The 221,813-nt window shown below is 45.4% G+C and carries 232 protein-coding genes, 2 tRNA genes, 1 other RNA gene, 1 pseudogene and 1 riboswitch (1 of these 237 running past the window's edge); of the genes and pseudogenes, 147 read left to right on the top strand and 89 right to left on the bottom strand.

Annotated features, from left to right (window positions below; all coding sequences use genetic code 11):
• The first annotated feature begins 222 nt into the window (after window positions 1–222).
• The 7 genes and pseudogenes from rpmH to mnmC form a co-directional block, all read left to right on the top strand.
• Window positions 223–357, top strand: coding sequence for a 50S ribosomal protein L34 (gene rpmH, locus FD961_RS09480; RefSeq protein ID WP_011903922.1), 135 nt, complete (start codon window positions 223–225; stop codon window positions 355–357).
• A gap of 71 nt (window positions 358–428) precedes the next feature.
• A complete protein-coding gene (gene rnpA, locus FD961_RS09475; protein ID WP_251371275.1) occupies window positions 429–683 on the top strand; it encodes a ribonuclease P protein component in 255 nt (84 codons plus the stop codon).
• Window positions 580–918, top strand: coding sequence for a membrane protein insertion efficiency factor YidD (yidD, locus tag FD961_RS09530; RefSeq protein ID WP_256438052.1), 339 nt, complete (start codon window positions 580–582; stop codon window positions 916–918). Before rnpA ends, yidD begins: the two co-directional genes overlap by 104 nt.
• Window positions 919–933: 15 nt before the next feature.
• Window positions 934–2,604, top strand: a complete 1,671-nt coding sequence (yidC, locus tag FD961_RS09465) for a membrane protein insertase YidC (protein ID WP_215393618.1) — start codon at window positions 934–936, stop codon at window positions 2,602–2,604.
• Window positions 2,605–2,643: 39 nt separating this feature from the next.
• Window positions 2,644–4,002, top strand: coding sequence for a tRNA uridine-5-carboxymethylaminomethyl(34) synthesis GTPase MnmE (mnmE, locus tag FD961_RS09460; protein ID WP_215394429.1), 1,359 nt, complete (start codon window positions 2,644–2,646; stop codon window positions 4,000–4,002).
• A gap of 101 nt (window positions 4,003–4,103) precedes the next feature.
• Window positions 4,104–5,969 (top strand): phosphoenolpyruvate carboxykinase (GTP), encoded by a 1,866-nt coding sequence (locus FD961_RS09455; protein ID WP_215393617.1) that lies wholly within the window; start codon window positions 4,104–4,106, stop codon window positions 5,967–5,969.
• Between the two features lie 47 nt (window positions 5,970–6,016).
• A pseudogene (gene mnmC / locus FD961_RS09520) lies at window positions 6,017–7,108 on the top strand (FAD-dependent 5-carboxymethylaminomethyl-2-thiouridine(34) oxidoreductase MnmC); the annotation flags it as partial.
• Here mnmC and FD961_RS09450 read toward each other — a convergent pair.
• Both FD961_RS09450 and dprA read right to left on the bottom strand, forming a co-directional pair.
• Entirely contained in the window at window positions 7,078–9,741 is a 2,664-nt protein-coding gene (locus FD961_RS09450; protein WP_251371274.1) for a DNA topoisomerase III, read from the bottom strand. The pseudogene mnmC and the gene FD961_RS09450 sit on opposite strands and share 31 nt — an antisense overlap.
• 218 nt (window positions 9,742–9,959) lie before the next feature.
• A complete protein-coding gene (dprA, locus tag FD961_RS09445; RefSeq protein WP_251371365.1) occupies window positions 9,960–10,625 on the bottom strand; it encodes a DNA-processing protein DprA in 666 nt (221 codons plus the stop codon).
• Window positions 10,626–10,707: 82 nt separating this feature from the next.
• Between dprA and def the strand changes: the two genes are divergently transcribed.
• From def to FD961_RS09375, 14 genes are all read left to right on the top strand, one after another.
• Window positions 10,708–11,223, top strand: a complete 516-nt coding sequence (gene def, locus FD961_RS09440) for a peptide deformylase (protein WP_215393616.1) — start codon at window positions 10,708–10,710, stop codon at window positions 11,221–11,223.
• A gap of 9 nt (window positions 11,224–11,232) precedes the next feature.
• Complete coding sequence (gene fmt / locus FD961_RS09435) at window positions 11,233–12,237, top strand: methionyl-tRNA formyltransferase (protein ID WP_215393615.1); 1,005 nt, start codon at window positions 11,233–11,235, stop codon at window positions 12,235–12,237.
• Window positions 12,238–12,253: 16 nt separating this feature from the next.
• Entirely contained in the window at window positions 12,254–13,570 is a 1,317-nt protein-coding gene (rsmB, locus tag FD961_RS09430; protein WP_251371272.1) for a 16S rRNA (cytosine(967)-C(5))-methyltransferase RsmB, read from the top strand.
• Window positions 13,567–14,148, top strand: a complete 582-nt coding sequence (locus tag FD961_RS09425) for a DUF4390 domain-containing protein (RefSeq protein ID WP_251371271.1) — start codon at window positions 13,567–13,569, stop codon at window positions 14,146–14,148. Before rsmB ends, FD961_RS09425 begins: the two co-directional genes overlap by 4 nt.
• Window positions 14,145–16,457, top strand: a complete 2,313-nt coding sequence (locus FD961_RS09420) for an ATP-binding protein (RefSeq protein WP_215393614.1) — start codon at window positions 14,145–14,147, stop codon at window positions 16,455–16,457. Before FD961_RS09425 ends, FD961_RS09420 begins: the two co-directional genes overlap by 4 nt.
• Window positions 16,458–16,459: 2 nt before the next feature.
• Window positions 16,460–17,143: a response regulator gene (locus tag FD961_RS09415; protein ID WP_215393613.1), complete on the top strand. Its 684-nt coding sequence runs from the start codon at window positions 16,460–16,462 to the stop codon at window positions 17,141–17,143.
• Window positions 17,144–17,239: 96 nt separating this feature from the next.
• Window positions 17,240–19,444: an OsmC domain/YcaO domain-containing protein gene (locus FD961_RS09410; protein WP_215393612.1), complete on the top strand. Its 2,205-nt coding sequence runs from the start codon at window positions 17,240–17,242 to the stop codon at window positions 19,442–19,444.
• A gap of 165 nt (window positions 19,445–19,609) precedes the next feature.
• The gene (locus tag FD961_RS09405) at window positions 19,610–20,920 is read left to right on the top strand and encodes a lipopolysaccharide assembly protein LapB (protein ID WP_215393611.1); all 1,311 of its coding nucleotides are present in this window, start codon (window positions 19,610–19,612) and stop codon (window positions 20,918–20,920) included.
• Complete coding sequence (locus FD961_RS09400) at window positions 20,917–21,885, top strand: amidohydrolase family protein (protein ID WP_215393610.1); 969 nt, start codon at window positions 20,917–20,919, stop codon at window positions 21,883–21,885. The genes FD961_RS09405 and FD961_RS09400 overlap by 4 nt, the downstream gene beginning before the upstream one ends.
• Entirely contained in the window at window positions 21,882–22,820 is a 939-nt protein-coding gene (locus tag FD961_RS09395; protein WP_215393609.1) for a dienelactone hydrolase family protein, read from the top strand. The genes FD961_RS09400 and FD961_RS09395 overlap by 4 nt, the downstream gene beginning before the upstream one ends.
• Window positions 22,821–22,922: 102 nt before the next feature.
• Window positions 22,923–22,998 (top strand) — tRNA-Phe (locus tag FD961_RS09390).
• Window positions 22,999–23,137: 139 nt separating this feature from the next.
• Entirely contained in the window at window positions 23,138–23,992 is an 855-nt protein-coding gene (locus FD961_RS09385) for a substrate-binding domain-containing protein (protein WP_215393608.1), read from the top strand.
• A gap of 8 nt (window positions 23,993–24,000) precedes the next feature.
• Window positions 24,001–24,216 carry a molybdopterin-binding protein gene (locus FD961_RS09380; protein ID WP_215393607.1) on the top strand — a complete coding sequence of 72 codons (216 nt, stop codon included), beginning with the start codon at window positions 24,001–24,003 and terminating at the stop codon, window positions 24,214–24,216.
• 146 nt (window positions 24,217–24,362) lie between these two features.
• Window positions 24,363–24,947, top strand: a complete 585-nt coding sequence (locus FD961_RS09375; RefSeq protein ID WP_215393606.1) for a uracil-DNA glycosylase family protein — start codon at window positions 24,363–24,365, stop codon at window positions 24,945–24,947.
• Window positions 24,948–25,111: 164 nt separating this feature from the next.
• Here the strand turns inward: FD961_RS09375 and FD961_RS09370 are convergent, their stop codons facing one another.
• Entirely contained in the window at window positions 25,112–25,501 is a 390-nt protein-coding gene (locus FD961_RS09370) for a hypothetical protein (RefSeq protein WP_215393605.1), read from the bottom strand.
• A gap of 182 nt (window positions 25,502–25,683) precedes the next feature.
• Here FD961_RS09370 and FD961_RS09365 point away from each other — a divergent pair, with 182 nt between their 5' ends.
• A complete protein-coding gene (locus tag FD961_RS09365) occupies window positions 25,684–26,331 on the top strand; it encodes an MIP/aquaporin family protein (RefSeq protein ID WP_215393604.1) in 648 nt (215 codons plus the stop codon).
• 117 nt (window positions 26,332–26,448) lie between these two features.
• Here FD961_RS09365 and FD961_RS09360 read toward each other — a convergent pair whose 3' ends face one another.
• Window positions 26,449–26,958: a hypothetical protein gene (locus tag FD961_RS09360; protein ID WP_215393603.1), complete on the bottom strand. Its 510-nt coding sequence runs from the start codon at window positions 26,956–26,958 to the stop codon at window positions 26,449–26,451.
• 135 nt (window positions 26,959–27,093) lie between these two features.
• Here FD961_RS09360 and FD961_RS09355 point away from each other — a divergent pair, with 135 nt between their 5' ends.
• From FD961_RS09355 to FD961_RS09340, 4 genes are all read left to right on the top strand, one after another.
• Entirely contained in the window at window positions 27,094–27,444 is a 351-nt protein-coding gene (locus FD961_RS09355; protein WP_071466344.1) for a hypothetical protein, read from the top strand.
• 649 nt (window positions 27,445–28,093) lie between these two features.
• On the top strand, window positions 28,094–28,483 hold the full coding sequence (locus FD961_RS09350; RefSeq protein ID WP_215393602.1) for a tautomerase family protein: 390 nt from the start codon (window positions 28,094–28,096) through the stop codon (window positions 28,481–28,483).
• A gap of 102 nt (window positions 28,484–28,585) precedes the next feature.
• Complete coding sequence (locus FD961_RS09345) at window positions 28,586–28,945, top strand: DMT family protein (RefSeq protein ID WP_215393601.1); 360 nt, start codon at window positions 28,586–28,588, stop codon at window positions 28,943–28,945.
• Between the two features lie 536 nt (window positions 28,946–29,481).
• Window positions 29,482–30,072 carry a hypothetical protein gene (locus FD961_RS09340; protein ID WP_215393600.1) on the top strand — a complete coding sequence of 197 codons (591 nt, stop codon included), beginning with the start codon at window positions 29,482–29,484 and terminating at the stop codon, window positions 30,070–30,072.
• An 88-nt stretch (window positions 30,073–30,160) separates the two neighbouring features.
• Here FD961_RS09340 and FD961_RS09335 read toward each other — a convergent pair whose 3' ends face one another.
• Window positions 30,161–31,183, bottom strand: coding sequence for an amidohydrolase (locus FD961_RS09335; protein WP_215393599.1), 1,023 nt, complete (start codon window positions 31,181–31,183; stop codon window positions 30,161–30,163).
• 143 nt (window positions 31,184–31,326) lie between these two features.
• On the opposite strand from FD961_RS09335, the gene FD961_RS09330 reads away from it, so the two are divergent.
• The 5 genes from FD961_RS09330 to FD961_RS09310 all read left to right on the top strand — a co-directional run bounded on the left by FD961_RS09330 (window position 31,327) and on the right by FD961_RS09310 (window position 34,446).
• Entirely contained in the window at window positions 31,327–31,587 is a 261-nt protein-coding gene (locus FD961_RS09330; RefSeq protein WP_215394432.1) for a hypothetical protein, read from the top strand.
• A 102-nt stretch (window positions 31,588–31,689) separates the two neighbouring features.
• Window positions 31,690–32,256: an SRPBCC family protein gene (locus tag FD961_RS09325; RefSeq protein ID WP_215393598.1), complete on the top strand. Its 567-nt coding sequence runs from the start codon at window positions 31,690–31,692 to the stop codon at window positions 32,254–32,256.
• An 87-nt stretch (window positions 32,257–32,343) separates the two neighbouring features.
• Window positions 32,344–33,300, top strand: coding sequence for a sodium-dependent bicarbonate transport family permease (locus tag FD961_RS09320; RefSeq protein WP_215393597.1), 957 nt, complete (start codon window positions 32,344–32,346; stop codon window positions 33,298–33,300).
• A 120-nt stretch (window positions 33,301–33,420) separates the two neighbouring features.
• Window positions 33,421–33,750 carry a multidrug efflux SMR transporter gene (locus tag FD961_RS09315; protein ID WP_215393596.1) on the top strand — a complete coding sequence of 110 codons (330 nt, stop codon included), beginning with the start codon at window positions 33,421–33,423 and terminating at the stop codon, window positions 33,748–33,750.
• 12 nt (window positions 33,751–33,762) lie between these two features.
• Window positions 33,763–34,446 (top strand): DUF2461 domain-containing protein, encoded by a 684-nt coding sequence (locus tag FD961_RS09310; RefSeq protein ID WP_215393595.1) that lies wholly within the window; start codon window positions 33,763–33,765, stop codon window positions 34,444–34,446.
• 56 nt (window positions 34,447–34,502) lie between these two features.
• Here FD961_RS09310 and FD961_RS09305 read toward each other — a convergent pair whose 3' ends face one another.
• Window positions 34,503–35,255 (bottom strand): hypothetical protein, encoded by a 753-nt coding sequence (locus tag FD961_RS09305; protein ID WP_215393594.1) that lies wholly within the window; start codon window positions 35,253–35,255, stop codon window positions 34,503–34,505.
• Window positions 35,256–35,308: 53 nt separating this feature from the next.
• Between FD961_RS09305 and FD961_RS09300 the strand changes: the two genes are divergently transcribed.
• Both FD961_RS09300 and FD961_RS09295 read left to right on the top strand, forming a co-directional pair.
• Window positions 35,309–36,484 (top strand): MFS transporter, encoded by a 1,176-nt coding sequence (locus FD961_RS09300; protein WP_215393593.1) that lies wholly within the window; start codon window positions 35,309–35,311, stop codon window positions 36,482–36,484.
• A gap of 127 nt (window positions 36,485–36,611) precedes the next feature.
• Window positions 36,612–37,889: an MFS transporter gene (locus tag FD961_RS09295; RefSeq protein WP_215393592.1), complete on the top strand. Its 1,278-nt coding sequence runs from the start codon at window positions 36,612–36,614 to the stop codon at window positions 37,887–37,889.
• A 98-nt stretch (window positions 37,890–37,987) separates the two neighbouring features.
• Here the strand turns inward: FD961_RS09295 and FD961_RS09290 are convergent, their stop codons facing one another.
• Window positions 37,988–38,164: a hypothetical protein gene (locus FD961_RS09290; protein WP_215393591.1), complete on the bottom strand. Its 177-nt coding sequence runs from the start codon at window positions 38,162–38,164 to the stop codon at window positions 37,988–37,990.
• Between the two features lie 217 nt (window positions 38,165–38,381).
• On the opposite strand from FD961_RS09290, the gene FD961_RS09285 reads away from it, so the two are divergent.
• Window positions 38,382–38,543 carry a hypothetical protein gene (locus tag FD961_RS09285; RefSeq protein WP_215393590.1) on the top strand — a complete coding sequence of 54 codons (162 nt, stop codon included), beginning with the start codon at window positions 38,382–38,384 and terminating at the stop codon, window positions 38,541–38,543.
• Between the two features lie 146 nt (window positions 38,544–38,689).
• On the opposite strand, the gene FD961_RS09280 is transcribed toward FD961_RS09285, so the two are convergent.
• A complete protein-coding gene (locus FD961_RS09280; RefSeq protein ID WP_215393589.1) occupies window positions 38,690–39,145 on the bottom strand; it encodes a cytochrome c in 456 nt (151 codons plus the stop codon).
• 124 nt (window positions 39,146–39,269) lie between these two features.
• Between FD961_RS09280 and FD961_RS09275 the strand changes: the two genes are divergently transcribed.
• The 3 genes from FD961_RS09275 to FD961_RS09265 are packed head-to-tail and all read left to right on the top strand — an operon-like array spanning window position 39,270 to window position 40,931.
• Entirely contained in the window at window positions 39,270–39,422 is a 153-nt protein-coding gene (locus FD961_RS09275) for a hypothetical protein (RefSeq protein ID WP_215393588.1), read from the top strand.
• 14 nt (window positions 39,423–39,436) lie between these two features.
• Window positions 39,437–40,120 (top strand): haloacid dehalogenase type II, encoded by a 684-nt coding sequence (locus tag FD961_RS09270; protein WP_215393587.1) that lies wholly within the window; start codon window positions 39,437–39,439, stop codon window positions 40,118–40,120.
• Between the two features lie 22 nt (window positions 40,121–40,142).
• Window positions 40,143–40,931, top strand: a complete 789-nt coding sequence (locus FD961_RS09265) for a substrate-binding domain-containing protein (RefSeq protein WP_215394424.1) — start codon at window positions 40,143–40,145, stop codon at window positions 40,929–40,931.
• Window positions 40,932–40,941: 10 nt separating this feature from the next.
• Here the strand turns inward: FD961_RS09265 and FD961_RS09260 are convergent, their stop codons facing one another.
• Genes FD961_RS09260 through FD961_RS09250 form a run of 3 tightly spaced genes read right to left on the bottom strand, consistent with a single transcriptional unit; the run spans window position 40,942 to window position 42,813 of the window.
• Entirely contained in the window at window positions 40,942–41,700 is a 759-nt protein-coding gene (locus tag FD961_RS09260; RefSeq protein ID WP_215393586.1) for a MipA/OmpV family protein, read from the bottom strand.
• A gap of 40 nt (window positions 41,701–41,740) precedes the next feature.
• The gene (locus tag FD961_RS09255; protein WP_215393585.1) at window positions 41,741–42,385 is read right to left on the bottom strand and encodes a histidine phosphatase family protein; all 645 of its coding nucleotides are present in this window, start codon (window positions 42,383–42,385) and stop codon (window positions 41,741–41,743) included.
• A gap of 32 nt (window positions 42,386–42,417) precedes the next feature.
• A complete protein-coding gene (locus tag FD961_RS09250; RefSeq protein WP_215393584.1) occupies window positions 42,418–42,813 on the bottom strand; it encodes a GNAT family N-acetyltransferase in 396 nt (131 codons plus the stop codon).
• A gap of 376 nt (window positions 42,814–43,189) precedes the next feature.
• Here FD961_RS09250 and FD961_RS09245 point away from each other — a divergent pair, with 376 nt between their 5' ends.
• Window positions 43,190–43,423 (top strand): DUF2798 domain-containing protein, encoded by a 234-nt coding sequence (locus FD961_RS09245; RefSeq protein WP_215393583.1) that lies wholly within the window; start codon window positions 43,190–43,192, stop codon window positions 43,421–43,423.
• On the top strand, window positions 43,420–43,650 hold the full coding sequence (locus FD961_RS09240) for a hypothetical protein (RefSeq protein ID WP_215393582.1): 231 nt from the start codon (window positions 43,420–43,422) through the stop codon (window positions 43,648–43,650). Before FD961_RS09245 ends, FD961_RS09240 begins: the two co-directional genes overlap by 4 nt.
• Before the next feature lie 9 nt (window positions 43,651–43,659).
• Here the strand turns inward: FD961_RS09240 and FD961_RS09235 are convergent, their stop codons facing one another.
• The gene (locus FD961_RS09235; RefSeq protein WP_215394423.1) at window positions 43,660–45,288 is read right to left on the bottom strand and encodes a peptide chain release factor 3; all 1,629 of its coding nucleotides are present in this window, start codon (window positions 45,286–45,288) and stop codon (window positions 43,660–43,662) included.
• Between the two features lie 56 nt (window positions 45,289–45,344).
• Entirely contained in the window at window positions 45,345–46,082 is a 738-nt protein-coding gene (locus tag FD961_RS09230; protein ID WP_215393581.1) for a pseudouridine synthase, read from the bottom strand.
• 99 nt (window positions 46,083–46,181) lie between these two features.
• On the opposite strand from FD961_RS09230, the gene FD961_RS09225 reads away from it, so the two are divergent.
• Both FD961_RS09225 and FD961_RS09220 read left to right on the top strand, forming a co-directional pair.
• On the top strand, window positions 46,182–47,510 hold the full coding sequence (locus FD961_RS09225; protein ID WP_215393580.1) for a dicarboxylate/amino acid:cation symporter: 1,329 nt from the start codon (window positions 46,182–46,184) through the stop codon (window positions 47,508–47,510).
• 20 nt (window positions 47,511–47,530) lie between these two features.
• Window positions 47,531–48,154 (top strand): carboxymuconolactone decarboxylase family protein, encoded by a 624-nt coding sequence (locus FD961_RS09220; protein ID WP_215393579.1) that lies wholly within the window; start codon window positions 47,531–47,533, stop codon window positions 48,152–48,154.
• 4 nt (window positions 48,155–48,158) lie between these two features.
• Here the strand turns inward: FD961_RS09220 and FD961_RS09215 are convergent, their stop codons facing one another.
• From FD961_RS09215 to can, 4 genes are read right to left on the bottom strand one after another with little or no spacing between them, the layout of a single operon-like run.
• Entirely contained in the window at window positions 48,159–49,577 is a 1,419-nt protein-coding gene (locus FD961_RS09215; RefSeq protein ID WP_215393578.1) for a bifunctional serine/threonine-protein kinase/universal stress protein, read from the bottom strand.
• 7 nt (window positions 49,578–49,584) lie between these two features.
• Window positions 49,585–50,337: a metallophosphoesterase gene (locus FD961_RS09210; RefSeq protein WP_215393577.1), complete on the bottom strand. Its 753-nt coding sequence runs from the start codon at window positions 50,335–50,337 to the stop codon at window positions 49,585–49,587.
• 25 nt (window positions 50,338–50,362) lie between these two features.
• Window positions 50,363–51,262, bottom strand: coding sequence for a lipid A biosynthesis acyltransferase (locus FD961_RS09205; protein WP_215393576.1), 900 nt, complete (start codon window positions 51,260–51,262; stop codon window positions 50,363–50,365).
• 7 nt (window positions 51,263–51,269) lie between these two features.
• A complete protein-coding gene (gene can / locus FD961_RS09200) occupies window positions 51,270–51,935 on the bottom strand; it encodes a carbonate dehydratase (protein WP_071466317.1) in 666 nt (221 codons plus the stop codon).
• Between the two features lie 22 nt (window positions 51,936–51,957).
• On the opposite strand from can, the gene FD961_RS09195 reads away from it, so the two are divergent.
• Window positions 51,958–52,254, top strand: a complete 297-nt coding sequence (locus tag FD961_RS09195) for a DUF167 domain-containing protein (RefSeq protein WP_215393575.1) — start codon at window positions 51,958–51,960, stop codon at window positions 52,252–52,254.
• 1 nt (window position 52,255) lies between these two features.
• Here the strand turns inward: FD961_RS09195 and FD961_RS09190 are convergent, their stop codons facing one another.
• Complete coding sequence (locus tag FD961_RS09190; RefSeq protein ID WP_215393574.1) at window positions 52,256–53,158, bottom strand: aspartyl/asparaginyl beta-hydroxylase domain-containing protein; 903 nt, start codon at window positions 53,156–53,158, stop codon at window positions 52,256–52,258.
• A gap of 152 nt (window positions 53,159–53,310) precedes the next feature.
• Here FD961_RS09190 and FD961_RS09185 point away from each other — a divergent pair, with 152 nt between their 5' ends.
• Window positions 53,311–53,679, top strand: coding sequence for a hypothetical protein (locus FD961_RS09185; protein ID WP_215393573.1), 369 nt, complete (start codon window positions 53,311–53,313; stop codon window positions 53,677–53,679).
• 74 nt (window positions 53,680–53,753) lie between these two features.
• The gene (locus tag FD961_RS09180) at window positions 53,754–54,074 is read left to right on the top strand and encodes an HU family DNA-binding protein (RefSeq protein WP_011903860.1); all 321 of its coding nucleotides are present in this window, start codon (window positions 53,754–53,756) and stop codon (window positions 54,072–54,074) included.
• An 84-nt stretch (window positions 54,075–54,158) separates the two neighbouring features.
• On the opposite strand, the gene rodA is transcribed toward FD961_RS09180, so the two are convergent.
• From rodA to FD961_RS09155, 5 genes are read right to left on the bottom strand one after another with little or no spacing between them, the layout of a single operon-like run.
• Window positions 54,159–55,310 (bottom strand): rod shape-determining protein RodA, encoded by a 1,152-nt coding sequence (gene rodA, locus FD961_RS09175; protein WP_215393572.1) that lies wholly within the window; start codon window positions 55,308–55,310, stop codon window positions 54,159–54,161.
• Window positions 55,292–57,199 (bottom strand): penicillin-binding protein 2, encoded by a 1,908-nt coding sequence (gene mrdA / locus FD961_RS09170; protein ID WP_215393571.1) that lies wholly within the window; start codon window positions 57,197–57,199, stop codon window positions 55,292–55,294. Before mrdA ends, rodA begins: the two co-directional genes overlap by 19 nt.
• A gap of 8 nt (window positions 57,200–57,207) precedes the next feature.
• Entirely contained in the window at window positions 57,208–57,732 is a 525-nt protein-coding gene (gene mreD, locus FD961_RS09165) for a rod shape-determining protein MreD (RefSeq protein ID WP_215393570.1), read from the bottom strand.
• On the bottom strand, window positions 57,729–58,664 hold the full coding sequence (gene mreC / locus FD961_RS09160; RefSeq protein ID WP_215393569.1) for a rod shape-determining protein MreC: 936 nt from the start codon (window positions 58,662–58,664) through the stop codon (window positions 57,729–57,731). The genes mreD and mreC overlap by 4 nt, the downstream gene beginning before the upstream one ends.
• A 24-nt stretch (window positions 58,665–58,688) precedes the next feature.
• On the bottom strand, window positions 58,689–59,732 hold the full coding sequence (locus FD961_RS09155; protein ID WP_068319852.1) for a rod shape-determining protein: 1,044 nt from the start codon (window positions 59,730–59,732) through the stop codon (window positions 58,689–58,691).
• Window positions 59,733–59,792: 60 nt separating this feature from the next.
• On the opposite strand from FD961_RS09155, the gene gatC reads away from it, so the two are divergent.
• The 12 genes from gatC to FD961_RS09095 all read left to right on the top strand — a co-directional run bounded on the left by gatC (window position 59,793) and on the right by FD961_RS09095 (window position 71,136).
• Window positions 59,793–60,086, top strand: coding sequence for an Asp-tRNA(Asn)/Glu-tRNA(Gln) amidotransferase subunit GatC (gene gatC, locus FD961_RS09150; protein ID WP_071466309.1), 294 nt, complete (start codon window positions 59,793–59,795; stop codon window positions 60,084–60,086).
• Complete coding sequence (gene gatA / locus FD961_RS09145) at window positions 60,083–61,600, top strand: Asp-tRNA(Asn)/Glu-tRNA(Gln) amidotransferase subunit GatA (protein WP_215393568.1); 1,518 nt, start codon at window positions 60,083–60,085, stop codon at window positions 61,598–61,600. The genes gatC and gatA overlap by 4 nt, the downstream gene beginning before the upstream one ends.
• Window positions 61,600–63,069: an Asp-tRNA(Asn)/Glu-tRNA(Gln) amidotransferase subunit GatB gene (gatB, locus tag FD961_RS09140; protein ID WP_215394422.1), complete on the top strand. Its 1,470-nt coding sequence runs from the start codon at window positions 61,600–61,602 to the stop codon at window positions 63,067–63,069. The genes gatA and gatB overlap by 1 nt, the downstream gene beginning before the upstream one ends.
• A 25-nt stretch (window positions 63,070–63,094) precedes the next feature.
• Window positions 63,095–63,769 (top strand): DUF484 family protein, encoded by a 675-nt coding sequence (locus FD961_RS09135; RefSeq protein ID WP_215393567.1) that lies wholly within the window; start codon window positions 63,095–63,097, stop codon window positions 63,767–63,769.
• Entirely contained in the window at window positions 63,750–64,751 is a 1,002-nt protein-coding gene (locus tag FD961_RS09130) for a tyrosine recombinase XerC (RefSeq protein WP_215393566.1), read from the top strand. Before FD961_RS09135 ends, FD961_RS09130 begins: the two co-directional genes overlap by 20 nt.
• Window positions 64,752–64,820: 69 nt before the next feature.
• Window positions 64,821–65,888: a GTP-binding protein gene (locus tag FD961_RS09125; RefSeq protein ID WP_215393565.1), complete on the top strand. Its 1,068-nt coding sequence runs from the start codon at window positions 64,821–64,823 to the stop codon at window positions 65,886–65,888.
• A gap of 233 nt (window positions 65,889–66,121) precedes the next feature.
• Window positions 66,122–66,499: an RNA polymerase-binding protein DksA gene (dksA, locus tag FD961_RS09120; RefSeq protein WP_071466393.1), complete on the top strand. Its 378-nt coding sequence runs from the start codon at window positions 66,122–66,124 to the stop codon at window positions 66,497–66,499.
• 12 nt (window positions 66,500–66,511) lie between these two features.
• Window positions 66,512–67,414: an acetylglutamate kinase gene (gene argB / locus FD961_RS09115; RefSeq protein ID WP_215393564.1), complete on the top strand. Its 903-nt coding sequence runs from the start codon at window positions 66,512–66,514 to the stop codon at window positions 67,412–67,414.
• 10 nt (window positions 67,415–67,424) lie between these two features.
• Window positions 67,425–68,075 (top strand): nucleoid occlusion factor SlmA, encoded by a 651-nt coding sequence (slmA, locus tag FD961_RS09110; protein WP_215393563.1) that lies wholly within the window; start codon window positions 67,425–67,427, stop codon window positions 68,073–68,075.
• A complete protein-coding gene (locus tag FD961_RS09105; protein WP_215393562.1) occupies window positions 68,072–69,211 on the top strand; it encodes a homoserine O-acetyltransferase in 1,140 nt (379 codons plus the stop codon). The genes slmA and FD961_RS09105 overlap by 4 nt, the downstream gene beginning before the upstream one ends.
• Window positions 69,208–69,801, top strand: a complete 594-nt coding sequence (gene metW, locus FD961_RS09100; protein ID WP_215393561.1) for a methionine biosynthesis protein MetW — start codon at window positions 69,208–69,210, stop codon at window positions 69,799–69,801. The genes FD961_RS09105 and metW overlap by 4 nt, the downstream gene beginning before the upstream one ends.
• Before the next feature lie 21 nt (window positions 69,802–69,822).
• Window positions 69,823–71,136: an MFS transporter gene (locus FD961_RS09095; RefSeq protein WP_215393560.1), complete on the top strand. Its 1,314-nt coding sequence runs from the start codon at window positions 69,823–69,825 to the stop codon at window positions 71,134–71,136.
• Between the two features lie 19 nt (window positions 71,137–71,155).
• Here the strand turns inward: FD961_RS09095 and FD961_RS09090 are convergent, their stop codons facing one another.
• Window positions 71,156–71,938: an exodeoxyribonuclease III gene (locus tag FD961_RS09090; RefSeq protein WP_215393559.1), complete on the bottom strand. Its 783-nt coding sequence runs from the start codon at window positions 71,936–71,938 to the stop codon at window positions 71,156–71,158.
• 8 nt (window positions 71,939–71,946) lie between these two features.
• On the opposite strand from FD961_RS09090, the gene pyrE reads away from it, so the two are divergent.
• Window positions 71,947–72,615: an orotate phosphoribosyltransferase gene (pyrE, locus tag FD961_RS09085; protein ID WP_215393558.1), complete on the top strand. Its 669-nt coding sequence runs from the start codon at window positions 71,947–71,949 to the stop codon at window positions 72,613–72,615.
• 20 nt (window positions 72,616–72,635) lie between these two features.
• On the opposite strand, the gene dapF is transcribed toward pyrE, so the two are convergent.
• The 3 genes from dapF to FD961_RS09070 are packed head-to-tail and all read right to left on the bottom strand — an operon-like array spanning window position 72,636 to window position 75,329.
• The gene (gene dapF / locus FD961_RS09080) at window positions 72,636–73,490 is read right to left on the bottom strand and encodes a diaminopimelate epimerase (protein WP_215394421.1); all 855 of its coding nucleotides are present in this window, start codon (window positions 73,488–73,490) and stop codon (window positions 72,636–72,638) included.
• A 57-nt stretch (window positions 73,491–73,547) separates the two neighbouring features.
• Entirely contained in the window at window positions 73,548–74,447 is a 900-nt protein-coding gene (locus FD961_RS09075; protein ID WP_215393557.1) for a lipid A biosynthesis acyltransferase, read from the bottom strand.
• A gap of 21 nt (window positions 74,448–74,468) precedes the next feature.
• Window positions 74,469–75,329 carry a lysophospholipid acyltransferase family protein gene (locus FD961_RS09070; protein WP_251371270.1) on the bottom strand — a complete coding sequence of 287 codons (861 nt, stop codon included), beginning with the start codon at window positions 75,327–75,329 and terminating at the stop codon, window positions 74,469–74,471.
• 202 nt (window positions 75,330–75,531) lie between these two features.
• Here FD961_RS09070 and metK point away from each other — a divergent pair, with 202 nt between their 5' ends.
• From metK to metF, 3 genes are all read left to right on the top strand, one after another.
• Window positions 75,532–76,698 carry a methionine adenosyltransferase gene (gene metK / locus FD961_RS09065; RefSeq protein WP_215393556.1) on the top strand — a complete coding sequence of 389 codons (1,167 nt, stop codon included), beginning with the start codon at window positions 75,532–75,534 and terminating at the stop codon, window positions 76,696–76,698.
• A 67-nt stretch (window positions 76,699–76,765) separates the two neighbouring features.
• Window positions 76,766–76,871: riboswitch (S-adenosyl-L-homocysteine riboswitch) on the top strand.
• A gap of 61 nt (window positions 76,872–76,932) precedes the next feature.
• Window positions 76,933–78,378, top strand: coding sequence for an adenosylhomocysteinase (gene ahcY, locus FD961_RS09060; protein WP_215393555.1), 1,446 nt, complete (start codon window positions 76,933–76,935; stop codon window positions 78,376–78,378).
• 37 nt (window positions 78,379–78,415) lie between these two features.
• Window positions 78,416–79,246, top strand: a complete 831-nt coding sequence (gene metF / locus FD961_RS09055) for a methylenetetrahydrofolate reductase [NAD(P)H] (protein ID WP_215393554.1) — start codon at window positions 78,416–78,418, stop codon at window positions 79,244–79,246.
• A 1-nt stretch (window position 79,247) separates the two neighbouring features.
• Here the strand turns inward: metF and FD961_RS09050 are convergent, their stop codons facing one another.
• Complete coding sequence (locus tag FD961_RS09050) at window positions 79,248–79,865, bottom strand: 5-formyltetrahydrofolate cyclo-ligase (RefSeq protein WP_251371269.1); 618 nt, start codon at window positions 79,863–79,865, stop codon at window positions 79,248–79,250.
• 105 nt (window positions 79,866–79,970) lie between these two features.
• On the opposite strand from FD961_RS09050, the gene FD961_RS09045 reads away from it, so the two are divergent.
• Genes FD961_RS09045 through FD961_RS09035 form a run of 3 tightly spaced genes read left to right on the top strand, consistent with a single transcriptional unit; the run spans window position 79,971 to window position 83,969 of the window.
• Window positions 79,971–81,911, top strand: a complete 1,941-nt coding sequence (locus FD961_RS09045; protein ID WP_251371268.1) for a lytic transglycosylase domain-containing protein — start codon at window positions 79,971–79,973, stop codon at window positions 81,909–81,911.
• 22 nt (window positions 81,912–81,933) lie between these two features.
• Window positions 81,934–82,842: a complex I NDUFA9 subunit family protein gene (locus tag FD961_RS09040; protein WP_215393552.1), complete on the top strand. Its 909-nt coding sequence runs from the start codon at window positions 81,934–81,936 to the stop codon at window positions 82,840–82,842.
• Window positions 82,842–83,969, top strand: coding sequence for a polynucleotide adenylyltransferase (locus tag FD961_RS09035; protein ID WP_215393551.1), 1,128 nt, complete (start codon window positions 82,842–82,844; stop codon window positions 83,967–83,969). The genes FD961_RS09040 and FD961_RS09035 overlap by 1 nt, the downstream gene beginning before the upstream one ends.
• Window positions 83,970–83,972: 3 nt before the next feature.
• Here FD961_RS09035 and FD961_RS09030 read toward each other — a convergent pair whose 3' ends face one another.
• Entirely contained in the window at window positions 83,973–85,160 is a 1,188-nt protein-coding gene (locus tag FD961_RS09030; RefSeq protein ID WP_215393550.1) for a class I SAM-dependent methyltransferase, read from the bottom strand.
• A 25-nt stretch (window positions 85,161–85,185) separates the two neighbouring features.
• Here FD961_RS09030 and FD961_RS09025 point away from each other — a divergent pair, with 25 nt between their 5' ends.
• The 5 genes from FD961_RS09025 to FD961_RS09005 all read left to right on the top strand — a co-directional run bounded on the left by FD961_RS09025 (window position 85,186) and on the right by FD961_RS09005 (window position 89,312).
• Window positions 85,186–85,995 carry an SDR family oxidoreductase gene (locus tag FD961_RS09025; protein ID WP_215393549.1) on the top strand — a complete coding sequence of 270 codons (810 nt, stop codon included), beginning with the start codon at window positions 85,186–85,188 and terminating at the stop codon, window positions 85,993–85,995.
• Window positions 85,996–86,017: 22 nt separating this feature from the next.
• The gene (locus FD961_RS09020; RefSeq protein ID WP_215393548.1) at window positions 86,018–86,413 is read left to right on the top strand and encodes a dihydroneopterin aldolase; all 396 of its coding nucleotides are present in this window, start codon (window positions 86,018–86,020) and stop codon (window positions 86,411–86,413) included.
• 33 nt (window positions 86,414–86,446) lie between these two features.
• Window positions 86,447–87,358 (top strand): tRNA 2-thiocytidine(32) synthetase TtcA, encoded by a 912-nt coding sequence (ttcA, locus tag FD961_RS09015; RefSeq protein ID WP_215393547.1) that lies wholly within the window; start codon window positions 86,447–86,449, stop codon window positions 87,356–87,358.
• Window positions 87,359–87,503: 145 nt separating this feature from the next.
• Window positions 87,504–88,718 (top strand): site-specific integrase, encoded by a 1,215-nt coding sequence (locus FD961_RS09010; protein ID WP_215393546.1) that lies wholly within the window; start codon window positions 87,504–87,506, stop codon window positions 88,716–88,718.
• Window positions 88,719–88,727: 9 nt separating this feature from the next.
• A complete protein-coding gene (locus tag FD961_RS09005; protein WP_215393545.1) occupies window positions 88,728–89,312 on the top strand; it encodes a hypothetical protein in 585 nt (194 codons plus the stop codon).
• 153 nt (window positions 89,313–89,465) lie between these two features.
• On the opposite strand, the gene FD961_RS09000 is transcribed toward FD961_RS09005, so the two are convergent.
• Window positions 89,466–90,050 carry a site-specific integrase gene (locus FD961_RS09000; protein ID WP_215393544.1) on the bottom strand — a complete coding sequence of 195 codons (585 nt, stop codon included), beginning with the start codon at window positions 90,048–90,050 and terminating at the stop codon, window positions 89,466–89,468.
• A gap of 1,064 nt (window positions 90,051–91,114) precedes the next feature.
• Between FD961_RS09000 and FD961_RS08995 the strand changes: the two genes are divergently transcribed.
• Window positions 91,115–91,555, top strand: a complete 441-nt coding sequence (locus tag FD961_RS08995) for a DUF6641 family protein (RefSeq protein ID WP_215393543.1) — start codon at window positions 91,115–91,117, stop codon at window positions 91,553–91,555.
• Between the two features lie 5 nt (window positions 91,556–91,560).
• Here the strand turns inward: FD961_RS08995 and FD961_RS08990 are convergent, their stop codons facing one another.
• Window positions 91,561–91,947: a hypothetical protein gene (locus FD961_RS08990; protein ID WP_215393542.1), complete on the bottom strand. Its 387-nt coding sequence runs from the start codon at window positions 91,945–91,947 to the stop codon at window positions 91,561–91,563.
• Between the two features lie 68 nt (window positions 91,948–92,015).
• On the opposite strand from FD961_RS08990, the gene FD961_RS08985 reads away from it, so the two are divergent.
• From FD961_RS08985 to FD961_RS08955, 7 genes are all read left to right on the top strand, one after another.
• Window positions 92,016–92,162 carry a hypothetical protein gene (locus FD961_RS08985; protein WP_215393541.1) on the top strand — a complete coding sequence of 49 codons (147 nt, stop codon included), beginning with the start codon at window positions 92,016–92,018 and terminating at the stop codon, window positions 92,160–92,162.
• A gap of 2 nt (window positions 92,163–92,164) precedes the next feature.
• Window positions 92,165–92,338: a hypothetical protein gene (locus tag FD961_RS08980; RefSeq protein ID WP_215393540.1), complete on the top strand. Its 174-nt coding sequence runs from the start codon at window positions 92,165–92,167 to the stop codon at window positions 92,336–92,338.
• A 97-nt stretch (window positions 92,339–92,435) separates the two neighbouring features.
• Window positions 92,436–93,941: a bifunctional UDP-N-acetylglucosamine diphosphorylase/glucosamine-1-phosphate N-acetyltransferase GlmU gene (glmU, locus tag FD961_RS08975; RefSeq protein WP_215393539.1), complete on the top strand. Its 1,506-nt coding sequence runs from the start codon at window positions 92,436–92,438 to the stop codon at window positions 93,939–93,941.
• Window positions 93,941–95,773 carry a glutamine--fructose-6-phosphate transaminase (isomerizing) gene (glmS, locus tag FD961_RS08970; protein ID WP_215393538.1) on the top strand — a complete coding sequence of 611 codons (1,833 nt, stop codon included), beginning with the start codon at window positions 93,941–93,943 and terminating at the stop codon, window positions 95,771–95,773. Before glmU ends, glmS begins: the two co-directional genes overlap by 1 nt.
• 127 nt (window positions 95,774–95,900) lie before the next feature.
• Window positions 95,901–97,442 carry an efflux transporter outer membrane subunit gene (locus tag FD961_RS08965; RefSeq protein WP_215393537.1) on the top strand — a complete coding sequence of 514 codons (1,542 nt, stop codon included), beginning with the start codon at window positions 95,901–95,903 and terminating at the stop codon, window positions 97,440–97,442.
• 169 nt (window positions 97,443–97,611) lie between these two features.
• Window positions 97,612–98,751 carry an efflux RND transporter periplasmic adaptor subunit gene (locus FD961_RS08960; RefSeq protein ID WP_215394418.1) on the top strand — a complete coding sequence of 380 codons (1,140 nt, stop codon included), beginning with the start codon at window positions 97,612–97,614 and terminating at the stop codon, window positions 98,749–98,751.
• Window positions 98,752–98,758: 7 nt separating this feature from the next.
• A complete protein-coding gene (locus FD961_RS08955; protein WP_215393536.1) occupies window positions 98,759–101,794 on the top strand; it encodes an efflux RND transporter permease subunit in 3,036 nt (1,011 codons plus the stop codon).
• Window positions 101,795–101,820: 26 nt separating this feature from the next.
• Here the strand turns inward: FD961_RS08955 and FD961_RS08950 are convergent, their stop codons facing one another.
• From FD961_RS08950 to FD961_RS08940, 3 genes are read right to left on the bottom strand one after another with little or no spacing between them, the layout of a single operon-like run.
• Entirely contained in the window at window positions 101,821–102,486 is a 666-nt protein-coding gene (locus FD961_RS08950) for a glutathione S-transferase family protein (RefSeq protein ID WP_215393535.1), read from the bottom strand.
• Between the two features lie 28 nt (window positions 102,487–102,514).
• Window positions 102,515–103,015 carry a flavin reductase family protein gene (locus FD961_RS08945; protein ID WP_215393534.1) on the bottom strand — a complete coding sequence of 167 codons (501 nt, stop codon included), beginning with the start codon at window positions 103,013–103,015 and terminating at the stop codon, window positions 102,515–102,517.
• A 9-nt stretch (window positions 103,016–103,024) separates the two neighbouring features.
• On the bottom strand, window positions 103,025–103,321 hold the full coding sequence (locus tag FD961_RS08940) for a hypothetical protein (RefSeq protein WP_215393533.1): 297 nt from the start codon (window positions 103,319–103,321) through the stop codon (window positions 103,025–103,027).
• Between the two features lie 93 nt (window positions 103,322–103,414).
• Between FD961_RS08940 and FD961_RS08935 the strand changes: the two genes are divergently transcribed.
• Complete coding sequence (locus FD961_RS08935; RefSeq protein ID WP_215393532.1) at window positions 103,415–104,398, top strand: MDR family oxidoreductase; 984 nt, start codon at window positions 103,415–103,417, stop codon at window positions 104,396–104,398.
• Window positions 104,399–104,423: 25 nt separating this feature from the next.
• Here the strand turns inward: FD961_RS08935 and FD961_RS08930 are convergent, their stop codons facing one another.
• Window positions 104,424–104,600, bottom strand: a complete 177-nt coding sequence (locus FD961_RS08930; protein ID WP_083393541.1) for a DUF1289 domain-containing protein — start codon at window positions 104,598–104,600, stop codon at window positions 104,424–104,426.
• A 38-nt stretch (window positions 104,601–104,638) separates the two neighbouring features.
• On the opposite strand from FD961_RS08930, the gene FD961_RS08925 reads away from it, so the two are divergent.
• Window positions 104,639–105,724, top strand: a complete 1,086-nt coding sequence (locus FD961_RS08925) for an MBL fold metallo-hydrolase (protein ID WP_251371267.1) — start codon at window positions 104,639–104,641, stop codon at window positions 105,722–105,724.
• Here FD961_RS08925 and FD961_RS08920 read toward each other — a convergent pair.
• Window positions 105,636–106,091: a PhaM family polyhydroxyalkanoate granule multifunctional regulatory protein gene (locus FD961_RS08920; RefSeq protein WP_215393531.1), complete on the bottom strand. Its 456-nt coding sequence runs from the start codon at window positions 106,089–106,091 to the stop codon at window positions 105,636–105,638. The genes FD961_RS08925 and FD961_RS08920 overlap by 89 nt on opposite strands.
• A gap of 74 nt (window positions 106,092–106,165) precedes the next feature.
• On the opposite strand from FD961_RS08920, the gene FD961_RS08915 reads away from it, so the two are divergent.
• Together FD961_RS08915 and metH are read left to right on the top strand one after the other, a co-directional pair.
• A complete protein-coding gene (locus FD961_RS08915) occupies window positions 106,166–107,230 on the top strand; it encodes a homocysteine S-methyltransferase family protein (protein ID WP_215393530.1) in 1,065 nt (354 codons plus the stop codon).
• Window positions 107,227–109,974, top strand: coding sequence for a methionine synthase (gene metH, locus FD961_RS08910; RefSeq protein ID WP_215393529.1), 2,748 nt, complete (start codon window positions 107,227–107,229; stop codon window positions 109,972–109,974). Before FD961_RS08915 ends, metH begins: the two co-directional genes overlap by 4 nt.
• On the opposite strand, the gene FD961_RS08905 is transcribed toward metH, so the two are convergent.
• On the bottom strand, window positions 109,971–110,288 hold the full coding sequence (locus FD961_RS08905) for a DUF1840 domain-containing protein (RefSeq protein ID WP_215393528.1): 318 nt from the start codon (window positions 110,286–110,288) through the stop codon (window positions 109,971–109,973). The two genes, metH and FD961_RS08905, sit on opposite strands and share 4 nt — an antisense overlap.
• Before the next feature lie 35 nt (window positions 110,289–110,323).
• On the opposite strand from FD961_RS08905, the gene argS reads away from it, so the two are divergent.
• The 3 genes from argS to FD961_RS08890 are packed head-to-tail and all read left to right on the top strand — an operon-like array spanning window position 110,324 to window position 113,347.
• Entirely contained in the window at window positions 110,324–112,051 is a 1,728-nt protein-coding gene (gene argS / locus FD961_RS08900; protein WP_215393527.1) for an arginine--tRNA ligase, read from the top strand.
• 35 nt (window positions 112,052–112,086) lie between these two features.
• A complete protein-coding gene (locus tag FD961_RS08895) occupies window positions 112,087–112,689 on the top strand; it encodes an SPOR domain-containing protein (RefSeq protein WP_215393526.1) in 603 nt (200 codons plus the stop codon).
• A gap of 10 nt (window positions 112,690–112,699) precedes the next feature.
• Entirely contained in the window at window positions 112,700–113,347 is a 648-nt protein-coding gene (locus FD961_RS08890; RefSeq protein ID WP_215393525.1) for a thiol:disulfide interchange protein DsbA/DsbL, read from the top strand.
• A gap of 33 nt (window positions 113,348–113,380) precedes the next feature.
• Here the strand turns inward: FD961_RS08890 and FD961_RS08885 are convergent, their stop codons facing one another.
• From FD961_RS08885 to FD961_RS08865, 5 genes are read right to left on the bottom strand one after another with little or no spacing between them, the layout of a single operon-like run.
• A complete protein-coding gene (locus tag FD961_RS08885; RefSeq protein WP_215393524.1) occupies window positions 113,381–114,157 on the bottom strand; it encodes an SDR family oxidoreductase in 777 nt (258 codons plus the stop codon).
• Window positions 114,154–115,449 carry a cyclopropane-fatty-acyl-phospholipid synthase family protein gene (locus FD961_RS08880; RefSeq protein WP_215393523.1) on the bottom strand — a complete coding sequence of 432 codons (1,296 nt, stop codon included), beginning with the start codon at window positions 115,447–115,449 and terminating at the stop codon, window positions 114,154–114,156. The genes FD961_RS08885 and FD961_RS08880 overlap by 4 nt, the downstream gene beginning before the upstream one ends.
• Window positions 115,446–116,231 carry a DUF1365 domain-containing protein gene (locus tag FD961_RS08875; RefSeq protein ID WP_215393522.1) on the bottom strand — a complete coding sequence of 262 codons (786 nt, stop codon included), beginning with the start codon at window positions 116,229–116,231 and terminating at the stop codon, window positions 115,446–115,448. The genes FD961_RS08880 and FD961_RS08875 overlap by 4 nt, the downstream gene beginning before the upstream one ends.
• A complete protein-coding gene (locus FD961_RS08870) occupies window positions 116,232–117,620 on the bottom strand; it encodes an NAD(P)/FAD-dependent oxidoreductase (RefSeq protein WP_215393521.1) in 1,389 nt (462 codons plus the stop codon).
• Window positions 117,617–118,198, bottom strand: a complete 582-nt coding sequence (locus FD961_RS08865) for a glutathione peroxidase (protein ID WP_215393520.1) — start codon at window positions 118,196–118,198, stop codon at window positions 117,617–117,619. Before FD961_RS08865 ends, FD961_RS08870 begins: the two co-directional genes overlap by 4 nt.
• 93 nt (window positions 118,199–118,291) lie before the next feature.
• On the opposite strand from FD961_RS08865, the gene rfaE2 reads away from it, so the two are divergent.
• A complete protein-coding gene (gene rfaE2 / locus FD961_RS08860) occupies window positions 118,292–118,780 on the top strand; it encodes a D-glycero-beta-D-manno-heptose 1-phosphate adenylyltransferase (RefSeq protein WP_215393519.1) in 489 nt (162 codons plus the stop codon).
• 6 nt (window positions 118,781–118,786) lie between these two features.
• Here rfaE2 and FD961_RS08855 read toward each other — a convergent pair whose 3' ends face one another.
• On the bottom strand, window positions 118,787–119,599 hold the full coding sequence (locus tag FD961_RS08855) for a type III pantothenate kinase (protein ID WP_215393518.1): 813 nt from the start codon (window positions 119,597–119,599) through the stop codon (window positions 118,787–118,789).
• Window positions 119,596–120,393: a biotin--[acetyl-CoA-carboxylase] ligase gene (locus FD961_RS08850; RefSeq protein ID WP_215393517.1), complete on the bottom strand. Its 798-nt coding sequence runs from the start codon at window positions 120,391–120,393 to the stop codon at window positions 119,596–119,598. Before FD961_RS08850 ends, FD961_RS08855 begins: the two co-directional genes overlap by 4 nt.
• Before the next feature lie 37 nt (window positions 120,394–120,430).
• Between FD961_RS08850 and FD961_RS08845 the strand changes: the two genes are divergently transcribed.
• The 7 genes from FD961_RS08845 to FD961_RS08815 are packed head-to-tail and all read left to right on the top strand — an operon-like array spanning window position 120,431 to window position 125,125.
• The gene (locus FD961_RS08845; protein ID WP_215393516.1) at window positions 120,431–121,525 is read left to right on the top strand and encodes a VanZ family protein; all 1,095 of its coding nucleotides are present in this window, start codon (window positions 120,431–120,433) and stop codon (window positions 121,523–121,525) included.
• Between the two features lie 16 nt (window positions 121,526–121,541).
• Complete coding sequence (locus FD961_RS08840) at window positions 121,542–121,850, top strand: ferredoxin (RefSeq protein ID WP_071466263.1); 309 nt, start codon at window positions 121,542–121,544, stop codon at window positions 121,848–121,850.
• Between the two features lie 39 nt (window positions 121,851–121,889).
• Window positions 121,890–122,612 carry an alpha/beta hydrolase gene (locus FD961_RS08835; RefSeq protein WP_215393515.1) on the top strand — a complete coding sequence of 241 codons (723 nt, stop codon included), beginning with the start codon at window positions 121,890–121,892 and terminating at the stop codon, window positions 122,610–122,612.
• An 11-nt stretch (window positions 122,613–122,623) separates the two neighbouring features.
• A complete protein-coding gene (locus FD961_RS08830) occupies window positions 122,624–122,890 on the top strand; it encodes a YbeD family protein (RefSeq protein ID WP_071466261.1) in 267 nt (88 codons plus the stop codon).
• A 9-nt stretch (window positions 122,891–122,899) separates the two neighbouring features.
• Window positions 122,900–123,541, top strand: coding sequence for a lipoyl(octanoyl) transferase LipB (gene lipB, locus FD961_RS08825; RefSeq protein ID WP_215393514.1), 642 nt, complete (start codon window positions 122,900–122,902; stop codon window positions 123,539–123,541).
• Window positions 123,538–124,548, top strand: coding sequence for a lipoyl synthase (lipA, locus tag FD961_RS08820; RefSeq protein WP_215393513.1), 1,011 nt, complete (start codon window positions 123,538–123,540; stop codon window positions 124,546–124,548). The genes lipB and lipA overlap by 4 nt, the downstream gene beginning before the upstream one ends.
• Window positions 124,529–125,125, top strand: coding sequence for a hypothetical protein (locus FD961_RS08815; RefSeq protein ID WP_251371266.1), 597 nt, complete (start codon window positions 124,529–124,531; stop codon window positions 125,123–125,125). Before lipA ends, FD961_RS08815 begins: the two co-directional genes overlap by 20 nt.
• Before the next feature lie 28 nt (window positions 125,126–125,153).
• Here the strand turns inward: FD961_RS08815 and FD961_RS08810 are convergent, their stop codons facing one another.
• Window positions 125,154–125,408, bottom strand: a complete 255-nt coding sequence (locus FD961_RS08810) for an accessory factor UbiK family protein (RefSeq protein WP_071466245.1) — start codon at window positions 125,406–125,408, stop codon at window positions 125,154–125,156.
• Between the two features lie 272 nt (window positions 125,409–125,680).
• Between FD961_RS08810 and FD961_RS08805 the strand changes: the two genes are divergently transcribed.
• The 8 genes from FD961_RS08805 to ptsP all read left to right on the top strand — a co-directional run bounded on the left by FD961_RS08805 (window position 125,681) and on the right by ptsP (window position 133,239).
• The gene (locus FD961_RS08805) at window positions 125,681–126,538 is read left to right on the top strand and encodes a TorF family putative porin (protein ID WP_215393512.1); all 858 of its coding nucleotides are present in this window, start codon (window positions 125,681–125,683) and stop codon (window positions 126,536–126,538) included.
• Window positions 126,539–126,562: 24 nt separating this feature from the next.
• Entirely contained in the window at window positions 126,563–126,901 is a 339-nt protein-coding gene (locus tag FD961_RS08800) for a P-II family nitrogen regulator (RefSeq protein ID WP_011903792.1), read from the top strand.
• 13 nt (window positions 126,902–126,914) lie between these two features.
• Window positions 126,915–128,399 (top strand): ammonium transporter, encoded by a 1,485-nt coding sequence (locus FD961_RS08795; protein ID WP_215393511.1) that lies wholly within the window; start codon window positions 126,915–126,917, stop codon window positions 128,397–128,399.
• A gap of 105 nt (window positions 128,400–128,504) precedes the next feature.
• Window positions 128,505–129,803 (top strand): glutamate--cysteine ligase, encoded by a 1,299-nt coding sequence (gene gshA / locus FD961_RS08790; RefSeq protein WP_071466242.1) that lies wholly within the window; start codon window positions 128,505–128,507, stop codon window positions 129,801–129,803.
• Between the two features lie 30 nt (window positions 129,804–129,833).
• Window positions 129,834–130,775, top strand: a complete 942-nt coding sequence (gene gshB / locus FD961_RS08785; RefSeq protein WP_215393510.1) for a glutathione synthase — start codon at window positions 129,834–129,836, stop codon at window positions 130,773–130,775.
• A gap of 1 nt (window position 130,776) precedes the next feature.
• Window positions 130,777–131,199, top strand: a complete 423-nt coding sequence (locus FD961_RS08780) for a PTS sugar transporter subunit IIA (RefSeq protein ID WP_215393509.1) — start codon at window positions 130,777–130,779, stop codon at window positions 131,197–131,199.
• 16 nt (window positions 131,200–131,215) lie between these two features.
• Window positions 131,216–131,485: an HPr family phosphocarrier protein gene (locus FD961_RS08775; protein ID WP_215393508.1), complete on the top strand. Its 270-nt coding sequence runs from the start codon at window positions 131,216–131,218 to the stop codon at window positions 131,483–131,485.
• Between the two features lie 2 nt (window positions 131,486–131,487).
• Entirely contained in the window at window positions 131,488–133,239 is a 1,752-nt protein-coding gene (gene ptsP, locus FD961_RS08770; RefSeq protein WP_215393507.1) for a phosphoenolpyruvate--protein phosphotransferase, read from the top strand.
• Between the two features lie 4 nt (window positions 133,240–133,243).
• Here ptsP and FD961_RS08765 read toward each other — a convergent pair whose 3' ends face one another.
• The 3 genes from FD961_RS08765 to gpmA are packed head-to-tail and all read right to left on the bottom strand — an operon-like array spanning window position 133,244 to window position 136,150.
• Window positions 133,244–133,996 carry a HesA/MoeB/ThiF family protein gene (locus FD961_RS08765; protein WP_215393506.1) on the bottom strand — a complete coding sequence of 251 codons (753 nt, stop codon included), beginning with the start codon at window positions 133,994–133,996 and terminating at the stop codon, window positions 133,244–133,246.
• Window positions 133,997–134,017: 21 nt separating this feature from the next.
• Window positions 134,018–135,451, bottom strand: a complete 1,434-nt coding sequence (locus FD961_RS08760; RefSeq protein WP_215393505.1) for a S41 family peptidase — start codon at window positions 135,449–135,451, stop codon at window positions 134,018–134,020.
• A 9-nt stretch (window positions 135,452–135,460) separates the two neighbouring features.
• Complete coding sequence (gpmA, locus tag FD961_RS08755; RefSeq protein WP_215393504.1) at window positions 135,461–136,150, bottom strand: 2,3-diphosphoglycerate-dependent phosphoglycerate mutase; 690 nt, start codon at window positions 136,148–136,150, stop codon at window positions 135,461–135,463.
• 22 nt (window positions 136,151–136,172) lie between these two features.
• On the opposite strand from gpmA, the gene FD961_RS08750 reads away from it, so the two are divergent.
• The 4 genes from FD961_RS08750 to FD961_RS08735 are packed head-to-tail and all read left to right on the top strand — an operon-like array spanning window position 136,173 to window position 138,452.
• Window positions 136,173–136,586 carry a rhodanese-like domain-containing protein gene (locus FD961_RS08750; RefSeq protein WP_215393503.1) on the top strand — a complete coding sequence of 138 codons (414 nt, stop codon included), beginning with the start codon at window positions 136,173–136,175 and terminating at the stop codon, window positions 136,584–136,586.
• A gap of 10 nt (window positions 136,587–136,596) precedes the next feature.
• Window positions 136,597–136,851 (top strand): glutaredoxin 3, encoded by a 255-nt coding sequence (gene grxC / locus FD961_RS08745; protein WP_071466233.1) that lies wholly within the window; start codon window positions 136,597–136,599, stop codon window positions 136,849–136,851.
• A 29-nt stretch (window positions 136,852–136,880) separates the two neighbouring features.
• The gene (gene secB, locus FD961_RS08740; protein WP_215393502.1) at window positions 136,881–137,405 is read left to right on the top strand and encodes a protein-export chaperone SecB; all 525 of its coding nucleotides are present in this window, start codon (window positions 136,881–136,883) and stop codon (window positions 137,403–137,405) included.
• A gap of 24 nt (window positions 137,406–137,429) precedes the next feature.
• Window positions 137,430–138,452 carry an NAD(P)H-dependent glycerol-3-phosphate dehydrogenase gene (locus tag FD961_RS08735; RefSeq protein WP_215393501.1) on the top strand — a complete coding sequence of 341 codons (1,023 nt, stop codon included), beginning with the start codon at window positions 137,430–137,432 and terminating at the stop codon, window positions 138,450–138,452.
• Between the two features lie 17 nt (window positions 138,453–138,469).
• Here FD961_RS08735 and trmL read toward each other — a convergent pair whose 3' ends face one another.
• Both trmL and FD961_RS08725 read right to left on the bottom strand, forming a co-directional pair.
• Window positions 138,470–138,940 carry a tRNA (uridine(34)/cytosine(34)/5-carboxymethylaminomethyluridine(34)-2'-O)-methyltransferase TrmL gene (gene trmL / locus FD961_RS08730; protein ID WP_215393500.1) on the bottom strand — a complete coding sequence of 157 codons (471 nt, stop codon included), beginning with the start codon at window positions 138,938–138,940 and terminating at the stop codon, window positions 138,470–138,472.
• Between the two features lie 14 nt (window positions 138,941–138,954).
• A complete protein-coding gene (locus tag FD961_RS08725) occupies window positions 138,955–139,698 on the bottom strand; it encodes a ComF family protein (RefSeq protein ID WP_215393499.1) in 744 nt (247 codons plus the stop codon).
• A 23-nt stretch (window positions 139,699–139,721) separates the two neighbouring features.
• Here FD961_RS08725 and FD961_RS08720 point away from each other — a divergent pair, with 23 nt between their 5' ends.
• The 7 genes from FD961_RS08720 to FD961_RS08690 all read left to right on the top strand — a co-directional run bounded on the left by FD961_RS08720 (window position 139,722) and on the right by FD961_RS08690 (window position 145,322).
• Complete coding sequence (locus FD961_RS08720; RefSeq protein ID WP_251371264.1) at window positions 139,722–140,522, top strand: methyltransferase domain-containing protein; 801 nt, start codon at window positions 139,722–139,724, stop codon at window positions 140,520–140,522.
• 180 nt (window positions 140,523–140,702) lie between these two features.
• Window positions 140,703–141,860: a cytochrome c oxidase subunit II gene (gene coxB / locus FD961_RS08715; RefSeq protein ID WP_215393498.1), complete on the top strand. Its 1,158-nt coding sequence runs from the start codon at window positions 140,703–140,705 to the stop codon at window positions 141,858–141,860.
• A 40-nt stretch (window positions 141,861–141,900) separates the two neighbouring features.
• Window positions 141,901–143,520: a cytochrome c oxidase subunit I gene (gene ctaD, locus FD961_RS08710; RefSeq protein ID WP_215393497.1), complete on the top strand. Its 1,620-nt coding sequence runs from the start codon at window positions 141,901–141,903 to the stop codon at window positions 143,518–143,520.
• Window positions 143,504–143,635, top strand: coding sequence for a cytochrome oxidase small assembly protein (locus tag FD961_RS08705; RefSeq protein ID WP_236638644.1), 132 nt, complete (start codon window positions 143,504–143,506; stop codon window positions 143,633–143,635). The genes ctaD and FD961_RS08705 overlap by 17 nt, the downstream gene beginning before the upstream one ends.
• Window positions 143,636–143,650: 15 nt before the next feature.
• A complete protein-coding gene (locus tag FD961_RS08700) occupies window positions 143,651–144,241 on the top strand; it encodes a cytochrome c oxidase assembly protein (RefSeq protein WP_215393495.1) in 591 nt (196 codons plus the stop codon).
• A gap of 23 nt (window positions 144,242–144,264) precedes the next feature.
• Window positions 144,265–144,438 carry a DUF2970 domain-containing protein gene (locus FD961_RS08695; protein WP_369821183.1) on the top strand — a complete coding sequence of 58 codons (174 nt, stop codon included), beginning with the start codon at window positions 144,265–144,267 and terminating at the stop codon, window positions 144,436–144,438.
• A 29-nt stretch (window positions 144,439–144,467) separates the two neighbouring features.
• Window positions 144,468–145,322 carry a cytochrome c oxidase subunit 3 gene (locus FD961_RS08690; protein ID WP_215393494.1) on the top strand — a complete coding sequence of 285 codons (855 nt, stop codon included), beginning with the start codon at window positions 144,468–144,470 and terminating at the stop codon, window positions 145,320–145,322.
• 67 nt (window positions 145,323–145,389) lie between these two features.
• On the opposite strand, the gene FD961_RS08685 is transcribed toward FD961_RS08690, so the two are convergent.
• A complete protein-coding gene (locus FD961_RS08685) occupies window positions 145,390–145,602 on the bottom strand; it encodes a twin transmembrane helix small protein (RefSeq protein WP_215393493.1) in 213 nt (70 codons plus the stop codon).
• A gap of 14 nt (window positions 145,603–145,616) precedes the next feature.
• Between FD961_RS08685 and FD961_RS08680 the strand changes: the two genes are divergently transcribed.
• Genes FD961_RS08680 through FD961_RS08660 form a run of 5 tightly spaced genes read left to right on the top strand, consistent with a single transcriptional unit; the run spans window position 145,617 to window position 149,651 of the window.
• Window positions 145,617–146,417, top strand: a complete 801-nt coding sequence (locus FD961_RS08680; RefSeq protein ID WP_251371263.1) for an SURF1 family protein — start codon at window positions 145,617–145,619, stop codon at window positions 146,415–146,417.
• Window positions 146,410–147,066 carry a hypothetical protein gene (locus FD961_RS08675; RefSeq protein WP_215393492.1) on the top strand — a complete coding sequence of 219 codons (657 nt, stop codon included), beginning with the start codon at window positions 146,410–146,412 and terminating at the stop codon, window positions 147,064–147,066. The genes FD961_RS08680 and FD961_RS08675 overlap by 8 nt, the downstream gene beginning before the upstream one ends.
• Window positions 147,066–148,169 carry a heme A synthase gene (locus tag FD961_RS08670; protein ID WP_215393491.1) on the top strand — a complete coding sequence of 368 codons (1,104 nt, stop codon included), beginning with the start codon at window positions 147,066–147,068 and terminating at the stop codon, window positions 148,167–148,169. The genes FD961_RS08675 and FD961_RS08670 overlap by 1 nt, the downstream gene beginning before the upstream one ends.
• Window positions 148,166–149,059, top strand: coding sequence for a heme o synthase (gene cyoE / locus FD961_RS08665; RefSeq protein ID WP_371817152.1), 894 nt, complete (start codon window positions 148,166–148,168; stop codon window positions 149,057–149,059). The genes FD961_RS08670 and cyoE overlap by 4 nt, the downstream gene beginning before the upstream one ends.
• 1 nt (window position 149,060) lies before the next feature.
• The gene (locus tag FD961_RS08660; RefSeq protein WP_371817151.1) at window positions 149,061–149,651 is read left to right on the top strand and encodes an SCO family protein; all 591 of its coding nucleotides are present in this window, start codon (window positions 149,061–149,063) and stop codon (window positions 149,649–149,651) included.
• 22 nt (window positions 149,652–149,673) lie between these two features.
• On the opposite strand, the gene rpoH is transcribed toward FD961_RS08660, so the two are convergent.
• Together rpoH and ftsY are read right to left on the bottom strand one after the other, a co-directional pair.
• Window positions 149,674–150,603 (bottom strand): RNA polymerase sigma factor RpoH, encoded by a 930-nt coding sequence (rpoH, locus tag FD961_RS08655; protein WP_215393489.1) that lies wholly within the window; start codon window positions 150,601–150,603, stop codon window positions 149,674–149,676.
• Between the two features lie 92 nt (window positions 150,604–150,695).
• On the bottom strand, window positions 150,696–151,586 hold the full coding sequence (gene ftsY / locus FD961_RS08650) for a signal recognition particle-docking protein FtsY (protein ID WP_215393488.1): 891 nt from the start codon (window positions 151,584–151,586) through the stop codon (window positions 150,696–150,698).
• 63 nt (window positions 151,587–151,649) lie between these two features.
• Here ftsY and FD961_RS08645 point away from each other — a divergent pair, with 63 nt between their 5' ends.
• The 5 genes from FD961_RS08645 to FD961_RS08625 are packed head-to-tail and all read left to right on the top strand — an operon-like array spanning window position 151,650 to window position 155,776.
• Window positions 151,650–153,017: a pitrilysin family protein gene (locus FD961_RS08645; RefSeq protein ID WP_215393487.1), complete on the top strand. Its 1,368-nt coding sequence runs from the start codon at window positions 151,650–151,652 to the stop codon at window positions 153,015–153,017.
• Complete coding sequence (locus FD961_RS08640) at window positions 153,014–154,351, top strand: pitrilysin family protein (protein ID WP_215393486.1); 1,338 nt, start codon at window positions 153,014–153,016, stop codon at window positions 154,349–154,351. Before FD961_RS08645 ends, FD961_RS08640 begins: the two co-directional genes overlap by 4 nt.
• A complete protein-coding gene (gene rsmD / locus FD961_RS08635) occupies window positions 154,344–154,958 on the top strand; it encodes a 16S rRNA (guanine(966)-N(2))-methyltransferase RsmD (RefSeq protein ID WP_371817172.1) in 615 nt (204 codons plus the stop codon). Before FD961_RS08640 ends, rsmD begins: the two co-directional genes overlap by 8 nt.
• A gap of 36 nt (window positions 154,959–154,994) precedes the next feature.
• Window positions 154,995–155,492 carry a pantetheine-phosphate adenylyltransferase gene (coaD, locus tag FD961_RS08630; protein ID WP_215393485.1) on the top strand — a complete coding sequence of 166 codons (498 nt, stop codon included), beginning with the start codon at window positions 154,995–154,997 and terminating at the stop codon, window positions 155,490–155,492.
• 17 nt (window positions 155,493–155,509) lie between these two features.
• A complete protein-coding gene (locus tag FD961_RS08625) occupies window positions 155,510–155,776 on the top strand; it encodes a YfhL family 4Fe-4S dicluster ferredoxin (protein WP_215393484.1) in 267 nt (88 codons plus the stop codon).
• Here FD961_RS08625 and pth read toward each other — a convergent pair.
• From pth to FD961_RS08595, 6 genes are all read right to left on the bottom strand, one after another.
• The gene (gene pth / locus FD961_RS08620; protein ID WP_215393483.1) at window positions 155,773–156,363 is read right to left on the bottom strand and encodes an aminoacyl-tRNA hydrolase; all 591 of its coding nucleotides are present in this window, start codon (window positions 156,361–156,363) and stop codon (window positions 155,773–155,775) included. The two genes, FD961_RS08625 and pth, sit on opposite strands and share 4 nt — an antisense overlap.
• Before the next feature lie 105 nt (window positions 156,364–156,468).
• The gene (locus FD961_RS08615; RefSeq protein ID WP_215393482.1) at window positions 156,469–157,113 is read right to left on the bottom strand and encodes a 50S ribosomal protein L25/general stress protein Ctc; all 645 of its coding nucleotides are present in this window, start codon (window positions 157,111–157,113) and stop codon (window positions 156,469–156,471) included.
• Window positions 157,114–157,247: 134 nt separating this feature from the next.
• On the bottom strand, window positions 157,248–158,213 hold the full coding sequence (locus tag FD961_RS08610) for a ribose-phosphate pyrophosphokinase (protein ID WP_215393481.1): 966 nt from the start codon (window positions 158,211–158,213) through the stop codon (window positions 157,248–157,250).
• A gap of 54 nt (window positions 158,214–158,267) precedes the next feature.
• Window positions 158,268–158,344: transfer RNA gene (locus FD961_RS08605), tRNA-Gln, on the bottom strand.
• A gap of 5 nt (window positions 158,345–158,349) precedes the next feature.
• Window positions 158,350–159,234 (bottom strand): 4-(cytidine 5'-diphospho)-2-C-methyl-D-erythritol kinase, encoded by an 885-nt coding sequence (ispE, locus tag FD961_RS08600; RefSeq protein ID WP_215393480.1) that lies wholly within the window; start codon window positions 159,232–159,234, stop codon window positions 158,350–158,352.
• Window positions 159,227–160,714 (bottom strand): outer membrane lipoprotein LolB, encoded by a 1,488-nt coding sequence (locus FD961_RS08595; protein ID WP_215393479.1) that lies wholly within the window; start codon window positions 160,712–160,714, stop codon window positions 159,227–159,229. The genes ispE and FD961_RS08595 overlap by 8 nt, the downstream gene beginning before the upstream one ends.
• 35 nt (window positions 160,715–160,749) lie before the next feature.
• Here FD961_RS08595 and mutM point away from each other — a divergent pair, with 35 nt between their 5' ends.
• Together mutM and mutY are read left to right on the top strand one after the other, a co-directional pair.
• The gene (gene mutM, locus FD961_RS08590; protein ID WP_215393478.1) at window positions 160,750–161,586 is read left to right on the top strand and encodes a bifunctional DNA-formamidopyrimidine glycosylase/DNA-(apurinic or apyrimidinic site) lyase; all 837 of its coding nucleotides are present in this window, start codon (window positions 160,750–160,752) and stop codon (window positions 161,584–161,586) included.
• A complete protein-coding gene (mutY, locus tag FD961_RS08585; protein WP_215393477.1) occupies window positions 161,571–162,713 on the top strand; it encodes an A/G-specific adenine glycosylase in 1,143 nt (380 codons plus the stop codon). Before mutM ends, mutY begins: the two co-directional genes overlap by 16 nt.
• Here the strand turns inward: mutY and rapZ are convergent.
• The 9 genes from rapZ to FD961_RS08540 form a co-directional block, all read right to left on the bottom strand.
• Window positions 162,658–163,548, bottom strand: coding sequence for an RNase adapter RapZ (rapZ, locus tag FD961_RS08580; RefSeq protein WP_215393476.1), 891 nt, complete (start codon window positions 163,546–163,548; stop codon window positions 162,658–162,660). The two genes, mutY and rapZ, sit on opposite strands and share 56 nt — an antisense overlap.
• Before the next feature lie 3 nt (window positions 163,549–163,551).
• Complete coding sequence (gene hprK / locus FD961_RS08575; RefSeq protein WP_071466203.1) at window positions 163,552–164,538, bottom strand: HPr(Ser) kinase/phosphatase; 987 nt, start codon at window positions 164,536–164,538, stop codon at window positions 163,552–163,554.
• On the bottom strand, window positions 164,535–164,996 hold the full coding sequence (locus FD961_RS08570) for a PTS sugar transporter subunit IIA (protein WP_071466202.1): 462 nt from the start codon (window positions 164,994–164,996) through the stop codon (window positions 164,535–164,537). Before FD961_RS08570 ends, hprK begins: the two co-directional genes overlap by 4 nt.
• A 33-nt stretch (window positions 164,997–165,029) precedes the next feature.
• On the bottom strand, window positions 165,030–165,353 hold the full coding sequence (gene hpf / locus FD961_RS08565) for a ribosome hibernation-promoting factor, HPF/YfiA family (protein WP_071466201.1): 324 nt from the start codon (window positions 165,351–165,353) through the stop codon (window positions 165,030–165,032).
• A 184-nt stretch (window positions 165,354–165,537) separates the two neighbouring features.
• Window positions 165,538–166,305, bottom strand: a complete 768-nt coding sequence (gene lptB, locus FD961_RS08560) for an LPS export ABC transporter ATP-binding protein (RefSeq protein ID WP_215393475.1) — start codon at window positions 166,303–166,305, stop codon at window positions 165,538–165,540.
• Window positions 166,302–166,853, bottom strand: coding sequence for an LptA/OstA family protein (locus FD961_RS08555; protein ID WP_251371260.1), 552 nt, complete (start codon window positions 166,851–166,853; stop codon window positions 166,302–166,304). Before FD961_RS08555 ends, lptB begins: the two co-directional genes overlap by 4 nt.
• Window positions 166,854–166,863: 10 nt before the next feature.
• Window positions 166,864–167,505, bottom strand: a complete 642-nt coding sequence (gene lptC, locus FD961_RS08550) for an LPS export ABC transporter periplasmic protein LptC (RefSeq protein WP_215393474.1) — start codon at window positions 167,503–167,505, stop codon at window positions 166,864–166,866.
• A 3-nt stretch (window positions 167,506–167,508) separates the two neighbouring features.
• Window positions 167,509–168,081 carry an HAD family hydrolase gene (locus FD961_RS08545; protein ID WP_215393473.1) on the bottom strand — a complete coding sequence of 191 codons (573 nt, stop codon included), beginning with the start codon at window positions 168,079–168,081 and terminating at the stop codon, window positions 167,509–167,511.
• Window positions 168,082–168,105: 24 nt separating this feature from the next.
• The gene (locus FD961_RS08540; protein WP_215393472.1) at window positions 168,106–169,098 is read right to left on the bottom strand and encodes an SIS domain-containing protein; all 993 of its coding nucleotides are present in this window, start codon (window positions 169,096–169,098) and stop codon (window positions 168,106–168,108) included.
• 11 nt (window positions 169,099–169,109) lie between these two features.
• Here FD961_RS08540 and FD961_RS08535 point away from each other — a divergent pair, with 11 nt between their 5' ends.
• Window positions 169,110–171,092, top strand: coding sequence for a monovalent cation:proton antiporter family protein (locus FD961_RS08535; protein WP_215393471.1), 1,983 nt, complete (start codon window positions 169,110–169,112; stop codon window positions 171,090–171,092).
• An 18-nt stretch (window positions 171,093–171,110) separates the two neighbouring features.
• Here FD961_RS08535 and uvrA read toward each other — a convergent pair whose 3' ends face one another.
• Window positions 171,111–173,999 (bottom strand): excinuclease ABC subunit UvrA, encoded by a 2,889-nt coding sequence (uvrA, locus tag FD961_RS08530; RefSeq protein ID WP_215393470.1) that lies wholly within the window; start codon window positions 173,997–173,999, stop codon window positions 171,111–171,113.
• 37 nt (window positions 174,000–174,036) lie between these two features.
• Between uvrA and FD961_RS08525 the strand changes: the two genes are divergently transcribed.
• Complete coding sequence (locus tag FD961_RS08525; RefSeq protein WP_215393469.1) at window positions 174,037–175,221, top strand: MFS transporter; 1,185 nt, start codon at window positions 174,037–174,039, stop codon at window positions 175,219–175,221.
• An 80-nt stretch (window positions 175,222–175,301) separates the two neighbouring features.
• The gene (ssb, locus tag FD961_RS08520; RefSeq protein ID WP_071466192.1) at window positions 175,302–175,757 is read left to right on the top strand and encodes a single-stranded DNA-binding protein; all 456 of its coding nucleotides are present in this window, start codon (window positions 175,302–175,304) and stop codon (window positions 175,755–175,757) included.
• Between the two features lie 84 nt (window positions 175,758–175,841).
• On the opposite strand, the gene queF is transcribed toward ssb, so the two are convergent.
• Genes queF through ilvA form a run of 3 tightly spaced genes read right to left on the bottom strand, consistent with a single transcriptional unit; the run spans window position 175,842 to window position 179,135 of the window.
• The gene (queF, locus tag FD961_RS08515; protein ID WP_215393468.1) at window positions 175,842–176,669 is read right to left on the bottom strand and encodes an NADPH-dependent 7-cyano-7-deazaguanine reductase QueF; all 828 of its coding nucleotides are present in this window, start codon (window positions 176,667–176,669) and stop codon (window positions 175,842–175,844) included.
• A 15-nt stretch (window positions 176,670–176,684) separates the two neighbouring features.
• Complete coding sequence (locus tag FD961_RS08510) at window positions 176,685–177,599, bottom strand: 5'-nucleotidase (protein ID WP_071466190.1); 915 nt, start codon at window positions 177,597–177,599, stop codon at window positions 176,685–176,687.
• Between the two features lie 15 nt (window positions 177,600–177,614).
• Window positions 177,615–179,135: a threonine ammonia-lyase, biosynthetic gene (gene ilvA / locus FD961_RS08505; protein WP_071466189.1), complete on the bottom strand. Its 1,521-nt coding sequence runs from the start codon at window positions 179,133–179,135 to the stop codon at window positions 177,615–177,617.
• A gap of 134 nt (window positions 179,136–179,269) precedes the next feature.
• Here ilvA and FD961_RS08500 point away from each other — a divergent pair, with 134 nt between their 5' ends.
• From FD961_RS08500 to rnpB, 13 genes are all read left to right on the top strand, one after another.
• Window positions 179,270–183,109, top strand: coding sequence for an FAD/FMN-binding oxidoreductase (locus FD961_RS08500; RefSeq protein ID WP_215393467.1), 3,840 nt, complete (start codon window positions 179,270–179,272; stop codon window positions 183,107–183,109).
• The gene (locus FD961_RS08495; RefSeq protein WP_215393466.1) at window positions 183,109–183,495 is read left to right on the top strand and encodes a gamma-butyrobetaine hydroxylase-like domain-containing protein; all 387 of its coding nucleotides are present in this window, start codon (window positions 183,109–183,111) and stop codon (window positions 183,493–183,495) included. The genes FD961_RS08500 and FD961_RS08495 overlap by 1 nt, the downstream gene beginning before the upstream one ends.
• Window positions 183,495–184,238, top strand: coding sequence for a bifunctional demethylmenaquinone methyltransferase/2-methoxy-6-polyprenyl-1,4-benzoquinol methylase UbiE (ubiE, locus tag FD961_RS08490; protein WP_215393465.1), 744 nt, complete (start codon window positions 183,495–183,497; stop codon window positions 184,236–184,238). The genes FD961_RS08495 and ubiE overlap by 1 nt, the downstream gene beginning before the upstream one ends.
• A 68-nt stretch (window positions 184,239–184,306) precedes the next feature.
• Window positions 184,307–185,224 carry a Tim44 domain-containing protein gene (locus tag FD961_RS08485; RefSeq protein ID WP_215393464.1) on the top strand — a complete coding sequence of 306 codons (918 nt, stop codon included), beginning with the start codon at window positions 184,307–184,309 and terminating at the stop codon, window positions 185,222–185,224.
• A gap of 53 nt (window positions 185,225–185,277) precedes the next feature.
• Window positions 185,278–185,898, top strand: a complete 621-nt coding sequence (locus tag FD961_RS08480; RefSeq protein WP_215393463.1) for an SCP2 domain-containing protein — start codon at window positions 185,278–185,280, stop codon at window positions 185,896–185,898.
• Between the two features lie 2 nt (window positions 185,899–185,900).
• Complete coding sequence (ubiB, locus tag FD961_RS08475; protein ID WP_071466184.1) at window positions 185,901–187,487, top strand: ubiquinone biosynthesis regulatory protein kinase UbiB; 1,587 nt, start codon at window positions 185,901–185,903, stop codon at window positions 187,485–187,487.
• 52 nt (window positions 187,488–187,539) lie between these two features.
• Entirely contained in the window at window positions 187,540–188,193 is a 654-nt protein-coding gene (locus FD961_RS08470; protein ID WP_215393462.1) for a DUF502 domain-containing protein, read from the top strand.
• 16 nt (window positions 188,194–188,209) lie between these two features.
• Entirely contained in the window at window positions 188,210–190,012 is a 1,803-nt protein-coding gene (aspS, locus tag FD961_RS08465) for an aspartate--tRNA ligase (RefSeq protein ID WP_215393461.1), read from the top strand.
• Window positions 190,013–190,038: 26 nt separating this feature from the next.
• Window positions 190,039–190,482 (top strand): dihydroneopterin triphosphate diphosphatase, encoded by a 444-nt coding sequence (nudB, locus tag FD961_RS08460; RefSeq protein ID WP_215393460.1) that lies wholly within the window; start codon window positions 190,039–190,041, stop codon window positions 190,480–190,482.
• Between the two features lie 24 nt (window positions 190,483–190,506).
• Window positions 190,507–192,330, top strand: a complete 1,824-nt coding sequence (locus tag FD961_RS08455; RefSeq protein WP_215393459.1) for an ABC transporter ATP-binding protein/permease — start codon at window positions 190,507–190,509, stop codon at window positions 192,328–192,330.
• Between the two features lie 9 nt (window positions 192,331–192,339).
• Entirely contained in the window at window positions 192,340–193,683 is a 1,344-nt protein-coding gene (locus FD961_RS08450; RefSeq protein ID WP_215393458.1) for a glycerate kinase, read from the top strand.
• A 1-nt stretch (window position 193,684) separates the two neighbouring features.
• Window positions 193,685–194,743: a dihydroorotase gene (gene pyrC / locus FD961_RS08445; RefSeq protein WP_215393457.1), complete on the top strand. Its 1,059-nt coding sequence runs from the start codon at window positions 193,685–193,687 to the stop codon at window positions 194,741–194,743.
• Between the two features lie 56 nt (window positions 194,744–194,799).
• Window positions 194,800–195,106, top strand: an RNA gene (gene rnpB, locus FD961_RS08440) — RNase P RNA component class A.
• Here rnpB and FD961_RS08435 read toward each other — a convergent pair.
• The gene (locus FD961_RS08435) at window positions 195,107–195,529 is read right to left on the bottom strand and encodes an OsmC family protein (RefSeq protein WP_071466177.1); all 423 of its coding nucleotides are present in this window, start codon (window positions 195,527–195,529) and stop codon (window positions 195,107–195,109) included.
• A gap of 409 nt (window positions 195,530–195,938) precedes the next feature.
• On the opposite strand from FD961_RS08435, the gene rplM reads away from it, so the two are divergent.
• The 4 genes from rplM to erpA all read left to right on the top strand — a co-directional run bounded on the left by rplM (window position 195,939) and on the right by erpA (window position 198,392).
• On the top strand, window positions 195,939–196,367 hold the full coding sequence (gene rplM / locus FD961_RS08430) for a 50S ribosomal protein L13 (protein ID WP_071466176.1): 429 nt from the start codon (window positions 195,939–195,941) through the stop codon (window positions 196,365–196,367).
• Between the two features lie 9 nt (window positions 196,368–196,376).
• Window positions 196,377–196,778 (top strand): 30S ribosomal protein S9, encoded by a 402-nt coding sequence (rpsI, locus tag FD961_RS08425; RefSeq protein ID WP_071466175.1) that lies wholly within the window; start codon window positions 196,377–196,379, stop codon window positions 196,776–196,778.
• Window positions 196,779–196,890: 112 nt separating this feature from the next.
• A complete protein-coding gene (gene argC, locus FD961_RS08420; RefSeq protein WP_071466174.1) occupies window positions 196,891–197,949 on the top strand; it encodes an N-acetyl-gamma-glutamyl-phosphate reductase in 1,059 nt (352 codons plus the stop codon).
• A 68-nt stretch (window positions 197,950–198,017) separates the two neighbouring features.
• Window positions 198,018–198,392, top strand: a complete 375-nt coding sequence (erpA, locus tag FD961_RS08415) for an iron-sulfur cluster insertion protein ErpA (RefSeq protein WP_071466173.1) — start codon at window positions 198,018–198,020, stop codon at window positions 198,390–198,392.
• 20 nt (window positions 198,393–198,412) lie between these two features.
• Here erpA and FD961_RS08410 read toward each other — a convergent pair whose 3' ends face one another.
• Window positions 198,413–199,540 (bottom strand): anhydro-N-acetylmuramic acid kinase, encoded by a 1,128-nt coding sequence (locus FD961_RS08410; RefSeq protein ID WP_215393456.1) that lies wholly within the window; start codon window positions 199,538–199,540, stop codon window positions 198,413–198,415.
• Between the two features lie 88 nt (window positions 199,541–199,628).
• Here FD961_RS08410 and tyrS point away from each other — a divergent pair, with 88 nt between their 5' ends.
• Window positions 199,629–200,861: a tyrosine--tRNA ligase gene (gene tyrS / locus FD961_RS08405; protein ID WP_215393455.1), complete on the top strand. Its 1,233-nt coding sequence runs from the start codon at window positions 199,629–199,631 to the stop codon at window positions 200,859–200,861.
• A gap of 13 nt (window positions 200,862–200,874) precedes the next feature.
• Here the strand turns inward: tyrS and ruvB are convergent, their stop codons facing one another.
• The 10 genes from ruvB to FD961_RS08355 all read right to left on the bottom strand — a co-directional run bounded on the left by ruvB (window position 200,875) and on the right by FD961_RS08355 (window position 210,449).
• The gene (gene ruvB, locus FD961_RS08400) at window positions 200,875–201,939 is read right to left on the bottom strand and encodes a Holliday junction branch migration DNA helicase RuvB (protein ID WP_215393454.1); all 1,065 of its coding nucleotides are present in this window, start codon (window positions 201,937–201,939) and stop codon (window positions 200,875–200,877) included.
• A 27-nt stretch (window positions 201,940–201,966) separates the two neighbouring features.
• The gene (gene ruvA / locus FD961_RS08395) at window positions 201,967–202,548 is read right to left on the bottom strand and encodes a Holliday junction branch migration protein RuvA (RefSeq protein WP_215393453.1); all 582 of its coding nucleotides are present in this window, start codon (window positions 202,546–202,548) and stop codon (window positions 201,967–201,969) included.
• Between the two features lie 29 nt (window positions 202,549–202,577).
• On the bottom strand, window positions 202,578–203,096 hold the full coding sequence (gene ruvC, locus FD961_RS08390) for a crossover junction endodeoxyribonuclease RuvC (RefSeq protein WP_215393452.1): 519 nt from the start codon (window positions 203,094–203,096) through the stop codon (window positions 202,578–202,580).
• A 30-nt stretch (window positions 203,097–203,126) separates the two neighbouring features.
• On the bottom strand, window positions 203,127–204,707 hold the full coding sequence (purH, locus tag FD961_RS08385; RefSeq protein ID WP_215393451.1) for a bifunctional phosphoribosylaminoimidazolecarboxamide formyltransferase/IMP cyclohydrolase: 1,581 nt from the start codon (window positions 204,705–204,707) through the stop codon (window positions 203,127–203,129).
• A gap of 37 nt (window positions 204,708–204,744) precedes the next feature.
• Window positions 204,745–204,984: a helix-turn-helix domain-containing protein gene (locus FD961_RS08380; protein ID WP_071466166.1), complete on the bottom strand. Its 240-nt coding sequence runs from the start codon at window positions 204,982–204,984 to the stop codon at window positions 204,745–204,747.
• A gap of 46 nt (window positions 204,985–205,030) precedes the next feature.
• A complete protein-coding gene (gene dusB / locus FD961_RS08375; RefSeq protein ID WP_215394410.1) occupies window positions 205,031–206,047 on the bottom strand; it encodes a tRNA dihydrouridine synthase DusB in 1,017 nt (338 codons plus the stop codon).
• 153 nt (window positions 206,048–206,200) lie between these two features.
• Window positions 206,201–207,358 carry an FAD-dependent monooxygenase gene (locus FD961_RS08370; protein ID WP_215393450.1) on the bottom strand — a complete coding sequence of 386 codons (1,158 nt, stop codon included), beginning with the start codon at window positions 207,356–207,358 and terminating at the stop codon, window positions 206,201–206,203.
• Between the two features lie 3 nt (window positions 207,359–207,361).
• A complete protein-coding gene (locus FD961_RS08365) occupies window positions 207,362–208,726 on the bottom strand; it encodes an aminopeptidase P N-terminal domain-containing protein (RefSeq protein ID WP_215394409.1) in 1,365 nt (454 codons plus the stop codon).
• Complete coding sequence (gene murU, locus FD961_RS08360; protein ID WP_215393449.1) at window positions 208,719–209,435, bottom strand: N-acetylmuramate alpha-1-phosphate uridylyltransferase MurU; 717 nt, start codon at window positions 209,433–209,435, stop codon at window positions 208,719–208,721. The genes FD961_RS08365 and murU overlap by 8 nt, the downstream gene beginning before the upstream one ends.
• Window positions 209,436–209,447: 12 nt before the next feature.
• Window positions 209,448–210,449, bottom strand: a complete 1,002-nt coding sequence (locus FD961_RS08355) for an aminoglycoside phosphotransferase family protein (RefSeq protein ID WP_215393448.1) — start codon at window positions 210,447–210,449, stop codon at window positions 209,448–209,450.
• A gap of 33 nt (window positions 210,450–210,482) precedes the next feature.
• Between FD961_RS08355 and FD961_RS08350 the strand changes: the two genes are divergently transcribed.
• The 4 genes from FD961_RS08350 to rsmA are packed head-to-tail and all read left to right on the top strand — an operon-like array spanning window position 210,483 to window position 216,215.
• The gene (locus FD961_RS08350; RefSeq protein ID WP_215393447.1) at window positions 210,483–213,002 is read left to right on the top strand and encodes an LPS-assembly protein LptD; all 2,520 of its coding nucleotides are present in this window, start codon (window positions 210,483–210,485) and stop codon (window positions 213,000–213,002) included.
• Window positions 212,999–214,453, top strand: a complete 1,455-nt coding sequence (locus FD961_RS08345; protein ID WP_371817150.1) for a peptidylprolyl isomerase — start codon at window positions 212,999–213,001, stop codon at window positions 214,451–214,453. The genes FD961_RS08350 and FD961_RS08345 overlap by 4 nt, the downstream gene beginning before the upstream one ends.
• Window positions 214,419–215,435: a 4-hydroxythreonine-4-phosphate dehydrogenase PdxA gene (pdxA, locus tag FD961_RS08340; RefSeq protein WP_371817149.1), complete on the top strand. Its 1,017-nt coding sequence runs from the start codon at window positions 214,419–214,421 to the stop codon at window positions 215,433–215,435. The genes FD961_RS08345 and pdxA overlap by 35 nt, the downstream gene beginning before the upstream one ends.
• Before the next feature lie 3 nt (window positions 215,436–215,438).
• The gene (gene rsmA, locus FD961_RS08335; RefSeq protein WP_215393446.1) at window positions 215,439–216,215 is read left to right on the top strand and encodes a 16S rRNA (adenine(1518)-N(6)/adenine(1519)-N(6))-dimethyltransferase RsmA; all 777 of its coding nucleotides are present in this window, start codon (window positions 215,439–215,441) and stop codon (window positions 216,213–216,215) included.
• A 6-nt stretch (window positions 216,216–216,221) separates the two neighbouring features.
• On the opposite strand, the gene FD961_RS08330 is transcribed toward rsmA, so the two are convergent.
• The 5 genes in view from FD961_RS08330 to lnt are tightly spaced (at most 59 nt apart) and all read right to left on the bottom strand, a layout consistent with a single transcriptional unit that may run on beyond the window.
• Window positions 216,222–216,956: a 1-acyl-sn-glycerol-3-phosphate acyltransferase gene (locus FD961_RS08330; protein ID WP_215393445.1), complete on the bottom strand. Its 735-nt coding sequence runs from the start codon at window positions 216,954–216,956 to the stop codon at window positions 216,222–216,224.
• Between the two features lie 7 nt (window positions 216,957–216,963).
• Window positions 216,964–217,536 carry a D-glycero-beta-D-manno-heptose 1,7-bisphosphate 7-phosphatase gene (gene gmhB, locus FD961_RS08325; protein WP_215393444.1) on the bottom strand — a complete coding sequence of 191 codons (573 nt, stop codon included), beginning with the start codon at window positions 217,534–217,536 and terminating at the stop codon, window positions 216,964–216,966.
• Window positions 217,533–219,671 carry a glycine--tRNA ligase subunit beta gene (gene glyS / locus FD961_RS08320; protein WP_215393443.1) on the bottom strand — a complete coding sequence of 713 codons (2,139 nt, stop codon included), beginning with the start codon at window positions 219,669–219,671 and terminating at the stop codon, window positions 217,533–217,535. Before glyS ends, gmhB begins: the two co-directional genes overlap by 4 nt.
• A complete protein-coding gene (gene glyQ, locus FD961_RS08315; protein WP_215393442.1) occupies window positions 219,668–220,552 on the bottom strand; it encodes a glycine--tRNA ligase subunit alpha in 885 nt (294 codons plus the stop codon). The genes glyS and glyQ overlap by 4 nt, the downstream gene beginning before the upstream one ends.
• A 59-nt stretch (window positions 220,553–220,611) precedes the next feature.
• Window positions 220,612–221,813, bottom strand: partial view of an apolipoprotein N-acyltransferase gene (gene lnt / locus FD961_RS08310; protein WP_215393441.1) — the 3' portion only. 325 nt of this gene lie beyond the right edge of the window; the window shows 1,202 of its 1,527 coding nt (coding positions 326–1,527); its start codon lies off the right edge, out of view; it ends in the stop codon at window positions 220,612–220,614.

Raw genomic sequence — 221,813 nt, 5'->3', positions numbered from 1 at the left:
ATTTTTGGAGGATCCATTGTAGCTATCCTGGAAAGTTATCCACAAGGTAAAAAATCGTGGAAAACCTGTGGATAACTTGTGAATAAAGAAAAAAAGTCCTTATAAATTAGTGTTTTAGTAAAAATTTACTCAAAAATAGAGAAAAACACCTAGATATTCGTAGGGATGGATTGACCTTTTGCTCCGCAACAAGGAAAATACTTGGTTTTGCAGGGATCTATCATGAAAAGAACGTATCAACCATCAGTAACACGTCGCAAGCGCACACACGGCTTCCGTATTCGTATGAAAACCAAAAGTGGACGCGCTGTATTAAATGCACGTCGCGCCAAAGGCCGCAAACGCTTGGCTGTTTAATTTAGCTGTTGAATAGCGCAAGGATTTCTGAGTTACTAAAAACGCGCCCCAACACAAACTTGTCTTGGGGTATGTATCTCGTCGGTGCCCCACAGGGTGCAAAGCCGGACTTGGGTATCGCTGTTGCTAAGAAACTGGTTAAGCGTGCAGTAGATCGAAATCGCCTAAAGCGAATGATCCGAGAGTTGGTTTGGTCTGCGCAATCAACAACATTAAACAAAGATGTTGTTGTCAAGCTTAAGAAGCCTATCGGTCGTCAAACTCGCGGCAGACTTAGGAAGAAAGAAAAAGAACTCTTGCGCTCTCAAGTGGTGGAGCTTTTATAAGGTGCGCACTTTAAATCGCGCAGCGGTGAAGTTGGTCCGTGTGTATCAACTTTTACTCAGTCCTTATGTGGGCATGCAATGTAAATATGTGCCCACCTGTTCGCAATATGCTTGTGACTGCTTTAATCACTATGGATTTTTCAAGAGTCTTGGTCTGACAGCTTGGCGGATTGCACGCTGTAACCCCTTGTCACACGGCGGTTATGATCCTGCGGTAAAACAAACATCTCATTAATTTAAGTGAATACAAATGGACTTTAAAAAAACAATTCTTTGGGCTGTGTTTTCACTGTCAGGCCTAATGCTTTACAACAATTGGCAAGTTCATGAGGGCAAGCCTTCAATGTTTGGGGGCGCCTCCAATGTAGCCGCTACAGCAACAGATAAAGCTGGCACACCAAAATTAGATATGCCGGCTGCCATCTCTGGCGTGTCGGCCACGCCTCAGGCACCCAATGCCAAAACAATAGCCACAGAGAGCGCAGAAAAATTTACTCTCGAAAATGACCTCCTCTCTCTAGAGGTGAGTGCTGCAGGAGCAAATGTGGTTGATGCGAAGTTGTTGAAAGAGCTCACTGCCGATCAAAAACCCGTAGAGATTTTTAGACACACATCTACACATACTTATGTAGCACGCTCTGGTTTGGTTGCGGTTGGCAGTGCTGAGCTACCAAATCACACCAGCACATTCAAGTTAGAACGTTCTGGCAAAGACGGATCTGGCCGACCATTTTTAGTGCTCTCTAGTGAGCGCAATGGCGTGAAGTTAGAAAAAACATTTCTTTTAAATCCAGGCAGCTACGACGTTTACGTTGGACACCGAGTTACACAGGTTGCGGCTAATGGCGCGCCCTTAATTCTCTATACAGAAATTGTGCGAGATGGCTCTGAGGAGCCAAAAATCGGACCATTTGGTGGCGCATTTTCTGCCAGCACCTTTACTGGACCAGCGATTTATACCGATGGCGACAAGTTTAAAAAAGTCCCCTTTTCTGATATTGAGAAAAACAAATTTACTCCGCCAGCACAAATTGCCGCTGGTCAGCCTGGCTGGGTTGCTATGGTTCAGCACTACTTTGCGAGCGCATGGATTCCAGACACCAAGTTAGCCCGAGATATTTACTCAGGAAAATTGGATAACGGCCTATTTCGTGTTGGTATGCAAACCCAGTTGGGTGTAATAGCAACCGGGAGCACGGTTACCGCCAATGCGCAGCTTTTTGTCGGCCCACAAGAAGAGCGAATGCTGGAAACGATTGCACCAGGACTTGAACTTTTAAAGGACTACGGCTACCTGACGATCTTGGCTAAGCCAATTTTTTGGTTGTTAGAGCATATTCACAATATTGTTGGTAACTGGGGTTGGTCAATCATCCTGTTAACTATTTTGATCAAATTAGTATTCTTCCCGCTTTCAGCCGCAAGCTATAAATCCATGGCACGCATGAAAGAAGTGCAGCCACGTTTGATGGCCATGAAGGAGCAATTTAAGGGTGATCCACAAAAGCTTAACCAAGCAATGATGGAGATGTACCGCAAGGAAAAAATTAATCCCTTGGGCGGCTGTTTACCAGTTGTGATTCAGATCCCCGTGTTTATTTCTTTGTACTGGGTGCTCTTGTCATCAGTAGAGATGCGTGGCGCACCTTGGATTCTATGGGTTCATGATTTATCAATCCCAGACCCTTATTACATTTTGCCGATCATCATGGCGGTGTCGATGTTTGTGCAAACCAAACTTAATCCAACGCCACCTGATCCGGTGCAGGCTAAGGTAATGATGTACATGCCGATTGTGTTTTCGATCATGTTCTTCTTCTTCCCGGCCGGCTTGGTTTTGTATTGGGTAACTAACAACCTTCTATCGATTGCACAGCAGTGGCAAATCAATCGTTTGTTTGGAAAAAAGCCTGCTAAATAAGTAATGGCCTAAAGATTTAATGGAAAACGCACAGCAATGATGACGAGAAAGTTACCCATCATTGCTGTAGCAACCGCTCCCGGCAAGGCTGGGGTTGGTGTTGTTCGCATCAGCGGACAAAATTTATCTTCAATGACCCAGGCTCTTTTTCAAAAAGAGCTTCTTCCGCGGCAAGCAACTTTGCTAAGTTTGCGGGATGCTGGCGGGCAATTAATTGATCAGCTTGTTGCAATTTATTTTGCTGCTCCAGCATCTTTTACTGGGGAAGATGTTTTAGAGCTGCAGTGTCATGGCGGCCCGCAGTTACTTGAGTTAGTTATCAAGCGCTGTCTTGAGCTAGGCAAAGATGATGGTTTGGTAATTGCCGAGCCAGGTGAATTTACTTTACGCGCTTATCTAAACAACAAGGTAGATCTGGCCCAAGCTGAAGCTATTGCAGATTTGATTGATGCTCAAAGTGAGGCTGCTGTTCGAGGCGCGGCAAGATCTTTACAGGGCGTGTTTTCAGACGATATCAACGCCCTGGTTGAAGAAATTACGCAACTGAGAATTTTGGTGGAATCAACACTGGACTTTCCAGAAGAAGAAATTGAATTTCTAGAAAATGCGCAAGCACGCGAACGCCTGGGGGCTGTTAAAACTAAACTGCAAGCCTTAAGAGATGGTGCCAAGCAGGGGAAGATTTTGCGCGATGGCATTCAACTTGTTTTAGTTGGCGCCCCCAATGTTGGAAAGAGCTCTTTATTAAATAGGTTGGCCGGCGAAGAGGTTGCGATTGTTACCCCAATAGCGGGAACCACCCGAGATCGAGTGAAGGAAAGCATTCAGATTGAGGGTGTGCCAATGCACATCATTGATACTGCTGGCCTGAGGCAAACCGCTGACGAGGTCGAGGCAAAAGGAATTGAGCGTACTTGGGACGCAATTCGCTTGGCAGACTTGGTGGTTTTCTTGACGGCCGCCGATGCCCAGAGCGAGACAAGCGAGTTAAAGGTGCAAATTATGGAGGCTCTACCCTCTAAGTGCCCCATATTGGAGGTGCTTAACAAATCAGATCTTTTGTCCAAGGAACTCCTTGTCAATCCTGAGGCAATTCTCATTTCAGCCAAAAAAGGCGATGGAATCGATCTTTTAAAGCACAAAATCCTTGAAACGGTTGGGTGGAATGGGCCCCAGGAGGGCGCAATCGTAGCCCGCAGGCGGCATCTTGACTGTATTGAGCGTGCTGCTGAACATATTGAAAAATCTGAACAATTCGCTGCAAATGGCAACAATTCGCTTGAATTGTTCGCAGAAGAGCTCTTTTTAGCCCAAAATCACCTTGGGCAGATTACCGGAAAGCTGCTTCCAGATGATCTTTTGGGAAAAATCTTTAGCCAATTCTGTATTGGGAAGTAAGCCTTTAATAAGAGCTGAACCCCGATCTAGGTCAATACGTCAAATATGACCAAAATGTTAAAATCACTGGATTAAAAAATTCAATTTTCATAGGGAAACATATGACTTCAACCACCAGCGGCCAAATCAATGTGAATGCGCCAGCGTACGTAAAAAACCAGGGCCTGATTAAGTGGGTTGCAGAAGTTGCTGCACTTACGAAGCCAGATGCCATTCGTTGGTGTGATGGCTCTCAAGCTGAGTACGATGAGTTGTGTGAGTTGTTGGTTAGCGCTGGTGTATTTAAGCGCCTGAATCCAGCCAAGCGCAAAAATTCATTTTTAGCCCTTTCTGATCCAGAAGATGTGGCGCGCGTTGAAGATCGCACATTTATTTGTTCAGCAAAAAAAGAAGATGCTGGTCCAACCAATAATTGGATAGAGCCAAGCGAAATGCGCGCAACTTTGAATCCTTTGTTCGATGGTTGCATGCGCGGTAGAACCATGTATGTAGTGCCATTCTCAATGGGCCCAATTGGCTCACCAATCGCACACATTGGTGTTGAGTTATCGGACAGCCCTTATGTTGCTATCAATATGCGCTTGATGACCCGTATGGGCAAAGCGGTGATTGATCAGCTAGGCACTGATGGCGAATTCGTTCCTTGTATTCATACTGTAGGTAAGCCATTGGCTGCCGGTGAAAAAGACGTGGCATGGCCTAACAATAAGACCAAGTATATTGTTCATTACCCAGAGACTCGTGAGATTTGGTCATTTGGATCTGGCTATGGCGGTAATGCGTTGTTGGGCAAAAAATGTTTTGCATTACGTATCGCATCGAATATGGGTCGCGATCAAGGTTGGCTCGCAGAGCACATGTTGATTCTTGGTGTGACATCGCCAGAAGGCAAGAAGTATCACATTGCCGCAGCATTCCCATCTGCTTGTGGAAAAACGAACTTCTCCATGATGATTCCTCCAAAAGGATTTGATGGTTGGAAAGTAACCACCATTGGTGATGACATTGCCTGGATCAAGCCGCGCAAAGACCCTGTGACTGGTAAGACACGCCTATTCGCAATTAATCCAGAGTCTGGCTACTTCGGCGTTGCTCCTGGTACAAACCGTCAAACTAATCAAAACTGTATTGATTCATTAAATCAAGATGTGATCTTTACCAACGTTGGTTTGACTGATGATGGTGATGTTTGGTGGGAAGGTTTAACAGAAACACCACCTGCACATTTAATCGATTGGCAAGGTAAAGACTGGACTCCAGCCGATGGTGCTGCAGGTCGTAAAGCCGCGCATCCTAACTCACGCTTCACGGTTGCCGCAACGAATAACCCTGCAGTTGATCCAAAATGGGATGATCCAGAGGGCGTTCCAATTGACGCATTCTTATTCGGTGGACGTCGCTCGAACACTGTTCCTTTGGTAAGCGAAGCTCGTGATTGGGTTGAGGGCGTATACATGGCTGCTACCCTGGGCTCAGAAACTACTGCTGCGATTACTGGTCAAATCGGCGTTGTTCGTCGTGATCCGTTTGCAATGATTGCGTTTGCCGGCTACAACATGAGCGACTACTTCCAGCATTGGCTCAATATTGGTAAGAAGCTTGAGGCTGAAGGCGCCGTGTTGCCGAAAATCTATTGTGTGAACTGGTTCCGCAAAGATGAGAATGGCAAGTTTGTTTGGCCAGGCTTCGGTGAGAACATGCGCGTTCTCTCATGGATTTTGAATCGTGCCGAAGGAACAGCAAGTGGCAAAGAAACTCCATTTGGCATTTGCCCAGAGCACACTGACATGCACTGGGGCGGGCTTGATTACTCTGCTGAAAAGTTTGCCAAAGCCATCCATGTAGCTGTTGATGACTGGAAAAACGAGTTGAAGCTGCATACAGAATTGTTTGATCACCTTGGCGATCGTTTGCCTAAAGAGTTGAAAGAGACTCGAGCCAAGATCGAACAACGCTTGAATGCATAAGCTGTAAATTCATTAGCAGTAATTTAAGCTCTACCAAGACTTTATTAATGACCAAACCCCAACACCATGAAATCGTGGTGATTGGGGCGGGCATTTGCGGCGCAACCATTACAAATGAGTTGCTCGAGCGCAGCAAGTCAGTCTGCGTTATCGATGCCGCAAGCTCTCCCGCGACTGCTTGCTCAAGTCACGCTTATGCCATCGCACATCCACATATTGGCAAAGGCTCTCCTCGCTTATTGCGTTTAACGCGCTTAGCGTTTTTATTGGCCGAGGCCAGATGGAACAAGGCCTGGCGGGCGCATGGTATTTTTCAGCCCACCAAAAAAGACAGAGAATTTAACCGGGAAGAAATCGCCGCATATCTACACTCTTTAGGCTTAAAAGAAGATATTGCTATTCCGCTTGATGCAAAAGAGGCAGAGAAAATCTGCGGCATTTCCCAAAGTGGCGTTTGGATTTCACGCGGGGCTTGCTTAAACTTACAAGAGGCAAGCAAGCGGTTGCTAAAAGAGCACGAAAAGTTAACTTGTCTTTGGAACGCGCGCGTTGCAAAACTAGAAGAGCGTAATGAGAAGTGGTATTTAATAGATGAAGCAGGACGAGAAATCGTTTCTGCTGACAAGGTGGTGATTGCCGCTGCAATGGATAGCAAGAATTTAATCAATAGCCTTGGCATTCGACTGCCGCTTAGGCCAGTGCGTGGACAGCTGAGCATTTTTTCTATCAAGTCAGATGATGCTTGGGCAAGCAAATTGCCTAGGGTCGGAATTTCTGGGGATGGTTATTGCCTGCCAGCGGAACAGCTTTCTGATGGAAGTTATCAGTGGATTGTTGGATCAAGTTTTGATGAGGGCGAGGGGGATCTTGCGCCCAGAGCCAGTAGTGATGACTTTAATCGCCAGCAAGCCAAAGGTTTGCTGGCTTACGAAAACGGCGATATTGCTAGCCTCATAAAAAGTAGTGAATTTGTTGGCGTGCGCTGTGTTGCTGGAGACCGCTTGCCCATCATTGGCGCGCTTACTCAGCGGCCAGGCATATTTTTGGCTACTGCTTTGGGCTCCAGGGGAATTTTATGGTCAGCCCTAGCAGCCAAGCTAGTGACAGCTCAGCTACTTGAGGATGACTTTGCTTTACTTGCCCGCTTAGGTTTTGCAGCAGACTTGGTGGCAGCACTTGCGCCTGCGCGTTTCTTGGCCGGAGCTTTAGCTGCGCCAGCAGCTTTGGCCTCAAATTCAAAACCAATTTTGCCATCTGTACCAAGTGCCAAGTAGGCCTTAAAGCCGCGCCCAGTACGGTTCGACTTAAAGTTAGTCATCAAGTCGGTCTTGCCTTCTTTTAGCAATTTCTGAATTTGCTCAGCAGAAACTTCTTGCTGTAGAACAACCTTACCTGTTTTGAAATCACAAGATTTACTTGGCCCGGTATTGTTTTCACAAACATAGCGCATGCCATCTTCGTAGACTGCACCAGAGCATTTTGGACAAACGCCTAGTGCCTGGCGACCTGTGAAATCAATCGCTTCAGTTTCATCATCTTGCGTATTTCCAAAATCAAACTCGAGTTTGAATCCCGCATTTGGATAATCAGAATCATCTTCTGGAATTTCAGAAAGCTTAATAATTGCGGCAAATGGGCGACCCATTTTGCTGCGGAAGCCTTGTAGGGGGCCAATGGTTTTTTCACGCAACAATTCTTCTACTTCGGGATACTCAAACGCGCGCCCACCGGGCGTTTTGCTAATCGTAAAACCACACTTTTCACAGGCAAAGCGTCTATAGTTTTCCTTGACCGGACCCTTACAGTGCGGGCATGGCGTGGTCATTGTGGCGTAATCACCTGGGATCGTATCGCTGTCATATTCTTTTGCACGCTTCACGATACGCTGAGTCATTTGCGCGATTTCTTGCATGAAGGTGTCGCGATTCATCTTGCCTTGTTCGATGAGCGATAACTTATTTTCCCAACTGCCCGTTAAATCGGGACGAGTTAATTCTTCAACATCCAAGCCTCGTAGCAAAGTCATTAACTGAAATGCCTTTGCCGTTGGGATAAGCTCACGCGCTTCACGCACCATGTACTTTTCAGCTAGTAGACCTTCAATGATGGCTGCTCGGGTTGCTGGCGTACCAAGACCCTTCTCTGCCATTGCCTCGCGCATTTCATCGTCATCAACCCACTTGCCCGCACTTTCCATTGCGGATAGCAAGGTTGCCTCGGTGTAGCGCGCTGGCGGCTTAGTTTTCAATGGGATGGCGTTAACTGATTCGGTTTGGACGGTTTCACCTTCTTGCACCGGCACCAACTCATCATCCGCTTGATTGGACTTGCCATAAACAGTGAGCCAGCCCGGGTTTACTAAGACACGCCCTTCGGTCTTGAAATGATGGCCTGAGGCCTCTGTAATGCGAGTGGTGACCCGAAACTCAGCGGCTGGATAAAAGACTGCCAAGAAACGACGCACTACCAAGTCATATAGCTTTGCCTCTGGCTCACTTAAACTTTTTGGTGTTTCTAAGGTTGGGATGATCGCAAAGTGATCGGAAATCTTGGAGTTATCAAAAATGCGTTTGTTGGGTTTGATCCAACCATAACCTGCCTTTGCTTTGGGATCCTTTGGATCGCCCTGCAAAATTTGTTTAGCAAATGCACGATATTCTTGCGAATGATCCGCAATGTTCTCCATGGTTTGCTTAACGGTATCCAAGTAGTCTTCTGGCAATGCTTTTGCATCAGTACGAGGATAGGTCAACACTTTATGACGCTCATACAGCGCTTGGGCAAGGCCCAGCGTATTTTTAGCAGAGAACCCAAAGCGAGCATTCGCTTCGCGCTGCAAGCTTGTTAAGTCAAATAGTTGTGGCGCAAGTTGAGTTGCAGGCTTCGCTTCTTCAGTAACAGTAGCCTTCTTACCGCGGCAAGCTGCCACGATACTTTGTGCAGCTGCCTCACTCCATAGACGGTTCTCACGAGCGTCGGGCCCAGTAACATCTTTTTTGAATTTGGGATCAAACCAGCGACCTTCGTAAATGCCGGCTGCAGCAATAAACTCCGCTTTAACTTCCCAAAAGTCTTTCGAAATAAATTTACGAATCAGTTCTTCGCGTTCAACAACAATCGAAAGCGTTGGCGTTTGAACGCGGCCAACAGTGGTTAAGAAGAAGCCACCACTCTTGCTATTAAATGCAGTCATGGCACGCGTGCCATTAATACCGACCAGCCAATCAGCCTCTGAGCGACAGCGCGCAGCATCTGCAAGTGGTTGCATTTCGTCATCAGTGCGCAGGCTTGCAAAGCCATCACGGATTGCTGCAGGCGTCATTGATTGCAACCAAAGTCTTTTGACGGTTTGCGATGCTTTTGCATGTTGCGCAATCAATCTAAAAATGAGTTCGCCTTCACGTCCCGCATCGCAAGCATTAATGAGTGAGGTGACATCTTTACGTTTGATGAGTTTTTGCAACACTTTCAAACGCGATTCGGTCTTGGCGATCGGGCGCAAATCAAAATAGGGTGGCACAACAGGCAGGTTGGCAAAAGACCATTTGCCACGCTTGACGTCATACTCCTCTGGGGCTGCAATTTCTAAGAGGTGTCCAACAGCAGAAGAAATGACAAAGTCATCATTCTCAAAATAGTCTTCATGCTTAGTAAAGCCACCCAGAGCTTTAGCGATATCGTTAGCTACCGAGGGCTTTTCAGCAATGATCAGAGCCTTAGGGTGATCGACAGATGAGATCTTGGTGCTGCTTTTGGTAGATGCTTTAGCCACGCGTTTGCCTAAATTTGAGCCTGAATTAATGTTTTTAATAGGGAAAAAGGATGATCAATTTAAACCAAATCAGGATTTGGCCGATTGCTATCCCCTTTTTTATTATTAACCGATAAATCTGGAAAAGTCCAAAAAAGCCCTTTTTAGAGGATTTTTGACCCCCCGAGTGAAGACAATTTTTAGATAAAACCCACTTTAAATGCTCTTAAATGAGGTTTTTAGGGAAAAATGAGCTCATCCAGCACGTCTTTGGGGGTTTGAACTAATTTTGCGCCCTGCTGGATGAGTTGATTGCACCCTACAAAAAGAGGGTCATGGATGGGTCCTGGCAATGCAAATACTTCCCTTCCTAGGTCTGCCGCAATACGAGCGGTAATAAGGGAGCCGGATCTCTCGGTTGCCTCAACCACCACCACACCTAGTGCTAAAGCGGCAATAATGCGATTTCGTTTTGGAAAGTGGAAAGCTTTGGGGCCAACGCCAGGCGCAAACTCTGAGATAAGCAACCCTTGCTGCCCAATTGCTTTTGCAAGGCCAAGATGCTCCCTTGGATACACCATATCTAGGCCGGTGCCGCAAACAGCTGCCGTGAAGTGAGGCTGGCAAAGATTAAGGACTGCTCGGTGAGCCGCTCCATCGATGCCCCTAGCAAGCCCTGAAATGATAAGTAGTCCCGCCTTCGAGAGCTTATGGGCAAATAGAGCGGCATTTTTGAGCCCTGTAGCGCTAGCATTGCGGGAGCCCACGATTGCCACCATTGGCAGCCGTAACAATTTTGTATTTCCACTTATATATAGGGCGTTGGGGGCATCGTAGAGGTCGTGGAGTCTGAGAGGGTAGTTCTTGTCACCCCTGGCGATTTTGCTGATGATGTTTGGTGGCATAGGCATAGATATCAAACATTCTGATGGGCGGGGAATTTTGCGCAATCAGGACAGACAGATTGCTCTGTTGGATAATTCCTATATGGCTTTGTTAACCGTCCTTTGTTATCCCGATCCGCGCTTGCATCAAGTTGCCAAACCAGTGGCACAGGTAGACGCTCGTATTAAACAGATAGTGGCCGACATGGCAGAGACGATGTATGAGGCGCCAGGGGTTGGGTTAGCTGCAACCCAGGTGAACATTCATGAACGCATTGTCGTGATTGATGTATCTGATGAGCAAAATGAGCTGATGGTTTTTATTAACCCAGAAATTATTTGGGCAAGCCCCGAGAAAAAATCTTGGCGTGAAGGCTGTCTTTCTGTTCCTGAGTTTTATGACGAAGTTGAGAGGCCTGCAGAAATTCGCGTTAAGGCTCTTGATCTAAATGGTAAAGAGTTTGAGCTTGACGCCGATGGATTGTTAGCAGTTTGCTTGCAACATGAGTTGGACCATTTGCAGGGAAAAGTATTTGTTGAGTATCTATCATTTCTTAAGCAAACTCGCATCTCCCAAAAAATGAAGAAGCGTGCCAAAGAATTAGTAGGTCAGCGCTAAGCGCCCTGAATGAAAATAGTTTTTGCTGGTACCCCCGAATTTGCAGCACAGGCCATGCGCGCAATTGATGCAGCCGGCCATGAAATCGTGCTGGTGCTTACCCAGCCTGATCGCCGCGCCGGTAGAGGCATGCATTTACAAGCCAGTCCCGTTAAAGAATTTGCCCTCAAGAAAAGCATACCCGTACTTCAGCCAGAGACACTAAAGCGAAACAGTGTCGATGCTCAAAAAAAGTTACAAGCTCAAGATGCATATCAGCAATTATCAGAAATTGATTTTGACGCGATGGTAGTAGTTGCTTACGGCTTGATATTGCCCCAAGAAATTTTAGATATTAGTGAACGCCCAGGAAGACATGGAAGCTTTAATATTCACGCCTCTCTTTTGCCGCGTTGGCGTGGTGCTGCGCCTATTCAACGGGCCATAGAGGCCGGCGATCATAAGACGGGCGCATGCATCATGCAGATGGACGCTGGTCTTGATACGGGCGATACAGTATTGACAGAAGAGCTCGAAATTTCTGCTGATGAAACCAGCGCTACGCTGCATGATCGCTTGGCCAACTTGGGCGCCAAGTTAATTGTTAATGTGCTTGATCAATTACAAAACGGTCATGATTTAACGCATATGTCCCAGTCAAATCTTGGTATTTCGTATGCGGAAAAAATATTAAAAGCTGAGGCTGAGATCGATTGGCATCTAGATGCACAGCAAATCGATGCTCGGATACGGGCATTCAACCCCTTTCCTGGCGCCACCAGCAGCTTAGGCGACCTTTCTATCAAGCTGTGGAGTTCACGTGTTGCCAAGACAGCCCCCGATAGTCAGTCAGCAATGCCTGGCCAGGTGTTGGGCTTGGGTGATCAAGGCGTGTATGTGAAGTGTGGATCTGGAGCCATTGAAGTGTTAGAGATGCAAAAGCCCGGCGGAAAAAAAATGAGTGCAAAGATGTATTTGCAAACATTGAGCGCCGACGATAAATTGTTGTGCTTTCAAACAAAGGCATCGCTTTGACCCCGAGTAAATTCCATTGGTAGATCAAAAAACGCCGCATAGCTTACCCCTTTCTGAAGCAATCACTATTGCTGCTCAGGCCATTAGTGAGGTGATGAGTGGTCGATCCCTAACTGAAGTGTTAGATCAATTAGATGCGCACGAGAGACCAATCGTCCAAAGCTTAAGTTTCGATGCATTGCGTAAATGGATTCGCTCTCATGAGCTGATAAAGCAATTTGTTCCTAAAGCTCCACCACCAGAAGTTGATCATTTGTTGACTGTTGCTATTGCTCTGTTTGTCCGCGATGGTTCTGAGGGGAAGGGTTATGCAGCCCATACGATTGTTGATCAAGCAGTTAGGGCTTGCGAAGAGTATGACAAGACGATGTATGCCAAGGGCCTAGTAAATGCGGTGCTGCGCAAGGTGAGTCTCGCCTTGCAACCCCCCGAGGGCCAGCCTCACTACCCACCTGATCCTATTCCCATGTTCGTCCCGGCTTGGTGGCGAGCAAACTTAAAGCGAAATTATCCAAAAGCATGGCAGTCGATCTTATTTGCTCAAGCAAAGCGTGCACCATTAATTTTGCGCGTGAATCAACGGCAATATTCACGGGAACAATATCAAGCTCTATTAAGCGATGCGAGTATTTCATCTTTGCCCATTGAGTCGGTTGCAGGGATCTCATTGCCAAGCGCATTGTTATTGCCTAATCCGGTTCCAGTTTCTGATTTACCGGGTTTTTATAGTGGCGCTGTATCTGTACAAGATGCTGGCGCTCAATTAGCAGCTACTTTATTGAATCCTCAGCCTGGCGATTTAATCTTAGATGCCTGTGCAGCCCCTGGCGGAAAGACTGCCCATTTGCTCGAGTTAGCGGACTGTCAGATGAGGGCGTTAGAGCTGGATGGCGAGCGCCTTGGAAAAATTGGGGGCAACTTAGATCGTCTACGCCTGCATTCTGAAAAAGTAAAAGTGCTTCGTGGCGATGCCTCAAAAGCTGCTTGGTGGGATGGCGTGTTGTTTGACAAAATTTTGCTAGATGCGCCTTGCTCTGCATCGGGAATTGTTGCTCGTCACCCAGATATCCCATTTTTACGCCGTGAGGCAGACATTAGGTCTTTGCAGCAAAAGCAGCGTGAGATATTGACCCAAGCTTGGAAGATGCTCAAGCCAGAAGGCCTGCTTCTATACGTTACGTGCTCGGTATTTCCGGAAGAGGGGGAGGATCAAGCGGTTTGGTTTGCTCAGCAGCATAGCAATGCGGTACGATTAAGCGCTCCAGGACAGCTTTTGCCTACAGAAGCCAATGACGGTTTTTACTATGCCTTGTTTAAGAAAAATGGGCCATGAGCCAGAGAATTAAGCAATTCATCTTTTTGGGCTTGATGGTGTTGAGTGTATTTTCAACTACTGTCCGCGCCGAAGGTATCAAGATCAAATCCTTTGAATTAGAAAAGGTTGATAGCGATTGGTTATTAAATGCTACTTTTCAAATTGAACTTTCTCCAGGCCTAGAAGATGCCGTTCAAAAAGGTGTGGTCTTATATTTTCAAACTGAATTTGATCTCACGCGCTCACGTTGGTATTGGTTTGATGAAAAATCTAATCTAGTTCAAAGACAAACACGTTTGTCGTATCAGCCCCTTACTCAACAATATCGAATTGCATCTGACGGCTTTACTTTTTCGGCAAAAACAATTTCTGAGGCGCTGCAAGCGGTGGGCAGTGTCGGTGGTTGGCGCGTTATTGACAACAATCAACTGGATGCTAGTAAAGCCTATACCGCAGGTCTGCGCATGACCTTAGATTTAAGCAAGCTCCCCAAACCATTCCAGGTCAATGCATTGAATAATCGAGACTGGAATGTTTCGAGTGACTGGCTGCATTTCCCTTTCTCCCCTAATGGCCCGGCGCTGATTAAGCGATGAGAGAAGCCTTAGCACCGCTCAAGCCAAGCTTTTTTGAATCAAAAGCTTGGCGCAAGAAATTGCTCCCAATCGCCATAGGCTTAATCGGCGCATTTGCATTGATGCTATTAGTTTTATTGTCGATTGCATCATCTAACACTGAGTTTTTTGATCGTTACTTCATTTGGCTTTACGCAGCCAACGTAGTTATTGGAGTTTGCTTAACCCTAGTCATCTTGACCTTAGTGATTGTGATTGCCGTCCGCTGGTATCGAGGTCATTTTGGTACCCGCCTGATTGCAAAGCTGGCAATGATTTTTGCCTTAGTCGGAATTGTGCCGGGCTTAATTTTGTACGGAGTATCTCTTCAATTCGTATCGAGAAGTATCGAGACTTGGTTTGACGTTAAGGTTGAGTCAGCCCTGGATTCCGGATTAGAGTTAGGACGAGTCACCTTACGCGTTGCCCAAGAAGAAATTCTGGGCGAGGGTAATTTCATCGCCGAGCAAATTGTGCAAGTACCAGCAGGCTCTAGTTCTGAGCAGGTCGGCGCTATGGTCATGAAAATTCGGAACCAATTTGGCATTCAAGAGGTTACCCTCTTTAACATGCAGCGTAGTTTTATTTTCAGTAGCGAAGCGCGACCTAAGAAATTCTTACCGGCTCCTAGTGCTGAAGTGATTGCAGAGGCCTTTAAGAAGAAAGGCATTACTTTTTTAGATCAAATTGAGCTCGAGAACGGCCAGCGAGGCTATCGAGTAAGGGCGATTGTACCAATCGTGCGAAAGAAGCCCATCTTAAGCAAAGCAGATCCGAATAAAGATGGGGAAGATAAATACTTCCTGCAGTTAGTGCGCTTTATTCCGGAGCCATTAGCAAAAAATATTTTTGCAGTTGAGACTGCATATAGCGAATATCAAGAGAAAGCCTTGGGGCGTAGTGGGCTTCGCAAAATGTTTGTGGGCACGCTTACCCTCACCCTATTTTTTGCATTATTTGTTGCGGTGATATTGGCTTTGCTATTAGGGCGTCAGCTCGCCCGCCCACTCTTGATGCTGCTGAAGGGCACTCAGGCCGTTGCACAGGGTGACCTATCGCCAAAGCCAGAGCTAGATACTGGCGACGAGCTGGGGATGCTCACACGGCAATTTAATGTGATGACTAGACAGCTTGCCGATACCCGTACCTCGTTGCAGGAATCTAAGGCATTCCTAGAAAAAGTATTGGGCAACCTGACTGCAGGCGTATGCATCTTTGATAAAAATTACAACGTAGTTTCTAGCAATGCTGGCGCTGACCGCATATTTGCGCATGACCTAACCTTATTGGATGGCAAGCCCTTGAGTAGTAACCCAGCACTGATTGAGTTTGAAAGCGCCATCAAAGAGGGCTTTGCAACCATGAAATTAACTGTGGCGAATGAAGGGGCAGGCGACACTGCTCAAGCTGCTCCGCAAGCTGCACCAGTTTGGCAAAAACAAATCCAACTTCACGCTACCAACGAATTTGAAAATGAGCCCGGTATCACCGTGTTCGTGCGTGGCACACAATTAACACCCGAGCTACGGATGGTGGTATTTGATGATATTACGGACGTGGTGAGCGCACAAAGATCGATCGCTTGGAGTGAGGTTGCACGACGCTTAGCCCATGAGATTAAGAATCCACTAACTCCAATTCAGCTATCTGCGGAGCGTTTGCAGCATAAGCTTTCAGGCAAGCTTAGCCCAGAGCAAGAAGAGATAATGAATCGCAGTACTGAAACCATCATTGGCCAAGTACAAGCCATGAAAGAGATGGTGAATGATTTTAGGGACTTCGCCAAAACCCCGACGCCACAACTCAAGCCGGTCTCAATTAATACACTTACATCAGAAATTTTGGGTTTGTACGAAGGCAGTCCATTGCGTACCCAGTTGGATGAGCGTTGCCCAAACATTATGGGAGACTCAACCCAACTAAGACAGGTAATTCATAACTTGCTACAAAATGCCCAAGATGCGACCCTTGAAGGCAAGCATCAGGCTGATCCTGTAGAGGTAAAAACAGAATTAGTGCCCTATGGCGAGCAAGATGGCGTAACGCAAAATGCAGTGCGCTTAACAATAAGTGATAGTGGGGTTGGATTTACAGCTAAGATATTGGCAAGAGCCTTTGAACCTTACGTAACCACTAAGAGTAAAGGAACGGGATTGGGTTTGGCGGTGGTCAAAAAAATTATTGATGATCATGGAGCCAAAATTGAAATCCGAAACCGTATGCAGGGCGAGGAAGTGGTTGGTGCAAAAGTATCAATTTTGTTTATGAATTTAGCAAAAGAGGCAGCCTAAGTATGGCTAGTATTTTGGTCGTTGATGACGAGATGGGAATTCGTGAACTTCTCAATGAGATTCTCACGGATGAAGGCCATACTGTTTACGCAGCAGAGAGTGCGGCGCAGGCTCGTACCATTCGCGAGCAAATGCGTCCGGATTTAGTGTTGTTAGATATCTGGATGCCTGAAACCGACGGAATTACTTTATTAAAGGAATGGTCAAAGACTGGGCAATTAACAATGCCAGTAGTGATGATGTCCGGTCATGCCACGATTGATACTGCCGTTGAGGCAACACGGATTGGTGCGCTCAACTTCTTAGAAAAGCCGATCGCCTTACAAAAATTACTCAAGACCGTGAGTAAGGCGCTGGAGAGCTCTCCAAAATATATCGAACCAGAAGAACAGAGAGCCGTTCAGTCTGGCGCCACCGCAAGCCCGGCTCCTAAAGCTCTGAGCGCTGAACCAGCGCAAGCCCCAGCAGAAGGTGAATACATTAGCGGAATTGCAAAGACCTATTTTGATTTGCCTCTAAGAGAAGCTAGAGATCTTTTTGAAAAAGCCTATTTCGAGCATCAAATGCAAATCATGGGCGGCAGCATGACGAAGATATCTGAGTACACCGGCCTAGAGAGAACACACTTGTACCGCAAACTCAAAGCCTTAGGAATCGATACTTCACGTAATAAAGGTGAGCAGTAAGGCTTCAAAATAGCCGCACGCCCATTGGCGCACTTTAGTCAGCGCAGCTAGCAATAGCGCCCAAATCATTGTTTCACTACTTTCGGAATTATTCGCATGGAAATTAAGGTCAACTTTCTCGATAAGTTTCGTCTCGAGGCAAAGTTTGATGACTTCACTGTAATCGCTGACCAGCCTATTCGGTACAAGGGTGATGGGTCAGCCCCGGGCCCTTTTGATTACTTCTTGGCCTCTTCAGCTTTGTGCGCAGCCTACTTTGTGAAGTTGTACTGTGACACGCGCAATATTCCAACTGAAAATATTCGCCTTTCACAAAATAATATTGTTGATCCAGAGAACCGCTATCAGCAAATATTTAAGATTCAAGTGGAGCTGCCGGAAGATATCTCTGCCAATGATCGTCAAGGGATTTTGCGCTCGATTGAGCGTTGTACAGTTAAAAAGGTTGTACAAGCTGGGCCAGATTTTGTTATTGAAGAAGTCAAAAACTTAGATGAAGATGCACAGACCTTATTAACCCTAAAGCCTGCTACTGATGCCTCTACCTATATTGTGGGCAAGGATTTGCCTCTAGAGCAAACGATTGCCAATATGTCTGGCGTACTTGCGAATCTGGGTATCAAGATTGAAATCGCTTCATGGCGCAACATCATTCCTAACGTCTGGTCGTTGCATATTCGTGATGCACATTCGCCTATGTGTTTTACCAATGGCAAAGGATCCACAAAGGAAAGCGCTCTCGCATCAGCTTTGGGCGAGTACATTGAGCGACTCAGTAATAACCATTTTTATGCTGGCGCATATTGGGGTGAAGATATTGCTAATGCTGCATTTGTGCACTATCCCAATGAGCGCTGGTTTAAGTCTGGCCCCAATGATGAGCTGCCAACAGATATTTTGGATGCGCATTGCCTAAATATTTTTAATCCCGATGGTGAATTACGCAGTTCACATTTGATTGATACGAATTCTGGCAATGTAGAGCGTGGTATTTGTTCGCTACCCTATGTGCGTCACTCAGATGGAGAGACCGTTTATTTTCCGTCAAACCTAATTGAAAATCTTTATGTCAGTAACGGCATGAGTGCAGGCAATACTTTGGCTGAAGCGCAAGTGCAATGTTTATCCGAAATATTTGAGCGTGCAGTAAAACGTGAAATTCTAGAAGGCGAAATTGCTCTACCTGATGTACCGCAAAAAGTGTTGGATAAGTATCCGGGTATCCTCGCTGGTATTCGGGGGCTGGAGGAGCAAGGCTTTCCGGTATTGGTAAAGGATGCATCATTGGGCGGAGTCTATCCCGTGATGTGCGTCACCCTCATGAACCCCCGCACGGGTGGTGTATTTGCATCCTTCGGCGCCCACCCTAGCCTAGAGGTTGCGCTAGAGCGTAGTCTGACAGAATTGCTTCAGGGGCGTAGCTTAGAGGGCCTTAATGACTTACCCCCGCCCACCTTTGCAAGTGAAGCAGTCACTGAGCCCAATAACTTTGTTGAGCACTTTATCGACTCGAGCGGTATTGTGTCGTGGCGTTTCTTCAGCGCAAAGTCAGATTATGAATTTGTAGAGTGGGACTTCTCTAGCGCAGGAGAGAACTCCAACGCCGAAGAAGCGGCAACTTTGTTTGGCATTCTTGAGGGCTTAGGTAAAGAGTCATATGTTGCTGTATATGATGAGCTGGGCGCAACGGCTTGTAGGATTCTAGTGCCAGGATATTCTGAGGTATATCCAGTAGAAGATTTGGTGTGGGACAACACGAATAAGGCTTTGTTATTCCGCGCCGATATTTTGAATCTGCATCGCTTGGATAATAAAAAACTAACTGCACTGCTTGAGCGCCTAGAAAATAACGAGCTAGACGAGTATGGTGATATCGCCACATTGATTGGTGTTGAGTTTGATGAGAACACGGTTTGGGGTCAGCTCACCGTTTTAGAGCTGAAGTTGCTCATACATCTTGCCTTAAAACAATTGGATGAAGCACACGAATTAGTTGGCGCCTTTCTTCAATACAACGACAACACCGTTGATCGAAAACTGTTTTATCAGGCGCTCAACGCAGTACTTGAAATTAAGTTAGATGACGAACTAGAGCTCGATGACTACGCAATCAACTTCCGTCGAATGTTTGGCAATGAGAGAATGGATGCCGTAATCGGCTCGGTTGACGGTAGCGTACGCTTTTATGGATTGGCTCCAACCAGCACGCAGCTAGAGGGCCTTGATCGGCACCACCGCATGATTGATAGCTACAGAAAATTACACGCAGCTCGATCTAGGGCTACAACCAAGGCTAGTTAGGAGCTAAAGTTTGACTTTCAGCACCTTCAAATGCTTCCAAAGAGGTATCGGGAACGTAATCCCGGCTAAATAATTTTCCATCCATTTGGAGCAATAAAGTTGAGCATCTAGTTAATGGGTATGGGTTATGATTTTCTACATCAGAAAATACTATAGAGGCTGCAGATGGAGAAATTGAATGCTCAAGCTGGAAAGTGCTTGGCCCAGGCCTTAGCCAAGATTAAAAATTTAAATTTCTCATTTGAAAGAACAAACAACGCTTTTGAATTAATAAAATCAGCATCAGTTTCTCTCCTTTCAATTTTTGCTGTTACTGTAATCTTGTTGACGCTGTATAAGTCATTCAAATCAACAGATATTAAAGTTGAGCCATTACAAGTCCCAACTTCATTTCTTGAAAAAGGATTTACTTCAGAAATTACAACAGTTCACCTCTTAGATGAGGTCTCAAAAATACATAAAATATCGACCTCATCGCTTCCGGGCAAGAGGAGCATTTCTAACAAATTACCCGGTGATGAAATTTCAAAGCTTCAGTCACTTCCTGTTGTGGGCGCTATTGACTTTAAAAGCATTCAAAATTTAATCCAAGATACTTTTGGAATTAGCAGGACAAGCATTTCGGGTGAGATAACGGTGGTTACAAAAGACTCGGCCCCGATCTATCAGGTCAGAATACGAAGCTTCCCTGACAATATTTTGCTTGTTGATATTGAAAAGCAGGGTGAAATTTCAGAAGTAATAAAAGCATCTGCAATTAAGTTGGTTGAAGGTATGGATCCACTCGCAGCCGCATCTTATTATCGATGGAATAAAGATACTGAAAATTTCTTAAGAATGATTGACGAGGCCCTGAGAAACGATGACTCAGATGATGATCTTTATGCTTTGCTGCAGCGAGCCTCTAGCTACACGCAACGCAAGAAATTTGATTTAGCTCAAGATGATTTAAATCAAATTTTCAAGAAAGATCCTAACTTTCCATGGGCAATTAATGTGCAAAGTTATTTATTCAACGAAGAAAAAGATTATGCCAAGGGGTTAGAGTGGTCAACCAAAGCCGTTCAGCTTCTACCAAATTTTTGGCAGCCACATAGCAATCTTGCCGATTCATTGGCTGGGCTAGGCAGATTTCAGGATGCTGAGCGAGAGCTACTTACAACAATTGAATTAAATCCAACGTGGGCGTCTCAGTATGTAGACGTTATTTTATTTCTTCAGGGCCACAACAAGAGCGTTGATACCGAGAAAATTTTTCATAAAGGAATACGAAAATTTCCTACTTATGCGCCGCTTCTTATTCTCTACTCAGACCATCTTGATAAGCTAGGTCGCAAAGAACAAGCCTTGCACTATCTTAATGTCGCCTATAAGAGCAATCCAAACGATCCATTAGTTTGGGACGCATATATCAACTTTTCTGGTCTAAAAGACCCTAAAATTGAATCAGAGATTAACAGTAAACGAAAAAAATGAAATTTAAATTTTTTATCGGCACACTTGTTGGTTTATTGCCGATATTCGTTTTAGCTGCAACTGATGTCAACTCACAAGATCCCTTAAAACTTGCTAAGATCGTACCCATCGCCGATGTTCATCGGCATGTAAATAAGTTTGTATCCCCTGCGGCCCTAGCGGAGCAGATGAATGCAAATAACATTGGTTGGTCAGGAGCAGTAGGCCCTTACGAGTGGCAAACCGATCGGGATCCCTATCTTGAGTTATTGGGAGATGCCTATATACCTACTGCTGGGCAATCCGAGTTAACCCAAATATTTTTCAAAATTGGCCCGAGTGCAATTGAGGATGAAAATAATCGCTTCTATCAAGAATTATTTTCAAATGCTGATGAACTTTTTGCCAATAAAAAAATAAAAGGTTTTGGTGAGTTAATTCTTAATAACAAGACCTCCAATCCAGTGGCTTCTTTTAGGCGAAAAGTTACAATCGATTCGCCACCAATTGAGAGGATGATGTCTATTGCAAACAAAAATGGTGGTTTTGTTCAGATTCACTCTGAAGATGATGAAGATTCAATTGCTCAAATAAAACATCTTGCTAATCTCCATCCAAAGACCCCAATTATTTTGTCGCATTGCTTAATGACGCCAAATACTAAATTGGTCTCTGATCTACTTAAGGCTAATGCGAATATTTATTGCGACCTTTCGGCCAGAACACCACTTCATTTCTTAAATCCAGATTCCGAAATTGCTAAATCAAGAATTGTTTATAGCGAGTCTTTTGCTGACCCAAATTGGATTGCCTTAATTGAGGCTTATCCTACCCGCTTTATGGTGGGTAGCGATACCTTTAAATACGATATTGACTTTGAAAAAGTGATTAGTGCTATACGTAACGGACTCTTGTCACGACTAAAGACCGGCACCATTGAACTGGTTGCATATAAAAATGCTCAAAAAGTCATGAATTTGAAATGATCCGCTCGACATTGTTGGTGTTTTTATTGCTAGGATGTGCCGCTACGCAATTTACTGTAGACGATGTGGATTATTTTCAGCCGCCGATTGTTTCGGATAGGGCGCCTGACAGGCCAATCACTAACTACAGCGTTTATAACAATACGATTAAAGTAAATTTGGCGCCCATGCGCGCTATCGTTCCTACTTTTAATAACAAAGGCAATTTGATTGCTAGCTGGAACCCACATCCTAAAGGGGTTCAGGGGCGCCCAACTTTTGTATTGGTGCACGGTGGACATGGATTAATTCCCGGGGATTTTGCAACTGCTTTGTGGGCACGAGATGAGATGGGTGCGAACACGTTAATACTCGATAGCTATTGGAGTCGAGGCCAACAAGAAAACTGGGAAACTTATACACGCTTAGGCGCTAATGCCCGAATGCTCGATACCATTGCTGCAGCCCGTTGGCTCTATGCGGAAGGAGTTGATAAAGATAAAGTGTTCTTAATGGGAGGCAGTCAAGGAGGTTGGACGATATTACGAACCTTTACCGATGAACCATTCATGCAACAAAATGCTAAAGGACTTTATCGAGCGGGTTTTAGCCTTTACCCCGTTTGCAATAGCAGGGGTTGGAAAACAGACCCAACTCTTGGTCCGTATTGGGGACCGGTTTTGGTGTTTACGGGCGGCAAAGATGCCGCTACTGATCCTAGTAAGTGCCCCACAAGAGTTTTTACGGATGCCACCACATGGACGAATTATCCCGATGCAACACATGGATGGGATACTTCAAATAGAGGGGCGCATACCCCGTCAGTGGATGGTGAGTGCAGTAAAGCTTTGAATATTTATAATCATTTTGCGGTTTGTAGATCTGATGCCGCGACTAATGATATGCACAGAAAAATTAAGGAGTTTGTTCAAAACGTTGGTAGTAAAAAGCCATAAATCATTCTCACCACCATTAGATTCCTTGTAAATTCGGGAGATTAAGCACCGTTAACCTGTTTTCTAGGCAAAAACACAGTTTCATTTATAATCTTTAGTCTTGGCCTGGTAGCTCAGTCGGTAGAGCAGAGGATTGAAAATCCTTGTGTCGGTGGTTCGATTCCGCCCCGGGCCACCAAGAAACACCAAAACCACCTTCGGGTGGTTTTTTCATTTGTGCGGCAATGTCGTTTTAAACGACAAAATTTGCTTGTGTAAGCATTTTCATAAAGTAGGGCTGTATATTGTGCTTCAACCCATAATTGGATAAAAATCAAATGAAACTTTCTTCCTATATCGGAATCTTTATTTTTTTAATCTCCCCATTTGCCATGTCACAAAACTTACCAAATATAGAAGCTTCATATGGATCGGGAGCTAATGTGTATAAGTTGGCTACTGGTAGCCCAGGTGAGCTAGGTTTACTTCAGGCTTTAGGAGAAGCGTTTGGCAAAAAAGAAAATGCCAAGATGGAGTGGATTAAAGCGGGTAGCGGAGCATCATTAAATTTACTTAAGACTAAGCAAGTAGACATGATCATGGTTCATGCGCCTGAGGCGGTTAACAAAGCCATAGCAGAGGGATGGGCAACCGATAGAACTCTTATTGGCTCAAATGAGTTTTATATTGTTGGACCCAAGTCTGATCCTGCCAAGATAAAAACAGCCACCAGTGGTGCTGATGCCTATGCCAAGATTGCTGGGGTACAAGCAAACTTCATTTCTCGTGGCGATAAAAGCGGCACTCATGTGAAAGAAATGGATATCTGGAAAAAAGCTGATATCACCCCATCAGGGAATTGGTACATCATTACTAATGACTTTATGACGGCTTCATTAAAAAGAGCTAACGTAGAGAATGCTTACTTCATGACGGACAGTAGTACTTGGGTAGCAGAAAAGAACTTTGCTCCTAAGTTAGAGATTTTGTATCGCGGAGATAAGTTTCTCGTCAATACCTATGACGCATTGGCGGCTCCAGCAGGTACTACACCGGGTAGAGAGACTGCGGTCAAATTCATTCAGTTTGTCGGCTCTGATGCTGGACAAAAGATCATTCGCGACTACGGCAAAAATAAGTACCCTGAGGCTCTCTATAATGATGCTGTGTATGCCAAGCAGTATGTCTATTAAGGAAAATCATGAAACTCAATGTTAGCCTAAGTGCTCGTAATCAATTACCCGGAACTCTTAAAGAAATCAAAATGGGTCAAACCACATCCCATCTAAAGATTGATATTGGGGGACATATCTTGACTGCTTCAATTACCAATGAAGCCGTTGATGAGTTGGCTCTTAAAGTGGGCGATCAAGTTTGGGGAATTATTAAAGCTTCTGATGTGATGGTGGCCAAATAACGCTTCCTTGCTAATTATTGTCGTTTAAAAGGACAGTCTAGAGGCAGATTCAGACATCCTCAGTCCTGGTTCGATTCCGCCCCGGGCCACCAAGAAATACTAAAACCACCTTCGGGTGGTTTTTTCATTTGGCGTATTCTTAGCTGATGAGTCAAGTCCTCTCCAAGCTCGTTAAAGAAATTCGCTGTTGTACCTTGTGTGCAGAGCATTTACCTTTGGGTCCAAGACCCATTATTCAGGTTAGCAGTACAGCAAAAATTCTCATCGTTGGTCAGGCGCCTGGTAGCCGCGTTCATGAAACCGGAATTCCATTTAACGATCCTAGTGGCGATCGTCTTAGGGAGTGGATGGGCATTGATAAAGAAATCTTTTATGACGACAAGAAGGTTGCTCTTGTCCCAATGGGCTTTTGTTTTCCTGGAACAGGTAAATCAGGCGATCTGCCGCCCAGATCAGAATGTGCGGACACATGGCGAGTCAAACTATTAGAGCAATTACCCAACATCAAGCTAACCATTATTGTTGGTCAATATGCTCAAGCATGGCACTTAGACAATGGCGGTAAAGAGAATTTGACTGAAACCGTGATGGCATGGAAAGAATACTGGCCTAAAGCAATTCCATTGCCACATCCAAGTCCTCGAAATAACATTTGGCTAAAGAAGAATCCTTGGTTTGAGGAAGAGGTTTTACCTTCTCTCAGAAGGAAGGTGAAAGCTGTATTGAAGTAGGGTTGGGCATCCTCGGCGCTGGTCAATCCCGCTTGCGGCCACCAAGAGTCTCAATAGCCCACTTGATGGGCTATTTTCTTGTATGACTTGGCGGAGTTAGACGCCATTTCTTCTGGGTTTTCTATCATTCCCCGTGGCTAGAGATATTGTCTAAAAAAGAGTGTTTAGTTTAGGATGGGTTTTTGGCACCTACCAATAAATTCTGTTCTGGCTATATTGCGTTCATTAGCATTTATCTTTTCGCCAACAGCCCAAATAGCATCAATTTCTGCGAATGACTGTGTACTTGTATCGTAAATGATGCGCTTACGCTCTCTAGCCCCATTTTCTTCTTTAACGAAGTTACAACTGATGATGTTGGCTCGTTGAGCACACTCATAATCATCAATCTTGTAATTCTGGAACTTATAAGTTCGCGTAACCTGAGGCGTAACAACCTCTTGTTTTGCTTCGGTCTTAATAGCCGCACCATAACAACTTAATGTTAAGTTGTCAGGATTTTGTGAGCAAGCAACCAACAAGCTTAAAAGCGTTAGCACAAACAATTTTTTCATAGCACCCCTTATAGTTTTAATAACTATAAGTGATTTTTCTCCCCACGTGACTTTTATTGCTTTAAGTAGCAAAAGTCGAGGGTCGTATATCTTAGGCTCCAGTTGATTCCGCCCCGGGCCACCAAGAAACACCAAAACCACCTTCGGGTGGTATTTTCATATTCGGGCTTTATGATGTGATTATGAAATCTTATCTTTCGGAATTTATTGGCACAGCCCTTTTGCTGGCAATCGTTGCAGGCTCAGGAATTATGGGCGAGACGTTGGGCGCAGGTAATGCCGCAGTAGCTTTACTTGGAAACAGTATTGCTACAGGCGCTGGCTTATATGTCTTGATTACTTTGCTAGGACCCATTTCCGGAGCTCACTTTAATCCTGTTGTGAGTTTGATGTTCTGGAAACTAGGCCATCTAGACCTAAAAAAGATGTTGGGTTACTGGGTTTGTCAGTTCACAGGGGCTATTGCTGGAATATGGCTGACGCACTTGATGTTCAGTCTGCCCATCATTCAAGAGTCAACTAAGGTCAGAGCGGGATTAGGTATATGGGCGAGTGAATTCATATCAACACTCGTATTACTCTCAGTAATTCGAATTGGAGACAAAGAGGCTAAAGATCGAGTACCAATGCTTGTTGCCTTAACAGTCACAGCGGGCTATTGGTTTACTTCGTCCACTTTCTTCGCTAATCCTGCTGTTGCTTTAGCAAGAAGTTTTACAAATACATTTGTAGGGATTGCTCCCAGTGATGTATTGGGTTTTGTAATTGCTGAATTATTGGCGGCCTTGGTGATTGTTGGAATATTTTCTTTTTCAAAACAAAAGTCTTGAACTAGGGCCAGACGTCTTCGGCCATGGTTGATTCTTCCCCGGGCTGCCAAGAAAGATTAAAACCACCTTCGGGTGTTTTTTCAATAGAGTAAATTTTGAATATCTTTTAAAAAGACACTACTCGATCAAATTATCTCTACCCAGCCTACCTTTAACAAGGTCAATGCCATATTTGATAACGGCCACAAATAGGATTGATCCAGCAATGTCTCCGCAGAACATGGCAACGAAGTGATTCCAGCTTCCAGAGTCTAGTCCCCTGGCCGCAAACCAAAGTTGATGTAACCCTGAGCTTAGGAATGAATAAGCAACGATGATCACTAATAGTTGCTTTAATGAAATGTTGCTTAAGTCAGGCTGAACTTTTAAATTGTGAATCACAAAATGTCTGCCTAGGAGCGGAGCTACTCCACAGATAACAGCTATGCCTAAAGTTGATGTGAAATCGAGTTCATAAAAGCCAATATAGTTAATCAATAAAGAGGCAATAGCTAAACCAATAGCGCCCGAGTAATCCAATATCAGCGTCAGAAAGATTCGAAGCCCTGCGGGTAGAAAGATCCAATTAACACCCCTGGCCTCTTCTAGTGGGGCTGTGATGGATTGATTGAAGTAAAAGAATGCCATATATAAAGCGGCGCTAATAGCGACCTCGAAGAGAAATTGGCTGAAAGCCCTTAAATATGGCATTGAATAATTATGGAATTTAAAAGCATATAGAATACTGGTGTTTACCCTGCGAAGGAGGAGTAAAATTTTGATATGAAAGCTATTAAACCTTCAGCCTACGCCCGATTCTTAAATGCCTTAGATTCTCTGGACCGCATGAGTGCCAGTAAGAGGCTAGATTTTATTGAAGAGCAACTGCTCAATCACATTTATCTTGCTTCGGTGAATGGCGAAAAGTTGTTGGTTGGCGATGTCATCCTTTTGGAGAAATTCGGATCTCAAGCAACTCTCCATGGCCGCCTCAAGAGCTTGGTCGGTAAAGGCTTTATCCAGCTTATTAGCGATAAGACTGATGGCCGAAGAAAATCGGTTCACATTACTGCCAAAGCTGAAAAGCATTATCAACAACTATCTGACTACTTAAGCAAGGCGATCAGAACTTAGGTTTACAAAAATCATCCTTATCGTTCTAAAAAACATATAAATTCTAAATAATTATTTTAAATTTAAGTAACGATAGTTCTAGAGCATTTTCAATTAAGCCGATAGCATTCTTGGATGCTTTTTTGGCCAACCAATCGTTCCAGTAAACCCATAATTTCTCAGGGCTCCAAGTGCCTATTTGCGACTTTTATTATTGTGGTTTTAGTTAATCCCGCCTTTTCCCAGACCCCCCAGGGAATTGCTCGTGAATCAAAAGCGAATGAGGTTGCTTGCTATAGGTCATCCATAAAAGAGCCGGCCAGTTTTTATGGCAATCCAATGGATACATTTACACTATATGACGATACGAGGTGGAAAGTGTCTAGTAGTGGTGCATACGAATACACCCCGACCAGATATCGAAATGTTCTTATTTGCCCCAGTGAAGGATTATTAGTAATAGACAAGAGGGCAATATCAGTTTCAAAGTTGAGCCAATAAGGGTCAATAATTAAAGCTAGATTCAGGTAATCTCTGTCCTGGTCGATTTCGCCGCGGGCCACCAATAAACATTAAAACTACCTTCGGGTAGTTTTTTGTTGCGCACTCACTCAGACTGGGCACAATTCATGGGATCTGTTTAAGATGGATGGATCTAAGGAGAATAGAGATGCCATTGGTCCGAATTGATTTAAGTAAAAAACTCTCTGAGAGCTTTACGCAGCAAGTGGGAGATATTGTCTATAACGTGATGCGTGAGCAAATTAACGTTCCTGAAGATGATAAATTTCAGATCATCACTAGACACGACGCATCAGAATTCAATATTCCAAAAAGCTATTTGGGCATTGAATATTCAGAGGAAATCATTTTTATTCAGGCAACCATTAGCTTCGGTAGATCTACAGATCTTAAAAAGAATCTGTATAAAGCTATTTGCGAGGCCCTTGTAAAAAACCTCAAAGTCAGACCTCAAGATATTTTTATAAACTTGATTGAAGTGAGTAAAGAAAATTGGTCATTTGGTAATGGCGAAATGCAGTATGCCGATAAGGATTAAATTTTCTCGGGCTCTGCTTAGTTATGCCCTGAACCACCAAGAACAAATGAAGCCACCTTCAGGTAGTTTTCATTTGCTTAGGCAAGTTGGTAGCATTGAAGAATGATCAACTTGCCTAAACTTTTTGGCCCGCTTTCTTTTATTGGCCTTTTGATGCTTTCCAATGTCTTTATGACATTTGCTTGGTATGCCCATCTAAAGAATTTATCTTCAAAGCCTTGGTGGATTGCGGTATTCGCAAGCTGGGCAATTGCTTTGCTCGAATATGCTTTTCAAGTGCCGGCAAATCGAATTGGTTTTGAATATTTTTCACTTGGACAGCTTAAGATTACCCAAGAGGTTATTACTCTAGCCGTTTTTGTACCATTTGCTGTTTTCTATATGGGCGAACCATTTAAGACGGACTATATTTGGGCTGGCTTATGCCTGTTGGGCGCGGTCTACTTTATGTTTAGAGGTTAAGCATCGAAATAGTCCACTTTTGGGCCTACGGAATTTGATTCTGTCAGTTTTGTGATTTGGATACACTAATGTTGTCTTCTTTAACTCGGTAGGCAGTACTCCATCAAAGTGTATAAGCCATTTATTTTTTGTCTCACGACCCTTCTGTGTTCTTGCATTAATCAACTGCCTGCTGAGCAAGACAATGCAGGTATTCAGGGCGATAAGTTTTGGACTCTAGATTTCTTCTACTTTTATAAAGGCAAGCAAACGCATGCCGATACCCTAAAGTTCGTTAACAGAAGGGATTGTTTTGAGGCTCTTTATCAAATGCAAGTTGATTCTAAAAAACAAAGTGGTCATAGCGGAGCTGGAATATGCACCAAGCGTTTTGTGGAAGGATAAAAGAGAACACAAGATGATTTATTGGGCTATAGGTAGAGCGTTAAGCATGAGAATCAAACATTTTTTTGGCTCTGATCGATTCCGCTCGGGCCACTAAGAAACAGCAAAACTAATCTCGAGTGGTTTTTATTTAGGCTTTTTATTATTTTATTATGAAAAAAATAATCATTTCAATGGTTCTGAGTTCGCTCTCAATGAGCTCATTAGGGTTTGAGATATTTGCCCTTGGCACAAGTAATACAAATTGTAAAAATTCTGGACAAGCCTATACAACAAGACTGAATGAGTTATTGGCTCAAGATAAGATTAATGCCAATGTCATTAACGCTGGCGTAGATGGAGATAGGCCTGCTTTTATGATGACAAGGTTAGAGCAGGGGTTAGTAGTCTATCCCAATACTAAGATGGTTATTTTCGAGCCAGGGCCAAATGAAAAGAATCCAAGATTTAGCCTTGGGCCCTCAGAGGAAATCTTGGCATACCTTAAAAAATTGAATATACCCACAATCTATGTATCCACGTCCGTGATTCAAAGCGATGAAGAGGCCCAAGAATTAGCAACGAAATATGGAGCTTACTACTACGGTCACTGGAATAAAAATATTCCAACTGATAGTGACCACAGATTATTTGATATGCCAGGCGGAGGCGGGGGCCATATGACAGTTGTGGGTTGTCAAAAATGGGCCCAATATATGCTTCCAACAATTAAACAAGTAATGAAAGAGAAAAACATCAAATAGAGTCAGACACCTCAGCGCTTGTTTGATCGCCGGATCATTAAGATCCTACTTCGTTTAGTTTTTTCATTGGTAGCCTTGAGCCTCTAGGTTAAGTAATATTCTCATTAAACAGTAATTTCCAGGCGGCTTTATACGCAATAATTTCGGCAACTCGTTCGGGAAGGCTATTTAACATTTCTCTTAGTCGTTGAGTGTAGGCCTCAAACATTCCCATTCTGTCACCAGCTAAATCTAAGGCGGCCAAGAACCGGTAGGGTCTTGAGATGATCAGCTTATTCCAAGCGACTTGATTAGCCCAATAGCGAGCATGTGGCTCTCCACTTATCGGATAGATGGATTTGGGCCCACCAAAAGCGGTATCCATATACAGATTTCTATGTTTATCAAGAAGGGCGCCAACATATTCCGGTGAATAGATCGTAGATCGAGCCGAATATCTAATCTGTGCGAAGTGACACCAAATCACCTTAGCACTTGGATATTGAATTAGCATTTTTTCAAGGGATCCCAATAGCCCATCTTCTATTTCGTAGTGAAGCTGAAATGGAATACCTGTTTCTTCAGAAAAAGCAAACAGCCTATGTCCAAGAGGGCTATCAATTGGTATATCCACATCACGATTTGTACTTCCCCCAATTTGCCGTGGGGATGGGTAATGTCTAAATTCATATTCACCCATCAATGGAATTTTCTGCTGAATGACGTTGCGCTCATTCTCATCAAGAAATTTTTCGGGGTTGGATGTCCATGCTGGATAAACCCCGCCATTACCGGCGGGAATAAAGTGCGCAGGGAACTTCATTACAAGCTGATTACTTTCATTACTCCATATTGGTCCGCCTCTAGGTGAATCCAGGGAGAGACAAGATTGTGCGATCCCCATTCGGTCCATGGTGCGCACAAAATCTTCTGCATCAAAATTCACGGGGTTGTAAGAGCTCTCAATATCTATGATTGGTAGGGCTCCTGACTTTTTAATGGATTGGATGCGATTTAAGTAAGCTTGCTTAGACTGGGTAAAATTGAATTGGTACTCACCTGCTAAAGCTACCTTGGTATTAATGCTCAATAGGCTAAATAATCCAAGCTTTATAAAAGGTCTGCGATCCATAATTGTTCTCGGTTAGTAGATTGAGGCGATGAGTACTTTTACCAATGTTTCAAGGATAAAACATCTCGGTACTGGCCGATTAGGCGCCATGGCCCCAAAACGGCTTGTAGCTAGTTTGTATTGCCTAGGTACTGGGCCCATGAATGAAATTCGTTCAAAACAACATTAAAACTTCACTCTTATTTGCTAGTATCAGGCTATGGATAAAGCCGCAGAAGATCACGAATCAAAAACACCTCCTAAGAAGGGCACATTGGTTAGCGTCGTTATTAATTCTGTCTAACCATTTCCCAAGTGTCTGCGAGTGTTTTTCTGGTTCTTGGGGCTTGATTGCTGATGGCATTCATTCTGCAGCGAATTTGGTTGCTGATTTTGTAGTGCTATTTGCCATCATCCAGAAGTAATATCAAGGCAGTATTGCAATAGGAATAGACGCCATTTTCTGACATCCTTATCAAAAAATAATGTCTTAAATGAGAATATCCATAAGACCCTGAAACCCGTAAATGAAACTGTTACTCGCGCTTGCTTTAACGTTCTTTATCTCTCACGGCTTTGCCCAAGAGAATTCTATTCCCATTGATGTTCAGGTGAACGTGACTCCTATTGATGGTCGATTTCATATTCAGGCAAGCTATTCTTTGCCGACGAGTATTTGCAGTGCCTATGCATTTATTACGGACTATGAGGGTTCAAAAAATATTCCAGGAATAGTTGAGGCAAAAGTTATTTCAAGAGCAGGCAACAAGGTGCGCGTGTATAGAGTGATTGAAGAGCAAATTCTCTTTTTCTCTATTGAGATGAAATCAACGGTGGAATATACAGAGCTACCAAATAAATCTCTCACTTTTGAGCAAATTAGTGGCGATACTAAATCGTATAAGGGCACCTGGAAATTGACGGAAGAAAAAGACAAAATAGTCTTTAAGTACGATTCTCTACTGGAGCCCAACTCAATTGTGCCCACGGCAATCGTTGAATACTTTATAAAAAATAACATTCGAGGACGATTTGAGTCTATGGCACAAAGAGCCAGCCAATATAAGCCCCCTGAAACGTTAGCTTGTAAATAACCATTAGATACACAGACCTTAACCCATATAGTCTTCAGAGTCTCTGGTGCTAATGCAAGAATTACCAAAGTTATCTAATATGTTGATATGAACAATTTCTTAGATCCAGCAATTCTCTTTTTTGTCTTTGGCGCTTTTGCTGGTGCCGTGAAATCTAATTTAGAAATTCCTCAGCCGATTGCAAGATTTTTATCTTTATATCTTTTAATGGCATTGGGCTTGAAGGGAGGCTTTGCGCTTCATAAATCAGGCTTTACTCTAGAGATTGGCTTATCCCTCGGACTGGCAGTATTTCTGGCAATCATTATTCCGTTAATGGGTTATGTAGTTCTTAGAAGTAAGCTCAATAGCTATGATGCCGCTGCGATTGCTGCTACCTATGGCTCAGTTAGCGCGGTGACTTTTATTACTGCGACCCAAGCGCTTGATCAATATGGCATTGCATTTGGTGGACATATGGCAGCTGCAATGGCGCTCATGGAGTCGCCTGCAATCATCCTTGCTATTTTGCTAGCAAATAAAGCAAGGGCGTCAGCAACAAATACAAAGCAAGCCACAGGCATGTCAAAGATTCTCCACGAATCATTTACTGATGGCGCACAGCTTTTGTTGTTAGGTTCGATGATCGTAGGTTTGGTGAGTGGCGACAGTGGGCAAAAAATTATGGCGCCATTTTCAATTGATTTATTTAAAGGAATGCTTGCTTTCTTCTTACTCGATATGGGCTTGATGGCTGCCAAAAACTTTGAGGGATTAAGGGGTAAGCCGCCAATCACCTTGTTGTATGCCATCGGCGCGCCCTTAGTTCACGCATCTATCGCATTGGCATTGTGTAAATTACTCGGCTTGCCGCTGGGAGATACTGTTTTATTGATGGTGCTAGCAGCCAGCGCTTCTTATATTGCTGTGCCGGCGGTATTAAGACATGCACTTCCCGAAGTAAATCCTGCCTTATATATGGGAATGTCATTGGGAATTACGTTTCCCTTCAATATCATTTTAGGAATTCCGCTCTATGCGTATGTTGCTGGGCTCACCTATTAGATGGGTGGCGCTTCCTGAGATATTGCTTCATTACTCCAAGTAACAATAAGAATCGCCAGAATCGCCTTCGGGTGTTTTTTCATTTATAAAGTAAGGTAAAACATTCATCGGGAGCATTCCATGGTTTGGTTATATCTCGCAATAGCGATTGCCGCAGAAGTAATGGCTACTACTGCTTTGAAGTTCAGTGAAGGCTTTACAAGACTCATGCCATCTCTATTGGTTGTCTTGGGTTATGCAGGCGCATTCTATTTTTTATCAAAAGTGCTCAATCAACTGCCCATTTCAGTTGCTTATGCGATCTGGTCTGGTGCTGGTGTTGCACTTGTAGGTATTGTTGGTTGGATTTGGCTTGGCCAAAAATTAGATATGGGAGCCTTAGCAGGCATCGGGCTCATTATTAGTGGAGTTTTAGTAATCAATCTATTCTCTAATACGGTTTCACATTAAGGCTGGTATCTGATGAACGCGTTTACAAGCTTTAATCCAAAAGCTTTCCAATTTCTAGAAGAGCTCACTAATAACCAAAACAGAGTTTGGTTTGCAGAACATCGATCTGAATACGAACAGTTTGTGCGCGAGCCTATGAAGTGTTTTACAGAGACCCTGTCTGATAGTCTTGCCAAAAAAGACGTGCCACTATGGGGCGACCCTAAAAGATCTCTCTTTAGAATTAATCGAGATGCGCGATTCTCAAAAGCTAAGCACCCATACAACATGCATGCCAGCGGCTTGTTTACTAGAACGGGGGATAAACATTCATCAGGTGTTTTGTATTTCCGCCTGGATCCGCTCGGAAGCAGATGTGCTGCGGGCTATATGCAGCCTGAGCCCCCTGTTCTAAAAAAACTGAGGCAGGGAATTTTAGATAACCCTAAAGCTTGGCTATCACTTGAGAAGTCTCTAAAAAGAAAGGGCTATGAGCTTGATTATTCATACTCCTTGGCCCGTATTCCCAGGGGTTTTGATGATGTTCCGAAAGAGGTAGAGGACGCCATGAAGCTTAAAGGGTGGATTATCAGGAAGCAGTTGCCCCGATCGATGATTTGCTCAAAAGACTTAATTAAGGAAGTCACTAACTTTGCCAAGGACATGCTCCCTCTATTAAGTTTTGGGTGGCATGCGTTGGAAAAATTCTCTGATTAGCTGTCAGCCCAAGATCACTTTTAATTCGCCTCTATTGGACGCCGCAAACAAAATAGCTAATTAAAACTCAGTGAGGCTATAAGCTTGATCACCCAATTATCGCTATTAGACGTAATACCTTTGCCAACACCAATATTGAATGATGATTTTTCATATTTGGCGTCCATCACTATGTAGGCTGTATGAGGTTGTTGATTAATGTTGTACAAACTTTTATTGGGTAAGTTATCACCGTAGTATTCCATCCCAACATCAACGGTGTTCGTTATCCCATAAGCTACTTTGGCTGATGGTGAAAATGTGGCTGAAGTGTTTTGATTTAACGTCACATCAACACTGGGGTTAATGGTAAAGCGCCAGGCTTGTAGTTGTAGAGCAAGGATAGGCGTTAGTTCATAAAAAGTGGTTTCATTCCCACCGACGTCTTTAATGTAGTTGATTTCATTCTTAACGCCGTAATGCCAAAGACCTTCTTCATCATGAGTGGGTATATACATGTGGCTAATTTTTCCACCATTAACGTAACTCACTCCGTTGTAATTACTAAGGTAGACGTTAGCGCCAAGCTCACTTTTTTCGGTAATGCCATAGCCGTATTCAAGTCTTGTTTGAAATACATTGGTCTTAAGGCCTTGAGATGCAGGCGCTTGAAATAAGTTGGTTTCTACTTCAAAAGCTGAATGCTGGTAATCGGCAATCAGTTCATCATGAACTTTAATCTCAAAGGGTGCTGCAAACGCCCAGCTACTAAGGCAGAGCAAATAAGGCGCTAGCTTGAGTAGCTTCAATGATCGGCGTAAAAAAGGCATGTCGGCACTATAAACGACCTCAAAGTTGAGGATGGTGATAAATTGAGCTTGTTATGTTTAAAACTATTCTTGCCCTTCCCCGTACCGTTTGGCTTATTGGCTTTATTAGCTTAGTAAACGATTCGGCTAGTGAGATGCTTTATCCATTAATGCCGCTTTATTTGGCGTCCGTATTGATGGCTGGACCCAAGGCGCTTGGCATTATTGAAGGTATTGCAGAGGCCACATCCAGTATTTTTAAATTGGTATCGGGCGTCATTGTTGATCGCACTAAAAAAGCTAAGCCTTGGATTGTGCTGGGCTATACCCTTGCTGGTATAGGTAGGCCACTCATTGCAATTGCTAATTCATGGCTATGGGTCATGGCTATTCGTTTTACGGATCGCATGGGGAAAGGACTCAGAAGCTCTCCGCGCGATGCGCTCCTAGCCGAGAGCGTTCATGAAAATCAACGGGGCCTCACATTCGGATTACATCGTTCAATGGACAACGCGGGTGCGGTTATCGGACCCTTATTGGCTGCACTGTTTTTGTCCATGGGGGTTCCACTCAAAGATATTTTTCTATGGGCTATCGTGCCGGCAGTCATTACTATCGCTCTTGCTTTAAGTATTAAAGAGCCACAAAGAGAGCCCGCCGCCAAAGCGGCCCCTTTTAGCTGGTCATTAGTGGGAATGCCCGATCAATTTAAGCGATATCTAGTAGTGGCAGGTATCTTTGCTCTGGGCAATTCATCAGACATGTTCTTATTGCTGAGAGCAAGAGAGGCGGGTGTTCCTCAGGAGCAGATTCCTTTGTTATGGGCAGCCATCTCATTAATCACCACTTTGTTTGGCACCCCCTTATCCGCACTCTCAGATACCTTCGGTCGTAAGCGATTTATTTTGATTGCTTGGATTGCGTTTGCTTTTTTCTACATTGCGATGGGTTTACCAGGCATATCCATCTATCAAATATTTGGACTCTTCGTAATTTATGGATTATTTAAAGCCGCAACCGAAGGGGTGGAGAAAGCCTTGGTGGCAGATATGGCCCCTAAGGGCTTGGCTGGAACAGCCTTTGGCTGGTTTAATTTAGTCACGGGACTGATGCTATTTCCAGCCTCATTCATCTTTGGCTGGGTATATGAATCTGTTGCACCGTTGTATGCATTCTTATTCTCAGGGGCTTGCGCCTTAGTTGCGTTTGTATTGATGGCCACATGGGTATCTAAGACCAAAGAGCCCTGAGCTATTGAGGAAGACTGAATGTGGCTTGACCATCTTTTGATGATTCGATGCTTGGTAGTTTCCCGAAGTAATCTGATTGACGGTATATTTTCTTTTGGCATCTCATCTACAGAAAGCAAAGGCTGCAATGACCGCTATAGCTAAACCTCAATCTAAGTTCTCAACAGTGATCCGCGTTACTAGCGGAAACTTTATTGAGATGTATGATTTTTTTCTGTTTGGCTTTTATGCCACCTACATATCAAAGGCATTCTTTCCAACCGACAGTGAGTACGCATCATTAATGCTGACCTTTGCAACCTTTGGAGCAGGATTTTTAATGCGTCCATTGGGTGCAATATTACTAGGCGGCTATATTGATCGGATTGGTCGTCGTAAAGGCCTCGTCCTGACATTAGGCATTATGGCAACAGGAACAGCAATGGTTGCCTTCATTCCAAGTTATGCAACGATTGGCTTGCTTGCCCCCTTATTGGTATTGGTAGGGCGTCTACTTCAAGGATTTTCAGCGGGTGTTGAGCTGGGTGGCGTATCTGTTTATCTTTCTGAAATGGCAACGCCTGGACATAAAGGCTTTTATGTCAGCTGGCAATCTGCTAGCCAACAAGTTGCGATTATCTTTTCAGCTGCGCTGGGATATATCCTCAATGAATCCATGAGCAAAGAAGTGATTGCCGATTGGGGTTGGCGTATTCCATTCTTCATTGGCTGCATGATTATTCCAATCGTATTTCAGATTCGTCGTTCATTACAGGAAACCGAAGAGTTTCTCGCCAAGAAGCATCACCCGACTTTCAAAGAAATTATGAAATCGTTAACGATCAACTGGCAATTGGTGGTTGCTGGAATGATGTTGATTGTGATGACAACTGTATCTTTTTACTTGATTACGGTTTATACGCCAACATTTGGTAAGAGTGTCATGAAGCTGTCCATCGTTGACAGCTTGATCATTACATTATTTGTTGGTTTATCTAACTTCATTTGGTTGCCAGTGATGGGCGCTCTATCGGACAGAATTGGTCGCTGGCCCATTATGGCCTTGTTCTCTGCATTGGCGTTGTTTACTGCTTATCCGGCTTTAAATTGGTTAGTAGCAAATCCAAGTTTTGAACACATGCTTGCGGTGGAGTTGTGGCTGTCATTTCTGTATGGCAGTTATAACGGAGCTACTATCGTTGCGCTTACTGAAATCATTCCTATTCATATTCGAACGACTGGCTTTTCATTGGCCTATAGTTTGGCTACAGCGCTGTTTGGTGGCTTTACACCTCTCGTATCGACTTGGCTTATTGAGACAACGGGAGATAAAGCTTCCCCGGGTTATTGGATGGCAATGGCAGGCGGTATGGGCTTAATTGCTACTGTTTTAATCTACAAGGGAGTAGTGAAGGTAAAGGACTAACATCCTTGACGCAGATTATTTCACTTAGCTATCAATCGGAAATAGAAACCACCTTCGGGTGGTTTTTTCTTTTTTAGCCGACAAACTTAAATTGCCACCTATGCCAGAGCTACAAATTTAACTGGGGCAATATTTTTTGGATTCATTTGAGCTGCATGTTGCGGCCCCTCTATCGTTTGAGGGAAATCAACGATGCGTGCAAGCTCATGGATCCGAGGATGATTCATCATTGATAAGTAATTTTTATCATGCTCTAGAGAAGATTCTTGATTCATTGCTGGCAACCTTTCATGTTGAGTTGGCAATAACTCATCGTAGAAAGTGTTTACTAGTTTCGATATACAACCTTAGCTCTAGAGCCTTTATTTATATGCTAATACTTTAGTTCTACAGCAAGTAAATTTCACAGTTTTGTAATGCTTATTAGATTACTATCCTGCTGGCTATAAGAAATTAGCTTTATTTTTTGATATTTAATTACGGGAAAACTCAGTGAACAAACTTACTACAAATCTATTCGTAGCTTTATCAGCATTTTTAATTGGCTTGGCGAGCGCCTCAGCGCTAAACAAAAATATTTCTGACAAGCAGGTTCGCTCTGCTCACACAAATCAAGTAGATGCTATGGGCAATGTAGCCGCTAATCAAGACTAATACTTTAGTTCTAGTAATCCCTGTTTCTTGATTGCAGCCAAGAATTTAGCAAATTAACAGTGTTATAAATACAGTTCAGTAGCTATTCAAAATTTTCATGACAGTCATTTTGAATATTGATGACCACCTTTCGGGGTGGTCTTTTTTTATTTACTAGCTTGCTTGTCAAAATCAGCATATCTATCGTGACAGGCCTTGCAAGCGTTATAGATATTTCCGCCAGCATCAAACAGGGCATCCTTATCCTTGTCCTGGGTGGCCTTCAGTGCTAATTCAGAAGCTTTACTCAGTTGATTTGCGAAGTCCATCCATTGCTTGTTGTCTTTAGCTCTGCCTTCGATCATTAAGAGGTTTCCGGCCTCCACCAAAGTGGCTGCACTATTTCTGACGGCCTCCCATTGAGCATCTGTTCGGGGATATATTTCAGTGGTTCCCTGCACATTTGAAATCGATTTGACGGAGTCCCATATGACGTCCGCATTGGAATCAATTACCCACTCCATCACTTGTTTGAGTGAAAGTGAGGAATTTGCTTGCGGTGCTTTGGGGCCGCATCCCAATAGGAGTGCAGTAAAAAATAAGCCGACGAATTTGAGCTTCATGAGGTTTGCTATCGTTGTGATTAAGCTTAATTTACATCATCTAAATCTGAGAGAGAGGGATATTTTTGATGGTTTTTGATTGTTTACAGGATTAGAATGGAATTTAATTAAAAGTAGATGCCACATGAAAACATTATTATTTATTTGCCTATCCGCCTTTGTTGCAGCGACTTTAGGTGGATGTCTCGCTAGCACTATTTCTCCAGTTGGCATTAATTGTGACTTTAGCCAAGGCAAGCCTTTGTGGGAAATGCCGCTAGCCTGTCAAGGTCGATAACAGGCGAAAATTGAATGTACAAATTAATTGCTTTTGACGCCTATGGGACATTATTTGATGTGTATTCCATGGGAGAGTTGGCTGAAGAAATTTTTCCTAGTCATGGCCATGCATTGGCTTTAATGTGGCGTGATCGTCAAATTGAATATACGCGCCTTGTCACCATGAGCGATCCAAGTCCTGGAGGCAGTAAGTATTACCTGCCATTTTGGGATCTTACTATTCGCTCCTTGCGTTACGTATGCAAGCGAATGGGACTCGAGCTAAGCTCTGAAAATGAAAAGCGATTGATGGATCAATACGCTAAGCTCACCAGCTTTCAAGATAGCCTTGAGGTGCTTAAGCAAATTCAATCTCAAGGGATTGCCACTGCTATTTTGTCAAACGGCAGTAGAGAAATGCTTTCTACTGTAGTTGAGAGCAATGGACTCAAGTCATACCTTGATCAGGTAGTCACCATTGAGGATGTGCGCCTGTTTAAAACGGCGCCACAGGCATATGAGTTATTGCTAAAAGCATTTCCGGTCAAAAAGACAGAGGTTTTATTTGTCTCTAGTAATGCGTGGGATGCGCTAGCCGCAAGGTGGTATGGGTTCGATGTGTTTTGGGTGAACCGTCTTGGACATCCATACGAAGAGATTGGCGAATTACCAACGTATGAAGGCGATTCGCTAAGCAAGGTGTTGCAAGTAATTTGATTTTTTAGGAGCAAAAATGAAAATGCCTCAATTCTTAAGAAGTGTTGTGCTTGCTGCTCTCGCAGCATTAGTTTTTGTAAGCCCCGTATCTGCAGCAGAAATCCAAGTGATTACATCGGGTGCATTTGCTGAAGCGCTCAAATCGCTTGTCCCTGAATATGAAAAACAATCCACTAACAAAGTAATTATTTCTTATGGATCCTCTATGGGTGGCGCTCCTGATTCAATTCCATCCAGGCTTGCTAAGGGGGAAAAGTTTGACATCTTAATTCTTGCAGGACCTGCTTTGGATGGTTTTATTAAGAACGGAGCAGTACAGCCTGGAAGCAAGGTAGATTTAGTGGCTTCGGTGATCGGTGCGGCAGTCAAGTCTGGTGCTCCAAAGCCCGATATCAGCACGGTACCGGCGCTGAAGCAAGCTTTATTAAATGCAAGTTCTATTGCCTACTCAGCTAGTGCAAGCGGTACTTATCTATCTACAGAAGTATTTCCAAAACTAGGTATTGCAGAGCAGATGAGCAAGACTGCTAAAAAGATTTACAGCGAGCGCGTTGGTACTGTCGTTGCAAGAGGTGATGCTGAGTTAGGTTTTCAGCAGGTCAGCGAACTCATACCAATTCCTGGTATTGATTTCATCGGCGAAATTCCTGCGGAGGTGCAACAAACTGTTTTGTTTTCAGCAGGCATCACCAGCAATGTGAGCAGTCTTGATGCCTCGAGAGATTTGATCGCTTATTTGGCTTCGCCTAAGGCTGCTCCAACCATTCAGAAGGCTGGTCTAAAGCCACTGTTGCCATCCCTACCTTGGTAGTTAAGTGGAGCTACTTAAAGCGGTAAACCACAGATCCTAGAACGCTGTCTTGGAAAGAGCGAACCATGATGGGGCTGTTGCTGATATTGCCACCTAAGTATTTGCGTCGACCAAAAACATTAAAGTACCAGTTATCTACAATTGGCACTTCCACCATGAGGCCCGCAGTGTAGTTGTTTGTTGCTCCCACAGTGTATTGCGGATAGCCTAAATTTTTGGATGCGGCTGCGCTGACTCCATAATAATAGTTAGCGTAGGTGCCGCTATAACGCTCAACAGCGATTTCTGGATAGAGCTTGATTTGCTTAACCGTTTCTATCTCAGCAAAATAAGAAAGCTGATAGAGCTGTCCATTAGAGCGAGCTACGTCTTGATAGGCATGAATAAAAAAACCACCGATGGGTGTTTCCTGAAAGGTTCCGATGCCAAGCGGAATCGGATCTTGTTTGGAATAAGTGGCGCCATTAATCGTAGATTTACGGTTGTAGTTATCTAGGTTCACTTGGCCTGCTAGCTCCAAATAGCCATAACCAATCTTGGCAGTCTTGATGCCAAAAGTATCAATACGCGCAAAAAACCGTTCGTAGTCAAAAAATGCATAGGGCATCACAAAGCTTTGAGTGCCAGTTGCACCGATAGACATATTTGAGGTGTAGACAGCGGCGCCAATGTCACCAACTACATGGTCTGGGAGTCCATCTGGCACGTCATCCATTGCAAAGGATGGCGTTGCTAAAGCAAGCAGCAGCAGTAATAGGATTGACCTCATGGCAACATCATAGACTATTTGGGCGGCCCGATAATTGCCCCTATAAGTCGAGGTTATCGAGTGTTAGACCCTCTAAATGACTGGTATCTCCCCAACGATCGACTGTCCAAGAGTTGCTGTCGTGACTGATCCAATTCAGAGACGCATTCGGAACGGCGACAGCCTTGGGGGCTTGTAATGCTTGTTTGCTAGCCAATCGATACATCATATCTAGTGCGCCACCATGACTTACCAGCAAGATAGTTTTACCAAGATGCCGTTGGCGTATCTTTTCTAGCCCACCATGAATGCGTTGAGCAAACTGCTTAATACTTTCTCCGCCACCTAAGTTGTGATCTAGATCTCTGCTTAAGTGTGTAGCCCATAGATCTGGTTCAAGCTGCGGCGCCTCTAGAGTACTGAGCCCTTGTAGCGCTCCCAGATGCCGCTCTCTTAGATCTGGATCGATTGCTGCAGAAACTCCAAAGACTTTTTCTATTGCCTGGGCTGTTTTATAGGCACGCGTTAGATCGCTTGTGTATAAAACATCAAACTGAAGTTGAATTGTCTTGAGTGCAGCTGCCATTTGCGCTGCTTGTGCAAGTCCGCGTTGATTGAGATCGATGTCTGTGTGGCCCTGAAGACGATGCTGAGCATTCCAATCGGTCTCACCGTGGCGTACTAAGCAAAATCGAGTCTTTGTCATGCTGCAATGATAAAGCTGCAATACGCTTTTAATTATTTCTTGAGCGTCCAAGCCCGCGGGTTATGTTCAAACCCTATGTGCTCATAGTACTCATTTGCTTTGGGGGCAGCTAGAAGCACAATCATACATTCTGGCCCAAGGCGAGATTGGGTGTTAGCAATGAGTTGTTTGCCAATCCCAGAGTGTTGATATTGTTGATCAACAGCCAAATCCGCCAGGTAGGCAACATAAGCAAAATCTGTCAGTGTTCGCGCAATCCCAACCAATGTATTTTCATCCCAGGCAGTAATAGTCAGATTAGCGTTTTTGAGCATCGCCTCAAATGTTTCTTTATTGTGAATGGGGCGGCGCTCTCCAAGAGTTGATCGAATATAAAGATCAATTGCTTGTTCAGCAGTGATATTGGCATCGTCGCGAAATTGAATCATTCAGGCTTACTCTTGAGTTAGATAAATGACTATAGCAAAAAGCCCCGATAAATCGGGGCTTGATGTTTATGCTGCAACAAGTTGGAGCTTACTAAGCGCTCGTAAAATTTTGCCCTTTTCTTTTGGTTTGGTGCTTTTTTCCATCAGGCTGGTGAGCTGAGCTGAGTTTAGGGGCCCTAGGCGTGTTTTGCCTGTTTTTGTGAGCATGGAATCGTTTTTTCTGTTCTTTTGGTTTTGGCCTACAGCCATGAATATTCCTAGAGTAAAGGAGTGATGAATCTAGGAGTGAGGCTCAAGAGATTCCCCTAATTAGGGCGCGAGATAGTGATCACTATTCAGAATAACAGCTTAAAACAGTAGGCGCTATGATTGCAGAATGATTAATCTTCCAGGCATTATTTTTTCCTTGGTGATGGGCTTGTTAATGTCATCAAGCATTACTTTAGCAACCACCTTTGTTCGCGTTGGTGCTGCGGATAATTTCTTTTCAGTGTGGTTTGAGGTTTGGTCCGTAGCTTATCCAGTAGCTATCATTTGCATCTTGATCTACAGGCCCTTTGCAAGCAGAGTAACCACAGAAATACTAAAAAAATTAAAGGTTAAAAAATGAGATTTTTAATCATGACAGGCGTCTTTGCCTTGGTGGGATGTGCGGCCGTGTATACCGATGCTTCAGATGCAAATCATGTGACTTTTTTAAACAGTAGCGGAGAGTCGCTTGATCAGCTTACCCAAAAAGCAAATGCGTATTGTGCGCAATATGGCAAGACAGCCTCTTTTAAAAATAATGACTCGTCATTAGTCGCCGTCTTTAATTGCAATACAGCTCGTCAATAAGAGCTTTGCTTAGCCAGCCAAGTCTGATTGGTAGATGAGGCCAGCATGCTCTCTCAGAGCATGGAACTGAATGGATTCCCAGCGCTGTTGAGCAACATCAAGCTCTGACTTATGGGATGCAAGAAACACCGAAGCACCAACAACGTCTTCAGCCATGCGATGAATGTTTTCTTGTATAAACTTTTTTAAGGCAACAGGATCTTCAGAGCTAACCCAACGTGCCAGGCTATACCGTGCTGGAAGCAAGCGCACTTCAGCGCCATATTCAGTTTGTAGACGATGGCTTACTACCTCAAACTGCAGCTGACCGAAGGCGCCTAGTAGCATAGTGCCGCCAGTCATAGGTCTAAATACTTGAATTGCGCCTTCTTCACCAAGTTGCATGAGGCCGGTTCTCAATTGCTTAGATCGCAATGGATCAGCAGACTCAACCATACGGAAAATTTCAGGAGCGAAAAATGGTAGGCCAGTAAATTGCAGCTGCTCACCTTCGGTAAGCGTGTCGCCTAGGCGGAGCAAGCCATGATTTGGTAGGCCGATGATGTCGCCTGGAAATGCTTCATCCAAAATATCGCGGCGTTGCGATAAGAAGGAGAGTGCATTATTAGTACGCACCTCTTTGCTGTTGCGACAGATCTTTAGTTTCATACCACGCACAAAGTGGCCAGAGCAAATCCGCAGAAAAGCAACCCTGTCGCGATGCGCGGGATCCATATTTGCTTGGATTTTAAAAACGACTGCTGAGAATTTATTTTCGGCAGGACTCACTTCGCGTTGAAGTGCTTTGCGTGAGCCAGGCGATGGCGCTAATTCCACAAGCGTATTCAGAATCTCGCGTACACCAAAGTTGTTAATGGCAGAACCAAAAAATACGGGCGATTGACGTCCAGCTAAAAAGGCTTCGCGATCAAAGGCCGGCATAGCCTCCTTAATGAGCTCTACCTCAGCTAGGGCGTTTTCTAGATCAGTGCCTAAGCGCGCTTTAAGCGCTGGATCATTAATATCTACAACCGCATGGGAGTCTTCAGTGACTCGATCTTCACCGGCCTTGAACATGCGCATGCGGGAGTTCGCAATATCAATGACTCCAGCAAATGATTTACCCATGCCCACTGGCCAAGTAAACGGAACCACTTCAATGCCTAACGCAGTTTCGATTTCATCCATTAACTCCATGGGCGGCTTCACTTCGCGGTCCATCTTGTTAATAAAGGTGACGATAGGTGTATTGCGTGCACGACATACTTCTAATAAGCGCAAAGTTTGTGACTCAACGCCATTCGCAGCATCGATGACCATTAAGGCGGAATCAACCGCAGTTAAGACGCGATAGGTGTCTTCAGAAAAGTCTTGGTGGCCAGGTGTGTCTAGAAGATTAATGATGCAGTCGCGATATTCCATCTGCATTACAGAACTCGCTACAGAGATGCCCCTCTGTTTTTCAATCTCCATCCAATCAGAGGTTGCGTGTCTGCTAGCCTTTCGAGCTTTAACACTTCCCGCAATTTGAATTGCCCCTGCGTAAAGCAAGAGCTTTTCAGTCAGCGTAGTTTTACCCGCATCTGGGTGAGAGATGATGGCAAAGCTGCGACGTCTGAGTACTTCTGCGGCTGGAGTGCTTGGGGTAGTGGTATCGATGGTAATTCTGCGCTAGTTATTCTGGATTCGGAGCAATTATAAGCGGGTGCATTGATTCAAAATTGCTCCTCAGGCCTTACAAATCGCCACTGACCTGGTGGCAGAGGTCCGAGGGAGATGCGACCCATTCTGACGCGTTTTAAGCCAAGCACTTTAAGGCCAACCATTTCACACATGCGGCGGATTTGCCGTTTGCGACCTTCCCGCAATACAAAGCGCAGCTGATCCTCATTTTGCCAACTTACTTGCGCCGGCTTTAGTTCAACGCCATCGAGTTCAAGACCATGTCTTAGGCGATCTAAATCTTCAAAAGAGAGCGCACCCTCAACGCGAACTAAATATTCTTTTTCAATCGGGCTGTTTTCGCCAATCAATAATTTAGCAATACGGCCATCTTGGGTTAAGACCAGCAGGCCAGTAGAGTCAATATCTAAGCGACCTGCAGGAGCAAGACCTTTAGTGTTGAAGCGTGGGTTTCTGCCTTTATCCAGTGGATGCCCGAAATAGTTTTCTGGAGTAATCAAAGAAGCAGCCGGTTGATATTCTTGTTCGTCATCAAAGTGAGAGATATACCCAACAGGTTTATTTAAGATGACAGTGATGCGAGACGCCTGCTGAGCTTTTGCACCAGACTGAAGTTCAATTTTTTGGTGGCGAAAGGCGCGAACCCCTAGTTCATTAACTACCTCGCCATCTACAGTCACCAATCCCTGCTCAATATAGGAGTCAGCCTCCCGCCTTGAACATAGGCCCAGCTCGGATAGCAATTTAGAGACGCGTACTTTTTCTTCCATCCCTGCATTATCGAGTATCGACCACCACTCTGGGACGGGTTAATATCTAGCTAATCCATTCCGCCAGTATTTGCTCATTATTAAATAAAGGAAGAAGCAATGACAGTCACTATAAAAAAACCGCCAATTTATAAAGTCCTTTATTTTCAGGTACTTACAGCTGTAGTGATTGGAGTTTTGTTGGGCCACTTCTACCCAAGTATTGGTACGGATATGAAGCCATTTGGGGATGCTTTCATTAAAGGCATCAAGATGCTCATCGCCCCGATTATTTTCTGTACGGTGGTTCTTGGCATTGCTGGCATGGAAGATATGAAAAAGGTCGGCAAAACTGGCGGCCTCGCCCTTTTGTATTTTGAGATTGTTAGCTCTATTGCGTTAATTGTTGGTCTGGTTGTTGTTAACGTATTGCAACCTGGCGCGGGAATGAATATCGATCCTGCTAGTTTAGATACCAAAGGAATTGCTGCTTATACGGGCCCAGGCAAGATGGGTACCACTACAGAATTTTTAATGAACATCATTCCTAGCAGCGCTGTAGACGCATTTGCTAAGGGTGAAATTTTGCAAGTTCTCTTCATTGCAATTCTCTTCGGATTTGCCCTGCATAAGTTTGGCGGTCGCGGAACAATGGTGTTTGATCTCATTGAAAAAACATCCCACGTTCTATTTGACATGATTGGCATCATCATGAAATTTGCGCCAATCGGCGCATTTGGTGCAATGTCTTTCACGATTGGTAAATATGGCATCAGCTCCCTGTTCTCTCTAGGAAAGTTGATGGGCACGTTTTATTTAACTTGCCTACTGTTTGTTTTTATTGTTTTAGGACTCATCGCGAAATTTAATGGCTTTAATATTTTCAAATTCGTGCGCTACATTAAAGAAGAGCTTTTAATTGTTTTAGGCACTTCTTCATCTGAGTCTGTTTTACCGCGCATGATGGAGAAAATGGAGCTCTTAGGAGCCAAGAAAACTTGCGTAGGTTTAGTGATTCCTACGGGCTATTCCTTCAATCTCGACGGCACTTCTATTTATCTCACGATGGCTGCGGTATTTATTGCGCAGGCTACAAATACACCGATGACTCTCATGCAGGAAGTGACCTTATTGCTAGTGTTGCTCCTTACTTCCAAGGGCGCTGCAGGCGTTACGGGTAGCGGATTTATTGTTTTGGCTGCCACCCTCTCTGCGGTAGGTGATGTGCCTGTTGCTGGTTTAGCAATTATTTTAGGAATCGACCGCTTTATGTCTGAAGCGCGCGCTTTAACTAACTTAGTTGGTAATGGAGTTGCAACAATAGTCGTTGCAAAGTGGACAGGTGAGTTGGATCAAAAACAACTGACTACCGTGCTGAATCGAGACAGTTGGATTGACGCTCAGGAGCCAGAATTGATTCTGGATCAGCAGCAGGACAAGATGAAGTAATTCTTTTTTCTGGAGGCGACTTGAATCTCAAATTCATTTGGCCAATACTGTTTTCGGTATTGGCATTGAGCGGCGCAGTATTTGCACAAACTCGCCTTCCAGAGATTCCAGTCGATCAATATACGGCAGAACAAAAAAAGGCCGCACAAGAATTTGAAGCGGCTCGCAAAAAGGCTCCTTGGGGGCCTTTTGCAATGCTGATATACAGTCCAGAGCTGATGAATAATGCGCGCGCGATGGGCGACTATCTGCGCTATAACTCTGCGTTTGATAGTGCTCTGAGTGAATTTGCAATATTGATTACAGCGCGTGAGTGGAGTCAAGATTATGAGTGGTCTGTTCACTATCCAATTGCTTTAAAGGCGGGCCTTAAGCCGGAGATTGCTCAGGCCTTAAAAGAGGGTAGACGTCCCGAGGGCATGAGCGAAGAGCAAACCATTGTGTATGACTTCACAATCGAGTTACAAAGATACAAGCAGGTATCAGATGTGACCTTTGCTAAAACGGAAAAACGCTTTGGGAAAAAAGGTGCCATTGATCTGGCCGGAATTGCTGGGTACTACACTTTTTTAGCTATGGAAATGAATATGGCGAGACGTCCAGCGCCCATTGGGGGCGAGCGTTTGCCACGTTTTCCAGAGTAGTCTTTTAAGTCCTGACAATATGAACGCTGCAGGGAGCTTCCTCAACAATTTTTGTCATTGAGGTTCTCCAAGGCGTTACTTTGTTGGGCAGCTTATGCGATGCACCAATCAGAATTAGTGATGCATCATTGTCTTTTGCAAACTCCACAATGCGTGCTGCAGGATCCATTGCCTCTAGTACGTGATAAGAGATTCTTTCTGGAGGCAGCTTAAGGGGTTTAGCCCACTCCATCAATTGCACTAAATGTCCGCGCACAATCCCACTGGCGGTTTCACTTTCAAGCTTGCCTTCATAGGTTGGAGTGCTTGCAATCGTGCTGATACATACCAAACGACTTTCAGGATACGCTTGCAATAAATTCGTTGCAGTCTTTTGCATGCGGTCTCGCAGGGCCTCATCTGATTGGCGCGTATCAATAGCCGCAATCATGAGAGGCGCATCTTGATTGCCCATGCTGGGGCGCGGGCTAGGTGATGGTTCATATCCTGCCGCTCTAAACCAGCGCTTGAATGTTTCCCAAAAGCTGGGGGGCTCTACGCGCTCGCCGCGCCCTGTAATTTTCACGCTATCGGGATCGCGCAGCACTTGACGCAATTGGGTTGCGCTTTGGTAGCGATCCGCCGCCCTTGGCTCTAAACATCTCAAAATGACTTCTTGTAACCAACGCGGAATTTCTGTACGAATTGCACGCGGGGGAAATGGTTCTGCCCACATGCGCTTTCTGAGACCACTCATCGTTTGGGGGTTACCAAATGGCAGCTCATGCGTGAGCAGCTCGTACATGATCGCACCGATTGAATAAATATCGCTGCGTGAATCAGTACGAATACCGGCTACTTGTTCAGGCGAAATATACGGTGCAGATCCAACGCCCTTGCGCATCTCTTCTGCAAGCAAATCAGGATAGCGGTCATGGTGCGACAGACCAAAATCAATGATGATTAATTTTCCTTTGTCATCAATCAGAATATTTTCTGGTTTGATATCCAAATGAATGGCATCTTGCGCATGGAGCGATTGCACTGCTTGCGCAAGGTCTGCACCAATACGCACTACTTCGTCTACCGTAAACTCTTTGTCCTCTTTAATAAGGTCTTCAAGAGGCCTGCCTTCGACGCGCTCCATGGCAATATAGGGCCGTGTCGCCATGTTTCCGGAGCCCAAATACTTTGGCACATAAGGGCTTTTTAACGATCGCAGAATGGTAAGTTCTGTCTCAAAACCAATTAAGCTTTCTACAGGTTGATCCCTGCCGACTCTAGGTATCTTGAGTAGGATTGGTATATCAATACCTTCTTTAGTGGCTGAAAAGAGGCTAGCCATGCCGCCACGGTGTACTTCTTTGCCGAGCACAAAGCCATCTACTACTTTGCCTTCTTGGAAGATGTCGTCAACTGCTTGTATATCAGTTTTGATCGGCATTGTTAAATTACTTGCCGGTAATTAATCGATTGGCCAAATCCTCTGGCAAGCCAGCCTGACGAACCTTATCGGCTGCTGCAAAATGGTCATAGGGTGCGCGGTGAAAAGTAATAAGCTCAGACTCAGGTTCAAAGACAGCAAAACATGCCTCTGGATTTCCATCTCTAGGTTGACCTAAGGAGCCAACAACGCCAACCCACTGACGATGTTGTAGGACGGGAATCTCATCTCCTGGATGAGGGGCAAAACGAATCAGTTTGCCCACAGCGCTTTGATAAAAGAGTGCCTGCTCATGCGCGTGACCCACAAAGGTATAGCTTTTGCCTGAGCTTTGCGCACAACGCCATGCACTCATGCTATCGGTCACATAGTTCCACTCTGCAGGATTGTGAGCAGAAGCATGAACAAAGCAGAATTTCTCTTCATTTACTATCAATGGCAGATTTTTTAAGAACTGAACATGACCTTCATTTAACTGGCTTTTAGTCCATTGAATCGCGGCATTAGCGCTAGCATTCATTTGGTTTTGACAATCCTTGAATACGGCTTCATCGTGATTGCCGAGAATGGCTATTGCTTTCTTGGACTCTACTAGGTCGCTAATGCGATCAATGATTGCTGCCGGATCAGCGTTATAGCCAACTAGATCCCCCAAGAAAACCATGCGAGTTACGCCAAGCTCTTGAGCTTTGGCCATGCAGGCTTCAAAAGCCTCTAAATTACTGTGAAGATCGGCAAATAGCCCAATACGTTCCGTCATTCTCTAATGATAGGACAAAAGTCCTTTACGCAGAAGGGCTATAGGGGCTGGCCTCGTGATTGGGGCGATTTTTGAAACGCTTATGAACCCAATAATATTCGGCGGGTCGAAGTCGGATCTCTTTTTCAAAATATTGATTTAGTCGAGCGGTATCTGCCTTTGGATCTGCGCTTGGGAAATCCTCTAAAGGGGCGCTGATCTCACAGAGATACCCTGATTCATCATCCTTGAGTGTGGTGATCATCATGCATACATCCGCCCCGGTAATTTTTGCTAAGCGAGAGATGGTAGTAATCGTGTTTGTTTGAATCTCAAAGAAGGGTACAAATTCAGAGTCCTTAAGACCCAAGTCAATATCCGGTGCAATGATGATGAAGTCCCCGTTGCGAATTTCGCGAATGATAGCTTTGGTATTGCCTTGACGGTCGATCGAATTACCGCCGAAGCGATTGCGCCAATCAACTATTTTTTTATTGAAAAATGGACTCTTCATTCTTTGAAAAAATCCAGAGGTACGTGGCCAGTCCATGCGTTTGGCTAGCGCGCTCAGAATGATGCTGCCTTCAATTCCTGTGAAATGCATGTTGACCAAAATGCGTGGCTGGCGACTTGAGAGATCTACTGCAGACTTCACTTCAATCATTTTGCTTAATTGTTTTTCACTTCCCAACCAAATGATGCTTTTTTCTACAAGGCTACGACCCAACAAGCGCCAATGTTTTTTGCTGAGCACATCAATTTCCGTTGTGCTCAAATTGGGAAAGCACAAACGGAGATTAGTTTTAACAACGCGATTTCTATCCCCAGGTATTCTGGCTGCGATATAGCCTAGTCCATAGCCGATAGACACTAAGAGCTGATAGGGCAAGAGGGATAGGAGCTTTAGAAATGCAACCCCCGCGTAATTTGCTAAGGACTTGAACAAACGCGCCTTACTCTGATTCGTAGCGTTTAATCGATTTGGCGTAGCGCTCTAGCATCTCTTCGGTGGAGCTACTTGACATTCCCAAGTCATTTACAAGGCCAGTATCTAGGCGATAAGCCCAGCCATGCACTGTGAGATCTTGTCCGCGCGCCCATGCATCCTGAACAATGGTTGTTTCGCAAACATTCACAACTTGTTCTATGACATTGAGTTCGCATAAGCGATCTTGACGTTTGGCGGTAGGCAATACTTCGCCGAGATAGCGCTCGTGTTTTTGATGAACGTCTTTTACATGGCGCAACCAATTGTCAGCAAGACCAACGCGCCTATCGCTGAGCGCAGCATGAACACCGGCGCATCCATAGTGACCAACTACCAAAATATGTTTAACCTTTAAAAGGTCAATCGCAAATTGAATGACCGATAGGCAATTGAGGTCGGTATGAACTACAACGTTCGCCACATTACGATGAACAAAAAGTTCACCAGGTAAAAGATCCACAATTTCATTTGCTGGAACACGGCTATCCGCGCAACCAATCCAAAGGTATCCCGGAGCCTGTTGGTTTACTAGGCGCTTGAAGAAATCTGGATCTTTGGCAACCATGCCCTCGGCCCATTGGCGATTACTGGCAAACAGGTGATCAAGAGCTTGAGAATTTTTGTATGGCATGCTTTGAGTTTAAAGTACTTTAATGACGCCGATTTGGTTAAAACAAACCCCTACTGGAATTGCCCTTCATTTGCACTGCCAACCGGGCGCAAAACAGACTAAAGTGGTTGGCTTGCATGATGGCTGCCTGAAAATTTCTTTGCAGGCTCCGGCCCTTGAAAACAAAGCCAATGAGCTCTTATTGGCCTGGTTGTCCAAGCAACTGAAGGTACCTCAAAAGCAAATTCAATTTCTTTCGGGTCAAAACAGTCGTAAGAAACGAGTAGAAATTTGGGGCTCTATTACCGCAGAGCAAATTGCTGATGCATTAAAGCCTTAATCTACCAAAAGATGGCCCACAAAATTCCTAAAATTAGCACCCATTTGCCTACGTAATAAACAGAGCGATGTTTCGCCTTCAGTTTTTTCGCTTGAGCACGCAGGTGATAAAAGTAAGTAAATAGGACATTTACAAAACCAACTTTTTCACCTACGACGTTTTGAGAGGCTGCAGCACTCATGACATAGCGCCCAAACCAGCGATTGAGTAGCTGCATTGCTTTTGTATATAAAGGACGCTCAACATCGCAAAACAAGACGATACGTTGATGGTCAGTTTCATTGGCTGCGAAATGAATATAGGTCTCATCAAAAATCACGGGTTCCCCATCTTTCCAGAAATAACGCTCACCATCAACCTCAATAAAGCATTTGGGGTCATTGGGTGTAACCAATCCAATGTGGTAGCGCAGAGATCCAGCATAGGGGTCTCGATGCCTTACCAGTGTTGCCCCAGGAGGTAAAGAAGCAAACATGGCCGCTTTAACTGAGGGAATAGACTTAAGTAGGGCTACTGTTTTGGGGCAGCTTGCTTGTGCTGATGGCAGATCTTTGCCATACCAATAGAGGTGAAAACGCTTCCAGCCAGTCCTAAAGAAGGAATTAAAGCCAATATCGTTGTACCCAGTTGCCGCCGCAATGGCACCATCTGCGTTTAAAGAAAGCGCTTCCTCGCGAATGATTTCCCAGTTATCTTGCAATGGCTTCATTTCAGGAAACTGGCTTACTGGAATATAGGCGCTCGCTTTTACCTTGGAGAATAAGTAGAGGAGTGCATTGATTGGCGAAAGCAAGACTTGATAGTCAGTTAGCGATCGAACCACGCCAAAACGCACCTTTCCTCTGAAATAGACATAAATTGCTGAGGCAATAAATATAAAAAAGATGATGTGACGCGCTTGCATTCGATCTGCCAATCTAAAGTGATAACTAACATTCTAATTTGTAAGCAAACCTTTTAATGACTATTTCTTAAGATAAGTTCCTCATATACTTAAAGCGAAGCAGTATGGCTGCCCGCATAGGGTTAATGTGGATATAGATCGAGAGGGATCGTATGAATAGCTTTATAAAGTGGCTCTTAAGCCTTGTTTTAATTGGCTTAGTGGGTATTTCAGCCTATACCTGGCTGATGCTGACTTGGAGCTATGGAAGCGGGGAGAGGGCAGGATATGTGCAGAAATTCTCCAAGCGCGGATACATTTGCAAGACCTGGGAAGGTGAATTAGCGATGGTTTCGATGCCAGGCACGATGTCGGAAAAATTCTTCTTTACGGTGCATGAAGATGCTGTGGCGCAAAAAATCAATGAGAATTTAGGAAAAAAAGTAGCCCTAAAATATTCTCAGCATATTGGACTACCAACATCCTGTTTTGGCGATACAGAATATTTTGTCTCTGGCATCGAAGTTTTGAATGATCAATAGGTGGGGGAAGTAAAAAATTACTTGTCCGCAGCTTTATTTTTGTAATTTTTTGTGGTTAAAATCATGTAAGCGCAATGTGCGCCGACATCAATATCTATAAGGAGCTTCACTTGAACAAAGCCGAACTAATCGCAGCGATTGCTGACGACGCGGAGATCTCTAAAGCAAAAGCTGAATTCGCATTGAATTCTGCTATCGACACAATTATCAAAGCTGTTACTAAAGGTGATTCAGTACAACTGATCGGCTTCGGTACTTTTGCATCTGGTAAGCGTGCTGCACGTATGGGCCGCAACCCAAAGACTGGCGAGCCACTCAAAATTGCTGCTGCAAAAACTGTTAAGTTTTCTGCTGGTAAAGCATTTAAAGATTCAGTTAACAAGCGTAAGAAGTAATTCTTTCTTTGTTGATAAAAAGCCCGGCATGCCGGGCTTTTTTATTTCCTAAGGAATATGAAGAAGCACATCCGTAAGGTTGAATTAACTTTGTACAAGGCGACGATGACGATGAATGCTCATCAAGATGCCAGCCCCAAATCCCAGCGTTACTAAAGCGGTTCCGCCATAGCTAATAAATGGCAGTGGAACACCAACAACAGGCAGCAAGCCGCTCACCATGCCAATGTTCACGAATGCATAGGTAAAGAAGATGAGTGTAACTGCAGCACCAAGTAGTCGTGTAAATAAATTAGGTGCGCTTGCAGAAATCGCTAGGCCTCGCTTGATCAGTGCAAAAAATAATGCAAGTAATATCAAGTTGCCAAGCAAACCAAATTCCTCAGAGAAAACTGCAAAGACAAAGTCAGTGTGTTTTTCTGGAATGAATTCTAAGTGCGCTTGTGTCCCCTGAAACCAGCCTTTACCAAAGAACCCACCAGAGCCAATAGCAATCATTGATTGAATCGTGTGGAATCCCTTACCTAGAGGGTCGCTGCTCGGATCAAGCAAGGTGCAGATGCGATGCTTCTGATAGTCATGTACAAATGGCCACACCACATCATGTGCGCAAATCGTGCCACCAAAAATAATAATGAGCAAAATACCAATGACGCCAACACCTACAAATGGCAATATCCATTTCCATGGCAGCCCCGCCAAGATGATGACGTAAAGTCCAGCAGCAAAAACCAATAGTGCGGTTCCAAGATCAGGCTGACGCGCAATCAGAAAAACAGGAATGGCCAAAATAATGATTGCTACGGCATAGTCCCAAGTCTTTTGAAGACCCTCGCGCTTTTGAAAATACCAAGCCAACATCAAAGGCATCGCAATCTTCATGATCTCGGATGGTTGAATTACTACGCCAATATTTAACCAGCGTCGCGCACCTTTTTTAATTAATCCAAATGCTGCAACAGCAACTAAGAGTGTGACGCCGAGTGCATAGATCCAAACTGCGCCCATTTCTAGCCACTTTGGAGGAATGCGAGAAACAATCCACATCACCACAAATGACAGCGCAAGATTACGCAACTCATCTGTAATTTGCACGGGAGTATTTTGACTTGCAGATAAAAATGTAAAAAAGCCTACAGCCGCCAGACCAAGCAAAATAAGGCCTAGCTGTCGATCCAAGCCAGCAAAGAAGCCAAAGAAAACGGCCTTAATTTTGTTTAAGGGGCTCTTTTCCATTCGGGAACCTCCTTTGGCCATTTGCCTTCGATGTAGTAGTCCAATGCTCTGCGTGCGATGGGGGCTGCATATTGCGCACCAAAGCCTGCGTTCTCTACAACCATCGCAATGACGATAGTCGGCTTATCTGCAGGAGCAAATGCAATATATAAGGCATGGTCGCGCAGGAACTCAGCAGTAGATCCATGCTTGTAATCTTTCGAGTTCAAGCTAAACACTTGCGCCGTTCCTGTTTTACCTCCAGCTACGTAGCCTGTACCTTGAAATGCTGCTGCTGATGTGCCGGAGCGATTTACTTCAATCATCGCTTTTTTAATCACTTCAATATTCTCTGGATTCAATTCAATCCGATAACTTTCTTTTGGGGTCGTTAGCACTCTATTGCGAGTAAATGGATCCTCAATTGCTTTGACTAAGTGGGGCTTCATCACTACGCCATTGTTGGCGAGGTTCGCCATTGCATGGGCTAGTTGCAAAATAGTGAAAGAGTTATAGCCCTGACCAATCCCAAGAGAAATAGTTTCACCTTCATACCATTTTTGTTGCTCTGGTTTTTTGAAGGTATTTTGTTTCCATTCGGTTGAAGGTAAGACGCCTTTCGACTCTCCTTGTAAATCAATTCCTGTGATCTGACCAAATCCAAAAGGCTTCATAAAGTCAGCAATCATGTTGACACCCATGTCGCGTGCAAGCATGTAGTAATAAGTATCACAAGATTCGACAATGGATTTCTGCATGTCAACGGTACCGTGACCTCCCTTTTTATCGTCGCGGAAAGTATGGTTACCAAAATCAAAATAGCCAGGATCGAAAATCGTTTGTGAGGCAGTGCGCTTTTTGTTTTCCAGTGCAGCAAGCGCCATAAACGGTTTGTATGTAGAGCCGGGTGGATAGATACCTTTTAGCGGGCGGTTGTATAGCGGCTTTTGTGGTGAGTCGTTTAGCTCTTTCCAAGTTACTGAGTCAATACCCTCGACAAAATCATTCGGATTGAAATTGGGTTTTGAAACAAAAGCTAATACATCGCCTGTTTCAGGTTCAATCGCCACAAATGCACCGCGGAAATTTCCATAGAGCTGCTCCACTAAATACTGCAACTTAATATCAACTGAGAGCACTACATTTTTACCTGGCACAGAAGGTGAGCTTGAGAGTGTTCTTACTGGTTTGCCACCTGCAGTAATCTCGACCTGATCGTATCCAGGTACACCACGCAAAACATTTTCATAGCTTTGCTCCAAACCAATTTTTCCAACATATTGAATGCCAGGCAAAAAGGATGTCTGCAATGCATCAGGATCATCTGCCTTTGAGTTCTCAATTTCGCTTTGCATGCGTTCTTTATCGCGCTGGGAAACCCGACCGATATAGCCAATTAAATGGGACGCCAATTCGTTATAGGGGTACTCTCGAAAGCTTCTTGCGCGGATTTCTACCCCCGGAAAGCGGTAGCGATTGGCCATAAAACGGGCAGTTTCGGTCTCATTGAGCATTGAACGCAGGGGAAAGGTACCCATATTGCGAGAATCCTCGAGGGAGCGCTTGAAGTTACGCCGATCTCTAGGTGAGATATCGATGATTTCAGAAAGATCATTAATAAGTTGGTCTACATTGCCTTTTACTTCTTCTGCATTCACATCTAGGGTGAGGGCAGAGTAATTTCTACCAATCACAATGCCGTTGCGATCGATGATCAGTCCCCGGTTTGCTGGAGCGGGTACCAGGGCAATGCGATTGCTTTCGGCTAGTAGAGCATATTTGCCATGGCTCACTAGCTGTAACCAGACTAGGCGCGTTACTAAAAGTAAGAAGCAAAAAGTAACGAATAGGGTCGCAATATGAATGCGCTCTTGGAACGAATCGAGGTCAGGTTTTTTAAAAGAAACCATACAGCTTCTTAAAGCGGACGATTGTGATCAACGTCAATTGGACGACGTTGAGGCGCCAGCAATATTCGTGTTGCGATTGGCCAAAGCAAAGCCTCAATCACGGCTTGAATAGCGCCAGTGAGGGCCCACCAGTAAAGCTCTCCGCTAAGTACCCAATGAACCAGCACAGGAAACAAAGAGACCAATAAAAAGATCGGGAGTAGATGGAGCGCTTGCGAGAGAACGGTCAGCGCCACAATGCGTCGATGCCAAGAGATGGCAAGGTAAGCAACCAGCGAATAACTAAAGGCATGTAAGCCCAGCAAATCTGAGTTGTGTACGTCCATCATCAGGCCCAAGATAAATGCTGATATCACGCTGACATAGCGATGCTGATGAATGTTCCAAAACACAATACAAATGATTAGCCAGTCTGGCACCCAGCCATAGTTACCAATGGGCAATAGGTTTAGTAAAAGCGCACAAAACAAGCTGAAGTAAATAAAGACCGGATTGACCGGGCGCAGAATGTAGCCGCTTTGGAAATCAATCATTGCATTCCTCGCGCGCGTGTTTGGCGACGACCGGGATTATTACCCAGGGATACTCCTGATGTAGACTTGTTGTTGATAGTTGGTGCTTTAGCGTCAAATTTAGGGTCATACAAAAACGCTAGCGCTTGGCGATAGCGATTCACTGCCGCTACTGGCACACAAAACACATTAGAAGAATTTTTATCGGCATTGCGCTCGATCTTGCTAATGACCGCTACTGCAAATCCAGGGGGATAAACCCCATCAATCCCAGAGGTCAGCAAAATATCACCAACTTCTAGATCGCTGGCAACGGGTAAATAGCGTAATTCCAAGGCATTGCCACGCCCAGCACCAAATACAGCCGCTCTCAGGCCATTGCGAGCCACCTGGACGGGCACTGCAAAGTCTCGGTCCTCTAACAGCGAGACCTCGGCAGAGCGTTCATAAAGGCGAACCACCTGCCCAAGAATCCCGGCGTCATTGGCAATGGGATTGCCTAGCTTGAGGCCATCATCGCTGCCACGATTAATCACAATGCGTTGTGAAATAGGATTGGGCGGATTAAACAAAATCTCAACTGGTAATGTTTTAAATGGAACTTGTTTTTGCAGTGCCATTAACTCACGTAAGTTTTGATTCTCAACCATCAAAAATTCGGATTGGTTTGCAAGTAATGAAAGCTCAGCTTGGCGAACCTTCATGGCTTGATTTTCTTGATCTAAGGTTCCACGAGTTGTGAAATATTCTGATGTAGCCTCGAATGCATTACGCGGAGCCATCATGACGTATTCAAGTGGACGCAAAATCCAATTCACATTATTACGAATGGGATCGAGAGCTTTAAAGCGAAAATCGATCAGCATCAGAGCGATGCTGATCGACAGACAGACAATCAGTTTAAGTAAGGCCGGAATGCCCTGTCTGAAAAGTGGTGGAGCGCTATGTCGCAATTCCCTGTTCGACGTGTATGTCGCTTACTCGTGCGAGAACACTCCGCCTAACTTATCCATACGCTCAAGTGCGATACCGCAACCACGAGCCACGCAAGTGAGCGGATCTTCTGCAACATGAATAGGCAAACCAGTCTCTTCTAACAAGAGGCGATCGAGGTCGCGCAATAAGGCGCCACCGCCGGTGAGCATCATTCCACGCTCGGCAATGTCGGACGCTAGCTCTGGTGGAATCTGCTCCAAAGCGGCTTTCACTGCAGTGACAATTTGATTCAATGGATCTGTTAGCGCTTCGAGAATTTCATTGCTAGTAACGGTGAAGCTACGAGGAATGCCCTCTGAAAGATTGCGGCCTTTCACTTCCATCTCGCGCACTTCTGCGCCAGGGAATGCGGAGCCAATTGTCTTCTTAATCAACTCAGCAGTTTGCTCGCCAATCAACATGCCGTAGTTACGACGAATGTAATTGGTGATGGCTTCATCAAACTTATCGCCACCAACACGCACAGAGCCTTTGTAAACCATGCCGCCCAATGACATCACGCCAACCTCGGTTGTGCCGCCACCAATGTCAACCACCATTGACCCAGCAGCTTCAGAAACTGGCAAGCCGGAGCCAATTGCAGCGGCCATTGGCTCTTCGATCAAAAATACTTGTGATGCGCCAGCACCTAATGCGGACTCACGAATCGCGCGACGCTCAACTTGGGTAGATCCACAAGGAACGCAAATAATGATGCGTGGACTTGGCTTTAAAAGTTTGCTTTCATGAACAAGCTTGATAAATTGCTTGAGCATTTGTTCGGTAATCGTGAAGTCGGCAATAACACCGTCTTTCATGGGGCGAATTGCCTCAATATTCCCTGGAACACGACCCAACATCGCTTTTGCCTCTTTTCCGACTGCCAAAATGGTCTTTTTGCCATTTGGGCCACCTTCTTGGCGAATTGCCACGACCGAGGGTTCATCGAGGACAATACCCCGCTCACGCATATAAATTAAGGTGTTTGCGGTTCCTAGATCGATGGCTAGGTCATTGGAAAAGTAGCTGCGGAAAAAACCAAACATGATGTAGTGGGAAAATAGAAGGTGTTAATAAAAAATATATAGGAATGATACTCTCGTCCCATGAAACTTGATGATGTCCAGCGCATTGCGCACCTATCCAGACTTGAGTTAAACCAAGCAGAAGCAGAGGCAGTTTTGCCACAATTGCAGGCTATTTTTTCTCTGGTTGAGGAAATGCAGGCTGTCGATACTAGTGGCCTAGAACCCCTCGCCCATCCCATTCTATTTTTGCGTGAGTTGGCGCAACCTTTGCGCGCTGATCAGGTCACTGAGTCAGACCATCGCGCTGAAAACATGCAATCTGCCCCTGCTCAGCAGGATGGCTATTTCTTGGTTCCAAGGGTGATTGAATGAGCTGGCACAACACCCCAATCGCATTAATGGCAAAAGCACTTGCTGCAAAAGAGGTCTCTAGCAAGGAGCTTACCCAGTACTTTTTAGACCGCATTGAGGCTGGAAAGCAGTGGAACGCCTACATTGATGTGAATGCTCACTTAAGCTTAGAGCAAGCTAATAAAGCAGACTTGCTAATTTCTTCTGGTAATGCTGGCAAATTGACGGGCATTCCCGTGGCCCACAAAGATGTGTTCGTTACCCGTGGCTGGAAGTCGACTGCAGCCTCCAAAATTTTGGCTGGCTATCAAAGCCCCTTTGACGCAACCGTGGTGGCTAACCTTGGGATTCCGGATGAAAATAATCCCAAGGGAGCCGGCATGGTTTGCTTGGGTAAGACCAATATGGATGAGTTCGCCATGGGGTCTTCTAATGAAAATTCAGCTTATGGCCCAGTCTTAAACCCTTGGAATGCTGCTTACGTTGCCGGTGGATCCTCAGGTGGCTCAGCGGCAGCAGTTGCTGCGGGATTGGCTCCGATTGCCACTGGTACCGATACGGGTGGTTCCATTCGTCAGCCAGCAGCCTTTTGTGGTTTGACCGGTATCAAGCCTACCTATGGGCGCGTATCGCGTTACGGGATGATTGCTTATGCGTCTTCCTTGGATCAAGCAGGCCCGATGGGTAAGACTGCCGAGGATTGCGCCTTACTACTCTCGGCAATGTCTTCACATGATCCTCGTGATTCAACATCGCTTACGGATTCTGGTGAGGACTATGGTCGTTACCTCAACCAATCTTGGCAAGAGGGAAGCGTAAATTCTGCAAAACCGCTAGAAGGTTTGCGTGTTGGTTTGCCAAAAGAATTCTTTGCGGAAGGCTTGGCTCCAGATGTTGCAAAGTCAGTAGATGAAGCCGCAAGAGCCTTAGAAGGTTTGGGTGCGAAGTTGGTCGAAGTCAGCTTGCCTAAAACAAAGCTTTCGATTCCGGTCTATTACGTCTTAGCTCCTGCAGAAGCATCAAGCAACTTGAGTCGTTTTGATGGCGTTCGTTATGGTCATCGTACAAGTGATTACAAAGATCTAGGTGACATGTATCAAAAGTCACGCACCGAAGGTTTTGGTGCAGAAGTAAGGCGCCGCATCTTAATTGGTACCTACGTCCTTTGTCATGGTTATTACGATGCCTACTATTTGCAGGCACAAAAAATTCGTCGCATTATTGCCTCCGATTTTCAGGCCGCATTTAAGGAGTGCGATGTCATCTTAGGGCCGGTAGCGCCTGATGTGGCATGGCGCCTGGGCGAAAAGTCAAAAGATCCAGTGCAAATGTATCTCGAAGATATTTATACGCTCTCAACCAATTTGGCGGGATTGCCAGCAATGAGTGCACCTTGCGGATTTAATGCAAGTTCTCTGCCTATTGGCATGCAACTCATTGGCAACTATTTTTCTGAAGCGCGCTTATTGCAAGTAGCGCATCAATATCAGCAGGCCACAGATTGGCATTTGCGACAAGCTGGTGGGGTGGCATGATGGAATGGGAAGTCGTTATCGGTCTAGAGACCCACGCACAATTACAAACGCATTCTAAAATTTTTAGCGGTGCAAGTACACGCTTTGGCGCAGAGCCGAATACACAAGCGTGTGCGGTGGATTTAGCATTGCCCGGTGTATTGCCAGTGTTAAATCGTCAAGCCGTTGAGCATGCCATTCGTTTTGGATTGGCAGTGGGCGCAAAAATTTCACCGGCAAGTATTTTTGCTCGTAAGAATTACTTCTACCCTGATTTACCAAAGGGCTATCAAATTAGCCAGATGGAAATCCCAGTCGTCGTGGGTGGACAGCTAGAAATCCTTGTTGGGAATGACGTAAAGGTCGTTCAACTGACTCGCGCTCACATGGAGGAGGATGCCGGCAAATCGGTTCATGAAGAGGGCTTCCTGGGTCCTCATGGCGAACCCTCCAGTGGTATTGATTTAAATCGTGCAGGCACACCACTTTTAGAAATCGTGACTGAGCCTGTCATGCGCAGTGCAGCTGAGGCAGTTGCATATGCCAAGGCCTTACATACCCTCGTCGTTTGGTTAGGCGTATGTGATGGGAATATGCAAGAAGGTTCATTCCGCTGCGACGCTAACGTTTCGGTTCGCCCTAAAGGGCAGGCAGAGTTTGGCACGCGCTGTGAGATTAAGAATTTGAACTCTTTCCGCTTCTTGGAGGAGGCAATTCAATATGAGGTGCGCCGTCAGATTGAATTAATTGAAGATGGCGGCAAAGTCGTTCAAGAAACGCGCCTCTATGACCCCGATCGTCAGGAAACGCGCAGCATGCGCAGCAAGGAAGATGCGAACGACTATCGCTATTTCCCCGACCCTGATTTATTGCCCGTAGTCATTGATGATGCGTGGATTGCTCAAGTGCGCGACGGTATGCCAGCACTTCCTGCTCAGTTACGCGAGCAGTGGCAACAAGACTATGGTTTGAGTGCTTACGATACTCAGTTATTAACCCAGGATCGCGACACTGCAAAAGTTTTTGAAGAGTTGCTAGCAATCGTTGGCAAGCCTTTAGCAAAAGCGGCTGCCAATTTAATTGCCGGAGAGTTTGCTTCTTCTTTAAATCGCGCAGGTATTGCTACAGCAGATGCGCCATTGCAAGCCGCACATTTGGCGCCCTTACTGACGAGAGTGGCCGATGGCACCATCTCTAACAAGATTGCTAAAGATATTTTTGCAATTCTTTGGGAAGAGGCTATTGCAGGCAAATCTATTAGCACGGTTGATCAAATTATTGATGCTAAGGGCCTTAAGCAAATTAGTGACAGCGGTGCATTAGAGGCCATTATTGACCAGGTCCTGACGGCCAATCAGAAGTCGGTTGAAGAGTTCCGCTCAGGTAAAGAAAAAGCATTCAATGCCTTGGTAGGCCAAATTATGAAAGCCTCTCAGGGCAAAGCGAATCCTGGGCAGGTCAATGAATTGCTGCGTAAAAAGTTAAGTTAACAAAAGTATTTTCAGAAAGAGATAGATGAGCGCCATTGATCCAAAGCAGGCCGAGCAAGAAGAATTAGTTGCTGAGTGGTTGCGTGCAACTCCGGGCTTCTTTGAGCGCTATGCCAATCTCTTTAACGAAATTCGAATTAAGCATCCACACGAAGATCGTGCGATTTCTTTGCAAGAGCGTCAGATGACTGTGCTGCGTACACAGAATCAAGAGCTCAATCGTCGTTTAAGTGAGATGTTGCACTTTGGTAGTCGAAACGATAAAACTCAACAAAGTTTAGTGGCCTGGTTATTGCGTTTAATGAAGGCGAACAACAAGTCTGAAGTTGAAGCGGCAATTACTGCTGGCTTAGCCGAGGTATTTGAAGTGGAGTCAGCGCAATTGCTAGTACCAAATTCTGCATTTGGACCTTGGGTTGACGCTCCTTTGTGCGGCTCGGCAAAAGAGCTAGCTGCTGCCAGCGTTGATTTATTGGCAAGTCAAACTACGATTGATCCAGAGTGGCAGAGCTTAGTGGCCATTGGCCTGCCGCTAGGTAAGAGCCTTGGAGTCAATCAATCACCTGCATTGCTAATGTTAGCCAGCAAAGATGAAACCCGATTTACCGCAGACATGGGCGCCTTCTATTTGCGTCAAATTGCAGAACTTACTGCCGCAGCTTTGGATCGTATCCAGGCTTATGAAGTTAAAGCAGGCTGATCTTCATCCGCTCATGCAGGAGTATTTGCATGAGCTACATGTATTGCGTCAACTATCCCCCCATACACTCAAAGCATATGGCATGGATCTTAGCGATCTACAAAACTTTGCACTTGAAGATGATGTTGAATTATTAAAGGTTAGCAACGCACACGTACGTCGTTGGGCTGGGCGCTTGCATTCCAAAGAAAAATCATCAAGAAGCATTGCCAGGGCGCTCTCAGCTTGGCGTGGTTGGTATGACTGGCTTACTGAAAAGGATGCGCGGCGTGATGCGCGTGCTGGCAAATTAACAAGCAATTTAATTGCTAATCCAGTGGATGATGTGAAGGCGCCAAAGCGTTTGAAGTCTTTACCTAAAGCCTTATCGGTGGAGCAGGCGCTTGCCTTGGTTAATCAGGCGGTGAAAGAGGCGGAAGAGAAGAAAGACCCAGAGTCTATTCGGGATGCTGCCATTATTGATTTGCTGTACTCCTCGGGATTGCGTTTGTCTGAGCTACTGGGCATCGATGTGATCCAGAGCAAAGATCGTCAGCATGAATCGGCTGGCTGGTTAGATTGGGACGCTGCTGAAGTAACGGTTTTAGGTAAGGGCGGGAAAAGGCGTTCAGTGCCTGTAGGCTCACCTGCGATGAAATCCTTGCTTGCTTGGCGAGAAATGCGTGATGCCGGTTCTTACGCCCAAGAGTCGCTGGCCTTATTTTTATCGGCTACCGGCAAACGTTTGTCGCCCCGAACCGTGCAGGCACGCTTGCGTTCTTTAGCGATACGCGCTGGTCTGCCGACTCATGTACATCCCCATATGATGCGCCACAGCTTTGCAAGCCATGTCTTGCAGTCCTCACAAGATTTACGGGCCGTCCAAGAAATGTTGGGTCATGCCAGCATCGCCAGCACCCAGATTTATACCTCGCTGGATTTTCAGCATCTTGCTCAGGCATACGATAAAGCGCATCCGCGGGCAAAGGCTGGCAAAGGCTAAAGAACTCGGTAAGATAGTGGGTTTCCCGCACTGGGAACGTAAGACATCTCGATTTTGATTGGATCATTCATGGCATTAATTCCGGTAACCATATTGACGGGCTTTTTAGGGAGTGGCAAAACCACCTTACTAAAACACATTCTGACTGAAGACCATGGCAAAAAAATTGCCGTGATTGAAAACGAGTTTGGCGAAGAGAATATTGACAATGACATCTTGGTTCAAGATCACGAAGAAAATATTGTGCAAATGAGTAATGGCTGTATTTGCTGCACGATCCGTGGTGACCTTGTGGAGGCGTTAAATGAGCTCTGGGAGCAGCGCAGAGATAAGAAGATCAGTTTTGATCGCGTTGTAATTGAAACTACTGGTGTGGCTAATCCAGGCCCTGTAGCCCAAACCTTCTTTATGGATGACGATGTTGCAGATCACTATGTCTTAGATGCTGTTGTAACCTTGGTAGACGCCAAACATGGTCAGCAACAGTTGACCGAGCATGAAGAGGCTCAACGCCAAGTGGGTTTTGCAGACCAGATCTTTATTACTAAGACAGACTTGGTTTCTTCTGCTGAAGTGGAGTCCTTGCGTGGGCGTTTGATGCACATGAATCCAAGAGCTCCGATCAGCGCTATTTCGAAAGGTGTGGTTCCTTTGAATGCCGTTTTAGATCTCAAGGGCTTTAACCTCAACGCTAAATTAGATATCGACCCGCATTTTTTGGAACAGGATGATCACGATCATGCCAATTGTGGCCATGATCACTCCCACGACCACGACCATGATCACAGCACTTGCGGGCACGATCACAGCCATGACCATCATCATGGTCATGCAGGCCACACAGATCGCATCCAATCCTTTGTTTTTCGTAGTGATAAACCCTTTGATCACAAAAAGCTTGAGGACTTCCTGGGGGGCATTTTGGAGGTCTTTGGAGAGAAGATGTTGCGCTATAAAGGCGTGCTCTATGTGAAGGGTAGCAACCGAAAAGTGGTGTTCCAGGGGGTTCATCAGATGATGGGCAGCGATTTGGCCGGTCCTTGGGGTTCTGAGCATAAGCAAACCCGAATGGTCTTCATCGGCATCGATTTGCCCAAGGACACCCTACTGGCTGGGCTTGAGGGCTGTTTGGCCTAAAAAGATTGGGGTACAATCCGCCGCCACGGTCAAGATTGTTAAATACTGAAGAATATTGGCTGATGGGTAACAAAAGTTTGGCAGAATGAGGCAATAATGCTTCAAACCCAAGAAAGAATGAGATGACGGTAAAAACAGCAACAAAACCTGCAGGCGCTGCTAAAGCGAGCAGCAAAGCAACCAGCACTAAGACAGCTAAAGGCACACCTTTAACTGAGGCTGAGTTACTCAAGATGTCCGACAAGGACTACATGAATGCTGCGCAGTTAGATTTTTTCCGTCAAAAACTGCTCACCTTGAAAGAGGACATTCTAAAAAATGCCTCTGAGACCACTGAGCATTTACGTGAAAACATTTTGGTTCCAGATCCAGCTGACCGTGCAACGATCGAAGAAGAGCATGCATTGGAATTGCGCACTCGTGATCGCGAACGTAAATTATTAAAAAAAGTAGAGCAAGCGCTGGGCCGTATTGAATCTGGTGACTATGGTTGGTGTGAAGAAACTGGTGAGCCAATCGGCTTGAACCGTTTAATTGCAAGGCCTACAGCCAATTTATCTCTTGAGGCTCAAGAGCGTCGCGAGCTCCGTCAAAAATTATTTGGCGAATAAAGTGTATTTGTAATGACTAAGCATTTACCTACTCTGAGTGACATTTCTCCTTTGTTAAAAGCGGAGATTCTTGCTGAAGCTTTGCCATACATTCGTGCGTATCACGGCAAGACTATCGTCATTAAGTACGGTGGAAATGCAATGGTGGAAGAGCGCCTTAAAGAAAGTTTTGCGCGCGATGTGATCTTGCTAAAACTAGTTGGCATGAATCCAGTGGTTGTGCATGGCGGTGGACCACAGATTGACGAAGCATTAAAGAAGATTGGCAAGACCGGAACTTTTATTCAGGGTATGCGTGTCACTGATGATGAAACCATGGAAGTCGTGGAGTGGGTTCTGGGCGGTGAGGTGCAGCAAGATATTGTGATGCTCATTAACCACTTTGGCGGCCAGGCAGTGGGCTTGACTGGTAAGGATGGCGGACTCATCCATGCGAAGAAGATGATGATTCCTAGCGATACAGAGCCGGGCAAAAAACTGGATATTGGTTTTGTTGGTGAGATTGAGGCTATAAACCCAGCGGTAGTAAAAGCATTGCAGGATGATGCTTTTATTCCGGTGATTTCTCCAATCGGATTTAGTGAAGAAGGTCAGGCTTACAACATTAATGCTGACTTGGTAGCCGGCAAGATGGCTGAAATCTTGCACGCCGAGAAGTTGGTAATGATGACGAATATTCCTGGTGTGATGGATAAAGATGGCAAGCTACTTACCGACTTAACTGCAAGAGAGATTGATGCCTTGTTTGCTGACGGTACGATCTCTGGCGGTATGCTGCCTAAAATCTCCTCTGCATTAGATGCTGCTAAGAGTGGCGTGAATTCAGTGCACATCATTGATGGCCGCATTGAACATTCTTTGTTGTTAGAAATTTTGACCGAGCAAGCGTTCGGTACGATGATTCGTTCTAGATAAGCAGATAACCATGCGTGAATCTCTTGGACCGGCAGATATCGACAGCAGTAGTGCTGACGCTGGCAAGACACGTAAGCGTCCGAGACCAGGCGAGCGTCGCCTGCAGATTCTCCAAGTTCTCGCCGAGATGTTGCAAAACCCCAAGGGTGAGCGTGTTACTACTGCGGCTTTAGCGGCCAAGATTGATGTTTCTGAAGCAGCTTTATATCGCCATTTTGCGAGTAAGGCCCAGATGTTTGAGGGTTTGATTTCTTTTATCGAGCAAACCGTATTTGGTTTAATCAATCAGATTAATCAGAAAGAAGAATCTGGACTTGCACAAGCGCGCGGTATTTTGCAAATGCTTTTGTTCTTTGCAGAAAAGAACCCTGGCATGACACGTGTTTTATTGGGCGATGCTTTATTGCAAGAAGATGATCGATTGCAAGAGCGAATTACCCAAGTCTTAGATCGCGTAGAAGCCTCACTCAAACAAGCGTTGCGTATTGCTCAAACCCAAGGTGGTGCATGGGCACAGCTGGGTCAAGAAGAAGTGAGTATTCGTGCCGCGATGTTGATGAGTTTTATCTTGGGACGTTGGCATCGATTTGCCCGTAGCGGCTTTAAGAAGCTGCCAACAGATGCGTCCGACGTTAGTTTGCGCTTGCTCTTGTCAGAATGAGTGAGCTAAACCTCTCTAGAAATACTATCCATTTTGCTGAGCCCCTGCCTTTGCAGAGTGGCGCTATGTTGTCTGGCTATGACTTAGTCATTGAGACCTACGGCAAACTTAATGCTGACAAAAGTAATGCGGTACTAGTTTGTCATGCGCTCAACGCTTCTCACCACGTAGCTGGACCTAGCCCAGAAGACCCTCAAGATATTGGTTGGTGGGACAACATGATTGGCCCAGGTAAACCAGTGGATACCAATCATTTTTTTGTGATCGGTATAAATAACTTAGGCTCTTGCTTTGGTTCAACTGGTCCGATGAGCGTTAATCCTGCATCCGGCAAGCCTTATGGCGCAGATTTTCCGGTGGTAACGGTTGAAGACTGGGTGAACACTCAAGCACGCTTAGCTGATAAGTTAGGCATTCGAAAGTTTGCTGCTGTGATGGGCGGAAGTCTTGGGGGTATGCAGGCAATGGCTTGGGCCATTCAGTTTCCCAAACGCTTAGAACATTGTGTGGTGATTGCCTCCACACCAAAACTGAGCGCCCAAAATATTGCATTTAATGAAGTGGCACGCAATGCCATTTTGTCTGATCCAGATTTTCATGGCGGCAATTACTACGAGCATGGCGTGGTTCCTAAGCGTGGTCTGCGTTTGGCTCGTATGGTTGGTCACATCACTTATTTATCTGATGATGATATGGCTGAAAAATTTGGGCGCGAACTACAGCGCCCAAATGGTGAATCAAACGACTATCGCTTTAGCTTTGATGTGGAGTTTGAGGTTGAGAGTTATTTGCGTCATCAAGGTGATAAGTTTTCCACTTACTTTGATGCGAATACCTACTTATTGATCACGCGTGCATTAGATTATTTTGATCCATCACGTCGCTATGATGGTAGTTTGAATCGCGCATTGGCTGAGGTGTATGCGAAGTTCTTGGTCGTCAGTTTTTCTACTGATTGGCGCTTCCCCCCTAATCGTAGCCGAGAGATTGTTCAGTCTTTACTGAGTAATAAGAGTGAAGTGACTTACGCAGAGATTGACGCCCCCCATGGTCATGATGCTTTCTTGCTAGATGATGAGCGTTATCACAATCTAGTAAGAGCGTATTTCCAGCAAATGCGCGAGGTTCAGTCATGAGCAATGTCACGAAACGCGCTGACTTTGCGGCCATTGCTAAGTGGATTGCACCCAATAGCCAGGTGCTAGATCTGGGTTGTGGCGACGGCAGTTTCTTAGAGTTTTTACAAAAGCAAAAACCAGTGCACGCCTACGGTGTAGAAATTGATGATGCGCGCGTGCTTGCCTGTGTGCAAAAAGGTTTGAACGTCATTCAGCAAGACTTAGAGGGCGGTTTAGCGCTCTTTGAAGATAATAGTTTTGATACTGTTGTGTTGTCGCAGACGGTACAAACCATTCACCAAACTGAAAAGATTTTGCGTGAAGTCGTGCGCGTTGGCAAAGAGTCGATTGTGTCCTTTCCTAACTTTGGACATTGGTCACATCGGCTAGCAGTAGGTCTTGGGCGTATGCCTGTATCGAAGAGTCTGCCTTATCAGTGGTACAACACACCGAACGTACGCGTACTGACTGTAGCTGATTTTGAGAAGCTTGCATCTAGTCTTGGCCTCAAAGTACTTGATCAATGCATCTTGCACGATGGGCGACAGGTCACTCTGATGCCAAATCTATTTGGTAGCCTTGCTTTATTCCGCGTATGTCGTGCCTAGGATAAAAGTACAAAGGTGTTAATGGCGGTTCGATCTTGGCTAAAAGACTTTCGAGTCTATCTCGAATGGCCCTGTCTGCGAATGTTGTTCCTCGGCTTTTCGGCTGGCCTACCTCTGTTATTGATTTTAGGAACTTTAAGTTTCTGGTTACGTGAAGCGGGCATTGATCGCAGCACGATTGGTTACCTCACCTGGGTGGGCTTAATTTATGCGTTCAAGTGGGTATGGGCGCCATTAGTCGATCGCGTACAAATTCCGTTTTTAACCAAGTTGCTGGGGCGCAGAAGAAGCTGGCTCATTTTTGCACAAGCGCTCATTATTCTTGGATTAGTGGGAATGTCGACGCTAGATCCTAAGCTTGCCTTGAACTCGATTGTTTGGTGTGCACTGCTGGTGGCATTTGGTTCTGCTACACAAGATATTGCTTTAGATGCATTTCGTATTGAATCCGCTAATAGCGATCATCAGGCAGCGCTTGCAGCAACCTATCAAACGGGTTATCGCTTAGCTTTGATTTGGGCTGGCGCAGGTGCTCTGTGGTTGGCTGCCAGGGTTGAAACGGGTGCCGGTTACGATGCGAGTGCATGGCAATTTGCCTACCTTTGTATGGCTGCCTCCATCGGGGTTGGCGTCCTAACAACCTTATTTAGTAAAGAGCCCGCACGTTATGAGTTGGCAAAGGTACGTGATGCAAAAGCATGGCTTTATCAAACTTTGATTGAGCCTTTTGCAGAATTTATCCATCGCTATCGTTGGCACGCCATCTTAATTTTGTCGCTCATTGCCATCTATCGAATTAGTGATGTAGTCATGGGCATCATGGCAAATCCTTTTTATGTTGATATGGGTTACACCAAAGACGAAGTTGCTGCAGTCAGTAAAGTATTTGGTGTGGTAATGACTTTGGTTGGCGCATTTGTCGGTGGTGTACTTACCCTGCGCTTTGGTGTTTTACGAATTTTGTTTTTCGGTGCCGTGTTATCTGCTGTAAGCAATCTTTTATTTGCTTGGCTTGCTACGCAGGGGCATGATTTACATGGTTTGATTTGGGTAATTTCTGCGGATAACTTAAGCTCAGGCATTGCTAGTGCTGCCTTTATTGCCTTCTTATCATCTCTGACTAATATTCGTTATTCAGCTACACAGTACGCGCTATTTAGCTCCATGATGCTGCTCCTGCCTAAGTGGCTTGCAGGCTTCTCAGGCGTATTTGTTGATCACTATGGATATCAGGCATTTTTCTATGGCACTGCCATTATTGGTGCGCCAGTCCTTGTGCTGATTTGGGCAACCATTCACTTTCAGGTCGTGCAGATTAAAAAAGACGGCGAGTAACTTCCCTCTTTTAGTTTGCTTAAAGTTTCCAGTCGTAATCCACAGTCAATGGCGCATGATCTGAGAAGCGCTCATCTTTATAGACAACCGTTTTTTTGGCAGTAGCCGCAATACCTGGTGTGCTGATGTGATAGTCAATGCGCCATCCGACATTCTTTGCATAAGCCTGCCCACGATTGCTCCACCAGGTGTAGCAGGAGTCTCCAGCCTCGGGCTCCAGCTTGCGATACACATCAACGTAACCTACTTTATCAAAGAGGTTGGTGAGCCATGCACGCTCCTCTGGAAGGAAGCCTGAATTTTTAAGATTGCCTTTCCAGTTTTTTAAATCGATCTCGTGATGCGCAATATTGACGTCTCCACAGAGCACGATCTCTCGTCCGGACTTTTTAAGTTTGATCAGATGGGGTAAGAAGCTATCTAGATAGCGGTATTTGGCCTCCTGGCGCTCTGGAGAGCTAGAACCTGAAGGCATGTATACCGAGATTACTGAGAGCTCTTTGAGGCGGACTTCTACATAGCGACCCTCTGCATCAAACTCGTCGTTGCCATATCCATAGAGAACTTCATCGGGCTTGTGTGGGGTATAAATTCCGCAGCCGCTATAGCCTTTCTTCTCCGCATGGTGAAAGAAACCGTGCATTCCATCAGGATTGAGAATGGCATCCTCCAGGTCATCCCTCTGAGCCTTGAGCTCTTGCATACAGATAAAGTCCGCCTTTTGCTTAGTAGCCCATGGCAGGAAGCCTTTTTTAACTGCAGAGCGGATACCATTGAGGTTCGCTGAAATGATGCGTAACATGTAGTCCTATGAGCTCAAATAATTCAAATCAAGATAACTTTATTCGTTTTGCTTTAGAAGCAAAGGTTTTGTCCTTCGGGGAGTTTAAAACCAAAGCCGGCAGACTTTCGCCTTATTTCTTTAATGCGGGAGGATTTGATGATGGTGCTCGCTTAGGTGCCTTGGGCCGCTATTATGCGAAGGCCCTGCAAGAATCTAAACTTTCATTTGACATGCTTTACGGCCCCGCATACAAGGGCATTACACTGGCTTCTGCTACGGCTATTGCCTTGGCCGATAGCGGCGTTAATGTTCCATATGCCTATAACCGCAAAGAGGCGAAAGATCATGGCGAAGGCGGCGTCCTGGTAGGCGCACCAGTCAAAGGTAAGGTTGTCATCGTTGATGATGTTATTTCTGCAGGAACTTCCGTCAGGGAGTCAGTTGATTTGATTCGCAAAGCGGGTGCAGAGCCCGTGGCAGTAATGATTGCATTAGATCGCATGGAAAGGTCAGGCACTGCGAGTGAGATTGGCGATAAATCCGCTGTACAAGCGGTTGAGCAAGAATTTGGCTTGCCAGTGATCTCGATTGCAAACTTGTCTGGTTTGATGTCTTTTTTAACTGCTTCTAACGATACGCAGCTTACAAATTATTTACCGGCTGTAACAGCCTATCGCGAGAAATACGGCATCTAAGAACGACGTACTACGATCTCTTAGATTGCAGTTTCGCCTTCAAATACAGTTACTGCGGGCCCGGTCATGATGACGGGCTGAACGATGTCATTGGTAATTCCGCCCCAGGCGATTTGAAGATCGCCACCGCGGGTGTGCACTGTGACTGGTGAATCTAGTAAACCCCTGTGGATGCCAGAAACTACAGCTGCGCAAGCACCTGTGCCACAAGCCAGGGTCTCTCCAGCGCCTCGCTCATAGACGCGTAATTGAATTTCATTGCGATTAACAATCTGCATATAGCCAGCATTAACCTTTTTTGGAAACGCAGAGTGATTCTCGATTTCAGGGCCTTCTTGCAGTACGGGAGCGCTCCCGATATCACCAACCACTTGAACGGCATGAGGGTTGCCCATCGATAGGACGCCAACAAAGCTATCGTGTGTCGCAGGATGCTCTAGGGGAAGCGCATACAGTGTTTCGTGAAACTCTTGCATGCTGGCTAAGCCATGCCCATTGAATGGGATTTGGCTGTGCTCAAAAATAGGCGCACCCATATCCACTTCCACTTGGCCGTCTGCATGAGATTTAAGGGTAAGCACAGTGTGTGCGACTTCTACACGAATTGGATTTTTGGTGGATAGACCTTGATCAAGTACAAAGCGTACAAAGCAACGAGAGCCATTGCCACATTGCTCGACTTCGCCACCATCAGCATTAAAAATGCGATAGCGAAAATCAGCATCTGGCCGAGTAGCTTTTTCTACTAAAAGAATTTGATCTGCACCAATGCCAAATTGTCGATGAGCCAATGATTGCCATTGTTCACGAGTGATGTCACTTAAATCCTGATCAATGCCATTGAGCACAATGAAATCATTGCCAGCACCATGCATTTTGGTGAAGCGTAGTTTGCGTCCGGCATTGTTTAGGTGATTACTCAAAATATCTCGTTATTTGTAAAGGCTCGGCTCGCCAGGAGGGCGATGTTTAAAGCGTTTATGTACCCAATAGTACTCTGCCGGCCTTTCTCTAACAAGCTCCTCAATGTATTGATTGAGGCGAGCCGTATCTTTTTCCACATCATTGCTTGGAAAGTTTGGCAGTGGCTTGCTGATGTGACAGGTATAACCTTTGCGATCTTGGTTAAGGGTCGTGGTCATCAGACATACCTCAGCACCACTTAATCTAGCTAGGCGCGAGACAGAGGTAATCGTGTTGGTCTGAATGCCAAAAAAAGGTACAAAGACAGAATCACGTGGACCTAGATCAATATCGGGAGCAATAAAAATAAAATTACCCGTTTGAATCTCACGAATCAGATCGCGTAGACGACTTTGTCTTTCGATGGATTTGCCGCCAAAACGATTTCTCCACTCAATCATCTTTTGATTGAAGAAAGGGTTCTTCATATTTTGATAAAGGCCTGCACCCCTTGGCCAGTCATGTTGGCTAGCCAATACAGAGAGCGCCATGAAGCCACCTTCAAGACCAACAAAATGGGGATTAATAAGAAGACGCGGCTTGCGATCGCCTAAGGTAATTGCAGAATCAATACTTACGATATCTGTAATTTGTTTTCCACTACCTAGCCAAATACGACTTCTCTCCAACACGCTGCGACCAAATAATTTCCAATGTTCAAGTGCTAAGGCATCAATTTCTTTTTCACTCAAGCTTGGAAAACATAAGCGTAGATTGGTCTTAACCACTTTTGCGCGATCGTTTGGAATGTGGGCTGCCAGCCAACCAAGACCATAGCCAAAATAGATAGTGATGCCATAAGGGAGAAAAGCAAATAAGCGCAATACATTCAGCGCCAAGAAATTGAAGAGGTTAGATAACCAGACCATTTAAAAATGATAGACAGTTAATCAGGCGCTTGGAGGCAATTCTGCACCAGCGGGATGCTTGTACCGGTTGTAGGACCAAATGAATTGTTCGGGCGCAACTAGGACTGCGTTTTCAATTGCAGTATTGAGTTCGGCGGCTGCAACATTGGCATCTTCGGATAAACGCGCGAGCCTAGTGGCTTGCATGAGCCAACCTTGGCCAATCGCTTTACGCTTTGCTGTAAACATGACTACTGGCGTGTTATTGCGATTGGCAAGGCGGGCTGGTAGAGGTGTTGTGTAGGCTGGTCGACCAAAGAAGGGGACCCATACGCCCTCACCACCACTGGGAACTTGATCTGGAAGAATGCCAATGGCTTCTCCTCGAGTAAGTGCCCTTGTCATTTCACGAACACCATGGAGATTAGTTGGTACGAAATGCATGTTCGGGTATGCACGACCATTTTCAACAACCTCGTTAAGCCATTCTTGGCGGGATGGACGATACAAAATGGTGGCAGGGAAATGTTGCGCCAATACTCTCGGAATAATTTCAAAGCCACCCAGATGTGGGGTCAGCATAACAAGACCATGCCCTTCTTGAATTGCTGCTTCAACTAGATCCCAGTTTTGTACCTCAACCAATTTCAGTGCTTTTTGAGGGTTACGCCAAATCCACAAGCTATCTGAAAACAGCATGCCTGATGCACGTACTGCTTCCCAGGGCTTTAAAGGTAGCTTGTGCTCATTGACTACAGCCTCATATTGAGGCCTAAAGAGTGTGCGATATTGTTTAGAGCCCACGTAGGCAAGAAGACCCAAGATAGCCCCAAATACCTGCACTACCGCTAGGGGGAGCATAGCAATGGTATTGAGGGCAATCTTTAGTAGGAATTTACGCACCCCCCAATGATATTCAAAGCGGCTGTATTGACCAAATTTAAGCAAACCTTGATGAATTTGGCCCTTTTCAGATAATATTGACCTATCGCTGAGTTAAGACAACTTGCAGGGCGATTCAAAAATTCTGCTAAAGCGTCGCCGTTGTGGTTCCTGGCACGTCGAGTTGTCCCATAGATCGTGTTAATTTTTAAAGGAATATGCAATGGCAAATGATTACTTCTTCACCTCAGAGTCGGTCTCTGAAGGTCATCCCGATAAAGTAGCAGACCAAATTTCTGATTCGATTCTTGATGCCATCTTGGCTCAAGACCCAACAGCACGCGTTGCTGCAGAAACTTTATGTAATACCGGCTTGGTGGTTTTGGCTGGTGAAATTACTACTAACGCTAATGTTGATTACATCCAGGTAGCTCGCAATACCTTGCGTGAAATTGGTTATGACAATACTGCTTACGGTATCGACTACAAAGGTTGTGCAGTATTAGTCGCTTATGACAAGCAAAGTCCAGATATCGCTCAAGGTGTTGATAAAGCCCATGATGACGGCTTAGATCAAGGCGCAGGCGACCAAGGTTTGATGTTCGGTTACGCATGCGACGAAACTGCAGAGCTCATGCCTTTGCCAATTCATTTGTCACACCGTTTGGTGGAGCGTCAGTCTCAATTACGTCGCGATGGTCGTTTGAACTGGTTGCGCCCTGATGCAAAGTCCCAAGTGACATTGCGTTATGTAGACGGCAAACCCGACTCTATCGACACTGTTGTGTTGTCAACTCAACACGACGAAGAAATTTCTCTCGAGAAATTACGTGAAGCTGTGATCGAAGAAATCATCAAACCTGTATTGCCTAAGCATTTGATTAAAGGCGCGATTAATTTCTTGGTGAACCCAACTGGTCGATTTGTTATCGGTGGTCCACAAGGCGATTGTGGTTTAACTGGCCGCAAAATTATTGTGGATACCTACGGCGGTGCAGCTCCTCACGGTGGTGGCGCTTTCTCTGGTAAAGATCCGTCTAAGGTTGACCGCTCTGCTGCATACGCTGGCCGTTATGTTGCAAAGAACGTGGTTGCTGCTGGTTTGGCAAGCAAGTGCTTGATTCAGATCTCATATGCGATTGGTGTTGCAAAGCCAACTTCAGTCATGGTGAGCACATTTGGTACTGGCAAGATTTCAGATGAGAAGATTGCTCAATTGGTTTCTGAGCACTTTGACCTGCGTCCAAAAGGTATCGTGAAGATGCTCAATCTCTTGCGCCCAATCTATCGTAAAACTGCTGCTTATGGCCACTTCGGTCGTGAAGAACCAGAATTTACTTGGGAGCAGACAGATAAGGCGCCTGCATTACGTGCTGCAGCAGGTCTTTAAGCGGTAAATAAGTAGTTTATAGGTGTACTAAGACGAAATATGGCGTAATTGTTTACAATTACGCCATACCTTCAAGGAGCGTTGCAAGGAATGCTGAGACCCAGCACTTCCCCAGGCTTGAAGGGAGCGGACTTTTAATCGAAGTTTACTCATTGCAACTGCGCTCGCTAACCCATGATTCGATGGCTAGCGAGTTTCTACTCCAGCGTTGAATCGTATTTAGCTGGAGCATTAATGAATACCGTTTCTGATTTAAATAACTTTGTAGCAACACGTTGCGCAATTGCTGATATTTCTTTGGCTGACTTTGGCCGTAAAGAAATTGCGATCGCTGAAACCGAAATGCCTGGCTTGATCGCCATTCGTGATGAGTTCGCTGCACAACAGCCATTGCGCGGTGCGCGCATCACTGGTTCATTACACATGACCATCCAAACGGCAGTATTGATTGAGACACTTGAGGCCCTTGGTGCCGAAGTGCAGTGGGCCTCTTGCAACATTTTCTCAACCCAAGATCACGCTGCTGCAGCGATTGCTGCTAACGGTACGCCAGTATTTGCAATTAAGGGCGAAACCCTTGAGCAGTACTGGGACTTTACGCACCGTATTTTTGAGTGGGCGGATGGCGGCTATACCAACATGATTTTGGATGATGGTGGCGATGCTACTTTGTTATTGCATCTTGGTGCGCGCGCTGAAAAAGATCAAGCCTGCTTGAATAATCCAACAAGCGAAGAAGAAACAATTTTGTTTGCTGCCATCAAGAAAAAACTGGCACAAGATCCGACTTGGTATTCGACACGCCTAGAAAAAGTAAAAGGCGTTACAGAAGAAACGACTACGGGCGTACATCGCTTGTATCAAATGTTTGCTAAGGGTGACTTGAAGTTCCCAGCAATTAACGTAAATGACTCTGTAACCAAGAGTAAGTTTGACAATCTTTATGGTTGCCGCGAGTCTTTAGTGGATGCGATTAAGCGCGCAACAGACGTAATGGTTGCCGGTAAGGTCGCAGTAGTTTGTGGCTATGGTGATGTAGGCAAGGGTTCTGCACAAGCATTGCGCGCCTTATCAGCTCAAGTTTGGGTAACTGAAGTGGATCCAATCTGCGCACTACAAGCAGCGATGGAAGGTTATCGCGTTGTCACCATGGATTACGCCGCTGACAAAGCAGATATTTTTGTATCGGCAACAGGCAACTACCATGTTATTACTCATGATCACATGGCCAAGATGAAGAATCAAGCAATTGTTTGTAACATCGGCCACTTTGATAATGAGATCGATGTTGCTGGTATTGAAAAATACAAGTGGGAAGAGATCAAGCCACAAGTTGACCATGTGATTTTCCCGGCCGCCAACGGTAAGCCTGAAAAGCGCATCATCATTTTGGCTAAAGGTCGTTTAGTAAACCTTGGTTGCGGTACTGGGCACCCATCTTATGTGATGAGCTCTTCATTTGCAAACCAAGTAATTGCCCAAATTGAATTATGGAATGCAGTGGGAACCAATAAATACCCAATCGGTGTTTACACATTGCCCAAGCATTTGGATGAGAAGGTTGCGCGTTTGCAGCTCAAGACCCTCAATGCAGAGTTAACTGTGTTGTCAGATCAGCAAGCTTCTTATATTGGCGTAACCAAGGAAGGCCCATATAAAGCCGACCATTACCGTTATTAATCCAATCACTGTTCAATAGATACCTAGGCCCAAAATCATGGAATTAAGCGTCGAATTCTTTCCTCCAAAAACACCTGAAGGTGAGAATAAGTTGCATCTAGTGCGTGAGCGTTTCAGCGAAACACTCAAGCCCTCGTTTTATTCCGTGACCTTTGGGGCCGGTGGCTCTACTCAATCTGGCACATTAAAGGTGGTGAGCGATATACATGCTGCAGGCGCTGCAGTTGCTCCCCACTTATCTTGTGTTGGTAGTTCACGTGAAAGTGTGAGAGAGATGCTCAAGCAGTATCAGGCTTTGGGTGTGAAGCGGATTGTGGCTTTGCGTGGCGACTTACCATCGGGCATGGGTCAGTATGGTGAATTCCATCACGCTAACGAATTAGTGGAATTTATTCGAACTGAAACAGGTGATTGGTTTCATATTGATGTAGCCGCCTATCCAGAGACCCATCCACAGGCCAAGTCGCCTGCAAGCGATGTCGATTTCTTTGTACAAAAGATGAAGGCAGGCGCCAACTCCGCTGTGACGCAGTACTTTTACAACACGGATGCTTACTTTCGTTTTGTTGACGAGGCTTATGACTCAGGGGTAACTCAACCCGTCATTGCCGGCATTATGCCGATTACCAACAGCACGCAGTTGTTACGCTTTTCTGATGCTTGTGGTGCAGAGATTCCACGTTGGATTCGTTTGCGCTTGCAATCTTATGGCGACGATATTGCATCCATTCGCGCATTTGGTGAAGAGGTAGTAACAGATCTATGTGATCAACTGTTGACCGCTGGGGCACCAGGCTTGCATTTCTACTCTTTGAATCAAGCGGATGCTGTTTTAGCGATTGCTGATAACTTGGATTTAACAAAGTAATTTAACGATGTAAACCAGACTCCGTCAGCAGCATATCTAAAGGCTCATCATGCGTTTGAGCTGACCATTGAGAATCATCTAATTTCTGCCAATCAAACCCAATCCCAATGCAAATAAGCTTGGGATTTTTCTTTCTAAGATCAGCCAGCGTTCGATCAAAATAGCCACCGCCATAACCTAAGCGCCAATAATGTGTTTCACCATTAACGCTTGAGCTTGACCAGCCTACACACGGTATGAGGATGCAATCAGGATCAATAGCTGGTCTATCTAAATTACTTGGATCCGGTTCTGGTACTCCGTGTTTGCTAGGAATCAGCTTATCCCCATCTTTCCATTGATAAAAATCAAGGCGCTTATCGGGGCGAGCAAATGGAAGAGTCAATGTGCAATGGGCTGTATCTTTTGCCCAAGAAATTAATGTGGGGCGCAAATCTAGTTCATCTTGAATGGGCCAATAGAGTGCGATAGAAGATAAGAATTTTCCCTCTGTTACCAGAAACTGATTTAAGTTAGCAATGACGGTAGCTGCAATTTGGGTGTAATTTTCTCCCCCTGCAAATTCCGTGCGTTGCTTTAATAGTTCTTGGCGAAGAGTTTTTGGTGAATTACCGTGCATATCAAGCATTATCAGGCGAAAATTAAGAGATATAGTAATCAAGTTATTGCAAAGTAAATGCTGAACTCATCGATATAGGGTTAGATGGTGGAAAAGAAGTTAAAAATGCGGATATGTTGTCAATGGGCCAAAATTTTCGTTTTGGGTCTAGCCCTAAGTGCGCCCCAGGCATTTGCTGAAAAAGTAAAAAAGCCACATTTACCTAAATCCTATGAAAGCAAAGCTGCTCCGGCTGAAATTACTGACACCGATCGTATGTTTATCGATTTGCGCGAGGCTGCGAAAAAAAATGATGTTTTTCGTACGCAGCAGTTGTCATCTAATTTAGCCAACTATCCTTTTGATGACTATGTTGCCTATTTCCGTATCAAACCGCAATTGTTTGATAGCGCTGGTGGTGCGCGCAATGATTACGCCGCAGACGCACAAGTAGTTGCCTTTCTCAATCAATATCAAGGCACTGCCTTAGCTGATCGGCTGCGTAATGATTGGTTGCTAGTGCTTGGTAAGCGTAAAGATTGGGCACGTTTTGATGTGGAGTACGCAAAATTTGTGTTGGATGATGACACGCAGGTGAAGTGTTATTCCTTGCTATCGAAGTTATCTCAAGGCGAGAATCCTACTAAGTTGGCAATGGATTCACGTTCAGTGCTATTGGACCCGAGTTATTTCGGTCAGGCATGCCAGGAGCTCGTACCGTCCTTAGTGGCGGCGGGTGGAATGACGCCAAGTGAGGCGAAGGCAATTGGTCGGGCTGCGAGTGAAAAGGGTTTTGACACCATGGCTAAGCGTCTTGGTGGAGATGATCCGATTGCAGATATTGTGAAGGCAGCTAAGGCTGACCCATCAAAAGCCTATCGCGATTTTTTACAAACATCTTCGCGCTTTAGCAAAGAGAATCAAGCCGTAGCTTGGGGTGTGATTGGGCAATTTTTAGCGAAGAAGTTAGATCCCAATGCGGATGATGCATATCGCCTGCAACAAGAGCTTGGATATAACGAACTATTGTCAGTTGAGTCGCAAGAATGGAAGGTGCGGGCAGGGCTGCGCGCTAAGGATTGGACCCTGGTTAAGAATGCTATCGATGGTATGAATCCTGCTGTACGCAGTAAGGATCCTGCCTGGACTTATTGGTACGGCCGCGCTTTAAAAGCAGATGGACAGGATGCAAAAGCAAAAGAAAGTTTTGAGCTCATTGCTGAGCAATACAATTTTTATGGCCAGTTAGCCCGTGAAGAGTTGGGTAAATCAAATCATGCCCCAACACGCACTAAAGTGACTGAGCAAGAGATTGATGCAATGGGAAGCCGCAAGGGCTTTGTGAGAGGCGAGCGTTTGTATGCCATGAATTTACGCTTTGAAGGTAATCGCGAGTGGAATTGGGAGTTACGAAATATGAGTGACAGGCAATTACTCGCGGCTGCTGAATATGCCAAGCGGGTAAATTTATATGATCGCGTAGTGAATACTGCTGATCGCACTAAGCAGGAACATGACTTTAGTCTGCGCTATCCAACACCTTATCGCGATGAACTTTCTCCTATTGCAAAACAGATTGATTTGAATCTTGCTTGGGCCTATGGTCTTATCCGTCAAGAATCACGTTTCATCATGAATGCTTCTTCATCTGTCGGTGCTGCGGGATTAATGCAAGTGATGCCCAATACAGCAAAGTATGTCGCCAAGAAAATTGGCATGACTAATTACACCAATGATAAGTTGGCAGATACCAATACGAATCTGATGCTGGGAAGTAACTATCTCAATATGGTTTTGATTGATCTTGATGGTTCATGGGTCTTGGCTTCTGCGGCCTATAACGCTGGCCCCTCTCGTTCTAAGGCTTGGCGTGAGAAGCTTAACGGCCCAACTGAGGGTGCAATTTTTGCAGAAACGATTCCATTTAACGAAACTCGTACATATGTGAAGAATGTCCTGTCTAATGCAAATTACTACTCATCAGTCATGAATGGCCAGGCACAGTCACTTAAGCAGCGTTTAGGCGTCATTACTCCAAAAGCGGCAACACCATCTGAATTACCTTAAACATACTTAAACCAAGGATTCCATGCAATACGATATTTTGCTGATTGGCGGTAACGGATTTGTAGGGCGTGTTTTAGCTGCACAACTACAAGCAGCTGGTTACTCAGTATTAATTCCATCTGGCCATCTTGCTACAGGTCGCGATTTACGTACGCTGCCTAAAGTACATATTGAAGAGGCGGACATTCATGAGTTTGATGAGTTACAAAATCTTTGCGCGCGAGTAAAGCCTAAAGGTGCCGTAATCAATCTGGTTGGTGTACTGCACGATAAGCCTGCCAAGCCTTATGGCGAAGTATTTAGGTCAGCTCATATTGATTTGCCTAAAAATATTATTACCGCAATGCAGCTGCATGGAGTGAAGCGCTATTTACATATGAGTGCGCTTGGCGCTGATTCTAAGGGGCCCTCAATGTATCAGCGTAGTAAGGGCGATGGTGAGGCAGCGGTAAAGGCCAGCGGCTTGGATTGGACGATATTTAGACCCTCAGTAATTTTTGGAGCGCAAGATCAATTCACAAACTTATTTGCTAAGCTCACTAAATTATTGCCAGTGATGCCTTTAGCCAACTATCAGGCAAAGTTTCAGCCAGTGAGCGTTGATGACGTAGCAGGCGCATTTGTAAAAGCATTATCTATGCCCCAGACTATTCACCAGTCTTATGATTTAGTGGGTCCAAAGATATACACCTTAAAAGAGATTGTTGAATTTGCAGCGCGCAAAGTGAAAACCTCATGCGTAATTATCCCGGTGCCAGGATTTGTGGGATATTTGCAAGCTCTAGCATTTGAGCTCTTACCTGTCCCAACTCTTATGTCTCGCGATAACATTGCATCCATGCAACAGCCTAATGTATTACCCATGAACGGTACGGATGCATTGGTAGAGGTCTTCAAAATGAGTCGTCGTAGCTTGGAAGGTATGCAGTAATGAAGATTTACGCTGTAGGCGGAGCCATTCGAGACGCCTTAATGGGTTTGCCAATCCACGATATTGACTATGTGGTGGTGGGCTCTAGCGTAGAGGAGATGATTACCAAAGGCTTTCGTCCAGTAGGAAAAGATTTCCCAGTCTTTTTACACCCAGAGACTCAGGCCGAATACGCTCTGGCTCGAACTGAACGTAAAACTGGTAAGGGATACAAGGGATTTCATTTTTATGCCGATCCATCAGTCACTTTGGAGCAAGACTTACAACGTCGTGACTTAACAATTAATGCAATGGCAAGAGAGGTGGATTCCGATGGAGCCTTGGTGGGGTCGATTATTGATCCGTACAACGGTCAAGACGATTTAGCTGCCAAGATATTTCGCCATGTATCGGATGCATTTGCAGAGGATCCTTTGCGCCTGTTGCGTATTGCTCGTTTTGCAGCACGTTTCCCCGCATTCAAAGTTGCTGACGAAACAATGCTTGCATTAAAGGCAATTGTTCAGTCGGGTGAGTTAAACGCGCTTTCAGCTGAGCGAATATGGCAAGAGTTAGCCAGAGGATTGATTGCTAGCAAGCCGATGCATATGCTTCAAATATTGTTAGATACTGGTGCAGCAAGAACAATTCTTTCGCCAACAGTCAATACACAACTTGCGCAAGAAGAATTTCGTGAAGAGTTAATTACCCATTTAGATTCACTGGGAAATAGTCTTGATGCGCGCTGCGCAATTATTTTGATGCATGTACCTGCAGCAGAAATTCGGTCATGGGCTGAGCATGTACGAATGCCTATTGAGACTCGCGACTTTTGTGAAATCTTTAGCGAACTGATTGCATTCTTGATTAAAAGTAAGGACGCCTTTCGGGCGCTTGATGTATTGGCTTGGTTTAATCGTGCTGATGTTTGGCGTAAGCCTGCTCGTGGTCAAGCACTTTTAGATCTTGCGGACAAAATTGGATTAAAAGTAACGCCACTCATTCAATCAATGCGCGATGCACAAGCGCTGAATACTGCCGAGATCATTGCTGGGGTTGAAGCACACGATCGCTCTAATGGCGAGCGTATTGGCAGTGCATTTGAAGTAGCCAGATTGGCTGCTATTGCCTCAGCTCTCGACGCTTAAGCCTTACAGTCGATTTCTACCGCGAAGTCCGGGTAGATCCTCTAGCACATATCCTGGCAAAAGCTGATCTAGGTTTTTAGAGAATGCAAACGCCTTAAATAATTCACCCATCTCTGCTTCAGACAAAAGCTTTTGTAATGCATTTGAGATGGGCAAGAAAATTTCTGGATTGCTTGGATCGCCGATTTCAAGAGCGATATCACCAATGCCTGCATCGAGCAAATAGGCGGCTTGGTTTGTCAGGTAAACATCATCCACATTTTCAGCAAGAGCATTACGAGCAATTTGTGACCACTCCACATGACTAGTTAAGTCACATAGACCGGGGAGGTGAAATGGATCTTGGATAGCATGATGACGATGGTGCGCCATTAACGTCCCCTCAAGTCTTTGCGGATGGTAGTACTCGTTCTCTGGAAAGCCATAATCAAACGTTAAAAACAAGCCGCTATGAAGATGGCTTGCAACTTGACGTATCCATGCATTTGCGGGCGTATGTAATTCAGTTACATAGCCGTCTGAGAAGCTTCCATGGATTAAGCTCTCGGGAAGTAGCTCCTGCGTGACAGGGTCACCTGTTTTCCAGATGAGTTTATTGTTCTCAAAAGAAACCCCATGCCAATGCCAAAATCCATTGTGATAAATGATGGCATCACAAGGAATCGCATCGAGAACTTCGTTTGCCAAAATGATTCCTTTGAAATCCTTGGGTAACTCGCTTAACCAATGACATTGAGTTTGGCTATGCAAATGTGCAATCGTTTTGCTAATGTGTTCTTGTTGGCGTTGTGCCAAGTCCGGCGAAATTTCCACAATGTCGTAGCAATCGAGTGTGAAATCCAGATCCTGTAGACGGGTCAAGATGGAGGAGGCTAATTTGCCAGTGCCTGCTCCAAATTCAAGGATTTGGGTGGGTAGTCCCTGCGCTTGGAGCCCCTCCAGGATGGGAATCAGGGTGGAGCAGATAGCCGCCCCAAATAAAGGGCTCAGCTCAGGCGCGGTAGTGAAGTCACCCCCAGAGCCCAGTTTATGGGCTCCGGCGCTGTAGTAGCCCATGCCAGGCTCGTATAAGGCCAGATCCATATAACGAGAAAAGGGGATCCAGCCGCCTTGAGAGGCTATTTGAGAGGCTATTTTGGCCTTCAGAAGCTCGCTGTGCTCCGTTTCAAGGCTGGTCAAGGTAATATCCATAGCTCGCTAGTCTAAGAGAATTTAATTGAACCCTAGTTCAACCAACCCGCCCTCGCAACAAAAAGCAGTTTTAGTGACTGGCGCCGCTAAGCGTCTGGGTCGAGAAATTGCCTTGCATTTTGCTCGTCAAGGGTGGGATGTGGCAGTTCATTATGGGCGATCTGAGCAAGAAGCCCAAGAAACGTTAGCGCAAATTCTTGGTCTTGGTGTGAAGGCTAATGCGTTTCAGGCTGATTTGGCGAATGAGCAAGCTGTTAAGGCACTCTTTGTGGACGTAAGCAAGCAGTTTCCCAATTTACATTGCTTAGTAAATAGCGCATCTATTTTTGAATATGATCGCGCAAATTCTGCTTCACCTCTGAGTACAAAAAGCTTGCAAGATCACATGCAAATAAATTTAGCTGCACCCATTTTGTTATCTCAGTTAATGTTTGAGTACCAAAAAAATAATCTCACTAAATCAGATGTTCTTCCATCGGTTATTCAACTCTTGGATCAAAAGCTCATCAATCTCAATCCAGATTATTTATCGTATACCTTATCTAAAGCCGCACTGGCAACTTCGGTTGAGGTGTTGGCGATGGATTTTGCTCCCATCCTTAGGGTGGTTGGGCTTGCGCCAGGAATTTCCCTGCTTTCCGGAGATCAAACAGAGGATGGTTTCTCTAAAGCCCATCAAATGACTCCGCTTGGTAAATCCTCTACGCCCATAGACATTGCTAAGGCGGCAGTATTTTTAGCAGACTCCAATGCCATTACCGGCACTACTCTCTATGTAGACGGCGGCCAACATTTATTGCCCTCATCACGTGATGTGATGTTTAAAACAAATTAGAAAATTTATAAAGCCATTATTTATGCACGCTATTCTTTCTCACCCCGCCCTCATTGATTGTCGCCGCTTATTTTTGCGTGACTATGAGATCTATATCAATATTGGAGTGCATGATTTTGAGAAGAAAGCAGAACAACGCGTCATTCTGAATGTAGATTTGTATATCCCACTGGCTGTGAATACGCCAGCAAACGATCAATTGGATGAAGTGGTTGATTACGACTTTATGCGTGAGACCATTAAGGCACGTGCTTCTCAAGGCCATATTCAGCTACAGGAAACCTTTTGTGACGATATCGTTTCGGCTATGTTGCAGCATCCCAAGGTATTGGCTGCACGAGTAAGCACTGCCAAGCCAGATGTTTATCCTGACTGTCACTCGGTGGGTGTTGAGATGTTTCGAATGAAGTCAGTTTAAAAGTTCAGAGTAAAAAAGAAGAATTCAATTGCTATGGGTGATATTCGCAAAGTCGTCTTTGAGGAAAATAAGCTAGAGAAGAAACTCTGTCGCTTAGTGGGGCAAGCTATTGGTGACTTTGGCATGATTGAAGATGGCGATAAGGTAATGGTGTGCGTATCGGGCGGTAAAGATAGCTACGCCATGCTCGATATCCTGATGAAGTTGCGCGAGCGCGCGCCAATTCATTTTGAAATTGTTGCAGTCAACTTAGATCAAAAGCAACCCAACTTTCCTGCAGAGATATTACCCAATTACCTTAAGAGCCTGAATATCCCTTTTCATATTGAAGAACAAGACACATATAGCATTGTGAAGAGAGTTATTCCAGAAGGTAAAACAACTTGCGGTTTATGTTCACGTTTGCGTCGCGGTATTTTGTATCGGGTTGCTGATGAGTTGGGTGCTACCAAGATTGCTTTAGGACATCATCGCGATGACATTCTAGAAACATTGATGCTCAATATGTTTTATGCGGGCAAGCTTAAAGGGATGCCGCCTAAGCTGCGCTCAGATGATGGCAAGCATATTGTGATTAGGCCGCTTGCTTACGTGCCAGAAAAATTATTAGAGCGTTACGCTGGTGATATGAACTTCCCAATCATTCCTTGTGATTTATGCGGCAGTCAGCCTAATTTGCAGCGCCAAGTAATGAAAGAGATGCTCCGGGATTGGGAAAAGAAGTTTCCTGGCCGAGTAGAGAATTTATTTCGCTCAATGCATCACATTGTTCCCTCCCATCTAATGGATGGCGAAGCTTTTGATTTCCAAAATTTAGAGATTTCTACCGAGTTAACTGGAATTGCTGCCAGATCTTCGGGCGATAAGGCAATCGATGAGACTGAAATGGACGAATTGGCTTGTGGAACCCTCATTCAAGGGACTTATAAGCGCACCTTGTCGTAATCGTTCTATAAGGCTGTTAGTTTTTTTATTTCACAAATCATTTAGTTCTTCTCGCGTCGCGGTGCGTGGCTAGTCGTGGGTTTGCGACAACAGACACACGCATTCGCAGTCGCAATATTTTTAAGATGACAGCACACTTGCGTGCATGTCATTACTACAACAAATTCTTCACAAGCAAATAGATGCTGACGCTGAGAAGCGTATAAAGCTGATGGACGGCAAAGCCACGCTGTATAAGCGTTCTAGCTCGACGCAGTGGCAAGTGCGATTTAAGTTAGCAAACAACAAGTGGCACTCACAATCTACGAACACAGCAAACTTAGAAGAAGCAAAAGCAAACGCAATTTACATTTATCAAACCGTGCAAGTAAAAACAGAAGCAGGTTTGGCGCCAAGCACAAAAACATTTAAGCAGTTAGCAATAGATGAGTTAGCGAATATGGCGCAAGCTTTGGAAAACAAAACTGGCAGACGAACATATCGTGATTACACATTTGCGATCAATAAATATCTCATTCCGTTTTTTGGCAACTACACACTAGACAACATTACACCTGAGCTACTGAGTGATTTTGAAGGGTGGCGCATTAGCGAGATGGGCAAAGTGCCGATGTCAAGCACAAAGCGTAATCACGCAAGTGCATATAACCGTGTAATCAATTTAGCGCGAGAGCGTGGAGTAATTGGTTTTAATCGCGTCATACCTATGCTAGATATTAAAGGTGAAAAGAGTGTGCCCCGCCCAGCCTTTACTGATAAGGAGTTGGAGGAGTTGGTGTCATTCTTGCCTGCGTGGGTAGAGAGTTCTTACACAGAGCGAACAAAACAAATGCGTGTGCTGTGTGGATTTTATTTGCAGTTTCTAGTGCATACAGGTGTAAGACACGGCACAGAGGCAATGCCTTTGCGTTGGAAAAATATGCAATGGCATTACATAGGTGAAAAGAAATATTTGCGTATATGGGTAAGTGGCAAAACTGGTCCGCGCTTTTTGATTGCAAAAAATGAAGTGATTGCAATATTAGAAGGTTTAATGCGTTGGCAAGATTTACCTTATACAAATTTGGACGAAATTATTGAAAGCAAGTTAGACAAGTTGGTTTTTAGAATACTTACAGGACACACAATCAGTAATATGGAAAATATCTTTCGCAATCTAATGAAGTTTAGTGAGCTAAGACAAGATAGTGGAGGACAAGTGAGAACTTTATACAGCTTGCGACACACTTACGCTACGCAAGCGTTAGCTAAAGGAGTAGATATACACACGCTTGCAAGGCAAATGGGAACTAGCGTTTTAATGTTGGAAAAGCATTACAGCAAAATAACCCCAATGCTAAGCGCAGAGAAGTTGGCATAGAATGAACGAATGCCAAAAATCAATAACACTCACATTGCAGAGCGCATACAAGAGCTCATAGACAAAATGGAGAGTGGTGAAGAATTTGAGACAAAAAAAGATAAGACACTATTAGATGAAGTGCAACAGCAAGCACTTAAAGACGCACTAGCACACCAACAACAATTAAAAAAAACGCACAAGCGTCCAAAAACACAAGCAGAGAAAGACGCTATAGGCTGGAAAGATATAAGAGAGGTGCGTATAGAGTTTTATAAGAAAGTGCTAGATGACTTAAAGGGAAGTGCATTAGACGACATTAAAGAACTGCAAAGACAGCGTGAATTAAAGGCAGCGAAGATTTATTTGGACGCATATTTCAAAGCTGAAGATGGCAATAGTAGGGAAAGTGCAGGCAATATTGCTTTAACTAGAGCGGGTTTTAGCAATGACAACCCACGCACAGAAAAAAGAGATAAAGAAGTGTGGGATATGGAAGAGGCAATAAAAAAACAATTAAAAGCAACAATGACTAAAGAAGAACGAGAACAACTAGAGTTAGTAAGAGAGCAAGAAAAACTAGAACGAAAAGGATTAAAAGAAAGAAAAAGGTAATGGTTTATTAAAACGCAGGTATTTTTGCTGTCCGTTTTGCGTATAAAAAACCTGCGTTTAGTAAAACCCTATATTACCTACCCACAAAGCCTTGACTGGCTTGGCTTACAAGGTAGGCTTGGTTCTAGCCTACCATCCCATCCTTGTCATCCATCACGCAAGTTCTACAGCTCGTTTCATCATATTCACATTAGCATCCACATATTTGATGGTTGTCGTAATGTTTTTGTGTCCCAAAATATTCATTAGCACACGAATACCTACACCTTGCTCACTCAATTTTGATGCAAAGCTTCTGCGTCCGCTATGACTGCTTGCGCCATCTATGCCAGATTTTTTGTAAAGATAATGGAAGAACTGCGCTAGTGTGTTTGCAGTAAAGCCATCGCTATCACGCTTTTGGCTATAGAAGAATTTGACATTGGTGTCTTGTAGTTTGCATAACCGAAAAAATGCCACATATTGCTCTAATTCTTTGCGTAAGCGTTCGTTTATAAAAACCGTTCTTGCTTCACTGCCTTTTGTTTGTTCTGCTAGTAAGCGTATCTCATCCCTTACCTTGCCATCACCTGCCACTACATCTCTATAGCGTAGTGCCGCAACTTCCCCCACCCTTAAACCTGCTAAATGCGTCATCATCAGCATCGCCCTATTGCGTGATGCATGTTTGCGTGTAGCTATGTAATCCATCACTCTACGCAACTCAATTTGATTTAATACCTTTGCTTGCTTTGACATAGTGCTCTCCTTGTTTGTGCTGGTTTTGTGTCCTAACCAAAGTTTTGCTATGTCTAAAGTATGTTTTCTTTGTTTATTTTTTCCTACCTCTTTGTGCCAAGTGTTTGTCATATAAAAAATCTTCCTAAATTCAATGAGATGCTTATTTTTTCTCGCTAAATGTAATCTTTTGCTGTTTTGATTACATTTAGGTATTTAGTGGTGATGTGGGGTATAGACAACGAAATTACGCAGACTTGCATATAAGCTCTGCAAGCTGTTTTCATAATTTCTGTTTAACAGATATTCGCACTAGTGCTTAAAACGCTTGTAGCGTGGATTTGAGGTGCTAATTCGTTTAGTAAGTTAGCTTCGCTAACGCATCGCTAACTTATGCTTTCGTAAAAGCATTCGCTTTTACTCAGCATATTTTTTAATGATTAGATTTATTGGCTTTGCTTTTAATCCCTTTTGCTAGGAATCATAAGCCACGCTCATTTAAGAGCGTAGCGATAAAGAACCTTTTGCTGAGGTTTTACATAACTGATATACACACAACTTGATTTAACAAGGAAGGTAGGTTTTGCTATCACCTTTTAAGTGCTCGTCTAACGCAACACATCCACAGCCTATATCAGTAGCTTATGGAGTGTTTGTGGGTTTCATTGTGGCATCCCACTCACTTCATTTGCGTATCACTACGCTCTAACCATTACAGCATCGCAAACGCTTCTACACATTGGTGTGGCATTTAAGGCATCTAGCATATAGCTAGGTAGTGCGATACAGCGAGTAATGAGCAACTCGTTTGCTTACCGTCTCACATCAGAACGGATTACGCGGCACTATTACATTCAGCGTGCCAACTTTTATGTCTCATTTGTATAGATATTTATGCAATACCAAATCATTCGTTATTTTTTGTGTCCATTTATTACATATGACTAGGCAAAAATCAGTCGTTTTTAATTGCCTTCGAAGCTATTGTTTATATAGGGTTTAGGCAAACGCAGGATTTTTTACAGAAATAACCAAAAAACCTGCGTTTAGTTAAACCATTATTTCTACACAACAAGGAGTATTAGATGGGAACACTAGACACATTAAAACTGAGCACAGCAAAAAAACCAGCACAAATTCCGCAAGTCGTATTTCGTCGCAATAAGTTATCAAACAAAATATGGGAACAAATACAGCTAGCTAAATCGCAATTAGATGGCACTAGCTTTACGGTAAAGAAGTTTCGCACCGTAAAAGATAAGGAGACTGGACTTAAAAAGAGCGTGGAAGTGAATAAGCGTATTAGAGAGTGGTGGTTTAAGAATGAGCAAGGAAAGCTGTGCGTAGCAATTAAATATGGAACGCAGATTATTGAACTAGTTAAAGGTAAGACAAGCGTAGAGTGCGATAGCGCACAGGGTTTAATTAAAGCGTTAGAGCTTGTTAAACAAGCTGTAGAGCAAGGTGAGCTTGACACGCAAATAGCGACTGCAAGCGGTGCTGTGCGTAAAACATTTAAGAGGTGATGTGCTTAATTGAGAATAGGCTTTTGGCAAGTGCCAATAAATTCCGTGCGCATAATAGTGCGTTCATTCATCTTCACTTTATCGCCAATAGCCCATACGACAATTATTTCAACAAACGATAATGTTTTTGTGTCATAAATTATTCGCTTGCGTTCTCTTGTGCCATTTTCTTCTTTTAGAAAATTACAGCTAACAATATTAGAGTGTGTGGCACATTCATAATTATCAAACTTCAAGTTCTGAAACTTATAGGTTTGAGTAATTTGCGAGGAGACAATTTCATTATTGCCTTCGATTTTTATGCTGGAGCCGTAGCAGGAAAGTTTCAAGTTCTCATTATTAGAACAGGCAACTAAGACGAAGGCGGCGAGAAGTATTAGTAGGCTTTTCATTTATAGAAATATTAGTATTTCTAAATACTATAACAATTTCTTCCCCCCTCCCGCAACTAAATACTCATATGCGTAAATACAAAGCAACGGTAAAGGCAAGCGGGCTGTGGGTAGAGACGATAGTGTTTGCGCAGAACATCGTGCAAGCCTATGCACTCTGCAAATCTATCTACGGTGCTAGTAATGTCCCGCATATGCCAACGGAGATTCACTAACAATGCGTTTTAGTGAAATTGCACCCGCCGTTAAAAAGCCGCTTACCCCGCAACAAGCACGCTTAAACGCATTGAAAACGCAGAAAGACAATGTCAGCAAAGCGTTAGACAGCGAACGCAAGCGACAGAAAGTCGCTAAGGCACAGCAGAACCTACAAAAAGCCATCACTGCCTAGTCATTGACTTGCCATCTTCTATACAAGGTTAGACATGATTAAATATTTTTCAGCAGGCTTGTGGAACCATGATTCAGGGGACTTATAATCCCCTTCTATGAATATCGTCATATTGGCTGCTGGTCAAGGAAAGCGGATGAAATCCGCGTTGCCCAAGGTCCTGCAAACTTTAGCGGGTAAGCCCCTGTTGCAGCATGTCCTCGATACTGCTTTATCCCTTCAAGGAAAGTCCACTAAAAATGGGCCAATTGTGGTGGTTGGACATGGCGCTGTAGATGTCAAAGCATTCCTCGTAAACGCCACCAATGAAGATGCTAAGTTTGGCAAGGTCAGCACTGTTTTACAGGCTCAACAAAAGGGCACTGGCCATGCATTACTACAAGCCTTATCAAAACTGGATGTTCACGAGCCTACTTTAGTTTTATATGGCGACGTCCCGCTGACCACCCAAAAGACACTTACTAAATTAGCTAAATTGGCTGATGGCGTTCGTGGCAAAGATTCTGCACTTGCTCTTCTTACTCAAAACTTAAGCAATCCGACGGGTTATGGTCGTATCATGCGCGATGCTGATGGCTCTGTCAAAGAGATTGTTGAAGAGAAGGATGCAACATCTTCTCAAAAGGCAATCCAAGAAATTAATACCGGCATTATGGTATTGCCAACAAATTCCCTTAAGAAATGGCTCAAAGGAATGCGTGCAAGCAACGCTCAGGGCGAGTATTACTTAACTGATGTGATTGCAATGGCCGTGAAAGATGGCGTGCCGATTCGTACAACCCAAGCAGATAAAGAATTTGAAACTGTTGGAGTGAATAGTCGAGATCAGTTAGCCGCTCTAGAACGAGTTCATCAATTGAACATTGCCAATCAACTCATGGATGCGGGTGTATCACTTGCAGATCCTGCGCGTATTGATATACGTGGCACGCTGGACTGTGGCACGGATGTTTCTATTGATGTAGGTTGTGTATTTGAGGGTGCTGTAACCCTTGCATCGGGCACTAAGGTTGGCCCTTACTGTGTGATTCGTAACAGTGCTATCGGTAAAAATGTAGCTATTCATGCGTATAGTCATTTAGATGGCGCAAAAGTGGGTAACGAGTCAGTGATTGGTCCTTATGCTCGTTTACGCCCTGGCGCAGACTTATCAAACGATGTGCACATCGGCAATTTCGTTGAGGTGAAGAACAGCAAAATTGCTGCGAACAGCAAAGCAAATCACTTGGCATATGTTGGCGACTCTATTGTTGGATCAAGAGTCAATATTGGCGCTGGCACGATTACTTGTAATTACGATGGTGTAAATAAACACCAGACCATTATTGAGGATGATGTCTTCATTGGATCGGACACTCAATTAGTTGCTCCAGTGCGCGTTGGGCGTGGTGCGACATTGGGAGCCGGCACCACTCTTACCAAAGATGCGCCTCCACATCAGTTAACGGTATCAAGAGCCAAACAAATCTCTTTGCAATGGCAGCGTCCAGTAAAGAAAGTGACGACTAAAAAGTCTGCGCCCAAAAAAGCGGCTATGAAAAAAGTAGCAGCCAAAAAGACTGTCAAGAAAGCTCCTAATAAAGTGGTTAGGAGTAAAAGATAATGTGCGGCATTGTTGGGGCAGCTTCTCATACAAACATTGTGGATGTTTTGGTTGAAGGTTTGCGCCGCTTAGAGTATCGCGGTTATGACTCTTGTGGATTCGCAGTAATAAACGGCTATGACCCTCAGCATCCGATTGAACGAGCTCGCACCACAGCTCGCGTCTCTGAGTTGGCCGAACAGGGTAAAGATTTTCATGGCACCTTAGGTATTGCGCATACCCGCTGGGCAACCCATGGTAAGCCTGATACTCAAAACGCACATCCCCATATTTCAAATGGCTTGATTGCTGTTGTCCACAACGGCATTATCGAAAACTATGAAGTACTTCGTGCAGAATTAAAAGCAGCTGGTTACGTTTTTACTTCTGAAACTGACACAGAGGTGATCGCTCACCTTATTCATCAGGAGTACATTGGTAGCAATCAAAAAGATATTGCGAAATCTGTAAAAGCAGTTTTACCAAAATTACATGGCGCCTATGCAATTGGTGTTATTGCGCAAGATAGCCCTCAAACTTTAGTGGGTGCACGCGTAGGTTCACCCCTAGTAGTCGCCCTTGGTAAGCAAGAAAATTTTCTAGCCTCAGACGCCTTAGCATTGGCAGGACGCGCGCACTCGATGATGTACTTGGAAGAGGGTGATGTTGTCATCCTGAGTGCGGATAGCATTCAAGTGATTGATCAGTCTGGCAAGTCAGTAGAGCGTGATCGTAAGCCAATGCCAGCACAGGCTGACTCTGTCGACCTTGGTCCATATCAGCATTACATGCAAAAAGAGATTTTTGAGCAACCTAGGGCTATTGGCGATACGCTCGCTAACATCGCCTCTTTTGGCCCAGAGTTATTTGGTGCCAATCCAGATGACTGGAAAGCATTCGACCAAATTTTGATTCTGGCATGTGGCACGAGCTACTATTCGGCCTGCGTTGCTAAGTATTGGTTAGAGGATATTGCTGGTATACCTACTCAGGTAGAAATTGCTAGCGAGTATCGTTATCGCACTACGGTGCCAAATCCAAAGACCTTAGTTGTTGTTGTTTCTCAATCAGGTGAAACGGCAGATACTTTAGCTGCCTTACGTCATGCCAAGGCCCTTGGCCATCAATACACTTTAGCAATTTGCAATGTGGCAAGTAGTGCCATGGTTCGTGAAACGGATTGGCACTTCTTAACTAAAGCTGGTGCTGAAATTGGCGTAGCTTCTACTAAGGCATTTACTACGCAATTACTGGCGCTATATCTATTGGCTATTTCTATCGCAAAGCGTGCAGGAAAAGTTTCTGCTGAAAAAGAAAAAGAGCTGCTTAGAGAGCTGCGTCATTTACCAAAGGCATTGCATGCAGTACTTGCGCTTGAGCCGCAAATTATTGCTTGGAGCGATGTATTTGCTAAGTGTGAAAATGCACTCTTTTTGGGGCGTGGCTTGCACTATCCCATTGCACTTGAGGGCGCCCTAAAGTTAAAAGAAATTTCTTATATTCATGCTGAAGCTTATCCCGCTGGCGAGTTAAAGCACGGACCTTTAGCCTTGGTTACTGACAAGATGCCAGTGGTCACTGTTGCGCCTAAGGACGACTTGTTAGAAAAACTGAAGTCAAATATGCAGGAAGTAAAAGCGCGTGGTGGCAAGTTATATGTCTTTGCTGATCAAGATACTGAAATCGTTAGCAGTGAAGGCATCCATGTGATTCGTTTACCAGAGCATTATGGCAATCTGTCACCCATCTTGCATGTTGTTCCCCTTCAGCTTCTGGCCTATCACACGGCTTGTGCGCGTGGCACTGACGTTGATAAGCCGCGTAACTTAGCAAAAAGCGTGACCGTCGAATAATTTTCCTAAGTTGACTTTCGTTCGCAGTTATGAACAAATTTAGGTAGATAAATCAGGGCTTTACGAGGCTCTTCTTTCATTTTTGTGTTCAAATAACTCTTGTTCAAGAGGATATTCGTTGTAATTTATGTTTCTGTCGAAAGCCCTTTCATGCGCTCGTTTTTATTCACTTCTGCTCATTTGTGCAGCGGTAGTGTCTGCATGTGCAGTTGGCCCTGACTTTAAACAGCCAGACGCCCCTAAAACTACTTCATATACTGAAGGCCCCTTATCTCAGAAGCTTGCTAAAGCCCCGGGCGTTCCTGGCGGCACAGATCAAGAGTTTGTAGAAGGCGCCGATATTGAAGCGCAATGGTGGGAGCTCTACAAATCTCCAGAGCTTGACGCCCTGATTAAAAAAGCCTTGGAGCAAAATCCTAATTTAGGTGCCGCAGATGCAGCGTTGCGAGCCGCACAAGAAAATGTGAATGCTCAGATTGGCGGTCAATATTTTCCTGCAGTAAGTGTTGGTGCGGGAGCTACGCGTCAACTTCAACCAGCTGCGATCTATGGTCTTTCATCTGGTTCCGATACCTACAATCTGTACAACACATCAGTAAATGTGACCTATAAGCTGGATGTATTTGGCGGAGCTCGTCGTGCTGTAGAGGGTGCAAAAGCACAAGCAGAAGTCGCTCAATTTCAATTGGAAGGTGCCTACCTCTCTTTGACTGCAAACGTTGTTACGGGCGCTGTGAAAGAAGCTGCCTTACGTGCACAAATGCAGGCTACTGAAGAAATTTTGAAAGCGCAAACGAATCTTGCCGAAGTGACTGAGAAACAGCTACGTATTGGCACGGTCTCAAAAGTTGATGTGACTTCACAGCAAACCTTGGTGGCAAATTCTCAGGTAGATTTATTTAATTACGAAAGAAACCTAGCTTTTGCGAGGAACCAATTAGCTGTACTAGTCGGTGAATTACCTAGCAATGCAGCCATTACTAAATTTGATCTCACCAAGCTGCATTTGCCAGAAAAATTACCACTCTCAGTGCCTTCCAGTTTAGTCCGTCAACGCCCCGACGTTCGTGCTGCAGAAGCCCAGTTAAAGGCGCAGAACGCATTCGTTGGAGTGGCTACAGCAAACTTATTGCCACAATTTAATATCACTGGCTCAATTGGCTCTGCGGCACTTACCTCGGCAGCCCTCTTTGGTCCTAACTCATCTTTATGGTCTATTGGCGCAGGTATTTTGCAGCCCTTATTTCAGGGTGGGCAATTATTGGCGCAGCGTCGGGGCGCCATTGCAAACTATGAATTGGCAGCCTATCAATATCAAGCAACAGTACTGAATGCTTTTCAAGAGGTTGCAAATGCTTTACGTGCACTTGAGACGGGTGCTCAAGCATTAAAAGCTGCGTCTGATGCAGAACGTTATGCCTATGAAACGCTAGACCTTGTACAGCAACAATACAAATTAGGCACAGCAAGTTACTTGGCAGTTTTGTATTACCAGAACCAGTATCAACAAGCAAAAGTGAAGTCTGTGGCTGCGCAAGCGACTCGCTTCTCTGATACAGCGGCACTATTTGTAGCATTAGGCGGCGGCTGGTGGAATCGTCAAGGCCCTGCATTCAAACCAAAAGACATAGCGAACAAAGATCAAAATGAAACTTCTGGAAACAATTAAGAGCAAGCTCATTGCTGCCGTTCTTGTCCTATGGGCATGGATGAAACTGAAAGCCGTGCAATGGAAATTGCGTGAGAAGGCTATTGCGCTTTGGGAAAAGGTAAAGGCTTTTTATGCCCGCATCGGCGTCAAGTGGCGCGGCACAAAAGCGCACGCTAAGCTCATGGCGATGGAGCCACTCCAACGTCGTATGACCATCATGTTATGCGGCGTTTTCTTGTTACTCGGTTTGATTTTTGCTTTTAATCAATTTAAGACCTTCATGATTAAGCATTTCATATCAGGAATGGGATTGCCGCCTGCAAGCGTTTCCACAATGGTGATTGCTACTTCTGAGTGGCAGCCTAAATTAACGAGCGTTGGTAACGTTCGGGCTTTTAGGGGTGTAGACCTGAGCACTGAAATCGGCGGTTTAGTACAGACAGTGCCCATCAAGTCTGGTCAAGATGTGAAAGAGGGTGAGTTACTTATTAAGTTAAACGATGCCTCTGATGTAGCGCAACTCAATTCCTTAAAAGCCTTGGCTGATCTCGCAAAAGTTATTAATGAGCGCGATAGACAGCAGCTTGCGATTCAGGCGATTAGTAAAAATGTCTTTGATACTAGCAAGGCGGATGCCAAATCCAAGCAGGCGCAGGTAGAGCAGCAGATCGCATTGGTTGCCAAGAAGAATTTAAAGGCCCCCTTTAGTGGTCGCGTGGGTATTGTGTCGATTAATCCTGGCCAGTTTGTGAATCCAGGTGACAAGTTACTAACGCTGCAGACCTTGGATCCAATTTTTGTAGATTTCAATTTGCCGCAAAGCAATGCTGAGCAAATTCAAGTTGGACAAGATGTAGTTGTCACTACAGATGCATTTAAAGATGCCAGCTTTACTGGCAAGATTACTGCGGTAAGCCCAAAAGTAGATACTAATACGCGCAATATTCAGGTTGAGGCACAAATTGCTAATCCAGATAAGAAAATTCTGCCCGGTATGTTTGCCAATGTGAATATTAATTTGGGTGACCAAGTGAAGTTATTGACTTTGCCACAAACGGCCGTGACCTATAACCCATACGGATCAACTGTATTTATTGCTAAGCCTACTGGTAAAAAAGACAAGCAAGGTAATCCAGCGTTAGAGGCGCAACAAGTATTTGTCACTACTGGTAGTACTCGTGGCGACCAGGTGGCAATTCTCAAAGGTATTAATGAAGGCGATACGGTGGTTACAAGTGGTCAACTGAAATTGAAGAACGGTACACCACTCATTGTGAATAATAAGGTGCAGCCTGCAAATTCACCTGACCCTAAGCCGCAGGAATAAGCAGCAGATGAATTGGACCGACATATTCATTCGCAGACCAGTGCTATCACTGGTCGTGAGTGCACTCGTATTGGTATTTGGCTTGAAAGCGATTGGTTCTTTACCAGTCAATCAATACCCTCAAACGCAAAATGCAATTGTTACTATCAGTACGGCTTACTATGGCGCAGATCCAGAAACCATCGCCGGCTTTATTACACAACCCCTAGAAGCTTCTATAGCGCAGGCGCAAGGGATTGACTACTTGTCATCGACTAGTGTCAGTGGTGTTTCCACCATTATTGCCACTTTGAAGTTGAATTACGACTCCAATGCGGCATTGACCCAGATCCAGACCCAGATTAGCGCAGTAAAAAATCAACTGCCGCCTCAAGCTCAGCAGCCGGTGCTCACGGTTCAGGTTGGCCAGTCAACTGCGGCTATGTATATGGGCTTTTATAGCGATCAGCTACCCAATAACGCCATTACCGACTATCTATTACGTGTTGTAAAGCCAAAACTGGATTCGGTCGAAGGGGTGCAGAACGCTGAAATTATTGGCGGTAGAAAATTTGCCTTACGCGCATGGCTAGATCGTGAAAAGATGGCTGGCTTGGGGGTTGGAGCGGATGATGTCTACAGCGCAATGTCTGCTAATAATTACTTATCAGCAGTAGGTAGCACCAAGGGAGATATGGTGTCGGTTGACTTGGTAGCTGGTACCGATCTCCATACACTTGATGAATTCCGTAAATTAGTTGTGAAAAAAGATGGCGTCAATATCGTCTATCTAGATCAAGTAGCAAGCGTCTCTTTGGGCTCTGAGGACTACAACACTAATGTGGCGTTTAGTGGAAAACAGTCGGTATTTATTGGTATCAAAGTTGCACCTCAGGCAAATTTATTAGATGTTGCACAGCGTGTTAGAGACGTTGTGCCGGACATTCAAAAACAACTACCTATTGGTATGAATGGGAAAATTGTTTACGACTCCACTGAATTTATTACCAGCTCTATTGACGAGGTGGTTTCAACTCTACTTGAAGCTTTGGTCATTGTGACAGTCGTGATCTATCTTTTCTTAGGAAGCGTGCGTGCAGTGGCTGTTCCAGTTATTGCAATGCCGCTATCCCTAATTGGCACCTTCTTCTTGATGCAGGTACTCGGTTATTCCATTAATTTGCTAACGCTACTAGCTCTCGTATTGGCTATCGGCCTAGTGGTCGATGACGCCATCATCGTTGTAGAGAACGTTGACAGGCACATGAAGGAAGGCAAATCCCCGCTTGAGGCTTCTTTAATTGCCGCGCGTGAATTAGGTAGCCCGATTTTGGCAATGACCGTAGTATTGATTGCGGTGTATATCCCAATTGGTTTTCAGGGTGGTTTAACTGGTGCGCTATTCACCGAGTTTGCGTTTACTTTGGCTAGCGCAGTCGCAGTATCAGGATTAATTGCATTAACACTTTCACCAATGATGTGCTCAAGGATTTTTACCGAAGAGCAAGAGGCATCTCCCTTTGTGCAAAAGATTGACCGAATTTTTGACAAGGTGCATCACAGTTATCAAACTACCTTACGGGATCTATTGAGTACTTGGCAGGTAATCATGGTGATGGGGGCCATTCTTTTAGGCGGCGTTGCTTATTTATATGCCACAGCTCGCGCAGAACTCGCCCCTACAGAAGATCAAGGTATCGTTTTAATGCAGGCATCCGGGCCGCCCAATAGCACAGTAAATCAAATGCAGACGTATGCAGATCAAATTTATGCAATTGCTGCGGCTGAACCTGAGTACGAGCAAGCATTTCAGATTACGAGTCCAACCTCTAGCTTTGGCGGTATTTTGTTAAAAGACTGGAGTTCACGTAGTCGTAACGCAACCAAATTCCAAGAAGATATGCAGCAAAAGTGGAATACGATTGCTGGAGCTCGCGTGGCAGCATTCCAATTCCCCGCATTACCTGGTGCCCAGGGCTTGCCGGTTCAAGTTGTCATTAATACAACGGAGTCTTATGAACAGCTAAATGAAGTATCTCAAGCTGTTTTGGATAAAGCACGCCGTAGCGGCAACTTTTTCTTCGTAGATTCTGATTTGAAGATTGATAAGCCCCAAGATGTTTTGGTGATTGATCGTGAAAAAGTGGCTGCCTTAGGAATGACTCAGCAACAAGTGGGTTCAGCGCTATCTGCAGCCTTGGGCGGTGGATATGTTAATTACTTCTCGGTTGCTGGCCGTTCGTACAAAGTCATTCCACAAGTAAAACAAGTGGACCGCTTGAATCCAGATCAAATTTTGGATTACTACATTCGCACCCCTAGTGGCGCGATGATTCAGGCAAGAACCATCGCGAGTATTAAGCAAAAGGTTGTACCGCAATCAATCAATCACTTTCAGCAGTTAAATTCAGCAACGATTTCTGGGGTGAGTACACCATTTATCTCTCAGGCAGATTTATTGGAATATATGCGCCAGACCTTAAAAGAGGTTGCGCCCAATGGATACTCTATGGACTATGCAGGTCCATCTCGTCAGTTTATGGCTGAATCTGGCGGCTTTTTGGTCACCATGTTCTTCGCAATTTTGATTGTTTTCTTGGTGCTAGCTGCACAGTTTGAAAGTTTCCGCGATCCGATTGTGATTTTGGTATCCGTCCCAATGGCTCTCTTTGGAGCTCTTATCTTTATTAATCTGGGCTTTACAACCTTGAATGTCTATACGCAGGTTGGGCTAGTGACGCTGATGGGTTTAATTAGTAAGCACGGTATTTTGATTGTGGAGTTCGCTAACGTATTGCAAAAAGGTGGGCGTAGTAAGCTTGATGCGATTATTGAAGCTGCGAGTGAACGTTTAAGGCCGATCTTGATGACAACTGCTGCAATGGTCCTAGGTGTTCTGCCTTTGGTGATTGCTTCAGGAGCCGGTGCCGCAGGTCGTCAATCGATGGGTATTGTGATCTTTACCGGCCTATCAATTGGTACTCTGTTTACTTTATTTGTGGTGCCTGCGATGTACCTCTTCATGGGCGCAGATCACCATCAGAAGAAATTTAAGCAAGAGTAAATACTGCTTTAGGGGTGAACTTAATATCACTTGCTGATAATGTTGAGTTCTTTCTCAGCAAACTCTTGAAAGCGTGTTTCAGCTGCAAGTTGCTTTAGCCAGCGATTGATATTTTTAAGATCTGCTCTGATCCCCGTCTCTTTGGGGAAGATCTCATTCAGTAATATCCAGCGGTGCACGCATAAGGCCAGCACAATATCTCCAATGTGAAATTGATTGCCAGAGCAATAGGCTTGTGAAGCTAGTGTTTGATCAAGTAAAGAAAATAACTCATTGGTATCTTGATAGGCTTTTTGAATGACAACATGATTACGGTCTGCTGCGGGTGTTCTAGTTAGCCCTATGAATGCGGGGCGTAGCACCGGCCACATTGTTCCAACTTGCCAATCCATCCATTTTTCTGAGCCATATTGAGAGGCAATATCAGATGGAAAACGCTTATTTTGATCATGCTGTGAGACCAGGTAGCGCATGATGGTATTGGATTCCCACAGAATCAGATCACCATCTTCCAGGGTGGGAACTAAACCGTTGGGATTGAGTTTTAAGAATTCTGGTGACCGAACAACGCCAAATTGAAGTCCTGCATCAATTCGCTCAAAATCAACCCCTTCTTTAAGTCCCAGCTCAGCAAGACACCACAATACTTTTTGAACATTAATGGAACTTTTGCGACCCCATAAACGCATCATGGCATTTCCTTGCTTGTATTAATCGGTACTAGTTTGATTGAATTTCCGTGAAATCGAGGCCAACAAATTTACTACGAGCAAAAATAAGGGGCTCTTTTTCTGGATGATTTTTGAGGTTGATCACTTTGGCAACAATGATGTTGTGGTCCCCGCCAGTGTGAACGGATACTGTTTCACATTCGTAATAAGCGACGCAGTGATCAATTTGGGTTAAGCCACTAGCGGCTAGTTTATGTTCTATTCCCATAAACTGATCTTGCTTGACGGTGGCAAAGTGCATCGCTAAATCTTCTTGAGAGCGCTCTAAAACATGGATGAGGTGTGTTTTGCCTACCTCGACCCATGGCATGAGGCGAGAATGCTTCTTAAGGCTCCATAAAATCAGTGGCGGCTCAAGAGAAACTGTATTGAAAGAGCTAATAGTGATGCCGTGAGGATTTTGATCCTCATCCATACAGGTGATGACTGTGACCCCTGTTGCAAAAGATGCAAAGCCTTTGCGTAATTCTTGCGAAGTAAATGGGGTCATCAACTGTGCTTACTTTGCTTCTGTTTTCACTTCTGGAGTGATCGTAGTTCCCGGAATTGGAATCAATACTTCGTTTTCTTCCGCTTTTACGCACTTAAAGCGATATTCCTTGCCGGCTTTGGATAAAAAGCTAGCACCTTCATAGAAATCGTTTTTACAGGTCTTGGTTGCAAAATCCATCACGTCTTGCGGGTTAGCGCTAGAGCTAATGAGGCGCATATTGCCCATAGACATGTTGATTTGAGTGGAATAGCATCCAGAGAGCATCAAGCCAGAAACTGTAGTTAATAGTAGAATTTTTTTCATGGAAACCTCCATAATCGACAATGCTCGCTAGGATAAACCTATTAAGCAATTGTTGCGGGGAAAATACCTCCACCGAGAGAAAGAGATAGAGATATGTTTAAGGCAATATTGATCAATAAGGATGATCAGGGCTATCGTGCTGAGTTAGGGCAAGCTGATGAGGCAAGCCTGCCAGAGGGCGATGTGAGGGTCAAAGTGCTGTATTCAACCCTCAATTACAAGGATGGTCTTGCGATCACGGGCAAAGGCCCTGTGGTGCGGAGTTTCCCAATGGTCCCGGGTATCGATTTTGCAGGCGAGGTCATTGAAAGTGCCAGTTCTGATTTTAAAGCCGGCGATATGGTTCTTTTGAACGGCTGGGGTGTGGGCGAGGGGCATTGGGGTGGATTGGCTCAGCAGGCTCGAGTAAAGGCTGAATGGCTGATTCCTTTACCAGCAGGCTTTACCGCTAAGCAAGCTCTAGCGATTGGTACTGCTGGCTATACAGCCATGCTGTGTGTCATGGCTTTGCAAAAACATGGCCTAAAGCCAAGTGATGGCGAGGTTTTAGTGACCGGCGCTGCTGGTGGCGTTGGCAGCTTCGCAATTACTTTGTTGAGCAAGCTGGGCTTTACCGTGGTTGCCAGTACAGGCCGCATGGCTGAAGCTGATTATTTGAAGAAATTAGGTGCTGCTGAGGTCATTGACCGCGCCACTTTATCTGCGCCAGGTAAGCCGCTTGCAAAAGAGCGTTGGGCCGCAGTTTTGGATAGTGTTGGTAGTCACACTCTAGCGAATGCCTGCGCTCAGACCAAAAGTAATGGTGCCGTCGCTGCTTGCGGTCTTGCGCAAGGCATGGATTTTCCATCAAGCGTCGCGCCGTTCATTTTGCGTGGCGTTACGTTGTATGGTGTCAATAGTGTCACTGTCCCACGTGAAAAACGCATCGCCGCTTATGAGCAGTTGAGTAAATTAGTTGATCGTAAAACGTTAGACGAGATCTCTCACGAAATTACTTTGGAAGAGTCTTTGAAATATGCGCAAGAGCTCATGGCCGGTAATGTGCGTGGTCGTTTGATTGTGGATGTTAATAAATAAAGAACCGAGAAATGATTTGATTGAGTTATTGGGGTGCTTGAGGTTTGCGCGTTTTTAGTTGAGACCAAATCTTAAGCTTCTCAGGGTTGCTTAGTTCCGACCAATCTGCAATTTCAGTTAGTGTGCGATAGCAGCCTCGACAAAAACCATTTTCAGGATTAATGTCGCACCAATTAATGCAAGGTGATGGAACTGTTGTCAAAGCAAGCCTAGATCAAATAGAAGAGCGATAAATACATCATGAGCACCCAAAAACAAATCCCCGCAGAGAGTGCTATTCATTATCCCTTAGGTGAGAATCTACCGCAGATAGGCGAAAGCATTGAGGTGGCACCAGGAGTGCGTTGGCTGAGAATGCGCCTTCCTTTTGCTTTGGACCATATCAATCTATGGCTCTTGCGCGATGAAATTGACGGCGTTGCCGGCTGGACCATTGTGGATTGTGGGATTGCGAATGATGAGACAAAGGCCGCATGGGAGCTGATCTTCAAAAGCCAATTAGATGGCTTGCCAGTGCTTCGAGTTTTGGTGACGCACATGCATCCAGACCACATTGGTTTATCTCAGTGGCTATGTGAAAAGTGGAATGTACCGCTATGGATTTCTATGACAGACTATTTAACAGCGCAATGGTTGAGTCACAAAGAGGGTGGCGCTCAGATAGGTGCGCGTGCTGGAGGAGGTGGTTCAGCAGATCACTTTCAGAAACATGGTTTAACTACTCCCGAGGATTTAGAAAAAATTCGGGCGCGCTCTAACTACTACAGCAATATGGTGCCAGGGGTGCCGCGTCAATATCGTCGGATTATTGAAGGCGAATCGATTTTGATTGGGGGCCATTCTTGGCAGGTCATCATGGGCTATGGGCACGCTCCTGAGCACGCATCGCTTTTTTGTAAAGAGCTGGGCGTTTTAATTTCTGGTGACATGTTGTTACCGCGCATCTCCACAAACGTCAGTGTTTATGATGCTGACCCCGATGCTGATCCCTTAGGTTTGTATCTGCAATCACTGGAAAAGTATCTACCCTTGCCTGACGATACTTTAGTGCTGCCCTCTCATGGCAAGCCGTTTACTGGAATGAAGCCTAGGATTGCGCAACTTAATGCCCATCATGATGAGCGTTTGGCCGAAGCCCTAGGCGCATGTAAAAAACCGGCAACTGCTCGTGAGATAGTGCCGGTTTTATTTAAACGCGAGTTAGATATTCATCAACTCACATTTGCGATGGGTGAGGCTATTGCCCATCTGAATTACCTACTTCGTCGAGGAAAGTTGGATCGCCGGCTTTGCGAGGACGGCGTGTTGCGGTTTTCCGTGGTTTAGCTTTGACGCTACTAGTTTTGGCAGCTGTTTCCTCTTTAGGAGCGGCAGCAGCGGCACCGGCTGCGGATACGGCATCACCAAACGACTTGAGGGCCATCATCGTAGCGTGTTGGACCTCTAGGCCCTGAATGGTCGATTTGAGAATGTTGAGATTCAAATTAAGCCAGTTCTCCACGCTTTTCAGGTCCTTAATGCGTTTCTCAAGCTCTTCAGTATCCATGCCTGGAAACGCTGAGCCAAAGCCGCCAGCAGCCTTTGAGGCATCAGTTGTGAAGGGGAATTGCCCAGCTTGACCCGCTGCACCTTGACCCCACATGGTTTTAAACATTTCTAGGCTTTGATTAAATTCTGGAATGGTTCCAAACATAAGGGCTCCGAGGTAAATAAAAAGTCGCTTTTCCAATAGAATAAGGGATTCTAGAGATTAATCCCGGTTAAGCAATGCAATTTAATGGTTTGTCCCAGCCTTACACCCGCGGTCAGGCAATTCCTGATCTGTTAAAGCAGCGCATTCTCATATTGGATGGCGCGATGGGAACCATGATTCAGCAGTACAAGCTTGGTGAGGCTGATTACCGTGGTTTGCCTGGTAACAATCGCTTTGCTGATCATCCCGGAGATATCAAAGGCAATAACGAGCTTTTGGTTTTGACTCAGCCACAAATTATTAGCACCATTCATGAGCAATATTTAGATGCTGGCGCAGACATTATTGAAACAAATACTTTTGGTGCTACATCTGTAGCTCAAGAGGATTACAAAATGGCAGGTCTAGCACGCGAGATGAATGAAGTCTCCGCAAGACTGGCGCGCGCTGCTTGTGAAAAATACAGCACTCCTGATAAACCGCGTTTTGCAGCCGGGGCAATCGGGCCTACACCAAAGACGGCAAGCATTTCACCGGACGTAAATGATCCGGGTGCACGCAACGTAACGTTTGATGCACTACGCGCCTCCTATCGTGAGCAGATCGAAGGTTTATTTGCAGGTGGCGTGGATTTATTTTTAGTCGAAACTATTTTCGATACGCTGAATGCAAAAGCAGCTTTGTTTGCCCTCGATGAATTTTTTGAAGAGACGGGCGAACGCTTGCCTGTAATGATTTCTGGAACGGTAACTGATGCCTCCGGTCGCATTCTGTCTGGCCAAACGGTAGAGGCATTTTGGAATAGCTTACGTCATATTAAGCCGCTCACTTTTGGTTTGAATTGTGCGCTTGGCGCTGCATTGATGCGCCCCTACATTGCCGAACTCTCACGCATTTGCGATACAGCGGTATCTTGTTATCCCAATGCAGGCTTGCCTAATCCCATGAGTGACACTGGTTTTGATGAGACACCAGATATCACTTCAAGTTTGGTTGATGGTTTTGCAAAAGATGGCTTGGTCAACTTAGTTGGTGGTTGCTGCGGCACTACGCCCGACCATATTCGTGCAATTGCAAACGCAGTTGCTAAACGCAAGCCCCGCGCTTTCTATCGTGAAAATGCAGAGGAGTCTGTATGAGTAAGTTAGGTAAAGCAATGCCACCAATGAAGCTCTCTGGCTTGGAACCATTCAATGTCACTTCGGCTGTTGGTTTTGTAAATATTGGTGAGCGCACCAACGTAACCGGCTCCAAAGCATTCTCTCGGATGATTTTGAATAATCAATTTGATGAGGCACTTGCAGTTGCCAGACAGCAGGTTGAAAACGGCGCACAAGTTATCGACATCAATATGGATGAAGCGATGTTGGATTCTGAGGCGGCAATGACGCGCTTCCTAAATCTGATTGCATCAGAGCCTGATATCGCCCGCGTTCCCATCATGATCGACTCCTCTAAGTGGAGCGTGATTGAGGCGGGTCTGAAATGTATTCAGGGCAAGCCAATTGTCAATTCGATCTCGCTAAAAGAGGGTGAAGAGTCTTTTCGTAAGCAGGCACGCTTGATTCGTCGCCATGGTGCAGCTTCGGTTGTGATGGCTTTTGATGAAGTTGGCCAGGCAGATACTTTTAAGCGTAAGACAGAAATCTGTCAGCGTTGTTATGAGATCCTCGTCAATGAAATCGGCTTTCCAGCGGAAGACATTATTTTCGATCCCAATATCTTTGCTATTGCTACCGGTATTGAGGAGCATGACAACTATGCGGTTGATTTTATTAATGCCACCCGTTGGATTAAAGAAAATCTATCTGGCGCCAAAGTCAGCGGTGGTGTTTCAAATGTAAGCTTCTCCTTCCGCGGCAATGATCGCGTACGTGAGGCGATTCATACAGTATTCCTCTATCACGCAATTCAAGCTGGTATGGATATGGGTATTGTCAACGCGGGTCAGTTAGGTGTCTACGCTGATTTGGATTCAGAGTTACGTGAGCGCGTTGAAGATGTCGTACTCAATCGCTTTAAAGAAAAAGATGGAAAAACGCCAACTGAACGTTTGTTAGATATTGCCGATCAATTCAAGGGTGGCGGTGCAAAGCAAGTCGAAAACTTAGCATGGCGTGAGGCGCTAGTCCGCGAACGCTTAACGCATGCTTTAGTACATGGCATTACAACTTTCATCGAAGAAGATACTGAAGAACTTCGTGCAGAGATTATGGGGTCTGGAGGCAGGCCAATCGAAGTGATTGAAGGCCCATTGATGGATGGCATGAATGTCGTTGGTGACTTATTCGGTGCCGGCAAAATGTTTTTGCCACAAGTGGTCAAGAGTGCACGTGTTATGAAGCAGGCTGTTGCCATCTTGATTCCTTATATTGAAGAAGAAAAGCGTCAACATATTGCTGCAGGTGGCGAAGCGAAAGCCAAAGGCAAGATTGTGATGGCTACGGTTAAGGGCGATGTGCACGATATCGGTAAAAATATTGTGACGGTAGTGTTGCAATGTAATAACTTTGAAGTGGCCAATATGGGGGTGATGGTTCCTTGCGCAGATATCCTGAAGCGCGCTAAGGAAGAGAATGCGGATATCGTTGGTTTATCTGGCTTAATTACACCGTCTCTAGAGGAAATGACGTACGTTGCCCAAGAGATGCAGCGTGATGATTATTTCCGTGAGCGTCAAATTCCATTGATGATTGGTGGTGCAACCACTTCGCGTGTACATACTGCTGTCAAGATCGCCCCGCATTACGACGGTCCTGTAGTGTATGTACCAGATGCTTCACGTTCCGTATCGGTTGCCTCTAGCCTATTGTCTGACGAGAGTGCCAAGAAGTTTATTCAAGACTTGCGCGATGACTATGTTCGCATTCGTGAACAGCATGCGAATAAAAAAGCAGCACCAACAATTTCATTGGAGGCAGCACGCAAGAATCGCGAGATGATTGATTGGTCTGCTTATATTCCAGAAAAACCAAAATTCATCGGACGTCGTGTCTTTAAGAACTTTGCTCTAAGCGATATCGCTAAGTACATTGACTGGACGCCATTTTTTCAAACTTGGGACCTAGCAGGTAAATTTCCGGCAATCTTAGATGATGAGGTTGTGGGTGTAGAGGCTCGTAAGGTATACGCCGATGCCCAGGCATTACTAGATAAGTTGATCAAGGGGCAGTGGCTACAAGCTGACGCCGTAGTTGCTTTCTATCCCGCCAATACTGTTGGTGACGATATTGTTTTGTATAGCGATGAAGCGCGCGAACACCCTTTGTTTGTTTGGCACAACTTGCGTCAGCAATCTGAGCGTCCCGTGGTAGAAGGTGTACGCCGACCAAATCGTTGCTTGGCAGACTATGTAGCACCAAAAGATTCTGGTGTTTCAGACTATCTTGGTTGTTTTGCTGTAACAACTGGCCATGGGGTAGAGAAAAAAGTTGCTGAGTTTCAGGCAAAGCACGATGACTACAGCGCAATTATGTTGAAGGCTTTAGCTGACCGTTTGGCCGAAGCATTTGCGGAGCTGATGCACCATCGTGTACGCACAGATTTATGGGGCTATGCTACCGATGAGATTTTGACTAATGATCAGATGATTAATGAGGAGTACCGAGGTATTCGTCCCGCACCTGGATACCCTGCTTGTCCTGCACATGAAGTGAAGCAAGATCTATTGAGGGTAATTGGTTCCGAAGATATTGGCATGACCCTGACGGAGTCTATGGCAATGAATCCCGCCTCTAGCGTGAGCGGTTTTTACTTGGCGCATCCAGACGCGCAATATTTCAACGTTGGAAAAGTGACTGCTGATCAGGTCGAGGATTTAGCTAAGAGACGCGGCCAGTCTGTTGAAGATGTTCGTCGCCAATTAGCAAGTCTGATAGATTAAACGCCCCACATCACAGGTTCGTTTTTGGCTTTTGCTTGTTTCATGAGTTCTAAAAATGGGTAAGCTCGTTGGCCAAGACGGTCTGCCAGTTTGGGTTTTTCAGCTTTTTCGTCGGCCTCATCTTTAGCCTGGGAGCGTTCTTCTAGGTCTTTGAGAATTGCTGTTTCCAAGGCGGTAATAAGTGCGGGAAGTTGTTCTTCCGTCAGAATGCCTCTGGGCTCAAGCGGCCGCCCCAAAATATCAAAGATTCGCTGAGTCAGATCCGCCAGCATGATGACGTCTGGACCAGCTTTGGAGCGGAATTGATAGATCATTTCAATAGCTTACCACCTGATAAACTCACTTATCTATGTTGCTAACCAATAAAAATCGTTTAATTGAAATGCTGAGCGCAGCCCTAAAGAGCCTCGCTCAGGAGCGAGGCTTAGGTGAGCCCCCAGTACCCCGTTTAGAGCGCCCTAAGGCGGTTGACCATGGCGACGTTGCCTGCAATATTGCATTGCAGCTATCCAAAGCCTGGAAACTCAATCCGCGAGAGCTGGCGCAGGCCTTGGTGGAGCGTTTACAACAGCAACCGGGATTTAATCAACTGATCGCATCATGCGACATTGCGGGCCCAGGTTTTATTAACTTCCGCCTCAGTAATGCCGCCAAAACGGCAGTGGTGGGAGAGATTCTCTCGGCTGGCACTCATTTTGGTGAAAGCAAACAAGGCAGTGGTTCAGTTCCCAGCGCCATGATTGAGTTTGTCTCTGCAAATCCAACAGGCCCATTGCATGTTGGACATGGCAGGCAGGCTGCCTTAGGGGATGCCTTGGCAAACCTATTGGCAACCCAAGGAATACAAGTGCATCGTGAGTTTTATTACAACGATGCTGGCGTACAAATTGCTAATTTAGCGTTATCAGTTCAAGCACGCTTAAATGGCTTAAAGCCGGGTGATACCCATTGGCCCGAGCAAGCCTATAACGGTGAATATATTGCCGAGATTGCTGCAGCATTCAAAGCATCTCCCGAGTACCGTGATGATCTTGAAGCAATTCGTCAATTTGCCGTTGCCTATTTACGTAATGAGCAAGATATTGACTTAAAAACTTTTGGCGTTCAGTTTGATTGCTACTACCTAGAATCATCTTTATATACCGATGGTAGCGTTAAGCAAATCGTAGAAGACTTGCAGAGCATTGGTAAAACCTATGAGGGTGAAGGTGCTTTGTGGCTAAGAACTACCGATGATGGTGATGATAAAGATCGTGTCATGCGCAAATCAGACGGTAGCTTTACCTACTTTGTGCCTGATGTGGCCTATCACGCAAGTAAATGGAGCCGTGGCTTTGCAAAAGTTATCAATGTGCAAGGTAGCGATCACCATGGCACTATTGCACGCGTTCGCTCAGGCTTGCAGGGTGTCGCGCAAAAGCGCGGATGGGATATTCCAAAGACTTATCCAGATTATGTTCTGCATAAGATGGTGACGGTAATGCGTCACGGCGAAGAAGTGAAAATTTCTAAGCGGGCTGGCTCTTATGTCACTGTTCGTGATTTAGTGGAGTGGTCTGGTGGCGTCACTCCAGAAATGACGCCTGAGGAAAGACAATTGGCTCTACAACGTGGCCGAGATGCTGTACGCTTTTTCTTGATCTCTCGTAAGGCAGATACTGAATTTGTATTCGATATCGATTTGGCGTTACAGCAAAATGATGAAAATCCAGTGTTTTATGTGCAATATGCTCATGCCCGCATTAGCTCTATCTTGAGGCAATGGGATGGTAAGGTCGCAGACCTAGCTAATGCTGATTTCTCTTTATTGCAAAGCAAGGCATCGGATCATTTATTAAGACGTCTTGCAGAGTATCCTGAGGTATTGACCGATGCCGCTGCTGAATTAGCTCCGCATGCCCTCGCTTTTTATTTGCGCGATTTAGCAGGTGACTTCCACACTTTCTATAACGCTGATCGTGTGTTGATAGATGATCAGAATTTGAAGCTAGCGCGTCTTGCATTGCTGTCGGCAACGCGCCAAGTTTTGCAAAATGGCTTGAAGGTTTTAGGGGTTTCTGCACCGGCAAAGATGTAGTAGCAATATATGAAGTGAATATGTAAGATGAGGAAATGATGAAAAGACCGAATCAACAAGCTGGCCTCATGAAGCAGAACAATCAGGCTCAATATGGTGGCACTATCTTGGGCTTTGTTTTAGGCTTGGGTGCTGGTCTAGGGATTGCGTTTGTGATTGCCTTCTACCTCTCTAAAAATACCCCTCAGGAAAGACCTGGTGTACGGGCTCCTAATTTACCGTTAACCATTAAATCTTTAGGTGCTCCTGCTGAAGGGGAGCCTGCTGCACCAGCAGAGCCATTGGATCTGAATAAGCCGCTACAAGGCAAGGCTCCCGCTGCGGCATCTGCCGATCCTATTGGCGATTTAGTCAATGGCAAAAAGCCAGCTGAAAACACTACAGCTCAAGCTCCTAAAGGCGACGCTATTTATTTCTTACAGGTAGGCGCATTTACAAAGCGTGCGGATGCAGATTCACAAAAAGCTGCTTTAGCTATTCAGGGTATCCAAACGCAATTGAGTGAAGTGACTAGTGATGGCAACACGCTATGGCGTGTCCGATCTGGTCCCTATGGCAGCGTTGAGGAAAGCATTCCTGCGCGTGATAAATTAAATGGCATGGGTATTAAACCAACCCTGATTAAAGCTAGCAAATAAAGTAAAAATCATGACCTCATTTAGCAAAAGAGCATTTCTTGTACTGACTTTAATTTTCTTGAGCGGCATCGTTAGTGCACAAGGTCAAAAAATTGAAGAAGGCTTTGATTACCGAGTCCTCCCAGTCCCCCAGCCAGTAGAGACCAAGGGTAAAGTCGAGGTGATTGAATTCTTTTGGTATGGTTGTCCACATTGCTATGACTTTGAACCAGAGTTGAGTGCATGGGTTAAGCGTCAACCAAAAGACGTAGCCTTCCGTAGGGTTCCAGTGGCTTTTCGTGATGACTTTTTGCCACACAGCCAGCTTTACTATGCGCTTGAGGCAATGGGTAAGGGCGATGCCTTAAACGAAAAGGTAATGTACGCCATGCATAAAGAAAATAAACGCTTATTAACAGAGCCTGAAATTGCTGACTGGGTTGCCTCACAAGGGGTTGATCGCAACACCTTCTTGGCTACCTACCGCTCTTTTGCGGTGGTATCTAAAGCAAGAGCCGCAAAACAATTGACAGAGGCCTATCGAATTGATGGCGTACCAACTATTGTGATGCAGGGTAAATATGTCACATCCCCTTCAATCGCTGGAACTAAAGCTAAAGCACTGGCTGTGATGGATTATCTAGAAGAGAAAATTCGTAAAGATAAGTACAAGCAGTAGTTACAAAAAATTGAAGTGCTATTTTGTAATTGCTTAGATTTTGACGAAGCGACGCACAATCCAAAAGTAAAGTGGGTAAGGCAAAATTCTCAAGAGTTTCAAAAATCTTGAGAATCTTTTGGGGAAGTGAATATCAAATTCTCCCCTTTGAATGCCGCCTAGAATTTCTGTTGCTGCTTGCGCAGCGCTAATTAACGCGGGCATCTCAAAATCATTTTGAGCCGTAGCCTCGGTTGCAACAAAGCCCGGAGAAATCATGTGCACGCTTACTCCTTCTGGAAGTAAGTCGTAATAGAGCGTTTCGCAAAAGTTAATAATGCCAGCTTTGCTTGGCCCGTATGCCAAGGCTTTAGGTAGACCGCTATAGCCTGCAACGCTACCAACAATAGCGATATGGCCAGCATGTGCTTTAAGCATTTCAGGGAGCACTAAAGCCACCGCTCTCATGGGTCCTAGGAGGTTGGCTTCAATCGTTTGCTCTGCTGCTTGAATCTCAAAATCGTCAGCACGCAAAGGAATATACATTCCAGAGACAAACAAGAGTAGATCTATCCCACCCCATGTATTGAGGAGTGTTTGGTAGGCGCCGTGAAATTGATCATCATTAGTGACATCTAGCGGGATAACGAGTGCTTGATCTGCTTGTGCTTGCGCTGCAATTGCATTTAAGCGCTCGACCCTTCTGCTAGAGAGTGCAACTTTAGCGCCCTGTGCTAGCAGAGCATTGGCACACGCTTCACCAATTCCGCTTGAGGCGCCAATGACCCAAACACGCTTGCCTGAGAAACGATCAATTCCGCGCTGCTTCATGCTTTTAGGGCATCCGGAGATGTTTTGATATTTTGGTGGCTGAGCGTAAATTGCACAACATCAATATTACGTTCTGAGAATCCGGCGGCGCAGTACATAAGATAGAAATTCCAAAGACGTATGAATGCTTCATCAAATCCTAGTTGACGTACTTCCTGGAGTTTTTGATTAAAACTCTCGCGCCAAAGGCATAGCGTTTTAGCGTAATCCGTCCCAAATGCAAATTCTTCTTCAATCTGTAAGCCTGCTTTCTCCGCACTTGCTTTAAAGCTAGCGCACGAAGGGAGCATGCCTCCTGGGAATACATATTGCTGAATGAAATCCGTATTGTGGCGATACCGTTCAAATAGCTCTTCGGCAATCACAATGGTCTGTATGCAAGCCTTACCCCCATCTTTCAGGCATTTAGCAATAGTCTGAAAATATTCAGGCCAATGCTTTTCACCAACCGCTTCAAACATTTCTACAGATGCAATGCCATCAAACTGCTCCTGGCAATCACGGTAGTCTTGTAGTCTGACCTCAAAAGTAGCCTGTTGGGATGTTTGAGGATGAATTTTTGCTAATCTATCTTCTGCGTAGGCTTTTTGCTCGGTTGAAAGAGTGAGCCCCGTAATGTTTCTTCCGCTAAGCAATGCTTCTTCCATTACTCCGCCCCAGCCGCAGCCGATTTCTAAAATTCGATCTCCCATCTTGGTATTCAGAGAGTCAAGAATGCGTTTAATTTTGGCACGTTGTGCTTCTGCAAGAGTTTGCTGATGACCTTGAGAAAACCAGGCGCTCGAATAGCTCATACTCGGGTCTAGCCACAAGCTATAAAAAGGGTTGCCTAGGTCATAGTGCGCATGAATATTTTTACGGCTTCCCGTTTTGGTGTTATCCCGCAGCCAGTGTTTCAGGCGGTAGAGGATGGAGCCATACCAACTGCCATAGATGGCCTTTTCAAGAATAGTGCGATTGCGAATAGCTAATTCCAAGAGCGCTTTTAAGTCTGAAGTATTCCACTCCCCGCGAATATAGCTTTCTGCAAAGCCAATGTCGCCATGTGACATGACCTGCTTAAATACGGACCAATTTAAGATTTGGATATCTGCCCTTAATGAATCTGATGGATTGCCAAATTCTTTTATCTCACCGTTGGGCAGGGTCAGATTAAGGTGACCATTGGTCAGTTTCGCTAAGATGGCCAAAAGTGCTTTGGCGCTCAAGTCTTGTTTGCGCAAATGAACCGCATTAGGTTGCGGCCGTGAAAAATTCAGTCGAGAAAGTAAGGTCTGTCCAGGGCGATTCATCTGCTGACTTCGAATTCCGGTGGTTTAGGTTTTGAGTGAAAGGGTACACCTTTTAGCCATAATTTCAATGCTTGCCAATGGATACGGAAAATCACTCCAAGGCTCATGAGGGGGTAGCGTAAAAGGGCTAGGTATAGGTTATACCTACTAAGGAGGCGACTCGTGCCGCTAATACTGGTATTAATAAGTGGCAGTCCGTCCTCATGAAGCTCAATGCGGTATACGGAGTTTTTCTTGGAGCTACTATCTTCGGAAAACAAAAAACGAAATTGATATTCGCCTCGCACTTCGCAGAACGGTGAAACATGAAATACCTTCTTACTGCTCAGTGTCTCTCCAGATTGCAGGGGCTCTCCTGAATCTTTATGCAATAAGTAGCAATGACGCTCGCCAAAAGTATTATTTACTTCAGCCAACACCGCTTTAACTAAGCCATCAGAATTTGTGCATACCCAGAAGCTAACGGGATTAAATACGTAACCTAACACTCTAGGAAAAGTATGAAGCCATATTTCTCCATCGATGTTGTGAAGACCATTTTCTTGCAAAATATTTTCAATCCAAGAGAGGCTATCAGCCTCACCAAGCCCATGATCCTTATCAAAGAAGGAGCAGATACCCAAGCTATTGTCGTGAAGGCCGCAATCGCGAAGCAGGCGGGGATTTTGCTTTCTTGCCCGCATGGGAATAGATAAGGTGAATACACCGTAGCCAAAAGCATTCTTTGCTGGTCGCAGACGCCGATGTTTCACTACTCCAAAGTTGATCTTTGGTTGATTCATTTAACGGGCATCTTGCTTGGGAGTGCTTTGCAGTGGTGACCGAATATTTTCTATTAAGGCCTCTGCGACTAGCTCACCAGATCTCAATCCATCCTCATGAAAGCCAAAGCCTGTCCAAGCCCCGCAATACCAAATGGAGGATGTACCCTGAATCAGCGGTAATTCTTTTTGGGCTTGAATGGCATTCATATCAAATACTGGATGTGAATAGTGAATCTCTTGATGAACTAGCTTAGGGTCTGGCTCGGATGCGGGATTCAGACTCACAATAATCTGTGTATTTTTCAATTGCTCAGGTAATGGTTGCAAGCGATTGATGAGGTAGTTAACGCTGACGTGCTGTTTAGAGGAGGGCGTGGCACCTGATTTTGCTGTGTAGTTCCAGGCAGCCCAGCAGCGATTTGCTTCGGGTAGGAAGCGCGTGTCTGTGTGCAGAATGGCCCGATTCTTTTGGTAAGGAACGGCGGCAAGAATATTTCTGGCTTGCTGGTCAATCCCATGAACCAGATCTAGAGTTTGATCACTATGGCAGGCCATCACCACTTCATCAAACATTGCAGAGCCCGATGAGCTAATGACCTCAACTTGGGCTGCATCACCTTGACTGGCATTGACTCGCAATACCGCTTCGCGTTTAATCGCAATCTGATGTTTCTCGAGGGCGCTCACAATACGTTTAACGTATTCCCGCGAACCACCTTTGATGGTGAGCCACTGTGGTCGATTCTGGATTTGCAATAAGCCATGGTTGTGGCAGAAACGAACCATGGTCTGAATCGGAAATGCCAACATTTGCTCAACAGAACAAGACCAGATCGCGCCAATCATGGGGAGAAAGTAATTCTCTCTGAAACTTTGGCTAAAACGGTTTCGATCTAAGAAATTAGCAATTGTTTCATCTGGCTCAGCGTAGTGGTGGCCGGCATCTATCTGCTGCTGAGCAAGCTTGGTAGCCATACGATTGAAGCGCAAGATGTCATATGCCATTCTCCAAAAGGACGGTGAGAGTAAATTCGACCGTTGCCCAAAAAAAGAATTGAGGTCATTCCCCGCCCATTCAATTTTAGGGTGATGGGGACTTTTTTCGGAAGCATCAATAGACACTGAAAATGACATTTCAGAAGGGGCCACGGGCGCCTTAATTTCTTCAAAAAGTCTGACTAAGCGGGGGTAGGTCTTGCGGTTAAAAACCAAGAAGCCAGTGTCTATGCCATGTGTAATTTCTTGACCAGCTATATTGCAAGTGAAGTCAACGGTGTTGCTATGTCCACCAATATGGTCTCCACCTTCATATAAGGTGATTTCCATTTCAGGATGCTGTCTTAGTGCATATGCGCAGCCTAGACCAGAGATACCAGCACCAATAATGGCAATTCTTTTTTTGATCACTGTGCTTTCTCCTTCAGGAGTTTTTCTATCTCATCCGTTATGGAGTTACTAGTAGGCTTAGTGACACTACCAAAAGAGTCAACGACATTGCCATTGCGATCTATTAAATATTTATAGAAATTCCATTTTGGAGTGGTACCTGTTTTGGCAATCAGCATTTTGAAAAAAGAGTTTGGATTGCTGCCCGAAACTACGGTTTTGGCAAACATAGGGAATTTCACGTCATATGTGTTTTTACAAAAGTCTGCGATTTCTTTATTGCTACCAGGTTCTTGTTGACCAAAATCATTCGAAGGAAAGCCAAGCACTACAAAACCTTGATCTTTGTATTTGGCATAGATTTTTTCTAGGCCCTCATATTGACTGGTGAATCCACAAAAGCTGGCAGTATTTACCGCCAAAATGACTTTACCTTGATATTGGCAGAGATTTTGTGGCGCTTCATCTTGTAGGCGTGGGAAAGTATGGGATAAAAGTGGGCTACAGCTTGGGGCTGCATTTGCTAGCTTCATCCCTGGAAAAAAGATAAAAAGAGTAAAAAGACAGCCAACTACTATATTGCTTACGATGCGGTTCATATTGTCTCTTCGTTGTTCTGCAGATTAGGCGTCAAGTCTAAGACATTATGAGCAATATCGCAGGGCCTCACGTAAAGCCATTAATATGGAGTTATGAGCACTTTGCCCCCACCCTCTTTTGAATCTAAAGTTTGCCCTTTGGCAGAGCTCGATGCTCGAATTGCTAAGTTACCTAGACCATTAGTATTCACTAACGGGGTGTTTGATATTTTGCATCGTGGCCACGCTAGTTATTTAGCTCAAGCTCGAGCGCTAGGCGCAAGTTTGGTGGTGGGAGTGAATTCTGATGCGTCAGTCAGGATGTTGGGTAAGGGGGATGACAGGCCCATTAACTCTGAGGCAGATCGTCAGGCTTTATTAGCTGCTCTTGAGAGTGTTGATATGGCAGTGTTATTCACTGAGCAAACACCGGTTAATCTGATCGAAAAAATTCACCCTGATATTTACGTAAAGGGTGGCGATTATGAGATCGATACCTTGGCAGAAACCCAGCTTGTAAAAACCTGGGGCGGGAAGGCGATTGCCATTCCTTTTTTATACGAGCGATCAACTACTAGCTTGCTAGGGAAAATTCGCTCTTAATATTTCTTATAAGCTCTTTAAGAGCCACGCCCACACACCGCGCAATACCAAGCCTTCGCTGATTTCAATGTTGACTGCATTAAGCTTGCTCAACTGCCCAATTTCTTTTGCCAATAATTTGGCATTACCACCGTCAAGCCATACTTTTTCAATTGGGTGATTCATTTCTTTTGCAATATTGAGCGCGTATTGAATAGCACCAATTTGAGCAGCATCACAACCGCCAATAATGGCGTCATTGGTACAAACACCAAAACCATGGTGAGCATCGCCGCGTATTGCCAGGGGTAGCTGCGCTGTGTTGGTCTCTAAGCTTTGTTGCATCAGGCCAAGGCCTGGCAAGATCCAGCCGCCATAGTGGACGCCGTTAGAGCCCAACAAATCAATGGTTGTAGCGGTGCCGGCATTGATTATCAAAGTATTTCTCTTGGATAATGCACGTGCTCCTATGATCGCTGCCATGCGATCTGCGCCAAGCTTGCTAGGCTCTTGGTATAAGGTGCGAATCCCTTCAAAAGTACTATCACCGCTTAATTGCTTCCATGCAATCTCTTTCCATTGAGGAAAGAGTGATTTGAGATTGATGATTGCTTCTTCACCTGCGACACAACTAAAGGCAATTGCGCTCGGCATTGGGAGAGTCTTAGAAATGTAATCGGCTAATTCAGCTCGGTGTTCGGGCGATTGCAATGAAGCGCTGCTAATAGATCCTGAATAGGCCCACAATTTTTTTTGTTGGTCAGATGGCTGTTGATTTGATTCAACAGCAGCCCATTTCAAGCGGGTATTGCCAACATCAAATATTAAATAGAGACTCATGATTGCATTCTGAGAGAAACATCACCAGCATAAATTGCAACAGTTTTATCTTCTTGCTTAAGCATAAGGGCTCCCTTGGCATCAACTCCTCTTGCAATACCGTAGGTGGGATCTTTTCCTGCCCCTGATATGCATACTTTTTGATCTGCAAAAGCATCCCATTTAAGCCACTGACTTTGATATGCTACAAAACCGTGTTGATCAAAGTTTTTGAAATGCTTAGTAAACGAATCAATCAAGCTTAGCCAAAGGTATTCAGGCTCGGGGGGCTTTATTGCTAGGGGCAGTAACTGGTCTAGTGACCCGACTTTGATGTCATTTTGAGTAAGATTTTTTTCTATGCCGCTGGCGTTCCGTAAATTCACGCCAACACCAACAATCATCCAGCTAGGGTCACCCGATTTTGCTTGTCCACCTTCAATCAAAATACCACCTAATTTTGCGTTGTTCAGCAATAAATCATTAGGCCATTTGAGGCGAAGCCCTGCATGATGAAGAAGATCCTGCTCAAGATGGCATGCCTGAGCAATACCTTCAATAGCCGCCAAACCCACCACAAGACTTAATCCCGTTAATTCAGCAGGGCTTCTGCTGAAAGGAAAAGCCATTGAAAAGCAGAGGGAGTCTTCGGGGTTGGCTACCCAGACGCGTCCAGCCCGCCCTTTACCCGCTGTCTGCTTTTGGGTGATACGAGCAACGGGGTCAATGAGCGCGCCAGCCCGCCAGCGCTCAAGAAGATCATCGTTGGTGGATTTTGTTTCGGCAACACGCTCAAGGATGCAATTAGCAGTCATTTCGCCATTGTAGAAAGGTCTGACCTAGAATTGTGGAATGCACGAGAAAGTTCAGCGTCCTCGCAAATTGGCATGGCCTCTACAAGCTATGCCCCTGGCTAGAGCCTCTAGCCTCATGTATGCCCTTCTAATCCTGTACATAAGCCTAAATCCATTCGATTTTGACTTCCAAAACGGAATTACTGCGTGGGCATGGGTGGATGCTCCCTTGCCACGTTTTATTACCCTCTTTGATGTTTCAGTGAATATCCTGGCTTATATCCCCTTTGGGTTTCTATTGGTTTTTGCTGCATATCCACGTTGGCGAAATTTTGTTGCCCTGGGTATGGCCATTAGTCTGAGCGCTCTCGTAGCTTTTAGTGTCGAAACTCTGCAATCTTGGGTTCCTACCCGTATTCCAAGCTTGATGGATTGGTGGGCCAATGTATTCGGGGGCTTATTAGGCGGCTTATTAGCGATTCCTCTGGGTCCCGAGTGGCTATCTGGAAGCGCTATTCGGCGTAGATTTGACCAGTGGTTTGGTTTGAATTGGGCAATCTGTGTGTTGTGTCTTTTATTTCCATGGTCACAGATTTACCCCCAAAGTTCTTGGTTGGGCATTGGTGGCTGGGGGCATGTGATTTTCGGATCGATCGATTGGGGAACAACGGTGATCAATCAGGTGGTGCAAGAAACACTGATTACCGGGCTTTGTTGGTTGGGTGCGGCACTTTTATTGTCTCTAGGCATGCGCCCCAAAGCGCCTCAGTGGCAAATCCTCAATGGGTTGCTTGGTTTCACCGTTTTACTCAAGATATTGTTTACAGCCCTTCAGTTTGGAGGAGAGTTTAGTTTGATATGGCTCACTACCGGTGCTTTCTGGGGAATGTGTTTAGCAGTCCTAGCTTTGCGATGGGCATTGCGTTTACGTCAAAGCACAAAGTACTACTTAGCGATGCTCTGTTTGGTCGTCGTAACCATCGCCATCAATGTATTGCCCGATAATCCTTATTTCATACTCACCCTAAGACATTGGAACCAAGGACGTTTATTGCACTTTAATGAGTTGATGCAGTGGGTTTCAGTGATATGGTTACCCATGGCCTTCTTTTGGATGATTCGTAACACCAAAGAACTTCAATCAACACATTGATGCATATAATTTTTCTATGAGCTTTTCACACCACTTATTTTTTTGCTTGAATCAACGTAGCAACGGTGAAGACTGTTGTGATCGTCATAATGCTTTTGCCCTATTTGAGTACGCTAAAAATAGAGTCAAAGAACTCGGGCTTGCAGGCCCTGGAAAAATTCGGGTGAATAAAGCGGGATGTTTAGATCGCTGCGCTGACGGACCCGTCATGGTGATCTATCCACAAGGTACTTGGTACACCATGATTGATAAAGAGGACGTCGAAGAAATTATTCAATCCCATTTAATCCAGGGTATACCGGTAGAGCGTTTGCAATTGGCTTAGAAAAGCTAAGTTAATTTAGTTTTTGTTGAAAGTGTGTTCATGAATAGCCGTAACAAAGTAATTCAGATTGATGGTCTTGTTGGTTCGATGGAAATGTCCATCGATCTCCCGGATGAATTAAAAACTAACCCAGCCTTTATGGTGCGTGGCCTTGCATTGGTGGCGCATCCTCATCCTTTAATGGGGGGTACGATGGATAACAAAGTTGCCCAAACTATGGCCCGAGCATTTAATCAGTTGGGATATGTGAGCGTGCGTCCAAACTTTCGTGGTGTTGGTGGCACAGAGGGCGTACATGATGACGGCGTTGGTGAGTTAGAAGATTTGCTACATGTGACTGAGTGGATGCAAACACCATCAAGCTGGTCTCAACTCGAGGCTAGCGCCAATCAAGCGTGGACTGCCTCTGCGAATACTTTGCCATTAGTAGTTTCTGGATTTTCCTTTGGTAGTTTTGTGGGCAGTCACTTGGTCCAAAGATTGGCCGAGTTAGGCCGTCCTGCAGAGCGCTTAGTCATGGTAGGAAGTGCGGCAGGTAAGTGGACATTGGCTCAGGTACCTGCTGATACGATTTTGATTCACGGTGAGCTCGATGAAACTATTCCATTAATAGATGTCTTGGATTGGGCGCGTCCTCAAGAACTCACCGTTCAAGTAGTGCCAGGCGCTGACCATTTTTTCCATCGTCGTCTGCATTGCATTCGCAATATTATTTCTGGCGCCTGGTTAGGTATGCCAGACCATCGAAAACAATCAGAATAAGAAAGAAAAATATGGCTGAAGAAAAATCACTGATTGAGTATCCCTCTCTTTTTCCTATCAAGGTAATGGGAAAAAATAATCCAGAGTATTTGCCTGCAATAGTGCATATTGCTAAGCAATTTGATCCTACTTTTGACGAGAGTAAGGTAGAGCAGAGACCATCAAAGGATGGAAATTATTTGGGTATTACTTTGCCCATTACAGCGACTAGTCGCGAACAGTTAGATGAGCTTTATCGTACGTTATCAACCCATCCATTAGTGAGCATCGTTCTCTAATCAGAGTTCATGACGGTTTTCGTAAAGCATCTTGGTCTAGTAGATTACGCTCAAACGTATGAAGCAATGCGCCTCTTTACAAGGGAGCGTAATAGCGATACACCCGATGAAATATGGCTCTTGGAGCACCCTCCAGTATTTACATTGGGCTTAGCTGGCGATGCAGGCAATCTGCATTCCCCAAGTCATGACATTCCAATGGTGCAAGTAGATCGGGGTGGCGAGATTACTTATCATGGGCCTGGTCAGATCGTGATTTATCTCTTGCTTGATCTCAAACGACTTGGGATTTTTGTAAAAGAGTTGGTCTTCCGTATTGAACAAGCGCTGATCGATACCTTGGTAGATTTTGGTATTCAGGCAGAAAGAAAGCCTGGCGCCCCAGGAATTTATATATCCCAACAGCTAGGCGTCTCGGTTGAATGGGTTGGGGCAAAGGTGGCTGCTCTTGGTCTAAAAGTCTCAAAAAGCTGCTCGTACCATGGCCTAGCCTTGAATGTAGCTACTGATTTAGAGGCATTTGGGCGTATCCACCCTTGTGGCTATGAGGGCTTAAAGACGGTAGATATGCAAACCCTTGGGATCAAGGACAATATAGACACTATTAGCCAAAGGCTTTTGGAGCACTTACAAAAGCAACTAATGCCATGACCATAAATAAGACCGATATCAAGCAGTCAGTAGAAGAGCGACAAGATCTTCAATACGATGCTACCCGTAAGCAAAAATCGAGCGAGAAGACTGCACGCATTCCAATCAAGATTGTGCCTTTGGAGCAAGTACTAAAGAAGCCGGACTGGATTCGGGTAAGAGCCGCATCAGGTAACTCACGCTTTGCTGAGATTAAAAAGATTTTGCGGGAAAACGAATTAGTCACCGTGTGTGAAGAGGCAAGTTGCCCTAATATCGGTGAGTGTTTTGGCAAGGGCACTGCAACCTTCATGATCATGGGTGATAAGTGCACACGTCGCTGCCCATTCTGTGACGTGGGTCACGGTAGACCTGATCCTTTGGACGAAAAAGAGCCCGCTAACCTAGCGCGCACTATTGCCGCACTCAAATTAAATTACGTCGTGATCACCAGCGTGGATCGTGATGACCTGCGTGATGGTGGCGCAATGCATTATGTCGATTGCATCTCGCAATCGCGTGCACAGTCTCCCAATACCCGTATTGAAGTATTGGTGCCCGATTTCCGTGGACGTCTTGATAAGGCTCTGGACACCTTTGCTGAGCATGCTCCGCAAGGTTTGCCAGATGTGATGAATCACAACCTTGAGACAGTGCCCCGTCTGTATAAACAAGCGCGTCCTGGAGCTGATTACCTCCATTCCTTGAAGTTGTTAAAAGAATTCAAGGAGCGCTTTCCTAATATTCCAACCAAGAGTGGTTTGATGGTGGGCCTAGGGGAAACGGATGAAGAAATTCTCGAGGTCATGCGTGATATGCGTGAGCACAATATCGACATGCTTACCATTGGTCAGTATCTAGCGCCATCAGGCCATCACTTACCAGTTACGCGTTATGTTCACCCTGATATATTTAAGATGTTTGAAGAGAAGGCCTATGAGATGGGCTTCTCTCATGCTGCAGTAGGCGCCATGGTGCGATCTAGTTATCACGCAGATCAACAGGCACATGGAGCCGGCATTGTTTAGAGGCACTTTAAAAGGCTGCATCTTTTTAGCGGCATTTGTTCTTCTCTCCGCATGTAGTCCTACTCTCAATTGGCGCACCGTTCAGTCTCCAGAACAAGGCTATAACGCATTATTTCCGGGTAAGCCAGACAAGCTTGAGCGCCGCATTCCGTATCAGGATCAAGAGTTTTTACAAACGCTTGAAGCAGTAAAGGTTGAAGATGATATTTACTCAATCAGTGCGATTCAATTAACTGATGCTCAAATTGTGCCGGCACCAAAATTAATTAGTCAGCTACAAAGTAATTTAGTAGATCGGGCAAAAGCATCTGGTGGCTCGGTCACTATTGAAGACTCTTTTTATCAAACAGCTGACCATCATCGTTTGCCAAGTAAAGACTATTTCATTGCCTTTAAGTCGAATGAAAAATTTCAACAGGTAATGCGCGTTCGCTGGATAACCCGTTCCATGGGAAATGGGGGCCTATGGATTTACCAAATTTCAGTTTTACATGCCGGTAGTAATGTGGATAACGCTAAAGCATTTTTATCCCAAGAGGCGTATGCAAACTTCTTTAGCGAGTTCTATCCAGAGTAAAACTTAAGAGTGAATGCTGAAAAAGTGACTACGCTTTTTCTAATGCAGCGACTTTGGCTTCGAGCGCCTCTAGCTTTTCTCTAGTCTTAGCAAGTACTTTGGTCTGAAGCTCAAACTCTTCTCGAGTGACAAGATCCATTTTCTGAAAACCTTGGTTCATCATGGCGCGCACATTTTTTTCAATTTCCTGTGCTGGTGAATTACGAATCGCATCCCCAACTTTGTTCTGCATATCGTTAGCAATACGTTGGATTTGTTCGAGGATCTCGCCAGGTTTTTGCATGATGGGCTTTTCAGTTAGGTTAAGAGTTGTATAAAACACACACATTCATATTTTATGTTGAACCCACAATAATGGCTAAAACAGGTGTTTCTTGGGAAAATTCCCTATATATTCACTATATTGGTGCTTGTTATTGCACCAATATAGTGAATATGCATTAATAAAGTGATTCAATTCCAGGCGACATGGAGGCAAAGCTTCATCATCACCTCATGCAATAAGCATTGAACCCATTTTTTATTTTTTTGATTACAACCAGTAAGGAGCATTAGATGAAAACTTTACATAAGAAAGCAATGTCTGCAGCAGCAGTGGCATTGTTGAGCGGCTTGGCGTGCTCGTCTGTATTCGCAGAAGAGGCAGCGGCTGAGGCCCCTGAAGCTAGCCCAATCACTGCAAACGTCACAGTAGTAAACGACTATCGCTATCGTGGCCTCAGCCAATCAAACTTTAAGCCAGCGATTCAAGGCGGCTTTGATTATGCCCATGAAAGTGGTCTGTACATTGGTAACTGGAACAGCTCTATCAGCTGGGTCGGAGATTCTTTCAAAGGCGGAAATGGTGCAAATGCATCCGCTCCGATTGAAATGGACTTCTATGGTGGTTTCAAGAAAGAATTACTAGGCGAAGGCTTCGCATCTGACATTGGCGTACTTCAGTACTACTATCCAACTAGTGGCTTGTCATATACCTCTAATCAAACCAACCCAAATTCAACTGAAATTTATGTTGCACAGAACTTTACTTTTGGCCCAGTTACTGGCTTTGGTAAATTTTCTTACGCCGTTACGCCATTATTCGGCAACGTGAACTCATCAGGCTCTTACTACCCAGATTTGACTTTGAACTACGATACTGGCGTTTGGGGTTTAGCATTAAATGGTCACGTTGGTTACCAGTATGTGGCTGGAAATCAAAACAACCCAACCTCTTTGTCTAATAACACTCTTTACAGCTACACCGACTGGAAGGTCGGCGCAACAAAAGACTTTGGTGGTGGCTTGTCTGCTGCGATTGCGTGGGTTGGTACAAATGCTAAGACATATCAAGGTACATATGCATACGTTACCCCTCAAGGCAAGAACATGGGTAAGTCAACAGGTTTGATTTCCCTAACAAAAACTTTCTAATTTCCACTCTGAACGGAGAAACATATGAAATTAATTACCGCAATCATCAAGCCCTTCAAGCTTGACGAAGTGCGCGAAGCTCTCTCAGAAGTGGGAGTTTCGGGCATCACCGTCACTGAAGTTAAAGGCTTTGGTCGTCAAAAAGGTCACACTGAGTTGTATCGCGGTGCTGAGTATGTAGTTGATTTTTTACCTAAAGTAAAAATTGAAGCTGCTGTTGAAGATGGCATCTTGGAGCGTGCGATTGAAGCAATCGAAAAATCAGCACGTACAGGCAAGATTGGCGATGGCAAGATTTTTGTCTCTCCCGTTGAGCACGTCATTCGTATTCGTACCGGTGAAACCGGCGCGTCAGCACTTTAAAGAGAGGCTCAAAATGTTAACTTGGATGAAACGACTCGTTGCTGGTGGTGCTATGGCCTTGGCTATTGGCGCTACTGGTGTAATAGTTACTTCACCAGCGCATGCTGATGAAGTTAAAAAACCTGCAGTTACTGCTCCTGCCGCTACTCCAGCAGCTGCAGAACCTGCACCCGTACTTTGCTCTGAAAAGTGCAACAAGGGCGATACCGCTTGGATGTTAGTTTCTACAGCGCTTGTGTTGTTGATGACGCTTCCTGGTTTGGCTTTGTTCTACGGTGGTTTGACACGTAGCAAAAACATTCTGTCGATCTGCATGCAATGCTTTATGGTCTTTTCTGTAATTACTGTGCTTTGGGCAATCTATGGCTACAGTTTTGCATTTACAGAAGGCGGAGCATTCATTGGCGGACTCGATCGCTTGTTCTTGGCTGGTATGAACCCAGACTCAGTTGCGGCAACCTTTAGTAAGGGTGTTGTGATTCCTGAGTATGTATTCATGGCTTTCCAAGCAGTGTTCGCAACTATCACTTGCTGCTTGATCATTGGTTCCTTTGCTGAGCGCGCTAAGTTCTCTGCAATCTTGGTATTTATGATCATTTGGTTCACATTCAGCTACTTGCCAATCGCTCACATGGTTTGGTTTTGGCCTGGTCCTGATGACATCAAAGATGCTGCATCACTTGAGGCAATTACTGCTCGTGCTGGTTGGTTATGGCAAAAAGGTGTTCTCGACTTCGCTGGCGGTACTGTTGTTCACATCAATGCTGCGATCGCAGGCTTGGTTGGTTCATTCGTTATCGGCAAGCGTATTGGTTACGGCAAAGAAGCAATGAAGCCACATAACTTAGTTTATGTAATGACTGGTGCTGCACTATTGTGGTTCGGTTGGTTCGGCTTCAATGCTGGTTCAGCACTCGAAGCAAACGGTAGCGCAGCATTGGCTTTCGTGAACACATATTTGGCTACTGCTGCTGCTGTATTGGGCTGGTCTGTTGCTGAGTGGGTTCTCAAAGGTAAGCCTTCCATGTTGGGCGCTGCTTCTGGTTGCGTAGCTGGTTTAGTGGCTATTACTCCTGCCGCTGGCTTTGCTGGCCCAATGGGTTCTATCGCAATTGGCTTGTTTGCTGGCGTAATCTGCCTCTGGGGTGTTACTGGTCTCAAGAAAATCTTGGGTTCAGATGACAGCTTGGATGTATTCGGTGTTCACGGTGTTGGTGGTATTTCAGGCGCTTTGTTGACCGGCGTATTTGCTGATCCAGCTTTGGGCGGTACAGGTGTTTGGGACTATGTAGCTAATGCTGTTGCTCCTGACTACTCTATTGCTAGCCAATTGTGGATTCAAGCTCAAGGCGTGATTACAACTGTGATTTGGTCTGGCGTGGTTTCTTACATTGCATTCAAATTGATCGATATCGTGATCGGTTTGCGTGTCAAGGAAGAAGAAGAGCGCGAAGGCTTGGATATCAGCTCACATGGTGAGTCTGCATACGAGTCTTAATCAGTAGATTTACCCCTCACTGGGCGGCCTTAGTGGGCTGCTCAGTTTTTAAGCGCGGAATCCTAGGATTCCGCGTCTTTCTTTTAAAAATCTTACAATGGTGGAATGGTTCCACATCTAATTACTGCCCTAAGCGGCCCTTTGCTCGAATTGGAGTCAAAGGTACTAGAAGCAACCCCGACGATCGAGCGTTGGTTCAGGCTCGAATGGCAGGAGCATACGCCGCCATTCTATTGCTCGGTTGATTTACGAAATTCTGGTTTTAAGTTGGCCCCGGTTGATACCAACTTATTCCCCGGCGGATTTAATAACTTATCTCCTCAAATGTTGCCGCTAGCCGTTCAAGCTGCAATGGCTGCGATTGAAAAAATCTGCCCAGAAGCAAAAAATTTATTACTCATTCCTGAGCGCCACACTCGCAATACTTTCTATTTGCAAAATATTGCACGCTTGTCTTCAATCTTGCGTCAGGCTGGACTTAACGTTCGCTTGGGCACTTTCTCTGAAGAAATTAAAAAGCCAACCTGGATTGAGTTGCCCGACGGCAATCGTTTGTTGATGGAACCTTTGTCACGCTTAGGTCTGAAAAAACAGCGCTTGGGCTTAAAGGATTTTGATCCCTGCTCTATTTTGTTGAACAACGATTTATCTGCTGGAATTCCTCCAATCCTAGAAAATATTCATGAGCAATACCTCCTGCCTGGCTTACACGCTGGTTGGCATGTTCGTCGCAAATCTAATCACTTTGCTGCCTATGATGAAGTTGCTAAGAAATTTGCCAAGGTAGTAGATATTGATCCGTGGATGATTAATCCTTATTTCACTAGTTGTTCTGATGTCAATTTTCATGAGCGTAAAGGTGAAGATGAACTTCAAGCAGCAGTAGAGCAGGTACTCAAGAAGACTGCAAAAAAATATCGTGAGTACGGCATTAAAGAAAAGCCATATGTCGTTGTAAAGGCTGACGCAGGCACCTATGGCATGGGTGTGATGGTTGTGAATGATCCCTCTCAATTAAAGGGCTTGAATCGTAAAGATCGCAATAAGATGAGTGTTGTCAAGGAAGGCCTTGAAGTCAGTGACGTACTCATACAGGAAGGCGTGTATACCTTTGAGAAGGTGAACGAGGCAGTTGCTGAGCCTGTGGTTTATATGATTGATCGCTATGTCATTGGCGGCTTCTATCGCGTTCATACCGATCGTGGCCCTGATGAAAACCTCAATGCACCCGGCATGCATTTTGTACCCTTGGCTTTCGAGCAAAACTCTATGCCAGATCTGGGTGCCAAGCCGGGTAGCGCACCACCAAACCGCTTCTATTTGTATGGTGTTGTGGCCCGCTTGGCTTTACTTGCCTCTTCTCTTGAGCTTGAGAGAACGGATCCAGACATGGAAGTAGCCTAATTTCAAGTGTTGATCACTCGCTAGAACAATATGGATCTTTTATTCATTGCCGACCCTCTTGAATCTTTCAAGATAAAAAAAGACTCCACTTTGGCGATGATGCGAGTTGCGCAAGAAGCGGGACATCGTCTGTGGTTTTGTCAGAGCTGCAATATTTTGTGGAAAGACAATCTTGTTGTTGCTGATTGCCAGTCTTTGCGAATTACCTTAGATTCTTCACCCTGGTTTGAGTTGGGTGAAATTGAATCAAAAGCACTTCATTCTTTTTCTGCAGTACAGATGCGAACAGATCCACCGTTTGATATTGAATATCTCAATACAACCTGGATGCTGTCTGCTGCAAAGAGGCAGGGTGCCAAAGTATTTAATGATCCTGCAGCAGTCCGTGATCATTCAGAAAAACTGTCCATCACCGAATTTTCAGGTTTGATTCCACCTACGCTTGTGACTCGTGAGTTGAGTGCAGTTGAGGAATTTCATCGCAAGCATAACGATATCGTGATTAAGCCCCTAGATGGCATGGGTGGCATGGGTGTATTTCGAGTTGGTCCTGATGGCCTGAACCTTGCTAGTATTGTAGAAACCTTGGGTGAGAATGGTGCCCGAACTTTGATGGTTCAACGTTTTCTGCCTGAGATCGCTGATGGTGATAAGCGCGTTCTGTTGATAGGTGGTGAGGTTGTGCCATTTGCCTTGGCGCGTATTCCTCAGGGCAAAGAAATTCGCGGTAATTTGGCTGCGGGCGGTAAAGGTGTTGCAATGCCTTTAAGTGATGCTGAAAAGAGCATTGCTGAAAAGCTCGCGCCTATCCTTTTTCAGCGTGGTTTATTTTTAGTTGGCCTAGACTTGATAGGCGGTTATCTGACAGAAATTAATGTCACTAGCCCAACTTGTTTTGTTGAAATCACCGACCAAAGTCAATTTGACGTTCCACAGTTTTGGTTAAAAGCGCTTGAAAGGGTATTGTCCTGATATGCCTGGAATCGTAATCGTTGCACATACTCCTGTTGCTAGCGCAATGCTGGGTTTTGTTGAGCATACTTTTGGTGAGTTGCCTGAGCGTGTAAGGGCGGTAGATATTCCGCCGCATGAAGACACAAAGGCAAGCTTTGATCGCGTTTTAAAAGCGGCTTATGGCGTCAATACTGGCAATGGCGTACTTATTTTGACCGATGTCATGGGCGCTACACCTGCTAATGTGGCATCGAAGTTAGAAAGCTTGGGCCCCTTATCAGGACTCAATGCGCCGGTGATTGTTTTAGCGGGATTAAATCTGCCGATGCTAATGCGATGTATTTCTCATCGTGGCGAAAGTTTAGAAGAGTTAGCCAAAAAGGCTTTAGCAGGTGGGCAGCATGGAATTTTGCGTCTAGGCGCAAAAGTAGGCCAAGAATAAAAGGAGTTTTTGCGTAATGCCAGTCGCTGAAATCGAGATCATTAATAAGTTGGGTCTTCATGCTAGGGCATCAGCTAAGTTGTCGCAATTAGCTGCCCAGTTTCCTTGTGAAATATTGTTGTCACGCAATGGGCGTCAAATTAATGCCAAGAGCATTATGGGTGTCATGATGTTGGCCGCAGGTATTGGTAGTACAGTCACCTTGGAAACCGTTGGTGAAAAAGCGGATGAAGCAATGGCTGCGCTCACTGCATTAATTAATGATCGCTTCGGAGAGGGTGAGTAAGCATGACTTTTGCCTTGCACGGAATTCCAGTATCAAAAGGAATTGCTATCGGCAAGGCAGTATTGATTTCGCGCGCAGCATTAGAGGTCAGCCATTATTTAGTTGAGCCCGGCAAAGAAGAGGCGGAAGCCCAAAAATTATTAGATGCCTTCAATCAAGTTCGCTTAGAGCTGGAACAGTTGCGTTTGGGATTGCCCAAGGATGCACCCCAAGAGATGGCAGCATTCTTGGATGTGCACGGCATGATCTTGGCTGATCCGGCCCTAGCTGAAAAGCCAATCAAGTTAATTCGTACACAGCGTCTAAACGCTGCCTGGGCTTTAACCACCGAACTGAATGATCTCTTAGAGCAATTTGCTGAGATTGAAGATCCTTATTTAAAAGAGCGTGCCAATGATATTCGTCAGGTAGCTGAGCGCGTTATCAAGGCGCTGAATGCTCAAAAAGATGCGCTAAATGAATCTGAGTTTTTGCCATCCAGTGAGATTGGTGTGGAATCAATCATTGTGGCCCACGATATTGCGCCTCATGACATGTTGCGTTTTAAAGAGCATGCTTTCACCGGTTTCGTTACCGACCTTGGGGGTAAAACATCTCATACAGCTATCGTAGCCCGTAGCATGGAAATTCCAGCGGTTGTGGGTGTGCGCCATGCTAGCGAAATGATTCGCCACGGTGATTGGTTGGTTCTCGATGGCGAACAAGGCGTAGTCGTAGTTGCACCTGATGAGCAGTTATTAGCAGAGTACCGAAAACTTCAAAGCCAAGCCTTAAAAGAGGCTCGTAAGCTACAGCAGCTAAAGCATGCCAAAACGGAAACGCTGGATCGAGTTGATATTGAACTTTTTGCCAACATTGAGCTACCAGAAGATGCGATCCAGGCCGTTAAGTTGGGTGCGGTAGGTGTCGGTCTATTTCGTTCTGAGTTTTTGTTTATGGACCGCAAGCATGCCTTGCCAGATGAAGAGCAGCAATATCAGGAGTACCGTCGCGTCATTGAATTGATGCATGGCTTGCCAGTCAACATTCGAACTATCGACGTTGGGGCTGACAAGGCATTGGGTGCGGGCGGGAGCGATGTTTCTCAAACCGGTACATCTCCATTGGGTTTGCGGGCCATCCGTTGGTCTTTAACAGAGCCAGAAATTTTCTTAACGCAACTAAGAGCCATCTTGCGGGCTTCAGCTCATGGCCAAGCCCGGATCATGATTCCGATGCTGGCACATGCTAAGGAAATTGATGAAACTTTTCGCTTAATTGAAAAGGCAAAGCAGCAATTGCTCCAGCGTGGACAATCTTTTAATCCCAATATTCAAGTGGGTGCGATGATTGAGATTCCAGCGGCAGCTTTAGTGCTACCTTTGTTTATCAATCGCTTTGATTACTTATCCATCGGTACGAATGATTTAATTCAATATACCTTGGCAATTGATCGAGCAGACCATGCTGTAGCTCATTTGTATGACCCTTTACATCCCGCTATTCTGAATCTCATCGCCAATATTATTGATCAAGCTAAACGAGCCAATGTTCCGGTAGCAGTCTGTGGTGAGATGGCCGGTGACCCTGCTTTAACCAAGTTGTTACTAGCGATGGGATTAACTGATTTCTCCATGCATTTCAGTCAACTCTTGTTGGTAAAACGTGAGATTCTTCAGGCTAATGTGGGGATGCTAAAAGCCCGATTCCCAAGGGTATTAAAAGCCTATGAGCCGGAGGCTCAAGCTAAAGCCTTAGAGCGTTTGCTGGCCTAAAAGCCTAATGGGGTTTGCCGCAGACCGGGCAATCAGGGTTGCGACTGATGCGAATCTGATCCACCTGGGTATTCCGCGCATCCCATAGCAACATACGCCCCACCAAAGACTTCCCAAATCCAATCACCACCTGCAGCGCTTGTGCTGCCTGGATACTGCCAATGATGCCCACTAATGGCGAGAAGATGCCCATACTGGCGCAGCTTATCTCCTCAAATGTTTCATCGGGAGAGAAGATACAGGCATAGCAGGGAGAGCTCGTATCCCGTGGATCAAAGACAGATGCTTGCCCATCGAAGCGTAGAGCCGATCCAGAAACGAGAGGCTTTTGATGTTTGACACAACTTGCGTTAATTAGTTGGCGAGTTTGAAAGTTATCAGTACAGTCTAAAACAACATCGACGCTGGGTAATAGATCATCCAGTAATGATGTAGTCGCCTTTGCTTGAATTGTTTCAACTTGGATCGTGGGATTGAGTTGCTGCAAAAATTGTTTACCAGAGGCAACCTTACTTTTTCCAACAGTCCCCTCGGTATGCATGATTTGGCGCTGCAAGTTAGTCAGATCTACCTCATCATGATCAAGGAGGGTGATGTGCCCAACCCCAGCAGCTGCTAAGTAAGGGGCAGCGGCACTGCCAAGGCCGCCGGCGCCAACTACTAAGACATGTGCGTTTAAGAGCTTCTCTTGACCTTCAACATCAATATCCTCAAGCAGTAAATGCCTCGAGTAGCGAAGGAGCTGCGCATCATTCATTTGCAGGTCAAGAGAAAGAAATTACTCAAGCTTGGATGAAGAGCGCTTCACTGGCTGACCGTTAATAAAGGCAACGGCTTGAGAGAGCATGAAGTCATCAGCACTACCGAGTTCAGTAGGTTTTTTGTTTTTCTCCTTCTCTTTTTCCTCAGGAGTTTTCTTGGCATTCTTTTCTTCAATACGCTGCATCTCTTCAAGGCGGCGCTGTTCACGATCCTTAATCAGCTTATCTTCTGCTGATTGTTTATTGCGTAAGTGTTTTTCACTATCAATTTCACGAGTGATCAGCACATCATCTGGATCGCCATCTTTATTTTGATCTACAGGAATATCTGGCTTGATCCCGAATGCCTGAATCGATTTACCACTAGGTGTGTAGTAATAGGCTGTGGTGATCTTGAGTGCAGAGTCATTGGTTAATGGGCGTACTGTTTGTACAGAACCTTTACCAAAAGTAGTTTTACCAATAATGGTTGCGCGTTTGTAATCTTGCAGGGCGCCTGCAACGATTTCTGAGGCAGATGCTGAGTAGGCATTCACTAAAACTACCATTGGTAATTTTTTGAAGATTTCTGGAACGCCCGCCAGAGGATCGCCGGGCTCACTAAGACGATACATCGCTGGTGAGGCATTAAATACTTGTTGTGAGTCAGGAGCTTGACCCTTAGTCGACACAATGACAGCATCTGCCGGTAAGAAAGCGGCTGCAACGCCAACTGCACCTTGAAGCAATCCACCACCATTATTGCGAAGGTCAAGAATGATGCCTTTGAGTTTTGGGTCTTGGTTGGCTAAATCAGTTAATTTTTTAGCTAAGTCAGGAACGGTGCGCTCCTGGAAGCTAGTAATTCGAACCCAGGCAATATCGTTATCCAAAATTTTGGCCTTAACGGATTGAACTTTGATTTCAGCGCGAGTGATTGTGACGGGGAAGCTGCGTTCTTCGCTCTTACGGTAAACCGTTAAAGTAATTTTGGTACCAGGGGTGCCACGCATTGTGCGCACTGCTTTATCAAGAGACATGCCCCGCACGGGCTTATCGTCAAGACGTGTAATTAAGTCACCGGCTTGAAGACCTGCGCGTGCAGCTGGACTATCTTCAATCGGATTAAGTACTTTGACGACACCATCTTCTGAGGTGATTTCAATTCCAAGGCCGGCAAACTTTCCAGAAGTTTGCTCTTGCATCTCTGCAAAATCTTTCTTATCCAAGAAAGTAGAGTGTGGATCAAGGCTGCTCACCATGCCTTTGACAGCATCAGTTAAGAGTTGCTTATCTTCAATCGGCTCTACATATTCACGCTTGATTTGAGCAAAGACATTTGAGAGAGTGCGCAGTTCATCCAAGGGAAGTTGCGTGCCTTGTTGGGCGGTCGCTGAAAGCTGAATAGTGGCGGCTACACCAGCAATGAGGCCAATTGCAATAAGAGCAAAGTTCTTCAAAAATTGACGCATGTTTTTGTTTTAGTCCAAATAGAAATGTTGAATTGGCTTCAGGTTATCGTCTAGCTCGTATACAAGCGGGACGCCATTAGGAACATTGACTTCCATAATGGCTTCGTCGGACATTTGATCCAAATACTTAATTAAGGAGCGAATACTATTTCCATGCGCTACTAGCAATACGCGTTTGTTTGCTTTGAGTGTAGGAGCGATAGATTCATTCCAAAGAGGAAGAACTCGTTCAACATTGTCCTTAAGGCACTCACCAAGGGGAATGTCAGCCGCGCTTAATTTTGCGTAGCGTTTGTCATTTTGAGGATTGCGCTCATCATGGGTTTCCAACAGGGGCGGGCGCACATCATATGAGCGACGCCAAATGTGAACTTGTTCATCGCCATATTTGGTAGCGGTCTCCGCTTTATTTAGGCCAGTGAGCGCACCGTAATGACGTTCATTTAATCTCCAGCTATGAACAACCGGAATCCACATGAGATCCATGGCGTCTTGAACGTGCCAAAGGGTCTTAATAGCCCTTCGTAGAACGGAGGTGTAGGCCACATCAAATTCATAGCCTGCTTTTCGAAGGCTTTCACCAGCTGCGAGCGCTTGTTCTGCACCTTTAGGGGTTAAGTCGACATCCGCCCAGCCAGTAAAGCGGTTTTCAAGGTTCCAGGCGGATTCGCCATGACGAATAAGGACAAGTTGTTTCATAGAGCCATTCTATAATCCGGTGATGAACTTTCTCACGCAAATTGATAATTTAGCGCTTATCGCCCTTTTGGTTGTTTCAGGCGTAGCGCTCTTCCTCCCCACATTATCTACGCTTATTAGCGGGAAGGGGCTGTCTCCTACCGAGGCAACTATCTGGATTAACCGCCGTAAAGCCCATGTTTTAGACCTTCGCGCAGAAGATGCTTACAAGGCAGGCCATTTGCCAGGAGCAAAGTTGGCTAGTGGTGCTGGCGTGGCCGCAGCAATTGAGGCTCTAAAGTTGGATCGTAAGCGCCCACTAGTTTTGGTATGCGATACCGGATCCCTTTCGCGCAAGGCCTTGGCTGAAGTCAAAAAACTGGGCTTTGAAGAAGTTGGTGTTTTAGAGGGCGGAGTTCAGGCTTGGAGAGTCGCCGCTCTTCCATTGGTGAAGTAGGAGAAGTGAAATGCCTCAAGTAACAATGTACAGCACTCAAGTTTGTCCATACTGCGTAATGGCAGAGAAGTTGCTCCAGAAAAAAGGCGTCAATCATTTAGAAAAGATTTTGATTGATCGTGATCCAGCCCAGCGCGAAATCATGATGACAAGAACTGGTCGTCGCACCGTTCCGCAAATTTATATTGGTGAAACCCACGTTGGTGGCTACGATGATTTGGTTGCCTTGGACCGAGCTGGCAAGCTGGATCCTCTACTAGTTTGATAGATTAAAAACATAAAAGAAAGTTTGCAATGACTGAACAATCTTCTGCACCTAGCGCAGCAAATACTGAGTCCAAAGACCCTTCATTTCGCATTCAGCGTATCTACTTAAAGGACTTGTCCTTAGAGCAGCCTAATTCCCCTGAGATTTTTTTGGTAGTAGCTGAGCCACAAGTCCAGATTGAAGTTGACGTTGCAGTTAAGCGTATTAGCGACGAACTCTTTGAGGTTGCCTTAAGCTCAACCATGACTGCGCGTGTAGAAGGAAAAGTGCTTTTCTTGGTTGAGGCTAATCAAGCCGGTATTTTTGAATTTAACAATATTCCTGCTGAACAAGTTGATCCAATGTTGGGTATTACATGCCCAACTATTCTGTATCCATACTTGCGCTCAAATATGGCTGATGTCATTAGCCGTGCTGGCTTTCAGCCCATCCATTTAAATGAAATTAATTTTCATGGAATGTATGAGCACCGTTTGTTAGAGGCACAAAAATCTGCTGGCAACAATGCTGGCGATGCTGCAGATGAAAGCAAAATTATTCTTCCAAATTAAGCACCATCAGCGAGGTCACATATTATGAAAGTGACCCTGCTTGGTGCTGGTGCCTGGGGGACCGCAATGGCCTCTCAAGCAGCACGTCAACTGCGTGAAGAAGATGTTTGTTTGTGGTCTCGCAGTTCGGAGCAACTGCAGGCTATTGGTAGTAGCGGTGAGAATCAAGCTTATCTGCCAGGCATCTCCTTACCTAAAGGATTACAGTTAGAGTCTGACTTTACTGCTGCAATTAAGAAATTACAGGCAGATGATCTTCTCGTGATTGCAACACCAATGTCTGGGCTCTCAGAAACGATTGCTAATGTACTGAAGGTTGCTGATCAGCCTTTGAATATTATCTGGCTATGCAAAGGCCTTGAGCCAACAACCGCTCTATTGCCGCATCAAGTAGTTGAGCGTGAGGATAAGTTACATAGTCATGGTTTAAAACATGCTTATGGCACTTTATCAGGCCCTAGTTTTGCGCATGAGGTTGGCGCAGGAATGCCGTGTGCATTGACTATTGCTAGCACCTCACCGCACCTTTGCGAAATTGTTCAGACTGCGTTTCATCATGGCAATATGCGCGTTTACTCAAACGATGATTTGATTGGTGTTGAATTAGGTGGTGCAGTTAAGAACGTTTTAGCGATTGCTGCAGGAATTGGCGATGGACTAAATTTAGGCTTAAATGCTCGCGCTGCAGTGTTAACACGCGGCCTTGCTGAAATGATGCGCCTAGTTAAAGCGGCAGGTGGTAAATCTGAAACGTGTATGGGCCTGACTGGAGCCGGGGATTTGATTCTGACGGCGACCGGAGATCTTTCTCGCAATCGACGTGTTGGTCTCGAATTGGCTGCAGGAAAGTCTTTGGATCAAATCTTAGCTAGCCTCGGCCATGTAGCAGAGGGTGTCTTATGTGCCGCTGCTGTGGGTGATCTCGCTAAGCGCTTGAATGTAGAAATGCCAATCACTGCAATGATGGGTGAGGTACTTGCAGGCAAGCTAACCCCCAAAGAGGGCTTAAAGAAACTGATGGGGCGCGATCCAAAGATCGAAGCTTAAGAGTAAAACTTTGGCTTTTACTTGCCGCCAAGCAATCCATTCTGGCGCCATGCTTCATAGACCACAATAGCCACTGTATTTGATAAGTTCAGACTTCGACTGTTGTCTTGCATGGCTAAGCGCATTTGATTTTCCCTTGGAATCGAGCTGCGTACTTCCTCTGTGATGCCTTTAGTTTCTGAGCCAAAAATAAAATAATCATTTGGCGTGTATGTGCCTTCATGAAACTTACCGCTACCCTTTGTAGTTAAGGCAAAAAGATGTTGTGCATCAGGCAGCTCATTTTTTAGGAACTCTGACCAATTAGCGTGAACTTGGATGCTTGCAAATTCGTGATAGTCCAATCCGGCGCGACGTAATTTAGCATCCTCCATTGGAAAGCCTAGAGGTTCAATGAGGTGTAGTTTTGCTCCCGTGTTTGCACACAAGCGAATGATGTTGCCTGTATTTGGGGGAATTTCTGGTTCAAATAAAACAATATTAAACATGCTGCATTTCCAACTTATTGAGGTGGCCTGGTTGTTCTAAGTAAGACCCAGTTAATGACGAGCGATACACCTGATTCTTTGAGAATACGCGCAATTTCATTGAGTGTCGCACCAGTCGTCATCACATCGTCGAACACTATGACTGTTTTATTCTTCATAAGGCCTATGTATCGGTCATCAATATAAAACATTTCTCTGACGGCATCTTGTCGTGCGGTGATGGTGCTACCAACCTGATGTTCGGCATGATGATGGCGCTTTAAGAGCCGCGGGAGTTTTTGAATGGGGGCACAATCAATCCTTCTCGCTAATTCCCAACTTTGATTAAAGCCGCGGGCATGTAACTTTTCTTGACTGAGTGGCACGGGGATCAGGTAGCCTACTTCATTGAAATCTAATGGATTCGCGATGACCTTATTCCAGGCTCGTGCAAGCCCATGCGCACATGCAATGCGCTTTTGGTATTTCAGTTGATGCAATGCGTCTTGCAAAATACCATCGTATCGATCAAGGCAATATGTCTTATCAAAAAATGGCTCGCTCTTGGTGCAATGATCGCAGCGTTTGCTGGGTAGCTCTGAACTCTGAAGTGGAATTCCGCATTGGAAACAGCATTCATAGTTAATGAGGCTATTCCAATGTAGGTTTTCCAGGCAAGCATTGCAAATAGTTTCTGTTTGAAACTGCTGGCAAGAAATGCAAGCGGTAGGTAAGATTTGCTCGCTAATAGACTGAACAGTTTTCTCTAGAAATCGCATGGGGCGCTGAGTATACTGAGCCAATGACCCAGCCGATCAGATGGTTACAGGATGAAATTGCAACTCGTATGTTGCAAAAACTCGATATCGTCAAATTAATAGCTAAGGATGTTTTGGTAGTTCCCGATTTTCCTGGGGAGCATCTCGCAATTCTTGCAAAGCGTTTTCCTAATGCCTGCATTCATAGCGTTACCGAGGAGGGTGCATCCTGTTTTCAGATATGGCGTAGAAAAGCAATCGCTAATTGGCGTTCGATATTTCGTTCGGTTAAAACGAATACTTTGCAGGGTTATTTGCAGGCCGGTAGATTTAATCTTCCTGACAATTCAGTTGATTTGGTATTGAGCGTTCTCTTATTGCAGGATTTGGCAGATCCAAAGCATTTCTTGCAGGAGTGTCGGCGCGTCCTTCGTGAGGGCGGTCTGATTGCATTTAGCTACTTGGGGCCAGATACGGGTAAAGAGCTACGTGACCTTCAGATTTCAACAATTCAGTTGAAAAATTTATTAAGCCCTTGGGACATGCACGATATGGGTGATGCCCTGGTAACAGAGCGTTTTTCAGATCCTGTGATGGATATGGAATATTTGACTCTGGATTATGAGAAGCCAGCACTTTTAATGGCCGATATTCAGGCGCTGAAATTGGCAAATATCGCGACTACAAGCAGCAATGAAATTACAAATTTGCCCCAAAAAATCACCTTAGAGGTGGTTTATGGCCATGCTTGGGCAATTGGAAAGCACCTTGCGAAGACCAAGGACCATGTTGCATATATCGATCCAAATCAAATTGGACGCAAGACTAGGTCAGATCCTGCTTAAGTGTAAGTACTTACTATCATTTAAACCACGGCAAAGATTGGATGAGACTGCGTTATCCCAGTTTGTTGTTGTGCCTAATTAACCCTATAATCACCGCTGGATGTATTGGCTTGAGACCGCATTTTGGGCATTTTGTGGCGCTTTTTGCTGCTTTGCTCACGACAATAAACAGAGAATAAGATGAATTTATTTGGAAAAGTCACTAGGGCTTCGCTCTATTTAGTAGCAGCCTTCGGCACTGCTTTTGCACACGCAGCCGAGAATATGCCTGGCGGCCCAGCTGTAAATCAGCTGAATTTTGCTGCTCCTGCAACCAAAATCATGCAAGAAATCCACTGGTTGCATTGGATGATGTTGGGCATTTGCGCATTGATTTTTGTAGGCGTTTTTGGCGTAATGTTCTACTCAATTTTGAAGCACCGCAAATCACTTGGCCATAAATCAGCCTCATTCCATGAGAGCACTTTGGTTGAAATTGTTTGGACCGTAGTTCCATTGCTCATCGTGATCGGCATGGCATTGCCAGCAACTAAAACTGTTGTGGCAATGAAAGACACCACCAACTCTGACATCACTATTAAGACTACTGGTTATCAGTGGAAGTGGGGCTATGACTACATTAAAGGTGAGGGCGAAGGTATTAGCTTCTTATCTACACTCTCTACACCACGCACACAAGTAAATAATTTAGAGCCTAAGTCCCCAACTTACCTCATGGAAGTTGATAACGAACTCGTTGTACCAGTTGGCAAAAAGATCCGTTTGATTACCACTGCAAATGACGTAATCCACTCTTGGACCATTCCAGCGTTTGGCGTAAAGCAAGATGCGATTCCGGGCTTTGTTCGCGATACTTGGTTTAAGGCTGAAACGATTGGTACATTCCGCGGTCAGTGTTCTGAGTTGTGCGGTGCTGAGCACGCCTTCATGCCGATTGTTGTCAAAGTCGTTTCACAGGAAGATTACAGCGCCTGGGTTGCAGAGAAGAAGAAAGAAATGTCTGCATCCTCTGATGATCCTTCAAAGATTTATACCTTGGATGAGCAAAAAGAGCGCGGTGCAAAAGTCTATGCAGCGAACTGTGCGGCATGCCACCAACCTAATGGTAAAGGTGCGGGTGCGTTCCCAGCGTTGGATGGCAGCAAAGTCGTGAATGGTCCTAAAGCAGGCCAGTTCAATATTTTGCTTAACGGTAAAAACGCAATGCCGAAATGGGGTGGGGTGCTTTCTGATGGCGATATCGCTGCAGTCATTACCTATACCCGTAATTCATGGGGTAATAAAACGGGCGAAGTGATTCAAACCCAAGAAATTATTACCGCACACGGCGGCCAGTAATCCATTAATTAATTCAGATAAAACGAAACCGGAGTAATCCATGAGCACAGTCTCTACTACCCACGATCACGCACACGACCACGCGCATGATGATCACACGCCACATGGTTGGCGTCGTTGGTTGTTCGCTACCAACCATAAAGACATCGGTACGATGTACTTGATCTTCTCGTTTATCAGCTTGTTAGCTGGTGGAACAATGGCGCTAGGTATTCGCTTGGAATTGTTCCAGCCTGGTTTGCAATTCTTCCGTCCTGAGTTCTTCAATCAGCTCACTACCATGCACGGTTTGGTGATGGTGTTCGGCGCGATCATGCCGGCTTTCGTTGGTTTTGCTAACTGGATGATTCCAGTGCAAATCGGCGCATCCGATATGGCATTTGCTCGTATGAATAACTTTAGCTTTTGGATTCTGCCAGTCGCTGCAACTTTGCTCTTAAGCTCATTCTTGGCTCCTGGTGGTGCACCAGCAGGTGGTTGGACTATTTATGCTCCACTCACTTCGCAAATGGGCCCTGGCTTAGACATGGCTATTTTCGCTCTCCATTTATTGGGTGCTTCATCCATCATGGGTTCGATCAATATCATCGTCACCATCTTGAATATGCGTGCCCCTGGCATGACGCTGATGAAGATGCCAATGTTCTGCTGGACTTGGTTGATCACTGCTTATTTGTTGATTGCGGTGATGCCTGTATTGGCCGGTGCAATCACTATGGTGTTGACTGATCGCCATTTCGGCACATCATTCTTCTCTGCGGTGGGCGGTGGTGACCCAGTGATGTTCCAGCACATTTTCTGGTTCTTTGGTCACCCAGAGGTTTACATCATGATTCTGCCTGCGTTTGGAATTGTGAGTGAAATTGTTCCTGCCTTCTCCAGAAAAACCTTGTTTGGTTATAGCTCCATGGTTTATGCGACATCGTCTATCGCGATCTTGTCATTCATCGTTTGGGCTCACCACATGTTTGCAACTGGTATGCCAGTAACAGGTCAGCTGTTCTTTATGTACGCAACCATGTTGATCGCTGTTCCAACGGGTGTGAAAATTTTCAACTGGGTTGCAACAATGTGGAAAGGGTCTATGACCTTTGAAACACCAATGTTGTGGGCGGTCGGCTTTATTTTCGTATTTACGATGGGTGGCTTTACTGGCTTGATCTTGGCGATGGCGCCAATTGATATCGGTTTACAAGATACCTATTACGTTGTTGCTCACTTCCACTACGTGTTAGTAGCAGGTTCATTGTTTGCAATGTTTGCAGGCTTCTACTACTGGTGTCCTAAGTGGACGGGCCGTATGGCAAATGAAACTCGCGGCAAGATCCACTTCTGGACCTCCATGATTTTCTTTAACATCACCTTCTTCCCAATGCACTTCTTGGGTCTTGCAGGTATGCCACGTCGCTATGCTGACTATCCAACTCAGTTTGCTGACTTCAATATGATTGCTTCTATTGGCGCACTTGGTTTTGGTTTGTCCCAGGTGTACTTCTTGTTCTGTGTTGCATTGCCTGCATATCGTGGTCATGGTGAGAAAGCTCCGGCTAAGCCATGGGAAGGCGCCAAAGGTTTAGAGTGGACTTTGCCTTCACCAGCTCCACACCATACTTTTGAAACTCCTCCAAATGCGGAGCAGTTGCGTGAAGCAGGAATTTAATACGCCTTCTAAAGATGCCCTAGCTGCGAATAATCGCCGCTTAGGGCTGATTCTTTTGAGCATTGCCGTAGTGTTCTTTATTGGCATTGTGATGAAGTGGAGCGTTTTGGGCTAGTCCCACCTTGCTAACATGACAGTTACTCATTCTGCTAACCGCCAAATTTTATTGAAGCTTTTGATTGCTTCAGTGATGATGTTTGGCTTTGGTTATGCATTGGTGCCAATGTATCAGGCCTTATGTAAGGTAACAGGCATTAATGTAGTGACCAGTAAAAATGATTACGGCGTGCGGGCTTTTAGTGCTAATAAGGTTGGTAATACTCAGGTTGATTACTCTCGCAAAGTAACCATTGAATTTGATTCCAATAGCCGTGGCCCGTTTACTTTTAAGCCAGTAAAAAACTTCTTGGAAGTACATCCTGGTGAGATGACTGAGATTGTGTATGAAGTGACCAATAATTTGGATCGCTCAGTAGATGCTCAGGCGATTCCGAGTTATGCCCCGAAGAGTGCGACTGAGTTTTTTACGAAGTTAGAGTGTTTTTGTTTTCAACAGCAGACTTTGGCTGCTCATGAAATGAAAAAGATGCCTGTTGTTTTTGTTATTGATGCCGGTTTGCCGCAAGATGTGAAAACAATCACTTTGTCATATACCTTCTTTGAGTTAGGTGTTGGCGTTCCACCAGCTGGATCAACGACTCCTAAATCCAAAGGGGTGTGATGGAGAAAAAGAGAAGTTCTTTTATGCAGTCTATGAAAGCCGTGATGTGGGGTTTTTTAGGAGTGCGTAAGAAGTCTGGTTTGCAGGAAGATGTTGCTACATTAAGTTTCGTTCACATTATCATTGCGGGTGTTGTTGGTGCCTTGATTTTTATGGGTATCTTGCTCGTGATAGTGAAAGCAGTTGTATCCCATTGATTATTTTTTGATTGAATAGAGAGAATAAGATGTCATCCAATTCAACCCCTTACTATTTCGTCCCTGGACTATCTAGACATCCTGCCATGGCGGCTGCTGGCTTAATTGCCTTTGGCTACGGCATGACCGGCTGGGTCAACCATACTTCTTGGGGTGGAGCTCTAGCGCTAGTTGGCGTGGCATGGATCCTGTTTGTTCTTTACAACTGGTTTGGCGATACGATTGCTGAATCTAACTCCGGCAAGAATGGTCTAAACGTTGACATTTCTTATCGTTGGTCGATGGCATGGTTCATCTTCTCTGAGATCATGTTCTTTGGGGCATTCTTTGCAGCACTCTTCTATGCGCGCAATATTGCAATGCCTTGGATGGGCGACGTTGAGAGCAAATTGCTTTGGCCTGATTTCCAAGCAGTTTGGCCTAATGATGGTCCTGCTGGTTTGGTTGAGAAATTCACCACCATGGGTCCTTGGCCAATCCCAACACTCAATACCTTCTTATTGCTCAGTTCTGGTGTGACGATTACCTATGCTCACCATGCATTGGTTGAGAACCACATGAAGAAAGCCATCTACGGATTGGCCGCTACTGTTGCTTTGGGCTTTATCTTCTTGTGCTTCCAGATGTTTGAGTACTACCATGCTTACCATGAGTTGAACCTCAAGCTCACCTCGGGTATCTATGGCTCGACCTTCTTCATGTTGACGGGTTTCCACGGCTTCCACGTTTTCTTGGGCGGCACGATGTTGGCGATTGTTTTGCGTCGCATGATTCGCGGTGACTTTACTGCTGAGCATCACTTCGCCTTTGAGGGCGCCGCCTGGTACTGGCACTTCGTTGACGTTGTCTGGCTTGGTCTGTACATCGCTGTTTACTGGATGTAAGCAAGATAAAAAATCGGGGCTTTAAAGCCCCGATTCGTTTTTAGTTGTCTATTCTTTAGATGAGCTTTTAGTTAGTTCCAACCTTGATGCCGGTAGCTTCAATCAGACCAAAGTGATAGGCAACTAGGATGCCCGTAAATAGTACTAGAGACAGGCCAATACGTAGCATTAAAGAGCGGACCATTCTGGAGCTATTGCCCCGATCTTTCATCATGAAGTAGAGGGCCGAACCTAGGCTGGCAACAATCATCAGCAGAACAACCGGAATAATCCACTTCATTTCATATCCTTATCTTGAAATCTTCACATCATCTCTTTAGCACTCTCATAGCAAAGCGCGCAGTTGCTACTTTATCAGCCTTGCTCGTGATTGCAATTGGCTGTGGAGCTGGTGCTTGGCAGTTAAGAAGAGCTGAAACCAAAATTGCTCTAGCGGCTAATTTGGCTGCTAGACAACAAATGCCTATCTTGAGTGCCAATGCTGGCCCATGGACTCTAGAAGAGGCTGGCGAGCGTCGTATGACAGCACGTGGACGTTACATCCCCGAGGCGGCAATCTGGTTGGATAACCGTCCTAGACCGATTCCTGCTGGTGGGACTGGCAATGCCGCACAAGCAGGCTTTTTTGTGATGATGCCCTTCAGACTGGAGGGTGGGAATGAGGTGCTTTGGGTAAACCGAGGGTGGGCTCCACGAAATAATGAGAGTCGCGAATCTTTGCCTCCCATTGAGACGCCGACAGGCTTGATCAGTATTGAGGGTTTAGTGTTCGCTCATCCTGGCAAAGTTTATGCATTGGGTTCAGAGAAGAGCGATATAGATCCGAATAAACCTCGGATTGCCCAAAACTTTGATTTAGAGCGGGAGGGACAACTACATGGTTGGTCACAAGCCCCCTTTATTTTGCGTTTAGAGGAGATGGGGGTTGCTGATGGCCTACTGCGAGAGTGGGCGCCCCTGACAACGGGAGTCGATCGCCATTATGCTTATGCATTCCAGTGGTTTGCTTTAGCGTTTGCTGGTTTCTTATTTTGGTTAATCAGTGGTTTGCGCCAATATTGGCGAAGTAATGTAGCGAGGGGTCAAGGTGAGTGATAAAGAGTTATTAATACCAGCATCGCAGATGGATTCATCTGCAATCAATGCGCGAACTCGTCGTGGCCGTATACAAATGCTGCTCTTGCTACTGGCCTGTGCCGCGCCAGTACTCGCTTCCTACTTTGCTTATTACGTGATTAAGCCAGAGGGTGGAAAAACCAATTTCGGCACTTTAGTTCATCCAGCTCAAGCAGCAAATAATGCTTGGTTTGATGTCCCACTGCAAGGCAAATGGACCCTCTTGCTTGCTCGTCCTGCAGGCGAGTGCCAAGTTAAAGATCAGAAATGTATTGAAGCGCTATTTTTAATGCGTCAAGTTAAAGTTGCTGTTGGTAGAGAGAGTGGTCGAGTGCAATTGTTGTGGGTCAATATGGATGGAAAGCCGGTAGATCCAGAAGTTGCTAAGGCCTACGACGAACAAGTTGCTGGTATTAAGGTCGTAACACTGCCTGCGAATCCAAAGTTGCGCGCAGAGTTTTTATCTTGGCTCAATCAAGAGAGTGCCGGAGAGCAAATTCAATTAGTGGATCCAAGCCCCGCAAAAATGATGCTTATTCCAGTGACTAATTCTCCAAAAGAGTTTGCTGCCATTAAAAAAGATTTAGAAAAACTCTTGCGCCTTAACCACAAAGGCGAAAGTCTTTAATGTCTAGTTTTGTTTTATTCCTAGAATTGGCAGCAATTGCGATCGTTTTTGCAGGCTTGCCATTGGCATATTTGTGGACAAGACCCGCTTATAGTTTTTTCCAGAAACTCAATTGGGTTTTAGTCTTTATGACATTCGATCTGATTGTATTTGGTGCCTTTACTCGCTTGACCGACTCTGGCCTTGGTTGTCCCGATTGGCCTGGTTGTTATGGCGTCTCCAATCCGTTTCATGCGCTTGGAGATATTCGCCAGGCCGAGAGTGCCTTGCCTACAGGGCCTGTAACTGTCATGAAGGCATGGATTGAAATGATTCATCGCTATCTCGCAATGACAGTTGGTACGCTCATTGTGGTTCAAGTAGCGTTGGCATTTAGCAAGATAAAAGTGTTGGGTAAGTCCGTATTGTTTGGAAGTCTCGGGCTCTTCTTCCTAGTTTGTTTACAGGGTGCATTTGGTGCTTGGACAGTAACCCTAAAATTGCAGCCGATTATTGTCACCACCCATTTGATCTTGGCTTTGGTTTTATTGGCTTGTTTAACTGCTTATGCTCAACAGACTTGGGGAGATCCATCTTCTACAGTCAGAGTAATGCGCATTCGTCCTTTGCCAGCAAGCTTAGTATTAATGGCCTTCATGACGCTGTTCATTCAAGTCTTTTTAGGTGCTTGGGTTAGTACAAATTATGCAGTGTTAGCGTGTCCTGATTTCCCGACGTGTCTTGGCGCAGCTTGGCCAGAAACCAATTGGGCTGAAGGCTTTACCTTATGGCGTCAATTGGGTCTTAATGCCCAGGGAGAGTTTATTTCTCCTGTGGCGCTACAAACCATTCATTGGGCGCATCGCCTCTTTGCGGTGTTGCTCATTCTGGTTCTAGGAACTCTAGGCTGGAAGGCATTTGAGGTGGCAACTCCCGCAATACCCGGCCTTAAACGCTTTGCCAGACTATTATTAAGTTTGCTTGCCTTGCAGCTTGTTACTGGCATATCGAATGTAGTCTTTCAGTGGCCTTTACTTGCGGCTCTATTACATACCGCAGGGTCAGCCGCTTTAGTATTCTGTTTGGTCAGATTAAGTTACTGGACTTCTTGGAAGTCATTATGAGCACATCAAAAACATCTACTCCTGCAGCGATGCCACGTTGGCGTCAGTACTGGGTCCTTACTAAACCAAGAGTGACGCAGCTCGCCGTTTTCTGTGCGGTAATTGGCATGTTCTTGGCCACGCCAGGGATGGTTCCTTATTCCATTCTCATTGGTGGAATTGTTGGGATTTGGTTATTGGCAGGTGCAGCCTTTGCTGTGAACTGTTTAATTGAGCAAGCTGTTGATGCCAAGATGAAACGCACTTCTTGGCGCCCCTCTGCAACAGGCGAAGTGACCCCAGTTCATATTATTGTTTTCTCTATCATTCTTGGTTCTTTGGGGATGATTGTTTTATGGAATTTTTGTAACCCACTGACAATGTGGCTCACGCTCGCTACTTTCGTTGGTTATGCGGTGATCTACACATGGCTACTCAAGCCTGCCACCCCCCAGAACATCGTGATTGGCGGCCTGTCAGGAGCGATGCCGCCAGCACTGGGTTGGGCTGCTGTGACCAATACGCTTTCTGCTGAAGCCTGGCTTTTGGTTTTGATTATTTTTGTTTGGACACCACCCCATTTTTGGGCTTTAGCCTTATACCGCCGCGATGATTATGTGCAATCTGGTTTGCCGATGCTGCCAGTAACCCATGGTGAACGCTTTACTCTGCTTAATATTTTGCTGTACACACTCATTTTGATTGCAGCAACATTGTTGCCTTATATCTATGGAATGAGTGGTCTGGTTTATTTGGTATCAGCGATTATTCTGGGCTTGATGTTCTTGGCATATGTAATCGCACTATTTATTAACTATAGTGATGAGTTAGCCAAGAAGACATTCCGCTTTTCTATTACCTATTTGTCATTGCTGTTTGCAGCGTTGCTCATAGATCATTACTTTCTTTGAAATGAAAATGACCTTCTTACGTAATATCTGTATCGTCGCCTTTCTAATGGCGATGTCGGCCTGTAGCCCAAAGCCAGACTTTAAAAATATCGACATTACAGGTAGCACTTCATTTGGCAAGGATTTCAGCTTAGTGGATCCTGATGGCAAGGTAAGGACGCTCGCCGACTTTAAGGGCAAAGTAGTAGTGATGTTCTTTGGCTACACCCAGTGCCCCGATATTTGCCCGACGACCTTGACTGAGATGCAGCAGGTCATGGCGCTATTGGGTCCTCAATCAGATAAGGTACAAGTGTTGTTTGTGACCGTTGATCCCGAGCGTGATACCGCAGCTATTCTTAAGCAATACGTTCCGTCCTTTGATACGCGTTTCTTAGGCTTGCGTCCAGCAGACGATACGGCACTAGAAAAAGTGACCAAAGACTTCAAGATTTATTACAAGAAAGTACCCGGTAGTAGCCCGGGTTCCTACACCATCGACCATACAGCTGGTAGCTACGCATTTGATCCCGAGGGACATTTGCGTCTTTATATCAAACATGCTCAAGGTCCTGAGACCTTGGCGCATGACTTGAAAGAACTTTTAAAGTAAGAGCTAGAGAGGCGCGGCTTGATTAAGCCGCTTCAGCTTGCAACATACCGCGCATTTTTTTGAGAGCTGCTGTCTCAATTTGACGTACGCGCTCTGCAGAGATGCCATATTCAGCGGCCAGATCATGCAAAGTCTTAGTGCCATTACCATCAGCATCCATTGCTAACCAACGTGACTGAACAATATTGCGACTACGCTCATCCAGAGCCATCAAGGCTTGATCTAGCTTCGGGCCTTGTAGTGAGTCTGCTTGTGCACTAGCGATACGCTCTGTAGGCTCTTGACTGCTGTCAGCGAGCCATTGAATTGGGGCATACACAGTTTCTTCATCGCTGTCATCGCCTTCAAGCGCAATATCGCCACCAGCGAGGCGCATTTCCATTTCTTTAACATCGGAACCTTTGACATCAAGTGCTTTAGCTAAGGCATCCACTTCACCTGGAGTAAGTGCACTTAAGGTGGGTTTGTTACTGCGCAAGTTAAAGAATAATTTGCGTTGTGCTTTGGTGGTTGCTACTTTCACTAAGCGCCAATTTTTCAGAATGTACTCATGAATTTCTGCTTTGATCCAGTGAATAGCATAAGACACTAAGCGTGCACCATTATTAGGGTCATAGCGTTTCACAGCCTTCATCAAGCCAATATTGCCTTCTTGAATGAGGTCGGCGTGTGGAATACCATAGCCAAGATATTGACGCGCAACAGAAACAACGAGGCGTAAATGGGAAAGCACTAAGGTTTTAGCAGCTTCAACATTTTCAGTGCGACGAAATTCCTGCGCAAGATGTAGCTCTTCTGCAGCACTAAGCATGGGTACGCGATTCACGTACGCAATATACGAATCAAGAGTGCCAACCCCAAGGGATGGCAGCATTGGAAATGCGGACGCCGCTGCAGCCTGCGCTACAGGCAGCCTTTGCATATTCGGTTTGTCAGATTTCTTTTGAACCATTTTTTAAATAATTATGAGGTGTTAATAGAGCTCTATTTTAGCACTCTTGTCAAGAGAGTGCTAATGGTTTATTTGGATTGTAAGTTATTGAATTAATTGAATAATTCAGAGGAATATTGCCCGGCTGTAAAGGGGGCTAAATCGTCAATTCCCTCGCCCTTGCCTAGTGCTAGAACAGCTGGTTTAGTGCCATCTTTAAGGGTATGGGCTAAGGCGCAGATAACACCTCCCTTAGCAGTCCCATCTAGCTTGGTAACGATAATTCCAGTCAGGCCCAGAGCCATGTGAAAGGCCTTCACTTGGCTTAAACCATTTTGTCCTGTGTTGCCATCTAAAACCAATAGTGTGTGATGAGGCGCCCCAGGAAGTGCTTTGCCAATTACACGCTTGACCTTCTTCAGCTCTTCCATGAGGTGGTCTTGAGTAGCAAGACGACCTGCAGTATCAATGATCAAAATATCGCTTTTGCGGGAGATGGCAGAGTGAATTGCATCATGAGCTACGGCTGCAGCATCGCCACCTTCTTGGGTGATGACGTCCACTTGATTGCGACCGCCCCATTCTTGTAGCTGGTTGCGCGCAGCTGCCCTAAAGGTATCCCCTGCGGCTAAGAGAACGGACTTACCTTGGGATTGAAAAATTCTACAAAGCTTACCAATGGTGGTGGTTTTCCCTGCACCGTTGACGCCAACAACCAGCCACACTTCAGGGATATTCTCTTTAGACCCTGTAAATAGTGGGTTAGGGGATGGCTCAAGCACTGTTAATAAGGCAGCAACCTCTTGAATCAGAAGGGCTTGTAGTTCATCAGGGCTTGAAGCCTTTTCGGATTTCGCTGCTTTGCGTAGTTTGCTAATCAAATCCTCAGTCGTAGGCAATCCCACATCACTCTGAATGAGCGACTCTTCTAAGGCATCAAACCAAGCGTCATCAGTCTTGCTTGATTTAAATAGAGATCCAAGGGTTTTACGTAGGCCGAACATAATCGATACAATTTAATCCTTGCATCTTATCAATTAAATTCTTGGGATATGGTGATTTAGCAGATGCGCTTCAATTTACTCCGAATTACCTTCATATTTTTGATATTTGCTCAATTGTCTTGCGCTATTGCCAAAGACCACGAGGATACTCATGAATACCTGCTGAGCAACGGCCTTAAGCTGATTGTGAGAGAGGATCATCGCGCACCAACCGTGGCCCATATGGTGTGGTACCGAGCTGGCTCAATGGATGAGGTCAATGGCCGCTCTGGCTTGGCACACGTTTTGGAGCACATGATGTTTAAGGGCACCGACAACGTGAAGGCTGGAGAGTTTTCTCGCTTGGTTGCAGCCTTAGGTGGGCGCGAAAATGCATTTACGAATCGTGACTACACGGCTTATTTTCAGCAAGTTGAGAAATCCAAATTAGACGAAGTGATTAAGCTTGAAGCAGATCGCATGTCCAATCTGAATTTTGACGACTCAGAGTTTTTAAAAGAAATTCAGGTGGTGATGGAGGAGCGTCGTCTTCGTACGGAAGATAACCCGAGCAGCCTCCTAAATGAATCCCTTATGGCCACCGCCTATATGAGTTCTCCCTATCGCCATCCAGTAGTGGGCTGGATGAATGATTTGCAGAATATGAAAGCAAACGATGCGAGGGATTGGTATCGCAGTTGGTATAAGCCAAATAATGCAACGGTAGTTATTACAGGCGACGTTGATGCTAAGCAGGTCTTGGCTGCAGTCGAAAAATATTATGGATCCATTCCCGCTCAGGAATTGCCAGTTCGTAAACCGCAGATTGAGCCACCTCAAAAAGGAATAAAACAGGTTCAAGTCAAAGCGCCTGCAGATAGTGCGCAATTGACTATGGCTTGGAAAGTTCCACGCCTAGAGGTTGGCAAGTTGGATGACCCAGAGCCCTATGCCTTGGAGCTCCTCACTTCTGTTTTAGATGGTTATGACAATGCGCGCTTGAACCGAGTTTTGGTCAAACAAGAGAAGGTAGTGAATGATGTTGGCGTTGGTTACGACATGATTTCTCGCGGTCCAGAATTATTTGAAATTGCTGCGACTATGGCTAAAGGGAAAACAGTTGCGCAGGCGCAGGTCAGCATTCGAAAAGCGTTAGATGAGCTAAAGCAAAAAGGAATCCTTGATTCTGAGTTGAAGCGCATTAAGGTACGGATTCTGTCAGAGCAAATTTATAAACGTGATTCCATCTTTGGTCAGGCTATGGAAATTGGCAGTACTGAGATGGCAGGTTTTTCCTGGCGAGATATCGACTACATGTTAGAGAAAATGCAAACGATTACTCCAAAGCAAGTTCAAGCGGTGGCTCAAAAGTATTTAGTGGATGAAGGTTTAACGATTGCGGTATTAGATCCACAGGCACGTCAATCTGTAGTGAAGGAGGGCAAGCAATGAAAGCCTTCAATCAAATGATCTTAGGCTGCCTTTTGGCTTTCGGTGTAATTACTAGTGCACAAGCAATTCTTCCAATTGAAAAACTCGAAAATTACAAAGGGGCTAAAGCATATTTAGTGCAAACCAAAGCGTTGCCGATGGTGGATATTGAGGTGAGTATTGATGCTGGTGATCGTTATGACCCAGCGGGTAAGAGCGGTTTGGCAGATATGACCGCAGCCCTGATGAATTATGGTGTGCAGGACGATAAGAGGATGCTAAGTGAGGCCCAAATCGCTGATGAGATCGCTGATTTAGGTGCCAGTATTGGCCTCTCAGTTGGCGGTGAGCGCGCTATTTTGCGTATTCGTAGCCTTAGTAGAAAAGATTTGCGTGATCGAGCAGTGCAATTGGCATCAGCAATGTTAGCTGCACCTACTTATGACCCAAATATTGTTGGTCGCGAAAAGCAAAGAACAATCACTAGCTTACTTGAGGCAGAAACAAAACCCGAGTATGTATTGGATCGCCGTTTCAAAAAAATGGTTTACGGCACCTACCCTTTGGCAGATTCTCCATCTGTTAAGTCTGTAGGCGCAATTACTCCTACAGACTTAGTTCAATTCCATAAACAGTTTTATCGTAGCGATCGTATGATTGTCAGTATTGTTGGGGATGTAGATCAAACTGAAGCAAATGAAATTATTCGCGCCTTATTAAAAAGAATTCCCCAATCGGGCCCTGTTATTGCACCTTTGCCAGAATTTCAACGTTCTCCAGTAGAGCCATTGGCGCAACGTGAAGTTCAGATCCCCTTTGACTCTCAGCAGGCCCATATCGCTATGGGTATGACGGCTGTGGCACGTAATAACCCTGATTATTTTCCTTTGTTGGTAGGTAATTATGTTTTGGGCGGCGGCGGGTTCGTCTCGCGTCTGATGAATGAGGTTCGAGAGAAGCGTGGCCTCGCCTATAGTGTGTCTAGTTATTTTGCTCCAGGCAAAGATACGGGAATCTTTCAGGCGGGCCTGCAAACTAAGAATGATCAATCTTCTGTAGCACTGCAAGTAATGAGCGATACGATTGCGAAGTTCATTGCAGATGGGCCGACTACTTCCGAGCTTGTTGCGGCTAAAGCAAATCTGGTGAATGGCTACCCTCTACGAATCGATAACAATCGTAAATTATTGGATAACGTTTCTTCAATCGCCTGGAATGATTTACCACTCGACACGATGGAAGTTTGGACTAAGCAAGTGGAGGCAGTGACTTTAGATCAAGTGAAATCTGCCTTCGAAAAATATCTTGCGATGGACCGTATGAAGATCTTAGTCTTAGGGGCTCAAAATAAATAAACCGAAGACTCTGAAGACAGAGCCACCTAAGAAGGTTCGCATTATTGGTGGCACCTGGAGAAGTCGCTTATTAACAGTGATCGATTTGCCCGGTCTTCGACCTACGACTGATCGTATTCGGGAAACTTTGTTCAACTGGCTTGGTCAAGACTTAAGTGGTTTACGTTGTCTGGATTTGTTTGCTGGAACAGGTGCACTAGGATTTGAGGCTGCCTCTCGTGGTGCGAGTTTGGTTGTCCTGCTCGAGAAAGATAAAAAAGCCCATGCAAACTTAAAGGCGAATTTTTCATTACTTCAATCCTCCCCCGTATTTGGGTCTGTAGAAATTTTGCAGCGTGATAGTTTGGAATTTTTAAGGCAGCAAGCAGATCAATCAAGCAATCTCATTTTTATTGATCCCCCTTTTCAGGAGGCTGCGTTACTTGATCGAGCTGTTCGTGAAGCCGGCAGAATCTGTGATGACTCTGGGGGAGGAGGAATTTATGTCGAATTCCCGTCAAATCGCCCCAGTCAAGATATAGAATCCCTGCTGCCAGACTGGCATTGTGGAAAATACTTAGAGGCTGGACAGGTAAAAGCCTGTCTATTTCGGAGCGGAAGGGGCTAAACTCTTGCCTGTAGCTGATAAAGCCTTAGGAGAGTTATGACTGTCGCTGTATACCCAGGAACATTTGATCCCTTCACTCGTGGACACGAGGATTTGGTTCGTCGCGCATCGAGCATTTTTGATGAGCTGATTGTGGGTGTTGCCTCCAGTCGTAGCAAGCATCCCTCCTTTGCATTGGATGAGCGGATTGCCATTGCCAAAGAAGTTCTTGGGCACTACTCCAATGTGAAAGTCGTCGGCTTTGATGGCCTATTAAAAGATTTTGCTCGTGAGCACAATGCTCGCGTTATTGTGCGTGGCTTACGCGCAGTATCGGACTTTGAGTATGAATTTCAAATGGCTGGTATGAATCGCTATCTCCTGCCTGATGTCGAAACCTTGTTTTTGACGCCGTCCGATCAGTATCAATTTATCTCTGGCACTTTTGTACGAGAAATCGCCTCTATGGGTGGTGACGTGAGTAAGTTTGTTTTCCCATCAGTAGAAAAATGGCTTGTTCAAAAGATTGCTACTGCCAATCAAAATAATAAGTAAGGCCGTAAAGTAGAAACATGGCTCTCATGATTACCGACGAATGCATCAATTGCGATGTGTGCGAGCCTGAATGCCCTAATGATGCTATTTACATGGGGCTTGAGATTTATGAAATTGATCCCGATAAATGTACCGAATGCGTAGGTCACTACGATGCACCTCAATGTCGACAGGTCTGTCCAGTAGACTGCATTCCATTTAATCCTGCTCATACTGAAACTCAAGAGCAGTTAATGGTGAAGTTTAAGATGCTGACTGCCAACAAAAAGGCAAATGTAGCTTAGCCTTTAGAGTGCAGCTCCATCATGGCGGTTTGAGTATCGCCCTTCAAAAATAGCGGCACAATTTGCAGGCCATTTTCAAGGCTGGACTCAATCAGTTTTTGCTCAGCTAATTGAGGTCTCCGTAAAACATAATCTGCTACATCCATTGGGCGCCCATCGCCTGCTACATCTCTTGGGTGCCCAATGCCAAGGCGTAGTCGCCAGTAGTCCGGGGTGCCCAAATGGGCTTGAATATCTTTTAAGCCATTATGGCCACCAGTGCCGCCACCCAGCTTTAGTCTCGCCGTTCCCGGCTTGAGGTCGAGCTCATCTTGTACTACCAAAATATCTTGAGGGGTGATTTTATGAAAACGACAAAGTGCGCCTACTGCTTGACCACTCAAGTTCATATATGTAGTTGGCTTAAGTAGAAAGAGATCTTCGCCCTCCCATTTGGCTTTAGCCACTTTTCCGTGAAAGCGTTTTTCAGATTCAAAGCGAGCATTCAACTGTTTTGCTAAGGCGTCGACAAACCAGAAGCCGGCATTGTGTCGATCTTCTTCATGTTCATCACCAGGATTGCCTAGGCCAACAATTAACTTAGTCATGCTGAGAGTTTAAAGAATTCACAGTGTTTCTACAAAAAGGAGGGAGGCGTAAAAAGAAAGCCCGCTTGCGCGGGCCTTCATATGCAAGTAGCGCAGCTTAATGAATTAAGCCTTGTCCTTTGCATCAGCAGCAGGAGCGGCTAGGGCTGCAGCTGCAGGAGCAGCATCTTCAGTCTCAGCAGCTTTAACAGCTGGAATACGGGCATTTACAAGCACTGGGTTCTCTTGCTCAACATGCAATACCAAAGTAACTCCCTTTGGCAAAGCAAGGTCTTTAGCGTGAATAGCGTGACCCACTTCAATTTTGCTCAAGTCCACTTCAATGAACTCTGGCAAGTCTGCTGGTAAGCAAGAAACTTCGATGTCATTGAGGATGTGGCTAATAACGGCGCCTTGTAATTTCACAGCAGATGAAGTTTCAGCGTTAGTGAAGTGCAAAGGAACGCGCATATGAACTTTCTCAGTTGCGGATACGCGCTGGAAGTCGATATGCAAAACGATTGGCCTGAATGGATGCATCTGGTAATCGCGCAACAACACTTTTTGTGTTTTGCCGCCAATTTCCAAATCCAAAATAGATGAGTGAAATGCTTCCTTGCGGAGAGCATGGAACAACGCGTTATGGTCTAACTCGATGACCAAGGCTGGATCTTTACTACCGTAAACGATTCCCGGAGTTTTTCCGGAATTGCGCAGACGGCGGCTCGCACCCGTTCCCTGTACGCTTCTTTCAAAGGCTACAACTTTCATGATTAATTCCCTTTAAGGTTAATTTCCGTTCGCGACCAAACAGAAAAGCCTTCGATTATATCGTGGGAATGAGGATTTTTGCCTACAAACGACCTAAAAATACCAAAAAACAGGGTAAAACAGTGTTTTTTGGCTTATTCGGCAAACATGGACATGACAGAGTCGCCCTTGCTAATCCGAGAAAGAGTCTCGGCCAGAAGGGGGGCTACAGTCAGTTGACGGACTTTGCCCACTTTTAATGCTTCTGCAGTCAAAGGAATGGTGTCAGTAACCACCAATTCATCTAATTCAGAGGCTGCAATACGAGCCACGGCGCCGCCTGATAGAACCGCGTGAGTACAGTAAGCGGTAACGCCCTTAGCACCACGCTCTTTAAGCGCTTCAGCGGCCTTACAGAGGGTTCCACCAGTATCAATGATGTCGTCCATGATGACGCAATGACGGCCTTCCACTTCACCGATCAGGTGCATTACTTCAGAGACGTTAGCCTTAGGGCGGCGTTTATCAATAATCGCCAAATCCGTACCCAGTTGTTTTGCCATCGCACGGGCGCGAACTACGCCGCCGATATCTGGGGAAACAATGATCAGGTCTTTTTTAGTCTTTTGCGCCTCAAGGTCGGCCAAGAGGACTGGTGAGGCATAAATATTGTCTACAGGGATATCAAAGAAGCCCTGGATTTGGTCGGCATGAAGATCCATGGTCAAAACACGTTCAATGCCGGCAACAGATTGGAGCATATTGGCAACAATACGTGCAGAGATTGCTACCCGTGCAGAGCGCGGGCGGCGGTCCTGGCGGGCATAACCAAAATAAGGAATCACCGCGGTAATGCGACTTGCAGATGCGCGCTTGAGTGCATCAATCATGATCATGAGTTCCATCAAGCTGTCGTTTGTTGGAGCGCAGGTTGATTGAATGACAACGACGTTTTTGCCTCGTACGTTTTCTTGAATTTCTACTTGAATTTCACCGTCTGAGAATCGGCCCACAAAAGCTTTGCCCATTGGCAGTTTGAGCTCTTTGGCTACTGCCTCAGCCAAAACCGGATTTGCGTTGCCTGTAAATAAAGTCAATAAATCGGAGTTTGTAGAGGACATGGGCTTAAGGGTTTTGTAGGTTCAAAAGGTTATCTTTGTCGTTTCTACAGTATTTGGCAGGGGAAGAAGGATTCGAACCTTCGCATGCTGGAATCAAAATCCAGTGCCTTAACCAGCTTGGCGATTCCCCTACGGATCAATCTGAAGAAACCAAATTGTAAGCGGGATTTTTATTTAGCCCCCGAACAATCCGACCTATCCACCCTTTAGGAAGATTTTGTAGAAGATTTTCCAGTTTTGCGATATTGGTCTTAGGGTCTAAGACGGCAAAAACGCTACTTCCGGAGCCTGACATACGGGGCTCTGACCCCGGTACTGCCTGACTAATCCAATCCAAAGCTTGCTTCACTTCAGGACAAATCCGCATCGCTACAGCCTGACAATCATTTGAGAGATCCGACCATGACGATGCAAGAAAGCCATCTATTGTAATCCGAGCGTGATTTCGGGTCAATTCAGGGTCTTGAAAAATGCTAATGGTGGAGATCCCTTGGTTAGGGAAAATGACTAAAAAGTCCTGATTTTCAAGGGATAGCTCTTCGATTTGCTCGCCAATACCCTCAACAAATGCATTTTTACCAAAAATGAAAAAAGGCACATCAGCACCTAACTGTAGTCCAAGAGTGGAAAGGGTGGGCTTGTCTAGTTTGAGATTCCAGAGTGCGTTTAAGCCAATTAAAGTGGTAGCCGCATCCGATGATCCCCCACCCAAGCCTGCGCCCATTGGGATCTCTTTTTGAAGTTCAATCTCAACCCCAGAGTCAATCTTGCAAAAATCTTTTAACAGTTTTGCTGCCCTGACAACTAAATCTTGTTCAGGCTCCACTCCAGGAATTGGATTAATTCTGCGAACTTCATTTTGTGAAATTGGTTTTAACTTGATAGTGTCACACCAATCTATCAATTGAAAAACAGACTGCAGTAAGTGATAGCCATCAGGACGACGTCCAACTATATGCAGAAATAGATTGAGCTTTGCCGGTGAGCGAAGCGTCAGAGGTGCCTGCTGGACTTCACTCATTCGCTTGATCAAAAACAAGACGAATATCAATCGAGCCGATGTTAGAGCTACGAGTCATCATGAGCTTTTCAAGACGATTTTTATTGCTCCAGCTGTAGACTAGATTCCAACCATCCTGACTAATTTTGCTCACTTGCCCTTTAGCATTTCTTTCGACACTAGCTTCGCCACCAGGCCTCACTTCACCTCTAAGCCAGTTTGATAGTCCACGCGCTGGCAGTGGAAGCCCCAAGGTGTTCTGCACAAGAGTATCTGCATCAATTGCAGTCACTACTTGCCCATCACGTTCAAGAGTGGCCTCTCCGGGTGTGATGGTGATTTTTGCAATAGAGCCACCAACAGGATTGCGAATTTCCAAAACATCTTTGAGGGCTTCTTGTGTCAAGGTAAAGCCACCTGAGCCACCTTGATTCTGACTGTCAGTAAGGCCGGTAATTTTTACTGCAAAGCGCCCGTCCCATGAGCCATGAGAGGCTTGATCTGAATTGGTCCAATCTGGTTTTAAGCGTTTGAGAGTTTCTTGAAGGGTGGCATTATTGGCATCCAATTTTTGGCCCTCTTGCCACATTGCCTCTGCTTCAGTGCGACGATTCATGGCCCACAATACTTCACCAGTGTGTGCAGCAATATCTGCCTCAGGTTTCATATTAAAGGCTTGCTGCAATTGCTCTAAGGCAAGTGCATTTTTACCCAGACGAAAATTAACCCAACCTAGGCTATCTAAAATAAATGCATCTTTAGGGGATAGCTGATGTGCTTTATTGATCAGCGCATATGCTTCTGGTAATTTGATGTTTCGGTCGGCGAGTGAAAAACCCAAAGCATTTAAAGAGTTTGCATCATTAGGGTTCTTGCGCAAAATTTCTCGCAAGGTTTTTTCCATCACATCAATGCGCCCCACTTTTTCTGCTGACATGGCATAGGTATATAGCAAGCCTGGATCTTTTGGAGCAGGTTTTGCAGTCGATGCTATTTCATAAAAAGCGCGTAAGGCTTCAGACTCATCTTTTGCCTTTCCTAATAAGGCTTGTAATTGCAAGAGGGTGTTTTCTTGTTCTGCAGGGTTTTGTTGCTTGAGTAGGGCGATTGCGGGCTTGACTGCGTCAGACCAGCGATTACTCAAAACCAGCAAGGTAATGAGCACTTCCTTGGGCTTAGTTTGGGAAGGAGGGGCTAGGCTATCCCAAGCTTGCGCAGCTTGTAGTGCCAATTCAGGGGAGCCTCCAGCAATGCCAATTTCCATGGCCCGTTGTGCCAAACGAGGATCTTTATATTGGCGAGCCATTTCCATATAAGTGTTGTAGGCAAGCCCAGCTTCACCTCTTTGTAGGGCAATTTCTGAGGCAAGCACTTCAAAAATGGCTTGCCCCGTATGCGCCTCGTCTGCTTGCGCATAGGCTTGGCTCGATAGTATGACCCCACTAGCCAGGGCACCAAGGAATAAATCCTTCAAAAAGGATCTAAGTATCAATTTGCTCATAAGCACATTCTAATCCGCGAATCTACAATCCATTTATGCCAGAACTTCCAGAAGTAGAGGTCACAAAACTCGGAATTGCCCCCCACCTTCTGGGGCAAAGCATTAGTGCCGTCAACGTTATTGATGGGCGCTTGCGCTGGCCTGTTCCTAAGAGCCTGCCTACAGTTCTGCCTGGTCAAAAAGTACATACCATTGAGAGGCGTGGAAAGTATCTATTAATTGAATTAGATGCGGGCTATTTGCTGGTCCATTTAGGGATGACCGGTACTTTGCGTATATTGCCATGCTCTGATCCCTTGAAATTACATGATCGGGTGACATTTGAGTTTGGCAAATTGAGTTTGCGTCTACATGACCCTAGAAAATTTGGTGCCGTGTTGTGGCATCCAAAATCGAAAGGGCCTATTGAAAAAAATTTGCTTTTACAGAAGCTGGGGGTGGAGCCTTTTTCTCCAGAATTTGCTGGTGAGCTAGGCGCCGAGATTTTGTATCAAACATCACGTAAGCGAAGTGTTGCGGTGAAACAATTTCTTTTGGCAGGACAAGCAGTTGTTGGTGTTGGAAATATTTATTGTTCTGAAAGTCTATTTGAAGCCAAAATTCATCCAAGCAAAGCCGCTGGAAAGTTAACTCGCCCACAATGTTCTCGCTTGGCAGAAGCAGTGCGATTGATTTTGAAAAAAGCAATTGCTGCGGGCGGAAGCAGCTTGAAAGATTTTGTGAATAGCGATGGTGACCCAGGGCACTTTATGGTTCAGACCAAAGTCTATGACCGCAAAGATCGGCCGTGTAAAGTTTGTAAAACTCCGATTAAGCAAATCGTTCAGGGGCAGCGCTCAACCTATTTTTGCCCGTCATGTCAAAAGCGCTAACCGCTAATTTCTCTGAAAAGTTAATCGCTTGGCATGCACGCAGTGGACGCTCAGGCCTTCCATGGCAAGGCAATCGGGATCCTTATGCAGTTTGGGTTTCTGAAATTATGTTGCAACAGACTCAGGTGGCTACAGTTCTAGAGCGCTACCCTCGCTTCATGAAGCGTTTTCCAACAGTTAAAAAATTAGCTAGTGCAGATATCGATGAAGTATTAGCGGAGTGGGCTGGCTTGGGTTATTACTCTCGGGCCCGAAACCTACATGCTTGTGCACAGCAAGTAATGACAGAGTTCGCCGGTCAATTTCCCAGTGATCCGATATTGCTTGAGCAGCTCAAAGGTATTGGCCGCTCAACGGCTGGAGCTATCGCCGCGTTTGCTTTTCATGAGAGAGCGCCTATTCTTGATGCGAATGTCAAAAGAATATTGGCGCGTTTATTTGCAGTAGAGGGTGTAATTCAAGAGAAGGCAGTCAATGATCGGTTGTGGAGCTTGGCAAATGATCTATTGCCCACTAAGGCTAAAGATATGCCTGTGTATACCCAGGCTTTAATGGATTTTGGTGCCACCTGGTGCACGTCTCGTAAGCCAGTGTGCCTAAGCGATGAGAAAAAATGCCCTTTTGAAAAAGAGTGCCAGGCAAGCCGCAGCAATCAGGTTCTTGATCTTCCGCAAAAGACAATCAAAGCAAAGTCCCCTGAATTTGATTGCGACATGCTTTTAATTCGATCGGGTAATTCGATCCTTTTACAAAAGCGGCCTAGTAAAGCCATTTGGGGTGGCTTATGGTCTTTGCCAGAAACTCCTTGGGTGGCAAAGTCTGCCACCAGAAAAAACCTGCCAAACTTAAAAGACTTGATTCAGGCTGCGCTGCCCGATGAGCGACCTTCCGCCTGGGGGAGGGTTTATAAAGTAGTCAATCAAGGCCCTCAAATTAAGCACGTATTTACGCATCGACGTTTATGGATGCAAATTTGGGAAGTAAGTGCCTCCAGAAGCCTGGAGCTTGAAAATCCAAATCTTAGGTGGGCGCCCCTAAGTCAGTTGGGGCGATACGGCTTGCCTCAGCCGATTAAGATTTTGCTGCAGGGATTGAGTCTAGCTCGCGGTGACGATCTAAAAAATTAAGCTGCAGAGCGCTTAAATCTTTTTGTGCACGGAAGTGCTCACCAATTCGGTTGACGAGGTACACGGAGCGATGTTGTCCGCCTGTACAGCCAATGGCTACAGTAAGATAGCTGCGTCCATCAGCAATGTAATGGGGTAGCCACTTTTCGATAAATTGTGTGATGTCGCCTTCCATGCTGATGACCTCAGGAATTTTTTCTAAAAATTCTTTTACGGGCTTGTCATTACCAGTTAGTGGCCTTAATACATTGTCATAGTGGGGATTGGGGAGACAGCGTACATCAAACACCAGATCTGCCTCACTCGGAACCCCTTTTTTAAAGCCAAAGGATTCAAAAATCACCGTCAAGCCAACCGGCTTATCTTTGATGAGGTCCCGAATCCAGGAACGCAGGGCATGAGCAGGAAGATTGCTAGTATCAATACTATGTGCTTGCGCTCGCAGGGGTTCGAGTAAGCTACGTTCTTTATCAATTGCTTCAATGAGAGTTGCAGGTTGTGTTTTTTGGGCATCGGTTGATAAAGGATGACGACGACGGGTCTCCGAGAAGCGCTGTACCAATGTGTTGGTATTTGCGTTTAAGAACACCACGCGAACTTGATGATCTACGCGCAGATTTTCCAGGATGGAAGGCAACTCAGTAAGTGATTGACCTCGTCTTGCATCAATAGCAACCGCTACACGTTCGCTATTTTCTTTTACAAGAGTGCTAATGAGATTTTCTAAAAGCGATACTGGTAGGTTATCTACACAGTCATAACCTGCATCCTCAAAAGCTCGTAAGGCAACTGATTTACCTGAGCCTGAGATTCCGGTAATCAGATTAATTTGCATGGATTAAAGCAGACGCCCTTGGGATTTAATCGAATCTGCTTCTGCATTCATTTGAACGCGCTGGCGCTCAATGAATTCTTTCAAGGTATCAATACCGCGTAATTGCAAAATCGTATTACGAACAGCAGCTTCAACTAGTACGGCTAAGTTGCGTCCTGCCGCCACCTGAATCTTAACGGTCCGAATGGGGACGCCCAAGACATCAATATGTTGAGCTTCAAGCGGCAGTCTTTCGAACTCACCATCAGTTCTGCGGACTAGTTGAACAATGAGGCGTAGCTTCAATTTACGGCGTACTGCGGTTTCACCAAAAATAGTGCGAATGTCGAGTAAGCCAAGACCACGCACTTCAAGTAGATTGCGCAGTATTACTGGGCAACGGCCCTCGATGTAATCAGGACCAAGGCGTGCGAAATCTACCGCGTCATCAGCAACCAAACCATGGCCGCGGGAAATGAGCTCAAGACCTAATTCACTTTTCCCTAGTCCAGATTCGCCAGTTAGCAAAACGCCCAAACCTAGGATATCCATAAACACCCCATGCATTGTGATTTGCGGGGCACCAATTTTGGTGAGATAAATTCGCAGATGGTCAATGACTTCCGCTGCAGAAATATGGGTAGTAAAGAGTGGGGTAGAGGAGCGCTGGCAGAAGAGTTGAAGATCGGGATCTGCAGCTTTGCCGTCAGCAACAATCACACAGGGCGGTGTTTTAGAAATCAGGCTAGCAATTTGCTCTTGTTTTTGTTTTGGATCGAGCGCTGCATGGTAATCCACTTCTTGCTCGCCAAAAATCTGTATACGACTTGGGTGAATCAGATTTAAATGGCCCACCAAGTCAGAGCTGGCTGCGGCAGCTTTAACTGCCTCTGGCGGGAATGTACGGTCAGCCCCTTCAAGGCCGCCAATCCAAGACAGTTTTAAATCCGAAACGTTGTCATCGAAAATCTGCTGAGCAGATACCCCCTCTAGGAGTAAGGGCTGAGTCATTTTGTCGCGCTCCATTGTTGTAATAGTGCGCATACCTTTAAAGGGTCCGTGGCTGATCCCAAGGTATTTCTTGCATCTGAATCTGAAAGCAATTGGGCAATTGATGACAAGATTTCTAAATGTTGCTGAGTAGCCTTTTCTGGAACCAATAAAAAAATTAAGGTAGAAACGGGCTCATTATCAGGCGCAGCAAACTCAATGGGCTCTCGAAGTTTCATAAAAGCTGCAGCAGGTTGCTTAAGTCCTTTGACGCGGCCATGGGGGATGGCTACGCCTGCTCCTAGGGCGGTTGAACCTAAATCTTCACGAGCATTCAGAAACTCTACTACGGCACTTGCATCAATGCCGACTTGCTTGGCAAAAAGCTCCCCAGCAGCTGCAAATGCATCAGCCCTATTTTTTGCAGGGTTGTCTAATGCAATGCAGTCGGGGTTAAAAAGATTGGTCAGGGCATTCATTACAAATGATTATAGGTGTCCTGATGGTTTAGATCACTCAAAATGCTTGTCGTGATGATGATCCTGAATCTTTTCTTTGTGTTTTACGACTTGGCGCTCTAATTTATCAACCACTGCATCCATCGCATGGTAGAGGTCCGCATTGTGTGCTTCAGCGAACAGTTCCTTGCCCTTGAGATGAATTGTGATCTCGGCACTTTGACGTAAATCTTTTTCTTTGGCGTTATCAACAACCAAAAAAGCAGAGGCATCAATGACGTGGTCGAAGTGTTTGCGAATTTTGGCCATACCAGCCTCAAGGTGCGTACGCATGGCGGGTGTTACCTCAACATGGCGGCTATTAATTTTTAAATTCATTCGCAACTCCTTTTATCAATGCGTGCGCAAGCTCATGCCGGGGTGCGCAGCAAGCCCCTATTAATTTGTTGAGCAGTTTTTTTTGGAAAATGAACCATGAGCCTCCAGCGTATCAGCGAATTTGCTGAAAACCAAGAGGGGAAGGTACTTTTTATTGCAGATATGCGGAGAAGCCTTGTCTGGCTTACATCCGGAAGTTTTCGCCCAGGTAAACGCGGCGGACGGCATCATTTTTAATAATTTCGTCTGGCTTACCTTCTGCAAGAACGCTTCCTTCGCTAATAATGTAAGCGTGATCGCAGATACCAAGGGTCTCTCGAACGTTATGGTCAGTAATCAATACGCCAATTTGGCGATCTCTTAAGAAGCGAACAATCCGTTGAATCTCCCCAACAGCAATAGGGTCAACACCGGCAAATGGCTCGTCCAGCAGGATAAATTTTGGTTGCGAAGCAAGAGCTCTGGCGATCTCTACACGTCGACGCTCGCCGCCAGAAAGTGAGAGAGCTGGGTTATTTCGTAAATGGCTAATTTGGAGTTCACCTAAGAGTTCATCAAGACGGTTGGATATTTCCACCTTGGTTAATGGCTTGCCACCTTGTACTTGAAGCTCTAAGACTGCTTGGATATTTTCAGCAACATTAAGTTTTCTAAAAACGGATGCTTCTTGTGGGAGGTAGGACAGACCCATACGAGCCCGCTCATGAATAGGTAAGTGAGTAATGTCTGTTCCATCAAGCACAATGCGACCGCTATCAAGTGGAACCAGGCCGACAATCATATAAAACGAGGTGGTTTTACCCGCACCATTGGGCCCAAGTAATCCAACAACCTCACCGCACTTCACTTCGACTGAAACATCTCGCACGACTGTTCTAGAGCCATAACGTTTTTGGAGGTTGTGGGCACTCAGCGTTGGAGTGTTATTGGTTTGAGCTAAATCCGTTGTCATTTCTCTAGTGTGGCTTTTCGTCTTGGTGAAAGGATTGCTCTAGCTAAAGGTAAGTCCTCTGGTTTTGCATCCGCAGGAGGCGTTACTCGATAGCGCTCGGTAATATCATCGTACTCAATTTTCCAGCCTTGCAACTGATCAAGCATTTGCATGTTCAGAGAACGACGCAAACTGGCATCACCAGTAATGGTGAGCATTTCAGTCTTGGCGTTATAGCTTAGTTGGGTGCCGCGACCTTGCATGTATTCATCAGGAATGCCCTCTTTACGCTGTCTAAAGCTAGCAGTGCTATCCGCAGAACCTTTGACATCTACAAACTCGTAACCCTCAGGATCAACTTGAATATGGCCACTTTCACCAGTGATGACGATACTTCCTTTAATCAGCAAAACTTGACCATTGAGATCGTAGATCTGTTGCACATCATTTACCGACACTTTTTCGGCCTCAAGAACGATGGGCTTGTCTTGATCTGCTTTTTCAGCTTGGACGGCACTATTCATGAGCAGAATGCTCAACGCAAGCAAGAGAAGAGGTAGGCGACTCATGAACAACATTCTATTGAGGACTCCGCGGGGCACGTTCAATACGTCCTCTAACCTGACCGGAAAGGGTCATGCTCTGCTGAACATTGTTGAAGGTTCCGCCATCAGTTGAGTGCATGATTGACATACCCTGCTCTAGCGTAATAGGCCGATCAGTTTCGATAATGTCATCGTTAATTAAAACCTTGTAATAGCTTGATGAAGCGAGCATTCGTAGAGTTGCAGGCTCTGTTGCTGTTGCTGCTTGTGCAGGTCGAAAGATGGAAGCATTCTCAAAGAGCTCAATGACGGTGAGGTCCCCATCTACATGGCCAGTATTAGACCTTACTGTTACAGGCGCCTTATCTGGTTGGAAAAGACGCATACGAGGTGCATCGATATCAATTGACGCGTCGTCATCGTAGTGCGTGACTTTATTCCCCAAAATTCTGTATTTGGTACTACCTTGTTCGTTTAAGGTGGAGAGAGCGCCGTCTTTAATGATGTAGTCAGGTTCATGAAGGCGAACGCGCTCGAGCATAGAACTTTCTGGAGGCGTGTTTCTTTGCACTAACCAAAAAGTCATCAGGGTCAAAGCACCCATCAGTATCAAGGGCATGAGACGCAAGAGCGTACGGCTAATACTCAATTTGATATGCTGAGAATTCAGTTGCATTACTTAATTACGAGCCTTATTTAGCAATTCCTCGTAGCGACTTTGTGCTTTCAGAATAAGGTCGCACACTTCTCGTACTGCGCTATTTCCACCTGTACGAGTGGTTACAAAATGCACAAATTCCTTAACGGCTTCATGCGCTTGAGCGGGGGCAATTCGGAGACCTGCATTTTTCATCATAGCTAAATCAGGCCAGTCATCACCCATGACAGCACAATCACCAGATGTGAGTCCGAGCGATTTAATTACCTCCTCTAAAGCAAATGCTTTATTTTCAACACCCATGTGCACATGTTTAATGCCAAGCTCATCACAGCGTGCCAAAACCATTTTAGAGTTTCTGCCAGTAATAATTGCGGTTGGAATGCCGCATTGTTCTAAGAGTTTGATTCCAAGACCGTCTTGAATGTCAAAAGCTTTTAAAGACTCTTTGCCATCACTACCAATCCACACTTGACCATTGGTGAGCACGCCGTCAACATCTAAAACAAGTAGCTTGACTTGGCCTGCGCGCTCCCAGGCTTGTGGATATTGGGACAGCGGATTGGTGTTGTGGGGATTAAAAGCGCTAGGCATGGCTGTATTAAATAGTCCGCTACGTTAAATAACTTTGGCTGCAAAGAGGTCATGTAGATTTAGGGCGCCCAAAAGATGGCCATCTTTATCTGTTACTACTAAATGATTGATGCGATGTTTTTCCATCATCTCGATCGCCTCTTCAGCCAATAGCTCTGGTGGAATGGTGCGAGGGCTGGCGGTAGTTGCATTCTGTAGAGTGATATCGCTCAAGTTAGTATTTTTTTCCAAGAGGCGACGTAAATCACCATCAGTCAGAATGCCAAATACTTTTTGTTTTTCATCTAAAGTGACGACCATACCCATACGCTTTGATGTCATTTCTAATAGGGCATCTTGTAGTGATGCCTGAATAGAAATTTTTGGCGTGTCGTCAAGACTGCGCATGACTCCGCTGACATGCATTAATTGTTTGCGGCCTAATCGACCACCTGGATGAGAGCGCTGAAAGTCTTCAGCCTGAAAACCACGAGCGTCCAATAAAGCAACAGCTAAAGCATCACCCATGGCTAATGCTGCCGTAGTGCTGGTTGTTGGAGCTAGATTTAATGGGCACGCTTCTTTTTCTACGCTGGTATCTAAGTGCGCGTCTGCTAATTGAGCGAGAGAGGAATTCGGTGCGCCAGTTAAGGCGATCAGTTTTGCGCCCGTACGTTTAACAATCGGAACAATGGTTAATAGCTCATCGGTTTCACCAGAATTGGAGAGCGCTACAAAAACATCATCACGGGTAACCATTCCTAAATCACCATGACTGGCTTCCGCTGGGTGAACAAAGAATGCAGGGGAGCCGGTGGAGGCGAAGGTGGCAGCGATCTTACGGGCAATATGACCTGATTTGCCAATGCCGGAGACCACAATTCTGCCTTTACAGCCATGGAGCAGTTCCACTGCATGTACGAGTGCGTCTGCGTTAATGCCCTCTAGGCGATCACGCATGGTTTGCAGTGCAGCAGCCTCAATGGTGAGGGTATCGCGTGCAAGCTTTAGGGTACGTTCACGAGTCTTAGCTATCATCGAGTAAGTATATGCCGTCAGTCCTTCAATTAACCCTCATTCTCCTGGCCTCTGGTGTGGCTGGAGTGGTTATTTTCCGCTATTTTGGCTTACCCCCTATTTTGGGCTATTTGGCCATTGGCGTATTAATTGGGCCTAATGCCCTGGGTTTGGCAAATGACTCTGCAACCGTGAAGTATTTAGCGGAATTTGGGGTTGTTTTCTTGATGTTCTCGATCGGCTTGGAATTTAATCTTCATAAGCTCCGGTCAATGCGAAATATCGTATTTGGCCTGGGGGGCAGCCAAGTTCTATTGACAATGCTTTTGGCGGTGCCTGCCAGCTTGTTGATGAATTGGATTTACCCCATTTCGTGGCAGGCAGCGATTGCCCTGGGCGGCGCTTTAGCTATGTCCTCGACAGCAATTGTCACAAAACTCATTTCTGATCGATCCGAGCTGGAAACAGAGCACGGTCGTAATGTAGTCGGTATTTTGTTGTTCCAAGATTTGGCGGTCGTTTTCTTATTAATCTTGCTGCCTTCTTTGGGAAAAAATCCTAAGGATCTGTTTGTGGCTCTGACGGCTGCCTCTATCAAAATCACGATTGCATTAGGGCTGATTTTCTTTATCGGCCAGTCACTCATGAGCCGCTGGTTTAGATTGGTTGCCAAGTTACGCTCTCAAGAGTTGTTTATGTTGAACCTCTTGTTAATTGTTCTTGGCATGGCAGCCTTGACTGAACACTTTGGTTTATCTCTTGCTCTAGGTGCATTTCTGGCGGGAATGTTGATTTCTGAAACGCCTTATCGCCATCAAGTGGAGGAGGATATTAAGCCGTTCCGCGACGTTCTCTTGGGACTCTTCTTTGTAACAATTGGCATGCTGCTCGACTTTAATGTCATTCTTGGACAATGGATGCTGGTCTTGGCGCTTTTGCTTGGCCCATTGATATTCAAGTTTGGCTTGATTGCCATACTTTCTAGACTCTTCGGCTCAAGTCCCGGCATATCCATTAGAACGGGCTTATGCCTAGCTCAGGCAGGCGAATTCGGCTTCGTGTTGCTGACCCAAATTGATGGCTTGGATTTAATTGATCCCACGCTAAGTCAGGCTGTACTTGCTGCAATGTTGCTCTCGATGTTTTGCGCACCGTTCTTGGTTGAATACAGCGATCGTATTGCAATGCGCTTCTCTAGTAATGAGTGGTTGCTGCAATCACTTGCATTAACGCGCGTGGCTGCGAAAAGCGTACGCAATGAAAATCACGTCATCATTTGTGGTTTTGGTCGTTCAGGTCAAAGCTTGGCTCGTATGCTTGATCAAGAAAGGATTCCATACATTGCATTAGATCTGGATCCTGATCGCGTGAAAGAGGCGGCTGCTGCTGGCGATAATGTGGTCTATGGCGATGCGAGCCGGGAAAATTATCTAGTTGCTGCTGGGCTTTCGAGGGCAAAGACGGTGGTGATTACCTATGCTGATACTGCCGCCAGTTTACGGGTATTGCGTCAAGTTGAACATTTGCGTCCAGGGATGACTGTATTGGTGCGCACTCGAGATGACGCTGATATTGCTAAGTTACAGGCAGCTGGTGCTACCGAGGTTGTTCCTGAATTAATCGAAGGTAGTCTGATGATTGCTTCCCACGTTTTGCTCATCATGGGCGTGCCGATGCGTAAAGTGGTGCGGCGTATTACGACTGCACGTGAGGAGCGCTATAGCTTGTTAAGAGGCTATTTTCGAGGTGCAGGTGATGATGACTTTGGTTCAAACGAGTCTTGGCGTTTGCATTCCATTACCTTGTTGCCAAATTCTCAAGCGGTTGGCAAAACTCTGGGCGAGCTTCATTTAGAAAATGAAGGAGTAAGCATACAAGCGGTCCGTCGCAAAGGTCGCAACGCCGATTATGTGAAGTTGGCATTAGCCCCAGAATTGCGTCTGGAGGCTAACGATATTTTGGTGATCTCAGGTAATTCAGAAGCAACTGATTTGGCCGAAGCTAAATTACTCTGAGATCTGCGCCTAAGGCGCCTATTTCTTTTTCTTGGCTGCTACTGGTTTACGAGTTAGTAATGGTGCTAAATAGTGACCAGTAAAGCTGACTTCATTCTTGGCAACATCTTCAGGTGTTCCAGTAGCAATGATTTGACCACCACCAGCGCCACCTTTGGGGCCTAAGTCAATAATCCAATCTGCAGTCTTGATGACATCTAAATTGTGCTCAATGATGACAATCGTATTGCCTTGCTTCTTGAGGGTTTGAATCACCGTCAACAACAGCTGAATATCATGGAAGTGCAGGCCAGTAGTTGGCTCATCTAGGATGTACAGTGTTCTGCCAGTATCACGCTTAGAGAGCTCTAAAGAAAGCTTGACACGCTGCGCTTCACCGCCAGATAAGGTCGTCGCACTTTGTCCCAGTTTTACATAACCCAGACCGACATCTAAGAGCGTTTTGAGTTTGCGTTTAACCACTGGCACTGCTTCAAAGAATTCATGTGCTTGCTCGATTGTCATCGAGAGCACTTCGTGAATGTTCTTACCTTTATATCGAATGTCTAAGGTTTCGCGGTTATAGCGTTTGCCATGACAGACATCACACGGTACGTACACATCTGGCAAGAAATGCATTTCTACTTTGAGGACGCCATCACCTTCGCAAGAATCACAGCGACCACCTTTGACGTTAAAGGAGAAGCGGCCAGCTTCATAGCCGCGTTCACGTGATGCAGGCACGCCTGCAAAGAGTTCGCGAATCGGTGTAAACAGGCCTGTATAGGTAGCAGGGTTAGAGCGTGGTGTTCTGCCAATCGGTGATTGGTCAACGCTAATGACTTTGTCAAAGTTCTCTAAGCCCTTGATGGCATCATGCGCCGCAGGTTCTGCATTGGAGCCATATAGATGTTGTGCAACCGCATGGTGCAAGGTGTCGTTAATGAGGGTTGACTTGCCTGAGCCAGATACACCAGTAACGCATGTCAGAAGTCCAACAGGAATCTTTGCATGTACTGATTGCAAATTGTTTCCACGCGCTCCAATGATTTCTAAAAATCGATCATTTGCGGGGATACGCTTTTCTGGAACGGCGATTGCTTCGCGTCCAGCAAGATAGGCGCCTGTCAATGATTTCGGATTAGCTTCTACTTCTGCGGGCGTACCTTCTGCAACGACTTCACCGCCATGCACTCCTGCACCAGGCCCAATATCAATAACCCAGTCTGATGCGCGGATCATGTCTTCATCATGCTCAACCACTAAAACACTATTCCCTAAATCACGCAGGTGCTTGAGTGTGCCAATGAGTCGATCATTATCACGTTGATGCAAGCCAATCGAGGGCTCATCGAGTACATACATCACGCCTGTTAAGCCAGAGCCTATCTGGCTTGCAAGACGAATACGTTGGGCTTCGCCGCCAGAAAGTGTGTCGGCGCTGCGCTCAAGCGAGAGGTAATCAAGACCCACGTCGTTTAGGAAACGTAGGCGCGCACTAATTTCTTTAACAATCTTATCGGCAATTTCTCTTTTAGCACCTTTGAGTTCAAGTGCTTCAAAATATTCTTTAGCCTCTTTGAGTGGTAAGGCGCTAATTTCGTAGATTGCTCGAGACTGTTTCTTCTCGCCTACTTTAACGAAGCGGGCTTCTTTACGTAAACGGCTGCCATTGCATGATGGGCAGGTTTGAACATTTTGATAACGAGATAATTCTTCGCGCACCGTCATGGAATCAGTTTCGCGATAGCGTCTCTCGAAGTTTGCAACGATCCCCTCAAATGCATGCTCACGAATACTGTTCTTGCCGCGCTCATTGATGTACTCAAACGGAATAGTGACATCGCCAGAGCCCAATAGAATCAAATCTTGTTGTTTCTTATTGAGCGTTTCAAATGGCCTCTCCACATCAAAGCCACCATGCTTGGCAAGGGTCTGTAGGAGTTTGAAATAAAACTGATTGCGACGATCCCAGCCTTTAATCGCACCAGAGGCAAGAGACAGGTCAGGGTGCGCAACGATACGCTTAGGATCGAAGAAGGATTGGTGGCCAAGGCCGTCGCATGAAGGACAAGCGCCCATCGGATTGTTAAAGGAGAATAGACGTGGCTCTAGTTCCTGCAAGGAGTATGAACAAACTGGGCAAGCAAACTTGCTTGAGAAAATCATTTCTTTGCCAGTATCCATATCAACAATCATGGCTTTACCGTCAGCAAGACGTAAGGCTGTCTCAAAAGATTCTGCAAGACGCTGCTGAATATCGGGGCGTACTTTGATGCGATCCACTACCACTTCGATTGAATGCTTATCGTTTTTCTTGAGCGTGGGCAGTTGATCCACTTCAAATATTTCTGCTTTAGCGGTATTCGTTGTGCCACCACCAGAGCGAACGCGGAAACGGACAAAGCCTTGTGCCTGTAGGTCTTGGAAGAGATCGACAAATTCGCCTTTGCGCTCACTTACCACTGGCGCAAGAATCATGAGCTTCGTATCTTCAGGCATTGACAATACAGTGTCGACCATTTGTGAAACGCTCTGTGCTTCTAATGGAAGATCATGGTCTGGGCAATGCGGTGTACCAGCGCGTGCAAATAATAGCCGCAAGTAATCATGAATTTCTGTAACAGTACCTACAGTTGAGCGTGGGTTGTGGCTTGTTGCCTTCTGCTCAATCGAGATAGCTGGTGATAAACCTTCGATCGTATCGACATCAGGTTTTTCCATGAGCTGCAAAAACTGACGCGCATAAGCGGAGAGGGATTCAACGTAGCGACGTTGACCCTCTGCGTACAGCGTATCGAAAGCTAATGAGCTTTTGCCTGAGCCGGATAAGCCAGTAAGGACGACGAGCTTCTCTCTAGGGATGTCTAGATTGATGTTTTTGAGGTTATGGGTGCGGGCACCGCGGATCTTAATTTCGTTATTCATGATTTTTTAGCGTAACTTGTTAATATAGCTCTTTCCCATGAATCCTTCTGAACTCCGATCCACTCTGGCCTTAGCGGGCATCTTTGGCCTCCGAATGCTGGGCCTATTCTTGCTTTTGCCTGTCTTTAGCATCCATGCGCGGGGCTTGCCAGGCGGTGAACATGCTCTTTGGGTAGGCCTTACCCTGGGGATCTTCAATATTGTTCAGGCCTGTTTTTATATCCCTTTAGGTCGTTTATCAGATCGAATTGGTCGTAAGCCCGTTGTTCTATGGGGTCTGTCCCTATTTGTGGCTGGTGCCCTGATCTGCGCAGCCAAGGACGATTTACTCTGGATTGCCATTGGGCGTGGGGTGATGGGCGCTGGAGCGGTCTCAGCAGCAATTTCTGCCTGGGTAGCTGATTTAACTCGTGAGCAAGTACGCACTCGGGCAATGGCACTGGTCGGCGGCAGTATTGCTCTCTCATTTGCTTTGTCATTGGTGATCGCTGCGCCGATCTACCGCGTCATTAGTTTGGGCGGAATTTTTATCGTCCTAGCGGTACTTGGTGTAACGGCGATGTTTGTGACTTATTACGTTTTACCGACAACCAAGCCTGAAGTCAAAATTCAACAAGCCCCTCTCAAAGAAGTATTTTTTAGGCCAGAGTTAGTACGCTTAAATATTGGCGTATTTGTTTTGCACGCTACGCAAGTAGCCATGTTCTTGGTTGTGCCGCGTTTATTGGTGCAGGCGGGTTTACCCCTTTCATCTCATTGGGAAATTTATTTACCTGTTGTGCTGCTCTCTTTTTTCTTCATGGCCCCAGCTATTATTTACGGCGAGAAGAAGCAACAGTTAAGAGCGATATTGTTAGCCGCAATTGTTTTATTGCTGGTTGCAGAATTGATCTTTACACAAGCAAATTCAGTAATGACGATCGCAGCTGCATTGCTGGTTTATTTTGTAGGCTTCAATTTACTCGAAGCATTACAGCCCTCACTGGTGTCACGTTTTGCTAAAGAATCTAAGGGCACTGCCTTAGGCATCTACAACACTACTCAATCGATTGGCCTCTTCTCAGGGGCTGTTATTGGTGGTTATTTGATGGATAGCCATGGTGATTTATCGGTCTTTGCCATGGGTGCATCCCTCTTGGTTTGCTGGCTTATAATTGCTTGGTCGATGGGTGAAATGCCAACGAGATCAGCAGACTCCAAGGATGCAGTCACAAAGACATAACCGCAGCTTCATTGATTCAATTAAGCCGAGCAGTTTATTTTTAGTAGTAATAACAGCAGTATTTTTCTTCGGGAGACAACATGGCTTCGGTAAATAAGGTCATCATCGTAGGTAATGTAGGACGTGATCCAGAAACGCGTTATATGCCAAGTGGCGACGCCGTTACAAACATTTCAGTAGCAACATCTGATCGCTACAAAGACAAACAAACTGGCGAAATGAAAGAAACCACAGAATGGCATCGCGTTGCATTCTTTGGGAAGCTTGCAGAAATCGCTGGTCAGTACCTCAAAAAAGGTTCACAAGTTTATGTTGAAGGACGTTTGCGCACACGTAAATGGACTGATGCTAGTGGGCAAGAAAAATATTCCACAGAAATCGTTGCAGAAACAATGCAAATGCTTGGTGGCAAGCCAGTAGGTGGAAGCGGTGACGGCGGCGAAAGCTATGCGCGCTCAAAGCCGGTTGAGCAGTCTGCTCCAGCCTCATCTAATGCTGCATCACTCGGTGCAATGGATGACGATATTCCGTTCTAAGAATTACTAAACAACGCATCGGTCACGGACTGGTGAGTTGGATAGCAAAAACCCCTTCTAGGATTTCCTACAAGGGGTTTTTATTTACTGTCTTGCGTGCCGAATATTCTCTGGCCAAGGTGAATTGTGATCCGTGCGGAACGGGTTGATATCTAAGCCACCGCGTCTTGTGTAGCGGGCATAGACTGACAACTTTTCAGGTTTACACTGGCGTTTGATATCAGTAAAGATCGTTTCTACGCAATGTTCGTGAAACTCGCCCAATTGTCTAAAGCCAATAAGGTAGCGCAATAAACCCTCTTCCAAAATGGGTCTGCCTTGATAGCGTATTTGTACGCTGGCCCAATCGGGTTGACCTGTGACAGGGCAGTTTGATTTGAGGAGGTGAGAGACTAAGCATTGCTCAATTGGACCAAAAGACTCATTCACCCCCAAGAGGCTTGGGTCAGCAGTCAGGTTGGGGTCTACTTCAATATCAAGACGATCCATCAAAATACCGCCCATCTCCTGCATACCTTTTTTAGCAATGCTTTCTGTGGGGTTTATGCGAGTAGTGATCTTGCTGCCAGCAACTGCGGATAAATCAGTGATGAGTCTTTCCTGAACTTCATGCTCATCTTCAAAGCGTGCGCCGTTCAGGCTATTGAGGTAAAGCTTGAAAGACTTAGACTCAATCATATTTGGCGAGTCTGCAGGAATCTGAAACTCTGCCAATGCAATTTGCGGCTTACCTTTTTTATTGAGCCAGCTGAGCTCAAAAGCATTCCAAATATCAACACCTACGAACGGTAATGTCTGACCTTCTTTGAGACCAAGCTTTTTTCTGTTCTCAGCCCTTGGAATCGGAAATAGCAAGCTCGGATCATATTGATCTGGGTATTGTGTTGATTGTCCAAGAGCTAACGTTGCCATGAAATACTTTTTAATTTAGTTTTGATTCTTGGGTTTATTAGAGACGCCAGATACAACGTGACCTGTTGGTGCAACTGAAGCTGCTGACTGGCAATGACCAGTTTGATCATCAAAGAAAAAATCTGGCTCGAACTCTCTTAAGAATTCACTTTTGGACAGGCCGCCTAAGAACATCGCCTCATCGACATCGATTCCCCATGCCATCAGAGTTCGAATCGCACGCTCATGTGCTGGTGCAGAACGTGCTGTCACTAATGCAGTACGAATGCGCATACCGTTTTCACTTGTAGAGCGTTGTAGTCTGTGAAGCGCCTCAAGTAGTGGTTTAAAAGGACCTGGAGGCAAGGGTATATCGACCTTCTTGCTCTCGTGATCCACAAAGGCTTCGAGCCCTTTTTTCTGGAAGACCTGTTCGGCTTCATCAGAAAAGAGTACGGCATCTCCGTCGAATGCAATGCGAATTTCATTCGGATGTGATTCAGCTGTCTTACTAGATTCTGGGTAAACCCGTGCTGCGGGGAAGCCAGCGTCAATTGTCGCCCGCACATCATCTTCATTGGCAGATAAGAAGAGATTAGCGTGCAGTGAGCGTAGGTAGTGATAAGGAGGGCGCCCTCTAGTAAATACACCACGTTCTAGATGCAGACCATGGTGCTCTGCAGATCGGAAGACTCGCAAGCCACTAACAGGATCATTGCGAGAGAGAATTACTACCTCTACGCGCTGCTCGCCTTCATCATTGAATGCGAGCAGTTTTTTAACTAGCGGAAAGGCAACCCCTTTTTGAGCTGCTTCACTGAGGCGCTCAAGCTGTAACTTCATATAGGCGCTGTCATCAGTAGATTCGAAGATGCGATTTTCTTCTTCAAAATCAAACAAGGCGCGCGATGAAATCGCAACGACAAGTTTTCCGGTGAGCGTATAGGACATCTTGCGAATTACACCTTATTTCAGAAACAGACGATAAGCAGGGTTATTGCTCTCGTCCCAGTGCGGATAGCCCAAAGTTGCTAAGAAGCTTTGAAATTTCTTCTGTTCATTCTGAGGAACTTGGATCCCTATTAAGATGCGGCCGTAATCAGCGCCATGGTTCCGATAATGAAATAAGCTGATATTCCAGTTGGGCGCCATGCTAGTCAAGAACTTCATCAAAGCGCCTGGACGCTCAGGGAATTCAAAACGGTAGAGCAATTCATCTTTGGCAAGGGCAGAATGGCCGCCCACCATATGGCGCAAGTGGGACTTTCCTAGCTCATCATGCGTGAGATCAATGGTTGCAAACTTGGCCTTACGAAAATGTTTCGCAATGACTTCGTTGTCACCAGCTTTTTGCGTGCTAATGCCTACAAAAATATGCGCTTCACTTTGATCGCCGATGCGATAGTTGAATTCGGTGACATTTCGCTTTCCAAGCAGTTCACAAAAACGCTTAAAGGATCCGCGTTCTTCCGGAATAGTTACAGCAAATACTGCTTCACGGAACTCACCAACATCTGCACGCTCTGCCACAAAGCGCAGGCGGCTGAAATTCATATTGGCACCACAGGCAACGGCTACAAGCGTTTTCTTTTTGATACGTTTCTTTTCTACATACTTCTTCATGCCCGCAATAGCTAAGGCTCCAGCGGGCTCAAGGATGCTACGGGTATCCGTGAAAACATCACTAATAGCTGCACAGATCTCATCGGTGTCGACCGTGATGATTTCATCAACCACTTTTTTACAGATGCGGAAAGTTTCTTTGCCAACCAATTTGACGGCAGTGCCATCAGAAAATAAACCAACATCTTTCATCTCAATACGCTTGTTTGCTTTGAGTGATTGATTCATCGCATCCGAGTCTGAGGCTTGCACGCCAATGACTTTGGTCTTTGGGCTAACGGCTTTGATATATTCACCAATGCCAGAAATTAAGCCACCTCCACCAATTGCAACAAAAACAGCATCAATTGGTTTTTCATATTGAGTAAAAATTTCATGCGCAATAGTACCTTGCCCAGCGATAACATCAGGATCGTCAAATGGGTGCACAAAGGTCAAACCCCGTTTTTTGGCAATCGCTTCTGAATGTTTAAAGGCGTCGCTATAGGACTCTCCGTGCAGAATGATCTCCACCCAAGAGCCGCCTCTAGCCTTTACTGCGTCGATTTTGAGACTGGGAGTCGTCACGGGCATAACGATGACAGCTTTGCACTTCATTTTGGCTGCTGAAAGGGCTACACCCTGGGCATGATTTCCTGCGGAAGCCGCGATAACCCCGCGTTTGAGGGCTTCTGGGGGTAAATGGGCCATTTTGTTATAGGCGCCACGGAGTTTGAAGGAGAAAACCGGCTGGTTGTCCTCCCTTTTCAGTAGCACTTGGTTGCCCAAACGCTTAGTTAGTTCGGGGGCCAGCTGTAGCTCTGTTTCTCTGGCCACGTCATAGACGCGAGCCGATAAAATTTTCTTTAAATAGTTCGTTGCCATCCGATGAGCGTACCACGGATGGCTCCTAAGCCCTTAGATTTGCAAGGGTTTATCTTCTCGGGGAGCAACTTTCTCTGTTTCCTGCCACTATCAGGTTCGCTCTATTAAAATGCTTATTTATAAAATATGTCGCTATGAACGCACCTCTAGCTTTGAACCAGTTGTTGGATGCTGAAGCGGGCTCTCCCCGCCTTCGTGAAATCCCCTACAACTACACCTCCTTTTCTGATCGAGAAATTGTCATTCGCTTATTGGGCGAGGAGTCTTGGCGTGTTCTGAATGAGCTGCGTGGCGTTCGCCGTACTGGACGTTCAGCCCGCATGTTGTTTGAAATTCTGGGCGACATTTGGGTGGTACAGCGCAACCCATTTTTGCAAGATGATTTATTGGATAGTCCCAAACGTCGTCAGCAATTAGTTGATGCCTTATGGCATCGTTTGGGCGAAGTGAAGAAGCGCAACAAAGGTGACTCTACTGAGCAAGTAGAAGTTTTGTTGGCGGCTGCTTATCGCGCAATCGAAAATTTTGAAAATGGTTTTAAAGAGGTCGAGCAAATACGGAAACGTGCTCGCAAAGAATTAGGGCGTCACACTGCTAGCGACAATATTTGTTTTGATGGCGTATCACGTGCAGCGCATGTTACTGATGCAACGGACTGGCGCGTTGAATTTCCATTAGTTGTCTTGAAGCCAGATTACGAATCAGAAATTCCAGGCTTAGTAAAAGCGTGCGTGGAATTAGGCCTCACGATTATTCCTCGTGGAGGTGGTACTGGTTATACCGGTGGCGCCATTCCGCTGTATGCAATGTCTGCGGTGATTAATACAGAAAAATTGCAAGATATTGGTGCAGTGAAGTCTCAACATCTACCAGGGGTTGATCATGAAGTGTCAACCATCTTTACAGGTGCCGGCGTAGTAACGCGCCGAGTAGCAGATGCTGCAGAGCATGCTGGCTTAGTGTTTGCGGTAGATCCTACTTCTGCTGATGCAAGCTGTATTGGCGGCAACATTGCAATGAATGCCGGCGGTAAAAAAGCAGTCCTCTGGGGTACTGCTCTCGATAACTTAGCTAGCTGGCGTATGGTGGATCCTCAGGGAAATTGGCTCGACGTTGTACGTCTTGAGCACAACCTCGGCAAGATTCACGATGTTGCAACTGTGCGTTTTCAGCTCACTTGGTCTGATGGTAATGGTGAGCCTGGTCAGCGCATTCTAAAAACGGAATTATTAGAAGTCGAAGGTAAGCGTTTCCGTAAAGAAGGTTTGGGTAAAGACGTTACTGATAAATTTTTATCAGGTTTACCTGGCGTGCAAAAAGAAGGTTGCGATGGTTTGATTACTAGCGCAACTTGGATCTTGCATAGCATGCCTAAATTTATGCGCACTGTTTGTTTAGAGTTTTTTGGTCAAGCACGCGAAGCAATTCCGAGTATTGTTGAGATCAAAGCCTATCTAGATGGTTTAAGCAAGCAGGGCGGTCCAATTTTGGCTGGTCTTGAGCATTTAGACGATCGTTATTTACGCGCGGTCGGCTACTCAACAAAATCAAAGCGCAATAGCTTACCGAAGATGGTATTAATTGGTGATATTGCGGGCGATAACGAGGAAGCAGTAGCTGCTGCCACTAGTGAAGTTGTCCGCATGGCCAACCTTCGGGTTGGGGAGGGCTTTGTGGCGGTTAGCGCTGAAGCTCGCAAGAAATTCTGGTTAGACCGTGCCCGCACAGCTGCTATTGCCCGTCATACCAATGCTTTTAAGATCAACGAAGATGTCGTCATTCCTTTGCCGCGCATGGGTGAGTACACCGACGGTATTGATCGTATCAATATTGAGCTCTCTCTTAAGAACAAATTACAAGTTTTGGATGGCCTCGAAACCTTTTTGAAAAAGAGTGCTTTGCCATTAGGTAAGAGCGATGCTGAGTATGAAATTCCAACTGCAGAGATCCTTGGAGATCGCGTTCAACAGGCTCTCGAGCTCATTGCAAAGGTACGCACCCGCTGGGCTGATTGGCTCTTGCAAATGGATACTTATTTTCCACAACTGCAAGATTACAGTTTGCGTGCTTCATGGAAAGAAGAGGTCCGTTCTGAGTTACGTATCATCTTTGGCGGCTTAGCATTCGAACCTATTCTTGCCGAGTTAGAAGCGATTCACAAAAACATTTTGCGTAAGCGTGTATTTGTAGCGCTGCATATGCATGCAGGCGACGGAAATGTACACACCAATATTCCAGTCAACTCTGATGACTACGAGATGTTGCAAGATGCACATCGTGCCGTAGATCGCATTATGAAGCTGGCACGCTCTTTAGATGGCGTGATTTCAGGTGAACATGGTATTGGTATTACTAAGCTTGAGTATTTGACTGAAGCTGAACTCAAAGACTTCCGTAGCTATAAGAATCGCGTTGATCCAGAGGGTCGTTTCAACAAAGGCAAGTTAATGCCGCATGCTGATCTCAGCATGGCCTATACACCGAGCTTTGGTTTGATGGGGCATGAGTCCATAATCATGCAACAAAGTGATATTGGTGCGATTGCTGATAGTGTGAAAGATTGTTTGCGTTGTGGCAAATGCAAACCCGTTTGCTCAACGCATGTGCCACGCGCCAACCTTCTTTACAGTCCACGCGATAAGATCCTAGCAACATCACTATTAATCGAAGCCTTCCTATATGAAGAACAAACGCGCCGTGGCGTGTCGATTCGACATTGGGAAATGTTTGATGACGTTGCTGCACATTGCACCGTCTGCCATAAGTGCTTAACTCCTTGCCCAGTCAAAATTGACTTTGGTGATGTGACTATGAATATGCGCAACTTATTGCGCAAGATGGGTCAGCAGCGCTTCAATCCTGGTACTGCAGCATCGATGTTTTTCTTGAATGCAACTAGCCCAGAGAGTATTCATCTGGCTCGTAAGACCATGATTGGTTGGGGTTACAAGCTGCAACGCTTAGGCAATGATGTTCTGCGTAAGTTTGCAAAGCAACAAACTGCCCATCCTCCTGCAACAGTAGGTAAGCCGAGCATTAAAGAGCAGGTTATTTTCTTTGTAAATAAGAAGATGCCAGGTAACTTACCTAAGAAAACTGCTCGCGCACTCTTGGATATCGAAGATGCGAATTATGTCCCGATTATTCGGGATCCAAAAACAACCTCTGCTGATACTGAGGCAGTGTTTTACTTCCCGGGTTGCGGTTCTGAACGCTTGTTCTCCCAAGTCGGTTTAGCTACTCAAGCTATGTTGTGGAATGTGGGTGTACAAACTGTCTTGCCACCGGGTTACTTATGCTGCGGTTATCCACAACGCGGCAATGGTGACTTTGACAAAGCCGAGAAGATGATTACGGATAACCGTGTGTTATTCCATCGCGTGGCCAATACTCTGAATTATTTAGATATCAAAACGGTAGTTGTTTCTTGTGGAACTTGCTATGACCAATTGGCTGGTTATCAGTTTGAACAAATCTTCCCAGGCTGCCGCATTATTGATATTCATGAATTTTTGGCAGAGAAGGGCGTTAAGCTCTCTGGAGTCAAGGGCGTGAAGTATATGTATCACGATCCGTGCCACTCTCCAATGAAATTGCAAGATCCTTTGAAGACTGTCAATGAGCTAATTCAGCTAGAAGATGGCAAAGCAATTGCGAAGAATGATCGCTGCTGTGGTGAATCCGGCACATTAGCTGTGACACGTCCTGATATTTCTACTCAAGTACGCTTTCGCAAACAAATTGAGATGGAAAAAGGCGCCAACGATTTGCGTAAGGACAACTTTACTGGTGATGTGAAAGTACTCACCAGCTGCCCTTCTTGTTTGCAAGGCTTAACTCGCTTTGATGCAGATAGTGATACCACTGCAGATTACATTGTCGTTGAGATGGCTCAAAAGCTACTCGGTGAAAACTGGATGCAAGATTACGTCGCTAAAGCAAACCAAGGTGGCATCGAAAGGGTCTTGGTTTAATGATTCCAACGAATATCGTTGTGCACCAACAGACTAAGGTCTTGGAGCTTGCTTATGAAAATGGCAGTACTTATCGCCTGCCTTTTGAGTTGCTCAGAGTGGTTTCGCCATCTGCTGAGGTGCAAGGACATGGACCTGGTCAAGAGACTCTGCAGACCGGTAAGCGGGATGTATTGATTGCGAATCTTGAGCCCGTGGGACATTACGCCCTAAAACCTACGTTTTCTGATGGCCATGATTCAGGCCTCTATTCTTGGGATTACTTATATTTCTTGTGCGAGAACCACGAGCAAGTATGGAAAGAGTATTTAGATAAATTAGCCGCTGCAGGTCTTGATCGTGATGCGCCCATGATTAAGCAGGGGCATTCTTGTGGAAGCCACTAATGAGTAAAACTCACTTCGGTTATCAAAGCGTTGACGAGGGCGAGAAGGCTGGCAAAGTTGCTGAGGTATTTCATTCGGTAGCCAGCAAATATGATGTGATGAATGACTTAATGTCATTTGGGTTACATCGCGTGTGGAAAAAAATAACGATTGCTAGAGCAAATGTACGTCCTGGTCAAAAAGTATTGGATATTGCCGGCGGCACCGGAGATTTGGCTGCAGCGTTTGCTAAGGCGACAGCTTGGGGTCATAACCCTGAGGCTCAAGTTTGGTTAAGTGACATTAATGCGTCCATGTTGGGCGTTGGTAGGGATCGCTTGCTTGATAAAGGCATGGCCTTACCCTGCGTACAATTTGATGCAGAAAAAATTCCATTCCCAAATAATCATTTTGATGTTGTAACCGTTGCTTTTGGTTTGCGTAACATGACCCACAAAGATATTGCCCTAGGGGAAATGTGTCGCGTCATCAAGCCGGGCGGTCGAGTGATGGTTTTAGAGTTCTCTAAGCCGGATGACTTTTTGCAGCCAGTCTATGACGCATATTCATTCAAGGTATTGCCTTGGTTGGGTGAAAAAATTGCACAAGATTCAGAAAGCTATCGTTATTTAGCTGAATCGATTCGTATGCATCCTGATGCAGAGGCGCTAAAAGAAATGATGCTAGGCGTTGGTTTTGATGAAGTTGAAACCCACAGAATGACCGGGGGTATCGTAGCTTTACATATTGGTATTAAATACTGATAGATGTATAGTTTTTAAGCCTTTAAAAACTAAAGCAGTGCAGAAGTTATTCGAAGGGGTATGTAAAAATGAATCAACATTTTTTTAAAGCAGTTTTCTTGAGCATGATTCTGGTATTTGCATCCATTAGTTCTGCTGAGGCAGGACGATTGGGTGGCGGCAGAAGTTTCGGACGAGCCCCAAGCGCCCCAATTCAGAGGCAAGCTACTCCTATTCAAAAGCCAGCACAACCTGCTCAGGCACAACCTGCAGCTCCAAGCGCAGCCCCACAAGCTCCAGCCCCAAGTAGGTTTGGTGGTATGGGTGGCATCTTAGGTGGGCTGGCCGCAGGTCTAGGTATCGGCTATCTCTTATCTCATTTTGGTTTGGGTGAAGCTGCATCCTCACTCATTACTGGTTTGCTAATTGCTATGCTTGCCGGTTTTGTCATCATGTTCATCATCCGTCGCCTACTTCCAGCGTTATCAGGAGCTACCCAGAATTCCAATGTGCCTACCTCGGGTATGCAACGAACTTCTGTAGATGCATTAAGTAGACAAGAACCTGGTTTTACGCCTGCTGCAAATGCATTTGCTGGTGTTAGTGCTGAACCTGAGGCTTTTGTTTCAACTTTGCCACCTGGTTTCGATGAGCGTACATTCTTAGAAAATGCAAAACAGTATTTTGTGACTTTGCAAAAAGCATGGGATTTGGGTGATCTGGCTTCCTTAAGTGAATTTACTACCCCTGAAATGTTTTCAACAATTCAACAAGATTTGGCGGGGCGAAGTGATAGCGCCAATCAAACAGATGTGATTACTATCAACGCCCGACTTTTGGGGATTGAGACTAGTGAGGCGCATTATGTTTGTAGCGTTCAATTTAGCGGCATTATTCGTGAGCAGCCAGGGGCGGCAGCCAGTGATTTTTCAGAAATCTGGAATTTAAGTAAGCCAGTAGAGGGTCCTGGAGGCTGGGTACTGGCGGGTATTTCTCAGTTGGTTTAAGCTTAAGGTACTTTCCGTTGGAAAACCCGCACTAGTGCGGGTTTTTTACACTTATGAATACACTATCTTCTTCAACCCATACCATTGCCGCGAGCGCTGCTTGCCGTGGGATAAACCATGTATTGAGTGGTGAACCCTGGGCTTGTGCTGAGCTAGCAAAACATGTTGGCAAGACGGTCCTTATCCAACTTCCTTTTGGACGTCTCTGTTTTGAAATTCATGCGTCTGGATTATTAGGTAGCTTGAAAGAGTTGGAGGCCCCATCTTTGGCGCTGGAAGTGTCTACAAAAGCTTTAAGCGACTTGGCTGGCAGTTCTGGAAATTTACGTGAACAAGCTTTCAAGGCGGTCAAAATTACGGGCGATGCTGATTTGGCTCAGTTGATTGGGCGCTTGGCTGCTCAGTTGCGCTGGGAGTATGAAGAGGATTTAGCGCACTTTATAGGGGATGCACCTGCCCACTTTGCGGTAAGGCAAGGTAAAAAAATTGTCTCTGCAACACAATCTGCAGCCAGTGATTTGCTGGACAATCTAGTGGAGTATGTGAGCGAAGAGAGAAAAGTGCTTTTAAACAAACGAGACTTTATGGCTCGTAAATCCGAATTAAACGACTTGCGCGATTCAGTAGATCGTCTAGAAAAGCGCATTCAACACATAGAGCAAAAGGTCAAATAATCGTGCGTCGTATTGCTCGTCTTTGTTTTATTTTCTTCACCGCATGGCGATATGGTCTATTGCCCTTATTGCGCGATGTTCTCAAGCCAGGCATCGGTCGTAGTTGCTTGACGGTTGTGTGCTGGACTTCACCTGGCACTAAATTACCCAGAGGCGAACGTATTCGTCTAACGTTAGAAGCGCTTGGTCCTATATTTGTGAAATTTGGACAAGTACTTTCTACGCGCCGTGACTTGTTGCCAGAAGATATTGCCAATGAGTTAGCAAAGTTGCAGGATCAAGTTCCGCCATTTTCAAATGAAGAATCTCGTCGTTTGATTGAAGAAGATCTGGGTCAATCAATTGAAGAAGTGTTTATCAGCTTTGATGCAACTCCTGTCGCTAGCGCATCCGTTGCACAGGTGCACTTTGGAGTTTTACGAGGCACTACCAAGCATCCTGAATGGGAAGGTCGAGAGATTGCCATTAAAGTCTTGCGCCCCGGCATCTTGCCAGTCATTGATGGTGATCTAGCTTTAATGTACGACCTTGCCAAGATTATTGAAAAGAGCTCTGAAGATGGCCGCCGTTTAAAGCCTCGCGAGAACGTAGCCGAGTTCGACACCTATTTGCATGATGAGCTTGACCTTATGCGTGAGGCAGCGAATGCAAGCCAACTGCGGCGATATTTTGTGGACTCCAAGAAACTCATGATTCCGGAGATGTACTGGGATCTGTGTCGTACCAATGTCATTGTCATGGAGAGAATGCATGGTATTTCGATTGGACGTACAGCAGAGCTGCGAGCAGCCGGTGTGGATTTTAAAAAGTTAGCAGCTGATGGCGTAGAAATATTTTTCACCCAGGTTTTTGAATACGGATTTTTCCACGCAGACATGCATCCTGGAAACATCATGATTAGCTTAGAGCCAGAAACTTTTGGACGCTTTATTTCCTTAGATTTTGGAATTGTTGGTGCTTTAAATCAGTCTGATAAAAATTATTTAGCATTGAACTTCTTGGCTTTCTTCAATCGCGATTACCGTCGGGTTGCTGAGCTTCATATTGAATCCGGTTGGGTTCCCGCTAATACGCGCGTAGAAGAATTAGAGGGTGCAGTGCGCTCTGTATGTGAGCCTTATTTTGATCGCCCACTCAAAGAGATTTCTTTGGGCCTGGTGTTGATGCGTTTATTTCAGACTTCACGTCGCTTCAAGGTTGAAATTCAGCCTCAACTGACCCTGTTGCAAAAGACACTCTTGAATGTGGAGGGTCTGGCGCGTCAACTTGATCCAGACCTGGATTTATGGAAAACAGCCAAGCCAATTTTGGAAAAATGGGTTGATAAGCAGTTGGGTTGGCGCGGATTGCTAGATGGCTTAAAGGAAGAAGCACCTACCTGGGCCAAAATATTGCCTACCTTGCCTCGTTTGATTGCCGAGAGCTTGGCTCAAGGCCGGCATCAAATTAAAGACCAAAACGGCGAATTAGAGGTCTTAAAGGCCCTTTTATTGCAAGAAAGACGCACCCATCGCCTAGTGGCAGGGGCTTTGCTCTTTGCAGGTGGATTTTTGGCCGGGATTTTGATCATCGGCCTTGGCATTTATTAGTCTATCGCTGATTGGCTGCTAACCCGCTAAAATAGCGGGTTAGGCAGAACACATGAAAAAATACTTTATCGCTGGCATTCTTGTATGGGCTCCCATGGCGGTCACCATTTGGGTGATTACCTGGGGCTTGGGCTTGCTCGACGGTGTATTTGGCTCGGTCATGCAGGCCATCATCGCTGTATTCCCTCACCAGTTTGCAGCTGATCTCCAACACTTCCGTGAGTTACCGGGGGTGGGTATATTAATTGTGGTTGCAGTGGTGGTTGTCACTGGCGTACTTGCGATCAATTTTGCTGGGCAATGGTGGCTAAAGGTCTGGGACAAATTTGTTAATCGTATTCCAGTTGTTCGTTCCATCTATTCCAGCGTTCAACAAGTTTCATCTACTTTATTTTCTGGCAGCGGTCAGGCTTTTAGTAAAGCCTTATTAATTCGTTACCCTCATGCAGATTCATGGGTGATCGCATTTCAAACGGGCACCCCTGCAAAAGAAGTGACTACTAAGTTGGGCGAGGGATATGTGAATGTATTTCTGCCGACCACTCCAAACCCTACCTCTGGTTTTTTTATGATCGTGCCACGTGCGCAAACAATCGAACTGGAGATGAGTGTTGAAGAGGCCTTGAAACACATTGTTTCTATGGGATCCGTTCCACCAAATAATTCTAGCGGTCTGACTTCAATTGAGTCGCCACACCATTTTTGATTTATAGGAAATTGTTATGTCAATGCGTAGCCACACTTGCGGCCAAGTAACCGATTCGCTGATTGGTCAAGAAGTTACTCTCTCTGGATGGGTTAATCGCCGTCGTGACCATGGAGGCGTGATCTTTATTGACTTGCGTGACCGCGAAGGTTTTGTTCAAGTTGTATGCGATCCCGATCGCCCAGATATGTTTGCTCTTGCTGAGCAAGTGCGTAATGAGTTTTGCATTCAAATCAAAGGTCTCGTGCGCGCACGTCCTGCTGGCACTGAAAATAATGACTTGGTCAGTGGCAAAGTAGAGATTCTTTGTCATAGCTTGGTGATTGTGAATGCCTCTATTACTCCGCCATTTCAGATTGATGATGAGAACCTATCTGAGACAACTCGTTTAACTCACCGTGTACTTGACTTGCGTCGTCCGCAAATGCAGAAGAACTTGCGTTTGCGTTATAACGTTGCAATGGAGTGCCGTCGCTATCTAGATGAAGCGGGCTTTATCGATATCGAAACGCCAATGCTGACTAAGAGCACGCCAGAAGGTGCGCGCGATTACTTGGTGCCTTCCCGTGTACATGATGGGCAGTTCTTTGCTTTACCGCAATCGCCTCAGTTATTTAAGCAGTTGTTGATGGTGGCTGGTTTTGATCGTTACTACCAAATTACTAAGTGCTTCCGTGATGAAGATTTGCGCGCAGATCGTCAACCTGAATTTACCCAGATCGACTGTGAAACTGCCTTCCTGAGCGAAATTGAAATTCGTGAGCTATTTGAAAACATGATCCGTCATATTTTCAAGAAAACCATGAGTGTCGAATTGCCTAACCCATTCCCAACCATGCCTTACTCAGAGGGTATGGCGCGTTTTGGTTCCGATAAACCAGATTTGCGCGTCAACTTTGAGTTCACCGAATTAACGGATTTGATGAAGGACGTTGACTTCAAGGTTTTCTCTGGTGCAGCTAACCAAGAGGGTGGCCGTGTCGTTGGTTTATGTGTACCAGGCGGTGCCGAGATTAGTCGTAGCGAAATCGATGACTACACCCAGTTTGTAAGCATCTATGGTGCTAAAGGTTTGGCATGGATCAAAGTCAACTCTGTTGCCGAAGGTCGCAATGGTTTGCAATCGCCGATTGTGAAGAACTTGCATGATGCGGCGATTGAAGGAATCTTGAAGCGCACCGGCGCAAAAGACGGCGATATCATTTTCTTTGGTGCCGATAAAGAAAAGGTCGTTAATGATGCTATTGGCAACCTACGATTGCGCATTGGCCATTCCGCTTGGGGTAAAGAGCATGGACTATTTACCGAAGGTTGGAAGCCGTTGTGGGTTGTGGATTTCCCAATGTTTGATTACGACGAAGGTGAAGCACGTTGGGTTGCTTGCCATCATCCGTTTACCAGCCCCAAAGATGAGCACATGAAGTATCTAGAGTCTGACCCAGGTAAGTGCTTGGCTAAAGCTTATGACATGGTTCTGAACGGTAGTGAAATTGGTGGTGGTTCTGTACGTATTCACCAAGAGGCTGTTCAAAGCCAAGTATTCCGCGCATTGAAGATTGGTGCGGAAGAGGCGCAAGCAAAGTTTGGCTTTTTGTTAGACGCTCTCCAGTATGGGGCCCCGCCCCACGGTGGCATTGCTTTTGGCTTGGATCGAATTGTGACGATGATGACTGGTGCTGAGTCTATTCGTGATGTGATTGCTTTCCCGAAAACACAACGTGCACAATGCCTATTAACTCAGGCTCCTAGCCCAGTGGATGAGCGTCAGTTGCGTGAGTTGCATATTCGTTTGCGCCAAGCTGCTCCTCCAGCTGCTTAAATCATCCAGCAATAATAAGCACTACTTTGAAAATCCCTATTTCGGTTTTAGTTGTTATCTATAAATCGAATGGGGATGTTTTATTGATAGAGCGCGCTGATAGGGCAGGCTTTTGGCAATCGGTTACTGGCAGCCTAGACGCGCCAGATGAGGATCTAGCTTTAGCTGCCACTCGCGAGGTTTTTGAAGAGACTGGGATTGCGGTAGATCAACTACCAATAGGTGCACTTCGCAATCTTCACCACCAGATCGAATACGAAATTTATCCTGAGTGGCGCTTTCGTTATGCTCCCGGCGTAACCAGGAATATTGAACATTGGTTTGTATTGCAAGTACCTAACAATATCTCAATCACGCTCGCCCCTAGAGAGCATGTTGCTTATGAGTGGCTCCCATTTAAAGAGGCCGCTAAGAAATGTTTTTCTCCTAGCAACGGTGATGCGATTCTGAAATTGTTTTCAGCGAGCTGAACTAGAAGCGAATAAGATAGAACGATGAGACATTCATCGGGACGCCATCACAACACTTCGGATTCAAAGATATCGCAAAGGGGTGATTGGCGAGTTATTCGCGATCTCCTCCCTTATCTATTAGAGTATCGCTTTAGAGTCATCCTGGCCCTGAGCTGCTTGATTGCAGCTAAATTCGCCAATTTAGGCATTCCGATTTTGATGAAAGAGTTGATTGACTCTTTGGATGTCAAGGCAGACTCTCCGCAAGCGTTATTGGTGGTTCCAGTCGGCATCATTTTTGCTTATGGTTTATTAAGAATCTCTGCATCATTATTTGCGGAGCTGCGCGAGGCTCTTTTTGCAAGGGTGACTCAAAACGCAGTTCGTAAGGTTGCACTTCAAGTCTTTGAGCATTTGCATTCATTGGCACTGAGCTTTCATCTAGCCAGACAGACTGGTGGCGTAAGTCGCGATATTGAGCGTGGGACACGTGGCATCCAGTCGCTGATTTCATATTCGCTCTACAGCATCCTGCCAACACTGATCGAGTTTTGCTTGGTTCTGGGGTACTTTGCCTACTCCTATGATATTTGGTTTGCTGCAATCACTTTGGCCGCCTTAGTTCTTTACATCGTATTTACTATTGTTGTGACCGAGTGGCGCACTCACTATCGCCGCACTATGAATGATATGGATTCAAAGGCGAATCAAAAGGCAATTGATTCTTTATTGAATTTTGAAACAGTAAAGTATTTTGGTAACGAAGCATTTGAAGCTCGTCGTTATGACGAAAATCTATTGCGTTATCAATCGGCTGCCGTGAAGTCTCAGAAGACCCTAGCCTTCTTAAACTTAGGCCAACAAATCATTATTGCAATTGGCTTGATGCTGATTTTGTGGCGAGCTACGCTGGGTGTAGTCAATGGCACGATGACCTTAGGCGACCTTGTTTTAGTCAACACATTGATGATTCAGTTATATATTCCGCTTAATTTCTTGGGCGTGATCTACCGTGAAATTAAGCAATCATTAACAGACATGGATCGCATGTTCTCTTTACTGAATACTGATAAGGAAATTGCCGATTCTCCTGATGCTCATCCCTTACATATTGATAATCAAGGTCATGGACCTGATGTGCGTTTTGAGAATGTATCTTTTCACTACGATGCAAAGCGCGAGATTTTGCGCGATATTAGTTTTACTGTTCCAGCCGGCACTATTACGGCGGTAGTTGGTCAGAGTGGTGCAGGCAAGAGTACCCTAGCTAGATTGCTCTTTCGTTTCTACGATGTGCAGTCTGGAAAGATCTTGATTGATGGGCAGAATATTCAAGATGTGACACAGGCGAGTTTGCGTAAAGCAATCGGTATCGTTCCTCAAGACACTGTTTTATTTAATGACACTATTGGCTACAACATTGCCTATGGTGACCCATCCGCTTCTATTGATGAGGTACATGAGGCTGGAAGAGCTGCCCAAATCGATAGTTTTATTAAGCGCCTGCCAGATGGTTATGACGCCCAGGTTGGTGAGCGAGGCTTAAAACTGTCAGGTGGTGAGAAGCAGCGGGTTGCGATCGCAAGGACTTTACTCAAAAAACCGGCCATGTTGATTTTTGATGAAGCTACTTCTGCTCTGGACTCTAAAACAGAGCGAGCTTTTCAGGAGGAGTTATTAAGTCTGGCAAAAAATCGTACCACTCTCATCATTGCACATCGACTCTCTACAATTATTCATGCTGATCAAATCTTGGTGATGGATCACGGTCAGATTGTGGAGCGAGGTACACATCTTGAGCTGCTTGCTGCTAGAGGCAGATATGCTGAAATGTGGCAAATGCAGGAGCGTGCTGCACTTGATTAGAATAGCCTGATGATCCAACAAAGTAACCGATCAGCCACTACAGAAGAGGCTACTCTGAAAAATGCCTTTGCTGCTGCAGTTGCGGTAGCTGATCCGCAGATTATTGTTCCCCAATGTTTGGCAAAGATATTTCCATCTAGTCAAGAGCCACAAGGTAAATGCTTGGTGGTGGGTGCTGGTAAGGCTAGCGCATCCATGGCGAGTGCACTAGAGTCTTATGCCAAAGTACATTGGCCACAAGTTCAGGTAAGTGGCGTTGTACTTACTCGTTATGGCCACAACTCGCCAACTACTCATATAAAGATCGTCGAAGCAGGTCATCCAGTGCCAGACCAAGCAGGTATGGATGGTGCTAAAGAAGTGCTGGCTTTGGCTAAGCAGCTTCAAGCTGGCGATGTTTTGATCGCTTTGGTCTCTGGCGGAGGCTCTAGTCTCCTGACCCTGCCTATTGACGGCATCTCTATCGAAGATGTGCGTAAGACTACCGAGGCACTTTTGCGTAGTGGTGCTCCGATTGAAGAGATGAATGTGGTGCGCAAACACTTATCAGCAATTTTAGGTGGCAATTTAGCGAGAGTTGCAATTGCGCGTGGTGCTCGAGTTGAAGCTTTATTAATTTCTGATGTGACTGGTGATTCTCCAGCGGATATTGCAAGCGGCCCTTGTGCGGCTGACTATTCAACGTATTTAGATGCAGTCAATATCTTAGAAAAATATCGTTTGGGGGAAGATGCAATTCCGATGTCAGTTTTGAATCACCTGAAGCAAGGTGTAGCTGGAAAAAAACCGGAGACATTAAAAGAGTTGGATCTCGTTGATGCACAAGTTGCGAATCATGTCATCGCAACAGCATATAAAAGTTTAGAGGCGGCTGCTGACTACGTTCGTAGTCAAGGGTATGAATCGGTTATTTTGGGTGACACCATTACAGGAGAGGCCCAAGAGGTGGGAATCAGCCAGGCTCAGTTGGCTCGAGATTATCTGGCTAAGAGCGATCAGCCATTGGCTCTAATTTCTGGTGGTGAATGTACTGTCACTATTCCTACTGGGGTAAAGGGCCGTGGTGGTCGTTGCAGCGAATATCTACTCTCACTGTTAGCTGCCAGTTCGGATTTGCCTGGGATTGCTGCTTTGGCTGCTGATACCGATGGTATTGATGGTAGCGAAAAGAATGCTGGCGCATGGTTTGATCCCGATATACGTCAGGCTGGAAAGGCTCAGGATCTTGTCCCCGAAAAATTCTTAGCAGCGCATGATTGCTACGGCTTCTTTGCGGAATTGGGAGCTTTGGTGGAAACTGGCCCTACACTGACGAATGTGAATGATTTCCGTATCATCTTGCTTAATAATTAATATGACTAATAGCCCTACACAAATTCAATTAGTACAGCCAGATGACTGGCATTTGCATATTCGTGATGGCGAAGTCATGAAGGATGTATTGGCTGATACTGCTCGTCAATTTGCGCGTGCGATCATCATGCCTAATCTAAAGCCGCCTGTGACAACCGTAGATTTGGCAAAAGCTTATCAAGCCCGTATCGAATCAAATTTGAAGTCATTAAGTATTGATAGCTTTACACCACTGATGACTTTGTATCTCACCGACAATACATCTGCTGATGAGGTACACAAGGCCAAGGCAGCAGGTATTGTTGGATTCAAGTTATACCCTGCAGGCGCTACGACCAATAGCGATGCTGGTGTTAGTGACATCAAGCGTTGTTATAAAGCATTAGAGGCAATGCAAGCAGTGGGGATGCCACTCTTGGTACATGGTGAAGTGACTCACGCTGATATTGATATTTTTGATCGTGAAGCGGTATTTATTGATCTTGTTCTTGAGCCTTTGCGTAAAGACTTCCCTGAGCTCAAGATTGTGTTCGAACACATTACTACCAAGCAAGCAGCACACTATGTGCGTGATGCAGCGACTGGAGGAAAAGCTACGATAGCTGCGACGATCACCCCGCAACATTTGCTGATGAATCGCAATGCGATTTTTGCTGGCGGTATACGTCCACATAATTATTGTTTGCCAGTACTAAAGCGTGAGGAACATCGCATTGCATTGCTAGAAGCTGCTACCAGTGGCAATACTCGGTTCTTCCTGGGAACAGATAGTGCTCCACATGCTAAGGGTGCCAAAGAGGCTGCTTGCGGCTGTGCTGGTTGTTACAGCGCATTTAATGCATTAGGTTTATATGCAGAAGCATTTGAGAATGCTGGTAAGTTGGATAAATTAGAAGGCTTCGCTAGTTTCTTTGGGCCTGATTTTTACTCCTTATCCCGCAATAGTAAAAAAATTACCCTCGTAAAACAGGCGCAAAGTATTCCTGCTGAATTGCCGCTGGGTGACGCAACCATTGTCCCTTTGCGTGCTGGTGAGACCATCGCCTGGTCGCTAATTTAAATCCTCGCTCTATTTTTACAAGCCAATTTGCTCTGTCTGCGTTAGACTGCAGGCGCAGAGTCAATTAGGCAATCGCCGCCTCTTTATTGAGGGGGAGGAAAGTCCGGACTCCATAGGGTAGGGTGATGGCTAACGGCCATCCACGGTGACGTGAGGAATAGGGCCACAGAGACGAGCGTATTTAGTTACGGTGAAACGCGGTAACCTCCACCTGGAGCAATCCCAAGTATGCAGACGATGAGGCGTCCCGCTGAGTCTGCGGGTAGGGAGCTTGAGCCGTTAGGTAACTAACGGCCTAGAGGAATGATTGCCCCTAGATGAAAGTCTAGGCGACAGAATCCGGCTTATCGATTGACTCTGCACTTATTCCGCAATTACTTCGACGCTATAGCTTAGCTCTGCGGTTTTTGCCAACATCGTAGTCGCTGAGCAGTATTTTTCATGTGAAAGTTTTACTGCACGATCTACCTTGGCTTGATCCAGATCTTTACCTTTGACCGTGAAGTGCAAATTGATCTTAGTAAAGACTTTGGGATCCTCGGCTGCTCTTTCTGCCTGAAGGGTGACATCGCAGCCGCTAATAGCCTGACGAGCCCTCTGTAGGATTAAAACGACATCGAATGCCGAACAGCCGCCAGCGCCAGCCAAAAGGAGCTCCATTGGTCTTGGGGCTAGGTTTCTGCCTCCTGCTTCAGGTGCGCCATCCATATTTACTAGGTGGCCGCTGCCAGTTTCTGCTGAAAAGGCCATCCCGCCATTACCCAACCAAGATACTCGACATTCCATATTAGTGACCCCTAACTTACTAAATTAATCAATATTATCAATAGTTTACCAATTTTCAAGGAGACTAAGTTGCTGCACGGCAACATAAAAATCTTGATTTTGGTCAATTTTCTTGCATTGCATCATTACTTATGGGTACAATAACCACATTGGTAGTCAGTCTTATACAAGACTGCGACTTACCTCCCAGTGTCTCCTCCACCCAAACATAGGTGGATTCCAACCCAGGACTCGTTCCTGGGTTTTTTTTGGGTTACAATTCAAGGCTTTACTGAATTACCGAACCAGTCAGCGGTAATTGTTGTACCAAGTAAATTGCAGAATCTGCGAGCTTGCAAACATAAGCAGGGCCAAGGTGGACGTAGTTTGGTTGGAGTAATTTTTTTTGACTATAACAATTTGAGAAATCATGAAAACTTTTTCTGCAAAATCCCATGAGGTAGTGCATGAATGGTTCGTGATTGACGCTACGGACAAAGTCCTCGGTCGTGTCGCCAGTGAAGTGGCACACCGTCTACGCGGCAAGCACAAGCCTGAATACACCCCACACGTTGATACTGGCGACTTTATTGTTGTCATCAATTCTTCTAAGCTCCGTGTCACTGGCACAAAAGGCTTGAACAAGATCTATTACCGTCATAGCGGATACCCAGGTGGTATTAGCTCGACTAACTTCGACAAGATGCAAGACCGTTTCCCAGGTCGCGCTTTGGAGAAGGCTGTAAAAGGTATGTTGCCAAAAGGCCCACTAGGCTATGCCATGATCAAGAAATTAAAAGTCTACGGCGACGCCAATCATCCGCATGCGGCTCAACAGCCAAAAGCGTTAGAGATTTAAGGAAACCAAATGGCTATTAATTACGGAAATTGGAATTACGGTACTGGTCGCCGCAAGAGTTCTGTTGCGCGCGTATTCATTAAATCTGGCAAAGGCGAAATCATTGTTAATGGTAAACCTATCGATGCTTATTTTGCTCGTGAAACATCACGCATGATTGCTCGTCAGCCTTTGGCTCTCACAGCCCACTTAACGACCTTTGATATCAAAGTAAATGTTTCTGGTGGTGGTGAAACTGGCCAAGCTGGTGCAGTTCGTCACGGTGTTACTCGTGCATTGATCGACTATGACAACGCTTTGAAGCCAACCCTGTCTAAAGCAGGTTTGGTAACTCGCGATGCTCGTGAAGTTGAGCGTAAAAAAGTTGGTCTGCACGGCGCGCGTCGTCGTAAGCAGTTCAGCAAGCGCTAATTCTTTCAGTCGCTCAAGTTTTATCGAAAGGGTCGCGCAAGCGGCCCTTTTTGTTTCTACAATCTAGGTATTAAAGAAATAAAATTCATCAGTCGGCATTTTGGAGAATGGCATGATTAAAGTTGGCATCGTTGGCGGCACAGGATATACCGGGGTTGAACTATTGCGCCTACTGGCACAGCATCCTGAAGTAAAGATTGTTGCGATTACCTCTCGTACAGAAGCTGGTATGCCAGTAGCTGAGATGTTCCCATCTTTACGCGGTCGTGTTGATCTCAAATTTACGACTCCAGATGAAGCGAAGTTAACGGAATGCGACGCAGTGTTTTTTGCTACTCCACATGGTGTTGCAATGGCGCAGGCTAAAGAATTGCTGGCAAACAATGTGAAGATTTTGGATTTAGCCGCAGACTTTCGTTTGAAAGATGTTAAAGAGTTTGCCAAGTGGTACGGCATGGAGCACACCTGCCCAGAAATTTTGGCTGAGGCAGTTTATGGCTTAGCAGAAATCAATCGTGAAGCCATTAAAAAAGCACGCGTTGTTGGATTGGCTGGTTGTTATCCAACCTCAGTACAGCTCGGTCTCGCACCATTGCTTTCGCCAAAATCGACTGGTGGCAAGCACTTGATCGATGGCACCCATATTATTTCTGACTCTAAGTCGGGGACCTCTGGTGCTGGCCGTAAAGCAGAGATTGGTACTTTGCTATCTGAGGCTAGCGATAACTTTAAAGCTTACGGAGTTAAAGGCCATCGCCATCTTCCTGAAATCGTGCAGGGCCTAAAGGCGATCGCTGGTCATGATCAAATTGGCCTGACATTTGTGCCGCATCTCACCCCAATGGTGAGAGGTATTCATTCGACTTTGTATGTGCGTTTGACTGAAGCTGGACAAGACGTAGATTATCAACAGCTTTATGAGTCTTTTTACAAGAATGAGCCTTTTGTCGATGTGATGCCTGCTGGCAGCCATCCAGAGACGCGCTCCGTAAGAGGAAGTAATGGCATTCGGATTGCAATCCATCGTCCTGGCGGTGGCGATACTCTGGTCATTTTGGTCGTTGAGGATAATTTGGTCAAAGGAGCCTCAGGTCAAGGCGTGCAGTGTATGAACTTGATGTTTGGCTTGCCCGAAACAACGGGCCTTACCCAGATTGCGGTTTCTCCATAATGACCCTTCAGCAAACTGGGCATTAAAAGCCTAAAATAAGACATACCCTTTTGAATTAGGAGTGAATCATGACCGAATTAGCTACGCAACCCGCACAAGATCTAGCCGAGCCACCGACTCCTTTGGTGTTTACGGATGCTGCTGCTGCAAAAGTAGCTGACTTGATCGCCGAAGAAGGCAATCCAGAGCTGAAGTTGCGCGTATTCGTGCAAGGTGGTGGTTGTTCAGGTTTTCAGTATGGCTTCACATTTGATGACGCTGTGAATGAGGATGACACGCTCTTTGAAAAGAATGGTGTTACTTTGTTGGTGGATTCAATGAGCTTCCAATATTTAGTTGGTGCGGAGATTGATTACAAAGAAGATATCAATGGTTCACAGTTTGTGATCAAGAATCCAAATGCACAAACGACTTGTGGTTGCGGTTCTTCTTTCTCTGCTTAACTAAAAAAGCACTTAATCATTTAAGCGGGATAGCAAGCACCTAGAATTCTAGGACCCTTCGCTCCCGTAACGGCTGGCAAATTTGCTGGCCGTTTTGTTTTGTGGGCCCAGGCAAGCCATGCAAATGCAAGGCCTTCTACCAGCTGTGGATCGATGCCAGAAGAATTGCTTGTAGTAATTTCTAATGGCTGTTTAAAGAGATTCTGCGACTTCACTTTGAATAAATCCATTAAGGCAATATTTCTGGCGCCACCTCCGCAGACAATCAGTTTCTGGGTTTGCGGGGCGTGACGAACTAGAGAATCTAAGGCCGAATGCGCTGTTAAATGTAATAGTGTGGCCTGCACATCCTCGGCATGATGATTGTCTTTACCTAATTTTTCATGCAGCCAGTCGAGATGAAAGTCATCACGACCAGTACTCTTTGGAGGAGCTTTTGCAAAGAACGAATCGGAGAGCATTCGTTCAAGAAGTTCTTCATCTACTTTCCCTTGTGCTGCCCAATTACCACCCTCATCAAATGCGTTTCCTTGATGCTCATGTATCCAGGCATCCATCAACATATTTCCTGGACCACAGTCAAAGCCAGTCACCTCACCACTCGTGGGGAGAAGAGTGAGATTGGCAATACCACCAATATTGAGAATGGCTAAATTTCTATCTTCTACAAATTGCTGCGCATGAAATGCGGGCACTAATGGTGCACCATGACCACCTGCAGCGAGATCTCGACTTCTAAAGTCTGCAATCACATCAATACCAGTCTTCTCCGCTAAAAGAGCAGGATTCAGTGTTTGGTGGGTGTAGGCTAGATCTCCAAGATGGGGTTGATGGCGAACGGTCTGGCCGTGAGCACCAATGGCAGCAATATCAGAAATCGGTAGATTGGCCTTTTTGAGCAGCTGACTTACCGCCTCCGCATAAGCTAGTGCTAGAGCATTACCAGCCTGCTTTTCTCGATGGAGCTCATTAGGGCCAGGGCTCTGGAGTTCAAAAAGGGCTTTGCGCAATGTAGGTGAAAAGGGGAGACTAACGGCCTCAACTGCGCTTGTTTCACCATTAACCCCAATCTTTGCTAAAACAGCATCAATTCCATCTAGGCTGGTACCAGACATTAGACCAATGTAGAGGGGGTGGGGCTGGTTCATAGGGTTCAGGGTTGGGCTCTCAGTGATGCGACAATTATGCTTTAGCAATTTAAATACTAATTTAACCTAAACAGTTAACTGAATCAGCATGACGGCTAAACCAGAACAAAAATATCCTTTGACCCCCGAAGTCTTTGCGGCACTCGAAGTCACTAAACGTGGCTGTGATGAGTTGTTAGTTGAGGCTGATTGGGTACAGAAGCTAGCTCGTAGCCAAGCCACCCAGACCCCTTTGAGAATTAAATTGGGCTTAGATCCAACTGCGCCAGATATTCACTTGGGTCATACCGTTGTCCTAAATAAATTGCGGCAGTTACAAGATTTAGGGCATACCGTCATTTTCTTGATCGGTGATTTCACCAGCATGATTGGTGATCCATCGGGCCGAAATGCTACGCGCCCACCACTAACTGCGGAAGAGATCGCAGTGAATGCCGAGACTTACTATCGTCAAGCCAGCATGGTCTTAGATCCTACTAAAACAGAAGTGCGTTACAACAGCGAGTGGTGTGATCCCTTGGGCGCACGCGGCATGATTCAGTTGGCAGCAAAACATACTGTTGCCCGCATGCTAGAGCGCGATGACTTTACTAAGCGTTATCGCAGTGGCGTACCAATTTCTATTCATGAGTTTTTATATCCCTTGATGCAGGGTTATGACTCGGTTGCCCTGAAGAGCGATCTAGAGCTTGGTGGTACTGATCAAAAATTTAATCTTCTAGTGGGTCGTGAACTCCAGCGGGAGTATGGTCAAGAGCCTCAATGTATTTTGACTATGCCTTTGTTGGTTGGTCTTGATGGTGTTGAGAAAATGAGTAAGTCCAAAGGTAATTACATAGGCATCAGCGAGCCTGCTGGTGATATGTTTGGCAAACTCTTAAGCATCTCAGATGATTTGATGTGGGATTACTTCACATTGCTATCATTCCGTCCAATGTCAGAAATTGATTTAATGAAGCAAGAAGTAGCCGCTGGACGCAATCCAAAGGATTGCAAGGTATTGCTCGCCCAAGAAATCGTGGCACGTTTTCATTCACAGGCAGCAGCAGAAAAAGCGTTAGAAGACTTTAATCACCGCGCTAAGGGTGGTGTACCAGATGATATTCCGGAGGTAAATCTCTCCGGCGCCCCAATGGGAATTGCTAATCTTCTCAAGGCTGCAGGATTAGCGCCCTCTACATCAGAAGCGATGCGTAACATTGAGCAAAACGGCGTAAAGGTTGATGGCGAAACTGTTTCTGATAAACAGACCAAAATTGAAGCTGGAACCTACATAGTGCAGGTGGGTAAGCGTAAGTTTTCTAAGGTTACGCTGAGTTAATTTAGGGCGCGGCTTAAATATCTAGGCTGCTGCTTGGCGGCGTTAAGCCAAAGTGCTCATAGGCCTGGCGGGTTGCTACACGTCCGCGCGAGGTTCTCTGTAGATAGCCTTGTTGAATAAGGTAGGGCTCTAGGACGTCTTCAATGGTGTCGCGCTCTTCCCCAATCGCTGCAGCCAGGTTATCAATACCGACAGGTCCGCCATCAAACTTATGCAAGATGGCTTCTAGCAATTTTCTATCCATGACATCAAAGCCGCTTGGATCGACATCGAGCATTTTTAATGCAGCATCAGCCATCGCTTTGGTGATGGTGCCGGTACCTTTTACTTCTGCATAGTCACGTACCCGCCGTAGCAAGCGATTTGCAATGCGAGGTGTGCCACGTGCACGCTTAGCAATTTCAACTGAACCCTCTGGATCAATGTTTGCCTTCAATAGACTTGCAGAACGGGTGATGATCTTAGTGAGCTCTTCGGTGTTGTAGAACTCGAGTCTTGCAACAATCCCAAATCTATCGCGCAATGGATTGGTCAGCATACCTGCGCGTGTTGTGGCGCCAATTAAGGTGAAAGGTTTGAGATCAATCTTGACGCTGCGTGCTGCAGGACCTTCGCCAATCATGATATCGAGGCTATAGTCCTCAAGCGCTGGGTACAGAATCTCCTCAACCACAGGAGAGAGGCGATGGATCTCATCAATGAAGAGCACATCATTGGCTTCTAGATTGGTGAGTAATGCAGCAAGATCACCGGGTCTATCTAGAACTGGTCCACTCGTTTGACGCAAGTTCACGCCGAGTTCGCGTGCAATGATATGGGCAAGGGTAGTTTTACCAAGTCCTGGAGGGCCAAATAAGAGAACATGATCCAGCGCTTCTTGTCGTGCTCGAGTAGCACTAATAAAAATCTCTAATTGGGCGCGAGCCTTAGTTTGGCCAACATACTCATCGAGTTGTTTTGGACGTAGTGCTCTTTCAAAGACGGCCTCAGCATTGCCTGCTGCACCGCTGACAATACGGTCATTACCTTCCGGTAAGTCTTCGGGAATCGAGCTTAGGTCGTCAGTGTGAATTGCCATACTGCAAGTGTAGTGGTGTTTGTCTACTTATGGCTTAGATAGATACTTTAAGCCCATACGAATGCCATCAGAAACTGAGGTATCCGGAGGGATTTGCTTGAGAGCTAAGAGAGCCTCTTTTTCTGAATAGCCTAAAGCCAATAGTGCTTGTAGTACTTCGCTATTGGCATCTAATGCTTGGGGTTTGTCTGTAGCAATGCCTAAGTCTGGGGCTAATTTACCTTTGAGCTCCAAGCAAAGACGCTCGGCAGTCTTTTTACCGATACCGGGAACCTGGGTCAGTCGACCAGCCTCTTGTAGGGCAATGGCTTGCGCTAATTCATTTACGCTCATGCCAGACAGTACGGCTAAGGCAGTTCTAGAGCCAACACCGCTGATCTTAATTAACTGCCTAAACGCCTCACGTTCAGTCTCGGTAGCAAATCCAAACAGTTGCTGCGCATCTTCACGAACTTGGAAGTGTGTCAGCAGGGTAATTTTTTGACCTGCTTGGGGTAGTTGATACAAGGTACTCATGGGCACATCAATCTCATACCCAATGCCTTGGCAATCTACCAAGAGGCGAGGTGGATGAACTGAAACGAGAATTCCTTGAATGCGACCAATCATGTAGAGATCTTAACCTGTGATGTGTATTTTTACTTACTACGTTTTTTCGGAGCCAAGGCTGCAGTAATTGCTTTCGGAATCTGCGCATGATGAGCTGCGCAGATGGCGACTCCCAATGCATCTGATGCATCAGTTCCTGGTGCGCGATTTAATCTTAATAGGCGTTTGACCATTTCTTGCACTTGAGGCTTAGCTGCCCGACCCGTGCCGACGATGGCTTGTTTTACTCTTAAGGCGCTGTACTCAGCAACAGGGAGCTTTTCTGAAACGAGAGCAGCAATAACTGCCCCTCTGGCTTGACCTAGCATTAAAGTAGAGCGTGGGTTCACATTGAGGAAGACTTCTTCAATTGCCGCTGACTCTGGATGATAAATTTCTAGAACTTCTTTAACTCCAGCATAGAGGGCACCTAAGCGCTCTGGCAAACCTTTGGCAGGGTCGCCGCTCTCAATCGTCCCTGAGGCTACGTAAGTCAGTTTTTGGCCATCAACATCAATGACACCAAAACCGGTAGTACGCAAACCAGGATCAATTCCTATCCAGCGCATAAGTCTTCTATGTATTCCAACTCTTGTTTATTAGTGACGGAAATGACGGGTACCAGTGAAGATCATAGCGATCCCATGTTCATTGGCTGCAGCAATGATTTCATCATCACGCATGCTACCCCCTGGTTGAATCGCACAACTTGCCCCACCATTGACTACTACATCTAGGCCATCACGGAATGGGAAGAAAGCATCGCTTGCTACAGCGGAGCCCTTAAGACTGAGGCCTGCGTTTTCAGCTTTGATACTGGCCATCCGCGCAGAATCCACGCGACTCATTTGGCCCGCGCCAATACCCAGAGTCATACCATTTGCACAGTAGACGATCGCATTTGATTTAACAAACTTGGCAACCCGCCATGCAAACATCATGTCATTTAACTCGCTAGGTGTAGGCTGTCTTTGGCTAACTACACGCATTTCACTTTGCAAAACATTCTTCGCATCTGGTGATTGAACTAGCAAGCCACCGCCAACTCGTTTGAAGTCATAGGTATTGAATGCATTCCCTAATGGAATTTCTAAAAGACGTACATTTTGTTTGGCAGCAAAGATGGCTTTTGCTTCATCGCTAAAGCTAGGAGCAATCAACACCTCTACAAATTGTTTGGATATCTCTTGGGCAGCGGCACCATCACAAGGAACGTTAAAGGCAATGATTCCACCAAAAGCTGAGCTGGGGTCAGTTTTGAAAGCCTTTTGATAGGCTTCTAGTGCTGTTGCGCCTACCGCTACACCACAAGGATTTGCATGTTTGATGATGACGCAAGCTGCAGCCCCGCCAACGTTGCCAGTAAAGCTCTTCACGCACTCCCATGCAGAGTCGGCATCGGCGATATTGTTATATGAGAGTTCTTTGCCCTGCAATTGCTTATAGTTTGCAAGGGCGCCCTCTACTGGATAGATGTCTTTATAGAAGGCTGCAGATTGATGTGGGTTCTCACCGTAACGCATCTCTTGGACTTTTTCAAAGGCCAGATGCAGAGTTTCTGGATAAGCAGAGCGTGCCTTATGATCCAAATCATCACCCAGTGCAGACAGATAGTTAGCTATCGCGCCATCATATTGTGCTGTATGTGCAAATACCTTTTTAGCTAATGCCAAGTTCGTTTTGTAAGAAACCGCATTTTGCTTGGATTTCATTTCAGCCAATACCGGAGCGTAATCTTCAGGTGAGATAAGCACAGTTACATCTTGATGATTCTTAGCGGCTGCACGTAGCATGGCTGGGCCACCGATATCAATATTCTCAACTGCATCTTCAAATGAGCAACTTTCTTTAGCAACAGTCTCATTGAATGGATATAGGTTGATGACCAACATATCGATCGTATCGATACCGTGCTGCTTGAGCGCCGCCATATGCTCCGGAAAGTCTCTACGGGCGAGAAGGCCGCCATGAACCATTGGGTGTAGTGTCTTTACCCTGCCATCTAACATTTCTGGGAATTTAGTCAAAGAAGAAACCTCGACTACGGGTAAGTTATTTTCAGTCAAAAGTTTTGCTGTGCCACCAGTAGAGATGAGTTTGACGCCTTGCTCATGTAGAGCTTTGGCAAAAGGCACGATGCCACTTTTATCGGAGACGGAGAGTAGGGCTGTACGGATCATAGTTTTCGAAAGATTGAATAATTAAATGGCTTTAGGATTACTTCAGAATTTGGTGCTCGACCAATTTCTTATGGAGGGTATTACGGTTAATACCAAGGTACTGGGCAGCCAAAGATTGATTCTGTTTGGCATGCTGCATGACAAGCTCTAACATCGGCTTCTCAACTACTGCTAACACCATGTCATATATGTCGGTTGGTGGCGTACCTTTAAGGTCATTAAGGTATCCCTGGAGTTGCATTTCAATGCATTCAGTAATGGGGTGCTTATTACTCATAAAATTCTATAAATCCTTAAAGCTAAAAATAAAAATAACTTGATTGCTAGGCTGCTTCTAAAAAAAGCAAGCGGTCAGAATGCGATTTCATCTCATCAAAATAATCATTCACCATTTGTAGCTGTGTTCTGCAATCATCAGCGGTGTTCATGCGTTGACGGAAGGCATGTGAATCACGCAATCCTTTGCAGTACCAGCCAATATGTTTACGGGCAGTGCGAAGACCAATGTGCTCGCCATAGAACTCGTAGTGATCGAGGAGGTGGGCATTCATGATGGCCTGAATTTCATTAATCTCGGGGGTAGGTAGCTTGCCACCGGTTTCTAAATAATGATTGATTTCACGAAATATCCAAGGGCGCCCTTGTGCGGCGCGGCCAATCATGATGGCATCAGCACCAGTAATCTTTAAGACCAGATCTGCTTTTTCTGGAGTATTGATGTCGCCATTGGCAACTACTGGAATACCAACATTATTTTTAACGGCAGTAATCGTTTCGTACTCTGCCTCACCGTGATAGAGGTCAGCTCGTGTGCGTCCATGAACCGTGAGCATCGAGATGCCAGACTTTTCTGCAAGACGCGCAATCTCAATGGCATTTTTATGCTCACGATCCCAGCCTGTGCGGATTTTTAAAGTAACCGGGACTGCATCTGGACCTACACCTACCGCATTGACCACCGCTTCTAGAATTTGTTTTACCAGTGGCTCGTCACGCAGTAATGCAGAGCCTGCAGCAACATTGCATACTTTCTTCGCAGGACAGCCCATATTGATATCAATAATTTGTGCGCCATGAGCTACATTGATTTTTGCAGCGGCCGCCATCATTGCTGGATCTGCACCTGCAATTTGGACTGCGATTGGTTTAAATTCGCCCACATGATTAGCGCGACGTTGTGTCTTTTCACTTTTCCAAAGCAGGGCGTTAGAGGCCACCATTTCTGAGACGGCATAACCAGCGCCTAATTTCTTGCAAAGTTGCCTAAATGGACGATCCGTTACCCCGGCCATAGGGGCTACAAAAAGTCTATTTGCAAGGAGGTGGGGACCAATCTTCATCGAATGAGGGTTTTGCTTGTGTAACGCAGTCAAAGTGTTGCGGAAAGCATGACACTTTAGCACAATCGAGCTCAAATCTGCCTATTTTTTAGGCAGATTGCTTGATAGAGGTAAAACAAGAAAAGCTTGGGTTTAGAGGGTTATTTAAGCCTCTTAGCGCCTTCCAAACATCATCTGGCGAGCTAAGGCTGTTTTGACTGGAGGAAGCCACTGAAGGGCTGATAAAGCCAATCCACGAGCCATCACTATTGGAGTTAAATTTGACGTAAATACTCGGGCCATAAAGTCTGTCAGGCCAATGGTTGTTGTTCTATCAGCCTTACGACTTTGCGCATAGCTTTCCAATGTATTTTGAATCTGCTCTGGGGTTTGCGTATTTGCTACGCCGGAAAATAGCTCAGCCAATTTTTCTGCAAGTAAAAAAGCATCACGTAAGCCTAAGTTCAAACCTTGTCCTGCGACCGGGTGCAAAGTTTGTGCGGCGTTACCAATCCAAACTTCATTCGCCTTTGTAATTTGTTTGCGATAGTTCAGACCAAGTTGATATAGGCGACGATCTTGAATTTTGAGAAAACGCCCAATGCGGGAACCAAATTCATTTTGTAAAGAGATGAGAAATTCTGCATCGCTTAGTTGTAAACGTTGCTGCGATGATTCTGGAGCGCCGCACCATACTAGGTTCAAAATATTGGAACCATAGTGACTCGGCAGAACTGCCAATGGACCCTCAGCAGTAAAGCGCTCCCAAGCTTGATGAGGGGCTGCATTTTCTGCTTCAACCAAACCCACTAGGGCTGATTGACCATAGTCTCTGCCGGATTCAACCCAGTCTTGTTTTGTAAAGAGACCGCCCTCAGCATGCACGATACACCTAGCATTGATGACTGGATGCTCATGATTACCGTCAAGGTGTTGCCAAATAAAATTTGGACTCTTCGCCTTTATCTCTCTTAATGCTTGACGAATAGTAAGGTGAATATCGCGATAGCGAACGATATGGCCGAGAGCATCTTGTTGGAGTTCCTCGCGAGTCATCAGGGCGCGACCAAAGCGACCCGCTTGAGAAACATGAACACGATGAATGTCAGCACAATCAGTTGGCCATGCATTGATCGTATTGAGCAACAATTTGCTGCCATGTGAAAGGGCAATGCCACGACTGTCAGCGGCTACTAGGTCAGCATCATCGGCTGGGTTACGGTCAAGCAGTATGAGATTTGCATCAGGAAATTTTTGTAATGTCCAAGCAGCACAGGCAAGGCCAACAGGGCCACCGCCATGAATCAAAATATCGCAATTCTTTGAGCCCATGATTTAGATATTTTTCATGAGTGCTTCAATTTCATCGGCGTTGACTGGAACACCCCGAGAAATCAATTCGCAGCCCGAGTCATTAATGACTGCATCATCTTCAATGCGGATACCAATATTCCAGAAGGCTTGATTAATATCATCGGCAGGTCTGACATAAAGACCTGGTTCGATCGTGATGACCATGCCACTTTTCAGAATACGCCAAGGCTTTTCTTCTTGAGCTGTAGCAATAGATTCGCGGTACGAGCCCACGTCATGAACATCCATGCCTAGCCAATGGGAGGTACGGTGCATATAGAAGCGGCGATATGCCCCAGTTTCAATGGCATTTTCGACTGAACCTACTTCTGAAAGTTTGATGAGTTTTTCATCTAGCAATCCTTGAGTAAGTACTTTGAGCGCAGCCTCATGAGGTTGCATAAAAGTATTTCCCGATTTTGTTTGTGCAATTGCTGCTTCTTGTGCAGCGAGCGTGATGTCATAAAGCGCACGTTGCGGCCCAGTAAATTTTCCGCTAACTGGAAAGGTGCGGGTGATATCAGAGGCATAGCCGTCTAGCTCACAGCCTGCATCAATTAAACAGAGTTCGCCACTACGTAATTCGGTAGAGCCAGCGCGATAGTGCAGAATGCAGGAGTTAGCTCCTCCAGCAACAATGCTGTTGTAGGCAACACTTTGGGCTCCACTATGACGGAACTCATGAAGTAATTCTGCTTCCAATTGGTATTCACGCATACCGGGCTTACAGGCTTTCATGGCACGTACATGAGCACGTGCAGAAATAGCGGCAGCACGACGCATGATATCGATCTCATGAACGTCTTTGAATAATCGCATTTCATGAATGAGTGTTTCAACATCATGAAACTCAGAAGGTGGATTTATTCCGCTGCGAGCTTGTCCACGCACTTGTTTCATCCAGTGGCGTACACGTCTATCTGCTTCTGCGCTCTCAGCTAGACGAATATAGACTGAATCTTGATCGGCCAATAGTTCACCCAGTTTTTGATCCAGATCTTGATTGCTGTGCGCATACTCAATGCCAAGGGCTACTGGTGCAGCTTCAGGCCCCAAGCGAATACCATCCCAAATTTCTCGTTCAAGATCCTTGGGCCTGCAAAATAAATGGGATTGAACTTGAAAGCTTTTACCAGTTGCTTCAACCTTCATCACTAGGGTTGCGCCTGGCTCTTCAAAACCTGTCAAGTAGAAAAAATCACTATCGTGCCGATAGGGAAATTCACTATCGCGGTTACGTGCAAGTTCAGGTGCTGTTGCAATAACGGCAATACCACCTCCAGTTTTAGCAAACATCTGTTTTGCTAGGGCATTTCTACGAAGCTGATAAATATCGGTTTTATTCATATGCAGCATTAAGCTCTTGTAAGCGTTGTGGCGTACCTACATCGTGCCATGGGCCGAGATATTTTTCACCGGTCACTTTATTTTGCTCCATTGCTTCTCTGAGTATTGGAGCCAATTTAGCGGGAGCGCCATACTCTAGACCCTGAAAGAGGTCTTTGTGATAAAGGCCAATTCCAGAAAAGGTCAGTCTTTCTGCGCCGCCCAGGTCATGTGAGCTAACTTGAGAACCCTTTAAGTAGAAGTCTCCCTCGGGATGTTGGCTGGGATTTGGCACCATAAAAAGATGCGCCAAGGGTATATTGGGACTCTTACTGAATTTAGAGGCTGTATCCAAGATTGTCTCTATTGGTAGATTGGGGCTAAAGACATCTCCATTAATGACTAGGAAATAGTCATCTGGCTTAAGTAGGGGTAAAGCTTTCACAATCCCGCCTGCAGTTTCTAAAGCGCTTACCTCTGGTGAGTATTGAATGTCGAGGCCAAATTGCTCGCCTGCACCTAAAGCAGCTTCAATCTTGTGACCAAGCCAAGCATGATTGATGACTACATTTTTAATGCCCGCATTCGCAAGCGCTTCTAGATGCCACGCAAGAAGCGATTTGTTATGAATGCTTAATAGAGGTTTGGGTAAATCATCAGTAAGTGGGCGCATACGCTCACCTCTACCTGCAGCAAGCAAAAAACAAGGAAGAAGATTGCTTTTATGCATTCTGTTTTCTAATTATTCTTTTTTTGAGCGAGTGGACTCTAATAGTCGTGCTAGTGGTTTAAGTTCGATATAGCGATTTGCTGTAGCAATAGCGTATTCCAAAACCAACGGGATGTCTTTGAGGTAACCATCCTTGCCATCGCGATGAAAGAGTCTGGCAAAGATCCCCAGAACCTTAAGGTGGCGCTGCAGGCCCATCCACTCGAAGTCGCGATAGAACTGGCCGAAATCATCCGGCATTGGAAGTCCAGCCTTACGGCCTTGTTCCCAAAATTTAATGACCCAATCAATCACTCTTTCTTCAGGCCATGCGATATAAGCATCACGCCATAAAGAAGCGGCATCGTAAGTGATTGGTCCATAGACGGCGTCTTGAAAGTCTAATACGCCAGGGTTATTTTTCTCTGTCACCATGAGGTTGCGTGAATGATAATCACGATGAACATACACTTTTGCTTGCGCTAAATTATTTTCAATGATGAGCTTGAATGATTGCTTCATTTGCGCTTGTTGTACATCAGTCAATTCAATTTCAAGATGTTTACGTAAATACCACTCTGGAAATAAATCCAATTCACGTTGCAAGAGCGCCTCATCATAATTTGGCAGCACATTAGGTTTACTTGCTAACTGCATTTGTATCAATGCATGTGTTGCATCTTGGTAAAGGTGGTTTGCCGTTTCATCATTCAGTTCGGCAAGGTAAGTTTTATTGCCAAGATCATTTAATAAAAGAAAGCCCTTTGCAGTATTTTTTTCCAAAATTTTAGGTACATTGAGGCCTGCTTCAGAGAGCAAAAAGTCGACCTGAATGAAGGCGTCTAGAGGCTCATGCTGTGGAGGGGCATCCATGATGATCAGAGTCCCAAAATCGGGGTTTTTAGACTCGATTCGGAAATAGCGCCGGAAGCTGGCATCAGCCGAGGCTGGCGCCAAAGTATCAAGATCTAATTGCCAGCTAGGCTGGAGGCCTTTTAGCCAGTCACAAAGGGTATTTAAGCGAGCGTCAGTCATGGTCGATTCGTATAATAAGCGGGGTCTGGATCCATGAGTCATTATCGCCTTCGCGCCGGCCTTCGCGCCCCTCTTTTTTTAGCCATAACCCTGCGCGTAACGATGGGGGTGGTATTGCTCCCGTTTGCGCTTTCAGCAAGTGCTCAAGCACCTGCTGCATTACCCCCAGTTTCACAGGCTACTCAGAATTTCACCCTCTTGCCAGATCGCGGAAATGTCACTGTCCTGAAGTTGGATGATCAACTGCGTGTAGGCAAACCCATTGCCGATGGTGAGGCGCTCACTTTTACATCTAGCGATGTGATTGATGGGGTGGTTGAGCGCGATATGCATTTGAAAGGTCGCGCACAAATTCGACGTAATGGCGCTGTTTTAAAAGCAGATGAAATTACCTACAACCCAGATACCGACATTGCAGATTTAAATGGCAATGCCGAGTTGTCTAAAGGTAATACTACCTTTAAGGGCCCCAAAGGACAGTTCAAGATAGATGCCCGTGAGGGTTCCATGGAGACACCTACCTATGAGCTTAGGGATACTCGCGGTAATGGTACGGCAAATAAATTAACGGTTCAAAGCTCCGACATCTTTGTATTTGATAAAGCTACTTACACTACCTGCACTCCAGAAAATATGGATTGGTATTTCACGGTAAGTAATCTAGAGATCGATAACGAGCAAAAAGAAATGGTTGGCACCAATGGTGTGATGCGTTTCTTCAATGTACCCATTGCTTATGTTCCTTATTTCACCGCGCCAACTTCAGGCGAGCGAAGAACAGGCTTGCTGGCGCCAGTGATTGGATATAACTCAAATAATGGTTTGGATATCACGCAGCCTTATTACGTCAACATCGCACCTAATCGTGATTTGCTGCTCATGCCGCGAGAGATGAATCATCGCGGCGTAATGTTGGGCGCATCTTATCGCTTTTTGGATAGAGAATATTCCGGTGTAGCAACTGGTGAGTATTTGCCTTATGACAGGCAAACAGGTACTAATCGCTGGAAATACGATTGGCAGCAAAGACAGGTATTTTTAGGTGGGGTTGGTCCCGGGGGTGCACCATTACCAGGTTCATGGAGCGGTTATGCCAATATGGCCCGAGTATCTGATAGCTTATACCCAACAGACTTTTCTCAAAGTATTGCTGGACAAGTTACTAGTCAGTTTCGACAAGAGGTGGGAACTACTAAACAGCTCACGGGTGAATTGAGTAATTGGACTGTCGGTGCAAAAGCAGCCACTTTTCAAACTCTACAGCCAGATCCAAATAATCTGGTTCAAGCGCCCTATAACGTATTACCAAACATTACAGCTGCCTACAACAATCAATTGAGTCCAGTAGTATCTGACACAAGCGGTAGGTATTTGGCATTACCTACCGGACCAAAGACTACTTTTTCTACTGATTACACCCGCTTCGCTTATGCCTTGGGTAGTAACTTTAATGCACCGCCTCCTGGAGCTTATACGCAAGCTGATCGAACTGTTGTCAAAGGCGCCGTATCACTTCCGCAGATCACCCCTGGCTACTACATTACGCCAACAGTAAGTTTTCAATCGAATACGTATAACGCTACTGCCTATACCGCTGGAACTCCAAATGCTCAAGGGTTCACCATTCCAACTTTCACTTTAGATTCTGGATTGTCATTTGAGAGAGATGCCGCTGAGCTTCATAGCTTCTTTGGGCGAGATATGTTGCTGACAATGGAGCCACGAGCTTTCTACGCATATACCCCTTATCAAAGCCAGGCCAACACTCCTCTGTTTGATACGGCCGATGCAGGTTTTGGTGTATCCCAGATTTTTACTGCCAATAACTTTATTGGTAATGATCGTGTTGCAGACAACAATGCGGCGACTGTAGGCTTGACCAGCAGAATGATTGAGGCTAATACTGGAGCTGAGCGCGCAAACGTAACCATTGCACAAAAGCAGCAATTCACAGCTCAAAAAGTGGGCCTTAATGGCAACATAGCCGATCCTACTACCTACTCTGATACATTAGGATCTGCTTCAGTGCGATTACTGGGTAACTTTAGTGCTGATATGTTTGGCCAATACAACACACAGTTAAATCGATTTGTGCAAACGACAGTAGGTGCGAGTTGGAGACCAACCCCAGGCCGAAGCCTCAATTTTGGTTATCGAAATGTTTGGACCCCGCCTATCCAAGCCTCTTCTCAAAACAATCAAACCTACACACCTTCTGCAACTACAACTGACCAATACAATATCTCGGGTCAATGGCCGCTTACCAGAGAGGTATCTATTTTAGGGCGATGGGGCTACGATGCTTTGACAGTGAAGACTTTGAATACCTTGGTCGGGTTGGAATGGACAAGGGATTGCTGGACTTTTAGGGGAGCTTATTCTCAGGCAGTCAATACCTCACTCATTACCACCACTCAAGTGCTCTTTCAGATCGAATTTAGGGGCTTTGCTAGCGCAGGAAGCAATCCAGTTGATATCATGAAGTTAAATGTTCCCGGATATATGCCTACCTCCAAGCCTATCCCACCTTCCATATATGAGAATTATCAATGATGCTTTGTAGTGCTCGATTAAGAAAAATAATTCAATCTCTGTTTATTTGCGGGACATTTTTGCTGACTGCATTTGCAAGCGCTCAAGACGTACCAAAAGCAAATACAACATCTGATAGCAAGATTCGCAATATTGATGGCGTAGCTGCTGTTGTAAATACTGGGTATGTCACTCGTAAAGATATTGACGACAGAATTGCAGCCCTCAAAAAACAAGGTGCAAAACTGCCTGACGATGGCTCCTTACGTAAGGCCATTCTGGAGCGACTCATTATTGAAAAAATTCAATTGCAAAACGCGGAACAAGAAGGAGTGATTGTTTCCAATAAAGAGCTCGATAAGATTATTGCTGATATTGCTGCAAAGAATAAGCTTAGTTATGCAGAATTTAAGGAAAAAGTGATTGCTTCTGGAAGTACTTTCGACCGATATAAGCAACTGTTGCGAGACGACATCATACTTTCTCGATATCGCGAGCGCGAGGTCGAAGGTAAGATTAAGATCTCGGATGCTGAGGTCGATAACTTCATCGCTGAGAGAACCAGAGCCACGAGTGGGGGCGGTGCTCCTCGGTCTGCGCCAGCAGCTAAGGGGGAGTTAGAGGAAATTGATGTGGCTCAGATTTTTATTCCTGCCGATGCTGGAGTGAGTTCTCAAGCAGAGGCCAAAAAACAAGCGGATAAGTTGCTGCGTGAAGCAAGAGGGGATGCTGACTTTCTACAGCTTGGTGCAATGGCTGCCAAAGATAATCCAAAAATTAAGTTTCAAGAGCTGGGATATCGCACTCCTGAAAGACTTCCCCAATTATTTTATGAAGCAATTCGCAATACTGGCAGTGGTCAAGTTGCTAATGCTGTAGTAAAAAGCCCTGCGGGCTTTCACGTACTAAAGGTTTTGGATCGTCGTGCGGTAGTCTCTAGTTCTAGTCAACAAACATCATCTACTCCGCAGGAAGCAGTGTCTAATATTCCCCAAAATATTATGATTACCCAAACCTTAGCGCGTCATATCCTTTTGCGAAACCGTGCTGGCCTAACTGATCAAGATGCAGAGCGGCGTCTTGCAGGCTATCGCGATCAAGTTAGAGCTAAGACTGCTGATTTTGGTGAGCTAGCAAAAAAATATTCAGAAGATGGCTCTGCATCCAATGGTGGAAACCTTGGGTGGATGGGGCCTGGAGATTTGGTTCCAGAATTTGAACAAGCAATGAATCGTCTGCAAATTGGTGAAGTAAGCAATCCGGTAAAAACTGAATTCGGCTGGCATTTGATTCAAGTGTTAGAGCGACGTGAAGCGCAGCTCACCGTTGAAAAGCAGCGCCAGTTTGCCAAAGCTGCTATTCGTGAGAAAAAGTTTGAGCAAGCTTATCAAGATTGGCTGAGAGAGTTAAGAGACACGGCAACGGTAAAGATCTTGAATGCAGATGATGCAGCAACAAGCGCCCCGCGTTAATATCGCAGTTACTGCAGGTGAGCCTGCTGGTATAGGGCCTGAGATTTCAGTAAGTGCAGCCCAATCTTTCTTGGAAGAGTGCCCCAATGCAAAAATTACTTTATTGGGCAATGCCAATTTATTAGCTGTGGCAGGTCAGAATCAATTCAGCTCCATAGATCGCTTAATCATTCGAGATATTGCTTTAGAGGCCCCCGTAAGTCTGGGGGTATTGAATACTCAAAATGCTCACTATGTCATTGAAACCTTGAATCAAGCTATCGATGGGTGTTTGCAGGGGCAGTTTGATGCTATGGTCACGGCGCCGATTCAAAAAAGTGTTATTAATTTGGCAGGCACACCATTTACAGGACATACAGAATATTTGGCGCAGCGCTGCAAGACTCATCATGTGGTGATGATGCTTTGTGCAACGCTAGCCAAAGGTTTTTTAGGTCTTAAGACGTCAAGAGATTTGAGGGTTGCACTTGTGACAACGCATTTGCCACTACAAACAGTTTCGTCAGCTCTAAGCAAAGAGCTTGTATTGGAAACCATTCAAATAGTGCAACATGATTTGCATACAAAGTTTGGCATCATTAATCCAGTGATTCGTGTTGCAGGATTAAATCCTCATGCCGGCGAGTCTGGCTACTTAGGTCATGAAGAGATTGAAATCATTACCCCTGCAATCGAAGCCGCTAAAAACCTCGGCATTAATGTGTCTGGTCCCTATCCTGGTGACACCATGTTTGATCCTGCTGCCTTAGAGGATGTGGATGCCTTTGTTGCGATGTATCACGATCAAGGGCTAGCGCCTTTTAAATTCGTCAGTTTTGGAGGTGGCGTCAACGTTACTCTAGGGTTGCCAATTATCCGCACTTCTGTAGATCATGGAACTGCTCTTGATATTGCTGGTAAAGGCCTTGCAGACTCGGGCAGTATGCTGGAGGCTCTCCGTTTAGCTTATCAGTTGGCACTTAATCAAAAAGAGAATCGCTAATCTATGCATCGTGCACGCAAACGATTTGGCCAAAATTTTCTTCAAGACCAAGGCGTTATTTATTCAATAGTAGCCCTCATTAATCCTAGCCCCGATATGCATGTAATTGAGATCGGTCCAGGACTTGGCGCCTTAACTAGACCACTACTGAGCAACCTTGATCAATTAGATCTTCTGGAGATTGATCGAGATTTAGTGGCGTATTGGAATCAGGAAAATCTTAAGGGATTAACTGTGATTGAGGGTGATGCTCTCAAATTTAATTTTGATGAGTGGGCGCAGAAGCGTTCAAGTAAAACAGGTCTTTGTAAGGTTGTGGGTAATTTGCCTTACAACATTTCATCTCCCTTACTTTTTCATTTAGTATCGGCTGCGGCTCACATTGATGAGCAGGTCTTCATGTTGCAGGCTGAAGTTGTAGAGCGAATGGTCGCTTTGGCTGGGAGCTCCGATTTCAGTAGGCTATCAGTGATGTTGCAGGCCCGCTATGATATGGAGCTTGTTCTCGAGGTCCCTCCAGAAGCATTTGATCCAGCCCCAAAGGTCAACTCTGCAGTGGTGCGAATGATTCCAAGAAGAGATTTCAATTTAAGTCAGTCGCAATGGAATGCATTAGAACAGGTAGTTGCAGCCGCTTTTTCGCAGAGAAGGAAAATGCTCCGCACTAATTTGCAAAGCTTTTCTGAGAGACTCAAGCTTTCAGAGATAGAGCTTAAGGCGAGAGCTCAAGATATCTCAGTAGATCGGTATATCGAGTGGGCTAAGGTTTTAGCCCCCTAAAAGCAGTTAGTTATAAGCGCTTGGGTCAATTATGCGCATTTCTGCTTCAATCCAACCTTCTACTTCTTGTTGAAGTTCTTCCCCTGATTTACCCTCTGAAGTAATTACTGGCCCGATTGAAAAAATCACGGTACCAGGCTGCTTCAAAAAACTATTTTTTGGCCAGCAAGTACCAGCATTATGGGCGATGGGAATGACTAATGCTCCAGTGGCACTAGCTAAGCGTGCTCCACCTTTGCGATATGGCTTTGTAGAACCTCGTGGAGTGCGAGTACCCTCTGGAAAGAGCATGATCCATTTACCCTCGCTTAAACGCTTACGCCCTTGGCTTGCTACAGATAGAGCCGCTGTTTGTTTATTGGCACGATTGATATGAATCATTTTGAGTAAAGCCAAAGCCCAGCCAAAGAAAGGAATCCAAAGTAATTCACGCTTGAAGACAAAGCAGAGCTGCTTTGGCAACAGCGCTATGTAAGCAATCGTTTCATAGGCGGATTGATGTTTACTTAAAATAATGACGGGCTCATTCAAAACTGCGCGCATATGCTCCATGCCACGAATTTCATAATGTATATCGCAGAGATGCCATAGCAGCCAAATCACAATTTTGTTCCACAAGCCGATAAAGCTATAGCGATTTTCTGGACTCAAAAAAGGAAATACCAGTATGCATAGCACTGACCAAATTGGCGTAAATACCAGTAAGAAAAGTGCGAATAGGGCGGAGCGAATGAAGACCATGAATATCCTAAGCTTGGTTTTCTAGCAGTGTAGTTGCAAAAGCCATCAGATCTGCATGAATTTGTGTGCCCTCTGGTAGCCCACCTTTAGCTAGAGTTTTTGGGCCTTTGCCGGTCAGCACTAAATGAGGTGATGCACCTAGAGCTATCCCAGCTTGTAGATCTCGTAATGAATCACCAACAATCGGCACACCCAATAACGGTTGGGCACGGTTCGTCTTTTTGTAACGCAGGGCGATTTCTTTCATAAGTCCAGGCGCTGGTTTGCGGCAATCGCATGCACTAGCATCGGTGTGCGGACAAAAGAAAATGCTGTCGATATTGCCGCCTAGGGGCTGGAGTAACTTTTCCATCTTGCTGTGCATTGCATGCAGATCACTCATTGCAAAGTAACCTCTAGCTAAGCCAGACTGGTTGGTGGCAATCGCAATCTGATAGCCAGCTTGATTCAGTAGTGCGATCGCTTCAAGGCTTCCAGGAAGCGGCACCCACTCATCTACGGATTTAACGTAATCATCGCGATCTTCATTGATCACGCCATCACGATCGAGAATAATGAGCTTAGAAGAGCTAGTGCTCATGCTAATTTGCCGAGATCGGCAACGAGATTCATTTTCTGGTGAAGTTGTTGCAGAAGTGCCAAGCGGTTATCGCGCAGCTCAGGATTAGGGTCCATCACCATCACATCTGCAAAGAATTGATCAATTGGAACGCTCAGAGTCACGAGTGCTTTTAGGAGCTCTACAAATTGACGCTTTTCATAAGCAGCATTTAGTGCTGGGCTGACTGTTTCCAAGGCTTGGTATACGGCAACTTCTGCTGGGATTTGTAAAAGATTTTTTAAGCATGCAGCAGGGATAGCAGTAGCCGTCTTCTTGAGAATATTACTGATGCGTTTATTGGCTGCAGCTAGTTGTGCCGCTTGAGGTAGCGCATTAAATTCACGTAGAGCTGTCAAACGCTCAATTAAATCATTAATTTGTGCTGGTGATTGGCTGAGAACAGCTTCAATTTCTGCACTCGTAAATGGTTTACCGGCCACCGACTGGTCGCGTAGATAAGCGCGAAGGCGATCAATGATGAATTCATAAATGTCGGCTGCTTTGGCTTTCTCTTTAACCTCATTTTGCGAAAATTGTGCGCGTGCCAATTCGATTAAATCGGGCAAACTTAAAGAAAGATTCTTTTCTGCAAGTAGACGACAGATACCAAGTGCATGACGACGCAGTGCGTAGGGATCTTTATCGCCTGTAGGGGCCAAACCTACGCCCCAAATGCCAACGAGAGTCTCTAGCTTGTCAGCGAGAGCCAGAATTGTGCCAGTTTGAGTTTGTGGGAGAGTATCGCCAGCAAAGCGTGGCATGTAATGCTCACTGCAAGCCGCTGCAACTTCAGCATTTTCACCATCGTGCTTGGCGTAATAACTTCCCATGATGCCCTGAAGCTCTGGGAACTCTCCAACCATATCAGTCAACAAATCAGTCTTAGCAATCTCTGCTGCACGACTGGCTAATTTTTCATCTGCATGGAGTTTTTGAGCAATGCTGCTAGCAATCGCCTGAACGCGTTTAGTGCGATCAAGTTGGTTGCCTAGTTGATTGTGATAAACCACTTTTCCAAGATCAGCAACCCGTGAAGCTAATGGACGCTTTTGGTCTTGTTGGAAGAAAAACCGAGCATCTGAAAGGCGAGGGCGTATAACGCGTTCATTACCAGAGATGATGGCCTGTGGTGTAGCTGTTTCAATATTAGAAACAATTAAGAAACGATTGCGTAACTTGCCATGCTGATCAGTCAAAGCAAAGTACTTCTGATTCGTTTGCATTGTCAGAATCAAGCACTCTTGCGGAACCTCTAAGAACTCTTGATCAAAATGACACTCGTAAATAGCTGGCCATTCAACAAGAGCAGTCACTTCATCTAATAAGCTGCCTGGCATCAAGACTAAATCGTCCCCAGCCGCTTTCAACAAAGCCGCTTCAATTTGTGAGCGACGCTTGCTAAAACTAGGAATGATTTTTGCTTTATTTTGCAGATCATGCTCGTATTGCTCTGCTGCGCTAATAGTAAGTATCCCGGGCGCTAGGAAGCGATGCCCTTCGGTTTGCTTATTAGCATGAATTCCAAGACTGCTGATCTTGAGAACCGTATTTCCGTGCAAGGCAATAATGCGATGCGCAGGACGTGCAAATTGGACATCGACTAACTGGCCATCTTTTTGAAGCACTTGGTAGTGCATCATTTTTGCGATTGGTAGCTTGCTCAGCGTTTGCTCAAGTGCAGTTTGTGCGGTTTGCTCGAGCGCTGCACCTTTTGCAATGACGTTTAGAAAAAGCGCCTCATTCTTACCTTCGCCTGATTTTTCCAAAGTAGCAAGGTCAATATCACCATAGCCAAGTGCTGCTAATTTTTTTAGTAAGGGGGGCGTTGCTTGTCCCTCAGCGTCATAAGCAATACTCGTTGGCAGTAACTTTTCTCTCACTGGATAGTCTTGCGCTTGACTGAGTACATTACTAATCTGAACTGCTAGACGACGGGGGGTAGCAAAGCTATTAACAGCAGATGATTCTGTTGTGAGATTAGCTGCTTTGAGAGCATTAAAAATACCCTCACTAAAGGCATCACCCAAACGACGAAGTGACTTCGGCGGTAATTCTTCAGTGAATACTTCAATCAATAAGTTGGCTGATTGAGGGTTGGAGTTAGATGTGCTCATACTTTGGCTTGGCGTTGACACATAGGGAAGCCGAGTTTTTCTCGGGATTCGAAATAAGCTTGGGCAACTGCGCGAGATAGGTTTCGGATGCGGCCAATATAGGCAGCACGCTCGGTCACTGAGATGGCGCCACGTGCATCCAAGAGGTTAAAGGTATGCGCAGCTTTGAGAACCATCTCATACGCAGGCAATGCCAACGGTACTTCCATTAAGCGCTTTGCTTCGCTTTCATAGTTGCTGAAGTTGGCAAACAGAAGGTCAGTGTTGGAGTGTTCGAAGTTGTAGCAAGATTGCTCAACTTCATTCTGGTGATATACGTCACCATAAGAAATTCCTTCAGCCCAAACAAGGTCATATACGTTTGAACAGTTTTGGATATACATTGCCAAACGTTCAATACCGTAAGTGATTTCACCCAAGACGGGTTTGCAATCTAAGCCCCCTACTTGCTGAAAGTAAGTGAATTGGGTAACTTCCATGCCGTTGAGCCAAACCTCCCAACCCAATCCCCATGCGCCTAGCGTTGGGTTTTCCCAATCGTCTTCTACAAAACGAATATCATTTTCTTTGAGGTCAAGTCCAAGTGCTGCAAGAGAGCCTAAGTAGAGCTCAAGAATATTTTCTGGAGCAGGCTTGAGAACTACCTGATATTGATAGTAGTGTTGCAAGCGATTGGGGTTCTCACCGTAGCGACCATCTTTTGGTCGGCGAGATGGCTGAACATAGGCCGCCTTCCAGGGTTCTGGACCGATGGCACGTAAGAAAGTGGCGGTATGAGACGTACCAGCACCAACCTCGAGGTCGATAGGTTGCAATAGGGCACAACCTTGTTGGTCCCAATAATCTTGAAGTTTGAGAATGATTTGCTGAAAAGTAAGCATGATTAACCTGGCTAAGCCATTGATTTTACATGGCTAGGATGCTGCAGAGTCAAAAATGACTAAAAACGTCGATGACGAATAAAGCCCCAGATCAGCAGGAGGCTGGAAATACTCAAAATAGGGATATTTCCCCAGAGGACATAAGGCGTTTTGCCAGAATAGGCCTGCACTTGGGCGTTCAAACTTCCTTGGGTGAATTCTGGCAGGGATTGCAATATCTTCCCATTGGATCCCAGTACCGAGGTAATGCCCGTGTTGGTAGCACGCAAAGCCGGCAGACCGGTTTCTAGGGAGCGCAATTGTGAAAGTCGTAATTGTTGAGCGGGTGCTTGAGATTGACCAAACCAAGCCAAGTTAGTTAAGTTAATCAAGAGATTAGTAGATTCTGGATTGCGCCGAATTCGACTGGCAAGTTCACCACCAAAAACATCTTCATAACAAATAGTGATGGCTGCATGAAGCGAGGGTTGATTTTTTCTTCGAACAGTGAAATTGGCTTGATCATTTCCGCCTCTTGCAAAGTCGCTTAAGGGAACGCTAAAGGCATTAATAAACCAATGAAAACCAGGTGGAATAAATTCACCAAAAGGTACCAAATGATTTTTATCATAGAGATAAGCTGACGAATTCTGCGAGATGCCTAGTGCACGATTGGAATACTCTCGACCATTTGTTGCATCAGCGTCTCTACCAATGACTCCAAAGAGAAAGTTATTGCCTGTTCGATTGGATAGGCTTTGCAAGTTCTCAATAAGACCGCTAGGTAAGTTATGTTCTGGCCAGGGAAAAGCAGTCTCTGGAGCAACTACCAGCTCTGCCTGTGACTGCGATATTGAGGCATCATAGAACTGAATTTGCTTCAATATACCCTCAGGTCTAAATATGAGGCTTTGAGCAAAATTTCCCTGAATTAATTCAACGGTAATGGGTTCACCAGTTGGCTTGGTAAAGCTCCATAGGCTTGAAATGATTGTTAGTGCGCCAATGAAGATTATTGATGTAGCACTATTCAAGAATGCATTTTTGAGTCTAGTGATTTGCCAGGAGACATAGACAGTTAAAAATGTGCAACCTAGACCGCCTACATAAGGCGCAATACCAGCAAAAGGCCCATTCACTTGGGCCTCAGCAAGCCCCATCCATGGAAAACCCGTAAATATTTCGCCACGTAAATACTCACTTATTACCCAACTAGACGCTAGAAATAATCCAAGCATGCTCGTGTTTTTAAAAAGACGTATTGATGCTGTTGCGACAGAAA

The sequence above is a fragment of the Polynucleobacter sp. TSB-Sco08W16 genome (assembly GCF_018687455.1).
Lineage (GTDB): Bacteria > Pseudomonadota > Gammaproteobacteria > Burkholderiales > Burkholderiaceae > Polynucleobacter.
The sequence above is the reverse complement of the archived record's forward strand: the minus strand, read 5'-3'. Positions and strand labels throughout refer to the sequence as shown.

What these genes read in the sequence shown, in the direction of transcription:
- rpmH (WP_011903922.1), top strand. Translation starts at nt 223, where the DNA reads ATGAAAAGAACGTATCAACCATCAGTAACACGTCGCAAGCGCACACAC.
- rnpA (WP_251371275.1), top strand. Translation starts at nt 429, where the DNA reads ATGTATCTCGTCGGTGCCCCACAGGGTGCAAAGCCGGACTTGGGTATC.
- yidD (WP_256438052.1), top strand. Translation starts at nt 580, where the DNA reads ATGTTGTTGTCAAGCTTAAGAAGCCTATCGGTCGTCAAACTCGCGGCA.
- yidC (WP_215393618.1), top strand. Translation starts at nt 934, where the DNA reads ATGGACTTTAAAAAAACAATTCTTTGGGCTGTGTTTTCACTGTCAGGC.
- mnmE (WP_215394429.1), top strand. Translation starts at nt 2,644, where the DNA reads ATGACGAGAAAGTTACCCATCATTGCTGTAGCAACCGCTCCCGGCAAG.
- FD961_RS09455 (WP_215393617.1), top strand. Translation starts at nt 4,104, where the DNA reads ATGACTTCAACCACCAGCGGCCAAATCAATGTGAATGCGCCAGCGTAC.
- dprA (WP_251371365.1), bottom strand. Translation starts at nt 10,625, where the DNA reads ATGCCACCAAACATCATCAGCAAAATCGCCAGGGGTGACAAGAACTAC.
- def (WP_215393616.1), top strand. Translation starts at nt 10,708, where the DNA reads ATGGCTTTGTTAACCGTCCTTTGTTATCCCGATCCGCGCTTGCATCAA.
- fmt (WP_215393615.1), top strand. Translation starts at nt 11,233, where the DNA reads ATGAAAATAGTTTTTGCTGGTACCCCCGAATTTGCAGCACAGGCCATG.
- FD961_RS09425 (WP_251371271.1), top strand. Translation starts at nt 13,567, where the DNA reads ATGAGCCAGAGAATTAAGCAATTCATCTTTTTGGGCTTGATGGTGTTG.
- FD961_RS09420 (WP_215393614.1), top strand. Translation starts at nt 14,145, where the DNA reads ATGAGAGAAGCCTTAGCACCGCTCAAGCCAAGCTTTTTTGAATCAAAA.
- FD961_RS09415 (WP_215393613.1), top strand. Translation starts at nt 16,460, where the DNA reads ATGGCTAGTATTTTGGTCGTTGATGACGAGATGGGAATTCGTGAACTT.
- FD961_RS09410 (WP_215393612.1), top strand. Translation starts at nt 17,240, where the DNA reads ATGGAAATTAAGGTCAACTTTCTCGATAAGTTTCGTCTCGAGGCAAAG.
- FD961_RS09405 (WP_215393611.1), top strand. Translation starts at nt 19,610, where the DNA reads ATGGAGAAATTGAATGCTCAAGCTGGAAAGTGCTTGGCCCAGGCCTTA.
- FD961_RS09400 (WP_215393610.1), top strand. Translation starts at nt 20,917, where the DNA reads ATGAAATTTAAATTTTTTATCGGCACACTTGTTGGTTTATTGCCGATA.
- FD961_RS09395 (WP_215393609.1), top strand. Translation starts at nt 21,882, where the DNA reads ATGATCCGCTCGACATTGTTGGTGTTTTTATTGCTAGGATGTGCCGCT.
- FD961_RS09385 (WP_215393608.1), top strand. Translation starts at nt 23,138, where the DNA reads ATGAAACTTTCTTCCTATATCGGAATCTTTATTTTTTTAATCTCCCCA.
- FD961_RS09380 (WP_215393607.1), top strand. Translation starts at nt 24,001, where the DNA reads ATGAAACTCAATGTTAGCCTAAGTGCTCGTAATCAATTACCCGGAACT.
- FD961_RS09375 (WP_215393606.1), top strand. Translation starts at nt 24,363, where the DNA reads ATGAGTCAAGTCCTCTCCAAGCTCGTTAAAGAAATTCGCTGTTGTACC.
- FD961_RS09370 (WP_215393605.1), bottom strand. Translation starts at nt 25,501, where the DNA reads ATGAAAAAATTGTTTGTGCTAACGCTTTTAAGCTTGTTGGTTGCTTGC.
- FD961_RS09365 (WP_215393604.1), top strand. Translation starts at nt 25,684, where the DNA reads ATGAAATCTTATCTTTCGGAATTTATTGGCACAGCCCTTTTGCTGGCA.
- FD961_RS09360 (WP_215393603.1), bottom strand. Translation starts at nt 26,958, where the DNA reads ATGGCATTCTTTTACTTCAATCAATCCATCACAGCCCCACTAGAAGAG.
- FD961_RS09355 (WP_071466344.1), top strand. Translation starts at nt 27,094, where the DNA reads ATGAAAGCTATTAAACCTTCAGCCTACGCCCGATTCTTAAATGCCTTA.
- FD961_RS09350 (WP_215393602.1), top strand. Translation starts at nt 28,094, where the DNA reads ATGCCATTGGTCCGAATTGATTTAAGTAAAAAACTCTCTGAGAGCTTT.
- FD961_RS09345 (WP_215393601.1), top strand. Translation starts at nt 28,586, where the DNA reads ATGATCAACTTGCCTAAACTTTTTGGCCCGCTTTCTTTTATTGGCCTT.
- FD961_RS09340 (WP_215393600.1), top strand. Translation starts at nt 29,482, where the DNA reads ATGAAAAAAATAATCATTTCAATGGTTCTGAGTTCGCTCTCAATGAGC.
- FD961_RS09335 (WP_215393599.1), bottom strand. Translation starts at nt 31,183, where the DNA reads ATGGATCGCAGACCTTTTATAAAGCTTGGATTATTTAGCCTATTGAGC.
- FD961_RS09330 (WP_215394432.1), top strand. Translation starts at nt 31,327, where the DNA reads ATGAAATTCGTTCAAAACAACATTAAAACTTCACTCTTATTTGCTAGT.
- FD961_RS09325 (WP_215393598.1), top strand. Translation starts at nt 31,690, where the DNA reads ATGAAACTGTTACTCGCGCTTGCTTTAACGTTCTTTATCTCTCACGGC.
- FD961_RS09320 (WP_215393597.1), top strand. Translation starts at nt 32,344, where the DNA reads ATGAACAATTTCTTAGATCCAGCAATTCTCTTTTTTGTCTTTGGCGCT.
- FD961_RS09315 (WP_215393596.1), top strand. Translation starts at nt 33,421, where the DNA reads ATGGTTTGGTTATATCTCGCAATAGCGATTGCCGCAGAAGTAATGGCT.
- FD961_RS09310 (WP_215393595.1), top strand. Translation starts at nt 33,763, where the DNA reads ATGAACGCGTTTACAAGCTTTAATCCAAAAGCTTTCCAATTTCTAGAA.
- FD961_RS09305 (WP_215393594.1), bottom strand. Translation starts at nt 35,255, where the DNA reads ATGCCTTTTTTACGCCGATCATTGAAGCTACTCAAGCTAGCGCCTTAT.
- FD961_RS09300 (WP_215393593.1), top strand. Translation starts at nt 35,309, where the DNA reads ATGTTTAAAACTATTCTTGCCCTTCCCCGTACCGTTTGGCTTATTGGC.
- FD961_RS09295 (WP_215393592.1), top strand. Translation starts at nt 36,612, where the DNA reads ATGACCGCTATAGCTAAACCTCAATCTAAGTTCTCAACAGTGATCCGC.
- FD961_RS09290 (WP_215393591.1), bottom strand. Translation starts at nt 38,164, where the DNA reads ATGAATCAAGAATCTTCTCTAGAGCATGATAAAAATTACTTATCAATG.
- FD961_RS09280 (WP_215393589.1), bottom strand. Translation starts at nt 39,145, where the DNA reads ATGAAGCTCAAATTCGTCGGCTTATTTTTTACTGCACTCCTATTGGGA.
- FD961_RS09275 (WP_215393588.1), top strand. Translation starts at nt 39,270, where the DNA reads ATGAAAACATTATTATTTATTTGCCTATCCGCCTTTGTTGCAGCGACT.
- FD961_RS09270 (WP_215393587.1), top strand. Translation starts at nt 39,437, where the DNA reads ATGTACAAATTAATTGCTTTTGACGCCTATGGGACATTATTTGATGTG.
- FD961_RS09265 (WP_215394424.1), top strand. Translation starts at nt 40,143, where the DNA reads ATGCCTCAATTCTTAAGAAGTGTTGTGCTTGCTGCTCTCGCAGCATTA.
- FD961_RS09260 (WP_215393586.1), bottom strand. Translation starts at nt 41,700, where the DNA reads ATGAGGTCAATCCTATTACTGCTGCTGCTTGCTTTAGCAACGCCATCC.
- FD961_RS09255 (WP_215393585.1), bottom strand. Translation starts at nt 42,385, where the DNA reads ATGACAAAGACTCGATTTTGCTTAGTACGCCACGGTGAGACCGATTGG.
- FD961_RS09250 (WP_215393584.1), bottom strand. Translation starts at nt 42,813, where the DNA reads ATGATTCAATTTCGCGACGATGCCAATATCACTGCTGAACAAGCAATT.
- FD961_RS09245 (WP_215393583.1), top strand. Translation starts at nt 43,190, where the DNA reads ATGATTAATCTTCCAGGCATTATTTTTTCCTTGGTGATGGGCTTGTTA.
- FD961_RS09240 (WP_215393582.1), top strand. Translation starts at nt 43,420, where the DNA reads ATGAGATTTTTAATCATGACAGGCGTCTTTGCCTTGGTGGGATGTGCG.
- FD961_RS09230 (WP_215393581.1), bottom strand. Translation starts at nt 46,082, where the DNA reads ATGGAAGAAAAAGTACGCGTCTCTAAATTGCTATCCGAGCTGGGCCTA.
- FD961_RS09225 (WP_215393580.1), top strand. Translation starts at nt 46,182, where the DNA reads ATGACAGTCACTATAAAAAAACCGCCAATTTATAAAGTCCTTTATTTT.
- FD961_RS09215 (WP_215393578.1), bottom strand. Translation starts at nt 49,577, where the DNA reads ATGCCGATCAAAACTGATATACAAGCAGTTGACGACATCTTCCAAGAA.
- FD961_RS09210 (WP_215393577.1), bottom strand. Translation starts at nt 50,337, where the DNA reads ATGACGGAACGTATTGGGCTATTTGCCGATCTTCACAGTAATTTAGAG.
- can (WP_071466317.1), bottom strand. Translation starts at nt 51,935, where the DNA reads ATGCCATACAAAAATTCTCAAGCTCTTGATCACCTGTTTGCCAGTAAT.
- FD961_RS09195 (WP_215393575.1), top strand. Translation starts at nt 51,958, where the DNA reads ATGACGCCGATTTGGTTAAAACAAACCCCTACTGGAATTGCCCTTCAT.
- FD961_RS09190 (WP_215393574.1), bottom strand. Translation starts at nt 53,158, where the DNA reads ATGCAAGCGCGTCACATCATCTTTTTTATATTTATTGCCTCAGCAATT.
- FD961_RS09185 (WP_215393573.1), top strand. Translation starts at nt 53,311, where the DNA reads ATGAATAGCTTTATAAAGTGGCTCTTAAGCCTTGTTTTAATTGGCTTA.
- FD961_RS09180 (WP_011903860.1), top strand. Translation starts at nt 53,754, where the DNA reads ATGTGCGCCGACATCAATATCTATAAGGAGCTTCACTTGAACAAAGCC.
- rodA (WP_215393572.1), bottom strand. Translation starts at nt 55,310, where the DNA reads ATGGAAAAGAGCCCCTTAAACAAAATTAAGGCCGTTTTCTTTGGCTTC.
- mrdA (WP_215393571.1), bottom strand. Translation starts at nt 57,199, where the DNA reads ATGGTTTCTTTTAAAAAACCTGACCTCGATTCGTTCCAAGAGCGCATT.
- mreD (WP_215393570.1), bottom strand. Translation starts at nt 57,732, where the DNA reads ATGATTGATTTCCAAAGCGGCTACATTCTGCGCCCGGTCAATCCGGTC.
- FD961_RS09155 (WP_068319852.1), bottom strand. Translation starts at nt 59,732, where the DNA reads ATGTTTGGTTTTTTCCGCAGCTACTTTTCCAATGACCTAGCCATCGAT.
- gatC (WP_071466309.1), top strand. Translation starts at nt 59,793, where the DNA reads ATGAAACTTGATGATGTCCAGCGCATTGCGCACCTATCCAGACTTGAG.
- gatA (WP_215393568.1), top strand. Translation starts at nt 60,083, where the DNA reads ATGAGCTGGCACAACACCCCAATCGCATTAATGGCAAAAGCACTTGCT.
- gatB (WP_215394422.1), top strand. Translation starts at nt 61,600, where the DNA reads ATGGAATGGGAAGTCGTTATCGGTCTAGAGACCCACGCACAATTACAA.
- FD961_RS09135 (WP_215393567.1), top strand. Translation starts at nt 63,095, where the DNA reads ATGAGCGCCATTGATCCAAAGCAGGCCGAGCAAGAAGAATTAGTTGCT.
- FD961_RS09130 (WP_215393566.1), top strand. Translation starts at nt 63,750, where the DNA reads ATGAAGTTAAAGCAGGCTGATCTTCATCCGCTCATGCAGGAGTATTTG.
- FD961_RS09125 (WP_215393565.1), top strand. Translation starts at nt 64,821, where the DNA reads ATGGCATTAATTCCGGTAACCATATTGACGGGCTTTTTAGGGAGTGGC.
- dksA (WP_071466393.1), top strand. Translation starts at nt 66,122, where the DNA reads ATGTCCGACAAGGACTACATGAATGCTGCGCAGTTAGATTTTTTCCGT.
- argB (WP_215393564.1), top strand. Translation starts at nt 66,512, where the DNA reads ATGACTAAGCATTTACCTACTCTGAGTGACATTTCTCCTTTGTTAAAA.
- slmA (WP_215393563.1), top strand. Translation starts at nt 67,425, where the DNA reads ATGCGTGAATCTCTTGGACCGGCAGATATCGACAGCAGTAGTGCTGAC.
- FD961_RS09105 (WP_215393562.1), top strand. Translation starts at nt 68,072, where the DNA reads ATGAGTGAGCTAAACCTCTCTAGAAATACTATCCATTTTGCTGAGCCC.
- metW (WP_215393561.1), top strand. Translation starts at nt 69,208, where the DNA reads ATGAGCAATGTCACGAAACGCGCTGACTTTGCGGCCATTGCTAAGTGG.
- FD961_RS09095 (WP_215393560.1), top strand. Translation starts at nt 69,823, where the DNA reads ATGGCGGTTCGATCTTGGCTAAAAGACTTTCGAGTCTATCTCGAATGG.
- FD961_RS09090 (WP_215393559.1), bottom strand. Translation starts at nt 71,938, where the DNA reads ATGTTACGCATCATTTCAGCGAACCTCAATGGTATCCGCTCTGCAGTT.
- pyrE (WP_215393558.1), top strand. Translation starts at nt 71,947, where the DNA reads ATGAGCTCAAATAATTCAAATCAAGATAACTTTATTCGTTTTGCTTTA.
- dapF (WP_215394421.1), bottom strand. Translation starts at nt 73,490, where the DNA reads ATGCATGGTGCTGGCAATGATTTCATTGTGCTCAATGGCATTGATCAG.
- FD961_RS09075 (WP_215393557.1), bottom strand. Translation starts at nt 74,447, where the DNA reads ATGGTCTGGTTATCTAACCTCTTCAATTTCTTGGCGCTGAATGTATTG.
- metK (WP_215393556.1), top strand. Translation starts at nt 75,532, where the DNA reads ATGGCAAATGATTACTTCTTCACCTCAGAGTCGGTCTCTGAAGGTCAT.
- ahcY (WP_215393555.1), top strand. Translation starts at nt 76,933, where the DNA reads ATGAATACCGTTTCTGATTTAAATAACTTTGTAGCAACACGTTGCGCA.
- metF (WP_215393554.1), top strand. Translation starts at nt 78,416, where the DNA reads ATGGAATTAAGCGTCGAATTCTTTCCTCCAAAAACACCTGAAGGTGAG.
- FD961_RS09050 (WP_251371269.1), bottom strand. Translation starts at nt 79,865, where the DNA reads ATGCACGGTAATTCACCAAAAACTCTTCGCCAAGAACTATTAAAGCAA.
- FD961_RS09045 (WP_251371268.1), top strand. Translation starts at nt 79,971, where the DNA reads ATGCGGATATGTTGTCAATGGGCCAAAATTTTCGTTTTGGGTCTAGCC.
- FD961_RS09040 (WP_215393552.1), top strand. Translation starts at nt 81,934, where the DNA reads ATGCAATACGATATTTTGCTGATTGGCGGTAACGGATTTGTAGGGCGT.
- FD961_RS09035 (WP_215393551.1), top strand. Translation starts at nt 82,842, where the DNA reads ATGAAGATTTACGCTGTAGGCGGAGCCATTCGAGACGCCTTAATGGGT.
- FD961_RS09030 (WP_215393550.1), bottom strand. Translation starts at nt 85,160, where the DNA reads ATGGATATTACCTTGACCAGCCTTGAAACGGAGCACAGCGAGCTTCTG.
- FD961_RS09020 (WP_215393548.1), top strand. Translation starts at nt 86,018, where the DNA reads ATGCACGCTATTCTTTCTCACCCCGCCCTCATTGATTGTCGCCGCTTA.
- ttcA (WP_215393547.1), top strand. Translation starts at nt 86,447, where the DNA reads ATGGGTGATATTCGCAAAGTCGTCTTTGAGGAAAATAAGCTAGAGAAG.
- FD961_RS09010 (WP_215393546.1), top strand. Translation starts at nt 87,504, where the DNA reads ATGTCATTACTACAACAAATTCTTCACAAGCAAATAGATGCTGACGCT.
- FD961_RS09005 (WP_215393545.1), top strand. Translation starts at nt 88,728, where the DNA reads ATGCCAAAAATCAATAACACTCACATTGCAGAGCGCATACAAGAGCTC.
- FD961_RS09000 (WP_215393544.1), bottom strand. Translation starts at nt 90,050, where the DNA reads ATGTCAAAGCAAGCAAAGGTATTAAATCAAATTGAGTTGCGTAGAGTG.
- FD961_RS08995 (WP_215393543.1), top strand. Translation starts at nt 91,115, where the DNA reads ATGGGAACACTAGACACATTAAAACTGAGCACAGCAAAAAAACCAGCA.
- FD961_RS08990 (WP_215393542.1), bottom strand. Translation starts at nt 91,947, where the DNA reads ATGAAAAGCCTACTAATACTTCTCGCCGCCTTCGTCTTAGTTGCCTGT.
- FD961_RS08985 (WP_215393541.1), top strand. Translation starts at nt 92,016, where the DNA reads ATGCGTAAATACAAAGCAACGGTAAAGGCAAGCGGGCTGTGGGTAGAG.
- FD961_RS08980 (WP_215393540.1), top strand. Translation starts at nt 92,165, where the DNA reads ATGCGTTTTAGTGAAATTGCACCCGCCGTTAAAAAGCCGCTTACCCCG.
- glmU (WP_215393539.1), top strand. Translation starts at nt 92,436, where the DNA reads ATGAATATCGTCATATTGGCTGCTGGTCAAGGAAAGCGGATGAAATCC.
- glmS (WP_215393538.1), top strand. Translation starts at nt 93,941, where the DNA reads ATGTGCGGCATTGTTGGGGCAGCTTCTCATACAAACATTGTGGATGTT.
- FD961_RS08965 (WP_215393537.1), top strand. Translation starts at nt 95,901, where the DNA reads ATGTTTCTGTCGAAAGCCCTTTCATGCGCTCGTTTTTATTCACTTCTG.
- FD961_RS08960 (WP_215394418.1), top strand. Translation starts at nt 97,612, where the DNA reads ATGGAGCCACTCCAACGTCGTATGACCATCATGTTATGCGGCGTTTTC.
- FD961_RS08955 (WP_215393536.1), top strand. Translation starts at nt 98,759, where the DNA reads ATGAATTGGACCGACATATTCATTCGCAGACCAGTGCTATCACTGGTC.
- FD961_RS08950 (WP_215393535.1), bottom strand. Translation starts at nt 102,486, where the DNA reads ATGATGCGTTTATGGGGTCGCAAAAGTTCCATTAATGTTCAAAAAGTA.
- FD961_RS08945 (WP_215393534.1), bottom strand. Translation starts at nt 103,015, where the DNA reads ATGACCCCATTTACTTCGCAAGAATTACGCAAAGGCTTTGCATCTTTT.
- FD961_RS08940 (WP_215393533.1), bottom strand. Translation starts at nt 103,321, where the DNA reads ATGAAAAAAATTCTACTATTAACTACAGTTTCTGGCTTGATGCTCTCT.
- FD961_RS08935 (WP_215393532.1), top strand. Translation starts at nt 103,415, where the DNA reads ATGTTTAAGGCAATATTGATCAATAAGGATGATCAGGGCTATCGTGCT.
- FD961_RS08925 (WP_251371267.1), top strand. Translation starts at nt 104,639, where the DNA reads ATGAGCACCCAAAAACAAATCCCCGCAGAGAGTGCTATTCATTATCCC.
- FD961_RS08920 (WP_215393531.1), bottom strand. Translation starts at nt 106,091, where the DNA reads ATGTTTGGAACCATTCCAGAATTTAATCAAAGCCTAGAAATGTTTAAA.
- FD961_RS08915 (WP_215393530.1), top strand. Translation starts at nt 106,166, where the DNA reads ATGCAATTTAATGGTTTGTCCCAGCCTTACACCCGCGGTCAGGCAATT.
- metH (WP_215393529.1), top strand. Translation starts at nt 107,227, where the DNA reads ATGAGTAAGTTAGGTAAAGCAATGCCACCAATGAAGCTCTCTGGCTTG.
- FD961_RS08905 (WP_215393528.1), bottom strand. Translation starts at nt 110,288, where the DNA reads ATGATCTATCAATTCCGCTCCAAAGCTGGTCCAGACGTCATCATGCTG.
- argS (WP_215393527.1), top strand. Translation starts at nt 110,324, where the DNA reads ATGTTGCTAACCAATAAAAATCGTTTAATTGAAATGCTGAGCGCAGCC.
- FD961_RS08895 (WP_215393526.1), top strand. Translation starts at nt 112,087, where the DNA reads ATGATGAAAAGACCGAATCAACAAGCTGGCCTCATGAAGCAGAACAAT.
- FD961_RS08890 (WP_215393525.1), top strand. Translation starts at nt 112,700, where the DNA reads ATGACCTCATTTAGCAAAAGAGCATTTCTTGTACTGACTTTAATTTTC.
- FD961_RS08885 (WP_215393524.1), bottom strand. Translation starts at nt 114,157, where the DNA reads ATGAAGCAGCGCGGAATTGATCGTTTCTCAGGCAAGCGTGTTTGGGTC.
- FD961_RS08880 (WP_215393523.1), bottom strand. Translation starts at nt 115,449, where the DNA reads ATGAATCGCCCTGGACAGACCTTACTTTCTCGACTGAATTTTTCACGG.
- FD961_RS08875 (WP_215393522.1), bottom strand. Translation starts at nt 116,231, where the DNA reads ATGAATCAACCAAAGATCAACTTTGGAGTAGTGAAACATCGGCGTCTG.
- FD961_RS08865 (WP_215393520.1), bottom strand. Translation starts at nt 118,198, where the DNA reads ATGAACCGCATCGTAAGCAATATAGTAGTTGGCTGTCTTTTTACTCTT.
- rfaE2 (WP_215393519.1), top strand. Translation starts at nt 118,292, where the DNA reads ATGAGCACTTTGCCCCCACCCTCTTTTGAATCTAAAGTTTGCCCTTTG.
- FD961_RS08855 (WP_215393518.1), bottom strand. Translation starts at nt 119,599, where the DNA reads ATGAGTCTCTATTTAATATTTGATGTTGGCAATACCCGCTTGAAATGG.
- FD961_RS08850 (WP_215393517.1), bottom strand. Translation starts at nt 120,393, where the DNA reads ATGACTGCTAATTGCATCCTTGAGCGTGTTGCCGAAACAAAATCCACC.
- FD961_RS08845 (WP_215393516.1), top strand. Translation starts at nt 120,431, where the DNA reads ATGCACGAGAAAGTTCAGCGTCCTCGCAAATTGGCATGGCCTCTACAA.
- FD961_RS08840 (WP_071466263.1), top strand. Translation starts at nt 121,542, where the DNA reads ATGAGCTTTTCACACCACTTATTTTTTTGCTTGAATCAACGTAGCAAC.
- FD961_RS08835 (WP_215393515.1), top strand. Translation starts at nt 121,890, where the DNA reads ATGAATAGCCGTAACAAAGTAATTCAGATTGATGGTCTTGTTGGTTCG.
- FD961_RS08830 (WP_071466261.1), top strand. Translation starts at nt 122,624, where the DNA reads ATGGCTGAAGAAAAATCACTGATTGAGTATCCCTCTCTTTTTCCTATC.
- lipB (WP_215393514.1), top strand. Translation starts at nt 122,900, where the DNA reads ATGACGGTTTTCGTAAAGCATCTTGGTCTAGTAGATTACGCTCAAACG.
- lipA (WP_215393513.1), top strand. Translation starts at nt 123,538, where the DNA reads ATGACCATAAATAAGACCGATATCAAGCAGTCAGTAGAAGAGCGACAA.
- FD961_RS08815 (WP_251371266.1), top strand. Translation starts at nt 124,529, where the DNA reads ATGGAGCCGGCATTGTTTAGAGGCACTTTAAAAGGCTGCATCTTTTTA.
- FD961_RS08810 (WP_071466245.1), bottom strand. Translation starts at nt 125,408, where the DNA reads ATGCAAAAACCTGGCGAGATCCTCGAACAAATCCAACGTATTGCTAAC.
- FD961_RS08805 (WP_215393512.1), top strand. Translation starts at nt 125,681, where the DNA reads ATGAAAACTTTACATAAGAAAGCAATGTCTGCAGCAGCAGTGGCATTG.
- FD961_RS08800 (WP_011903792.1), top strand. Translation starts at nt 126,563, where the DNA reads ATGAAATTAATTACCGCAATCATCAAGCCCTTCAAGCTTGACGAAGTG.
- FD961_RS08795 (WP_215393511.1), top strand. Translation starts at nt 126,915, where the DNA reads ATGTTAACTTGGATGAAACGACTCGTTGCTGGTGGTGCTATGGCCTTG.
- gshA (WP_071466242.1), top strand. Translation starts at nt 128,505, where the DNA reads ATGGTTCCACATCTAATTACTGCCCTAAGCGGCCCTTTGCTCGAATTG.
- gshB (WP_215393510.1), top strand. Translation starts at nt 129,834, where the DNA reads ATGGATCTTTTATTCATTGCCGACCCTCTTGAATCTTTCAAGATAAAA.
- FD961_RS08780 (WP_215393509.1), top strand. Translation starts at nt 130,777, where the DNA reads ATGCCTGGAATCGTAATCGTTGCACATACTCCTGTTGCTAGCGCAATG.
- FD961_RS08775 (WP_215393508.1), top strand. Translation starts at nt 131,216, where the DNA reads ATGCCAGTCGCTGAAATCGAGATCATTAATAAGTTGGGTCTTCATGCT.
- ptsP (WP_215393507.1), top strand. Translation starts at nt 131,488, where the DNA reads ATGACTTTTGCCTTGCACGGAATTCCAGTATCAAAAGGAATTGCTATC.
- FD961_RS08765 (WP_215393506.1), bottom strand. Translation starts at nt 133,996, where the DNA reads ATGAATGATGCGCAGCTCCTTCGCTACTCGAGGCATTTACTGCTTGAG.
- FD961_RS08760 (WP_215393505.1), bottom strand. Translation starts at nt 135,451, where the DNA reads ATGCGTCAATTTTTGAAGAACTTTGCTCTTATTGCAATTGGCCTCATT.
- gpmA (WP_215393504.1), bottom strand. Translation starts at nt 136,150, where the DNA reads ATGAAACAACTTGTCCTTATTCGTCATGGCGAATCCGCCTGGAACCTT.
- FD961_RS08750 (WP_215393503.1), top strand. Translation starts at nt 136,173, where the DNA reads ATGAACTTTCTCACGCAAATTGATAATTTAGCGCTTATCGCCCTTTTG.
- grxC (WP_071466233.1), top strand. Translation starts at nt 136,597, where the DNA reads ATGCCTCAAGTAACAATGTACAGCACTCAAGTTTGTCCATACTGCGTA.
- secB (WP_215393502.1), top strand. Translation starts at nt 136,881, where the DNA reads ATGACTGAACAATCTTCTGCACCTAGCGCAGCAAATACTGAGTCCAAA.
- FD961_RS08735 (WP_215393501.1), top strand. Translation starts at nt 137,430, where the DNA reads ATGAAAGTGACCCTGCTTGGTGCTGGTGCCTGGGGGACCGCAATGGCC.
- trmL (WP_215393500.1), bottom strand. Translation starts at nt 138,940, where the DNA reads ATGTTTAATATTGTTTTATTTGAACCAGAAATTCCCCCAAATACAGGC.
- FD961_RS08725 (WP_215393499.1), bottom strand. Translation starts at nt 139,698, where the DNA reads ATGCGATTTCTAGAGAAAACTGTTCAGTCTATTAGCGAGCAAATCTTA.
- FD961_RS08720 (WP_251371264.1), top strand. Translation starts at nt 139,722, where the DNA reads ATGACCCAGCCGATCAGATGGTTACAGGATGAAATTGCAACTCGTATG.
- coxB (WP_215393498.1), top strand. Translation starts at nt 140,703, where the DNA reads ATGAATTTATTTGGAAAAGTCACTAGGGCTTCGCTCTATTTAGTAGCA.
- ctaD (WP_215393497.1), top strand. Translation starts at nt 141,901, where the DNA reads ATGAGCACAGTCTCTACTACCCACGATCACGCACACGACCACGCGCAT.
- FD961_RS08700 (WP_215393495.1), top strand. Translation starts at nt 143,651, where the DNA reads ATGACAGTTACTCATTCTGCTAACCGCCAAATTTTATTGAAGCTTTTG.
- FD961_RS08695 (WP_369821183.1), top strand. Translation starts at nt 144,265, where the DNA reads ATGCAGTCTATGAAAGCCGTGATGTGGGGTTTTTTAGGAGTGCGTAAG.
- FD961_RS08690 (WP_215393494.1), top strand. Translation starts at nt 144,468, where the DNA reads ATGTCATCCAATTCAACCCCTTACTATTTCGTCCCTGGACTATCTAGA.
- FD961_RS08685 (WP_215393493.1), bottom strand. Translation starts at nt 145,602, where the DNA reads ATGAAGTGGATTATTCCGGTTGTTCTGCTGATGATTGTTGCCAGCCTA.
- FD961_RS08670 (WP_215393491.1), top strand. Translation starts at nt 147,066, where the DNA reads ATGTCTAGTTTTGTTTTATTCCTAGAATTGGCAGCAATTGCGATCGTT.
- cyoE (WP_371817152.1), top strand. Translation starts at nt 148,166, where the DNA reads ATGAGCACATCAAAAACATCTACTCCTGCAGCGATGCCACGTTGGCGT.
- FD961_RS08660 (WP_371817151.1), top strand. Translation starts at nt 149,061, where the DNA reads ATGAAAATGACCTTCTTACGTAATATCTGTATCGTCGCCTTTCTAATG.
- rpoH (WP_215393489.1), bottom strand. Translation starts at nt 150,603, where the DNA reads ATGGTTCAAAAGAAATCTGACAAACCGAATATGCAAAGGCTGCCTGTA.
- ftsY (WP_215393488.1), bottom strand. Translation starts at nt 151,586, where the DNA reads ATGTTCGGCCTACGTAAAACCCTTGGATCTCTATTTAAATCAAGCAAG.
- FD961_RS08645 (WP_215393487.1), top strand. Translation starts at nt 151,650, where the DNA reads ATGCGCTTCAATTTACTCCGAATTACCTTCATATTTTTGATATTTGCT.
- FD961_RS08640 (WP_215393486.1), top strand. Translation starts at nt 153,014, where the DNA reads ATGAAAGCCTTCAATCAAATGATCTTAGGCTGCCTTTTGGCTTTCGGT.
- coaD (WP_215393485.1), top strand. Translation starts at nt 154,995, where the DNA reads ATGACTGTCGCTGTATACCCAGGAACATTTGATCCCTTCACTCGTGGA.
- FD961_RS08625 (WP_215393484.1), top strand. Translation starts at nt 155,510, where the DNA reads ATGGCTCTCATGATTACCGACGAATGCATCAATTGCGATGTGTGCGAG.
- pth (WP_215393483.1), bottom strand. Translation starts at nt 156,363, where the DNA reads ATGACTAAGTTAATTGTTGGCCTAGGCAATCCTGGTGATGAACATGAA.
- FD961_RS08615 (WP_215393482.1), bottom strand. Translation starts at nt 157,113, where the DNA reads ATGAAAGTTGTAGCCTTTGAAAGAAGCGTACAGGGAACGGGTGCGAGC.
- FD961_RS08610 (WP_215393481.1), bottom strand. Translation starts at nt 158,213, where the DNA reads ATGTCCTCTACAAACTCCGATTTATTGACTTTATTTACAGGCAACGCA.
- ispE (WP_215393480.1), bottom strand. Translation starts at nt 159,234, where the DNA reads ATGAGTGAAGTCCAGCAGGCACCTCTGACGCTTCGCTCACCGGCAAAG.
- FD961_RS08595 (WP_215393479.1), bottom strand. Translation starts at nt 160,714, where the DNA reads ATGAGCAAATTGATACTTAGATCCTTTTTGAAGGATTTATTCCTTGGT.
- mutM (WP_215393478.1), top strand. Translation starts at nt 160,750, where the DNA reads ATGCCAGAACTTCCAGAAGTAGAGGTCACAAAACTCGGAATTGCCCCC.
- mutY (WP_215393477.1), top strand. Translation starts at nt 161,571, where the DNA reads ATGTCAAAAGCGCTAACCGCTAATTTCTCTGAAAAGTTAATCGCTTGG.
- rapZ (WP_215393476.1), bottom strand. Translation starts at nt 163,548, where the DNA reads ATGCAAATTAATCTGATTACCGGAATCTCAGGCTCAGGTAAATCAGTT.
- hprK (WP_071466203.1), bottom strand. Translation starts at nt 164,538, where the DNA reads ATGACTCAGCCCTTACTCCTAGAGGGGGTATCTGCTCAGCAGATTTTC.
- FD961_RS08570 (WP_071466202.1), bottom strand. Translation starts at nt 164,996, where the DNA reads ATGAATGCCCTGACCAATCTTTTTAACCCCGACTGCATTGCATTAGAC.
- hpf (WP_071466201.1), bottom strand. Translation starts at nt 165,353, where the DNA reads ATGAATTTAAAAATTAATAGCCGCCATGTTGAGGTAACACCCGCCATG.
- lptB (WP_215393475.1), bottom strand. Translation starts at nt 166,305, where the DNA reads ATGACAACGGATTTAGCTCAAACCAATAACACTCCAACGCTGAGTGCC.
- FD961_RS08555 (WP_251371260.1), bottom strand. Translation starts at nt 166,853, where the DNA reads ATGAGTCGCCTACCTCTTCTCTTGCTTGCGTTGAGCATTCTGCTCATG.
- lptC (WP_215393474.1), bottom strand. Translation starts at nt 167,505, where the DNA reads ATGCAACTGAATTCTCAGCATATCAAATTGAGTATTAGCCGTACGCTC.
- FD961_RS08545 (WP_215393473.1), bottom strand. Translation starts at nt 168,081, where the DNA reads ATGCCTAGCGCTTTTAATCCCCACAACACCAATCCGCTGTCCCAATAT.
- FD961_RS08540 (WP_215393472.1), bottom strand. Translation starts at nt 169,098, where the DNA reads ATGATAGCTAAGACTCGTGAACGTACCCTAAAGCTTGCACGCGATACC.
- FD961_RS08535 (WP_215393471.1), top strand. Translation starts at nt 169,110, where the DNA reads ATGCCGTCAGTCCTTCAATTAACCCTCATTCTCCTGGCCTCTGGTGTG.
- uvrA (WP_215393470.1), bottom strand. Translation starts at nt 173,999, where the DNA reads ATGAATAACGAAATTAAGATCCGCGGTGCCCGCACCCATAACCTCAAA.
- FD961_RS08525 (WP_215393469.1), top strand. Translation starts at nt 174,037, where the DNA reads ATGAATCCTTCTGAACTCCGATCCACTCTGGCCTTAGCGGGCATCTTT.
- ssb (WP_071466192.1), top strand. Translation starts at nt 175,302, where the DNA reads ATGGCTTCGGTAAATAAGGTCATCATCGTAGGTAATGTAGGACGTGAT.
- queF (WP_215393468.1), bottom strand. Translation starts at nt 176,669, where the DNA reads ATGGCAACGTTAGCTCTTGGACAATCAACACAATACCCAGATCAATAT.
- FD961_RS08510 (WP_071466190.1), bottom strand. Translation starts at nt 177,599, where the DNA reads ATGTCCTATACGCTCACCGGAAAACTTGTCGTTGCGATTTCATCGCGC.
- ilvA (WP_071466189.1), bottom strand. Translation starts at nt 179,135, where the DNA reads ATGGCAACGAACTATTTAAAGAAAATTTTATCGGCTCGCGTCTATGAC.
- FD961_RS08500 (WP_215393467.1), top strand. Translation starts at nt 179,270, where the DNA reads ATGAACGCACCTCTAGCTTTGAACCAGTTGTTGGATGCTGAAGCGGGC.
- FD961_RS08495 (WP_215393466.1), top strand. Translation starts at nt 183,109, where the DNA reads ATGATTCCAACGAATATCGTTGTGCACCAACAGACTAAGGTCTTGGAG.
- ubiE (WP_215393465.1), top strand. Translation starts at nt 183,495, where the DNA reads ATGAGTAAAACTCACTTCGGTTATCAAAGCGTTGACGAGGGCGAGAAG.
- FD961_RS08485 (WP_215393464.1), top strand. Translation starts at nt 184,307, where the DNA reads ATGAATCAACATTTTTTTAAAGCAGTTTTCTTGAGCATGATTCTGGTA.
- FD961_RS08480 (WP_215393463.1), top strand. Translation starts at nt 185,278, where the DNA reads ATGAATACACTATCTTCTTCAACCCATACCATTGCCGCGAGCGCTGCT.
- FD961_RS08470 (WP_215393462.1), top strand. Translation starts at nt 187,540, where the DNA reads ATGAAAAAATACTTTATCGCTGGCATTCTTGTATGGGCTCCCATGGCG.
- aspS (WP_215393461.1), top strand. Translation starts at nt 188,210, where the DNA reads ATGTCAATGCGTAGCCACACTTGCGGCCAAGTAACCGATTCGCTGATT.
- FD961_RS08455 (WP_215393459.1), top strand. Translation starts at nt 190,507, where the DNA reads ATGAGACATTCATCGGGACGCCATCACAACACTTCGGATTCAAAGATA.
- FD961_RS08450 (WP_215393458.1), top strand. Translation starts at nt 192,340, where the DNA reads ATGATCCAACAAAGTAACCGATCAGCCACTACAGAAGAGGCTACTCTG.
- pyrC (WP_215393457.1), top strand. Translation starts at nt 193,685, where the DNA reads ATGACTAATAGCCCTACACAAATTCAATTAGTACAGCCAGATGACTGG.
- FD961_RS08435 (WP_071466177.1), bottom strand. Translation starts at nt 195,529, where the DNA reads ATGGAATGTCGAGTATCTTGGTTGGGTAATGGCGGGATGGCCTTTTCA.
- rplM (WP_071466176.1), top strand. Translation starts at nt 195,939, where the DNA reads ATGAAAACTTTTTCTGCAAAATCCCATGAGGTAGTGCATGAATGGTTC.
- rpsI (WP_071466175.1), top strand. Translation starts at nt 196,377, where the DNA reads ATGGCTATTAATTACGGAAATTGGAATTACGGTACTGGTCGCCGCAAG.
- argC (WP_071466174.1), top strand. Translation starts at nt 196,891, where the DNA reads ATGATTAAAGTTGGCATCGTTGGCGGCACAGGATATACCGGGGTTGAA.
- erpA (WP_071466173.1), top strand. Translation starts at nt 198,018, where the DNA reads ATGACCGAATTAGCTACGCAACCCGCACAAGATCTAGCCGAGCCACCG.
- FD961_RS08410 (WP_215393456.1), bottom strand. Translation starts at nt 199,540, where the DNA reads ATGAACCAGCCCCACCCCCTCTACATTGGTCTAATGTCTGGTACCAGC.
- tyrS (WP_215393455.1), top strand. Translation starts at nt 199,629, where the DNA reads ATGACGGCTAAACCAGAACAAAAATATCCTTTGACCCCCGAAGTCTTT.
- ruvB (WP_215393454.1), bottom strand. Translation starts at nt 201,939, where the DNA reads ATGGCAATTCACACTGACGACCTAAGCTCGATTCCCGAAGACTTACCG.
- ruvA (WP_215393453.1), bottom strand. Translation starts at nt 202,548, where the DNA reads ATGATTGGTCGCATTCAAGGAATTCTCGTTTCAGTTCATCCACCTCGC.
- ruvC (WP_215393452.1), bottom strand. Translation starts at nt 203,096, where the DNA reads ATGCGCTGGATAGGAATTGATCCTGGTTTGCGTACTACCGGTTTTGGT.
- purH (WP_215393451.1), bottom strand. Translation starts at nt 204,707, where the DNA reads ATGATCCGTACAGCCCTACTCTCCGTCTCCGATAAAAGTGGCATCGTG.
- FD961_RS08380 (WP_071466166.1), bottom strand. Translation starts at nt 204,984, where the DNA reads ATGAGTAATAAGCACCCCATTACTGAATGCATTGAAATGCAACTCCAG.
- dusB (WP_215394410.1), bottom strand. Translation starts at nt 206,047, where the DNA reads ATGAAGATTGGTCCCCACCTCCTTGCAAATAGACTTTTTGTAGCCCCT.
- FD961_RS08370 (WP_215393450.1), bottom strand. Translation starts at nt 207,358, where the DNA reads ATGGGCTCAAAGAATTGCGATATTTTGATTCATGGCGGTGGCCCTGTT.
- FD961_RS08365 (WP_215394409.1), bottom strand. Translation starts at nt 208,726, where the DNA reads ATGAATAAAACCGATATTTATCAGCTTCGTAGAAATGCCCTAGCAAAA.
- murU (WP_215393449.1), bottom strand. Translation starts at nt 209,435, where the DNA reads ATGCATAAAAGCAATCTTCTTCCTTGTTTTTTGCTTGCTGCAGGTAGA.
- FD961_RS08355 (WP_215393448.1), bottom strand. Translation starts at nt 210,449, where the DNA reads ATGACTGACGCTCGCTTAAATACCCTTTGTGACTGGCTAAAAGGCCTC.
- FD961_RS08350 (WP_215393447.1), top strand. Translation starts at nt 210,483, where the DNA reads ATGAGTCATTATCGCCTTCGCGCCGGCCTTCGCGCCCCTCTTTTTTTA.
- FD961_RS08345 (WP_371817150.1), top strand. Translation starts at nt 212,999, where the DNA reads ATGATGCTTTGTAGTGCTCGATTAAGAAAAATAATTCAATCTCTGTTT.
- pdxA (WP_371817149.1), top strand. Translation starts at nt 214,419, where the DNA reads ATGCAGATGATGCAGCAACAAGCGCCCCGCGTTAATATCGCAGTTACT.
- rsmA (WP_215393446.1), top strand. Translation starts at nt 215,439, where the DNA reads ATGCATCGTGCACGCAAACGATTTGGCCAAAATTTTCTTCAAGACCAA.
- FD961_RS08330 (WP_215393445.1), bottom strand. Translation starts at nt 216,956, where the DNA reads ATGGTCTTCATTCGCTCCGCCCTATTCGCACTTTTCTTACTGGTATTT.
- gmhB (WP_215393444.1), bottom strand. Translation starts at nt 217,536, where the DNA reads ATGAGCACTAGCTCTTCTAAGCTCATTATTCTCGATCGTGATGGCGTG.
- glyS (WP_215393443.1), bottom strand. Translation starts at nt 219,671, where the DNA reads ATGAGCACATCTAACTCCAACCCTCAATCAGCCAACTTATTGATTGAA.
- glyQ (WP_215393442.1), bottom strand. Translation starts at nt 220,552, where the DNA reads ATGCTTACTTTTCAGCAAATCATTCTCAAACTTCAAGATTATTGGGAC.